Raw genomic sequence first — 167,996 nt, 5'->3', positions numbered from 1 at the left:
AAGCGGACAGTTAAGTCAAGTGAATAAGGGCATACGGCGGATGCCTAGGCGTTTCGAAACGAAGAAGGACGCGATAAGCTGCGATAAGCTGCGGCGAGCTGCAAGTAAGCTATGACCCGCAGATTTCCGAATGGGGCAACCCGGCGGGAGCAACGTCCCGTCACTCTGCACTTGATGCAGAGAGAAAACACCCGATGAACTGAAACATCTAAGTAGTCGGAGGAAAAGAAATCAAAGAGATTCCCTGAGTAGCGGCGAGCGAAACGGGAGGAGCCCAAACCTGAGGACTTCGGTTCTCAGGGGTTGCGGACCTGCAACAAACCGGACACTTTAGTGGAAGCATCTGGGAAGGTGCGGCAAAGAGAGTGAGACCCTCGTACACGAAAGAGTGAAAGGCGGGCAGGGATCCAGAGTACCACAGGGCACGAGGAACCCAGTGGGAAGCAGGGTGGACCACCATCCAAGGCTAAATACATCGAAACGACCGATAGTGGAAAGTACCGTGAGGGAAAGGTGAAAAGAACCCCGGGAGGGGAGTGCAATAGAACCTGAAACCGTATGTCTACAAACAGTCGGAGCACTTTACATGTGCGACGGCGTGCCTATTGAAGAATGAACCGGCGAGTTAATTTATGCTGCGAGGTTAAGCGGGAGACGCGGAGCCGAAGCGAAAGCGAGTCTTAAGAGGGCGCGTAGTAGCATGGATTAGACCCGAAACCACAGTGATCTATACATGTCCAGGTTGAAGCTCAGGTAAAAATGAGTGGAGGACCGAACCCGTGCATGTTGAAAAATGTTGGGATGAGATGTGTATAGGGGTGAAATGCCAATCGAACGTGGAGATAGCTGGTTCTCCCCGAAATAGCTTTAGGGCTAGCCTCAGGCGAATAACCATAGAGACGGTAGAGCACTGATCGGGCAAGGGGGCGTAAAGCCTACCGACCCCAGTCAAACTACGAATGGCTCATATGGGCAGCCTGGGAGTCAGAATGCGAGTGATAAGACCCGTATTCAAGAGGGAAACAGCCCAGACCGCCGGCTAAGGTCCCAAATGCTGTGCTAAGTGGAGAAGGATGTAGGACTTCGAAAACAACCAGGATGTTGGCTCAGAAGCAGCCACCATTAAAAGAGTGCGTAATAGCTCACTGGTCGAGAGGCCCTGCGCCGAAAATATCCGGGGCTAAAGCACAGAACCGAAGCCGCGGCATCGTACTAGGTACGATGGGTAGGGGAGCGTTCTTATCTGGACGAAGGCAGACCGGAAGGACTGCTGGACGGGTAAGAAGTGAGAATGCCGGTATGAGTAGCGAAACGACAGGTGAGAATCCTGTCCACCGAAAGCCTAAGGGATCCTGGGCAACGCTCGTCGCCCCAGGGTAAGTCGGGACCTAAGCCGAGGCGTAAAGCATAGGCGATGGACAACTGGCGAAAATTCCAGTACCGGGCGTCTTCGTTTGAGGATGGAGTGACGCAGGAAGGAAGCTGAGCGCGCGAATGGAAGAGCGCGTCGAAGGCGGTAGGCTTGTATGGAGGCAAATCCCCATACTACAAGGCCGAGAACCGATAGATAGGAAAGACTACGGTCAATCTGAATTCAGCTGCACTACACTGCCAAGAAAAGCTTCTAACGAGAAGACGTCCGCCCGTACCAAAACCGACACAGGTAGGCGGGGAGAGAATCCTAAGGTGCGCGGGAAAACCCTCGTTAAGGAACTCGGCAAAATGCATCCGTAACTTCGGGAAAAGGATGGCCGTTGATGGTGAAGGTGTTTACCACCGGAGCTGTTGACGGCGGCAGAAAAGAGGCCCAAGCGACTGTTTACCACAAACACAGGTGCCTGCGAAAGCGCAAGCTGAAGTATAGGTGCTGACGCCTGCCCGGTGCAGGAAGGTTAAGGAGAGTTGTTAGTCCTAGAGATGAAGCAGCGAACTGAAGCCCCTGTAAACGGCGGCCGTAACTATAACGGTCCTAAGGTAGCGAAATTCCTTGTCGGGTAAGTTCCGACCCGCACGAAAGGCGTAACGATTTGGGCACTGTCTCAACGAGGGACCCGGTGAAATTGAAATACCTGTGAAGATGCAGGTTACCCGCGACTGGACAGAAAGACCCCATGGAGCTTTACTGCAGCTTGGCATTGGTCTTTGGCATATGACGTACAGGATAGCCGGGAGACTGGGAGACCTACTCGCTAGAGTAGGAGGAGTCACCGTTGGGATACCGGCCTTCATATGCTAAGGATCTAACCGGAATGTTAACAGCATTCGGGACAGTACCAGGCGGGCAGTTTGACTGGGGCGGTCGCCTCCGAAAGAGCAACGGAGGCGTCCAAAGGTTCCCTCAGCGCGGACAGAAATCGCGCGAAGAGCATAAAGGCACAAGGGAGCTTGACTGCGAGACTGACGGGTCGAGCAGGTACGAAAGTAGGGCTTAGTGATCCGGTGGAAAGAGAGTGGAATTGCCATCGCTCAACGGATAAAAGCTACCCTGGGGATAACAGGCTAATCTCTCCCAAGAGTCCATATCGACGGGGAGGTTTGGCACCTCGATGTCGGCTCATCACATCCTGGGGCTGAAGCAGGTCCCAAGGGTTGGGCTGTTCGCCCATTAAAGTGGTACGTGAGCTGGGTTCAGAACGTCGTGAGACAGTTCGGTCCATATCCATCGCGGGCGTAAGATACATGAGGGAGGCTGCTCCTAGTACGAGAGGACCGGAGTGGACGGACCAACGGTGTACCGGTTGTCCTGCCAAGGGCACGGCCGGGTAGCTGCGTCCGGAAGGGATAAACGCTGAAAGCATCTAAGCGTGAAGCCTGTCCCGAGATGAAGTATCTCATTCCTATAAGGAAGTAAGACCCCTTGAAGAAGACAAGGTAGATAGGCTGGGTGTGGAAGCACAGCAATGTGTGCAGCTGACCAGCACTAATCGGTCGAGGGCTTGACTTACTGACCTGTCCGAGAAGCGAATCCGTAGGATGAAGCTGAACGGGAAACAGGTCGTATGCGAAAACGTCCCAAGAACACGAGCGACAGCGAAGTGTGATTGGATGACGTTGACCGCTAAGTAGCGAACCAAAACTGCGTGAGCGAGAGCGAACGAGCAGTTTTGTGTGAGTCACTTAGTCGACGTTGACGCAGTCAATGTCGACAGTAACTCAAAGGTACAAGCCTACAAATACAATTTGCTTGAAGTTTCTTCTGTGAAGTTTTGAGTGTACAACACTCAAGAAGATGCGGTGATGATGCCTGAACGGTTCCACCTGTTCCCATTCCGAACACAGCAGTTAAGCGTTCAAAGGCCGAGGGTACTTCGTTGGAGACGACGTGGGAGAGTAGGTAGTTGCCGCAAAAGGGACTCGTGAATCGCGCGGTTCACGAGTTCTTTTATAAAATATCATAATGGCGGCTTTGGTGAAGCGGTTAACACACTGGATTGTGGCTCCAGCATACATGGGTTCGATCCCCATAAGTCGCCCCATAGGGGTATAGCTCAACTGGTAGAGCAACGGTCTCCAAAACCGTAGGTTGTGAGTTCAAGTCTTACTGCCCCTGCCACTTCGACTTTTGCCGTATCGGTTTCGATACGGTCTTTTTGATGTTCTCATCTTCTTTTTCTTGTCAAATATTTGATAATAGTGTAGAATGACGAAAAGGCAAAACAAACATGTTCTGCCATGAGTTTAAGGAGGAGATATTTCTATGAAGAGATTCGTCCAGATGGCACTTGTTCTGTGCCTGACGCTTTTTGCCGTACAGGCAGGGGCATCTCCCTATTCCGATAAGGTGACGCTGCCGGAGGGCGCAACGATTACGAATGTCAACCGCTTGGCGGTCGGTGCTCCTCTCTATGTGCAGGTGGAGGATACGTCTCCCTCGATTGAAATTCTGACGCAGGTGGTTTCGGATGCGAGCCGGATTACACACGCGAATATTGTGACCTATGATGCGGTGGCAGCCGGTATTCAGACGGATAAGGGCATTGATATTAAGGCATTGCCGCGCCGCGAGGCTGCAAAGGTGTTCAAGGAGAATGTTGCCTCCTATGCGGATGCGTACATTATCCTGACGGTTGCGAACAACAGCCGCACAACGTTCTTCTTTGATGTCTATCGCTCGGGTTCGAACGAGCTCCTCTATACCTATGAGGTACGTGCGAATAAGTCAGACGGAAATACGGTTGCAACGTTTGCTGCGCTTTCCGAGCAGTTCTATAAGAACTGGCAGCGTTCGGTGGAAGACCAGAACAAGGGAAAGTAACACTGTGATGAGAGGTCCTCACATGCGTGAGGACTTTTTCTTTTGGGGAATTATAGCATCAGCTCATAAAAATCTTGACAAAGAAGACTTGCTATAATAAGATAGACACGCTATCTTTTGAACGGAGACTATGGGGAGGCACATTTACAATATGACGATGAATGATAAGCTGCGCAATATTGCGATCATCGCACACGTCGATCACGGCAAGACGACGCTGGTCGATGCCATGCTGCGGCAGAGTCACGTGTTCCGCTCGAACGAGCAGGTCAACGAGCGTGTGATGGACTCGGGGGATATTGAGCGTGAGCGCGGGATCACGATTCTTTCGAAGAATACGGCGATTCTCTACGATGATATCAAAATCAATATTGTGGATACGCCGGGGCATGCGGACTTTGGCGGTGAGGTGGAGCGGGTTCTCAACATGGTGGATGGTGTTGTTCTGCTTGTTGACGCGTTCGAGGGGCCGATGCCGCAGACAAAATATGTGCTGCGTAAGGCTCTTGAGCAGAAACTGAAGCCGATTGTGGTCATCAATAAGATTGACCGTCCCGACCAGCGTGTGGACGATGTCTACGATGAGGTTCTTGAGCTCTTTATGGAGCTGGATGCGGACGACGATCAGCTCGATTTCCCCGTGATCTACGCGACGGCACGCGATGGCGTCGCAAAGTTCAAGATGGAGGATGAGAGCGACAATCTGGAACCGTTGATGCAGACGATTGTGAAGGAGATTCCGGCGCCGCAGGGGGATGCGGACGGGCCTCTGCAGATGATGGTAACGACGCTCGAAGCGGATGATTATGTGGGGCGCGTTGCCATCGGTCGTATCATTCGTGGTTCGGTGCGTCCGAATCAGAATGTTGTCATCATCAGCGGTGATCATGAGACGAAGACAAAGGTCGGCAAGGTCTATGTCTACCAGGGACTCAAGCGCGTCGATGTGGATGAGGCAGGCATGGGGGAGATTGTTGCTCTGACAGGCCTGGGTGATGTGAGCATCGGCTATACGGTGGCGGATGCAGAGAATCCGGAGGCACTGCCGACGATCAATATTGACGAGCCAACGCTTTCGATGACCTTTGGTGTCAACACGAGCCCCTTTGCGGGGCGTGAGGGGCAGTTTGTAACGTCGCGCCATTTGCGGGACCGCCTCTACAAAGAAATTGAGACAAATGTTGCGATGCGTGTTGAGGAGACGGACTCGGCGGATGTATTCAAGGTCTCGGGACGCGGCGAGCTGCATCTCTCGATTCTGATCGAGCAGATGCGCCGTGAGGGATATGAACTTCAGGTTGGAAAACCTGAAGTTGTCTACAAGACGATCAACGGGCAGATGTGCGAGCCGATGGAGAACCTGACGGTCGAGGTGCCTCAGGAGTATATGGGCGCTGTCATGGAGGCGCTCGGTACGCGCAAGGCGGAGCTGTCAAACATGACGGAGCTCTCGGGCTACATCCGTATGGAGTTCTTCATCCCTGCGCGCGGACTGATCGGCTTCCGCTCGGAGCTTCTGACGAGCACGAAGGGCAACGGCATAATGAACCACATCTTCCACGGCTATGTGCCGTACAAGGGCGATATGAGCGGTCGTTCACACGGATCGCTGGTTGCATTTGAGCAGGGGGAGACGACGGGCTACGGAATTTTCTCTCTGCAGGACCGCGGGACAATGTTTATTTCGCCGGGTCAGCAGGTCTACGAGGGGATGATCGTCGGCGAAAACTCGCGCGACATTGATATGGACATCAATCCGTGCAAGAAGAAGAATGTCACGAATATGCGCACGTCGGCATCCGATGAGGCGATTCGTCTCACGCCGCCGCGCATTCTCAGCTTGGAGCAGGCGCTTGAGTATATCAATGACGATGAGCTCGTTGAGGTAACGCCGGAGAATATTCGTCTGCGCAAGGCGATTCTCGATCGTACTGCACGTGGGCGCGCGGCGAAGAACGCACGCAAGTAAAGCAGGAAAATATTTTGTTTGTCGGAAAGATTATGTTTTCATTTGATATGCTTGCATTTCTGAAAAAAATGTGATAGTATGTCTGCGTTAGTAAAATGAGAGACTGTAACCAATTGTGTTGAAATTGAGATTATCTAAGGAAGGAAGAGATAAATGGGTGCGAATTCGTTGCTTTCACGTGTGAAGGATATGACGTCGCGCGTCGTGGACTCATTTATCCCCGCCGCCGACGACGACGAGTACGAGGAGTATGAGGAGGAGCAGCAGCGCACTGAGCAGATATCTGCCCAGACGCAGCGCACAGCTGTGACGGAGCGCCGCGTTGCCAACGGCGGAACGGTATCCTTTTCAAGTGCAGCGTACAGTACTTCTTCGTCCACGCAGCGTACGCCCTCGACAGGGGACGGCGGCACACCACTGACGGTACACACGACTAAGGTGGCAGAGTTGAAGGTGCGCATTCACCGTCCGCGTCGTTATGACGATGTGGGAACGGCGGTTATCCAGCTCAAGCAGGGCATTGCTGTTGCGGTCAATTTTGACTGCCTGAATGACAGTGAGCGGCGCCGTGTCTGCGATTTCCTGAATGGTGCCTGCTATGTGCTCCATGGAACGGCACGTATGGTGTCAAGTTCGATCATCCTCTATGCGCCGAAGGGGGTAGAGGTTTCGGAGACACCTGCACGGGCGCATTGAGCCGTTCAATCATAAAAATATAGAAATGGAGAGCTGTGTGCTCTCCATTTTTTTTTAAAAATTTTGCGGAGGCGTTGTCTTGGCGTGTTTCTTATGCTATAATATCCCGCAGTGTAAAAAAGCACGCGTATCCGATAGCTGTTCTGTGCTGCGTTCTGCGCGGTGGTGCAGCAGATGAGGGGCGCGGAAGAAAAACAGGAGGTATTTCCATGGCAGTAATTTCTATGAAGCAGCTTCTGGAGGCAGGTGTCCATTTCGGACATCAGACGCGCCGCTGGAACCCGAAGATGGCACGTTACATCTTTACGGAGCGCAACGGCATCTACATCATCGATCTGCAGAAGACGGTGCGTAAGGTGGATGAGGCGTATAACTTTCTCCGCAGTGTTGCCCAGGAAGGCAAGTCTGTGCTCTTCATCGGCACGAAGAAGCAGGCGCAGGAGGCGATTCGCGAGGAGGCTCTCCGTGCGAATATGTTCTATGTCAACGAGCGTTGGCTCGGCGGCATGATGACGAACTTCCAGACGATCCAGCGCCGTATCCACCGCCTCAAGACCCTTGAGGAGATGGAGGAGAACGGAACGTTCGAGGTGCTGACGAAGAAGGAAGTGCAGGGACTGCGTCACGAGAAAGAGAAGCTCGAGCGCTATCTGGGCGGCATCAAGGACATGAACCGTCTGCCGGGGGCTCTCTTCGTCGTGGACCCGCGCAAGGAGCGTATTGCGGTCGCTGAGGCGCGCAAGCTGAACATCCCTATTGTCGCAATCGTAGACACGAACTGCGATCCGGACGAGATCGACTATGTGATCCCGGGCAATGACGATGCGATTCGTGCGGTGAAGCTCCTCACGGGCTGCATGGCAGATGCTGTGCTCGAGGGCAATCAGGGCGGCGCACCGGAGACGGCTGCGGCGGAGTAAGGAAACAAACAGAGGGGTAAGGGAGTGTTATCCCTTGCTCCTTTTTTATGAGTTGTTATAGGGAGGAAATACAATGGCAATCAGTGCAGCAATGGTAAAGGAACTGCGTGAGCGTACGGGCGCGGGGATGATGGACTGCAAGAAGGCTCTCGCGGAGACGGACGGCGATATGCAGAAGGCAATCGACTATCTGCGTGAAAAAGGCATTGCAAAGGCGGAGAAGAAGGCCGGCCGTATCGCCGCTGAAGGTGCTGTGACGGCGTATCTGACGGAGGATGCAAAGGTCGGGGCGATCGTCGAGATCAACTGTGAGACAGACTTTGCGGCGGGCAACGAGCAGTTCCGTGAGCTGAGCGCGAAGGTTGCAAAGCATATTGCAGAGACGAATCCGGCCGATCTTGATGCGCTGAACGCAAGCATGCTCGACGGCAAGGATGTCGCATCGCTCATCACCGAGGCAACGGCGACGATCGGCGAGAAGATTTCACTGCGTCGTTTTGCACGCTATGAGAGTGCCGGTCGTGTTGCGACGTACATCCACATGGGCGGCAAGATCGGTATCCTCGTGGAGCTCTCGGGCGGCGATGAGCAGCTGGGCAAGGATATCGCGATGCAGATTGCAGCAGCTGCGCCGATCGCGATTGATCGTTCCGGCGTGACGGCGGACCACATCGAGCACGAGAAAGAAGTTCTCCGCAAGCAGGCGCTCGAAGAGGGCAAGCCGGAGAAGATCATCGAGAAGATGGTCGAGGGACGTATCAACAAGTTCTATGAAGAGGTCTGCCTGCTTGAGCAGAAGTTCGTGAAGGATCCGGAGCAGAAGGTCTCGGCAGTACTCGGCGGCGTGGAGATCAAGGCGTTCACGCGCTTCCAGCTTGGCGAGGGCATCGAGAAGAAGCAGGAAGATTTCGCGGCGGAGGTTGCTGCACAGATGCAGTAAGAGAATGAAGAGAAGGGGCTGTTGTGCGAAGCATATTTTTGCTTCGCATGGCGCCCCTTTTTTGCAGAGACAGAGCGGATTTTTTTGCAGAAATATGCTATAATGGCGCAAAGAACAGACAGGAGGAGTCAGCGTGGAAGCGAAATATCGCCGTGTTGTTTTGAAACTCAGCGGAGAGGCTCTGGCAGGAGATCAGGGATTCGGCATCAACCCTGCTGTTGTCGAGGAGATTGCTGCACAGATTAAGAAGGTGCGCGATCATGGGATCGATGTCGCGATCGTGGTCGGCGGCGGCAATATATGGCGCGGTCTTGCAGGAAGCGCCAAAGGAATGGATCGTACGACTGCGGACTATATGGGTATGATGGCAACGGTGATGAATGCGCTTGCGCTGCAGGATGCGCTCGAGAAGCAGGATGTCGATACGCGTGTACAGAGTGCGATTGAGATGCGTCAGGTGGCGGAGCCCTATATTCGCCGGCGAGCCATTCGCCATATGGAGAAGGGGCGGGTCGTGATCTTTGGTGCGGGGACGGGCAATCCGTATTTTTCGACCGACACGACGGCGGCATTGCGCGCGGCTGAGATCGAGGCGGATGTCATCCTCATGGCGAAGAAGGGGACGGATGGGATCTATGATTCCGATCCGAACAAGAATCCGAATGCGAAGCGCTTTGAGACGCTGACCTACATCGACATCCTGCAGAAAGGGCTGGCGGTGATGGATGCGACGGCGACAAGTCTGTGCATGGAGAACAAGATTCCCATTGTGGTGTTTAATATTGACGAGCATGCGAATATTGCGCGTGCGTCATTTGGAGAGCCGATTGGAACGACCGTAGGAGGCGAGACTGTATGATCAAGGAAATTCTCTCGAAGCATGAGGCAAGTATGAACAAGGCGATTGAGGCACTCCGCCGTGAGTTCTCATCCCTGCGTGCAGGGCGTGCGACACCGAATCTCTTGGACAAGGTGATGGTGCCTTACTACGGGACACCGACCTCGGTCAACCAGCTCGCAAAGGTGACGGTGCCCGAGCCGCATATGATTGTCATTACGCCGTGGGAGAAATCCATCCTGCACGAGATTGAGATCGCGATCTCGAAGTCCGACCTCGGGCTCTCACCGAACTCGGACGGCACTGTGATCCGTCTCGCGATTCCGCAGCCGACACAAGAGCGCCGCAAGGAGCTCATCAAGACGGTCGGCAAGAAGACGGAGGACGCGAAGGTTGCCCTGCGCAACATTCGCCGTGATGCGAACGAAGCGATCAAGAAGCTCGAGAAGGACAAGGAGATCAACGAGGACGAGTCCAAGCGCGGGCAGGACTCCGTACAGAAGCTTGTGGATAAATTTGTCAAGCAGATGGAAGATATGCGTGCGGCAAAGGAAAAAGAGGTCATGGAGATCTGATGACAGATCTTTATTTGGCGCGCGCATGGGCGGATGTCCGTACTCCGGCAGAGGCGGAGCATTCCGCCTGTGCATTGCAGGAGACGCGGTCTCCGCGGGACTTCTTTGGGGTGGATGAAACGGTGCCGTATGTTGTCCGCGTGCGGGAGCGTGGGGGAAGATGCATGCTCACACTGACCCCCGCACCGGCGCGCAGTGCATCTGTTGCCGCCTGCGAAGAACAGCTCCGTTGAGTGGATACAGCCCTTCCGGCAGCCGTCGGAGGGGTGTTTTGCCAGAATGAAATCCCGCAGGGGAGGGGAAAGGATCCATATGTGGAGAAAGATATTCGGCGGCGGCAAGCATACGCCAGTCTCCGATGAGGGTGATCTTCCTTCCCGTTCTATCATTGATCGCAGCACTATGCCGCGTCATGTCGCTATTGTCATGGATGGAAACGGGCGTTGGGCAAAGGAACGGGGGGATTCCCGCTCGGCGGGACATGAGGCGGGGGCGCGCACGCTCAAGCGGATCGTGCGCGCAGCCTCAGAGATGGGGATCGAGGTGCTGACGGTCTATGCGTTCTCCACGGAGAACTGGAAGCGCCCGCACCGTGAGGTGGATTTCCTGCTGAATCTCTTTGATTCCTTTCTGGAGAAAGAGATCGCAGAGCTCCATGCAGAGCATGTGCGCCTGCACTTCATCGGACGGCGTGATCGTTTTACGGAGCGTTTCCTGCACCGTATGGAGGAGGCGGAGGTACGCACGGCGAACAATACGGGCGTACACTTTAATCTGGCGGCGAACTACGGCAGTCAGGATGAGATTCTGCGCGCCGTACGTTCCCTCGCTGCGCGCGCAGCGGCTGGGGAGATTGCGCCGGAGGAGATTGACGAGGAAGTCTTTTCGAATACGCTCGATACGGCGGGCGATCCACCCGTCGATCTCTTCATCCGCACGAGCGGCGATCTGCGTCTGAGCAATTTTCTCCTCTGGCAGTCCGCCTATGCGGAACTTTACTTTACAGATACACACTGGCCGGATTTCACCCCCGAGGAACTTGCCGCTGCGATTGAGGATTTCGCAGGGCGCAATCGTCGCTTTGGCGGGCTGTCCGCCGAGGAATAAATGGGAGACAGGATTTGATTACACGCATTATTTCCGGAACAATCGGCATTGCACTTGCCGCCTACGTGATTCAGGAGGGCGGGACAATATTCAGCATTGCGGCGGCGATTCTCGCCGTGCTCGCGTGGTTTGAATTCACGCGAGCCTTTTCGCACCGCGGCGGCAATCCCACCCTCCTCTCCGGGCTTCTCGGGATCGGCGGCATGCTCTACGGTGCCTACCTTGGACAACTGGATATGATCCTGCTTGCCCTCATGGCATCCGCCGTGCTCGCACTTCTCACCTCCGTGATCCTGCGCGGGGATGTGTCTGTGCCGGATGTGTGTATCTCTGTGGCGGGTATCGTATATATCGGTCTGCCGTTTGCACATCTCATTATGCTGCGAGATATCTCAGGCGCTGCCTATGTGACCCCGATCGAGACCTTTGACCTCGGGACGGTGATGGTCTGGATCATGTTTATCGGGACATGGGCGAGTGACAGCTTTGCCTACTTTGCAGGGCGTTCCTTCGGATCGCATCGACTGGCACCTGCGATCAGCCCGAATAAAACGGTCGAGGGCTTTCTCGGCGGGCTGATCGGCACGATTGCGGCGTTGGTGGGGCTCGGCTATGTCCTTTCTATGCCTCTCACGCAGATGGCGGGACTCGGTGCTGCGATCGCTGTGCTCGGCACATTCGGCGATCTCGTGGAATCCCTGATGAAGCGGCATGTGGGCATCAAGGACTCGGGTGCCATCATCCCCGGACATGGCGGTATCTGGGATCGCTTTGACAGCGTGCTCTTTACGGCGCCGCTTGTCTACTACTACACGATCTACTTCGTTTTACGCTAAAGGAGCTTGGATGTTAGAAAAAATTCTCGCAACAGTATTTGTCTTCGGCCTTCTCGTTTTTGTGCACGAACTTGGGCACTTCATCACGGCAAAACTGACGGGGATGCGCGTGGACGAGTTTGCCATTGGCTTTGGTCCGCGCCTCGTGAGTTTTCGCTATGGTGAGACGATCTATTCGATCCGCATTGTACCGCTCGGCGGCTTCAACGATATTGCAGGCATGGCGGCTGACGATAATGATGCGGGAGAACGCGGCTACTGCCGCAAACCGATTCTCTCACGCATGATTGTGATCCTCGCAGGCTCGGCGATGAATTTCATCCTGCCGGTGGTGCTCTTCTTCGGCATCTTCTTCTTTGCAGGCGTGCAGACGCCGAACCCTGCACCCGTGCTCGGCACGGTACTTGCGGACAACCCTGCAGCAGAGGCAGGACTTTTGGCGAATGACCGTATTCTTGCGATCGACGGAAAGCCGATTGAGACATGGCAGGAGATGGTCGAGGTAATCCGTACGAATCACGGCACAGTTCCCATGACCATGCAGGTAGATCGTGCGGGTAAGGAACTCACCGTCAGTGTGACACCGCACTACGATGCATCACATGACCGCGGCTATATCGGCATTGTGAATGCGTATGAGAGCACCTATCCAGGCTTCTTCCAATCCGTCTCGATGGCGTTTGAGCGGACGGCGATGATTATTGCGATGATGCTGGATGCGCTCTATCGCATTATCCTTGAACTCTCCGGCTCGGAGCTTGCGGGACCGATCGGCGTGGCTCAGATGGCGGGGGAGGTTGCGGAGATGGGCATTGTGCCTCTCCTCAACTTTGCGGCGCTGCTCAGCCTCAACCTGGCGATCATCAACCTCCTGCCTGTGCCGGCGCTTGACGGCGGGCATTTCCTGACGCTCTGCGTCGAGGCAGTGCGCGGCAAGCCGCTCAGTCCGAAGGTCATGCACTACATCCAGAATGCGGGAGTAGGCCTCATCGTGCTGCTTATGCTGCTCGCGATGAAGAATGACGTTGTCCGTATCTTTGCGGGAGGCTGACCTTGCTATGGTGATGTATGAACGCCGCAGGACGCGGCAAATCCACATTGGGCCGATCCCCATCGGGGGGGATGCGCCCATCTCCGTGCAGTCCATGTGCAATACCAAGACAACGGATACGGAGGCGACCGTTCAGCAGATTCGTGAGCTTGCGGCAGCAGGCTGCGATATCGTGCGCGTTGCCGTACCCGATATGGCGGCAGCGAAGAATCTCGGCAGCATCGTGCGCCAGGTAAAGACACCGCTCGTCGCGGATATCCACTTTGACTACAAGCTTGCACTCGAAGCGATGGCGCAGGGGGTTGCGGCACTGCGCATCAACCCCGGCAACATCGGCGGGACAGAGCGCGTGAAGAAGGTGGTCGCGGCAGCGCGCGAGGGTGGGATTCCCATCCGCATCGGCGTCAATGCCGGCTCGCTTGATCACAAGCTGCTCACGAAGTACGGCGGTGTTACGGCGGAGGCACTCGTGGAATCTGCGATGGAGCATGTACGCGTGCTTGAGGAACAGGACTTCTACGATATGAAGATTTCGCTGAAGGCGCACGACGTTCCGCTGACGCTTGCGGCATACCGTTTGATGAGCGAGCGCGTGGACTATCCGCTTCATCTCGGCATCACGGAGGCGGGTACGGCGGGCACTGGGATCATAAAATCCTCGGTCGGTGTCGGTGCACTCCTTGCCGAGGGCATCGGCGATACGATCCGCATCTCACTGACGGGCGATCCCGTAGTCGAGGTACGTACGGCGAATGAAATACTGAAAGCCCTCGGACTCAAAGAGTATGGGCCGACGCTTGTCGCCTGTCCGACCTGCGGGCGCACGAGCATCAACCTCGTGGAGATCGCGGAGAAGGTCGAGGAGCGTCTGCGCGGCATGGAGGATCCGATTGAGGTCGCCGTGATGGGCTGTGTTGTCAACGGTCCCGGCGAGGCTCGCGGCGCGGATGTCGGCATCGCAGGCGGCAACGGCGAGGGGCTGATCTTTCGCAAGGGCGAGGTCGTACGAAAGGTGAAGGAAAAAGAACTGCTTTCCGAACTGTTTCGGGAAATTGATGCAATATTGGAGGAACGCAAAACGTCATGAGAGCTACGAATCTGTATGCGCCGACACTCAGAAATACACCTGCGGAGGCAGAGATCGCCAGTCATCAGCTGATGTATCGCGCGGGTCTCATACGCAAGTCGGCGGGGGGATGTATACCTATCTGCCGCTTGCGTGGCGCACGATCCGCAAGATTGAACAGATCATCCGTGAGGAGATGGACGCGGCGGGCGGACAGGAGATCCTCATGCCGATCCTCCAACCCTCCGAACTCTGGGAGGAGAGCGGACGCTGGGGAGCGTACGGAGCAGAGATGATCCGTGTCAAGGATCGCCATGACCGTGAGTTCTGCATGGGACCGACGCATGAGGAGATGATTACGGCGCTCGTGCGCGACGAGCTGCGCTCGTACAAGCAGCTGCCCGTCCTGCTCTATCAGATTCAGGATAAGTTCCGCGATGAGCGCCGCCCACGCTTCGGCGTTATGCGGAGCCGTGAGTTTATCATGAAAGACCTTTATTCTTTCGATAAGGATGTCGAGGGGATGAACGAGTCTTATCGCAAAATGTCGGTCGCATACACGAATATCTTCACACGCTGCGGCCTGGATTTCCGCGCGGTGGAGGCGGACAGCGGTGCGATCGGCGGCGGGCACTCCGAGGAGTTCACTGTGCTCGCGCCCGAAGGTGAGTCACGCATTGCATGCTGCGATGCGTGCAGCTATGCGGCGAGCGATGAAAAGGCGGCACTGCGTCCGATGGATGCACCGGACGAGGCGGCACTGCCGCTTGAAAAGGTGGCGACACCGGGCACGCATACGATCGCTCTGCTTGCGGAATATCTGAAGATTCCCATTGAAAAGACGATCAAGGCAGTCGCCTACCAGGCGGAGGACGACACCCTTATCCTCGCATTCCTGCGCGGTGACCACGAGGTCAACGAGATCAAACTGATGAATGCTGTGTCGGGTGCACGCGAGCTGCGTATGGCAGACGAGGATGCGATCCGTGCAGTCGGCGGCTGTCCCGGCTTTATGAGCCCAATCGGCATTGCGAAGGGCACGCACATCGTTGTCGATGAGACGGCGATGCGGATGCACAATGCGGTTTCGGGGGCAAACGAGGCGGATTTCCACTATATGAATGTGAATCCGAAGCGCGACTTTGGAGATGTGACCGTGGCGGACATCCGTCTCGTTGCGGAGGGAGATGCGTGTCCCGTGTGTGAGAACGGACATCTCCATATCGGACGCGGCATTGAGGCAGGGCAGATCTTCGCCCTCGGTACGAAGTACAGTGAGGCGATGGGCGCGACGTTCCTCGATGAGACGGGAAAGGCACAGCCCATGCAGATGGGCTGTTACGGAATCGGCGTCGGACGCACGATGGCGGCGGCAATTGAGCAGAATCACGACGAGAGCGGCATTATCTGGCCCCGTGCGATCGCTCCTTACGAGGTCGTCGTCGTCGCGGTCAACGCAAAGGATAATGCGCAGCTCGCATACGCAGAGGAGGTCTACGAGGAACTGCGTGCGGCGGGGATAGATGTCCTGCTTGACGACCGCCGTGAGCGCGCGGGTGTGAAGTTCAACGACTGCGATCTGATCGGCTATCCTGTGCGCATCGCGATCGGCCCCAAGACCATCGACAGCGGCAGCATCGAGGTCAAGATTCGCAGGACAGGGGAGCTTGTCAACTTTGCACGCGATACGTATCTAAGGGGCGTGCAGGATATGCTGGCAGCACTTTGAGGCCTTTCAGGGCGGCGTTTATGCACCGCCCTTTTCTGTACGCATATTGAAAAGAATGTCCTTTATTGCTATAATAAAACTATAGATCATAGTCAATGTTGGAGGTGGTCGCTATGTTTCGTCCATTGCCGTTCAATCTGAGAGAGAATGCCGAGAAGGGGCAGGAGATGCTGGGAAAGGCTCTTGAGACCGTGATGGAACATTCGTTTAACCCATTCGATAAGGTGGGCGGGATGCTCTTTCCGTTTCGTGTCGATGTGATCGATTGCGAGAATTGCTACGAGTTGTTTGCGGAGCTGCCTGGATTCACGAAGGAGGCGATTGAGGTTTCCTACAACGAGGATGGTCGTCTGAGAATCAAGGCGGAGCGCGTTGTGCCGGAGGAGCCTGAGGCAAAATACCTCTGTCATGAGCGCAAGGCGGGCGTATTCGAGCGCTCCTTCCTCATTGATGACGTGGATGAGACGGAAGTGTCTGTGTCTTATGAGGCGGGGATTCTCCATGTGATCCTGCCAAAACTTGAGGTAAAGAAGTCTTGCCGTGTCTTTACGATCCAGTAAGATTGAAGATGTAGGGATATGTGAGCGGAGGGTACTATATGTCGGAAGATCGCGACTGGGAGCAGTTTAAGCAGAAGCTGAAGGCAAAGACGGAGATTGATCTCGATCTCTACAAAGAGCCGCAGATGAAGCGTCGGATCAACAATCTGATTACGCGTGCGGGCTATAAGGGCTGCGTCGAGTATTTCGATCATGTCTGTGAAAACAAGGACGACTTTGCTGCGTTCATCGAGTATCTGACGATCAACGTGTCGGAGTTCTTCCGTACGCCGGAGAAGTTCAGCAAACTCGAGACGGATGTCATTCCAGATCTCCTGACGCGTTCCTCAAAGCTCAATATCTGGAGTGCGGGCTGTTCGATCGGCGCGGAGCCGTATTCACTCGCGATCATCATGAAGGAGATGACGCCCGGGACGCGTCACCGCATTCTCGCCTCCGATCTCGACGTTGAGATTCTGGCAAAGGCGAAGCGCGGTGTCTACACGGCAGATGAGATCAAGAGTATGTCACCGGAGCGACGCCGCAAGTACTTTGACGAGGACAATGATCATTTTGCCGTGAAGCAGGAAATCAAGAATATGATCGAGTTCAAGCGGCACAATCTCCTGCAGGACAAGTTCGAGACGGGATTTGATCTGATCCTGTGCCGCAATGTTGTCATCTACTTTACGGATGAGGCGAAGGATCAGCTCTATCGGCATTTCTTCGAGGCACTGAAGCCCGGCGGTATTCTCTTCGTCGGCGCGACGGAGTCGATTCTGAACTTCCGCAAGATGGGCTATACGAGCTTCCAGCCGTTCTTCTATCAGCGGCCGCTCGAGTCATGACGGGGACGGTGCTCACGGAGGAGGGGCGGCTCTCGCTGCTGCTCCGACAGCTCAAATGGGCAGAGGAGAAGACGGCGTTCTACCGCACGGCATTTGAACGCGCAGGCATTCGTGCCGCATCTGTTGCATCATTTGCGGATATGGCACGTTTGCCGTTTTGGGAGAGCGCGGAGGAAGAGGGGGCAGATGCCCCTTTTTTCATGCTCACGCTGCCGCTCTCATCCATTCTGCGCATGAGTGTTCTGCATGATGGAGCGGAACAGGGCAAGATTCACTGCTACACACAGGGCGATGTGGCGCGGCAGGTGCAGTCTGCGGCAGATATGCTTGCCGCATGTGGGGTAAATCGTGCGAGCACCGTGCTCCTCGCGGGAGATTTTACGGACAGTCGGACGCTCGACCTGCAGTATGCACTGGATGGGATCGGTGCGGCAGTTCTGCCGTGTATGGCAGAGACTGCGGCGCACCTCCTGCATGCGGCAGTGCCGGATACCATCATTGCATGGGAGCATGATCTTCCTGCGCTGGCAGATGTGATGGGCAACCTGTGTGTCAATCGACTGATTACGGTTGGAAATCATCCTGCGCCGCAGACGTTTGTACGGGAGATGGCGGAACACGTGGCTGTGCGCCGTGCGCATCTATTTGCGCCGGTGCAGATGGGTGCTCTCGTCGGAGTCACTTGTTCTGTGGGCGCAGGTATCCATCTCGAGGAGCGGCTGTTCTTCGCCGAGGTCGTGGACGATACAGGGCGAAGCTCGCACGCGGATGGTGCGTGCGGACAGCTCGTCCTCTCGACGATCACGGCGGAGGCGATGCCCATCCTGCGGTATCGTACGGGGATTTCGGCGCGTATCGTGCGGGAAAAATGCGGATGTGGAGATGTGCGGCTGCGTGTCATAGAGGAGAAACAACATGGCAGATGAACGACTCATTGCGGCGCTCGATGTGCCGACACGGGGACAGGTGGAGCAGCTTGTTGTGTGTCTGGGGGACAGTGTCAGCTATTACAAGGTGGGCATGGAGCTCTTCTATGCACTCGGCGGAGATATCGTCGCATGGCTGAAGGAGCGGGAGAAAAAAGTATTCCTCGACCTGAAGCTGCATGATATCCCCAATACGGTTGGCAACGGGCTGTGCTCACTGCTGCGTCTCCGTCCCGACATTCTGAACGTCCATACGGCGGGCGGTCTGCGTATGATGCAGACAGCAAGCGAAGCTCTGCATCATGCGGCGGATCAGGCGGGCATTCCCTGTCCAAAACTGATCGGTGTGACTGTGCTCACGAGTATGGATGCAGAGGACTGGGCTGGGCTTGGACACACGGGGACGATTGCCGACGCAGTACTGCGCCGCGCAAAGCTTGCTCAGGAGGCAGGGCTGGACGGCGTGGTTGCTTCTCCTGCCGAGACGGCAGAGATTCGCCGCGCTTGTGGTGAGGATTTTCTTATCGTGACGCCGGGCATTCGTCCCGCAGGCGTTTCACATGACGATCAGAGGCGCGTCATGACACCGGCAGGGGCAATACGTGCAGGTGCATCGCAGATCGTGGTCGGACGTGCGATCTATGCGTCAGAGAATCCGCACGCGGCAGCAGAGGGGATATTGAAGGAGATGGAGGCTGTATCATGACGCAGGAAGAAGTACGCGCACTGCTTGTTGAGACGGGTGCGATTATGGATGGGCATTTCTTGCTGACCTCGGGCCTGCACAGCCCGCACTACGTCGAGAAGTTCAATGTACTCCAGCATCCCGCCTACACGGCGCAGCTCTGCGCTGCAATGGCGGAGAAGTTCAAGGATGCACAGATTGAGACGGTGGTCGGCCCCGTGACGGGCGGCATCCTGCTCGCGCATGAAACAGGCAAGTCGCTCGGGACGCGCGCGATCTTCACGGAGCGCGTGGACGGGAAGATGACGTTTCGGCGCGGCTTCTCGCTGCGCGAGGGCGAGCGCGTTCTCATCGTCGAGGACATTGTGACAACGGGCGGCTCGATCAAGGAGGTCATTGAGGTGGTCAAGGCGGCGGGTGCTGTTCCCGTCGCGGTCTCCATGCTTGTTGACCGCAGCGGCGGCAAGGCGAATTTCGGTGATGTGCCCGCTGCGGCACTTCTTACGATGGATGTGGAGACCTATGCTCCCGAGAACTGCCCGCTCTGTGCGAAGGGCGTTCCGATGACGAAGCGCGGGCGTACGGGCAAGTAAGAGGATTCTGCAATGGCAGAGGAATTCACGGAGAAAGTTGACGCGGTACTTGCGGAGTGGTCTGTGCTCGATGAGCTCCCCGCAGAGATTGAGGGCTTCGTCCTATCGAAAGCGCGGAAGCCGCGTGAGGCACAGTATGAGTTCTTTCGCTACGATCATGCGGCGGAGCACCGTGCTGTTGTCGGCTTCTACGATGCAGCCACGGCCTCATACAAGCTGCGCGCCGAGATCGGCGTGGTGAGCTTTGCCCTGCCGTCGTTCATCTATGGAGATTTGGCAATGTTTGGCAGGGAGATTCAGCGTGCACTGCCGCGTGTGATGGCAGAGCTGCATGCGGATGCTCTGGCAACACAAGAGCTGTTGCCTGTGCGGGAGAGCATCGAGACATGGACGTATGGCACTGCACTTCCTGAGGAGCTTGAGGGCTTCGAACTCTTTGTCCGTCCGTCTGAGCCGGCACAGCTGACGAACGGCTCCTTTCTCATCATTGACTATGTGGACTTTGCGCAGGGCAACGATGTCGGCATCTATTACAACTGCTATCGGAATGAGTTCTTCGGTGAGTATCATGTGAACCATATGCCGTATGTGAGTTACTCGTTTGACGCGGCGGATCTTGAGGAACTGGAGCAGCGGCTGAAACTGCATCTCGTGCCCTATCTGCGCACGGCGCGTGAGCAGTCGGAGTTGGAAAAGAACGGGTAGGAATGGGAGGAAACATTGCAGAGAGACGGGTTAGGCGCACTGCGCGCTGATGTTATTGAGCGGGCACGCGCAGCGTTTGCACGCATGGACGAGACGGCGGAGTTCAATACGCGGAAGGTGCTTGATGCCATGCGGACGTGCCGCGTCTCCGATGCACATTTTGGCGTGAGTGCGGGCTATGCATACAGCGATCTCGGGCGTGAGAAGCTGGACGAGCTCTATGCGCGCGTTTTTGGTACGGAACGAGCGCTTGTGCGGACGCAGTTCGTTTCAGGGACGCACGCGCTTGCGACGGTACTGTTCGGCATCCTGCGCCCCGGCGATCAGCTCGTTTCCATCACGGGCGCACCCTACGACACAATGCAGACCGTGATCGGCTGGGCGCATGAGAGTATCGGATCTCTGAAGGAGTTCGGCGTGGGCTACGATGAGCTGCCCATGCAGGACGGACACGTTGATTTGGCAGGTATCGACCGCATTGTGACGGCACGGACAAGGGTTGCGCTCGTTCAGCGTTCGCGCGGGTACAGTACGCGTGAACCGCTCACGATTGAGGATATCCGTACGGTCAGCGCTCGCATCAAGGCAGCGAATCCAAACTGCATTGTATTTGTCGACAATTGCTATGGAGAGTTCGTCGGTGTCGTTGAGCCGACGGAAATCCCTACGGTCGACATCATGGCGGGCTCGCTCATTAAGAATCCCGGCGGCGGGCTTGCACCGACGGGCGGCTACATCGCGGGACGCAGCGACCTCGTGGAGATGGCCTCCTATCGCCTGACCGCACCGGGGATGGGGGACGAGCTCGGCGCGAGCCTCGTATCGAACCGTCTGCTCTTTCAGGGGCTTTTCCTTGCGCCGCACGTCGTGGCACAGGCACTCAAGGGAGCGGTGTTCGCCGCAGGCATCTTCGAAGGGCTGGGATGTCATACATTCCCGCGTTTTACAGATGTGCGCAGCGATATCATACAGGCAATCGTGCTTGGGGATGCGGAGCGCATGAAGGCGTTCGCACGCGCGATACAGGCGATGTCGCCCGTGGATGCGTTCGCCGCGCCCGAGCCGTGGGATATGCCTGGGTATGCCGACCAGATCATCATGGCAGCGGGGACGTTCGTGCAGGGCGCGTCGATCGAGCTGAGCGCGGACGGTCCGATGCGCGAACCATATTGTATCTACCTGCAGGGCGGGCTGACGTTCGAGCACGCGGCACTCGGCGTGATGGCGGCGGCAGAAGCAATCCTGTGATATGGGGTGCTTAGAGCAACGAAAGACTGAGACTGTTGTATGAACCTGAAATGTTTCGTACAACAGTCTTTTTATTTCCTCCACAGTTCAGTTTTTCGGATAATTTTACAGATTTGTGGATATTCTTTTGCTTATTCTTTTTGTATACTATAAATAATCAGACGAATAGAGAGCGAAAGGATTCGATACTGCTGGAAATCAATAAATTTGGAGGGGAAAATATGAGTGTAGCGATTCACATTGAGAACGCCGTGAAACGATACGGCGATCTCACGATCATTCCGGGGATTACGGAACACATCCACAACGGAGAGTTCTTTACCCTGCTCGGTCCTTCAGGCTGCGGCAAGACAACGCTCCTGCGCATGATCGCAGGGTTCAACAGCATTGAGGGCGGGGATATCCTCTTCAATGAGCAGCGGATCAACGACATTCCCGCGCACAAGCGGAACATCGGCATGGTGTTCCAGAGCTACGCGATCTTCCCGCATCTGACGGTGCGGCAGAATGTGGAGTACGGGCTGAAGCTGCGCAATGTGCCAAAGGCGGAGATGAAGGAGAAGGTCGACCGCATCCTCGATGTCGTGCAGATCGCGGACTATCAGGATCGTCTGCCGGAACGCCTCTCGGGCGGACAGCAGCAGCGCGTGGCACTCGCGCGTGCGATCGTTATTCATCCGAGCGTGCTGCTCATGGACGAGCCGCTCTCGAACCTCGACGCGAAGCTGCGCATTGAGATGCGCTCCGCGATCCGTGAGGTGCAGAAAAAGGTCGGCATCACGACGGTCTATGTCACGCACGATCAGGAGGAGGCACTCTCGATCTCTGACCGCATTGCCGTCATGAATAAGGGCGAGATTCAGCAGACGGCACAGCCGCAGACAATCTATGAGCGTCCGTGGAACATCTTTGTTTCGACCTTTATCGGGCACTCCAACCTGTTCCACGGACGTGTGAAAAAGTCGGGGACAGAGATGAGTGTCATCTTCCGGAGCGGTCATGAAATGCCAATGTCGAATCTCGGTGAAGAAGCAGAGGACGGCATGGATGTCGTGATCTCCGTGCGTCCCGAGGAGCTCTCGATCCAAGACGACGGTCTGCCGTGCAAGGTGAAGACGAAGGTCTTCCTCGGCAAGTACATCAACTACAGTCTGGACTTTGACGATGAGATGATTCTGCCGCATCAGGCATCGCTCGAGTTCTCGCAGGATCTCGGTCATGCGACGCAGCAGCTCGAGGTGGGGGACACAGTGCACCTGCGTCCGAATGCACGAAAGGTCAATATCTTTACGGCGGACGGTTCGCGCAATATCCTGAAGGATGTGGTGCGCTATGAATAAGCTCAATCTCCGTTGGGATTTCTGGACCGGGATTACGCTGCTCTCCATCGCGGTATTCAGCCTGTTCCTCATCTATCCGCTCTTCTCGCTCTTTGCATCAGCGTTCCAAGACGCGGTGACGGGAGAGTTTACGCTCGCACATTTCTCTCATTTCTTTGAGCGGAAATACTACTATCAGTCGATGATCAACAGCTTCAGCGTGACGGCGTGCGTGACGGTACTCGCGATTGTGATCGGCACGGCACTCGCGTACTTTATGACGCTCTACCGTATCCGTTTCAAGAGTGCGCTTGAGATCTGCATCATCATCTCCCTGCTCTCGCCGCCGTTCATCGGCGCGTACTCGTGGATCCTCATCGGCGGGCGCAGCGGCATTTTGACGCAGTGGCTGCAGGATGCGTTTCAGTACGAGTTCCCGTCGATTTACGGATTTTCGGGCATCCTGCTCGTTCTGACCCTGAAGCTCTACCCGTTCATCTACCTCTACGCAGCAGGTGCAATGAAGAACATCGATTCCGCGCTCATCGAGGCGGCGGAGAGCCTCGGGTGCAGCGGCATCCGCAAGGTGGTGACGGTTATTGTGCCGCTCATCACGCCGACGATTCTCGCGGGCGCACTCATGGTCTTTATGAACGCAATGGCGGACTTCGGTACGCCGATGCTGATCGGCGAGGGATTCAACGTCATGCCGGTCATGATCTACTCGGAGTTCATCAACGAGGTCGGCGATCAGGCGAATTTCGCGGCGGCAATGGCGGCGATCATGGTTGTCATCACGTCGACGATCTTCCTCCTGCAAAAATACGTTGTGAGCCGCAAGTCCTTTACGATGAGCTCCCTCCGTCCCATCGAGGTAAAGGAGATGAAGGGCGCGGGAAATGTCACCGTGCACGTCCTGATCTATCTGCTCGTTGCACTGTCGATGATTCCGCAGCTGGTTGTGATCTACACCTCGTTTCTTGAAACGCGCGGTGCAGTCTTTACAGGCGGCTACTCGCTCGACAGCTATACAACGATCTTCAGCAGCCTCGGCACAGCGATTTCGAACACCTACCTCTACAGCACGGCGGCGATTCTTGCCATCGTATTCCTCGGCATGACGGTCGCATACCTTACGACGCGGCGCAAGAGCATGCTCACGGACATTATCGACACACTCACGATGTTCCCGTACATCATCCCGGGCTCTGTTCTTGGTATCACGCTGCTGCTCGCGTTCAATGAGGAGCCGATCCTGCTCTCAGGGACAGCGCTCATCATCATCATCTCACTCGTTATAAGGCGTTTGCCCTATACACTGCGCTCAAGTTCCGCGATCCTCTATCAGATCAGCCCGAGCATTGAGGAGGCATCTATCAGCCTCGGTGCCTCGCCGCTCAAAACGTTCTTTAAGGTGACGGCGATCATGATGCTGCCCGGTGTCATGAGCGGGGCGATCCTCTCGTGGATCACGGCGATCAACGAACTCAGTTCCTCAGTCATTCTCTTCACAGGGGCGACGAAGACGATGTCGGTCGCGATCTACACGGAGGTCATCCGTGCGAGCTACGGCACTGCGGCGGCGCTCTCGACCATTCTCACGCTGACGACAATCGCTGCGATGGTGACCTTCTTCAAGGTCTCGGGCAGTAAGGATGTCACACTCTAGTGCTTTCAGGCAAATGCCTTTTGCATAGATGTCTTTTCGGTCAAAGGAGGTTCTTTTCATGAAGTTCAAGAAAATGTTTGCCGTCCTTGCAGCATCCCTGATGCTCGGCGGCGCTCTCACCGGCTGCGGCGGGGGAGAGAAAAAGCAGGCAGCGGCAGACGACAATTCGCTGGTCATCTACTGCCCGCATCCGCTTGCGTTCATCAATCCTCTCGTGGAGGAGTTTGAAAAGCAGAGCGGCGTAAAGGTCGAGGTCATTGCGGCGGGCACGGGCGAGCTCCTCAAGCGCGTCGAGTCCGAGAAAGCGAATCCGCTCGGCGACATCTTCTGGGGCGGCTCGCTGAACACGATGAAGCCGAAGGCGGATCTCTTCGAGAACTACACCTCGGTGAACGAGGATCACATCCAGACGGCGTTCAAGAACACCGAGGGGCCGATGACGCGCTTCACGGACATCCCGAGCGTCATCATGGTCAACACGAACCTCCTCGGCGATGTGAAGGTCGAGGGGTATGAGGATCTCCTGAATCCTGCACTCAAGGGCAAGATCGCATTTGCTGATCCGTCGAAGTCCTCCTCCTCCTACGAGCACCTCATCAACATGCTCTACGCGATGGGGAATGGCGATCCCGACAAGGGCTGGGACTATGTGGAGAAGCTCTGCCGCAATCTCGACGGGAAGCTGCTCTCCGGCTCGTCTGCAGTCTACAAGGGCGTAGCGGACGGTGAGTACGCCGTGGGTCTTACGTTCGAAGAGGGCGGCGCGAAGTACGTTGCGGACGGCGCACCCGTGAAGCTCATCTACATGAAGGAGGGCGTTATCTCCAAGCCCGACGGCATCTACATCATCAAGAACGCAAAGCACATGGAGAATGCGAAGAAGTTCATCGACTTCATCACGAGCAAGGAAGCGCAGAGCATCATTACGTCACAGCTCCACCGCCGCTCCGTGCGTGACGATGTGGATCCGCCCGTCGGCCTCCTGCCGAAGGATCAGATCAAGATCATTGACGATGAGGAACAGGTCGTCGAGAAGAACAAGAAGGCCTGGCTCGACAAGTTCAAGGATATCTTTACGAGCGTACAGTAATCTTTGTATCAGCATACAATACCGGAGGGCGTGCATCCTTCCGGTATTTTGTATTTGCAGAGATTCTGCTATAATGAATTTGTATTTGTGTACAATGCGTGGAAAGGAGGGGCTATGCGGCGGTTTCAAGATGAAGTGCGCAGTGCGCTCTTAAAATACGCGCTCACGCCGGGTCTCCTCGTTGCGTTCATCTGCATCTTTCTCGCCGCCCTCTACTGGGAGCGCAACGTCGTGACGCGCACGGCAGAGGAGGCGCGTACGGCGGGCGAGATATTCACGGAACTGACGCATGACTATGAGGCACGTGCGGCAGCGCTTGCGATGAACGGCACGGCGCCGATTCATGGGACGGCACAGGAGCGCCGCCTGTATTTTGAGCGCCTGTATGCGGAACTGAGTCTGCATGGAACGCTCCCGCGCTTCTATCTTATGGATGCCGAGCGGCAAATGCTCTTTCAGACACACGCGGGCATCCCTTCCTACCTCGAATCGCCGCCGCCGCACTGGGGCGTACTCTCACGCATGGATACGGCAGAGGGCTGCGTTCAGGAATTTGTCCCGCGTGGGGAACATGAATGGGACTATGTTGTCGGTCAGGCGATTCATGCCCCACTTCCTGTGGGGCAGGTGCATGGGGCGGTGCCTGCGAAAACGGAGGGCTATGCTGTATTCGTTATGTCCGTGCAGGAACTGGCGAAGCGCCTTCAGACCGGCGAGAAGATACACGTTGTCCTTGCGGATCGCGCCGGACGTGCGCCGTTTTCCACCATGACGATCTTTCGCGACCCCGTCTTTCACAAGATCGTGCCGGAAGTTGCGGATGCACATGGGCTGGTCGAGGTGGAAGGGCAGCAGTTCTACGTGGTGCAGGAGCCTGTATTGGACGGACATTTCACCGTCTACGCGATTCTGCCCGTCGGCAGCCGCATCGCGCAGTTCGCGACGGGGGCAGCGATTCTCCTTGCCGTGCTCCTCCTCATGGTGCCGCTGATCTTTTTCCGCGTACGCCGCGAGACAGCAGAGAAAACGCGCGCAATGGATGAGATTGTTGCCGCATTCCGCACCGTGCGCCACGGGAATCTGGAACGGGAACTTGTCATTCAGACGGGGAACGAGTTCGAGGAGATCGCAGGCGAGTACAACCGCATGGTACAGAGTCTTGTGCGGCTGATGCAGGAAAATGAAGAGAGGGCACGTGTGAGTGTGATCTCGGAGCTGCGACAGCTCGAATCGCAGTTTAACCCGCATTTCCTCTTTAACACACTTGAGAATATCAAGTTCATGACAAAACTTGATCCCGATGCTGCTGTGCGTATGATTACAGCGCTCTCCGCACTCCTGCGCTACAGCATTGACAATCGCGTGCAGCGCGTGCCGCTTGCCGAGGATATCCGCCATCTCGAGAACTATATTGAGATTCAGCGGCAGCGTTTTGGTGCGCGTCTGAACTATTCTCAGGAGATTGCAGAGAGTGCAAAGGCGTGTTTTGTGCCGAAACTCCTCCTGCAGCCTGTCGTAGAGAATGCCATCCACTATGGTGCAAATGCGGAGGGGGAGATTCATATCACGACACGGATTGCCGCTGCAGACGGGAATCTGCACATCCGTATAGAGGATGCGGGAACGGGTATGGAGGCGGAGACACTGAAACATCTGCGCTGGATGATGGAGCGCGGGGAAAACAGCTCCATACACACGGGAATCTACAACATACATCGCCGCATTCAGCTCCTCTACGGCATGGAATACGGCATAGAGATTACGCGGCGTGCAGAGGGCGGCACCTGTGTTGCGATGCTCCTGCCAATGGACGATGGAGAGGGAGGTGTGTGCGATGCTGCGCGTGCTCATCGTTGAGGATGAGGAGATCATCCGCCGAGGGCTGCTCTGTACGATCGACTGGGCAGGTATGGGCTGCATTGTCGTGGGAGACGCGCCCGACGGAAGGACAGGGCTGGAACTCCTGCGTACTGAGCATCCCGATGTCGTCCTGACGGACATTCGCATGCCGCGCATGGACGGCATTGAGATGGCAGAATGTGCGCGCGCGGAGGGCATCCTGCCGAAGCTCGTCTTTTTGACCAGCTATGCAGAGTTTGGCTATGCAAAGAAGGCAGTCCGCCTGCAGGCGGCGGACTATCTGCTGAAGCCAGTGGATGAGGCAGAACTCTCCGCGCTTATGCAGCGTCTTATTGCTGCGGGGACAGGCGGCAGAATGGGAATCACGGAGGGAATCGACTGGCGGCGCTATTTCGAAGATGAGACACTCAATCCCTATGTACGGCATGCAATGGAGCGGATTCAGCACGATTATCGGGAGAAGCTCAGCATCGAACTCCTCGCCGAGGAGGCGGGCGTGAGCGCGAGCTATCTCAGCCGCAAGTTCAAGGAGGCGGCGGGGCAGACCTTTCTCGAAATGCTGACGCGCGAGCGCCTGCAAAATGCGATCGCACAGCTCTCCTCAGGAAAGTATCGCGTCTATGAGGTTGCCGAGGAGAACGGGTTCGGCGACTACAAGAATTTTTGTACGGTGTTCAAAAAGTATATGAAATGTTCGCCGCGTACATTTTTGCAGCAGACAAGGGGGACTGCACCGCAGCAGGGGGAAGAATAAGAACAGCAAACACCCGCAGCGAAAGAGCTGCGGGTGTTTGCATTCAGGGAGAAATATGTACTGATGTGTTTTTACGCTGCGGGAAACGCAACGACGAGGAGCATTTTGAACGGCGTTTCCTTTGCCGCATAAACGGAGTGCGGATGGTTCGAGGGCATGACGATGCTCTCACCTTCTTTGAGCGTGTAGGTTTCATCATCGATTTTGATGACGCCTTCCCCCTCGAGCGCCGTGACAAGCGCGTCACCCGTGGAGGCGTGCGTGCTGATGCCCTCGCCCTTCGCGAAGGCGAAGAGTGTGACGCCGATCCCCTTGTTCTGGACGAGCGTCTTGCTGACGACCTGTCCCTCTGCGTATGCGACCTGCTCCTTGAGCAGGAGTGCCTGTTGATGCTGGATATTGTTCAGGATTGCCATGATGTTTCCTCCTTGTGAATCTTGTGTGTTTCTGTGCATAGCATACACGGAATGCGATGCAAAGGATGTGATTCAAGCAACAGCGGCAAGAAAACTGAGAAAAAATCTCAAATTTGTCAAGTATTTGCCTCAATCTTTTCGATGATGAGGCGCTGTACCCATTCGAGCAGCATACGGCGACCTGCGTTCCGCTCCTGCACCGTGCAATAGGGGCACCTAGGAGATCGGCAAGCTTTGTTAATATTAACGGCAATGAGTGTAAAATGTCCTGCCAGAATTTTACAAAGTCTTTTATCTTTTCGCAAAACATATCTTTTCTTGTTGTCAAACATCGTCTGTTGCCCTATAATAACGCATAGATTGTTTTGGAAATGGAACGGAGGAACTTATGGCATTGGATCGCAGCGGCGTTATCGAGCAGGTTCGCAGGATGTCCGACGCACCGTCGGTTTATGAGGGGCTGAAGAAAAAGGCGGAGACATTTCTGGGAGCTGTGGACACGCCGCAGGAAAAATCTGCGTTTCGGACACTCATTGATGAGATCAAGAGCGATGTGCTGACGATCGACCAGCTCATCAGCTTCACGGACTCGCCGGACGGCGTTGCCGTATTTGGTGCGCAGAAGGCGGGCGAACTTGCTGCTGCAGCAAAGCAGGCGAAGGCGCAGGGGGAAGATACCTGCATCTGCCCGGCGTGCCAGGCGGGCAAGGAAATCCTTGCGAATCGGGCGGCAATTGCATCGTAGGAATGTATAGAAAGGAGCTGTTGCACGAACGCATTCGTGTAACGGCTTTTTTGGTGAAGAAAGTGAACATATGACCGTTGCGGATGTCTATATCAATACTCCGGTCAAGAGCCTTGCGCAGGAATTCACATACATTCTGCCCGAAACGCTGACACAGGTCGATGTGGGGTGGCGTGTATTCGTTCCATTTGGCCGCGTGCGCAAGGAGGGCTTTGTCACCTGTGTGCGCACCTACGATGCAGCGCGGGATGGACAGCATGCGCTGAAGGAGATCATCGATGCGGTGGATGAGGAGGCGTGGTTCTCCCGCGAGCTGCTTGCCGCAGCACAGGAACTCGCGGACTTCTACCTCTGCTCGGCGGCGGAGATTATGCGGCTCTTCATGCCGGGTAAGAGCGGGCTGCGCATCTTCCCGGTCTATGCGGCAGCGGAGGATGCGGATACGGCGCACCCCATACTCGCGGATGCACAGGCGCGCGCCGTTTTCTCCCACCTGCGTGAAACCGGCGGTCAGAGCATGGCAGCGCTGCAGCGGGCGATGCCTGCGGCTGCAGTGGAGGGGTGCGTGGAAAAACTGCTGCGCTATGATCTCGTGCGTAAGGAATACCGTGCCGACAAACGCGACAAGGCACACTATGAGAAGTTCTATACAGCCGGGGAGATTACGGATGAGCGGCTCGCGGGGCTTTCCCGCAAGCCCGCGCAGGCGCGGGCGCTTGCACTCTTTCGTGAGAAGTACGAATATGCGCGCGCAGAACTCGATGAAAAAGGAGTTTCGTCTGCGACCATCAAGCATCTTGTTGCGGCAGGGCATCTGACCGAGCATCAGCGGCGCAGGCTGCGTTTCAGCTATGGTATGGGAGCGACTGCTGCATATGCCGAGGCGCTGACGGATGCACAGGCGGCGGCGGCTGCACAGCTGCACGCAGGGATTGCGGAGGGCGCATTTCATGGATATCTGCTGCACGGCGTGACGGGCAGCGGCAAGACGCGTGTCTACATTGAGACGGCGCGTATCGTGCGTGCGCGCGGGCGGCAAGTGATCGTACTCGTACCGGAGATCGCCCTCACGGGACAGCTCATTACGGCATTTCAGGAGGTGTTTGCAGACGACATTGTTGTGCTGCACAGCCAGCTCTCACTCGCAGAGCGCAACGATTCGATTTTCCGTGTACGGCGTGGGGAGGCGGGCATCATCATCGGTGCGCGCTCCGCACTCTTCACACCCGCAAATGATATCGGTGCCATCATCCTCGATGAGGAACAGGATATGTCGTACAAGCAGGACGAGGCACCGCGCTATCATGCGCGCGTGGTCGCGGAAGTGCTGGCGCGTCGTCACGGCGCACTCCTCGTGCTCGGCAGTGCGACCCCCTCGCTCGAGACCTATGCGCGGGCCCAGGCGGGGGAGCTGACGCTGCTCGCAATGCCGGAGCGGATCGGCAGTCAGCCGCTGCCGCGCGTCCGTGCCGTCGATATGCGCGAGGAGCTGCGGCGCGGGCGGCGAACGATCATCTCGCCTCCGCTGCGTGAGCTTCTTACCGAGACGCTTGCGCGCGGCGAACAGGCGATCATCATGCTGAATCGACGTGGTTACTCCACGTTTATCATGTGCCGCTCCTGCGGTGCAGCGATCACCTGCACAGCGTGTGGGCTGCCGCTCGTCTACCACGCAAACGGAGCACTCCTTTGCCATCACTGCGACCTGCGTGTGTCCGTGCCCGAGACCTGCCCGAAATGCGGCAGCCGTTACATCAAATACTTTGGATCGGGCACAGAAAAGCTCGAAGAGGAACTGGGACAGATGCTCCCTGCGGCGCGAGTCGTGCGTATGGACCGCGACACAACGGGACGAAAACTCGCGCATGCGGAGATCCTGACACGGTTCCGCAGGCGTGACTTCGACATCCTGCTCGGCACGCAGATGGTGGCAAAGGGACACGATCTGCCCGGCGTGCAGACGGTGGGCATCATCAGCGCGGATGCGAGCCTCAACCTGCCGGATTTCCGTGCGGCGGAGCGTTGTTTCATGCTCATCACACAGACCGCAGGACGAGCGGGGCGCCACGGCGCACGCGGGGAGGTCATTGTGCAGACCTACAACCCCGAGCATTATGCTGTACAGACCGCCATGCAGCAGGACTATGCCGCTTTTGCGGCACAGGAACTCGCACTGCGCCGCGAGCTTTTTTATCCGCCGTTCAGCCGCCTCGTGAAGCTCCTCTTCCACAATTTGAGCCGCACGCGCGCATGGAACGAGGCACAATCCTTTGTCGCCGCATTTCAAACGGAATTTGCAGGAGCAAACGGATGCGTGGTGATCGGCCCATCGCCCGCGCTGATCGAGCGCGAGCGAAATGAATACCGCTTCATCGCGCTCATCAAGACGGATACACTTGCCGATGTGCAGGCGTATTTGCGCGCACAGGGACTTCATCTGCGCGACGATATCGCCATTGATATCGATCCAATCGCAATTTTTTGAGAAATAATAGAAAAAACCATTGAATATAATTGGAAATCCTGTTAATCTGGACATAGAAGGAAAGACGAATGCTGCGAAGCGGCATAAATCAGCTTTCCTCAGAGCAATGGAGGAATGACTTCCTATGGTGACGATTCTCGGACGGGCGAAGATCAATCTGACGCTCGATATTCTCGGGCTTCGAGAGGACGGGTTTCACGAGATTGCGACGGTGATGCAGTCCCTCGCGCTCGCGGATACACTCACACTCACGCGGCAGGAGGAGGGAATTACGCTGCGCGTGGATCTGCCGGGATTGGAGGCGGATGAGCGCAACCTGGCTCATCGTGCGGCGGCTCTTGTGAGAAAAGAGTGCGGCATTCGCGGCGGTGTCCACATCGACATCACAAAGCGGATCCCCGTTGCCGCAGGCCTTGCCGGGGGAAGTGCCGATGCGGCGGCTGCGCTGCGCGGAATGAATAAACTCTATGCTCTGGGACTCTCGGATGCGGAGCTCTGTGTGCTCGGCGCACAGATTGGGTCCGACATTCCCTTTTCCCTCATGGGCGGGACGGTACTTGCGACTGGACGCGGCGAGATTATGCAGCGCCTCGCGGACTTCCCGGCAACCCATGTTGTTCTTGCCACGCCTCCTGTGGCTGTCTCGACGCCGTGGGCATACCGCAGCTACGATGCAAATCCGCCGGCGGAGCATCCGAATAATGCAGCGTTCTTGGATGCACTCGCACGCGGTGATCGAACGCGCTGCGCAGGCCTGATCTGCAATGTGCTCGAACCTGTGACGGAGGCGGCACATCCCGTGATTGGCGACTATCGTGCACGTATGCACGCACATGGTGCACTCTGTGCGATGATGTCGGGCAGCGGGCCGACGGTGTTCGGGCTCTTTGCAGAGGAGCAGACAGCGGCAGCGGCAGCGGCAGCGTTCCGTCAGGAGACGGATGCCGCCGTGCATCTGACGCGTACGGCAGGCAGGTACGAGGAACGAAACAGAGGGAATTGATATGCAGGGAAAACTATCTCCGGTTGTTGTGAACAGCTATCAGCCGCTTCGTGAAATTGTCTGTGAGGTGCTGCGCGATGCCATTCGCGGCGGGATTCTAAAACCCGGTGAATGGCTGAAGGAGACCGATCTCGCAGACGAACTTCTCGTCAGCCGCACGCCCGTGCGTGAGGCGATCCGAAAACTTGAGCAGGAGGGCTATGTCGTCACCGTACCGCGGCGCGGTGCCTATGTCGCAAGCGTATCCATCCGCGACATCAACGAAATCTTTGAGATCCGCGCGGCACTCGAGGCACTTGCCTGCGAGCTGGCGGCGGAGCGGATTACCGATGAGGAACAGGAACGTCTGGAACGTCTCCTCGTTGCTATTGGGCGTGCCATCGAGGAGCGCGATATGGATCGCATCGTACGAACCGACATCGAGTTTCATGAGCTCCTGTATCAGGCTGCACGCAACGAGCGTCTGCTCGCGATCATCGGCAATCTGCGCGAGCAGCTCACGCGCTTTCGCACGATTTCAATGTCCTATCCGGGACGTCTCAAGGCGACGCTCGAGGAACACCGTGCGATTGTGGATGCCATCGGCTCGGGCGATCCGCGCCTCGCACGGAAGGTGGGCGCAAAGCATATGGAAAATTCGGAGAAGACACTGCTTTACGCCATTGAGGAACAGGAAAAAAAGACAGGTACCACCCTCGTGAAACGCAAGGGTAAAAAGACAAAGGAAAATGTTGAGTAGGCATTTTTGGAGAATGGGAGGAGCATAATGTTGGACTTTGTTACAGTCATATTGGCAGCGGGCAAGGGCACGCGCATGAAGTCGAAGCTGCCGAAAGTCCTGCACCGTGCAGCGGGGAAATCCATGCTGCAGCATGTCATTGACGCGGCAGATGCGGCAGGTGCGCGGCGCAACATCGTAGTCACGGGCTTTGGCGGTGAGACGGTACGTGAGGCCATCGGGGACAGTGTGGAGTACGTGGAACAGCGCGAACAGCTGGGTACGGGACACGCTGTTCTGCAGACGAAGGAGCTGCTCGCAAAGGAGCACGGAACCATCATGGTGCTCTGCGGGGATACACCGCTTCTGACGGCAGAGCTCTTGGCGCGCTTCCACGAGGAACATGTGCAGACGGGGGCAAAGGCGACCGTGCTCACAGCGATCATGCCGAATGCGAAGGGATATGGGCGCATCGTGCGCCGCGCAAACGGCGAGGTCTTGAAGATTGTCGAACACAAAGATGCGACGGAAGCAGAGCGCGAGATTCACGAGGTCAACGCGGGCATCTACTGCTTTGACGCACAGGCGCTTTTCTCGGCACTCGCGAAGGTCACGAACGACAATGCGCAGGGTGAGTACTATCTCCCGGACGTGCTCAGCATACTGCATGATGCGGGCGAGAAGATCTGGGCGGTCGTCGCAGACAACTACGAGAGTACGCTCGGCATAAATTCGCGCAGTCAGCTCGCTGTGGCAGAGCGTATCCTGCGCCGCCGCAAGGTCGAGGAGCTCATGGCGGACGGTGTTACGATCATCGACCCGCAGAGCACCTTCATTGATGCTGAGGTGCGCGTCAGCATGGATACTGTCATCTATCCCTTTACCTTTTTGGAGGGGAGCACGGTCATCGGTGCAGACTGCGAGATCGGCCCCAGTGTGCGCTTTCAGAACATGGTGATCGGCGACAAAGTCAAGGCGCACTATGTCTACGCACACGATGCCGAGGTCGAGAGCGGGGTAGATCTGGGACAGTTCAACCACATCCGTCCGGACAGCCATATCGGCGCAGGGGTCAAGATGGGGAACTTCGTTGAGGTCAAGAACTCTAATATCGGCACGGGCTCAAAGCTGCCGCATCTCTCCTACATCGGGGACTGCGACATGGGTGCTCACGTCAACATGGGCTGCGGCACGATTACGGTCAACTACGATGGAAAGAATAAGTTCCGTACGACGATTGCGGACAATTCCTTTATCGGCTGCAATTCCAATCTTGTCGCCCCTGTTGCCGTGGGGGAGGGGGCCTATGTTGCCGCTGGTTCAACCATTACGCGTGATGTGCCGGCTGGAACCCTCTCTGTCGCGCGTGCGCGTCAGAAGGAGATCGACGGCTGGCATGACAAACGAAAATGAGACTCGCATATGATTCCCGCATAAGGCTCTGAACAATGTGAAAAAGAGGGGGAACGCTCTTCCAAAAACAAACAGTGCGTGTTATACTATCTATAGATTTGTGTATAGACGCGTCTGGCTTTTAGGAGGAACAGTGAGATGAGTTTTCCGACCGACAACGTATGCATCCTGACGGGGAATGCGAATCCCCAATTGGCAAAGGACATTGCAGACCGTATCGGCATACCACTCTGCGAGGCTTTCGTCGGACAGTTCAACAACGGCGAGATCCAGGTGATGATTGAGGAGAGTATTCGCGGGAAGGATATCTTCATCATCCAGCCAACCAGCTTCCCCGTGAATGACAATCTCATGGAGCTGCTTATTCTCACGGATGCGTGCAAGCGTGCTTCCGCCCACAGTATTACGGCGGTTGTTCCGTACTATGCCTATGCCCGTCAGGATCGCAAGACGCGCGGGCGCGAGCCGATCTCGGCAAAACTCGTTGCCAATCTCATGACGACGGCGGGCGTGACGCGTGTTGTTACGGTTGATCTGCACGCGGGTCAGATACAGGGATTCTTTGATATCCCCGTGGACCATCTCGCGGCTGCGCCCGTCTTGGCAAACTATTTCCGCGAGCAGGCGATTGATGATCTCGTCGTTGTTTCGCCGGATCTCGGCGGCGTCACGCGTGCACGCATTATGGCGGATTTTCTCCATGCACCGATTGCGATTATTGAGAAGCGCCGTCCGTGCCCCGGCTGTGCGGAGGTCATGAACCTCATCGGCGAGGTCGAGGGAAAGACAGCACTGCTCATCGATGATATTGTCGATACGGCAGGCTCTCTCTGCGAGGGGGCAAAGGCCCTCAAGGAGCGCGGGGCAAGACGTATTCTTGCAGCGTGCTCGCATGCAATTCTCAGCAACCCGGCGACCGAGCGTCTAAACGCCTCGGTCATCGACCAGCTTGTCATCACCGACTCTATTCCGATTCTGCCTGAGAAGCAGTCCGATAAACTCGTCACACTCTCTCTCGCACAGTCCCTCGCGGATGTCATTGTGCGGATTCAAAGTCATCGTTCCGTGAGCCTGCTCTTTAACCATCATTAAACAAACAGGCTTCGCGCAGAAAGAGAAGGGGCGTCGAGGGAATCACTGATCAAATTAGGTTCGTCAGATTGGTGCGGTTTTGTCCTGCCAAGGAAACAAACCAGACGCATAGCCGCTCTGCTATGTGGAGGATTTGTTGATACAGGCAGGGTGAAAAGGATGCACCATGAGGATGGGCTGAATTTATTAGTGCCTCCCTTACGGGCGCCTCTTTTTCATACATTTAGGAGCAACAACCTATGCACGTTGTTATTATCGGTTCGGGACCTGCAGGTGTCTCTGCAGCCCTCTATGCGCGGCGCGGCGGTGCAGAGGTGACGGTCATCACGAAGGGGACGGGCTTTCTCGCCGCGGCTGAGTGGGTGGAGAATTACTATGGCTTTCCGGAACCGATTACGGGCGCGGAGCTGGAACAGCGCGGGATTGACGGCGCAAAGCGGCTCGGCGTGCATTTCGAGATGGATGAGGCGCTTGCGGTCCAACCCGCGGATCATGGGGCGGCATTTCTGATCGAGGGAGTGCGTCAACGCTACGAGGCAGATGCCGTCATTTTGGCGGCGGGGGCGCACCGCAAGATGCCCTCTATCGCGGGGCTCCGCTCATTCGAAGGGCATGGCATCAGTTACTGTGCGATCTGTGACGCATTCTTCTATCGCGGGAAAAATGTTGCCGTTATCGGTGCAGGAGAATATGCTCTGCACGAGGCGCAGATCCTCCTGCCGCACGCAGCGCATTTGACACTCCTGACGAATGGAGCCGACCTTACGGCAGCACTTTCGAGCGATATTGCGGTGAACACACGAGAGATTGCCCGCATCGAGGGCGAACGCCGCGTGCGGCAGATCGTCTTTGCCGATGATTCCCGCATGGATGTGGATGGTGTATTTGTCGCAGTCGGTACGGCGGGGAGCGTGGAACTGGCCCGTAAGCTGGGTGTACTGGTTCACGACGGGAAAATTCCCGTCGGGGAGCATATGGAGACGAATGTCCCAGGTATCTATGCAGCAGGGGACTGCACGGGCGGATTGATGCAGATTGCCAAGGCGGTCTATGAGGGCGCTGCGGCGGGGCTTGCCGCTGTGCACCATCTGCGCAGGGGATAGAAGAGTTTGTAAGGGGAGAGAAAAGGGGGGACGGATATGTCGGCACATGGCTTGAAGGACTTGCATTTTCAAGATTATATCGCTCGATTCGAGCTGTGGAATGCACTGGCCGATGCACAGCGGGAGCATCTCATCGCCCATACGCGCTTTCAGCGTGCGGTCAAAGGAGAGATCATTCATCGCGGTGCTCTTGCCAGTGCAGGTACGCTGCACGTCATATCCGGCGCTCTGCGTGTCTATATCCTCTCGGAGGAGGGGCGTGAGTTTACGCTTTATCTCCTGCGCGAGGGGGATATTGCGCTCCTTGCGAGCACAGCATTTCTCGGTGCGGTTTCCTGTGATATTGCGATTGAGGCAGCGAAGGGGACGGAGCTCTTTATCTCGGATACACAAGCTGTGCGTGAGATCTTTGACGCCAATCTGGCGGTGCGTGCCCATGCGTATGAGTATGCGGTTGCGCGCCTTTCGGAGATGCTCTGGAAGTTTCAGCAGATGCTCTTTACATCGGCAGATCGGAGACTTGCGAAATTCCTGCTCACAGAATCCGCACGTACGGCGAGCGATGAAATCCGTCTGACGCACGAGGAGACCGCACAGTATCTCGGGACGGCGCGGGAAGTCGTCAGCCGTCTCATCCGTGAGTTCAGTCAGGAGGGCTTGGTGCAGACCTCCCGAGGGCGCATACACATCCTCAATCGTGCGGCTCTGCAGGAGCGTGCGGGTGTCTGACCCGTGGAATCATCGGAGGAGCCTATGTTGATCTATCTTTTGACCGTTCTTGTCATCCTTCTGCTCATCATCTTGTTTCGATATCTGCCGCGGCGCGTCTTCCTCGTGTTCGTCCTGCTGCTTGCGGCGTTTGGCGGCATTGTCTTTCACCTGCAGACGGCAGAGCGCCCGCCTGAGCCGCTGACGGCAGAGGAGCGTGCTGCCATTACGCGCGAGCAGGAGCTCTTTATGCCGTGGTGGGGAACGTATCAGAAACAGATTGCCGAGCTGGACCGCAACTGGACGCGTTACCACCAGATCCTGTCCGATGCGAAGGAGGGGGAGACGGAGCTTGCGATTACCTATGCGCGGCTGGTTGATCTCGAACGGGATATGCAGGATCTGCATACGCGGATGGAAAAAAATTCTCCGCCGCTGGAACTTTCGGAGCACGTCTACGATCCTCTTGCGAGCATTGTCAGCAAGACGAACGACTATGTCGCAGACGAGCAGAAGGCGATCACGCTCACACGCGCTGCGGCCGATCCTGCTGCGATGAAGGAGAAAAATCCTGCTGAGCAGGCACGCCTCTTGGAGCTTGTCATGCTTCGTGAGTCGCCGGTGGCACTCTTTATCGGCGACGAGGTTGGGCTCATCCGCCGGTACTTTGCCCCTGTTTCACCGGCACATGAGGCGGCAGGGGAGCCGATTGCGGCGCAGGACGGTGATGAAAAATCTCTCGACAAATAGCCTGTTTTAAGCTATAATGCAGTCTGTGTCTTGATTGCGCTCGTAGTCCAGTGGATAGGACGTTAGCCTCCGGAGCTGAAAGCGTGGGTTCGACTCCCGCCGAGCGCACCATATGAAAATCTGTCCTGCGGGGTTCCGCAGGACTTTTTTATTAGGACGTTCTGAAAAAGGATTTTGATGGATGGTGAAGAATACTAACAGGAAGGGAAATTTATTTTTCGTTAGGAGATGAATGAATGGCGCGAAAAGAGGTGCAGGCAGCGGTGCGTCCGGTGCTCATGCGCAGCTTACATTTGAAAAAGAATGCGTTTCGGCAGTTTTTCTACGAGAGTTCGCTCCGTTTTGGAGAGCAGATTGGCAGGGATATTGCGGAGCTGAAGGATGAGACGGCATCCATTGTCAACAAGAAGTATATGTTCTCTCTCGCGACGGAGAAGAGTGGTGCACAGAGCTTTCTGAAGTGGATTGCGGACGAGTTCAATGCGGAGGATGTCTCGCACGAGCAGGAGGAGCGTCTGCGCCGTCTGGTGGCGGAGTATCCGAAGATCCGCTCCTACATCCGCATCGAGGAGGATCAGCTCCTCTTTGATCACAATCGGTTTGCCGAGGATGTGGTGGCAGGACGATTCAAAGAGACGATCTTTGGCATTACCTTCGATATTCAAAGCGTGATTGAGACGGCGATCAACACGGGTTCCGTAGCACTTGATTTTTCCATCGAGCCGTTCAAGAAGGCGCTCCTGTATACCGATCATGTGCGTGCAAACATTCAGCCCTATGCCGATCGCCTCCTGACGGATATGAGCCTCGGGCACTGGGATCTCTATGAGGAGCTGACGGAGGAGGGGCGCGAGGACAGCGTCTGTCTGCGCCTGCCGCCGACGGACTTCCTCGTCGCGCGCCCGCCGCAGATGGATGTTATCATGAACGGCACCTGTGCCATTGACTTCGGCACACGCAGCACCGTTGTCGTCTGCCGCGACCGCGAGGCGCGTCTCCTGCGCATCGGCAAGGGAGACTACGAAAACGAGCCGACGATTCAGGATTACGAGAATCCGACGGCGATCGAGCTGATCGACATCGAGAAGTTTAAGCAGCTCTATCGCGCGCGCGAGGGACGTCCCTATACGGAGTGGGCGCAGGTGACGGCATCCCATCAGGCGGCAGATGCGATCTTTGAGCGGCAGTCAACGGAGGGCATTGCGGTCTACTACTCCGTGTTCAGCGAGCTCAAGCGTTGGACGCGTGACACGGCGAACTCTCCGATCCTAAAGGACAGGCACGGCTATATTCAGGAGGTCAAGCCGTATGCGGAAACGCAGCCGCTCGATGCGGGCGGCTTTGATCCGATTGAGATCTATGCGTACTATCTCGGCCTCTACATTAACAATATGCACCGCAACATCTACCTGGACTACATCCTGTCCTTCCCTGTGGGCTATGAAAAGAGCGTGCGGGAGCACATCCGCATGAGCTTCGAGCGCGGTCTCCGAAAGACTCTGCCGAAGGCGCTGCTTGATGATCCCGAGATGATGCGCCGCTTCCGCGTGTACGATGGTGCCAACGAACCGGCGGCGTATGCGATCAGCGCGCTTGAGGCATACGGTCTCGAGCCAAAGCGTGTGGGTGAGGAGGTTGCCTACGGCGTCTTTGACTTCGGCGGCGGCACGACGGATTTTGACTTTGGTGTAGAGTATGTGCCGGAGAACGGACGCCGCAAGTTTGTCATCGAGCAGTTCGGCTTCGGCAGCGACATGTATCTCGGCGGCGAGAACATCCTCGAGCTGCTGGCATATGAGGTGTTCAAGGACAATCTTGCGGAGATGCGTCAACACAAGATCACATTTGCTCTGCCGCCCGAGAGCGAGACGTTCGCGGGGGCAGAGGCACTCGTGCGCGAGACGCGTGATGCTGCATCGCATCTCAACAATAAGATCCTCGCTGAGCGACTGCGCCCCTTCTGGGAGCGCCGTGAGGGGTATGACGAGTTCGCGGCGGGGGACAGCTTCGATACGCAGATCACGCTCTTCTCATCTGAAAAGACGGGAAATGCGGGCAATCGCGCCGAGATTCGTCTGCACATTGACGTGAAGAAGCTCGAGCGCACGCTCGAGGCTCGCATTCGCCGCGGTGTCGATAACTTCTTTCAGGCGATGGCAACGGCGTTCAAGGGCCGCGATGTGCGCCAGATCCACATCTTTCTCGCGGGCAACTCATGTAAGGCACCGATGGTGCGCAAGCTCTTCGATGAGTACATCGCGCGCCAGATCAATGCACTGCACCAGATGACCTCCGAGCGTCCTGCCGAGAAGTCAGACGCAGCGGGCAAGAAGCCGGAGGCGAACGGCAAGTTGTCTGCACAGCGCAAGGATGCACCGTTCCTGCTCTATCTCCCGCTTGGCATGGAGGATGCAGAGAAGGAGAAGAAAATTCTCCACGATGGCTTCGACCGCCTGCGCACAGGGAAGACGGGCGTGGCGTTTGGACTCCTGCGCTGCCGCAAGGGCGGGAAGGATGTCAAGATCATCAACAAGAATGTGGACGAGCATGACGAGCTTCTCTTCCCGTATTTCCTCGGAAGTCTGAACGAGCGCGGCTGCTTCAAGGTGGACATCGATGCGCGTGTCGACTACGGTGTGTGGACATATTTCACGTATGCGGACGAGGATGAGTTCGAACTTTACTATACGCAGGAACCGCGTGCGCTGAAAGGCCATATGAAGGCCGCGGAGGTGCGCATGGTGCGCTGCATGATCGACGCAGATGATGTGAATGATGACGATGAGGTGGGGGTCTACATCCGCAAGCGGTCACCGAACACGATCGAATACACGGTCGCCTCGGAGAAGAGCCTTGCGGCAAAGACTTACAAGGGAACGATTTACACCGTCCGTCTGGGCTGATTCGCTGCTCTGGAAAGGAGCGTCGTGATGCAACACCTGCCATTCAAAAACTATATGGAAGATGCTGTGGAGCACATGCTGAATCGTGTGGCGCCGCAGTATCCGGATGTGTGTATGTGCGATCGCTGCCGCACGGATATGATGATGATTGCGCTGAACAATCTCCCGCCGCGCTATGTCTCTACGCACAAGGGCTCTGTGCTGCAGCGTGCCAAGGGCATGGAACTCCAATACGAGGTGGAGGTTCTGACCGAGGTCATGCGTGCGGTACAGATCGTCGGCGGACAGCCGCATCACGGACGAAACGAAGAGGGACTGCGCGAGAACTGAGCCCCATATACCCAAAAACACCCGCAGATAAAATTTGTCAAGCGGGTGTTTTTTTGTTACAATAAAGGAGAAATCAAAGGCGATCTGCGCGTCGGCGTCTCTGAAGAGGCGCGGGCGTATTTCTTTTGTTGCGTGTATGGCATTCGGGAGAGAGGAAGCTGTTATGTTCGCGAGGATCAAGCGTGATATCCGCGTTGTCTTTGAGCGCGACCCTGCGGCGCGGAGCACGATCGAGGTATTGCTCTGTTACGGAGGACTGCACGCCATCTGGCTCCACCGCATATCACACGCGCTCTACGTACGCGGTTGGGTGCTTCTCCCACGCCTGATCTCAAATTTTGGACGGTTTCTGACGGGTATTGAGATCCATCCGGGCGCAACGATCGGCGAGGGGCTCTTCATCGACCACGGCACGGGCATTGTCATTGGTGAGACCGCAGAGCTCGGGCGCAACGTCACGCTCTATCAAGGAGTGACGCTCGGCGGCACGGGCAAGGAGAAGGGAAAGCGCCATCCGACCATCGGCAACAACGTTGTCGTCGCCTCGGGCGCAAAGGTGCTCGGTTCGTTTACCGTCGGCGATCACGCGAAGATCGGCGCCGGCTCCGTTGTGCTGAAGCCCGTCCCTGCGCGCGCAACGGTGGTCGGAATTCCCGGCCGCATTGTCGTGATGAATGGACATCGTGTCCGCACGGAGACAGAACTGCTTGAGGCACGGGAGCTTTCCCTCGCATACAATGAGAGTGCAGAGGAGATCGCGAGCGAGCTGGATGTCGATCTCGATCACGATATGCTGCCCGATCCCGAGGCGGAGATGCTCGAACAGATGCGGCAGGAGATTGAGTCGCTGAAAGCCCGTCTCTCCGAACTGGAAAAAGAAAAATAAAGGAGAGTTGTCATGCTTACCGTTTACAATACAATGACGCGAAAGAAAGAAGAGTTCCATCCGCTGCGCGCGGGGGAGGTCAGCATTTACTGCTGCGGCGTGACGCCGTACAACGATCCGCATATCGGCAATGCACGCCCCTTTGTCACATGGGATGTCATTCGACGCTTTCTTGCACGCAAAGGGTACAAGGTGCGCTACATTCAGAATTTCACTGATGTGGATGATAAGATCATAGGTGCTGCGAACCGTGAGGGCGTGACGTGGAAGGAGATCTCCGACCGCTATATCGCCGCTTACTTCAAGGCGATGGATGCGCTCAATGTGCGCCGCGCCGACGTGTTTCCGCGTGTCTCCGAGACAATGGAGGACATTCAGCGGATGATTGAGACGCTGATCGCACGCGGCTATGCGTATGCGACGGCGGCGGGCGATGTCTACTACCGCGTTGAGGCATTTGCACGCTATGGTTGCCTCAGCGGGCGCAGTCTCGATGATATGGAGGCGGGTGCGCGCGTCGAGGTCAACGAGACGAAGGAGAATCCGATGGATTTTGCCCTCTGGAAGGCGGCAAAGCCAGGTGAACCCTCGTGGGAGAGTCCGTGGGGGAAGGGGCGTCCCGGCTGGCACATCGAGTGTTCGGCAATGTCCGTGAAATATCTCGGTGATGCCTTCGACTTCCACGGCGGCGGCAACGATCTGATCTTCCCGCATCACGAGAACGAGATCGCACAGGCGGAGCCGTGCATTGACGGTGATGAGAAGTTTGCACGTTACTGGCTGCACAACGGATTCATCACGATTGACAACGAGAAGATGTCGAAGTCGAAGAACAACTTCTTTACGGTAAAGGATATCCTAAAGGAGTTCCCAGGCGAGGTCATTCGCTTCTTCATCCTCCAGACGCACTACCGCAGTCCGCTTGACTTCAGCGACGAGCGTCTGCATGAGGCGCAGACGGCACTCGAGCGTCTGTGCAATGCGAACGCGGTCGTTGCGGAGCTCACACAGCGCGAGGGAACGGCGAACACGGCTGCAGAGCTGGCGGCACAGGCGGAGACGTTTCTGCGGGACTTTGACGCAGCGATGGACGACGACTTCAATACAGCACTTGCAATCAGTCAGATGTTCGGACTCGCGAAGGAGATCAACCGCTACCATCAGGAGGTGGAGCGCGGCGCAGCATTTGATGCGGCGAACTTCGGGAGGGCGGCAGAAGCCTATCGTACGATGGCGGCGATCATCGGCATTTTCGAGCAGGCGGAGACGGCAGCGGATGATGGCCTCACAGATGCGTTGATGGATCTCATCATCGGCATTCGGCAGGAGGCGCGTGCAGCGAAAAACTGGGCAGTTGCAGACAAGATCCGCGATGGGCTCAAGGAGGCGGGCGTCGTGCTCGAGGACACGCCGACAGGCGTGCGCTGGAAAAGGGCTTGACCGCGCATGAAGTTTGAACGGTTTCAACAGCTTGTACGCATGATGTTCCTGCCGGATGAGGCGGGCAATATCCGCACACGCTATGAGAATGTGGATGCAGCGAATATACATCCGCTTGTTCTCGCATACATAGGCGATGCCTATTTTCATCTCTATGTGCGCATGCGGCTTCTCTCCTACGAGCAGACGCAGGTACAGGCGCTCCACGCATTCAGCGCACAGATCGTCTCTGCGCTCTGGCAGGCACGCGCCTACCGCGGCATCTCGGATATGCTCACGGAGGAGGAGCAGACAATCTATCGGCGTGCGCGCAATACGAAAAGCCACGCACCGCGCAGTGCATCCGTCGCGGACTATCATACAAGCACGGGCTTTGAGGCATTGCTTGGGAGCCTCTACATCCGGCAGGAGACCGAGCGCCTCGAGGAGATCACGGAGGCGGCATTTCAGATCATCGCGAAAGAGATGATGAGTATTCAGCAGGAGCAAACGCATGGAAATTAAACTGATTGCAAAGACCCCCAACTATCTGAAGACCTGTTGGACGGCGGCGCGGACGTGCTACAGCGCGGATTCACCGATCGAGCTGCTCGCACAGGAAAAGACGGACGAAGAGATGCTGCGTCTCTTAGAGCGCATTATGACGAGCAAGCATCTCTCCGTCATTGAACACTGCTCCATGACCTTTGCCGTTAAGGATGTCTCGCGCACACTGCTCGCACAGTACAGCCGCCATCGCATTGGTGTTTCACTTAGTGTGCAGAGTCAGCGCTATGTCTCCGAACAGTCCGCAAAGCAGGCGGACGGACTCTTTGGTCATGTTGTTCCGCAGACGGTGGCGGACAACAAGGAGGCATATGCACGTTATATGGCATGTATGCGTGAGATTCAGCAGGCATACGACGATCTTCTTTCCCTCGGCGCTGCAAAACAGGATGCTCGTTTTGTTCTGCCGGGCGGTGCGTGCACGAATTTTGTCACGACCCTCAATTTGCGCTCCTTTATGGATGTGTATGAAAAGCGCGTTCTGACACCCGGTGCACAGTGGGAGATCAAGGAGATGATGCTGTGCATGCGCGACCTGATCGTTGCCGCAGAGCCGTGGCTGGAGCGATTTGTTCCGCGCGGATAAGGTGGGGGAGCGCAATGAAAGCAAGGGAACAACGCGCGGAGAAACGTGCAGACAAACGCATGGAGAAACACACAGAGCAGTGCAGTGAGGAACAGCCCGCCCATATTCTTGCCGGACGGCACGCCATCGTGGAGGCAATCAAGGCGGGACGCGGCATCAATCGTATCCTTCTCGCGGACGGCCTGCATGGCAGCTCGGCGCATGAGCTGCGTGACCTCGCACATGAGCATGGCATTGTGGTCGACACGGTAGGGCGTGCAAAGCTCGATGCTGTCGTGCCGGAGGGCGTGCGCCATCAGGGCGCGATCGCCTATGTCGCACCCGTTGCCTACGTCGCCGTCGAGGAGATCATTGCGGCGGCGCGAGAGCGCGGAGAGGATCCACTGCTGCTTCTCCTCGACGGCATCGAGGATCCGCAGAATCTCGGGGCTCTGCTTCGCACGGCGGACGCGGCAGGCGTGCATGGGATTCTTCTGCCGCGCCGCCACAGCGTCCCGCTGACGGAGACGGTTGCACGCGTCTCGGCAGGTGCGCTCGAATACGTGCCGGTCGCACGCATCGGCAACATCGCTCAGACCATGCGCGCACTGAAGGAGCAGGGCTTTTGGATTGCGGGCGCGGATATGACGGGCGAGGAGATGTATGACCGTGCGAACCTCACAGGTGCACTCGTTCTCGTCATTGGGAGCGAGGGGCGCGGGATGAGCCGCCTCACGCGCGACCTCTGCGACTTCACCGTACGTCTGCCGATGCGTGGGAAGATCAACTCGCTCAACGCCTCGGCCGCAGGTGCGATTCTGATGTATGAGGCGCTGCGTCAGCGCACGGCGAAGGTGTGTCATGGCTAGGCAGCGGGAGCCCGAGTACTATCTCATCGACGGCTACAACGTCATCAACGCATGGCCGGAGCTCATCCGTCTGCGCGGCAATCTCGATGAGGCGCGTGATGTCCTCGTGCACATCCTTACGGAGTACGGTGTGTTTGAGAATTACGAGATGACGGTCGTGTTCGATGCATTCTTTACCGAGGATGAGGAGCATGAACTGCAGATCAGCGACCGTATGCGGGTTATTTACACGGGCGCGGGCGAGACGGCAGACAGCTGTATTGAACGGCTTGCCTATACGGCGGTGCGCGCGGGGCGCGAGGTGCACGTTGTCACCTCCGACGGCGCGGAACAGAGCGTTATCCTAGGTGCAGGCGCCTACCGCATCACCTCCCCCGAGCTGCGCCGCTCTGTGAAGAAGGCGAAGAAGCAGATGAAAGCGGAGTACATGAATCCGCACATCCAGCCGCTCGCCCGCAGCGAACTGCACGAGCGTATCGACCGTGACACGCTTGCGCGGCTTGAGGAACTGCGGCGTAGGAAATAAGAAGCGAAAGACAAAAACTCTTTGAACCATAAACGGCTCAAAGAGTTTTTGTATATGTGCTTACCACCGCTTCGTCTTGCGCCAGAACGAGGGCCGCAGCAGGATGAGCAGGGTGAAGATTTCGAGGCGCCCGAGGAGCATGGAGAGGCAGAGGATGCCCTTGGCAAAGTCCGAGAGCGGTGCGTACGTAGAGGTTGCGCTCACAATGCCGAAGGCGGGGCCGATGTTGCCGAGCGTCGTGATCGCAACGGCAATCGCATCGAACGGCTGCAGTCCGTCCATCGTGAGGAGGAGTGCTGTCACGAAGATGATTGTAACGTAGAGGAAGAAGAATGTCCCCACGCGCAGCAGCATCGCGCCGTCTACGTGTGCACCGCCCAGCGAGATGTCGACGACACGGTGCGGGTTCAGTTTTTGGAGGATCACAGCGCGTGCATTGCGAACGAGGAGAATGATGCGTGCGACCTTGATGCCGCTTGCAGTTGATCCTGCACAGCCGCCGATTGTCATGAGGAGGAGGAGCAGCAGCTTCGAGAAGGTCGGCCACATTTCAAAGTCCGCCGAGACGAAGCCTGTTGTTGAGAGCGATGTCACTTGAAAGACGGCGAAGCGTACGGCTGCCGTGAAATCCATCCCCATCTCTGCAATGAGATTCAGAGCAATGAGCAGCACCGAGGTTAGGATTATGCCGAGGTAGGTGCGAAACTCCGTGTTGCGAAGAATGACGGACGGACCTTTGACCCATGCGCGATAGTAGAGGGAGAAACTGCCGCCTGCGAGAAACATAAAGAGGGCAGTCCACAGTTCAAACGGGAGATTGTGAAAGTGCATCGTACTGTCGTCGTATGTCGAAAAGCCGCACGTTCCAATTGTCGACATTGCGTGCGTGACGGCAATGCTGAACTCGACGCCGCAGAGCATGAAGATGAGGGTTGTAACTGCTGTAAAGACAAGGTAAATCTTAAAGAGTGCCATAGTCATATCGCGCAGACGCGGCATGACGCGGTCCATCGTCGGCCCCGCACCCTCGGCGTTGTACATATAGATTGTGCTTGCGCCGGACTGCGGCAGGAGCGCGATGAAGATGACGATGATGCCAAGACCCCCGATCCACGCTGTCATCATCCGCCAGAAGAGAATGCTGTAGGGGAGATGTCCGAGTGAAGAAAAGACGGTTGCACCTGTTCCCGTGAACCCTGAGATGCTTTCAAAAAGGGCGTCGAGAAAGCCGAGGTAGTTGCCGAGGAGATAGGGGAGCATGCCGAGGAATGTCCCGGTGAACCAACCGAATGCCGTGATGGCGATGCCCTCGCGTGCCGTCAGTTCGTCGGCGGGGGTTCCATAGCGGCGGAAGCCGACACCGAGGAAGACACTGACGAGGACGGACAGCATGAATGCCTGGCGGCTCGGCTCATTGCCTGCAATCGCGAGTACAAGCGGAATCACGAGCGCTGCCGCCATCGCGAACGAGAGACGCGAGAGAATGTAGTTGACCGTGTAGATGTTCATAGATTGCTACCACGTATGTGCTGTATCCTCGAAGAGCGATCCGAGGAAGAGGAAGAATGCGAAGATTTCGATGCGGCCGAGGATCATCAGCAGGCTGCATATCACCTTTGTCCAAGCGGGCAACATTGCAGCCGTATCAAGATCTGTGAGCGAGGCGACACCGCCCGTCGTCGTGAGACACGAGACCGTCAGTGCAATCGTCTCGATGGGGCTGAGACCTGCGAGGGCGATGAGGAGACTGCTGAGGGAGAAGACGGCGGCGGAGATGAATGCGAGCACGAGAATCCGCCCCGCTGAGTGCAGGGGAACGATTCCGCCGCCCTGCCGCACGGCGAACACCATGTGCGGGTGGAGGGTGCGCAGGAGCTCCGTCCATGCGAGGGAGAAGAGCACGAGTACGCGCGATATGCGAAAGCCTCCCGCTGCCGAGCCCATGCAGCCGCCAATGACTGCAAGCAGGATGAGCAGCAGCGCAGCACCGCCGTGAAGCGGGACTTCCTCCTGCAGCATCAGGCCGTTTGTCGACAGAAAAGAGGCAGCATAAAAAAATCCGTAGCTGAGCGCACCCGTAATCGGCTGCGTGTCGTGCAGTATGGGGAGAATGGAGAGCAATGCTCCCGCTGCGAGAAGGAGTACAAAGAAAGAACGCAGCTCCATATGACGTGTGAGTGACGTTCCCGCCCTCCGGCGCAGCATTTGCCAGAGTGTGAGCAGCGGAAGCGCGGAGAGCAGGGCGACGAGCCCCGCCCCAAGCATGAGCAGCGGCTTGGGCGAAAGCCCTCCCGTCATCGGTCCCGCGCCCGAGGAGATCGTAAAGAGTGCGAGGATAAGCGCAGGGAAGATTTCATCCCCCGCTGCGAGATAGATTAGGACGGAGACAAGGGTGATGGCGCTGTAGAGCAGCATCATTTCGCGCATGGGACGCGTCATACGATTCCAGAGCGGACTGAAGAGGCGTTCCTGACGCACGTTGAAATCCATGCCGAAACAGCCGCCGACCACAGGAAGCACTGACACGAGAATGACGATAAAGAGCAGCCCGCCGAACCAGCTCATGAGCCCCCGCCAGAGGATGAGCGAAGGAGGGAGCGTATTCCCGAGCGTCGTCATGCCCGTCGTCGTAAGCGCGGAGATGCACTCGAAGAACGTATCCACGGGGGAAAGATGCAGACCCGCCAGATGGAACGGCAGCATGCCGAGCAGGGCGAGCAGGAACCAGACGGCAAGAAGGAAGAGCGTGCCCTCCTGTACCGAGAGCTGGCGCATATGGCTGCGCCCCATATTGCCGAACACCATGCCGAGGATTGCCGACAGCACGCCGAGCGCGAGAAATGACCCCGCAAGCGGATCTCCGAACGCGAAGCCGTAGCCGAACGGGATGAGATAGAGCGGCGCAAAGACATATGCTGTGCGCCCCATGAGCACCCAGAACAAATCAAAACGCATCAGTCGTCTCCAAAATAGGCAAGTGCCTTCTTCGCGAAACTCTTCAGGACAAAGAGAATGACACGATCGTTCGGCTGGAGCTCCGTCATGCCATTCGGGATTGCAGCCTCCTCGTCACGTACATAGGCACAGACCAGGCATTCGCGCGGGAGATTCGCATTCATCAGCTTCTTGCCGACAACGGGAGCACCGGCACTGACGATTACCTCGAGTGCCTCTGCGCGCGCACCCTCCAAGAGGGTCACACGCGTTACGTCGCCGCCGCGCGCGTAGGCAAGCACCTCACTTGCTGAGAGCAGACGGGCCGAGAGTGCGATGTTGACGCCGACCTTCTCCATGAGGTCGATGTATTCATTGCGGTCGACGCGTACGACTGTCTTGATCTTGTTGTTCGAGAGATGGCGTGCGAGGAGTGCGAGCATCAGGTTCAGTTTATCGTCCTCCGTCAGGCAGACGATGACATCCGCCTCGGCAACGCCCTCCTCCGTCAGGAGGTCGATGTCCGTTCCGTCGCCGCAGATCGCAAGCCCAGTGGTCAGCTTTTCCGCAAGCAGTTCGCAGCGCTCGCGATTTCGGTCGATCACCTTTACCTGTACACCCTGCCGTTCGAGGAGGAGAGCGAGGCCACGTCCCGTTCGTCCTGCGCCGATGATGGCGGCACGTTTCAATTTGTGCGTGTCGCTCGGCACGAGGCTCTGACTGAACTCTTCGATGCGGTCGGGCAGACCGATGAAATAGGCATTGTCTCCAGGGAGGAACATGTCATCACCGTGCGGAATAATCATGCGGTGATCGCGGAAGATCAGTCCCGCGAGTACGCCATGCGGCAGTTTCAGCTCTTTGAGCGGCGTGCGTGCGATTGCGGAGCGGCGACGGATGCGCGTCTCGAAGAGGCGTACCTTGCCCTGTGCGAAGTCCTCCACGTTAAGTGCGGCGGGGGTCATGAGAATGCGGGAGATTTCGTTTGCCGTGATGAGCTCCGGGTTGAGCACGAGATCAATATCAAAATTTTCTTTGAGATACTGTCCCGCCTCCACTGTAATATTCATGTCGCGGATGCGTGCAATCGTATGCGTGACGCCGTGTTTTTTTGCGAGCACGCAGGCGACGATATTCACCTCGTCGCTGTCTGTGACGGCGATGAGAATGTCCGCGCTCTTGATGTCGGGATCGTTCATCGTGAGCGGGCTTGCGATATTCGCCTCGATTGTCAGCACGTCGAGTGTCGTCTTTGCTGCCTCGAGCTGGCTCTCTTCGCCGTCCACCACCACGACATCCATCCCCTCCTCCGAAAGGAGTGCTGCGATGCTGTAGCCCAGCCGTCCCGCTCCCGCAATTACAATACGCACAATGAGCCCCTCCTGCGTTTACCGATTAAAATATAAAAAAGTATACCATAGATTTGTGGCAAGTGAAACTCATATTGTGGTGCGTACACATATAAAACGAGCATTCTTTCTGGACCAGCTGCATGAGAATATCTTTGGTGGGGCGGTGGTTTGCGCGTTTTTCCTTTTCTGGTGAGGTGTTGGCATGAGATGGATGATCAAGGCGGGCATGTTTGGTGAGGGCGGGGCGCAGCGCGGTGATGCGACGGCGATCGGCTTTGCCTAAAACCTTTTCTCTCTGATTGTGACGATTTCGGCATCCTCGGCGAATCGTTTTCTGTTTGTCGATATGATGTTGATTGACTTCAAAGCGCTGCGCTTTTGTGTAGATGGTGCTCTTTTTTGTCGAAATGGACATTTTGTGTTAGACTATCCCTAAGAAAAGATTTTGTGATGGGGTGATGGAGTGCTGTGTTTTTCCGGGGTGTCCGTGGACTATGGAACGGGGACGGATGCTGTGCATGCAGTTGCGGACACGTCGCTCTGCGTCGAGCGTGGGACGGTGCTTGCACTCATCGGTGCGTCGGGCTGCGGCAAGTCGACGCTGCTGCGCGTCGGGGCGGGGCTGATCCGTCCGACGGCGGGTACGGTGACGAGCGAGGGCGCGCTCATCGATCCGCGTACGCTGCGCATCGGTTTTCTGCCGCAGAACTACGGTCTGCTTGCGTGGAAGACCGTCCGCGAAAACATCCTGCTCGGCGTGCAGATCAAGGGAGAATGGAATGCACAGCAAATGAACACATTCGATGAGATCGTCTTGGATCTTGGGCTGTCCGAGCTGCTCACGCGCTATCCGCGTGAGCTCTCGGGCGGACAGCAGCAGCGCGTGGGGCTTGCGCGTGTCTTTCTGCTCGCACCCGATCTCCTGCTGATGGATGAGCCGTTCTCCGCACTCGATGCGATTACGCGTGAATCCATGCAGGAGGTCTTTCTCTCGCTCTGGAAAAAACACGCTGTCACGACCGTGCTTGTGACACATTATGTGGAGGAGGCACTGACGCTTGCAGGGCGGATTGCCGTCATGACGGGCGCACCGGGACGCGTCACAGAGATCATTGACAACCCCTTTGCGGGCGACCTTGCACATCGCTCCTCGCCGGAGTTCTTTGCGATGGGGCAGGAACTGCGCGCAAAGATCGCGCGAGGAGGCGTGTGATGGCAAAGATTTCGCTGCGAATGTTTGCATGCGGTATTTTCTTGTGTCTTGCATTCTGGTGGGCTGTTGCGCAGCTCCTTCAGATGCCTGTGATCCCTTCGCCTGAGCTGGTGCTCTTGCGTCTGGTGCAGAAATTCCCTGACACGATTGCCGTTCACGCGGGCTACAGCCTTCTGCGTATCGTGCTCGGGCTGCTTGCTGCCGTTGCCGTAGGGTATCCCGTCGGCATTGTGATGGGGTATTTCCCACGCGTGAACCGTCTGCTTGCACCCACCCTCTACCTGACCTATCCCGTGCCAAAGATCGCGCTCCTGCCTGTTGCTATGCTGCTCTTTGGTGTTGGGGAGGCGAGCAAGCTGCTGCTCGTATTTCTCATCATTGTCTTTCAAGTTGTCGTCGCCGTGCGTGATGCCGTGGCGGCGATTCCGTCTGAGACTTACGCGCCGCTGCGTGTGCTCGGTGCCGCATTCCCGCAGATCGTGCGCCATATCATCGTGCCCGCCTCGCTGCCGAAGTTTATCACGGCGGTGCGCGTGGCGATGGCGACGGCGATCTCCGTACTCTTCTTTACGGAGACATTCGGCACCCAGTATGGCATCGGCTACTACATCATGGATGCATGGCTGCGCGTGAACTACCTCGATATGTACGCCGGGATCGTCGTCCTCAGCATGATGGGCCTGCTGCTCTTCATCCTGCTCGACTGGACAGAGCGGCGGCTGTGCGCGTGGAATCGGCAATAAATACGAAAAGAGCGACCGCAGTGAGTGCAGTCGCTCTTTAGCATACATTCTCAGCGGATCAGAACAAAGCCGGACGCATGTACCCAATGAATGCTGCCGGTTCGGCCCCATTCAATGACGGCACTCTCAAAGCAAATGAAATAAACATCCGTTTCATAATCCATAATCGGTAGGGTTTTGTGTTCCTTCCCATATTCGACTAAGGCAGTGCCATAGGGACTCAGATCAATGCGCACCTCGGTTCCGTCTTCTCGTTGGAGAGTCAAGAATCCATCGTTGTTGATATTGTGTGTATCAAAAGGTATGAGCCTTTGGTAGCCTGCAACAGAGTGTTCCTGAGAGCTCTTCGCATAGAAAGAAAATGTCTCATTGTGCGTATTGAAATTGGCGGCGAGCACCTGTGCGGCAAGCGGAGAGGCATCCTCACCAATGTAGCGCGCAATGTCGGCAATCTCTGCAATGGTCTTGCGCGGGAGATCATCTCTCTTTATCACCTGACCGTCCTGCAGGAGATTGTTCTCCGTAAGGATCTGCGTGAGCCGTGCCTCCTGACTGCGGAGCGGTACGTCGACGACGTTGAGCGGGGTGAGACTGAAGATGAGCGCGAGGATGGCGGCGCAGAGGTATACTTGCTGGGGCTTTCGTCGAAGGAAGGCGACGGCAAGCGCATAGATGCCGCAGAACGTACAGATCATGGAGGTGTAGCGCAGCGTTGTCAGCCCGTATGCCTCATAGCGGAGCCATACGCCGTAGATCTGGATGGCTAGGATGGGGAGGAAGAGGAGAAGCCCCCATTTCAGAAAGCGGGAAAAGAGGGGAAGACGCTCCTGCGCGGCAAGCGTGCCGAAGAAAAAGGCGAAACCGAGGAGCGCGAACGAAGCGTACCAATTCATCGTGCCGACGGGCATTTCGCCCGCGCCGATAATCTTGCCGACGTAGAGGTAGAGGACGAGGAGCAGGAGGAGATAGACGGGGAAGAAGAGATAGAGGAGCAGCTTCTGCGTGGCGGCGGGGAACTGATAGCGTGCGCCCGTACTTGGCAGTGCGGCGAGGAATGCGGCAAGTCCCCAGCCGCCGTATGCAATCAGACCGGAGAAGAGATAGGTTGTCTCGGGCAGCCATCCGTCCGCATCGGTGACGATCAGTGCCCAGAATGCGGCGACACAGAGGATGAGTCCGAGAAAGAGCAGGATGCTCGTCGCGATGGAAAAGGCAGCGGCAAAGAGGAGGGAGGGAAGTCCTGGGGCTTTGTTTGCTCGTTCGAGAAGGAAGAGTGCGAGGAAGGCGAGTGCGAGATAGATGCCCTGTGTCCCAACGATCAGATGGCGGCTCGGATTTTCCACGCCATACCACGCATAGGCAAGGAGGAGGAACAGAACGGCAGACGATGCCGCATGCAGCAGCAAGGATTTTTTCACGGGAAATACATCCGTGAAGAGGCGGAACATGACCGCCGTCATCCATGCGCCGAAGACGGCGGGGGCGAGGCGTACGAGATGCTCGAAATAGTCGCTGTGCCAACCCTCCGCATACAAATCGGGACGCAGCAGGATAATGCCTGCACCGACGAGGAAAAGGACTGCCTGCCAAAAGACGGCGACGGGGAAACGGCGGATGAGTTCATGCGCCCGCCCCTTCAGCTGCAATATGCGTATGGTGATATTCATAGCCATCATCCTCTCTGTGCATTGGTATTCGTTTGCGTCAAGGAATTACTGAATTTATCAGTGCTCCTTTAACCCAGCATTTGTATAACTGACCCTGCCCGCGGCTCTTCCGAGTTATCTGCATCGCCGGCATATTCCTTTGCATCGCTGACCTCGACAAAGCAGAGTGCATTTCGGTCAAAGTCCCAATGCGGCGTACGGTACCAGCGATTCATCAGTCTAACGTGTGCCTGTACGCGCTCCTCAAAGTGCTCCGGTGAAAAGACAGGTCGGATCAGACGAAGATACAGTTCAAATGCGGCGAGCCGCGTATCCTCAATGGCGTTATAGACATACGACCTTCGCTCTGCATAGAGCCATTTTCCGTTTTCGGCGCGTACTCTTACATAGCGCCATTTTTTTGCATTTTCTGTACGGTGTTCCAGTTCCAACGCATAGCCGAGCAGCTCACAAACGTGATCAAACTGCCACAGTCGAAGATCCTCCTCGTCGCGTGCCGCGTACTCCAGTGTGTCCGGCTCGCCGCGCTCACCCTCCGACATGACGTTCCTGCCGTCTAAGTAATAGCCGCCAAAACTGTCTATGTCCCGATCTGCAAATTCTTTCGGCAGGTGTGAGCGAATCCATGTCCAATCTACATTCAGCTTGCTTTTCACGGCATCTTCTTCTCTCTCTTTATTATGTATGTCTTTCTATAGGAATCGCTGATAAAATGAAGTCCGTCAGATTGGCGTAGATTTTTTCGTCCGAACAAGGAGGCAAACCGGACGCATAGCCAAAGCTATGTGGAGGATTTGCCGACGAAGTGCGGGCAAAAAAGATGCGTCAAGATGATGGTGCTGAATTTATCAGTGCTTCCTATATTCTATGTGTATAGGGAATCGCCGTCAATGCGTACAAAATTAAGGAAATGAATACTTCTTCTCAATATCTTTACAACGACCTCCGAAAAATGGTAAGATGGGCGCGTGTGGTTTTGCCGTGCGGACAGGGATCTGTTCGGTGTTCTTTTGGAAAAAGGTGGTACGCAAAGATGAACGAGCTTCTCTATAAAATTCCTGCCAATACGCCGCGTGAAGAGGTGATTCGTCAGCTCAAGGCGCATCCCGAAGTGCGCTTCGTATCGCTCGTCGGCATCGACATGGCGGGCAACGATACCGATGAAAAGATTCCCGTACGGATCTTCATTGAAGACATTGAGAAATTCTACAACGGGACCGCTGTCCAGACGGACGGCTCCTCTGTCGTTCTGCCGAAGATCGCGACGATCAACAATGCGAAGGTGGATCTTCCGATTGATCCCGCAGTCAACTGGTTCGTGGACTACGATCCCGAGGGGGCGGATGAAGAGACGGGGCTGCCGATTGGGACGCTGCGCATTCCCTCGTTCATCATACACGAGGAGAAGCGTGTCGACTCGCGTGCCGTGCTCGTGGATACGCTCGCCTATGTGAAAAAGGAACTTCTCGACTTCTTCCACGCCAATCCGAAGATCTCGGGTGCGCCCTCTCTGAATGGTGCGGACATCGTGGATATCGCGTTCACGTCGGCGACGGAGCTCGAGTTCTGGGTCAAGACACCGCTCGACGACAACGCATCCATTGAGGAGATGTCCGCCTCGCAGGTGATGAACGAGCAGTATTGGGAGCGCACGCACGGCGCGGTTCGCACGGCACTTGAGGACTGCCTCATCCAACTTGACAAATACGGCTTCCACATGGAGATGGGACACAAGGAGGTCGGCGGGCTCAAGGCGCAGATCGATGAGAGCGGCCGCATGACGCATGTCTGCGAGCAGATCGAGATTGACTGGCAGTATGACAGTGCCGTGCAGGCGGCGGACAATGAGCTGTTCGTGCGCACGTTTGTCCGTGAGATATTCCGTCTCTACGGCCTCGAAGTCAACTTCAAGGCGAAGCCGCTGATCGGGCTCGCGGGCAACGGCGAGCATACGCATCTGAGTCTTGCCGCGATCACGAAGGACGGCAAGCGTCACAGCCTCTTTGCCGCCGACGATCAGAATGCGGACTATATGAATGCAGTCGGCTACGGCGCACTCATGGGCCTGCTCAAAAACTACGAGGCGATCAACCCGTTTGTCTCGGCGACAAACGACGCGTTCAACCGTCTGAAGCCGGGCTTTGAGGCTCCGGTCTGCGTCGTTACCTCGTTCGGCGCGTCGCCCGCGATCCCGTCGCGCAACCGCACGGTGCTTGTGAGCCTTATCCGTGACCTCAAAAATCCGCTCGCGACGCGCTTCGAGCTGCGCGCGACCAATCCCTACTCGAACACCTACCTTGTCATAGCTGCCTCCTATCTTGCGATTTTCGACGGCATCAAGCATACGGCGGGACGCAGTACGACGGAACTGCTCGCGGAGCTGTCGAAGCAGCCGGGGGAGAAGGGGCTCTACCTCGAAACCGACCGCGCCTATCGGAGCGAGGAGGACGTATTCGAACACTATACGGCGGATGAGCGCGACGCGCGTTTCGGAAAGCCGCCCGCGACGGTCTGGGAGAATATGCTCGGCTTCGATCTCTACCCAGAGAAGGTGGCAGTGCTCACACAGGCGAATACGCTCCGACCGCAGATCATCGATTCGTTCCGCACGGGAGCACTCCTGCGCTGGAAGATCGAGCTCATCAGCCGCATCATTCCGGAGAACCGCAACATCGTCCGCCGCATGACGGAGATCAAGAGTGACTTTGTGACGGATCAGGACGCCTATATGTGGAACAAGATCCACGACTTGCGCATCTACCTCGCAAAGGACACAATCGACGACAAGGCTCTCTTTACGCTGCTCATCAAGGCACTCAATGAGGGGGACTATCCGACGGCATCCGCGCTGCAGCTTGAGATGTACGCGAAGATGGAGGAGCTCAAAGGGCTCTATGAGTGCTATAAAAAGAATATGATCTGAATGTATGAGGCTCTGTTCAACGAAGGCAGAGCCTCTTCTAAAAAATAAAGGTCAAAAAATCAAAGAAAACATTTGACTTTTTGACCTTATCTGTTATAATGGATTCAAGAACATCAAAATGAATGGCGGAGGAATGCATTATGGAACAGGATAAATACACAGCGCGTACGCTTGCGGCACTGCAGTCGGCACAACAGATCGCGGCGATGCGCTACCATCAGGAAATTACATCAACACATGTGCTGCTCGCACTCGCGAAGGAGCCGGAGGGACTGCTCGCAACCATCTTTGATGTCTGCGGTGTTGATCTGCCTCTGCTCAAGGCACGGCTCGAAAAGGAGCTTGCTTCCATTCCAAGCGTGCGCGGGACGAATCGTCTCGGCATGGGGATGGATATGGTGCGCGTGCTCGGGCGTGCTGAGGAACTGGCGAAGTCGATGAAGGACGAATACGTCTCGACCGAGCATCTGCTGCTCGCACTCGTTACGGACGGGAGCGACGAGGTGCAGGCGATTGCGCGCGAGTTCCGGCTGACGAAGAGTGCCGTGCAGGACGCGATCCAGAAACATCGCAAGCAGAACGTCACGAGCGACAACCCCGAGGAGGGGTACCAATCGCTTGAGAAATACGGGCGTGACCTGACAGCGGCGGCGCGTGCGAACAAGCTCGACCCCGTGATCGGGCGCGACGAGGAGATTCGCCGCTCGATTGAAATTCTCTCGCGCCGTACGAAGAACAACCCTGTGCTCATCGGTGAGCCGGGTGTCGGCAAGACGGCGATTGTCGAGGGGCTTGCCCGCCGCATCGTGGCGGGGGATGTGCCCGAGTCGCTGAAGAACAAGACGCTCTACTCGCTCGACATGGGCGCACTTGTCGCGGGAGCGAAATTTCGCGGTGAGTTCGAGGAACGACTCAAGGGTGTGCTCAATGAGATCGCAAAGTCCGAGGGGCAGATACTGCTCTTCATCGACGAGGTGCATACGGTCGTCGGTGCGGGCGCAGCCGAGGGCGCGATGGATGCGGGCAACCTGTTGAAGCCCCTCCTCGCACGCGGTGAACTGCGCTGCATCGGTGCGACAACGCTGAACGAGTACCGCAAGTACATCGAGAAGGACACGGCGCTCGAACGACGCTTCCAGCCCGTCATGGTCGGTGAGCCGAGCGTGGAGGATACGATCTCGATTCTGCGTGGGCTGAAGGAGCGTTACGAGGTGCATCACGGTGTGCGTATCCGCGATGCAGCACTTGTCGCGGCGGCGACGCTCTCCGATCGCTACATCTCCGACCGTTTCTTGCCGGACAAGGCAATCGACCTCGTCGACGAGGCGGCGGCAAAGCTGCGCACGGAGATCGAGTCCATGCCCGCACCGCTCGACGAGATTCGGCGCAAGATCCTCCAGCTCGACATCGAGGAGGAGGCACTGAAAAAGGAGACGGACGAGGCATCGAAGGAAAAACTCGCCGCTCTTGTTGCAGAGAAGGAGCAGCTGCACGCCGAGGAAGCGAAACTCCAAGCAAAATGGGAGAGTGAGACGCAGGCGATCCTGCGCGTGCGTGCCATCAAGAAGGAGATGGATGAGCTGCGCGGCGAGATGGAGGCGGCGGAGCGTGCCCAGAACCTCGCACGCGCCTCGGAGCTGAAATACGGCAAAATGCCGGAACTCGAGAAGAAGCTCGCGGAAGAGGAGGCGGCGATTGCCGCGAAGGCGGACGGTGAGCGGATGCTCAAGGAGGAGGTCGGTGAGGAGGACATCGCGCGTGTTGTCAGCCGTTGGACGGGCATCCCCGTGACAAAGATGATGACGGGCGAACGCGAGAAGCTGCTCCGCCTTGAGGAGGTGCTGCACGAGCGCGTTGTCGGACAGGACGAGGCGGTGACCGCCGTCAGTGAGGCAATCCTGCGTGCGCGTGCGGGCATCAAGGATCCGAACCGTCCGATCGGCTCGTTTATCTTCCTCGGTCCCACGGGCGTGGGCAAGACCGAGCTTGCAAAGACCCTTGCCGAATCGCTCTTTGACGATGAGCGGAGCATGATCCGCATTGACATGAGCGAGTACATGGAGAAGCACAGCGTCTCGCGTCTCATCGGCGCGCCTCCGGGCTATGTCGGCTATGATGAGGGCGGGCAGCTGACGGAAGCGGTGCGCCGCCGCCCGTACAGCGTGATCCTGCTCGACGAGATTGAGAAGGCACATCGCGACGTGTTCAACGTGCTGCTGCAGATTCTCGACGATGGGCGTCTGACGGACGGCAAGGGGCGCGTCGTGAACTTCAAGAACACCGTCATCATCATGACGAGCAATCTCGGCTCGCACGAGATCCTGAGCAAGGACTATGCGGAGGCGGAGACAGCGGTGCGCGCACTGCTCAAGGAGTATTTCCGTCCCGAGTTCCTGAACCGCGTGGACGATACGATCGTGTTCAAGGCGCTCACGAAGGACGATGTGAAGCGCATCGCGGCAATCATGCTCGCGGCGCTCAGCAAGCGTCTTGAGCGTCAGGCGGATATTCAGCTGACGTGGGACGATGCGGCGATTACGGCACTTGCGGACGAGGGCTTCGACCCCGACTTCGGCGCGCGTCCGCTGCGTCGATTGCTGACGCACACAGTCGAGACCTCGCTCTCGAAGAAGATTATTGCGGGCGCGGTGCGCGGTGGTGACACTGTGGAGCTTGGCTTCGACGGAACGGAGTTTACGTTTAAGACCCTCTAAATATCTTGAGACTGCTCTTTTCGGGGCAGTCTTTTTCTTTGTTTCGTACCAAAGGTTACAGCCTTTCTTCACTGACCTGCGTTATAATCGTCACACAGAGATGACAAAGAGCATTTGATATATAAAGGAGCTTTGACGATGGAGAAGATACTGGATCTGAAAAAGACGGTCGCCGAGTTGGTGGAGGAGAATCCCGAAGTCAGTGAGATCATGGCGGGGATCGGCTTTAAGGAGATTACAAATCCCGTCGCACTGAATGTGATGGGGCGTATCATGACAATTCCGCGCGGCGCGGCGGTGAAGGGGATCGAGCTCTCGAAGGTCATCGCGGCGTTCGAGGAGCGTGGATATCAGGTCATCAGTGATGATGCGCAGTCGCGGCAGGGGCGCATTCGGAACTTCATCGAACGCCTGTCGGGTGGTGAGGATCTCGACTCCGTCCGCAAGGACTTCGTGGAGGAGTTCAGTCACGTTGACGCACAGGAGATCATGACGGCGGAGCAGACCCTCATCAAGGAGGGCATGCCTGTCAGTGAGGTGCAGCGTCTCTGCGATGTGCATTCGGCGCTCTTTCACGGCGTGGCGAGCGAACCGCCGCCGGGGGCGCTCTCGCATGACGAGATTCACGCACAGGCGGCATCGGTGAATCCCGACGACATCGACGCGCTGCCCGAGGGGCATCCGCTCACGATCCTGCGTGCGGAGAATGCGGCACTCGACGCGCTGCTCGACACGATTGAGGGCGAACTGGACGGCGCAAAGCGTACGGATGTCATGCTCCAGCACATTCTCGCGCTCGGTGATGTGCGCTCCCACTACATCAAGAAGGAAGAACTGCTGATGCCGATTCTCTACGATTACGGTGTCACGGGACCCTCGCAGGTCATGTGGGGCATCGACGATGAGATGAAGCGCGAGCTCGCCATGATTATCAAGGCGCTCAAGGCGGACGAAGAGACGCTGCCCATGTATGAGGCACGGATCCGTGCACTCACGCAGCGCGTACGTGAAATGATCTTTAAGGAGGAGAAGATTCTCTTCCCGCTCAGCCTGCGCTATTTCACGCAGATGGAATGGTATCGCTGCTATCACGATCTGCCGGACATGGGCATCTCGTTCGGCGTTCCGATTCCCGCGTGGGCAGAGGCGCAGCCGTGGCTCGATCAGGAGGCAGCGCGTCTCGCACAGTCTCAGGTGGGCGGGAAGCTCCAGTTTCCGACCGGTGAGCTCTCGATGGAGCAGCTGACAACGATTCTTCAGCTGCTGCCCGTGGATATCACGTTTATCGACAAGGATGATGTCGTCCGCTTCTTCACAAACGAGGGGCAGGTGTTCACGCGTCCGCTGTCCGCACTCGGGCGCGACGTGATGAACTGCCACCCGCCCGAGATCATCCCCGTGGTGCGGAATCTGATCGCGGACTTCAAGGCGAAGAAGCGCACGCAGATGATCGTGCACCGCTACATCCGCGAGCGTCCGATCCGCGTGCACTATCAGGCAATGTACGATGCGGCGGGCGCGTACATCGGCACGGTCGAGTTCGTGACCGACCACGCAGAGCCGCTGGAAAAATTCCGTCGCTAAGAGACAAGATAAAAGAGCCTGTCAAGAAAAATACTTGACAGGCTCTTCGTTTGTCGCTATAATTCCACCAGTGTTTAGAAACAGGTGATGTGCATGGAGCGACTTTACGAGCTCGCACGGCTGTATGACCTCTATGGAGGACTTCTCACGGGAAAGCAGCGCGAGTGTCTGCGTCTGCACATCGCAGAGGACTTTTCCCTCGCGGAGATCGGCGAGGAGCTGGGCATCACGCGGCAGGCGGCGCATGACAATATTCGCCGCGCAGAGCGTGCGCTCACGGAGATGGAGGAGACACTCGGACTCCTCGCGCGTCAACAGGCGCAGGAGCACGCACTTACTGCGATCTGTGCAGAGCTGCGTGCACTCAGAGAACCGATTGCGTCCGCCGATGTGCGGCGCATCGCGGACGAACTGGAACAATACACATCACAGGATGATACGAAGGAGGTGGGAGAATGATCTTTGAGAATCTGTCCGATCGTTTGCAGGGGATCTTCAAGAAGCTGCGCGGACATGGAAAGCTGACCGAGGACGATGTGAGCGATGCCATGCGCGAGGTGCGGATGGCACTCCTCGAAGCAGACGTGAACTTCAAGGTCGTCAAGGACTTCGTCAAGCGCGTGAAGGAGCGTGCCGTTGGGCAGGAGGTGCTCGACACACTCACGGCGGCACAGGCGGTCATCAAGATCGTTGACGAGGAACTGACCGCGCTGATGGGCGGGACGGAGAGTCGTCTCAACATCAGTCCGAACCCGCCGACCGTCATCATGCTCGTCGGCCTCCAAGGCTCGGGTAAGACCACATCGGCGGGCAAACTCGCGCTCATGCTCAAGAAGCAGGGCAAACGCCCGCTGCTCGTCGCGGACGACATCTATCGTCCCGCTGCGATCAAGCAGCTCGAAGTGATCGGCGAAAAGGTCGAAGTGCCCGTGTTCTCGCAGGGACAGGAGGATGCCGTCGCCATTGCGCGCGCGGCAATCGGACATTCTGCCTCGCATGCGAACGATGTCGTCATCATCGATACGGCAGGACGTTTGCAGATCGACGAAACGCTGATGCAGGAGCTGCGCGACATCAAGGCGGCGGTAAAGCCGCACGAGATCCTGCTTGTCGTCGATGCCATGACGGGACAGGAAGCCGTCAACGTCGCACAGTCCTTTGATGAATCGCTCGGGCTGGACGGCGTCATCATGACGAAGCTCGACGGCGATGCACGCGGCGGTGCCGCACTCTCGATCAAGGCGGTCACGGGCTGTCCCGTGAAGTTCGTCGGCATGGGCGAGAAGCTCGAGCCGCTTGAGGTGTTCCATCCTGACCGCATGGCATCACGCATTCTCGGCATGGGGGACGTGCTCTCCCTCGTGGAGAAGGCACAGGAGAACTTCGACCTCGAAAACGCGAAGAAGATGGAGGCGAAGCTTCGCAAGAATGACTTCACACTCGACGACTTCCTCGATCAGCTGCAGCAGGTGAAGAAGCTCGGATCGCTGAATAGCATCCTCGGCATGATTCCGGGGATGGGCAATCTCAAGAAGAAGCTCGGCGATCAGGAGCTTGATCTCGACGGCAAGGAGATGCGTCAGCTTGAGGCAATTATCCGTGCGATGACACCGAAGGAGCGTGCGGATATCACGATCATCAACGGCAGCCGCCGCAAGCGCATCGCTGCGGGCAGCGGAACACGCGTGCAGGATGTCAATAAGCTGCTCAAGCAGTTTGGCGAGATGCGCAAGATGATGAAGAAAATGAAGAAGATGAAGGGCAAGGGCGGAATGCCCTCCATGCCGTCACTCGGTGGTATGGGGCTTCCGAAGATGCCATTCTTCAAATAAATACACAGTAAATAACACACAACGAAAGGTGGTGAAATTATGGCAGTCAAGATTCGTTTGAACCGCATGGGTGCGAAGAAGAATCCCTTTTATCGCATTGTGGTCGCCGACTCGCGTGCACCGCGTGACGGTCGATTCATCGAGATCCTTGGAAACTACGATCCGTCGAAGCAGCCCGCTGTCGTCAGCATTGACGAGGAGAAGGCAATCGACTGGATGAAGAAGGGCGCACAGCCGACCGACACGGTCAGGAACCTCCTGAGCAAGAACGGTACGATGGCGAAATTCGCCGAGGCAAAGCGTCAGAAGGACTGACAAATACAGTGCGTGCGCGGGGGACTCCACCATTTCGGTGAGCTCTCGCGGCGTGCGTATTGCGATGAGGAGAGACGACCGGCGTGAAAGAGATAGTCGAGGTTATCGCAAAATCCTTGGTCGATCATCCGGAAGCTGTCGTCGTTGACGAAACGCAGGATGATCAGGAGATCATATTGAGACTTCGTGTGGCAGAGGATGACATGGGTAAGGTCATCGGCAAGCAGGGGCGCATCGCAAAAGCGCTGCGCAGTGTTGTCAAGGCTGCCGCGACGAAGGAGAATAAGAGGGCAACGGTCGAGATCGGCTGATGTGCAAACGGCGTGCGTCTCGGACGGTCGCCGTTTTTGCATATTTGTTGCAATAGGAGAAATACAGAGTGGATACAATCACAATGAAGGTGCCTGTCACCGTCAAGGCAAAGCTGACGGAGAAGCTGCGCGCAAAGATGCTCAAGGAGATGGAGGAAGGTCTCAGCCGTGCGGAGCTCGAGGTGCAGCAGCTCGGCATCCAGGAGAAGCGCGTCATGCAGGAGGCGGAGCAGGGCGAGCTGACGCCGCAGGCGATCCAGCACATCAACGCGATCCGTCAGGAGCGTCAGCGTCGTCTCGACTACATCGAGGAGACGACGGCACACCGCGAGGAGCTGCAGAAGTTCGTCGAGGGTGCGGAAATCGTGCAGGGCACGCTTGAGCGTCTCGTCAAGGCGAAGGTCGGCGACGATATGCGCGAGCTCATGAACGTCGAGATTCTGGTGGAGGATGACAAGATTGTCGCCATCCGTTCCTGATGCAGGCAATGAGCGGATCGTCATCGGACGCGTCGGTGCGGCGCACGGGATTCACGGCGAGCTGCGAATCATTCCGCTGACGGACTTTCCCGAGCGTTTTCCTGCGCTGCGCGAGGTTATGGTCGGCGATGAGCTGCTGCACATCGAGAGCGTCAAGCCGCAGGGGAAGAACTTTCTCATGCGTTTCCGTGAGTACGCTGTCCGCGAGGACGCGCAGAAACTTACGGGGCGGCTGCTCACGGTCGCACGCGCAGAGGCGGCACCGCTCGATGAGGGCGAGTACTACGTCTTTGATATCGTGGGGCTGACGGTGTACGATGAGGAGGACAATGAGCTCGGCACGGTCGAGAATGTTCTCCGTACGGGCAGCAACGATGTCTATGCCGTGCGCAGTGAGGATGGGCGCGAAATTCTCATTCCAGCCCTGCGTGCGGTTGTACGCGAGATCGATGTGCCGGGCGGGCGCATGACAGTACGATTCCCACAGTAAGCGGACGGGGAGAACATCTCTCCGCTCCGCTTTTTCTTTGCGGAAAACCTTGTAACATGTTATAATGTACCAAAAGTTTCTATTTTTTTCACGCATAAGGGGATAGAATATGCTCACCTGTATCACGCATTCTCCCGAGGAGACTGCGCATTTAGCGGGAACGATCGGTAAAATCATCCACGAGGGAACAGTTATCTGCCTCGACGGGGAGCTTGGGGTGGGCAAGACGCTCTTTGTGCGTGCGCTTGCGCGGACGCTAGGCGTGGAGAGCGATGTGACGAGCCCAACGTTCAACCTCATGAACATCTATGAGGCGGCATGTCCCATTGTGCATTTTGACCTCTATCGAATCGAATCCGAGGAGGAACTGGAAGACATCGGCTTCTATGAGTACGTTGAGGCGACGGAGGGCATTGTTCTGATCGAGTGGGCGGAGAAATTTCCCGATGCGATGCCTGAGGATCGCGTGCAGGTGAACATCGCGGCACTGGACGGGGAGGAGCGGCAGTTCACCTTTGCCGCCGAAGGGGAGTTGAGTACGGCTCTCTTGGAGGAGTTGAGCGATATTGTCAATCCTGAGCATTGATACCTCCTCGCAGGTCTCGAGTGTTGCCGTTCTGTCGGCGGAGCGCGTTGCGGCAGAGATCAGCATGCAGGGAGCACTGACGCACTCGGAGACGCTGATGCCGCACATCGAGACGGCACTCCGTATGGCGCGTGTGGAAAAATCTGAACTTGAGGGAATCGCCGTCAGCATCGGTCCCGGCTCGTTCACGGGGCTGCGCATCGGACTTGCGTCGGCAAAGATGATGGCGTACGCCCTGCACATTCCCCTCATCGTAGTACCGACACTCGAGGCGCTTGCCCATCACTATATCTGTGAGGGTGTGCGCCTCGTTCCTATGATGGACGCGCAGAAAGGAAATGTCTATGCGCAGGAATTCATGTGGGAGGCCGGGCTGGATGGATTGCACCTAAGAGAGACGCATGTACTCTCCATCCTTCCTCTGACGGAGGTCATCGCGGGATTGGAGAATGCAGAGCAGCCTGTGATTTTGCTCGGCGATGCCATGCAGAAGAAAACGACGCTCGCACTTCCGGCAAATGTGCGCCTTGCTCCGATTCATGCGCGGATGCCGCGTGCGGCGTGTGTAGGGCTCGCGGCACTCACGCGGTTTGCACGCGGGGAGATGGACGATCCCGTGACCGTTGCACCGCTCTACCTGCGCCGCAGTGAGGCAGAGGTGCTCTGGGAGAAGCGGCATGGTACGGAGAGAGCGCAGTGATTCACTTTCGTACACTGTTGCCGGAAGACGCAGAGGCCGTGGCTGCCGTCGAGCGTGAGAGTTTCCCGACACCGTGGTCGCGTGAAGATTTCTGGCGCGAGGCGTCGAATGACTTTGCCTGCTATATCGTTGCGCTCGAGGATGCGGAAATCATCGGCTTTGGCGGCTGCTGGATCTCGTTCGAGGAGGCGCAGGTGACGAATATCGCGCTGACTTCCGCACAGCGCGGCAGAGGGCTTGGGAAAGATCTCATGACGCGGCTGATGTGTGCGGCGGCTGCGCGCGGTGCGGAGCGCATGACACTCGAGGTGCGTCCGTCGAATACGTCTGCGCTGCGCCTCTATGAGGGGCTGGGCTTTGCAGCAATCGGTGTGCGCAAGAAATACTATCAGGACAATGACGAGGACGCGATCCTGATGTGGCATACGAAATTGAAGGAATTTGCAAATGAAAGATGTGCAGGAGAAACTGACGCTCGGGATTGAGACGAGCTGCGACGAGACCTCGGCGGCGGTGCTGCGCGGGACACGCGAACTCCTCTCGTGTGTGATCGCGACGCAGATTCCGATTCATCAGAAGTACGGCGGCGTTGTGCCCGAGATCGCCTCACGCAACCACATTTTGAGCATACTGCCCGTCGTCGAGCAGGCACTTACGGAGGCGGGGACAGAGCTCGCAGAGATCGACCAGATCGCCGTCACCTATGGACCAGGGCTCGTCGGGGCTCTCCTCGTCGGCGTGTCGGCGGCGAAGTCGCTCGCGTTCTCCCTCGGTGTGCCGCTCATTGGGGTCAATCATCTCGAAGGGCACATTTTTGCGAACTTCCTTGCGTCCGAGGATCTCAGACCGGCCTTTATGTCGCTCGTCGTCTCGGGCGGGCATACGGCACTCGTCGATGTCGCGGATTACGAGACGTTCCGCCAGATGGGCAGGACGCGTGACGATGCGGCGGGCGAGGCGTTTGACAAGGTGGCGCGTGTGATGGGGCTGCCGTACCCCGGCGGCCCCGAGATCGACAAGCTTGCCCGTGAGGGGGATCCCACCGCGATCGACTTTCCGCGTGCACTCGCGCAGGAGGGCAACTACGAATTTAGCTTCAGCGGACTGAAATCCGCCGTGTTGAACTACATCAACAGCGAGCAGATGAAGGGTCATGCACTGAACAAGGCGGACATCGCCGCCTCGTTCCAGTCCGCCGTCGTCGAGGTGCTCGTGCACAAGGCGTTTGAGGCGATTCACGAAGCGGGGCGCGATACCCTTGTCCTCGCGGGCGGTGTTGCGGCGAATAAGTCCCTTGAGACACGTCTGCGTGAGACGGCAGCGGCGGAGGGCATCCGCTATCTTTATCCGCCGCCGCGCCTTTGTACGGACAACGCTGCCATGATTGCCTGTCGCGGTGCGTATCAGGCGGCGGCAGGGAAGTACAGTGACCTCTATCTGAACGCCGTGCCGGGACTGGATTTTCAGTAAAACAATATTGGGCTGATGTGTGATGCATCGGCTCTTTTTATTTGTCCATAAGTCCTCATGACAAAGGGCAAGGTCTTTTCGTTGCAAGTATGAACGTCGTTCGTTATAATAAAAATGTCAACGGTCGAAAGGAGGCGGGCAGATGGAGCTGACGGCACGTATGCGGGCGATTCTGTCCGCTCTCCTCTCAGCAGACGGCTATGTACCCGCCGAGCGCATCGCCTCTGCCCTCGATGTCAGCGCACGCACCATTACGCGTGAGATGCACGGGCTTGAGATGGCACTGATGCCGTACGGCATTACACTTCTCAGGCGCACGGGCGCGGGCTTTATGCTGACGGGGGATAAGGCAGATCTAACGCGGCTAAGGACGCAGATCTCCAAGGTAAATGTACGCGGGGAGTTGACCCCCGATCAGCGGCGTTCGATTCTCGTGACGCGTCTCCTCATGGCGGATGAGCCGCTCAAACTCTTTGCTTTGGCACGCATTCTGGACGTGACGGACAGCACCGTCAGTCACGATCTCGATCGGCTTCAGCCGTTTCTGGCGGAGCAGGGAATCACGCTTGTACGCCGTCCCGGACTCGGGGTTTACGTCGAGGGGGCGGAGCGGGACATCCGCAGTGCACTCGTCCGCATCATTCACGACTGTATGGATGAAAAGGAGCTGCTCGCACTCGTCGCCGACGACGGTGTGGAGGGAGCGGCATCAGCAGCGGACCGGGCTCTGCTCGGTCTCGTCGACGGGGCACAGATACGGATGATTGATGATATCGTTGCCGAGGAGACGCAGGGGCGGGATATCCCTGATACTGCGCGTGTCGGGCTGGTCGTCCATCTTGCGCTTGCCGTGCGGCGCATGCAGCAGCACGATGCGATTGTGATGGATGCAGGGACGCTCGGAGAGCTGCGCCGCACGGAGGAATTCGCGGCAGCGCGCATGATTGCGGCACAGTTGGGCAAAGTATTTGCGCTCTCCGTCCCCGAGGCAGAGATCGGCTACATCACCATGCACCTCCTCGGTGCGCGCGGCACGGCTCTTCCTGCAGGGGCAGGGCGGGTGGATAACTTCCGCCTCGTACAGATTGCGCAGTCGATCATGCGTCTTGCCTCCGAAAAGAGCGGTGCGCCCCTCATCAGAAGCCGTACACTGCTCTCCGGTCTGGTGAATCACCTCGCCCCGGCACTGCATCGGCTGAAACTCCACATGGATATCCGCAATCCTCTGCTCGCACAGATGGAGGCGGAGCATCCGGAACTCATGGAGCTCGCACGGTACTCTACGCGCATGATGGAGGAGGAGGTTGGGACACCGCTCCCCGCCGATGAGATTGCATACATTGCCATTCACATCGGCGCAGCACTGACGGAGGCGGGTGGGGATCGCCCCGTTGTGCGCGTGCTTGTTGCGTGCCCTACGGGACTTGGGACGAGCCGTCTGCTCGCAAGCCGCATCCGCCGTGCCTACGAGCGCATCCGCGTGGTGGGGGAGCTCTCCTCCCTCGCGCTCACGGCGCAGGAGATCACACGCCGCGCCGTGGACTTCGTTGTATCGACCGTTCCACTCCCGCCGCTTCCCGTGCCCGTCGTCGTCGCGAGTGCGTTTCTGACCGCATCCGATCGGGCACGGATCGACGCTGTACTCGCCGCTTGTGTGCCGCAGTCCGCCATTGAGACGCAGGAAAAGCCGCAGTTCAGCGAGGCGATGGCAGAGATTCATTGCCTGAGCGGTGCGATTTATGAGCTGCTTACGGGCTTTCGACTGCGTGTCGATGTACGGGTGCAGACACTGCCGCAGCTGGCAGATGCGGCAGCGCAGCTCCTTATATCGGAGGGGGCGGCTGATGTTGCAGCGGCACTTCTCAGACGTGAGGAAATTGCGCCCACATGGGTCGCGCCGCAGATGATTTTGCTTCACACAGAGACAGCTGCGCTGCGCACACCGCAGTTCGGCGTTCTTCGTCTCGCTCAGCCGCTTCCCTACGGTGCGGACGCAGTACGTACGGCACTCGTCATGCTTGCTCCGACAGAGACGGCGACGGCAAAGCAGCTTCTTGGGACGATCTCGGTGCAGACTGCGGAGCGTCCGAGCTTCAAAGATATCCTCGCATATGGGGACGCGGATGAGATACGCCGTGCACTGGAATACGTTTTTGAAGAGCATTTCCGTGAAAGATTGGAAGAGCTCTTGTAGATAATTTTTTGGGGTCTATTTATAGGGAAGCACTGATAAATTCAGCCACGCCATCTTGACGCATCTTTTTTGCCCGCACTGCGTCGGCAAATCCTCCACATAGCTTTGGCTATGCGTCCGGTTTGCCTCCTTGTTCGGACGAAAAAATCTACGCCAATCTGACGGACTTCATTTTATCAGCGATTCCTTAGAAGGGGGATTATGATGGGTAAACAAGGTGGAGGTGCACAGGAGGCCATGCAGAAATTTGGCCGCTTCCTGTCCGGAATGGTGATGCCGAACATCGGCGCATTTATCGCATGGGGCTTTCTGACGGCACTCTTTATCCCGACGGGGTGGATGCCGAACGAATACCTCGCACAGGTCGGCGGTCCGATGAGCAAGTGGCTGATTCCTCTGCTGATCGGCTACAGCGGCGGCGCAGCAATCTATGGACATCGCGGCGGTGTCATGGCGGCGATTGCCACGTCCGGCATCATCGCGGGCTCGGACATCCCGATGTTTCTCGGCGCGATGATTATGGGACCTCTGGGCGGCTATATCATCAAGAAATTTGACGATGCCATCCGCGACAGCATCCCGGGCGGCTTTGAGATGTTGGTCAACAACTTCTCGCTCGGCATTCTCGGCGGCATCCTCGCGATGATTGCCTACGCCGTTGTCGGCCCCGTGGTCGGCGGTGCGAACGACATCCTGCGCAGCGGCGTGGAGGGAATCGTTGCAATGGGGCTTCTGCCGCTCGCATCCATCATCATCGAGCCGGCAAAGGTCCTCTTCCTCAACAACGCGCTCAACCACGGCGTGCTCAGTCCGCTCGGCATCCAGCAGGCGCAGGAATACGGCAAGTCCATGTTCTTCCTGCTTGAGGCAAACCCGGGTCCCGGTTTCGGCATCCTGCTTGCGTACTGGCTCTTTGGCAAGGGGATGGCAAAGTCCTCCTCGCCCGGCGCAATGATCATTCACGTTCTCGGCGGTATTCACGAAATCTACTTCCCGTACATCCTCATGAAGCCGATACTCATCGTTGCGGCGATTGCGGGCGGTATGTCCGGCGTGTTCACCCTCGGTCTCCTCGGCGGCGGTCTGATTGCACCGTCCTCCCCAGGCTCGATTTTCGCGATCATCGCCATGACCCCGAACGGCTCGGCACTCTTTGCAAACCTCTCGGCGTTCGCCGTTGCAACGGCGGTTTCCTGCGCGGTTGCCTCTGTCTTTATCAAGATGTCGAAGGATGTCGAGGAGGATTCTCTTGAGTCGGCACGCGAGAGTATGGCGGACATGAAGAATCGCGGCAAGGATCTCCCCGCAGAGAAGAAGGTTGCGGGCAAGGATCTGAAGGTTATCGTCTACGCCTGCGACGCGGGCATGGGCTCCTCCGCGCTCGGTGCTGCGGCACTCCGCAAAAAGCTCAAGAAGGACGGCTACACGGACATCTCCGTCACGAACTGCGCCATCGGCGCAATTCCCGGTGAGGCACAGCTCGTCATCTCGCATGAAAAGCTCGCGGAACGTGCACTTGCAGACTCGCCGCAGGCAGAGCACATCTGGGTGCGCGACTTTACGCAGAACAATGTCTATGAGATTGTCACCGAGCGTTTGAAGGAAGCTCATGTTGCGGCAGATGTGCCGGCATCCGATGCGGAAGCCGAGGCGACGGATACCGTCAGCGCGGGCGTTCTGCTCAAGGAGAATGTCAAGGTCGGTCTCCCGAGCGTCAGCCGCGAGGATGCAGTCACGGCAGCGGGCAGGATGCTTGTGGCGAGCGGCTACGTCGACGAGGGCTATGTGCAGGGAATGCTGAATCGTGAGCAGGATCTCTCGACCTACATCGGCAAGGGAATTGCGATCCCGCACGGAGAGAATGCGGTCAAGGATACGATCAAGAAGACGGGCATCGTCGTCTGCCAGTATCCCGAGGGCGTCAAGTTCGGCGATGAGACGGCACATCTCGTCATCGGCATTGCAGGCGTCGGCAACGACCACCTTGCCATCCTCGCGAATATTGCCACCATGGTCGGCGACTATACGGATGAGCAGCTCGCAGAGCTCTTCAAGACGAAGAGTGTCGAGCAGTTGTACGAAGTCTTTACGAAGGCGGACTGAAGAAACCTGAAAGGAGATTTCGATGAAACAGGCAATTCATTTCGGCGGCGGCAACATCGGCCGCGGCTTTATCGGGGAACTGCTCGTGCGTTCGGGCTATGAGGTTACATTTGTCGATGTTGCGGAGACACTGGTTGACGAGATCAACGCGCGCCGCTCCTATGACATCGAGGTGGTCGGCAGCGATCCGAAGACCATTCACGTCGAGCACGTCAAGGCGATCAACAGCAATGTGAACCTCGATGAGCTGCTGGATGCATTTGTCACGGCAGATATCGTGACCACCGCCATCGGACCAAACATCTTGAAGTTTATTGCGCCGAATATTGCAAAGGGGCTTGCGCGCCGCGTCGAGAAGAACGCGACGCCGCTGAACATCATCGCGTGCGAGAATATGGTCGGCGGCTCGACCGTTCTCAAGAACTTTGTCTACGAGCACCTTGCAGACGATGTGAAGGAGAAAGTCACGCGCTGCATCGGTTTCCCCGACGCTGCCGTCGATCGCATTGTGCCCATCCAACACAACGAGGATCCGCTGCTCGTGAAGGTCGAGCCGTTCTGCGAATGGGATGTTGACCGCAAGGGCGTGGTCGGCGCAGAGCCGCAGATCGAGGGGCTGACGTGGGTGGACAATCTCGAAGCCTACATCGAGCGCAAGCTCTTCTCCGTCAACACGGGGCATGCCTCGATTGCCTACATGGCATATCTGAAAGGCATTGAGGACATCGCATCGGCGATGAAGGACGAGGAGATCGTCGCATTCGTTCGCCGCGTCTGGGCGGAGACGAGCGAACTGCTCATCGAGAAGTACGGATTTGACCGTGAGAAGCACGCGGCATACATCCGCACGGCAGAGGAACGGTTTAAAAATCCGCATCTTTCCGACGCTGTGACGCGCGTCGCACGCGGGCCGAAACGCAAGCTCGGCGCAAAGGATCGTCTCGTCTCCCCGGCAGTGCAGCTCATGGAGCGCGGCAAAAAGCCCGAGGCTCTGGCAACCGTCATCGCCGCCGCCCTCCATTTCGACTTCGCGGATGATCCCGAGGCAGTCGAGGTACAGAGCTTCATCAAGGAGAACGGCATTGAGAAGGCGATCACGCACTTCACGGAGATTCCGGCAGACTCTGAACTTTTCAAACTCGTTGTAGAGAAGAATGCAGCGTTGAAGAAGTAAACTGCATCAAAAAGAATCGCGGTACAACTTTGTGCCGCGATTCTTTTTGGCTTGACCGTAGGAAAGGAGAGGCGTATGATGATGAAAATGGAGGTAAGCAAATGAACTACCGCAAACTTGGAAATCTTACCGTTTCGTCGGTTGGACTTGGCTGCATGGGGATGAGCCAGAGCTATGGCGCACCCGCCGACAAGAAGGAGATGCGTGAGCTGATTGCCGCTGCCGTGGATATGGGCATCACGCTCTTTGACACGGCGGAGGCATACGGAACGCCCGATGATCCGCATGACAATGAGAAGCTGGTCGGTGCGGCACTTGCACCTTATCGGGACAAGATTGTGCTCGCTACGAAGTTTGGTATCCATTTCGATATGAGCCTGCTGAAAGAGGGCAAAAGCCCGATCGTCCCAAATGCGCGTCCCGAAGTGATCCGTGCGTCTGTGGATTCGTCACTGCAGAGACTTGGCACGGACTATATCGATCTCTACTACCAGCACCGCGTTGACCCGCAGATCCCTGCCGAGGAGGTCGCGGGTGTAATGGGGGATCTGATAAACGAAGGAAAGATTCGTCACTGGGGTATCTCCGAGGCGACGGAGGAGGACATTCGCCGTGCACACACTGTCTGTCCGCTCACGGCAGTGCAAAACCGTTACTCGATGATGGCGCGTGCATACGAATCCCTCTTTCCCGTGCTCGAGGAACTGAACGTTGGATTTGTCGCGTTCTCTCCGTTTGCAAACGGTGTGCTCACGGGAGTCTACGACAAATCTTCCGTATTCGCGGAGGGGGATATGCGTGCGCGGATGCCCCAGTTCAGTGCGGCAGCAATGGAGGAAAATAGTCAGCTGCTCGCACTTCTTCAAAACATCGCTGAGGAGAGGGGGGCGACATGCGGGCAGATCGCACTCGCATGGATGCTCTGCAAGAAGCCGTACATCGTGCCAATTCCGGGTACGCGTAAGTATTCGCGTCTTGCAGAGAATGCAGGTGCGGCAAACATTGTACTTACGGCTGAGGATGTTGCTGCGATTGATGCACGTTTGGAGACGATTCCAATGTCGGCGGTTTTTGGCATCATACGAAAGTAACAGTGATAAATATCACTGCATGGTGATAGATTTTATATATACTGAAAAAACAATGAAGAAGCGGTCGGAATTTCACGATGAAATTCCGACCGCTTCTTACATGCCTAATTATCAGTCGATATGAACGATATTCAACTTTGAAATAGCCTACAGCTATAGAAAAGACTAATATAAAATATGTATTTCATTTTTCTTTCATACCCGTGCTAAAATAAACCAGAGTTATGGAAGGGATAGCATATGATTGAAATTCGTTTGAACGAGGTCAGTCAAATGTTTGAAGGGCGTGAAGTCCTGCATCAACTGACACATTCCTTTCATGGCGGCTGTGTAACAGCGGTTGCGGGCGCGAATGGCAGCGGAAAATCAACGCTTCTGCGTCTCGCAGCACGGCTCATGCTTCCAACATCCGGGATGATTGATACGCTTCTGGATGGTACACCTGTCAATGGAGCAGACTACCGCAGACTGCTTGCAATGGCGACACCGGAGATGGAGCTGTATACGCGCCTGACGGTGCGGGAGAATCTCAGCTTTCTGCTCTCCGCACGCGGGGTTTCATGTGAGGAGGCATATTTGCAGGAGCTTCTCGCGCGTGTCGGACTGCCCGCAGAGGTTCTGCCACGTATGACAGGGCAGCTCTCGACGGGGATGCGCCAGCGCGTACGGCTCGCCGTCGTTCTCGGTACGGATGCCGAGGTGTGGCTGCTCGATGAGCCGGGGCTTGCTCTCGATGAACAGGGGCGTGCTCTGCTCCTCAGTGAGGCTCGTGCAGCGGCGAAGAGGGGGCGGCTCATCCTGTGGGCGACGAATGAACCGGAGGAAAGGAAGGCGGCGGATGCGTGCTTCGATCTTACGAGCGGCTCTGAATGTCGCCCGTAAAGAACTCCTCGACGGCATCCGTCTCCGCGCCGGCTATGTGACGATGGGGATGTTCGCACTGACGGTGATTGCCTTTCTGAGTATGTCGCTCGCGTGGGGGACGATGGATGTCCGCCTTGCGTCGGCACTCCTCTGGATTGTGATTTTCTTTGCGGCGACGCTGCAGGGAGAGCGGCTCTTTGCGGAGGAGGCTGCGGCGGGCACGCTGCTCTTTTTGTGGATCTACGTTCCGGCACAGGCGGTGCTCTTCGGCAAGATGGCGGCGCATTTCATTACGCTTGTCGTGCTTGCCGCACTCGTTTTTCCTCTTGTTGTCATTCTGATGGATGCACCGCTTGTCCTCAACGCCTGCTTCGTTGGCACCTTGTTTTTAGGGCTATGGGGCATGGCGGCAGCAGATACGCTGCTGGCGGCAGTCGCAGCAAATGCGAGTGTACGTGGGGGGCTTGTTCCCGTCCTGCTGCTTCCGTCCATGCTGCCGATTCTCCTGCCCGCGATCTCTCTCTCGGCAGGTGAGGGAGAGCCAGTGCTCCTTGGCGGTATGCTGATCTATGATATGGCGCTCACGGTGGGCGCGTCGATGTTGTTTGATTCTCTCTGGATTGAGAGTTAGAGATGGGGGTCTCATGCTTGCCGGGGTGATTGCCGCTCTGACAGTGGCTGTGCTCTACGCCGTGTTCTTCGTCGTCCCCCCTGCTGAGGGGCTGGGCAACTACGTCCGCATTGCATTCTTCCACATTCCGTGTGCATGGGTCTCGGTCATTGCGTTCTTCTGCGCAGCCTACTGGGGCGCACGCTATTTGAAAACACGCAATCTTCGCTATGATACAAAAAGTGCGCGGTCTGCCTTGCTCGGATTGCTTTTTACCCTGCTTGCCACGGCAAGCGGGGCGGTATTTTCAAAGCTTACATGGGGCGCGTATTGGAACTGGGATCCGCGGCAGACGACGATCTTTGTTCTGCTCCTCATCTACGGAGCATATGTTACACTTCGTATGACGATGCGGGATGAGCGTGCACGCGCCTCCTCGTCGGCGGTCTACGCACTCTTTTCCTTTATTGCAGTTCCGTTTCTCGTCTTTATCCTGCCGCGCATGTTCTTCTCGCTGCATCCGTCGCCCGTTCTCAACGGGGCAGGACGGCTCGATATGGACACGGTAATGCTCGGAACACTCGCGCTGTCGCTGCTCGATGTGACACTTATGTATGTTTGGCTGATGAAACGGGGGGATCGTCATGCGTAAATACTTCTTCGTCGTACTGATTCTTGGATTTATCGGATATGCGGGATACTTCTTTGCGGACTCCGTGACCCCCTACGTCAGCGTTGCGGAGGCGCGTACCTCCGAGCGGAATGTGCAGGTCAAGGGGCTTCCGGACGACACTGTCGAGCCGCACATGGAGAACAATATGTTTGTGTTCTCCATCTCCGATGAGGATACGGGCGAGACGATGCTCGTCCGTTACAAGGGGGTAAAGCCCGATAACTTCGATGAAGCATATCACGTTGTCGCGATTGGAAAATATACGGGTGATGCGTTCGCAGCGGACAAGCTGCTCATCAAATGCCCGTCGAAATATGAGGCGGAAAAAGGAAAGGTTCGTGTATGATCGGAACGTTATTCTTGGGTGCGGTTCTGTTCTTTGCCCTTGCTGCAGTGTTCTGTGAGACGCAGGGAAAAACAACCGAAGGACGGATCTGTGCGGCCCTGGCGGGCCTTGCCTCGCTCAGTGCAGCGGCGTTCCTCTTCGTCATTATCCTGAACGATGATTTCAGCTACACCTACGTTATCAGTTACTCCTCCATCAGTTTGCCGCTGCTCTATAAGCTCTCCGCATTCTGGGCGGGGCAGCAGGGCTCGTTTCTCCTCTGGCTCGTGATTCACGCCGTTGTCGGTGTTCTGATTGCCCGTGAGGGACGGATGACAGCGACGGGGCGCACGATCTACCACGCACTTACCGCGATGCTCGTTCTCCTCGTCCTCTTTAAGAGCCCATTTGCTCCTGCAGAGACTGTTGCCATGGACGGGCACGGAATGAATCCGCTGCTGCAGGATCCGTGGATGGCGGTGCATCCACCAATCATCTTTGTGGGCTACGCGCTGCTCGCCGTCCCCTTTGTCTACTCCATCGAGAGCATGATAAAGGCACCGATGGACGGCAGTTTTCTCGCTCCGATGCGCCGCTGGACACTCATCGCGTGGGCATTCCTCGGAGCGGGCATCTTCATCGGCGGTTACTGGGCGTATAAGGTACTCGGGTGGGGCGGCTACTGGGGCTGGGATCCCGTGGAGAACTCCTCGCTTGTCCCGTGGCTGCTCGCCTGTGTTCTGCTTCATCTGATCTCTGTTGCGCGTGGGCGGCGCGGGGCGTTTTACCTCGTTCATCTTGCGGCAACCTTCTCCTACGCATTCGTCCTTTACGGGACATTCCTCACGCGCAGCGGTATTCTCGGTGATTTCTCCGTGCACTCCTTTGCGGGCTCGGACATCGGCCTCTACATCGCCCTTGCCAATGCGGCTGTCCTGCTCTTCGGGCTCGGCGTTCTGATCGTTCGGATTGAACGTTTGCCGAAGGGGGCGGTCTACGAGCAGCACCGCAGCCGAGACTTCCTCGTGCTGCTCGGGATGCTTCTCATCGTATTCATCGTCGCTATCGTATTCTTCGGAATGTCCATGCCGCTCATCTCCGGGCTGCTCGGAGAGAGTGCGGCGGTCGATACGAGTTACTATGTGCGTACCTCGCTGCCGATTGCGGTGCCGCTGGCGCTTCTCATGGCACTCGGCGTACTTCTGCCCTACGGCAGTGGACGCGTCGCACGGCCTGTGTGGATCTTCGTGATCTCCGTGGGCGGCGGCGTTCTCGCGGGGCTGGTCGGAGTCACGGATATTCCGTCGGTTCTGCTCTCCACCTTTGCCCTCCTTGCCGCACTTGCTGCCATTGAGGCATTTCGCCGTCAACGCATTGGTCTGGGCGGGATGGTTGCCCACGTTGGCACGGGACTTGCGCTGCTCGCCTTTATTCTCTCGGGGTCGGGCAGTCAGACAACGACGGTCACACTCATCCCTGACGAGCCGCAGGAGGTCTATGGACACACGATCATCTATCGTGGACAGTCCTTTGCCGAGAGTGGCAGTGAGAAGTCCTACCGCTATGAGGTGGACGGAAGTCTGTGCGAGGCAGTGACAAAGCTGCGTGCAAACGGTGAGGATGCGGCACGTGAGCCTGCAATTGCAAGAAGCCTTGCGGGCGATCTCTATATCGCACCGTCGCCGACTTCGGCGGAGCGTGACGAGCTGATTCTTCATCGCGGCAAGACCGTTATGGGGATCAACGACTATGCTTACCGCTACGAATCCATCGCATTTGAGCCGCAGGGCGGCGGCAAGACCCTCGTCACGGCGCAGATTGCGCTGACGGACGGCGAGGAAGTCGATGATGCCGCACCCACGATCCTTGCGACGGAGACGGGGGGGACATCCCAGCCGATCGAAGTGATGAACGGCAAGTTCCGCATTCGTCTCACGGGTGTCTCGGCGGATGAACGCGACATACGGATCGAGATCCTGCCCTCTGTGGCAGAGGAGGCGGCACTTCCCGTTCCCGCCTCGGTCAGTACGAAGCCCGGCATCTCCATCCTTTGGCTCGCCTGTGTTCTTGTGACTGTCGGTGGTCTCCTGGCAGCCACGCAGGTGGTAAGTCCCGTCAAAGGAGGTGGATCGGAAAAGCGGTCTGAGTGAGAAATCATAGAAGGGAGGAAGGACACATGAATTTGAAGCAGTATGCAAAGGAGCATACGCTGCGCTGTATCATCGGTGCGTTTCTCGTGGGACTGTTCGCCGTCGGCGGCGGCATGCTCATGGACAAGGCCTCGGCATCGCCGAAGTTCTGCGGTATGTGCCATGCCATGCAGCACGAGGCAAAGACACATGCCATGTCCACACATGCGGACATCGCCTGTGTGGAGTGCCATCTGCCGCACGACAATATTGCCGTTTACTATTTTGAAAAGGGCAAGACAGGCATGCATGACACGCTCCATCAGGTACTGAACGACTATCCCGTACATATCAAGATCTCCGATCACGGACGGGATATCGTGAATGCCAACTGTCTGCGCTGCCATACATCGACCATGGGATCGGTATGTCTGGACAGGGGCAAGGACGGAAATGCAAACTGTACGAAGTGTCACAGTGGTATGCCGCATGGTTCCAATCCTTTAGAAGGGGGGATAAGAGTTGAGTAACAGAAAGAAAATCATCGCGGGTGTTGCCGGCGTCTGTGCCCTGTTCTTTGGATTCGTCGCCGTTCGCATCGGCGCACACCCGAACGATGACAGCATCAAACGCGTGCAGATCCAGGGCGACACCGCTGCCAAGATCGGCAAAGAGGCGTACAAGGACGCCTATCCGCTCCAGTACAACTCGTTCATGAAAAACAATGAGGAATCTCCGTCGCCCACAGGCTACGGCGGCAGCATGGAGGGCAACAGTCATCTGGAGCACCAGCCCGAGATGCTTGAGAACTTTAAGGGCTATAAGTTTGCCATCCAGTATGACGACGACCGAGGGCATACGTATGCGGGCTACGATCTCCTGCATACGAAGAGGCTTCCGGGACAGAAGGGGAGTTGTCTACAGTGCAAGGGTTCGTATGTTTATGATGTGTACTTCAAAGAAGGTGGATGGGCGTATGCATCGAAGCCGTTTGATGAAGTTGCGGCTCCCATCACGATGGATGAGTGGTTCGGCTGCTCGACCTGCCACGATCCCGAGACGATGGAGCTGCGCGTCTATCAGCAGGGCTTTATCGAGTCGATGGCAAGACGTGGTGTTGATGTCAACGCTGCCACGCACAATGATATGCGTGCCTATGTGTGCTCGCAGTGCCATACGGAGTACTACTTCACCGCCGAGGATGGTCGTGTCGCACATCCATACGAGAACGGTCTGGATGCCGAGTCCGAGTATCAGTACTACCAGTCCGGTCAGGCAGGCGGATTCAAGGGCGACTGGATGCACCCCGACTCCAAGACGATGATGCTCAAGGCGCAGCATCCGGAGTTCGAGACGTGGGCGACGAGTGTCCATGCCGATGCCGGTGTTACCTGCGTGGACTGCCACATGCCCTATATGCGTGACGGCGGCAAGAAGTACACCTCGCACTGGATGACGAGTCCCTTGAAGACGACGAAGGAATCCTGTCTGAAGTGTCATGACGAGAGCGAGGAGACCCTCGTGGCACGCGTCAAGACCATTCATGACAATACGTTCAAGATCCAGCGCATCGCAGGCCAGACGGTCGCACGCGCACATCGCACGGTCAAGGCTGCGATGGATGCAGGTGTACCCGATGCAGCACTCGAGGATGCACGCGCGAAGATTCGCGAAGCACAGTGGTACTGGGATTGGGTTGCCGCCGAGAACGGCATGGGCTTCCATAACCCCGACAAGATCATGCGTACCCTTGGGCTTTCGATTGATCTCGCACATCAGGCAATCGAGTCCGCCGAGGGAGCACGCCACGGCTTCCAGCCGCTCTGATCGGAGCACGACGAGACCAAAAAAGAATCGCCTCATGTTGGGGCGATTCTTTTTTACGTTCGTTTTGTTTTACAGCATCCCGCTCATCCAGATGAGGCGTATGCCGAGACCGAACATGGCGAGGGAGAGAAGGACGAGGATGACCTTGGACTTCGTCTTCTGTGAGATGGCAGCGCCGATCTGCGCACCGACGGCGGCACCGATGGAGATGCAGATCGCAGGTGTCCAGATGATGTGATTGAGCAGGAAGTGACTGACGACACCGAACGCCGCCGAGCAGGCAAGGACGAAATGCGAGGTCGCCGTCGCCATGTGTACGGGGAAGCCGAGCAGGTAGACCATGAGCGGCACATGGATCACGCCGCCGCCGATGCCGAAGATGCTCGAGATGAAGCCGACTCCTGCGCTTGCGCCAACGCCGAGCGAGCGGTTGAACGTGAAGTTCGCGGGCAGTGTGTGGACATCCGCATGTTTCTTGTGCGTGGCATTCCAATACATGAGCAGTGCCATCACAAGCAGGAATGAACCGTATGAGACGTACAGCATCGGTCCCGTGAAGTCGTCAACGATGTACGAGCCAAGAAATGCGCCCGGCAGCGTCGCGAGCGCGAACGGCACAGCGGCAGGGAAGTAGACGCGCTGCTGACGGACGTAAGCAATCGTCCCCGAGAGGGCATTGGCAAACACAATCACAAGCGATGTTCCCGTGATCTGTGCTGCCGTGTGAAAGTACGGATAGACACCGCCGTCCGACAGGAAGAAGATAAAGATCGGCACGCAGATCAGACCGCCGCCGATGCCGACGAGCGTCCCGAACGTTCCGACGAACAGCCCTAAGATTAGAAAGAGAAGAATATCAAGACCCATAGGAAAACCTCCCAAAGTACGGGGAAGCCTGCAAATTAGGCTTCTTAAATACATTGCCCATTATAGCACAAAGGAACTATTAGACAAGGGGAAGAACTTGTGATATGATGAGCGCAAAGAAGCCCATTTGCTATTTTAGGGACTTATTTAGGGGAGCTTCTTTGACATTATATAGGAAGGAGGGTCGGGGAATGGGGCACCGGAACGGATCGGTGCGTAATTATAGGAATACAAAGGAAAGAAGTGACAACGTATGGTTACATTTCTTGGTGCGCTCGCCACACTCATCATAGGCTACATGGTCTATGGTGCAATCGTGGATCGGGCATTTGGACGGACGGGGGAGGTTGCTCCTGCGATTCGGCTGGAGGATGGAGTGGATTACATCCCCCTGCCGACGTGGAAGGTGTTCCTCATCCAGCTGCTCAACATCGCAGGCCTTGGACCCATCTTCGGCGCACTCGCGGGCGCACTCTGGGGACCGAGCGTCTATCTCTGGATCGTCTTTGGTACGATCTTTGCGGGCGGCGTGCACGACTATCTCTCGGGTATGATCTCGTTCCGTGAGGACGGCAAGAGTCTCTCGGAAATTGTCGGCAAGAATCTGGGGCACATCATGCTCCAGATCATGCGTATCTTCTCGATCGTCCTGCTCGTTCTCGTCGGTGTTGTCTTTATGACAGGCCCTGCGATGCTCCTTGCAAAGCTCACGGGGCAGGAAATGCTCATGTGGCTCGGCGTGATCTTCATCTACTACACAATGGCGACACTCCTGCCGATCGACAAGATCATCGCGCGGTTCTATCCGCTCTTTGGCATCTGCCTGATCGTCATGGCGCTCGGCATCATGGGCGGTATGCTCTTCGGCATCGGCGGTCACATCATGCCGGAGATGACACTCGAAAACCTGCATCCGAAACAGCTGCCGATCTGGCCGCTGCTCTTCATTACGGTCGCCTGCGGCGCGGTCTCGGGCTTCCACGCTACGCAGTCGCCGATCATGTCGCGCTGCCTCAAGGATGAGCGTATGGGTCGCCCCGTGTTCTACGGTGCGATGGTTGCCGAGGGCATCATCGCTCTCTGCTGGGCTGCAGCGGGCGCGACCTTCTATGATGGCACGGCAGGGCTCGGCGCGGCACTCAAGGAAGCAGGTCCCGGCGGTGTCGTCTATGAGATCTGCAACGGCTTCATGGGCGTTGTCGGCATCGGCGGTGTGAGCATCGGTGCAGTTCTTGCCATGCTTGGCGTTATCGCCTGCCCGATTACCTCCGGTGATACGGCATTTCGTTCCGCGCGTCTGACGCTTGCGGACTGGCTCAACATCCCTCAGAAGGAGGCTCCGAAGCGTCTCCTCATTGCGGTTCCGATGCTCGGCATCGGTCTTGTACTCTCGCAGATGGACTTCTCCATCATCTGGCGTTACTTCTCGTGGGCGAACCAGACCCTCGCAATGATTACGCTCTGGATGGGGACGGCATATCTCTACCTGCATAAGCCGGGCTCGTATGCCTACGTTGTGGCACTTGTGCCTGCGATCTTTATGTCGGCGGTTACGACGACCTATCTTCTGCAGGCGCCCGAGGGCTTCGGTCTGCCGACCAACATCACCTATCCGGCGGGCATCGGCTTCGCAATTCTCTTCACGGCACTTTTTGTCCGTGCATACATTTTGCGCAAGAGAACGGTTTAAACGTCTGCGCTTTTCAGACCGCCGTACGATGGTACGGCGGTTTTTCTTGCAAATATTAGATTTTATGGTAATATAGTACTATATTGGCAACGGAATGACAGCCGTTCGCATAGAATGAGGGAGGAAATATACATGGCAAAGACCGAAGAAACAGAGGGCAAGGCAGTAAAGAAGGCGGCAGGGAAGGTTTCTGAGGAAGAGGCTCTGCGCGAGCGGATCGGGGGCGCCAAGGAAGCGCAGGAAGAGGCCGCAGAAACACCTGCTGGTGCGGGTGCAACGAAAGCAGAGAAGTATAAGGCATTCCTCAAAGAGAATGACATTACCTTCTTTGATTCGCAGACGCTTGCCGATGAGTTCCACACGACGATCTTCCGCTCGCGCATTGAGGCGAAGGGGCAGATCATGCCGATGGCGATCTTCATCGACGACAGCTTCTTCACAATTATTCGCACGCAGGTCGCGACCGGGATCAACGTCAAGAATATCGAGCGGATTAAGAGCTACCTCAACAAACTCAATGCGGAGTACAAGATCTTTAAGTACTATCTTCGCGAGGACGGCAATATCTACCTCGATATCTGCATCCCGTTTGCCGATGAGACATTCGACAGCCGCATGATCCAGACCCTCCTGCCGATTCTTGTGAAGCAGCTGGAAGATGAGTATGAGGATCTCATGGCTGAGGTCTGGGCGAAGGACTAAGCCAATCAATATTTTGGGAGGTTGCCTGTGGGCAATCTCTTTTTCTTTGCTTGATTTTCCTTTCAAATCTAGGTACAATGAACCACAGTGAAAGTGAGGGATGGCATGAATTGGAAGAAGATGATCGGCGGGCGGCAGTTTTGGTCGCTGATGGCTGTTCTGCTCATCCTTCTTGGCGTTGTGCTCATCGTCGGACATCCGAAGGAGGAAGCCCATACCGCGCCGCTGCCGCCGCCGGAGGACGATGTGAAGGTACTTGTGCTCAACTATCATATGGTCAACTCGATGTTTATATCGCTTGCCGTTGAGCCGGAGGATTTCGACTGGCAGATGAAGTATCTCGTCGATCACGGATATCACACGATCAGCATTGATGAACTCTATGATTTCCTCGCAGGGCAGGGGACGCTACCGGATCGCCCTGTGCTCATTACGTTCGATGACGGCTATGTGGACAACTATACGAATGCCTATCCGATTCTGAAGAAGTACAATTTGAAGGCGACGATCTTCATTGTGACCGGCTTTGTCAGCAAGCGCAGGGGATATCTGACATGGGATCAGCTGCGCGAGATGGAGAAGAACGGCATTATGGCGCAGTCCCATACGGTAACGCATGCGCCGCTGCCGGAGCTGTCCGATGAACGCATTCGTGAGGAGCTCGTCGAGTCGAAGCGGCAGGCAGAGACGGAGCTCGGGCATCCCGTCGAGTTCATTGCCTACCCGACAGGCGCGCATGACCTGCATATCGTCGGTATTGCGAAGGAGGCAGGGTATAAGGGCGGATTTACGGTCAAATACGGCAATGTTGACCGCAACAGCAATGTCTATGCGATGGAGCGTGTGCCCATCTTCCGCACGGCTGCGACCAATGCAGACTTCGTCGATCGTCTGCGTTACACCTCGAACATCACACAGTATGGTTGGATAAGGAATTAAAACGCAACAGAGAGAATGTTTCTTATTTGTGAAATATATATGAAATCATCGACAATAGGACATATTGCCGCTTTGCAAAGAAATAATGTTGTGATATAATGACGGCGACTGAATCCATATAGAGGATATTCGCGAGGAAACATGGCTACTCCGTTCTCCGATGTGTGGATCAGAGTTTTACAGATGGTGGGAGATTCCCACAAAGGAGGAAGTCTTATGAAGAAGACAATGGTAGCTGCGCTGGCAGCAGCGCTGACGATCGGCGCTGCGTCCACGACGTTTGCGGCGGCAAATCCGTTCTCGGATGTGCCGAGCGATCACTGGGCATACGATGCTGTGACGCAGCTCGCTGCGGACGGTGTCATCGAGGGCTACGGCGACGGCACGTATCGCGGTGACCGCAACATCACGCGCTATGAAATGGCACAGATGACGGCAAAGGCGATGGCAAAGGGCGATATGTCTGCATCGGACAAGGCTCTTGTCGACCGCCTTGCAGCTGAGTTTGCGGATGAGCTCAACAACCTCGGCGTTCGTGTCTCGAATCTCGAGAAGCATGCGGATATGGTGAAGTTCACGGGCTATCTCCGCTATGACTACATCAGCGACCGCCATGAAAAGCCAAATTCGGACGGCAAGAAGAAGGTGAACACGGACCGCGTTCGTTTCCGTCTCCTCCCGGTAGCTGAGGTCAACGATCACTGGTCGGTCAAGGCTCGTCTCGACACCGAGTTCAACATGGACAAGGACGGCAGCCCCAAGGAAAAAGACCGGATGACCCTTGCACGTGCATATGCAGAAGGCACCTACGGCAAGTTCAATGTCAAACTCGGTAAGCAGGATGTCTACTCCGCTGCCGACGATGGTCTGACGATGGATACGGCGATCTCCGGCGCGACAGTGTCGTTCGGCAATGTCCTCAAGGCAAAGATTGCAGCAGGTCGTGTATCTGATGGAAATGTGAAGTCGGCCACAGATACGGCGGCAAACTATCAGGGCATCGACCTCACCTACGGCGCGGGCAAGCTCACGGCGGGACTTGGCTATCAGCACATCAACAACCGTGTGTTCAAGACCAGTGACTACAGCAAGAAGGCTGATACGGATCATGCAAATATTTGGTCGGTCGGAGCCAGCTACAAGTTCGACAAGAACGTTGCACTGAAGGGCTCCTATGCACAGAACAGAAGTGCCGACTATCAGCGCAATGCCGGCAGCATTGAACTCGACTACAAGGGCGCGAAGAGGTCCGATCAGGGTTCGTGGGGCGCATACATCGCCTACCGCCGTCTCGGTAACAACGTCGCATTTGTACCGACCTACACCATCCTCGGGCGTGATCAGAAGGGCTGGGCTGTTGGTGCAACCTACACGCTCTGGAAGAATGTGACGACGAAGGTCGAGTACTTCCGCGGCAAGGACATCAAGGCAGACAAGGATGCAAGCACGCTCTTTGGCCGTGTCCAGTTCGACTTCTAATTCAACACTTTATCTGCTGTTTTACGGCAATGGAAAAGAGCACTGCGAATTGCAGTGCTCTTTTTGCGTGCCGCAAATGAAAAGTCTCCCCCGTCGCAACGAGGGACGGTCAACGCCAGTCACACATCGCTAACGCTCGTGTTCTTGGGACGTTTTCCCATGCGGTCTGTTGCCCAATCAGCTGTACCATTTGGGCTTGCTTCTTGGACAGACCAGCAGGGGGAGACCGCGTAAGCGGTGTACACTATAGCACTTCCCTCAAGATCCAAGGTACAATCGGTTCGCTGCACGGCGGTGCAATCCGATCGGCTGCCGCCTTTGCCTCGGCAGAGGCATCCTCCGGGGCGATGCCGATGTCCGCGACGCGCAGGAGCTCGGCATCGTTGCCGTAGTCACCGCAGGCGATGACGCGCCGCCCCGCGTAGGCAGGCATTTCTCTCAGTACTTCCGCCATCGCACCTTTGCTCGTATGCGGCGGGACGAATTCGAGGTAGTTTGCCTCGGAGTAAAACGAGGTAGAGCACTTGTCAATGCCGAGTTCCTGCGCAAGACCCTGCACAAAGCTCAAGTTGATGGGGGCATCGCAGATAAAGAACTTCAGCCAGCGTTTGCTTTCAACGGCGCGCAGTTCCGTGTGATTGACATTGTAGAACTCGCCCGTGAGGCGCGGATCGTCGTTTGTCTCCGGGCTGAGGATGTAGCAGTGCTCCTCCGTATAGACCTCGACGCAGGCGCGCGGGAACTGATAGAGTACGCGTGCGGCGAACGTGCGCCAGAGATCACCCTCGAGGGCGCGTGTTTCGAGTACACGATCCGCCGAGATGTCTTTCAGCATGGCTCCGTTGAAGAAGATGCTCGGCGCGTTGACCGTAATTCCTTCGAGATAGGGGAGAGCAGAGCCCGGCGTGCGCCCCGTTGCGGCGGCAAAGGCTCCGCCCGCAGCGGTGAATGCGTTGAGTGCACGCACATTTTCTTCGGAGATCATCTCATAGCGCGGGATCAGCGTGCCGTCCAGATCGCTGATAAGGAGGATGTCGTCGTATCGTTTTTCGCTCATAATGCCTCGATATCTGTCAGATAGTTCTCCATCATGGTCTGCCCGTCGCGGGTCAGGATGGACTCAGGATGAAACTGGATGCCCTCGATGGGGAGGGTCTTGTGCCGCACGCCCATTATCGTCCCGTCACCGAGGTCGCTCGTGATCTCAAGCACATCGGGAAGGCTCTCGCGCTCGATGATGAGGGAGTGGTAGCGTGCGACCTGCGTGCCCGCGTGGATATCCCGATAGATGCCCGTGCCGTGGTGACGAATGGGAGATGCCTTGCCGTGGACGATCTCGTGTGCACGGACGACACGACCGCCGAACACCTCGCCGATCGCCTGATGTCCGAGACAGATGCCGAGAATCGGTGTGTCCGCGCCCAGCTCGCGAATGACCTCTTCGGTAATGCCCGCATCCTTTGGCAGTCCGGGGCCGGGGGAGATCACGATGCCCTTGTATTTCTTTGCGCGAATCTCATCAACTGTCATTGCATCGTTTCGGACGACCTCGACCTCTGCGCCGAGCTTTGTGAGGAGCTGGTAGACGTTGTAGGTGAAGGAATCGTAGTTGTCAAGCAAAAGCAGCATTGTTCTCCACCTCCTCTACTACCTCGAAGAGTGCCTTTGCCTTTTGCAGAATCTCGAGGTATTCTTTCTCGGGGACGGAGTCCTTGACGATGCCCGCGCCCGACTGGATGATCGCCGTATCGTCGTTTTCGATGCACATGGTGCGCAGGGTGATGCACATGTCCATATTGCCGCGAAAATCCATATAGCCGACCGTACCCGCGTAGAAGCCGCGTGGTTCCTGCTCCTCTTCGTGAATAATCTCCATCGCGCGCAATTTCGGCGCGCCGCTGACGGTTCCTGCGGGAAAGGTTGCGCGCAGGACATCCATCGGTGCATACACGGGTGCAATCTCACCGACGACACTGCTCACCATGTGCGAGACGTGGGAGAAACGTTCGATCTCCATGAGCTTCGGCACACGCACCGAGCCGGGGACGCTGATGCGCCCGAGGTCGTTGCGCGCGAGATCGACGAGCATCGCGTGCTCGGCACATTCCTTCTCGTCGGAGCGCAGATCGGCGGCAAGCAGCGCATCCTCCTCATCATTTTTGCCGCGCTTCCGCGTGCCTGCAATGGGGTAGGTATAGACAGTATCGCCGGATACCTTGATCAGCATCTCGGGGGAGGCTCCGACGAGCTTTACCTCACCGAAGTTGTAGTAGAACATATAGGGTGAGGGATTGACTTGCCGCAGCCGGCGATAGAAGAGGAAGGCGGGACGCGTGATCTTCGCGCGGAAGCGGAAGGACGGCACCGCCTGAAAGATGTCGCCGGCGCAGATGTGTTCCTTGATCGTGTCGACCGTCGCAAGAAAATCCCTCGGTGCCTCTCCATACCGCGCCATAAAGTCGACGGGGGTGCTGCGCTTCGAGGCCGGCGCAGCAGGCGGCGTGAATGGTGCAGCAAGGCGTGTGCGCATGGCCGCGAGGCGCTCCGCAATCGTGTCGTAGAGCTCCTCCGTATCGTCGCCCTCCCGAATATCGGCGAGGTAGTGCAGCTGTGCGGCGTTTCTCAGAGCGTCGTAAACGACGAGATAGCGGCACATCATGAACTGACCGAGCAGCTGCTCGCCGTCTAGGTGTACGCCGCGCACACGGTCAAACGTCGCTGCCGTCTCGTATGTGAAATAGCCCGCAAGCCCGCCGTGGACAAGGGGAAGTGACGCCTCGTCCGTGCGGGCGGGCGTGAAGCGTGCGGCATATGCCTTCATTGTCTCATGCGGCGCTCCCGTGATGCTCTTCATCAGACCGTTCTCGCTCACGAGGAGTTTGTCTGCAAATACCTGTACGCGCACGAACGGCTCACCGCCGATGAAGGAGTAGCGCCCGAACTGCTGCTGCGTCGTATCGACGGACTCCATGATGTAGCCCTTTTTGTCCCCGACCAGCTTATAGTAGATGGAAACGGGCGTGTCGAGATCCATCGTCAGCTCGGTGGAGACAGTGACGAGGTTCGCATTCTTTGCTGCAGCGATAAAATCCTCTTTGCTCAGGCTCAGCTTCATGTGTTGATCTCCATGACAACATCCCGCTCCTTGCGGCCGAGCACCCAGCCGAGGACTTTCAGCTCGGCATAGAGCATCTGCTGCTGCTCGCGGTTATTCTCGCGGCTGAGCTTCAGCTGCTTGTACTGCTGACGTCCGAGGTTGTAGCGCGCAAGGATCTCTGCCTCGCTGCGCATTTTGTGGCGTCCGCCCGCGTGCATGCGCACGAGTTCCTCCACCTCTGCCTCACCGTAGGTTGGGGGTGGGGGCGGCGCTGCCATCTGTCGTACGAGATCCGTGATCTCGTGATCGCTCATGGTCATAGGTGTCTCCTTTGCTTCTTACCGTGGCAGACGGAGTCGTAACGGTACATTACGACTTCGCACCGCGCTCTTCCAAATAATGAATCATTGCGTTTGCGACGTGTTTTGCTTCCTTGACGACCTGCACGACGTTCCATGGACCAAATACAACGTCGCCCGCAGAGAATACGCCGTCGCGTCCGGTCATGCCGTTCTCATCGACGATAACCAATCCCTTCTCATTGAGCTTGATGCCCGTCGTCGTGCGGACAATCTTGTCCTTTGCCGCCTGACTTGCCGCGATGACCGTACTGTCCGCGGGAATGAGGTAGGGTTCGCCCTCGCTGATGAGGTTCTGATCTTCGTCAAAGACGCGGTCATACAGCATTGGGCCTTCAGGCGTGACAGAGTGAATGCCCTTGGCATACTGGATCTCACAGCCGTCCATCAGTGCATACTCGAGCTCGCGCTCACTTGCGGAGATCCCATTGCGCCGCGCGTAGATCGTGACGTAACGGCTGCCCTTGCGGATCGCTGTGCGTGCCACATCCATCGCGGAGTTGCCGGAGCCGATGACGGCAACGCGGTCGCCGAGGTGGTAGACATCGGGGTTCTGGAGATAATTGACGGCGAAGTGACAATTGCCGAGCGTTTCTCCGTGGATGCCGAGGCTCTTCGCACGCCATGCGCCCGTTCCCATAAAGATCGCCTCGTAGCCGTCGCGGAAGAGATCGTCTACACTGAGCGCACCGCCGATCGTCGTGTTCGGACGAATGTGGATGCCAAGCGTATGGAGTTTCTCTCTGTAGCGGTCAATGGTCGAAGGCGGCAGGCGGAAATCCGGAATGCCGTAGCGCAGCATGCCGCCGATCTTCTGCATTCGTTCAAAGATCGTGACGCCATAGCCCTCCTGCGCGAGCTTCACCGCGACCACAATGCCCGCAGGTCCCGCACCGATGACGGCGACGTTGTGGCCGTTGTAGGACTTGCGCGAGAGGACGAGCTTGTCGAGGTAGGTGTCTGAGATGTAGTGCTCGATGCTCGAGATCTGGATCGGAGCACCGCGCCGCCCCTGAATGCAGTTGCCCTCGCACTGCGCGTCATGATCACAGACGAGCGAGCAGAAGACACTCATCGGATTGTTGTCGTAGAGCATCGCGCCCGCCTCATTGATCTTGCCGTCGAGGAAGAGCCGTACCATCTCGGGGACGTTCGTCTGCACGGGGCAGCCTTTGATGCGGCAGAGAGGCTTCTTGCACTGCAGACAGCGGCGTGCCTCGTTGATGACGTGAACAGCCATGATTAATGGCTCCTTTCGTTATATTGTATCGCTTCTTAAAATATTGTATACACGGTGCTTATTATAGCACAAGACGCGCGCTCTGTCATAGGAAGTACAAAAGAAAAAGTCAGGGCTGACGCACCAAGAGCCTCTGCCGTATGCACAAGAAAACTACTTGGGACAAAAATATTGATGGTATAAGATAAATCGGGGCAGCCCCCTTATGTATAATTGTCACAGAATACAAATATTTATTACTATTACTAATGTCTGAGTTTGTTATAGAAAGTCCTTGTTATTCGTGAAAATATGTGATACTGTGAAAAACATCCATTGGAATATCCATAGAAATATGTTTTGAAAGAGGGGAGCAGTCATACAGTTTACATCCATTCGGACAAAGTTTTTAGTATCTGTATTGCCTGTGATGCTCATCGGTTTTCTTGTGTTCTTCGGCGTCAGCTACAAGATGGCGAGCGATATGCTCGTGGAGAATGCGGATACAATCGGCAAGGGCGTCGGCAAGCAGGCAGCGCTCGAGGTGCAGCGCATCTTCGAGACGAACGAGGTTCATCTTGAAACGCTGGCGCGGAGCTCGGCGATCCTTCACGGTGATGATGCGGCGCGGCTGGCAAAGCTGCAGGAGGTCAAGCAGGATACGGATGTGTTCTCAAACATTTCCTATCTGGATGTAAACGGCATTGGCATTGACTCGGACGGCAGTGTACTTGATCGCAGTGACCGTGACTATTTCAAGAAGGCGGTTCAGACGAAGAAGGTAGTTGTCTCTGAGCCGGTGATCTCGGCGATTACGGGCAAGGTAGTCACGGTTATCGCTGTTCCTGTTCTAGAGAATGGTACGCTCACGGGGATTGTCACGGGCACGGTCGGTCTCTCGCGGTTTGACGAGACGCTCTCGAAGATGGCGACGTACCGCACAGGACAGCTCGTCGTTATGGATGAGACGGGGATTGTCATCATCCATCCGAATGAGGCGGCGCAGGTCGGAAAGCTCGACTTCAGCAAGGAGGTCTCGAGCGTCAAGATCTCGATGAGCCTTGTGGATGCCTTTAAGTCTGTAATCGATAAGGATGAACCCGCACTTGCACACTATGCGCGTGAGTCGGGGGAGGAGATGACGGGCATACTCGTGCCGATTCATCTTGATGGTCGTCGCTGGGTCGTCATGTCAGAGGCATCCGACAGTGAGATCCTTGAGAATGCCCATGCGCTGTTGATGGTGCTCGCGGGGCTGACGGTTGTCATTCTCCTCGCAATCTCGGTGATTATCTTCTTCATCTCGAACAGTTTTGCGGCAAATATTCAGAAGGCAGTACGCGTCTGTGAGATCATCAACAGCGGCGATCTGCGCGAAACGCCGAAGACGATTACCTCGCAGGATGAGATGGGACAGCTCTCGGATGGCTTCATCAAGATGCGGCACACGCTCAACACACTGATCAAGCGGATTCAGTCCAACGCCGCAGAGTTGTCGGCCTCGGCGGAGGCGCTCACCGAGGCATCACAGCAGTCTGCGGAGGCATCGAACCACGTTGCTGCGTCGATCACTGAGATCGCAGAAGGTGCAGAGCATCAGTCTGCCGCCTCTGACTCGGTTGCAAATGCGACGGCATCGATTTCAAATCATGCGGAAAAGATGTCGAAGCAGGCAGGTGTGGTTGCAGAGGTGACAAACCACACGGTCGACCGCGTGCGTGAGGGGCGCCGCTCCATTGACGAGGTCGTCAGCTACATGGAACAGATCAAGAACGGCTCCGAGACGGTCGATGCCGCGATCTCGGCGCTTGGCAAAAGCTCCGAGGAGATCAGCCACAGCGTCGAGGTCATCGGCAGCATTGCCGAGCAGACGAACCTGCTCGCGCTTAACGCGGCGATTGAGGCTGCGCGTGCGGGCGAGCATGGGCGCGGCTTTGCCGTTGTTGCCGAGGAGGTCCGAAAGCTCGCCGAGGAGTCGGGCGAGTTCTCGAAGAGGATCTCAGAGACAATGCAGTCCGTACAAGCGGATATGGAGCGTGCGGTGGAGGCCGGCAAGCGCGGCAGCGAGTATGTCGGGCACGGCCTGGACTCGGTGCGCACGGCAGACGACGTGTTCCAGTCGATCGCAGAGTCGATTCAGCAGCTCGGTGACGGCGTGAAGGACATTACCACAGGCATCCGACAGATGGAGAATGAGACGCAGACGGTACGTGCGCAGATCGAGGAGATCCAAAAGGTCAGCACGGCAAACGCTGATGGTGCGCAGAGCGTATCTGCGGCGACGGAGGAGCAGTCCGCGTCGATGCAGGAGGTTGCTGCGGCGACGCGTCGCCTCTCCGGTCTTGCGGATGAGCTTGCGGATGAGACGAAGAAGTTCAAACTGTAAACGATAAAAATGTCAATGGGGGTCGCTGCTCTTGCAGTGACCCCTTTCCTGTTGTATGATAGGGGTATTGATAAGGAGGCGGTTTCATGGGAAAAGCGATGATCATCGGTGCGGGCGGCGTGGCAAGCGTCGCCGTACATAAATGCTGTCAGAATCCGGAGGTCTTTGAGGAAATCCTCATCGCCTCGCGTACAAAGTCAAAATGCGATGCACTGAAGGCGAAGCTGGACGGGGGCAGGACGAAGATTCAGACCGCCGCCGTGGATGCGGATGATGTATCAGCGCTCACGGCACTCATCCGAGAGTTTCAGCCCGATGTGGTGCTCAACCTTGCGCTCCCGTACCAGGATCTGCACATCATGGACGCATGCCTTGCGGCGGGCGTGCACTATGTCGATACGGCGAACTACGAGCCGGAGGACACGGCGAAGTTCGAGTACAGCTGGCAGTGGGCATACGCCGATCGTTTCCGCGAGGCGGGGCTGACGGCGCTGCTCGGCTCGGGCTTTGATCCGGGTGTGACGGGCGTGTTCAGTGCGTACGCGATGAAGCATGAGTTTGACGAGATCAACTACATCGATATCCTCGACTGCAACGGCGGCGACCACGGCTATCCCTTTGCGACGAATTTCAACCCCGAGATCAACATTCGTGAGGTCTCGGCGAAGGGCAGCTACTGGGAAAACGGCGCATGGGTCGAGACGGAGCCGATGGAGATCAAGCGCGTCTATGACTTTGCCGAGGTCGGGCCGAAGGATATGTATCTCCTGCACCACGAGGAGCTTGAGTCGCTTGCAAAGAATATCAAGGGCATCAAGCGCATCCGCTTCTTTATGACGTTCGGCGAAAGCTATCTGACGCATCTGCGCTGCCTTGAGAACGTCGGCATGACCTCGATCGAGCCGATTGACTTCGAGGGACATAAGATCATCCCGCTTCAATTCCTAAAGGCGGTGCTGCCCGACCCCGCGAGCCTCGGCCCGCGCACAAAGGGCAAGACGAACATCGGCTGCATCTTCCGCGGAAAGAAGGACGGCAAGGAAAAGAACTACTATCTTTACAATGTCTGCGATCATGAAAAGTGCTACGCCGAGGTCGGTTCGCAGGCAGTCGCCTACACGACCGGTGTGCCTGCAATGATCGGTGCGATGATGGTGATGACGGGCAAGTGGCGCCGTCCCGGTGTGTTCAACGTCGAGGAGTTCGACCCCGATCCGTTCATGGATGCACTGAATGTATGGGGGCTGCCGTGGCAGGAGAGCCACAGCCCCGTATTGGTGGACTGATGGCGACATATGCAGAGTGGCGTGCGGAGTGGAACGCAGTTCCAACGCCCTCCTATCTCGTATACGAAGACCTCTTGGAGAAGAATCTCAAAATTCTCGCTGAGGTCGCGGAAGATACGGGGGCAAAGGTGCTGCTCGCACAGAAGTGCTTTTCCATGTATCACTACTATCCGCTGATCGGACGCTATCTCTCGGGCACAACGGCGAGCGGCATTTACGAGGCTCGCCTTTCGCAGGAGGAGATGGGCGGGGAGAACCACGTCTTTAAGCCCGCCTATGAGGAAGAGGAGATTGTACAGCTCGCTTCGATCTGCGACCACATTATCTTCAACTCCTTTGCCCAGTGGGAGCGGTTCGGTGCGGCGGCGCGTGCGGCAGGTGCGTCCTGCGGCATGCGGATCAACCCCGAGTGTTCGACGCAGGAACATGCGATCTATGACCCGTGTGCACCCGGTTCGCGTCTCGGGGTGAAGATTGCAGACTTTCGGGAGGATCTGCTTTCGGGACTCGACGGGCTGCACTTCCATACACTCTGCGAGCAGGGGGCGGATGCACTCGCAGCAACGCTTGAAGCTGTGGAGGAGAAGTTCGGCAAATACCTCTATGGAATGAAGTGGCTGAACTTCGGCGGCGGTCACCATATCACGCGCACGGACTACGATGTCCTGCTGCTGAAGAAGCTGATCCGCCATGTACAGAACACTTACGATGTCGCGGTCTATCTCGAACCGGGCGAGGCGGTTGCGCTGAACGCTGGCTTCCTCGTTGCTGAGGTGCTCGACGTGCAGGCGGGCGGGAATGTTATCCTAAACACGTCCGCTGCGTGTCACATGCCCGATGTCATCGAGATGCCGTATCGTCCGCCCGTCATCGGTGCGGGCGAGGCGGAGGAAAAGGCGTATACGTATACGCTCGCGGGACCAACCTGTCTCGCGGGCGACACCATCGGCACATACTCTTTTGATGCGCCGCTTGCCGTGGGCGACCGCATCGTTTTCGGCGATATGGCGATCTATACGATGGTGAAGAACAACACATTCAACGGTATGCCGCTGCCGCACATCATCGCCGCTGCTCCGAACGGAGAATGGGAGATCGTGCGCACATTCGGCTATGACGATTTCAAGATGAGACTTTGAGCAAGGAACCGCCGTGATGGTGGTTCTTTTCTCTTGGACGCGTATATTTTACAGGACTTTCTGTTGCTGAATGAAACTAAATAAAAATAGTTATTAAAAAGTATAAATTTCTATTGACACGGAAAATTTCCTGTGCTATGATAGGCATATCAACAGGACATACGCAATCGTTTGAAAAGAGCGGTTGGTTACAATCAAAGGAGGATATTCAATGTCACTCATCAACAAGGAAATTTCCGATTTCAAGGCAGACGCATTCCAGAAGAAGGCCGGTGCGGCACAGGGCGAGTTCGTGCAGTACACGAAGGCGGATCTCAAGGGCAAGTGGAGCGTGTTCTTCTTCTATCCGGCGGACTTCACGTTTGTCTGCCCGACGGAGTTGGCAGACCTTCAGGAGCAGTACGGTGAGTTCCAGAAGCTCGGCTGCGAGATCTTTGGTGTCTCCTGCGACTCCCACTTCGTTCACAAGGCATGGCATGAGAGCTCCGACCTCGTCGGCAAGCTGACCTATCCGATGCTCGCAGATCCGACGGCAAAGCTCGCACGTGACTTCGAGGTCTACATCGAGGACGACGGTCGTTCCGAGCGCGGTACATTTGTTGTGAACCCCGAGGGAAAGATCGTTTCCTATGAGGTGAGTGCAGGCAATGTCGGCCGCAATGCACAGGAGCTTCTCCGCAAGGTGCAGGCGCTCCAGTTCGTTGCGGAGCACGGCGATGAGGTTTGCCCTGCACGGTGGAAGCCGGGCGAAAAGACGCTGAAGCCGAGCTTCGACCTCGTCGGCAAACTCTAAGAGCATGTTTGGGGCACTTCGCAGCAGCGCTCGCGAAGTGCTTTTTCCTATGGAGCACTGATTGATTCAGAGACTCCATATCAAGCGAAGAAGAGGTGCTTTGGTGGATAAAATGTATGATGCCGTCATTGTCGGCGGCGGCCCTGCGGGGCTTTCTGCTGCCATCTATCTGGCACGCGCCAAGTGCAAGGTGCTCGTCGTCGAGAAGGAGAAGGTCGGCGGGCAGATCACGATTACTGCTGATGTCGTGAACTATCCCGGCACAGGCAAGATCAGCGGCGTCGATCTCGCGGCACAGATGGAGGCGCAGGCGCGCGGCTTCGGTGCAGAATTTATTACAGCGGAGGTCATCGGGCTGAAGCTCGATCAGGAGATCAAGGAGCTCGAGACGACGGCGGGCACAGTGGAAGCTCTGACCGTTATCCTCGCGACGGGGGCGAATCCGCGCAAGGTCGGATTTTACGGCGAGAAGAAATTTCAGGGGCGCGGCGTTGCTTACTGCGCGACCTGCGATGCTGAGTTCTTTACGGGCATGGACATCTTTGTCATCGGCGGCGGTCTTGCGGCGGTGGAGGAGAGCATGTTCCTTTCCCGCTACGGCAAATCCGTCACGATCCTCGTACGCAGTGACAAGTTCCGCGCGCCGCAGACGGCGGTGGATGCGCTCGCGAACTACCCGAACATCAAGGTGCGCTTTAATACGATTGTGGAGCGTGTCGGCGGTGAGACGATGATCTCCTATGCCGATTTCCGCGACGAGGCGACGGGGAAGATCGAGCACTATATGGCGAAGGAAGGGGAGACGTTCGGCGTCTTTGTCTTTGCGGGCTACGTGCCAAACACAGGGCTCTTCCGTGAGCATATTGCGCTTAGTGAGCAGGGCTATATCATCACGAACGAGGAGAAGGAGACGAATGTCAAGGGGGTCTTTGCGGCGGGCGATGTCTGCATCAAGACGCTCCGTCAGGTGGTGACGGCGGTCTCGGACGGTGCGGTCGCTGCGGTTGCGGCAGAGCGTCATGCGGCAGCGCTGCACGACCGTCTGAAATTGGAGGCGTTCGCACGCGCCGAGGTGGATGCGAGCCGTTTCGAGCAGAGGAAGTCCTCTATCGAGAAGGAAGCGGCAGAGGGGCATGAGACGAATTTCATCTCTGCCGAGATCCGCGCGCAGCTGCAGGCGGTCTTTGACAAATTTGAGAGCTCGGTCAAGATTGTCGGGCACTATGACGACGGCGACCTCTCGCGCGAACTGCGCGGCTTTATGGATGAGTTTGCGGGGCTGACAGACAAGGTCACCTATGAGGAGCGAGACGACGCAAACGGAGCGCCGGGCATCGAGTTCCTGCGCGCGGACGGGACCCCGAGCGGCATTACCTTCCACGCCGTTCCGGGAGGGCATGAGTTCAACTCGTTCATCCTTGCCCTCTACAATGTGGCGGGACCCGGACAGGAGCTGCGTCCCGAGACGCGCGCGAAGATGGAGCAGATTTCTGCGCCTGCCGATGTCAAGGTGCTTATGTCGCTCTCCTGTACGATGTGTCCCGATGTGGTGGCCGCCGTGCAGCGTATTGCGGCGGAGTGCACAGACGTGCGTGCGGACATCTACGACATCCGATACTTCCCAGAGCTGAAGGAGAAGTACAGCATCATGAGTGTCCCCTGCATGATCGTTGGAGACGACCTCTTCTTCGGCAAGAAGAACATTGACGAGGTTGCTGATATATTGGTCAATCGCGGCTGACGGATGTCGCCCGTGCCCCTGAGCAAGGCATTGACGGGCGGTATTCCCGCTGATTGATATATTCAAGGAAGCACTGATAAATTCAGCACTATCTATCAGGAATTCCTTACGGTGTATTTGTTTTAGAAAAAGGAGAGCATGATGGAACTCAAAGGATCACAGACCGAGAAGAATCTCTGGGCGGCATTTGCCGGAGAGTCACAGGCACACACAAAGTATCTCTACTATGCGTCGCAGGCGAAGAAGGACGGCTACACGCAGATCTCGAACATCTTCAACGAGACGGCGACCAATGAGAAGGCACACGCAAAGATCTGGTTTAAACTCGTGCATGGCGTTGGCGATACGAAGGCAAACCTCGCCGATGCCGCTTCCGGAGAGAACGAAGAGTGGACGAGCATGTACCCCGAGTTCGCGCGCGTGGCACGCGAAGAGGGCTTCGATAAGATTGCGCGGCTCTTTGACGCTGTCGGCAAGATTGAGAAGGAGCACGATGCCCGCTATAAACTCCTCCTGCAGAAGGTGGATGAGGGCACAGTGTTCGCACGTGATGAGAAGATCATCTGGCAGTGCCTCAACTGCGGCTATGTCTGCGAGAGCCCGAAGGCTCCGATGAAGTGCCCGGTCTGTGACCATCCGCAGTCTTTCTTCCAGCAGCTTGTGCAGAACTACTGAGCCATGCGGCTTTGATAGAAAAATCCCCGCCGTTTGGCGGGGATTTTTTGTAGGAGGTTATACCCATGCGAAACAAATTCGATCTGTCTGCCTATCTTGTGATTGGCCCCGAGAATACGGGCGGGCGTCCCGTCGCGCGCGTGATTGCCGAGGCGCTGCACGCGGGGTTCACCTTCGTTCAGATTCGTGCGAAGCATGCAGATGCGCGTGAAGTGATCGACCTGACGCGTGCGGCTGCGGACGTGATTGCCGCACAGGAGAAGTCCGATACGGTTGCACTCGTGATCAACGATCGGCTTGATGCTGTGCTTGCGGCGCGGGAGCAGGGAATCAAGGCAGACGGTGTACACGTCGGGCAGACGGATATCCCGCCCGATGTCTGCCGCACGTATCTCGGCAGAGATGCGATTGTCGGACTCTCTGCACGTACGGCTGAATTGCTTGACTATGTGTCAGGCTGTGATACCGCGTGCATCGACTATTTCGGTGCAGGACCTCTGCACGCAACGCCGACAAAGCCCGAGGCGGGGCGTACGGCTACGGGGAAGATTGTGACGCGCAGCTTTGAGGAACTGGCGCAGCTGCATCGCGTGAGTCCCGTGCCCGTGGTTGTCGGCGGCGGGGTGAAGACGGGGGATTTGCCTGCGCTAAAAGCGACGGGCGTGGAAGGCTTCTTTGTCATCAGCGCCGTTGCGGGGGCGGAGCATCCCTATGCTGCCGCTGCGGAGATGGTGCGCATTTGGCGCGGGCGGTAATTTTGCGGCGCAAAGATGCTCTTTGCAGTGCGGTGTCCAGAAACAAACCCCAGCAGAGCAAGCAGAACGTGCCCACTACGTGCGTAACGAGTTGTTTGTGAGGAACACGCATGACACATCAAAACGATTCATAATACCGCAGCAGGCTCTGCGTCCCGTCTGTGCCGCCGCCGCGCTCCTCGAGGGCGCGTGCTTCGCGCAGAACCTGCTCCAGAACGGGAAGGTCGATGCCGTATTCCTTGCTTGTCTCTGCGCCGATTGTCATATCCTTGACGAAATGCTTGATCATAAAGCCAGGATTGAAATTGCCGTCGAGTGCCATGCGAATCATGTTGCTCATCTGGAAGCTCGCCGCCGCACCGCCCGAGATCGAGGCGTAGACCTTCTCGATATCGAGCCCTGCCGCCCGCGCGTAAGCAAATGCTTCACACGCACCCGCAAGCGTTCCGGCGATCGCAATCTGATTGGCTGCCTTCGTCTTTTGCCCTGCACCGGCAGCTCCCTCATAGACGATGTTCTTGCCCATCGCGGCAAAGACCGGACGCATGGCGTGGAATGCATCCTCATCTCCGCCGACGAGAATGTTCAGTGTGGCGTTTCGCGCGCCCATGTCACCGCCTGTGACAGGTGCATCGAGCGCTGCTATGCCGCGCTGCTGCGCCTCCCGATAGATACGCTCGGCAAGCGCGGGGGAGGAGGTTGTCATGTCTACAGTGTAGGCACCTGACGCGAGATTTTCAAGAATGCCGTCCGCACCGAGGTAGATCTCCTCCACGTCCTTCGGGTAGCCGACAATGGTGATGACAACGTCTTGTCCGCGTGCACATGCACCGGGACTGCTGCAGTATTTCGCGCCGCGCGCGAGGAGCGCGTCTGCCTTCGACTTCGTGCGGTTGTAGACGCTGAGTTCGTAGCCCGCATCCATAAGATGTCCCGCCATTGCAGCGCCCATGATGCCAAGCCCGATGAATCCGATTTTTTTCATGGCGTTTCCTCCGTTTCGCTCGTTGTCCATGTATTCAGTGTACCATAAAATCCTGCAAAAAGCAGGATTTTTTTGATGGATTCCGAATTTTACAGATATAAGAAAAGAAACGGTGAATCCGAAGGGAGGCTGTCTTATGCGGCTCGAATTTTTGGGCGCTGCGCACGTGGTCACGGGCTCGTGCTATCTGCTTCATGTGGGGGATCACAGATATCTTGTGGACTGCGGTATGTATCAAGGGACCCGCCGTCTGCGTGAGATGAACTATGAGGATTTCCCCTTCAATCCTGCCGAGATTGAGGCGGTCTTTTTGACGCACGCACATATCGACCACTGCGGGCGTATCCCGCGCCTCGTGCGCGAGGGATTTCGCGGCAAGGTCTATGCGACGCGCTCGACCTGCGACCTTGTCCGCATCATGCTGCCGGACTCGGCGCACATCCAGGAGAGCGACGCAGAACTGTTTAACCGCAAAAATGCGCGCCGCAGTGAGGCGCCGATCACACCGCTCTACACGCAGGCGGATGCGTTTGCCGCGCTTGAGCTGTTCGAGCCGGTCGCCTATCAGTCCACGCTGCAGGTGGATGATCTCAGGCTTACTTTCCGCGACGCAGGTCACATCCTCGGCTCTGCAATCCTCGAAATCGTAGTGGAGGAGCATGGGCAGGAGACGAAGCTCGTCTTTTCGGGCGATCTCGGTCAGCCGAACCAACCCATCCTGCGCGACCCGGAGGCGATCACGGGCGCGGATTTCCTGTTCGTCGAGTCCACGTACGGCGACCGCATTCATCGTGACTATGACAAGGAGACGGCGCTCCTCGAGGTGATCCGTGATACGATGGATCGCGGCGGCAATGTCATCATCCCATCCTTTGCTGTCGGACGGACACAGACACTGCTCTACTATTTCTACAATCTGTGGAAGGCGGGGCGGCTTGACGGAGACATCCCCATCATCATCGACAGTCCGCTTGCGATTCAGGCGACGCGCGTGTTCCTCAAGAACTATGAGGACTTCGATGAGGATACGATCGCATTCTTTGGAGAGCAGGGGACGATTCCCGCGTTTCCGCAGGTACGTATTGCGGAGACGGCGGCGGAGTCGCGGGCGCTGAACTCCGCCGAAGGATCGGCGATCATCCTGTCAGCCTCGGGCATGGCGGATGCGGGGCGCGTGCTGCACCATTTGAAGCATAATCTCTGGCGGCCGGAGTCGACGATCCTCTTCGTCGGCTATCAGGCGGAGGGGAGTCTCGGACGGCGGCTCGTCGACGGCATCAAGCGCGTGCGTGTACTCGGTGAGGAGATTGCGGTCAAGGCACAGATTCAGGTGCTCGAGGGATTCTCGGCACATGCAGATGCCGTGCAGATCGTTGATTGGATGCGCTCGATTCGCAGCCCGAGCCCTGCAAAGGTGTTCCTCGTCCACGGCGAGGGGCAGGCGCAGGAGGCACTTAAAGAGCGGATTCAGGAGGAGCTCGGCTGGGAGGTCTACGCACCGTTCCTCGGAGATATCGTGACAATGCAGGGGCGGAGCGCGAATCTCATCCACTCGAATATCCCATCGGTCTCGGTCGAGGCGGAGATGGAGGATGTCATGCGTGACTTTGACGCAGAGTATCGTCAGCTGCGCAAGGCGATTATCCGCACGGTCATTCGCCAGCCGAAGCTCATGGAGCCAATCATTCGCACGATGCAGAAGGCACGCAATTACTTCAAGAAACTCGCCGCACCATATAATATTTGATGGAGATTTAGATTCATTATTCCAAAATTGGATATGATAGAACTGTGTTTCCTACACTTGCATAGTCCTGTGAAATACGTTAAAATAGGGAAGCCTAAAAAGGCTTTCCTATTTAATATGGCTTAATTGAAGTAAATCTGTATGACTTTATACAGATTCAGATAGGTGGTGTTATTTTGGAATCCCCATTTCGTGTCGGGGTGGATGTCGGTTCGACGACGATCAAGCTGGTTGTTCTCGGGGAGGAGCATGAGATCCTCTACAAGAACTATGCACGGCATTTCTCGGAGATCGGGAAGGCGCTGCAGGAAAATCTGGAACAGCTGAAAGATGTGGTGGGCGAAGCGAAATTCTCGTTTGCACTCACGGGCTCTGCGGGCATGGGAATCGCTCAACGCATCGGTCTGCCGTTTGTGCAGGAGGTCATTGCTTGTGCCTCTGCCGTGCGCCGCCTCATACCGGAGACAACGACGGCGGTCGAGCTCGGCGGCGAGGACGCCAAGATTACGTATTTCGGCGATGCGCCCGAACAGCGTATGAACGGTGTCTGTGCAGGCGGTACGGGGTCGTTCATCGACCATATGGCATCCCTTCTCTCGACCGATCCCATCGGCCTCAATGCGCTCGCTGAGAAGGGCAGGCGCATCTATGCGATCGCCTCGCGCTGCGGTGTGTTCGCCAAGACAGATATTCAGGCGCTGATGAACGACGGCGCGGCAAAGGCGGACATTGCGCTTTCCGTATTTCAGGCGGTTGTCAATCAGACCATCGGCAACCTCGCACAGGGGCGTCCGATCAACGGAAATGTCGCTTTTCTCGGCGGCCCCCTGCACTTTCTCCCGGAACTGAAAAAACGCTTTATCGAAACACTGAAGCTCGACGCAGATCATGTCGTCGATGTGGATTACGGCAATTATTTCGTCGCGGTCGGTGCGGCGCTCTCCGATGATGCCGGAGTGACGGATATGCGGGAGATGGAGGCGTGCATTGCACGCGCGGAACAGGCTGCAGCGGCGGAGACGCGCACATCGGATATCACGCTCTTCAAGGATGCCGCAGACTACGCGGCGTTCAAGGAGCGGCACGATCGAGATCGTGTGCCGTGCGGGAATCTCGCGGACTATCGTGGACCGATCTGCATCGGCATTGATGCGGGATCGACGACGACAAAGCTCGTTGCGATCGGCAGCGACAAGCAGCTGCTCCACACGTCCTACGGCAGCAATCATGGGTCTCCTCTGCAGTCCGTCATTGATGCGCTGCGGGAGTTCTATGCCGTTATGCCGAAGGACACGCATATCGCGGGCGCGATGACGACAGGCTACGGCGAGGCGATCGTCAAGGCAGCACTGCACGCGGACGGCGGTGAGGTGGAGACCTTTGCCCATCTGCGCGCGGCACAGGAATTCTGTCCCGAGGTCACCTTTGTCCTCGATATCGGCGGGCAGGATATGAAGTGCTTCTTTGTGCAGGACGGCAGTGTCGGCAACATTACGCTCAACGAGGCGTGTTCGGCGGGCTGCGGTTCGTTTATCCAGAATTTCGCCGAGGGGCTTCACATGACCCCGGCGGAGTTCGCGGAGAGGGCTGTGGATGCCAAGGCCCCCGTCGACCTCGGCACACGCTGTACGGTCTTTATGAACTCGAAGGTCAAGCAGGCGCAGAAGGAAGGTGCGGAGGTCGCCGATATCTCCGCGGGCATTGCACTCTCGGTCGTCAAGAACGCCTTGTTCAAGGTCATGCAGATCAAGGATGTCTCGACACTCGGCGACCACATTGTTGTGCAGGGCGGGACGTTCTACAACGATGCCGTGCTGCGCGCACTTGAGAATCTGCTCGGCAAGCATGTCATCCGTCCCGATATCGCAGGCCTCATGGGTGCATACGGTGCGGCAATCCTCGCACTCGAGATGGGCTTGGAGAGGTCGACGCTTCTTGGAGCGGACGAACTAGGCACTTTTGAGACGAAAAGCAGTTCCTACCGCTGCGGAAAATGCGGCAACAAGTGCCTGATCACAATGCAGCAGTTCCCGAACGGCGAGCGCTACTTCACGGGCAACCGCTGCGAGCGCGGCATCGGCGGGGAGAAGCGTGAGGACAACACGCCGAACATCTACAAGTTCAAGTACCGCCGCGTGTTCAAACACTATAAATCTCCTGCGGAGCCGCGCCGCGGACGCATTGGCATTCCGCGTACGCTGAATATGTACGAGGACTATCCGTTCTGGTTCACGTTCTTTGATCAGCTGGGCTATGGCGTTGTGATCTCAGGCAAATCCTCGCCGCAGCTTTTCTACAAAGGCATGGCAACGATTCCGTCGGACTCGCTCTGCTATCCCGCGAAGCTCGCGCACGGGCATATTGTCGATCTCATAGAGAAGGGGGTCGACACGATTTTCTATCCCTGCGAGCCGCAGAACATGGAGGACAAGCCAGGCTCCTCGGCAAATAACTTCAACTGTCCGATCGTCGCGTCCTATGCGGAGAACATCCGCATCAACATGGACATCCTGCGCGAGAAAAATATCCGATTGATCCAGCCGTTTCTGCCGATCAATGACAGGAAGCGCATGATCGAGCGCCTCGTGGAGGAGTTCGGCAGGGCGGAAGGAATTGGAAAGAAGGAGATCGCGGCTGCCGTCGATGCGGGCTATGCCGAGATCGAAAAATATCGGCAGGACGTGCGTGACTACGGGCAGCAGATCCTCGACCGCATTGCCGAGACGGGTGAGCACGCGATTCTTCTCGCAGGTCGTCCGTACCACGTCGACCCCGAGATCAACCACGGCATCCCTGAGATGATCCAGTCCTACAAACTGCCGATTCTCTCCGAGGATGCGGTCTATCACATCCCCGTGCACGAGCGGCGGCTTCAGGTTGTCAACCAGTGGAGCTATCACGCGCGCCTCTACCACGCGGCGCAGTTTGTCGCGGAGCACCCGAACGTGACGATGATTCAGCTGAGTTCCTTCGGCTGCGGTCTGGACGCGCTCACGACATCCGAGGTGCGCGAAATCCTTGAGTCGCACGAGCGTATCTACACGATGATAAAACTCGACGAGGTGTCGAACCTCGGTGCGGCACGCATCCGTCTGCGCTCGCTGATTGCGGCGCTTGCGCGTCGGGAGAACCCCGCCTATCACGAGGCTCCCGTCATTGAACGTCCGCGTTTTACGGAGGACTGCAGAAAGACGCATACGATTCTCGCTCCACAGATGGCGCCGATTCACTTTGATCTCTTCCGCACGACGATGAAGAAGCATGGCTACAACGTTGTGATTCCGCCGATGCCGGACAAGGGGGCAATCGACCTCGGGCTGCGCTATGTGCACAACGATATGTGCTATCCCGCGATTGTTGTCATTGGTCAGCTGCTTGCGGCGCTGAAGGCGGGGATGTGCGATCCCGATCACACGAGCATCGCTCTCTTTCAGACCTGCGGTGCATGCCGTGCGACCAACTATCTCGGCGTTCTGCGAAAGGCACTGCGCGATGCGGGGTTCCCGAACGTCGCTGTCTTTGCCGTGCGCGGACTGCCGGAGGAGACGGACAGCTTCGCCTTTACGCGTGAGATGATGGTGGATGCCATCAAGGCAGCGGTCTACGGCGACCTCCTGATGAATGTCCGCAACCGCATGATGCCGTACGAGCTTGTGAAAGGATCGACACAGGCGGCATTCGACAAGTGGATGGCGCGTGCAAAGGAGGAGATCGAACACGGCAGTGTGTTCAAGTTCCGCCGCATGGTGAAGGATATTGTCCGCGACTTTGATCACATCCCTATCGACGAGGAACTTTGGAAACCCAAGGTCGGCATTGTCGGCGAAATCCTCGTGAAGTATCACCCCGTTGCAAACAATGACATCGAGAAGGTACTGATGGGGGAGGGGGCAGAGGTCGTTATGCCCGACTTTGTGGACTTCTTCCTCTACTCCGCATATGATCCGATTGCGCAGCACAAACTGCTCTCTGGTTCGTACAAGGAACGTCTTTTCGGTCGTATGTTCATCAAGGTCATTGAATTCTTCCGCGCACCCATGCGCAAGGCGCTGAAGGAGAGCCGTCACTTCCGTCCGCCGCAGTCCATCGACCACACGGCAGAGCTTGCGGCGCGTCACGTCAGCCTCGGCAATATGGCGGGGGAGGGGTGGTTCCTCACGGGCGAGATGGTGAAGCTCATCGAGGAGGGCGTGCCCAACGTTGTCTGCCTTCAGCCCTTCGGCTGTCTGCCGAACCACATCACAGGCAAGGGCGTCATGCACGACCTGCGCAAGGCATATCACGGTGCGAACATTACGGCAATCGACTGCGATGCGGGATCAAGTGAGGTCAATCAGCTCAACCGTCTGAAGCTTATGCTCGCCGTCGCAAAGGAGCGGCGGCCGGTAGAGGCGGATTCCGTGATGCAGATAAACGAAACTGCAAATCTGAGATAACGAATCTTGGGGAAGCACTGATAAATTCAGTCGTACCATCTTGGCGCACGTCATTTTATCAGTGATTCCCCTGCAATGAGGGCCATGCTTTCAAGCATGGCCCTTTTTCTTTGCAAAAATATGTTTTACGAACAAAAATTTCGCAAAAATTTGTTCGTAAAACGTTGACCGAACACCTTTTCTGTGCTATTATACATACGAACAAAAGTTTTGAGAATGTATATACGGATATTAAATGAGCGGAGGGATCGTGATGAAACGTATCGGTCTTTTTCTCAGTGTATTTGCCCTCATGTGGATGGGCATTTCTGCACTCCATCTGACAAACCCATATCTGCGGTCATCGGACTTCATCGAGGTGCAGGTGTCGCGCGGTGAGAATGTCTGGTCAATCGCGCGCAGGTATGCGACGAGGGAAACAATGGCGGAGCAGCTTGAGGAGGCGATCATCGAGGTCAACGGTCTGGCTCCGGACGGTGCCGTCAGTGTGGGGCGCCACCTGCAAATCCCTGTTCTCGAATCAGCAGAGCAGCTGCAGGCAATGGCAGAGCACAAATCCCTTGACACAGCCGCCCGTGCGCCTTATAATGACGTTACCGATTAGGGTGGAAACTTACGGAAGCATTGATTTTATCGGTGCTTCCGATTGCCTTGTCCCTGGGGGATGGATTTCCTATCCCACAGGGGCAGGGCTTTTGTATATTTGAAGGGAGAGCGTTCTATGATAAAGCTGACACTGCCGGATGGTTCCATTCGTGAGGCAGAGGCGGGGACGACGCTGCTGGATGTCGTGAAGGGAATGAGCAACTCGCTCGCAAAGAAAGCACTTGCGGCGAGCCTTAACGGGAAGGTTGTCGATCTGACAACGCCTGTGACGCAGGATGCTGCGTTTCAGGTGCTGACCTTTGAGGATGCAGGCGGCCGCCATGCCCTGCGCCACACCGCTGCACATATCATGGCTCAGGCAGTGAAGCGTCTCTATGCGGACTGCAACGTGCAGCTCGCCATCGGACCTGCAATCGAAAACGGCTTCTACTATGACTTTGACCTCGACCGTCAGCTGACGGATGCCGATCTGCGTGACATCGAGAAGGAAATGAAGAAGATCGTCAAGGAGAATCTGAAACTTGAGCGCCGCGAGATTCCGCGCAATGAGGCAATCGAGTTCTTCCGAGCCAAGGGAGAGAACTACAAGGTTGAGCTGATTGAGGATCTGCCCGAGGGCGAGATCATCTCCACCTATACGCAGGGGGAGTTCACGGATCTCTGCGCGGGGCCGCACGTCATGAGTACGGGCAAGGTCAAGGCGTTTAAGCTGCAGAGCGTTGCAGGTGCGTACTGGCGCGGCAGCGAGAAGAACAAAATGCTGCAGCGCATCTACGGCACGGCATTTGAAAAGCAGGAGGAGCTGGATGCCTACCTCCACATGCTCGAGGAGGCGGCAAAGCGCGACCATCGCAAGCTTGGCAGGGAACTTGACCTTTTCAGCATCCATGAGGAAGGACCGGGCTTCCCGTTCTTCCATCCGAACGGCATGCTCCTGCGCAACGCGCTGCTGGACTACTGGCGTGAGGTACACCGCCGCTACGGCTATCAGGAGATCAGCACGCCCGTGATTCTCAGCCGAAAGCTCTGGGAGACCTCGGGACATTGGTTCCACTACCGTGAGAATATGTATACGACCGAGATTGACGAAGAGGACTACGCGATCAAGCCGATGAACTGCCCCGGCTGCATGCTTGTCTACCGCTCGCAGCTCCACAGCTACCGCGATCTGCCGCTGCGCCTCGCAGAGCTTGGGCTCGTGCATCGTCATGAGCTTTCGGGTGCCCTGCACGGCCTCTTCCGTGTCCGCAACTTCACGCAGGACGATGCACATCTCTTTGTCACGCCCGACCAGATCGAGGGCGAGATTCAGCATACGATTGATCTCTTTGATGAGGTCTACCGTACCTTCGGACTCTCGTACAAGGCGGAGCTCTCGACGCGTCCCGAGGATTCGATGGGGTCGGACGAGATGTGGGAACTCGCGACAGATGGTCTCAGAAAGGCGCTCGAAAATCGTGGGCTGGACTTTGTGGTCAACGAGGGCGACGGGGCGTTCTATGGGCCGAAGATCGACTTCCATCTGCGCGACTCCATCGGCCGCACATGGCAGTGCGGAACGATCCAGCTGGACATGAGTCTGCCCGAGAAATTCGATCTGACGTATGTCGGCGAGGATGGGGAGAAACATCGCCCCGTTATGCTGCACCGCGTTGTATACGGCTCGATCGAGCGCTTTATCGGCATCCTGATCGAGAACTATGCGGGTGCGTTCCCCGTGTGGATGGCGCCCGTACAGGTGCGCATCCTGCCGATTACGGAGCGTCATGCGGCATACGCAGAACAGCTGCGTCAGCAGATGTTCGATCTCGGCATCCGCGCCCTTGTGGACGATCGGAACGAGAAGACGGGCTACAAGATCCGCGAGAGCCAGGTTAAGAAGACACCGTACACGCTCGTTGTGGGGGATCAGGAACAGGAGAATCATACCGTTGCACTTCGTAAGTACGGTGAGAAGGACAGCGAGACGCTGACGGTGGCCGACTTTATTGCGCTTGTGCAGGAAAAAATTGCTTTGCGCGCACAGGAGTATTGACAAGCAGCCTGTCTTTATGGTAGTATGGCATCTGTTACAAGCAGAAGCCACCGCTTCTCACCTGCGGACAGACTGTGCGTCGGGTCGAATGAAAGATATTTCAAGGGTGGCTTTATGCCGCCCTTTTCTATTGCCGGATGGCGTATATGCGTGCATCCGAACCAGGAGGTGTTCTTGCCATAAGCAGGGAATCTTTGCGAATCAATGAAGAAATCCACATCCGTGAGGTGCGTGTCACCAGCGCGGAGGGAGAACAGCTTGGCATTATGCTGACGCGCGATGCCCTTCGCATGGCGGAGGAGCAGCATCTCGACCTGGTCGAGGTTGCACCAAAGGCAAAGCCGCCCGTCTGCCGCATCATGGACTTTGGAAAGTTCCGCTATGAGCAGCAGAAACGCGAGAAAGAAGCGAAGAAGAAGCAAAAGACAATCAGCATCAAAGAGGTCAAACTGCGTCCGAACATCGACGAACACGACTTCAATGTGAAGCTGAAGAATGCGCTCCGCTTCGTCGAAGAGGGCAATAAGGTCAAGGTAACGATCATGTTCCGCGGCAGAGAGCTCTCTCATCCGGAACTCGGGCGTGCGGTTCTCGACCGCGTTGCCGAGCGGATGACGGAACTCGTGACCATTGAGCGCGGCGCCAAACTGGAGGGGAAGAACATGACCATGATCCTTTCCCCGAAGGTTACGAAGCCGACCAAGACAGTCAAACCCGCGAAGGAAGATAAAGGAGGAAATGGCGATGCCGAAGATTAAAACGCGCCGCGCCGCAGCAAAGCGCTTCAGCGTAACCGGGAGCGGAGAATTCCGCCGCAACAAGGCGTATAAGAGACATATTCTGGAGAAGAAGACGCCGAAGCGCAAGCGCAATCTGCGCAAGGCCGCTCTTGCCGATACGTCGGACTACAAGCGCATCCGCAAGATGCTCCCCTACGCATAACTGGGGCAGATACGAAGACCCCGCGTGTGGGTAGGAACAAGGAGGAAATGCAATGCCAAGAGTAAAAAGCGGTGTCACAGCACATCGTCGTCATAAGAAGATCCTGAAGCTCGCAAAGGGCTATCGCGGCTCGCGCAGCAAGCAGTTCAAGAAGGCAAACGAGACCGTCATGAAGGCGCTCTACTACGCACGTCGTGACCGCCGTGCGAAGAAGGGGACGTTCCGCCGTCTCTGGATCGCCCGCATCAATGCAGCTGCCCGTGCAAACGGCATTTCGTACAGCCGTCTCGTCGCGGGTCTGACGAAAGCCGGTGTCGAGGTCAACCGCAAGATGCTCGCCGACCTCGCTGTTGCTGACGCAGCTGCATTCACGCAGATCGTCAACGTGGCGAAGGAGAACCAGTAATACGGATAGAGGGACTGCTGTACAGAGTCGATTCAAAGGCTCGTGCAGCAGCCTTTTCTTTTTTATGATGAAGAATATACAGGAAATTACAAGTGCGGCGAATCCACTGATTCGGCTGACATCCGCTGTCGTGCATACACATCGACGTGCGACAAAAGAGGGGCTCTTTACGGTTGAGGGGCTGCGCCTTGCGGAGACGGCTGCTTCCTCCGATTGGAAGATACGGCACGTCCTTGTGACGGAACGCGCGCTCTCAGGAGAACGTACGCGTGCGCTTGTAGACACATTGATCGCACGCGGCACGAATGCGGCATGCGTCACGGAGGCGATCTTTTCAACGATTGCCGAGACGGAACATCCGCAGGGGATCGTTCTCCTGATGGAACGAAAACGGGGCGTTTTGCTCGATGCACTGTGTGTGCGCGGGCAGGCAGATGCACCGCTCTGCATTGCACTTGACCGCGTGCAGGATCCCGGCAATGTCGGGACGATTCTGCGGACGGCGGATGCGGTCGGTGCCTCTGCGGTCATTCTTCTGCGCGGATCAGCAGACGTATACAGCGGTAAGGTCATACGTGCGACGATGGGATCGCTCTTTCACATCCCTTTTGCCGAGGGGGTTTCGGCAGAGGAGCTGATCCGCTTTGCAGGAAGTGAGGGGATGGACCTCCTCGCGGCTGCGTGCGATGCAAACGCAAAGCCTCATTTTTCTGAAGATCTCTGCCGTCCTGCAATTATTGTCTTTGGGAATGAGGCGAACGGCGTATCGGAGGAGATTCTCACTGCTGCGGAACCCGTCTACATCCCCATGCGCGGGCGTGCCGAGTCGCTGAATGTCGCGACGGCGGCGACCGCTGTTTTATATGAGGCGCTGCGTCAGCGTTTCTGCACACAGACATAGAGGAAGGGCTTGGTCTGACCTGACCAAGCCCTTCCTCTATGTCGTTTCATTCCGGCAGGAGCGATACAATTCGATCCTTTGAGACCAACCCGATGCACTCTTCGACGGCTTTCCCCTGCTTGAAGAAGATGAGGCAGGGGAGGCTCATCACGCCGTATTTCTCGGCGATGTCCTGCGCCTCATCCATGTTGATCTTGCAGATCTTGATGTCCGTATGCTCTGCGGCAATCTCCTCCAGAATAGGGACGAGCATACTGCAGGGGGTACACCATGTTGCCCAGAAATCGACAATGACCAATTGGTCACTCTGCAACACTTCGCTGTCAAACATGTCTGCCGTCAGTTCTGTAATAGCCATGCCATAAATCTCCTTTGCCGCTGTGTTATTGTTCCTTGTTTATCATAAACAAACCATGTGATTTTTTCAAGCAATGTTGGAGAAAACGCTAAAAATATTTTCCATATGTGTGAATGCCTTGTCCGTATTGGATTGTTCAGTTGCGCCGCAACGAGAAAAGGTATATAATAGCAAAAAAGAAAAATCATTTTCGTAGACGAGGGTAGAAGTGTGTGAAATGCGAGGGAAGGGAATATGAGCGGAAAGAAGAAAAATGCGCTGAGCCCCGTGCTCAAAAAGCATAAGTTCATCTTTGATCTGATGAAGAATACGGCCTCTGACTATGTCTTTATGATGGATCCGACCGTCGGCGTCTTTCTTGCTGCACCGTCATTCGTTCAGACGTATGACCTCCCCGCAGAGACGATGGAAGATATCGCGGGGCTGTTGACCCCGCTCGTCTATATGCAGGATCGAAAGCCTCTGGCGGAGCTCTTCTCCTCGCTCGGCAATCTGACTGAGGGACGGGATCGTCAGCTTGACTTTCGTATGAAGGATGCAAAGGGCGATTTTTCGTGGCTGCGTCTGAAGGGGAAGATCGGTACTTCCGAGGATGGAACGCCGAATCTCTTCGTCGGGACGATCAGCCAGCTCGCGCGGCGCAACTCTGCAGACTCGGTCACGGGACTCCTCAACCGCTACCAATTTATCGAGGATCTGGGGGCGGCGCTGCGTGAGGCACGTGAGACGGGCGGGAGCGGCGGACTCCTCGTCATGGGCATCGACAATTTCCGCACAGTCAACGAGGCGTTCAACCATGAGATCGGCGATATCATTCTGCGTCAGATCTCCGAGCGCATCCTCCAGAATATCCCGCGCAAGCTTTCCCTCTACCGTCTGGACGGCGATGAGTTCGGGCTCATCTATCCGGGGGCGGATGCGGATATGCTGACAGAGTTCTTCATCCGTGTTCAGCGCGAGTTTGCACATCCGCAGATGTATGACGGGCGGCAGTACATCGTCACTGTATCGGCGGGCATGGTGTTCTATCCGCAGTCGGCGCGCGATCCGCTTGTCCTGCACAAATATGCGCAGGCGGCACTGGATGCTGCGAAGTCGGGCGGCAAGAATCGGATCAACGAGTTCTCAAAGGAAGTCTACAATCGCTGGCTGCGCTCTCTGACGATCCAGGAGCAGATCCTGCAGGATGTCAAGGCGGGCTGCCGCAATTTCGAGCTCTATTTCCAGCCGCAGGTGGCGGGAGACGATCAGCATCTCGTGGGTGCGGAGACACTGCTCCGCTGGAAGAACAGCAAGGGCCGCATGGTCGCACCGATGGAGTTCATCCGCATTCTGGAGGAGACAAAGACGATTGTGCCCGTCGGGCGCTGGATCTTCGAGCAGGCGCTGCGCGTCTGCAAGGAATGGCGGAAGCGCATACCGGATTTCCACATGAGCGTCAACATGAGCTACGAGCAGATCAAGGATCTCTCCTTCCTCGAGTTCGTAGAAGACTGTCTGCGGCGGCATGATATGCCGTCGGATGCTGTTGTGCTCGAGCTCACGGAGAGCAAGATTGTCAGCGATCTGAAATTCGTCAATGCTCAGTTCGATGTGTTCCGTAGCCACGGCATCAAGGTGGCGATGGATGACTTCGGTACAGGCTACTCTTCGCTCTCGTCGCTGAAGAATCTGAACTGCGACATTGTGAAGATTGACCGTGCCTTTGTCATACGGATTCTCGAGAACCATTTCGATCAGAAACTCGTGGAGTACACGGTGGATCTGTGCCACAGCATCGGCATGACCACCTGCATCGAAGGTGTGGAGCAGCAAGAGGAGTACGACTGTCTCGTGAAGATCTGCAAGACGGATACAATACAGGGCTATCTCTTCGGCCGTCCGGAGCCGCAGGATGTATTTGAAAAGAAATTCTTGGGGATGTAATGGCAAGAGAAAAGACACAGGAGGGGCTGACACTCCTCGGGGAGCGGCGCACAGACTACGGCTATGACTACGCACCTGAGGCACTTGAGACCTTTCAGAATAAACATACGGATCACGATTACTGGGTACGGTTCAATTGTCCGGAGTTTACGACACTCTGTCCGATCACGGGGCAGCCGGACTACGGCACAATCTACATCTCCTATATGCCTGCAGAGCGTATGGTCGAGAGCAAATCGCTGAAGCTCTACCTCGTGAGTTTTCGCAATCACGGCGACTTTCATGAGGACGTAGTGAATGTTATCCTGTGTGATCTCGTTCGCCTGATGGCGCCGAAATACATCGAGGTGCAGGGAAAGTTCCTGCCGCGCGGCGGCATCTCAATCGACCCTTATGCAAACTACGGCATGCCGGGGACGAAGTACGAGCAGCTTGCATGGGAGCGCTTGTCCATGCACGACCGCGTGCCGGAACGGGTGGATAACCGCTGATGGCGCGGCAGAAACGAATCGCCCTCATCAACGACATCACGGGATTCGGGCGTTGTTCAGTGACCGTGCAGCTGCCGCTGATATCTGCGCTGCGCGTGCAGGCGTGCCCGCTTCCGACAGCGATCCTCTCGGTGCATACGGGGTTTCCGCATCACTATCTCGACGACTATACGGAGCGCATGCGTCCCTATATGGAGAACTGGGCGGCGAATAAGCTCGATTTTGACGCGATCCTGACGGGATTTCTCGGCTCGGAGCGACAGATCGAAGTCGTATTGGAGTGTATTGCACGCTTTAAGGGGCGTGATACACGCGTCATTGTCGATCCTGTGATGGGGGACAACGGCAGCCTTTACTCCTCCTATACGCCGGAGCTCTGCGGCAAGATGCGGCAGCTGCTTCCGTATGCGGACCTGGTAACGCCAAACCTTACAGAGGCGTGTCAGCTGCTCGGCATTTCATACCCGAGGGGCGGACTTGTAACGGCGGATGAGCTCGCGCAGATGGCGGCAGAAATTGCGGCAATGGGACCGCGAACAGTCATTATCACAGGGCTTCATGCGGGTGAGAATGTGCGTACCTATCTCTATGCGGATGGAGACGGGCGTTCGTTCGACAACCCGAAGGTCGGGCGCGACCGTTCCGGGGCCGGCGATGCGTTTGCTGCGATTGTGGCAGCGGCGCTGGTGCGGGGGATCCCCATCGAGGAGGGAGCGCAGCGCGCGGCGGACTTTATCGGGCACTGCCTTGCATATGCCGAGGAACTGGATCTGCCGTGGAACTACGGTCTCCCGTTCGAGGAGTTTATGGGCGAGCTGACGGTGTTGTAGGACGTTGGCGTAAAAATAAGCTGTCGCATTGCGGCAGCTTTTCTCATTTCTGTGTATGATAGGAGAATTCTATGATTGTATATGCGACACATGCAGGCGGGCGTTATCTTCCCATCGAGGAGAGTCTTCGGGAGCAGCCGGAGGGAAAGCGTGCCGTCTATGTTAACATTACGAATGACTGCAACTGTGACTGCGTTTTCTGTCTGCGCAGCATGAAGGAGATGGCAAAGGAATCCTCGCTGTGGATTGAGCGTGACCCATCGACCAAGGAGATCCTTGCGGAACTCGACCGTCTGCCGTGGGAATACGTGAGCGAGGTGGTCTGCTGCGGCTTTGGAGAGCCGCTCATTCGGCTCGATGCCGTACTTACCGTCCTGCGCCATGTGAAGGAGCTGCATCCACATATACCGACGCGCGTCAATACGAACGGACTCGGGGAGCTCGAGCATGGCTGCGAATTCGCGGAACGCTTTGCAGGACTGCTCGATACCATATCCATCAGCCTTAACGCCTCGAATGCGGAGCGCTATCTCGCACTCACGCGCTCAAAATTCGGCATCTCCTCCTATGAGGCGATGCTGAATTTCGCCGAGCACTGCAAGCCGTATGTGCCGAATGTCGTGCTTACGGTTGTGGAGAAGGTCGAGAACAATGAGGAGATTGCGCGCTGCCGTAAGATCTGCATCGAGCGCGGGCTGACCCTGCGCGTGCGTACGTATGAGGACAGCTGAGCGAAGGAACCGCTGATAAATTCAGCTTATCAGTGATTCCTTAATGCGTCAAGCTTTGCCCCATAGAGCGGCGTGCGCTGATCCATCGCGCTGAGGAGACGCGGTACGGGCAGGACACGCAGGAGGACAAGGCAGATGATTGCCTCGGGGATGAGATAGGTCGCATTGAATACGAGGGAGTAGAGATAGGGCGACGTGTCGGGCGGTGCATACGAGCCGAAGAACACAACTCCTGAGATGTAGTGACAGAGGAACCGTCCCGCAAAGGCGAGCATTGCGCCTGCATAAAAACGCCCTGGGAGGACTGCGGCGAGCGCAAGCGCCATATAGGGCAGCGGATAGTCAAAGAGCACCTGCAGGGGATGCAGGATAAACGCGTCCTGCATAAGATTGATCATCCCATAGAGGAAGCCTGAGAGACAGCCGATGCCCGCGCCGTAGCGGTAAGTGAGGAAGAGCAGCGGCACCATCGCCCCGAGCGTGATGCTGCCGCCCTGCGGCATATGGAAAATGCGCAGCTGATGGAGCACAATGGTCAGTGCGAGCATCAGCGCAACGTTGATGAGCATGCTCGTCGTGAAGTGGATGCGGCGCATCTGCAGATAACCGAGGATGAAGATGAGCACGGCGAGCAGGGTGAATAGACTGGTCGGTTGTGCCAGCAGCTCCGAAATACTCTTGATGAATGTATCCATGGAGACCTCCTTGAGCGGTCATTCGTCTGATTTTTGAAATATGTCGTGCAATACTCCGTTTAGCATACTATAAAAGAGCAAATTCTTCAATTCCTTCCGACTTCATTTCATCAGGCTTTCATGGATTTTTTTATGTAGATATGGTAAACTGAGCATTGGTATTTTTATGAAATGAACGGAACGAATGCGCAGAAATACTATGATTTCGTGCACATGCAGGAGGACGATATGGACGAGAAGATCAGAGAACTCACAGAACGAGCCCGCGCTGCGATTGCGGATACGGCAGAGAGCCTCAGCGAACTCAACGCTGTTCGTGTAAAATTTTTCGGAAAAAAGGGAGAGATGACGGCCCTCCTGCGGACGATGAGCGCACTCGCACAGGAAGAGCGTCCGCGCATCGGCAAGATTGTCAACGAGGCACGTGCCGAGATCGAGGAGCTGCTCGCAGCGAAGTCCGAGGAACTGGCACAGCGGGAACTTGCGGCAAAGATTGCCGCCGAGCAGATCGACGTGACACTGCCGGGGCGCACAGCACCTGTGGGGCATCTGCATCCGCTTACGATCACGCTGAATCGCATTCAGAAGATCTTCCTGCAGATGGGCTTCACAATCGAGGAAGGTCCTGAGATCGAGAGCGACTATTTCAACTTCGAGGCACTGAATCTGCCGAAGGATCATCCCGCGCGCGACATGCAGGACTCGTTTTATATCACGGAGGACATCCTCCTGCGCTCCCAGACCTCACCCGTACAGGCGCGCACGATGCAGAAGAACGAGCCGAACGCGCCGATCCGCATGATCGCGCCCGGCCGCGTCTATCGCCGCGACTCCTACGATGCGACGCACTCGCCGATGTTCACGCAGGTCGAGGGGCTTGTGATCGACAAGGGGATCTCCTTTGCCGATCTGAAGGGCACGCTCGAGCTCTGCCTGCATCAGCTCTTCGATGCGGATGCAAAAGTTCGGTTCCGTCCGAGCTTCTTCCCGTTCACAGAGCCGTCAACCGAGGTCGATATCTCCTGCTCCGCCTGTCACGGTGCGGGCTGCCGTGTGTGCAAGGGGACGGGTTGGCTCGAGATTCTCGGCGCGGGCATGGTGCACCCGAACGTTCTGCGCATGAGCGGCTACGATCCAACGCAGGTGTCGGGGTTTGCCTTTGGCATGGGCGTTGAGCGTATTGCCATGCTCGCCTATGGCGTAGATGATCTGCGCCTGTTCTATGACAATGACGTACGGTTCTTACAGCAATTCTAAGGAGGCGGGACAATGCAGGTTTCTATCAAATGGCTGAAAGACTATGTAGATATTGACGAGACGGCAGAACAAATTGCAGACCGCCTCACGATGGCGGGTGTTCCCGTGGAGCACATCGTCCGCGCGGACGAGGGCTTGGAGAAGGTTATCACGGGGCGCATTGAGAAGATTACACCACATCCGGACTCCGATCACCTGCTCGTCTGCCAGCTGAATATCGGCAGGGAGGAGCTGCTCCAGATTGTGACGGGCGCAGCCAATGTACGCGAGGGGCATGTGGTTCCTGTTGCTCTGGTCGGGTCCGTCCTGCCGGGCGGCAAGAAGATCTCAAAGGGAAAGCTGCGCGGCATCTCCTCGAACGGCATGATGTGCTCGGCAGGGGAGCTTGCGATGGACATTGAGGGACTGCCCGATGAGCAGGTGAACGGCATCTACATTCTGCCGGATGATACGCCCGTCGGGATTCCCGCCGCTCAGGCACTGGGACTTGATGATGTTGTGCTCGAGTTTGAGCTGACGGCGAACCGTGCGGACTGTTTCAGTGTTGTCGGCATTGCACGCGAGATTGCGGCGCTGACGGGAAAGGAACTGCGCTTCCCGACGATTGAGGTGAAGGAAACAGCACCGGAGAACGCTGCCGAACTCGTCCATATCGGTATTGCGGCAGAGGAACTATGCCGCCGTTTTTCCGCACGTGTACTGCGCGATGTAAAGATTGCACCTGCGCCCGCGTGGATGGCAGATCGTCTGCGTGGGGCGGGGATTCGTTCCATCAACAATGTGGTCGATGTGACGAACTTCGTCATGCTCGAACTCGGACAGCCGCTCCACGCATACGACTATGACGCCGTTGCAGGGCATAGTCTCACCGCACGTCGTGCACATGCGGGTGAGAACCTGCACACACTGGATGATTCGAGCCGTACTGCTGTTGGGGATGAGCTTGTCATTGCCGACAGCGAGAAACCCGCGGGGCTCGCGGGCATTATGGGCGGCCTCGAGTCTGAGATCACAGAGGGGACGCGCTCGGTCATCCTTGAGGCGGCATCCTTCCACGGCCCGACGATTCGCCGTACAGCGCGCCGCATCGGTCTGCACTCCGAGTCCTCGGGCAGGTTTGAGCGCGGTGTGGACGAGACGGAGACCGTACGCGCGGTGACACGCGCAGCGCAGCTGCTTGTGGAAATGGGAGCGTGTACAGCAGCAAAGGGCGTGATCGACGTCTATCCGACCCATCGGGTGCCAACCGTCATTGAGTTCAGTGCGCGTGATGTTCGGGAGCGTATCGGTGCCAATATTCCCGGTGACTGGATGGTGTCTGCGCTCCGCTCACTCGGCTTCCTTGTCGAGGAGAAGGAACTCGAGGTCTACCGCACCGTCGTGCCCTCGTGGCGCGGTGATGTGACCATGATGGAGGACATCTCCGAGGAGGTCGCGCGCCTCTACGGCTATGACAACATCGCTGCGCGACTCCCGAAGGGTGCCGTACAGCAGGGCAGGATGAGTGAACGGCAGGACTTCATCGAGCTCATGCGCGGGACACTCGCCGCACTCGGCATGACAGAGGAACTTTCGTTCAGCTTTACAAGTGAAAAAACACTGGATAAACTCGGTGTTCCTGCGGACAGTGAACTTCGTCAGGCGATTCCCATCATGAATCCGCTCACGGACGAGTATCCGCTCATCCGTACAACCCTCCTCACGAGCGTGCTTGAGAATGCGTCGCGCAATGTCGCACGCAAGAACATGGATCTGCGGCTCTTCGATATCGCGCCCGTATTCTTCCCGAAGGCACTGCCCATCACGGAACTTGCCGACGAGAAGCTCATGGTCGCGGGACTCATCACGGGGCGGCGCAATCCAATCGCGTGGGATACGGACAATGCGATGGTGGATTTCTATGATCTGAAGGGGATTGTGGAACGCTTCCTCACGGCGATCGGTGTAAGCAAATATACTGTAGAGCGTGGTGAACACTTCGCCATGCACCCAGGCAAGACGGCACTGTTCAAAAAGGGCCGTGACGTGATTGCGATCCTTGGCGAGATTCATCCGAGCGTTGCCGCGAATTTCGACATCCCACAGAGCGTCTGCGTCTTTGAGATGGAGGTTGACACACTCCTGCGCTACCGCAAGAAGCGCAGTGCGATTGCGGCGCTGCCGAAGTATCCGGCATCAACGAGAGATCTTGCTGTTCTCGTGGACGCAGGACTTACTACGGCGGAGATTGAGCGCGTCATCGCGAAGAAGGGCGGCAAGTTCTTCCGTGGTGCGACCCTCTTCGATGTGTATACAGGAAAGCAGGTCGAAAGCGGAAAGAAGAGCATGGCATTCCACTTACATTTTCAATCCGACGACAAGACCTTGACGGATGAGGAAGTGGATGCGGCGTTTGCCGATATTCTCGCGGCAGCGCAGAGTCAACTCCACGCGCAGCTGCGTGCATAAGAGGCGGTGAGAGCCATGGCAGAAGAAAAAAAGCAGCCCCAGCGGGTTGTGATTGAGATGTTTGGACAGACCTATCAGCTCAAGACGGATGAACCCGAGCGGCTCAAGCGGCTGGCGGCAGAGAGTGACCGCCGGATCAAGGAGATGTCGAAGAAGGTGCGCAGCTTCGATGTGCAGCGGATTGCTGCGCTCACGGTTCTGCAGATGGTGGACGACTACGAGCAGCTGCAGCGGGACTATGACGAGCTTGTGCAGCTGCTTGAGGAAAAATAATCGCAATCAAAAAGCTGTGATGGAATTTTCCATCACAGCTTTTTGATTGGGTGTTATCGAATACTGAAATTCACGTTTGTTGTGACCGATACCGTTGCGCCGGTGGGATTCGGGTAACTGCCAACAGCGTATGCCGCTGCAACTGCTGCGTCATCGAGCATTCCGTGTCCTGAGGAGGAGGCGACTGATACACTCGTAATCGCCCCCGAAGCGCTGATTGTCGTAACAATCGTCGTTGTTCCCTCGAGATGACGTTTCATCGCCATGTAGGGGTACTCCTTGTTTGCATTGACTGCTGCCCAGAAGCCTTCTTTATCAAACGGAACATTGCCCGTTCCGGAGACATTGCCGTCGCCCGAGCCTTGACCCGCACCAGAGCCGGAACCTGTGCCCCGTCCGTCACCCGTACCGTCGCCGCTGCCCGTTCCTGCACCTGCACCTGTACCGCTTCCACTGCCGTCGCCGCTGCCCGAGGACGAGCCCGTGCTCGCAGAGGGCGGAGCGGAGGAATCTGAGGTTGTGGACGAGGATGCTGCCTGCGGAACGGTGACAGCATCTTGTATCGGTGTGACGGCCTCCGTCGGCGTCACGGGTGGAATTGTTTGCTGCACCGTCTCGACGCGTTTTGCGACCTCCTCCGCCTTGAGCGGCTCAGGGAAGAGGTTTTCGGAAGAACTCCCGCCGCCCTCGTGTCCGCTGCCCTGACTAAAATCAGAGGCTTGAAGATCGATCTCGTAGACTTGCTGCTCCTTTTCGGCAACCACTACGGCAAGGCCGACAGCGAGCAGAAGAAAAATTACAAAGTGGATGGCGGCAGAGACGATATAGGCCTTTCTCCATGAGAGATGTTGCTCCATATATCTATCCCTTCTGTTCTGCAGCTATCGAGAGCTTTTTTACCCCCGCTCCTTTGAGCATATCCATCACGGCAACCACCTGCCCGTGTGCCGTGCGCTTGTCCGCCTGCAGGACGACCGCTGCATTCGGGTTCTCCTCCATGTGGCGCTTCATGATTGCCGCCGACTCCGTGATGCTCACGGGATTGTTGTCAATCGTGATATGCCCCTGCTCGTCGATCGTCATGATAATCGGGAGCTGTGCCGGAGCGGTCGCACTCTGCGCCTGCGGCAGCTGGACAGCGAGTGCCTTCTGCGCAACCGTCTGGAGACTGTTCATCATGAAGAAAACAAGCAGGAAGAAGATGATGTCGATCATCGGGATAATCATGAATTCCGGCTTTTTCTTCATGCGGTGATTGTTAAAATTCATTACGCATCCCAGCTTTCTTTCTTTGCCGTGACGATCGTTGCACAGAGACGCTCCGTATCTGTCACAATTGTGTCGAGCTGATGGCTGAAATAGGTGTAGACACAGAATGCAATGATCGCAACGCACAGACCTGATGCAGTAGCGACAAGTGCCTCACCGACACCACCCGTAATCGCAGCTGCGCCGCCGCCCGCATCGAGCACGCTGAATGTCTGGATCATGCCTGTGACCGTACCGAGAAGTCCAAGCAGCGGAGCGATCGTGACGATCGCGCTCAGATAGTCGAGATAACGGCGGAAGTTGATCGACTCCATCGACATGCGGTCGGAGAATGAGCTCTTCATCGAGGTCTCCGTGGATGCGTTCTCCATACCGCTTTCAATGATGCGGGCAATCGCGGAGGGGAATTCCTTGCAGAGCTTGTCGACTGTGTCAAAGTCCTTCTGCACGGCGGCGTGATAGACTCCGTGGAAGAATACGCGCGAACCCTTGCGGTTGAGACGGTAGTAGTAGAACCGCTCCACCGCAATCGCAATCGTGATGAGCGAGAGAATCAAAAGGGGATACATGACCAGCCCTCCGCTGTGAAAGAGGTGGACTGCGCTTTCAAAACCTGACATAAGATGAACTCCTTTGTATAGATTAGAACATTATGCGCATACCAAGGCGGTAGATGCGCCCGTCAACATGAATGGTGGAGGATCGCCGCTGCAGATACGAACGGTTTAGCAGCCTGCGCTGCCCATAACCATCCAGATCATCTGCCCTGCGGTGCGTGCGTTCGAGAGGGCTATGGGGGATATATGACAAAGAGAGAGTGAACACGATTATCATTATAGTCAAAAAGATATAGATGTCAAGAGTAAAATTCACTTTTCGCACACTCTGTTTTGACAATGCGAATTTTTTTTATTATACTGAACAAAGCTGAGAAGGAAGGGATACGTTTCCTTTTTTCGACCATAAATATATGAAAGGAGGTGAATCTTTGTTATTTGATCGCATCTTACGTTTTTTTATTGTGCTCATCATGGCGATTGTGGGCGGAACACTCTTCGAACTCATGATTCCGACGGTGAGCGGCTGTTTCTCGGAACCATATTGGCATGTTGAACTCGGTGTGCTCGGACTCTCGCTTGCAGGACTTCTGTGCATTCTCTTCGGCGCAATTCTCGGCGGCATCATCGGTTACCCGCTGGCGCCGTTCTTTACGGGGCGTCTCCGACGACTTTCCGTTTGGGTGGAGGGACAGCTGGGCAAGATGCCGACACGCGATGTGATCGCAGGGGCAATCGGTCTTTTTATCGGACTTATCATTGCGCGCCTTCTGGGCGATGCGTTTTCTATGATCCCGATTGTCGGCGATTACATTCCCATCGTGTTCAGTATTGTGCTTGGCTATCTCGGCGTTCACATCATGGTGCGGAAACAGGAGGAGCTCGCAGCTGTATTTGACTTTATCCCGCGGTTTTTGCGCGATATGTCGCGCATGCGTGAGGCACGTGTTCCTGCGCAGAATCCAATGCCTACCGCGCAGGAGGATCGGCAGTACAAGCTGCTCGATACGAGCGTTATCATCGACGGGCGCATTGCGGACATCTGTGAGACGGGCTTTCTGGAGGGGACGCTTCTCATTCCGGTCTTTGTCCTCGAGGAGCTGCAGCACATTGCGGATTCGCCGGACTCCTTGAAGCGCGTGCGCGGGCGCCGTGGTCTTGACATTCTGCAGAAGATCCGCAAGGAATCGCGCATGAAGGTAGAGGTTACCGAGGCGGATTTCGAGGACATTACTGAGGTGGATTCGAAGCTGCTGCAGCTCGCACAGGAGATCGGCGGCAAGATCATCACGAATGATTTCAACCTGAACAAGGTGGCGCAGCTGCGCGGTGTTCCTGTGCTCAACATCAACGCGCTCTCGAACGCGGTGAAGCCGGTCGCCATTCCCGGTGATCTCATGACAGTGCAGATTGTCCGCCCGGGCAAGGAGCACGGACAGGGGCTTGCCTATCTCGATGACGGAACAATGATTGTTGTGGACGGTGGATTCCGCTGCATGAACGAGGTCGTGACCGTGGAGGTGACATCGGCGCTTCAGACGGCAGCAGGACGCATGATCTTTGCCAAGCTGACGCGTTGAACGGATGGAGGATCGGATGGTTAGTGTGGTTTTTCCCGCAGCGGGACAGGCACATCGGATGCAGGCGGGGCTGAACAAGGTCTTTTTGACGCTTGCCGGAAAGCCGATGCTTTTGCGGACGCTGCTCACGTTTTCCAAAGTGCCCGAGGTGGGGGAGCTGATCGTTGCCGTCGGTGCAGATGAGGTGGACGCGGTACACGGACTCCTCAGCCGCGTGAAGGGACTCGCTCCGTGGCGTGTGGTCGAGGGCGGCACGGAGCGGCAGTACTCCATACGCAACGGGCTTGCGCTTGTCTCGGAGGAGGCGGACATCATCCTTGTGCACGACGCGGCGCGCCCGCTGATCCGGCGTGAGACGATCGAGGAGCTGATTCGCGTCGTACGTGCGGAGGGGGCGGCAATTGTCGCTGTGCCGGAGAAGAACACGATCAAGATTGCCGCAGAGGACGGCGTGGTTGTCTCGACACCGCCGCGCCGTACGCTTTGGCAGGTGCAGACGCCGCAGGGCTTTCGCAAGGAAATTCTGCTTGAGGCGAATCGGCACGCCGATGAGGATGGCTTTCTTGGGACGGATGATGCGAGCCTTGTGGAGCGTATCGGTGTTCCCGTACACATTGTCAAGGGAGAGTACAGCAATATCAAGGTGACAACGCCCGAGGACATGGTGGTTGCGGAGGCGATCCTGCGCAACGACATGGGGGCGGGCGAGCTGATGAAAACCGCCGTGCATGAGGCAAAGCGACTCCTTGGCGGCGTGGTGCGTCGGCGCAGGGGGGATGGAGAATGACGCGGTTCGGGATTGGCTACGATGTGCATCGGCTTGTGGAAGGGCGAAAGCTCATTCTCGGCGGTGTGGAAGTGCCGTATGAAAAGGGACTGCTTGGGCATTCGGATGCCGATGTGCTCCTGCATGCCATTTCTGACGCCCTGCTCGGCGCAGCGGCACTTGGTGATATTGGAAAGCATTTTCCTGATACGGATGAGCGTTTTCGCGGTGCGGACAGCGGCAAGCTTCTCGCGGAGGCGGCGCGTCTCGTGCGTGCGGAGGGCTATACCATCGGCAATGTGGATGCGAGCATCGTGGCGCAGGCACCGAAGCTTCAGCCGTATATTCAAGAGATGCGTGAGAATATCGCACGGATGATCGAGATATCTGTTGGTGATATCAACGTCAAGGCGACAACGGAAGAGCGGCTCGGATTTACGGGCAGCGGAGAAGGGATGTCTGCCTATGCCGTTGCCGGCATAGAGCGTGTGTAATAGGAGGTAATAACGTGGCAAATCAGCTGAAGGAACTCTTGGGGATCGAGGTCCCTATTCTGCAGGGCGGTATGGCGTGGATCTCGGAGGCAAATCTTGCCTCGGCGGTCTCCAATGCAGGCGGTGCAGGCATCATCTCAACGGGCGGACGCACGACGGAGTACACGCGTGACGAGATTCGCCGCTGCCGTACGCTGACGGATCGGCCGTTCGGCGTCAACGTTATGCTCATGGCTCCGAATAAGGACGAGATTGTGGATGTGATCTGTGCGGAAAAGCCGGCGTTTGTGACGCTCGGCGCGGGCAATCCCGTACCGTACTTTGAGAAGCTTCACGCGGCGGGGGTAAAGGTCATTCCCGTTGTGCCGAGCGTGAAGCTCGCCAAGCGCGTGGAGGAAAAGGGGGCAGACGCGATCGTTGTGGAGGGTATGGAGGCCGGCGGTCACATCGGCGTGCTCTCGACTCTGCCGCTGATGGAGCAGGTCATCCCCGAGGTAAAGCTCCCCGTCGTTATGGCAGGCGGATTCGGCGACGGACGCGGTCTTGCGGCGGCGCTTCTTATGGGAGCAGCGGGCATCCAGATGGGGACGCGCTTCCTCGTTGCCGAGGAGTGCGTTGTGCACGACAACATGAAGGCCAAGCTGATTGAGGCGGTGGATACGGACACGATTGTCACGGGGTTCACTATCGGCGGATCGGTACGCGGTGTCAAGAATAAGTTTGCGGAGGATTTCGTTGCGCTTGAGCTCTCGGGTAAGGCGACGAAGCAGGAACTGCTCGACCGTGCAACGGGGACGAACAAGCTCGCCGCCGTGGACGGTGATGTCGTCAACGGAATGGTGCAGGCGGGCGAGACGCTGACCCTTCTGCGTGAGATTGAGCCGGTCAAGACCATTGTGGAGCGCATTGTGCGCGAGGCACGTGAGACGCTGGCAAACGCGGCGAAGATTGAGGTTTAAGGAAGCGCTGATGGATCGGCTTCCTTCAGGGGGAATGCAGGGGAATGGGAACCGACGAACTGACACGGCTTCATGAGCTCGCGAAGCGGGTCACGCTTCTCGAAAAGATGGTACTGCGTCAGCAGAGTCGCATTGACGAGCTGGCGGAACAGCTGGAAGATGTCGAGCGTCGTGCAGCTGCAGCACCGCGGCGCAAAGTGCCGCAGCAGGAAGACGAAGACGTTGCGGCAGAGGAAAACAGCACAGCACAGCGTGCCGTTCCCTCCGTGAGCGACCTGCTCGACGAGGAACTGAAGCGCGATCTGTCACGTGCCTATACGGGATCGGATGCAGCTCCGCCCGTGAAAGCGCCGGAGAGGCCGCAGGGCAAGCCGATGAATGCGATGGAGCGTGCAGCGGGCAGCTACGCGCGGGCAACGGGCGGAAAAGAGCCTGTACCCAGTGATCGCGTTAAACAAAACGAAGCCGCGCGAAAAAAGACCGCTGAGGCGGCGCTCGATCAGATTCCCGTGCACGAACTGCGCGAGCGAACACCCGCCGAGCGTGCAGCGGACTATATGCATGATTACAATGCGCTTTACAATGTCGTGGGGACGATGTTCCAGAAGAAGAAAGCACAGGACGATTTCATAAAGCTCTACGAGGTGCAGGGAATGCGCTGCACGAATATGCAGCTGCGCCTTAGTCGTCCCGAACTGGAACCTCGATTCGTCGCGGTTACGCCGACACGCGATGCCGATTTCTGGGGCATGCCGCTCGGCAACGGTCTCTTTGCCGTTGTGCCAAATCCATTTCTCGTTTACGGCGAGGAGATGCATATGGCGGGCGGCATGCGCGAGGCGTTCAACTCGAACTATCGCGCGGGAAACACGTATGGCCGCTTCATTGTCAAGGAAACGGCGACCTTTCAGTTCGGTACGATTGGCAAGGTATTTAAGAGGGGACAGCTTGAAGTGGCGCTCTAAAAAAATAAGGCAGGATCCTGCCTTATTTTTTTGCCGTTTCGCGGATCTGCCGTCCTGCCCCTGCGCCGTCGATGGCGACAGCAACGCCGGTCTCGGTGAAGGTTTTCATATCGTTCACAACATGGAGAGCGGCACGTACGATCTCGGTGCCGAGGATTCCCGCAATGCCTGCGGTCAGCTCTGTATCAATGGTGAGCAGATCAGGCAGAACGTGAAGAATGTAGGGGCAGAGAGCAGGGGATTTTTTTTCTGCCGTGCGTGCCATGTGATCTGTCTGTCCGTCACCGGGGAGGATCAGACTGCCGCCCGCTGCCGCACCGTGCAGTGCCGCACCGAGTGCTTGTGAGACGGTGGGCCGCTCCTCTGTTTCATATGTGCCGAGGATGAGGAGCGGATACCTGTGAGCAATGGTGTACGCCATATCATATATGTCTGTGTTCGTATCACGGGATACAATACGGACAGGGATGTTTGCCGCTTTCGTCAGTGCACTGAGAATCCGTGTGAGATCGGCGGGGAGTTCTTTGCCGTCTGTGATCAGGAGAAATGCTGTCTGTACATTGAGAGGCGGACGCTCACAGCCCATTATGCCCGCAAGCTGTACGGCAATTCGTTCGAGACAGCCGAGACTGTGAATGGGCTTGGCGAGGTTGTCGAGACGGTACTGGCAGACATCCATAATAGATTGGATGGGGGGGGCAGGAGAAGCTGATATTGCGCTATGACAGACTGCCTCGTCTGCAGGGAAGGGGGAGCGGGCTATGAGAGGTGGAAGGGACGGATCGACAGACGCATCCACTGCCTCCCATATTGCCAACATCTGTCCCAGCATGCGCAGCGCAATCGACGAGCCCGCCGCCTCACTCAGACGGATGTCGAGACGCAGCATGGGCGTTAGCCCGAGGCGGTGCAGCGCGTGTGGGTGGGAGTGTTCCGTCAGCGAGGAGTGCGACGCGAGGATGTAGTGTACGCAGCTTGGTGCAAGGGATTGTGCGATCAATGCTGCCGATGTCGTATTTGCACCGTCGAGGACAACGAGCATACGCCGCGCAGCAGCACCGAGAATCAGCCCTGCGATGCAGCCGAGCTCGAACCCTCCCACCTTAGCCAATACGTCTAAGGCATCATGCGGGTCAGGGCAGTTGACCGCGAGTGTACGGCGGACGATCTCGATCTTATGCGCGAGCCGCGCGTCGGAGATGTTCGCGCCGCGTCCCGTGACCTCTTCGGCGCTCAGCCCGAGGAATGCCGCAACAATGGCGGCACTCGAGGTTGTGTTGGAGATCCCCATCTCGCCGGGCAGAATACAGCCGTCGCCCGCATCGGCACGCACATTTGCGAGCGCAATGCCCGTTTCGATGGACTGTATTGCCTGCGCGCGTGTCATGGCAGGCCCTTTTGTCATATTCGCCGTGCCGCGTGCAACGCTGTAGTGCAGCAGTCCCGGAATGTCGGCACATTCCATATTCACGCCGAGATCGGCAACGATGAGTGCGGCGTTTGCGTAGTTTGCTGCTGCATTTGCCGCCGCACCGTGCGCGATGAGATAGTTGCGCATCATGTTCTGCGTCGTCTCGGGCGGATAGGCACTGACGCTTTCGGCAGCAACGCCGTGGTCGGCGCAGGAGATGATGATGCTCGTCTGCGGGGGTGCGGGATGGCGCTCGCCTGTGATGCGAATGTATTTGAGCAGAGCGGGGGTCAGCCGTCCGAAATCCTCCCTCATCTGCTCCTTCTGTGCACGATTTACGGCATCAGCAATCATACCATCAGGAACGGTGATGGCAGATATCGTTTGTTCGAGCAGATTCATGCGCGCGCCTTTTCTTTTTCCATGCGTTTCAAAGAGAGGCCGATGCGCCCGCGTGCCTCGTCAATGCTGATGATCATAACGTCGAGGGCATCGCCGACAGCGAGCACGTCAAGCGGGTGACGCACGCGGTGATGGCTCATCTCGGAGATGTGGAGCAGCCCCGCCTGTTTCAGACCGATGTCAATGAACGCGCCGAAATCTGTAATATTGCGGACGGTACCGGGCAGGATGGTACCGACGGCGAGGTCGGAGAGCTTCACGATGTTCTGCCGCGTGAGCGGTGCGGGCAGATCCTCACGCGGGTCGCGTCCGGGGCGTGCGATTGCCTTCAATATATCTGTGACCGTCGGCACACCTGCGCCGAGTTTTTTCGCAAGGGATGCCGCCTCGGTCTGTGCCGTTTTGAGTGCGAGGGCGGGGAGCTTTGTTCGGTCGTGCAGATCCTCCTCCGATGCGCCAAGCTCCGTGAGAATGGAGCGTGCAAGCTCGTAGGATTCAGGATGGATGGCGGTGCTGTCGAGAGGGGTCTCCCCGTCGTAGATGCGCAGGAAGCCTGCACACTGGGTAAAGGCGGCATCACCGAGACGTGAAACGCTGAGCAGTGCCTTGCGGCTTGCAAAGCGCCCGTGTTTATTGCGGTAGGCAACGATGTTCTTCGCAATGGCTGAGTTGATGCCCGCAATCCGATTCAGCAGGGCAGGGGAGGCGGTGTTGAGATCGACGCCAACGTGGTTCACGGCATCCTCAACGGTTGCATCCAGTGTCTCTTTGAGCTCTTTCTGGCTGACATCGTGCTGGTACTGTCCGACACCGATCGCCTGCGGGTCGATCTTGACGAGTTCTGCGAGTGGATCCTGTACGCGCCGTGCGATGGAGACTGCACCGCGAATCGTGACATCATAGTCGGGCAGTTCTTCCTTAGCGAGCTGTGAGGCGGAGTAGACGGAGGCACCTGCTTCGTTTGTAATGAGATAGTGCACATCCTTTAGATTGTTGTCTCGAATCAGCGCGGCGACGAATTGCTCTGTTTCGTAGGATGCCGTTCCGTTGCCGATGGAGATGAGGGTGACGCCGTGCGCCTTGATGAGCCGCAGCAGACTCTGCGCCGCAGTCTTGCGCTCGCCGTCACTCCTCGTGAGCTGAATCACACCGCTCGCACGGACGTTGCCCGTTGCGTCGACAAGAGCCACCTTGCAGCCCGTGCGGTAACCAGGATCAAGCCCCAGAACCGTATGTCCGGCAAGCGGCGGCTGCAGGAGGAGTTGACGGAGATTGTGTCCGAATACGGCAATCGCTTTCTCTTCAGCGGCCTCAGTCAATTGGGTGCGGAGTTCGCGTTCCAGTGCGGGAACGAGCAGACGCTTGTAGCCGTCCTCAATCGCCGCGTGCAGCTCGTCCGCAAAGATCGATGGGCGTGCATAAATACGCTTGTAGATCCATTCGATATTGGCATCGTGATTGACGACAATGCGGACGGAGAGACAGCCTTTTTTCTCGCCGCGATTGATTGCGAGAATGCGATGTGAGGGAAGTGTGCGGAGGGGCTCACTATAGCCGTCGTACATCTGAAACACCTGTGCATCTTCTGCTTCGGCATCGAGTGCAGTCTCGAGAACGGCGTTCTTCCAAAATTTCTCGCGCATCAGGCGACGCAGCTCCGCGTCATCCATGATGGTCTCTGCGAGGATGTCGCGAGCCCCTGCAAGTGCGTCGGCCGCACTCGGCACCTCTTGCTCTGGGTTTACATAGGGAGCTGCGATATCCTCGGGTGCTCCTTTTGTCTCTCGTTGGAGCAGCATCGTATTTGCCAGTCCTTCCAATCCCCGCTCACGTGCGACGGAGGCACGCGTGCGCTTTTTTTGCTTGTAGGGGCGGTAGAGATCTTCGAGGGTTTGAAGTTTTTCGGCTGCCTCGATAGATGTGCGCAGTTCATCTGTCAGCTTGCCCTGTTCCTCGATGCGTGCGAGGATCTCCTCCTGCCGTTTGACGAGGCTGCGCAGATACGTGAGACGTGTCTCCACTTGGCGCAGTGTCTCGTCATCAAGAGAGCCGGTCGCCTCCTTGCGGTAGCGTGCGATGAAGGGGATCGTGTTGCCGTCATCGAGCAGTGTGATGACGGATTCGACCTGCTGCGGACGGATGGAGAGTTCGCCCGCAATCGCGGCTGGGATATCGGAAATACGCATGGGATCAACCCTTTCTTTCTGTTTCAGTGCCCCCATTATAGCATGATTTTTGAACAGCGCAAAAGTAAAGGAAAGATTTCTGTCAAAGGAATATGACAGGACTATTGACAGGAGTTTTCGGATAGAGTATTATGATACATAAATAATAATGATTTTAGTTTTGGAAACATGAGAAGTAGGAATGATTATGCGAGAACAGATGATGCTGACACTGAATGAGGTTACGGATATCCTCCGACAGAACAAGAAGAAGGTGACACCGCAGCGGCTCGCCGTCTATGCGGCGCTTGCTGCGACGAAGGAGCATCCGACGGCGGAGACGCTTTACAAGGAGCTGCGTCCAAACTATCCGACGATGAGCCTTGCTACGGTCTATAAGTCGCTCGACGCATTCTGCGAGATTGGCATCGTGCGCGAACTGAACGTGGGTGAGGAGGCATTCCGCTACGATGCGGACATCTCTGCACATCCACACGTCCGCTGCATCGCCTGTGACAAGGTGGCAGATGTCCCCATCGCCTCTTTGCCCTCGCTCGATAAGAATGTGGCATCGGTCACAGGCTACCGCATTGTTTCGCAGCAGATGTATTTCTTCGGCTATTGCCCTGAGTGCCAGCGGGTACATGAGGTACAAAACTGATATAGAATGATTGCATTAAAAAAGTGATATGCGCTGAGAAGTCAGCGCATATCACTTTTTTAATTTTTATCCGCGGTTGCGCCGCGCGAGGATACGGATGACCTTTGCGCCCGTGCTCTTGATCTTGCGGATAGGGGCGACGCGCGTTGTCGTCTTGGGGCGAATCTCGGCGGGGGAGCGGAAGTCGCCGCGCCGGAGATGTGTGCTCTTCGTCTTTTCGGGTTGGAATGCCTTGCGCAAGACGTGCGCAATTGGGTCGAGTTCGGCATCCTCTGCACAGAGATAAATGTCGAGTGAAACATGACGAAGCTCGGGGTGGACATGAATCGCCAGATGTCCGTCCGGCAGAAGTGCCATTAGGGAGATGTGACCGCTCTCCTGCACATCTGTAATGATCTGCAGGGGGACGAAGTCCAGTTCCGTGAGGGCTTTGGAGACCTTGGTGCGAAGTGCGTTCTCATCGCTGCACTTTTCGGCTTTGCAATTATAAAAATCCACAGTCAGCAGCCTTGATTGAATGTCCATTCGCTTCCGTCTCCTTCTACAGTGCACAGTCATGTTTTCATTATAGAGGAAAGACCTTCCGCCGTCAAGGAAGATAGCCATAACGTCCTAACAGAATAAAAAGCGATGCAAAGAGCACTGCATATCGTAAAATCTCATGGAAAAATAAGTTTGCTTATGCTATACTGGTTCTGCACGTCTTATGGGCAGTGCATATGGAATTATAGAACGTTAGACATCGCAGTTGATGGAAGGAGACTCCTCTTACAATGTTTGGTCTTTTTGGTGGAAATGATATGGGGATTGACCTCGGTACGGCGAACACATTGGTGCATGTCAAGGGGCGCGGAATCGTTCTGCGCGAGCCGTCCGTTGTTGCGATAAAGAGTGATTCCGGAGATGTGCTTGCCGTTGGTGAGGAGGCCAAGCAGATGATCGGACGTACGCCCGGCAACATTGTTGCCATTCGTCCGATGAAGGACGGCGTAATCGCAGACTTCGACGTGACGCAGGCAATGCTCAAATACTTCATCCGCAAGGCAATGCGGTCGAAATCGTTTGTGCGTCCGCGCGTTGTGGTCGGTGTTCCATCCGGCGTGACGGAGGTCGAAAAGCGAGCGGTCATTGATGCGGCGCAGCAGGCAGGTGCGCGTGAGGCGTATCTGATCGAGGAGCCGATGGCGGCCGCGATTGGTGCGGGGCTTCCAGTGGAGGAGGCAACGGGCAGTATGGTCGTCGATATCGGCGGCGGCACAACAGAGATTGCCGTCATCTCTCTCGGCGGTATCGTGACGAGCCGCTCCATCCGCATCGGCGGCGATGAGATGGACTCTTCGATTGTGCAGTACATCAAACGTATGTATAACCTCATGATCGGCGAGCGCACGGCGGAGGAGGTCAAGATCACGATCGGAACGGCGATTGTGACGCCCGATACGGATCGTACGATGGATATTCGCGGACGTGACCTTGTGAGCGGTCTGCCCAAGACGCTGACAATCCATGCGAAGGAGATCCGTGAGGCGCTGAATGAGCCGATCTACAAGATCATTGATGCCGTTAAGGGCACCCTCGAAAAGACACCGCCGGAGCTTGCAGCGGATGTCATGGATCATGGCATTATGATGACGGGCGGCGGTGCGCTCCTCATGAATCTGGATAAGCTCCTTTCGCACGAAACGGGCATGCCCGTGCTCGTGTCCGAGGAGGCACTTTCCTGCGTCGGCGAGGGGACGGGGCGTACGCTTGAGAACATCGGGCTGCTCAAGAGTGTTGTCATGTCCTCGAAGAAATTGAAGCAATGATTGATCGAATTGGACGAGCAAGAAAGTCGGGGCGCAAAATCTGGGCTCTGCTTTTTGTCCTGCTCGCTCTCTTCTGCATCATCTTCTTTGCTGCACGCGGGCGCTTTCAGGCGACTGCGTCGACGAGTACGGTTGGAACGGTGCTTGCCCCCTTTGAGATGGCATTTTCCTATGGGGGGCAGCAGATTCAGCATATGACGTCGAATCTGTGGGAAATCGCCACGGTGCACGAGCAGAATAAAATGCTCAAAAATGAGATTGAGCAGCTGCGTCAGCAGAATACGATGGCAGAGGAATATGCGGCAGAGAATGTGCGTCTGCGCGAGCTCTTGGCGTACAAGCAGGCAGCGCATCAGTTTGATCTCCTTGCGGCGCGTGTCATTGGGCGGGATGCAGCTCTCTGGACGAGTACGATCGTGGTAGATCGCGGCTCAAAGGACGGGGTACGTGAGAATATGCCCGTGGTCACGGGCAAGGGACTTGTGGGGCGCGTGACGGAGGTTGCTCCGCTCTCGTCCAAGGTGCAGCTCATTCTCGATGTTCGCTCCTCGGTGGGGACGTTGGTGCAGCGTTCAGAATCACGCGTGACGGGCATTGTTACGGGGACGATGGACAACCCCTATATGCCGCAGATGGTGAACATCCCGCGCAACGCAGATGTGCAGGACGGTGATGTCGTCATCACGTCCGGCTTCGGCGGGATCTATCCGAAAGGCATTCCCGTAGGGCACATTGTCTCGCAGCGCAGCGATGACACGGGGCTTCTGAAGGTCGCGCTCATTGAGACAGCCGTGGATTTTCAGCGTCTCGAAGATGTAGCGATCATCACGGCATCGCGTGAGGCTCCTCCCGCGCCGATTCAGCCCGCGCCGCTCAGTCCGGGGGCGGCTGCGGCGGCACAGTTCTCTGCGGAACAGGCAAAGGCGGCGGGGAAGTGAAGAGATATAAGTTCTTTTTCGTGTTTTTTATCGCTCTGTTTGTGCTGCAGTTTTCGTTTTTGCCGCTGATTGCCGTCTATGGGATTGTGCCGGATCTGCTTCTCCTCGCGACGGTTTCCTATGCATTCCTGCGCGGCAGTGTATGGGGCGGCTTTATCGGATTTGCACTGGGGCTGATGGAAGATCTCAGTATGGGGGCGTTCTTTGGCTTAAACGCCTTTACACTGACTTTGATCGGGCTCTTTTTCGGGCGGTTTTCGGATCGCGTGTTCAAGGAACAGTTCTTTCTGCCGATTACGGCGTCGGTCGCAGCAACTTTTGCCAAATATGTGATTTCAGCGCTGCTTGTGTATCTGCTCGGGTATCACTTCAATCTGTTCCTGCACATGGGGCGTGTGCTTTTTATCCTGCTCCTGTTCCAGCTGATCTTTGCGTATCCGATTCACTGGGCAACATTTCAACTGGACAAACGTGTACGTGATCCGAAGCGATAAGGAGATTTTCGGAGTAAACTTGTGAACGAACATGAAGATTTCAGCGGACGCCTGCAATTCCTGAGCTTTGTGATTGTGCTCATCATCGCCGTTCTGATCGGGCGGGCGGGCTATCTGCAAGTCTATGACGGTGAGCTCTATGCACGTCTGGCCGAGGGCAACCGAATCCGCATCATACCGGCGGAGGCGGCACGCGGGACATTCTATGACCGGAACGGCAAACTCCTCGTGACGAACCGTCCCGGCTTTGCCGTTTCGCTGCTCCCCTTGACGGAGCCAATCTCGCCCGAAGTAATTGCGCGCGTATCTAAGCTGATCCATGTACCTGTGGATGAAATTCAACGCAAGATCGACGCGCACGTCGGTTTTGACCCCATCCGCATCAAGAGCGATGTACTGCCGGATATTGTCACGATCATTGAAGAGCAGAAGGATGACTACCCAGGCGTTGTGATCGAGGTTCTGCCGATTCGTGATTATATTTATGGAGAGTATGCGGCGCATGTATTCGGCTATGTGAGTGAGATCAACGAGGAGGAACTGGAGCGGCGCAAGGACGAGGGGTACAAGTCCGGCTACATCATCGGCAAGTTTGGCCTGGAGCGCATCTATGACAAGGATGTGCGCGGCATCAACGGCGGCGATCAGGTGGAGGTGGATGTGTCCGGACGTCCGATCCAGCTGCTCGGCCGTCAGTCACCCGTGCCGGGGCATGATCTCATCCTGACAATCGACAAGGATATTCAGGAAGCGGCAGAGCAGGCGGTGGATGCGCAGCTTGCTGCGGTGCACGCACATGCGGCGGCGGCAGTGGTTATGAATCCGCAGACGGGCGAAGTGCTCGCGATGGTCAGCCGCCCCGCGTTCAACCCAAATCTCTTCGCGGGCGGCATCTCGACGCAGAATTGGAATGTCCTGAACAACAACCCCTATCACCCAATGGACAACAAGGCGATTACGGGCGAATATCCGCCCGGCTCGACGTTCAAAATTGTGACGGGCACGGCGGCACTCGCAGAGCATAAGGTGACACCGCAGGAGAAGATATTTGACTCCGGACAGCACTGGATCATTCCCAAGACCAACGCGGGCGGCGAGGCACTTGGCTGGATCAGCTTTCAGGAGGCAATGGCGCATTCGGACAACGTGTACTTCTACGAGATGGGCAATCGCCTCGGCGTTGACGCACTCGAGCGGTATGCGCGGATGTTCGGACTCGGCGCCCGCACGGGGATCGACCTTCCGTATGAGGCGGAGGGACTTGTACCGAACCGCAAGTACAAGGCGGACAACTACGAGGACGGCGAGTGGTATCTTTCGGAGACATTCGACGCGGCAATCGGGCAGGGGTTCAATCTTGTGACACCCTTGCAGGCAGCAATGGTCATGGGAGAGGTTGCGGCGAACGGTAAGCGCTATCAGCCCCATCTTGTACAGCGCATTGTGGATGTAAATGGAAATACGGTACGCGAGGTTCAGCCGAAACTGCTCTCGGAACTTGATGTGGATCCATCTGTCCTGCGCCGCGTACAGGACGGGCTGCACCAAGTGACGAAGATCGGAACGGCGGCGGGCGTATTCGCCGGATTTCCGATTGATATTGCGGGCAAGACGGGTACGGCGGAAAATTCACAAGGGCGTGACCACGGATGGTTCGTGGCGTACGGACCCTATGTGAATCCGAACATTGTCGTGGCAGTCATTGTGGAACAGGGTGGTTTTGGTTCACTGTCGGCGGTGCCGATCGGACGAAAGATCATGGAGGCTGCCTTCCATCTGAACCGCGTGCCGCAGAGTGTAGGGAACAAGTGAGGGACGGAAATGAGCGAGGATAAGATCAAGATCAAAGGGGAAAACGGCGGGCTCATGCTCGGCTTCCCCCCCGATATGGCCTTTTCGGAGATCATGGCGGAACTGGGGGGAAAGCTGGACTCGGGCTCAGGCTTTTTCCTTCGCGGAACGCTTGTGCGCGTTCCGCGGGATCGCTTCTCGAAGGAAGAACTCGCAGAGATGCAGGAGCTCTTTCGAACACACGGGCTGATCTGCCGTCTGGCAAAGCCGGAGCCTGTCGCCCCGCCGCCTGCTCCTGCAGAGACACAATCCGCTCCGCCGCAGCCGCAGGAGGGAGCGGATACGCCGGAACTGCAGCGTATGCTTGTCGTTGACAAGACGCTGCGCGGCGGACAGGCGATTGAGACAGAGGGCTCCGTCATTGTCTTTGGCAATGTCAACCCCGGCGCGCAGATTACGGCGGGCGGCAGTGTGGATATTCGCGGTACCTGCCGCGGCGTGGTGCACGCGGGGGCCGCGGGGGATTCGACAGCATTTATCATAGCCGATCATCTGATGCCGACGCAGATTCGCATCGCGAACTATGTCGCGCGTCCGCCGGATGACTTGGAGGACGCAGGCAAGGCAGAGCGTGCCTATGTCAGGGATGGTCAGATTATCATTGAGCCAATAGAGAGGTAGGTTCGAAATATGAGTGAGATCTATGTGGTGACGTCGGGCAAAGGAGGCGTTGGAAAGACAACGACGACAGCGAATCTGGGCGTTGGCTTTGCCATGCGCGGCAAGAGCGTTGTCCTCATCGACACGGATACGGGGCTTCGGAATCTCGATCTCCTGCTTGGACTCGAGAATCGCATTATGTACGATTTGGTCGATGTGACCTCCGGGCGCGTGCCGTACAAGAAGGCGCTCGTCCGCCACAAGAAGTATGACTCGCTCTTTCTTCTGCCGACTTCACAGGTCAAGGATAAGAGCGCGGTGAATCCAGAGGAGCTTGCAGTGCTCTGTGAGGAGCTGCGTCGTTCCTACGACGTCATCATCATCGACTGCCCCGCAGGCATCGAGCAGGGCTTTAAGACGGCAATCGCCGCAGCCGATACGGCGATCGTTGTGACGATGCCTGAGATCTCGGCGGTGCGCGATGCAGATAAGATCATCGGCGAGCTTGGCCGCGCAGATAAGGATGACATCCGTCTCGTTGTCAACCGCATTCGTCCGAAGATGATTGAAAAGGGCGATATGCTTGACATGGACGATATCGACGAAATCCTTTCGGTCGTCTGCATCGGTCAGATTCCGGACGATGAGATGGTCGTGACGAGCACGAACCGCGGCGAGCCGTGCGTTACGATGCCGGACTCCCCTGCAGGGCAGGCGTACCTCGATGTGGTCGGGCGCCTCTGCGGTGAAGAAATTCCGTTCCGCGAGCTTGCAAAGGAAAGTCTCTGGGAGACGATCAAGGGCAAGCTCTTTGGAAGAAAGTAAGGAGGTTTTGGCGTGATTGAGGCACTGAAAAAGCTTCTCGGGAAAAAAGAAAGCTCCGGCGATGTAGCACGCCGCCGCCTCCAACTTGTCATCATCAACGATCGGGCAAATGTCTCTCCGGAGATCATGGACAATATGCGTGCAGAGATCATTCAGGTCATCTCAAAGTATATGTATATTGATACGCGTGAGATGGAATTCGCACTGGAGAACGAGAACGATACGATGGCGCTCGTCGTCAATATCCCCGTGGTCAGCGTGCAGCACGGCGGCAGCGATCTGCGGCGCCGGAGATGATCCTCTCGAAGCGGCTTCTACGCCGCACAGATCTGACCTTGATCGCAGCGGCTGCAGCAATTGTCATCATGAGCCTCGTCATCATCGGCAGTGCAACCCATGTCAATACGCCGAGCGAGGAGCGCTACTGGTTCGTTCAGCGGCAGGGCATCTCCATTCTCGTGGACATTGCGTTTGCGGCATTCCTGATGAACTTTGACTACAAAATACTGCAGCGCTACGGCAATCACTTTTACGTGTTCAATTTGATCCTCCTGATTCTCGTTATGCTGGTCGGACAGACGGCGCTTGGCGCACAGCGGTGGATCGCACTCGGTCCCATCAGCATACAGCCCTCGGAGTTCTCAAAACTCATCATGATCATCGCGCTTGCCGCAATGATGGAAAAGCGTGGAAAGATGCGGTCGATCAGCGACCTTGCACCGATTGCAGGCTATGTTCTCGTCCCGTTCCTGCTCGTTCTGAAGCAGCCGGATCTCGGAACGTCGCTGGTCTTTCTCGCGATCTTCTTTGGCATGGTGTTCGTCGCGGGCATTCGCCTGCGGATTCTCTTCGGTATCTTCGGACTCGGACTTGCAGCGATGCCCGTACTCTGGCACTTTTTGAAGGATTATCAGAAGATGCGCATTATGGTCTTCATGGATCCGAATGTCGACCCGCTCGGTGCGGGCTACCATATCATCCAGTCGAAGATTGCGATTGGCTCCGGGCTGCTCTTCGGGAAGGGACTGTTCGGCGGGACGCAGAGTCAGCTGAACTTCCTGCCAGAGAACCACACGGACTTCATCTTCTCTGTTGTGGGGGAGGAACTTGGCTTCGTCGGCTGTGCCGTCCTGCTGCTCCTCTATCTCATTGTGCTCTGGCGCGGCATTCGAATTGCGCAGGATGCGAGTGACACCTTCGGCAGACTGCTCGCAGTCGGCATCACCTCGATGATTGCGTTCCACGTACTTGTCAATGTTGGGATGACGATGGGCATTATGCCTGTCACAGGCATCCCTCTGCCGCTGATGAGTTACGGTGTGAGCTCGCTCACAACGAATATCATGGCGATTGCGATCCTGCTGAACATTCAGCTGCGGCGGCAAAAACTGTTGTTTTAGGAGTAATCATGGTGAGGCTGTTCGCCTTCGCGCGGCAGTCTCTTTTCTTTGCTGTGTGTATATGTGGGGGAATACGAAACAATGGTGCAGCTCGATCACAGGATCCTGCAGTCGGTACTGAAACCTGCGCGCTATACGGGCGGTGAATGGAATGCCGTGCGCAAGGACTGGACATCGGTCCAATGCAAATTTGCGCTTGCACTGCCCGATGTCTACGAGGTCGGGATGAGCAATCTTGGACTTGCCATTCTCTATGAGATTCTAAATCGCCGTGCAGAGATCGCAGCAGAGCGTGTCTATGCGCCGTGGGTCGACATGGAGGAGCAGATGCGCGCGCAGGGGATTCCTCTTTTTTCTCTGGAAAGCCGCCGCCCCATTGCGGACTTTGACTTCCTCGGATTCTCCCTGCAATACGAGATGATCTACTCGAATGTCCTCAATATGCTCGACCTCGCGGGGATCCCGCTCGATGCGAAGGCGCGCGGCGCAGATATGCCGTTCGTCGTGGGCGGCGGGCCATGTGTCTACAACGTCGAACCCATTGCGGAGTTCTTTGACTTCTTCGTGATTGGTGAGGGGGAGGAGGTTCTTCTCGAAATATGTGATGCATTCCTTGCATGGGATTCTGCAGGAAGAGAAGGCGGGCGCACAGGATTCCTCACTCGTCTGCTCGCGATTGACGGCATCTATGTGCCCGCGTTCTACGAGCCCGTCTATGACGCAGCGGGGAACTTTCGTGAACTGCACTCCCTGCATCCAGAGGCACGCCCCGTCATCTACAAACGCGTTGTGCGCGATATGAATGAAGCCATGTCCGTGGAACATCCGATCGTGCCCTATATGGACATTGTGCACAACCGCATGATGATGGAACTCTTTCGCGGCTGTTCGCGCGGCTGCCGCTTTTGTCAGGCGGGCATTGCCTACCGTCCCGCACGCGAGCGCACCGAGGAGCGCCTGCGGCAGATGGCGCACGGACTGGTGGAGAGCACAGGCTACGATGAGATGAGCCTAACCTCACTCTCCTCGGCGGACTACTCCTGTCTCGGACGACTTGTGGACGATCTGTTGGCGGACTACGCGGAAGAGAAACTCAGCTTCTCTCTGCCGTCGCTGCGCATTGACAGCTTCTCGATCGACCTTGCGCACCGCATGCAGCAGGTGCGCAAGTCGGGGCTCACCTTTGCGCCAGAAGCGGGTACACAGCGTCTGCGCGATGTCATCAACAAGGGAGTAACAGAGGAGAATCTGCTGACGGCATGCGGCGCAGCATTCCGTCATGGTTGGAAACAAGTGAAGCTCTACTTCATGATGGGGCTGCCGACGGAGACGGACGAGGACATTATCGGGATTGCACAGCTTGCGAAGAAGGTGGTTGATCTCTATACGCAGGTGCGTGGGCGGCGTGGGTGCAAGGTGACCGTCTCCGTCTCCTGCTTTGTACCAAAGCCCTATACACCGTTCCAGTGGTTCGGACAGCTGCCGATCGAGGAGTTTCAGCGGCGGCAGCAGCTGCTCAAGGAGCATATCACCGATCGCTCGATCACCTTTCACTACCATGACGCGCGCCTATCGGTGATCGAGGGGGTCTTTGCACGCGGCGACCGCCGCCTTGCGCCCGCACTATATGAGGCGTGGAAGAACGGGGCAAAGTTTGACGGTTGGTCGGATCTCTTCGACGACAGCCGTTATTTTGCCGCGTTTGAAACTTGCGGTATTGACTGGGAATACTACAGCCGCCGCACACGAATGATCGGCGAGCCGCTTCCGTGGGCACATACCTCACCCGGCGTGCTCGAGCGATTTCTGAAGTCCGAGTGGCAGAAAGCGCTTGCAGCATCCCTTACGGAGGACTGCCGCCGCACACACTGTACGGGCTGCGGTATCTGTCCGACGCTCGGCGTAGATGTGATCGACTATGCGAGGGACGAGAAGGAACGTGCGGACGCACCCGTTGAGCAGCGTGCTTCTGTGGCTGCTCCCTTAAACACTCCTGCAGATCACAGACTCTTCGTCTATCGCGGACTGATTACGAAGGGGGAGGAACTGCGCTACGTCTCTCATCTCGACTATGCAAACCTCTTTGTGCGCGCATGCAAGCGTGCGGGGCTGCCGATGGCGTACTCGGAGGGGTTCAACCCGCATATGAAGGTGGCGTTTGCGTCGGCACTCTCCCTTGGTGCGGCGAGTGATGCGGAGTATGTGGACTTCGAGATGACGGAGGCACTTTCGCCGAGTGTGGTTATGGAACGGCTCGGGGCGCATCTGCCTTGCGGAGCGCAGATCGTGCGCCTCAAGATGCTGACAGGAAAGCATAAGGCGCTGATGGCGGATGTAGACGAGGCTCGCTACCGCATTGCTGTCGCATATACAGGGGATCCGGAGACCGTGCGCGAGAGCGTACGATGCTACAATGCGGCGGAGAGCGCCGTGTGGCAGCGCGTGACACCGAAGAAGAAGCGTACGATAGAGACAAAGGCGTATGTAAAAACGCCCGTCTCCTTTGTATGGGAGAACGGACGTCTGATCTTTTGGATGAATCTTGTTGTCACGCCGGAGGGCAGCGTGAAGCCCATCGAGGTTCTGAGCGTAATGGCGCAGGATTTTGGGCTGCCTGTTGACCCAAATGAGGCATATGTGACGCGTACAGGATTGTTCGCAGACGGTGTGGCGCTGATCGACAGAGCATGATCTTTCCGCAGGAGAGGCTTCGCGGTCACCCTCCCTCCGTCTAGTTTCTGTCTCTCCATGTCCGGTTTTAGGAATCACTGATAAATTCAGCGTCATCATCTTGACATAACTTTTTCGTCCGCACATCAGCGGAAAAATCTGCGTTAATCTGACGGCCTTCATTTCATCAGCGATTTCTTAGATATTATCGGTCAAAGAGATTTTCGCTCCAGCAATTTCTATGGTGTCCCCAGAATTTAGTGTTATTATTAATTTTAATTGATCATTTGCACAGTTTTTTATTTCTTCTGATACAATGTATGTTCCTTTCCCCCATGGTTCTTTTAGTGACATAACAAAATATGAGGTGTTTTCAATAATAAGTTTTGCTCGTTCCCCCGAGTCTCTCAGAGGAGGGGACTTAGGTAAGATTAGAAATATAATTACATTTTTCCGGCCATATGAGATTTTTACGTCTTCTAATAATGAATCGTGTAAGTCTAGGTCTGAATTTTGAAAATCAGTTATATGAATTTGCTTCATTTGATTTGCATCCTTGTCTTTACCCGAGGTAAAGTTGAAGTGGTTCTTCGTGGGTCAGGTCCTCCATGCGATTGCAGGATTTGCTTGCAGGGAGTCTGATGTCGAACTCGAAGGTCTGACTCGTGGGCGGGATGGAACGCATCGTGAATTGTCCGCTCCGCCTGCCATTACGGCTTTGATTCGGTCTCCCTGAACATCGCCGACTAGTTTGACACGGACGGTCATGCGGCTATTTATATTCTTCCGTCCTGTATAATCAGACGTTTCCCCAGCAAATCATCTTCATGCGTAAATACAATCGTCCATCTCAGTGTTTCATTTGTGATATAAATATCCTCTGGGAAGAATTCTAGATGATCTAATAACAGATTATAATCGAGTTCTATCACATCCTTTTTATCAAATTTCCAGTAATCTTTTATGAAGATCCTATCTCTGGAATTATTATCCCAAAAAACAAATACTTGCTTTAAAAATTTGCGATACTCTTCAATCTGTGTTTCTCCAATATATGTTTCTGATTTTAAAAAATCCCATAAATATCCTTCATAACAAAATCCATCGGAAAACTCATACAGCTGTTCAATTCGTTCTTGATAACATTGTGCATGCGTATACGGATCTACAAATTTTTTTATATATAAGTTCCGATATCTTGCTGCTTCTCCTTTGCCTAATATACGAATATGGTTTTTAAATTTTTCTAGCTCCACGTTCTTGGCTGCCCCCCTGTATTCTTATTGCTCCTTTAATCCTTTCTGTTGTACTTTCGTTTTTACCAATTCACGAGAAATAATTCTTGATGAATCTATGCGCCTATGTCTTGTTCTTCTCACTTTCCTCTGGGCGGAAGATCAGCGGCTGCATCTTTGCATCCTCAGCGGTGCGCGCGTCAATGAGCCCCTGCGCCTCCATCGTGTCCAGCACGACTGCCTGCCGTTTCTTCGCTGCGATAAAGTGTGTGAAGGGGGAGAGCTCGGAGGGGGCATTCGGCACGCCTGCCAGCATGGACGATTCGGGGAGATTCAGTGCAGCAGGAGACTTTCCGTAGTACCCCTCGGATGCTGCGTTTACGCCGAAGAAGCCCGAGCCATAGTAGACGACATTCAGGTACATCTCCAGAATTTCATCCTTGGAATAGGTGAGTTCGATGTCAAGGGCGAGCAGGAGCTCCTGTGCCTTGCGCGTGAAGGTCTGCTCATTCGCGAGGAAGAGATTTTTCACGAGCTGCTGTGTGATTGTACTTGCGCCCTCCTCGATGCGCCCATACTGGATGTTGACGAGCGTTGCGCGAGCCATGCCCGTAAGGTCAAAACCCGTGTGCTCGTAGAACCGTCGGTCCTCGATGGCGACGATGGCTTTCTTCAGTTCCGGCGAGATGTGTTCGATGGGGACATAATTCGAACGGTCGAGACGTGCCTCGACGGCGCGGCGGATGAAGAGGATGCGCGCAAGCTGTTCTGCGGTATCCGGCTCGCGGATCTCATGCAGCTGATTGGCAGGTTTCTGCCGTTCTGCTACAGGCAGGAGACCTCCGAGCTCCTGCCATACTTGCGGCACGAAGAAAAACACCCCGATTGCGGTCAAGAGGGTACACAGCGGAAGAATCAAGAAAAAACGCCCATATTTACGGGGCGTTTTTTTCTTTCCGGTACGCTTCCGTGCCGCTGTTTTGCGCCGCCGCTTTCGCTTTGGCGGTGTGTCAATCATTGCGTCGTTCATGTGTTGCTCCGTGGTCTGTTGTTTTCAAAGTATTTTGCGCGCATAAGATCCCGCATTTCTGTGAGATTGGACGGAAGCAGGCGAATGTTGTAGCCGATGAAGACGGGGGAGGTGGCGAAGCGTGGCATAATCTTGATGAAGATATCCGAGCCTTCATTGTAGAAGAATATATTGTAGCTCGTCAGAGGTCTGCGAAACGCATTCATAAAGAAGTCGACACCGATCTGGATGTAGTCGGCAATCGCCGCCGTTGCGCGTGCGTCCGCAGGCACGATGTTGAGCTCCCAGAAGCCGACGCGCGGCTCTGTGGAGAGGTTCAGCGCGACCCCGTCCCGCTCGTCCACGGGCAGCCCCTCGAACTCGCTGCGGTGAAAGGCGAGCTCCTGCCGAAATGCGGGGAATCCGACAAGCTGCATATGCGGATGGCGTATAGTGCCGCCCGAGTATGGTCCGTAGTTCTTGAAGAAGAGTACGGTGTCATATTTCCCGCTCGTACGCATGCGTTCCCAATGTTCCATGCCGAACGCAATGAGGCGGTGCATATGGTCGCTTGTATAGCTTGGAATATCGGCATTGCAGTCCTTGCCCTCGATGAGCACGAATTGATCTGCCTCTTCGATGACGTTGTATTTATTTTTGAGCAGGATGATATCCCCGTCTGTTGCGATGATATCGGTGAGCTCGTCCGTTGCGCAGAACGGACACGCCGTATCGCTGTGGATAATGTTCTCGGGCTTTTGCCGTCCGATGTCCGTGTTGAAATGGGCCAGATTGATGTCCATAAATACTCCCCATTGTATCATCTTTCTCGCCCTATTATATATCTTCCGGGCGCATTCGTAAAATATTTTGTAAGAATGCCCCGATTCTCATTTGTATTCATGTTATAATGGGGGACATTCCAGCGAAGATAAGGAGTTCCTATGAGAATCGATCTTGTGACACTCTTTCCCGAGATGTTTGCGGGCGTATTTGGTACGAGCATCATCGGACGGGCAACAGAGCGCGGAGCGCTTGACATACACTATACGAATTTTCGTGATTATTCAACGGATAAGCACCGCCATGTGGACGATACACCGTGCGGCGGGGGGGCTGGGATGGTGCTGAAACCAGAGCCGCTCTATGCTGCAGTGCGCGACATCTGGGCACAGACAACAACGCTTGCAGAGCGGCGCTGCACGATCATCTTCGACCCTGCGGGCGAGGTATTCACGCAAAAAACGGCAAAGGAACTTGCGGGCTTTGAGCAGCTCATTCTCATCTGCGGGCACTATGAGGGCTTTGATCAGCGTGTCTACGATCTCGCTGACCGCATGATCTCCGTTGGGGACTTTGTGCTGACGGGCGGTGAGATCCCCGCAATGCTTGTCGTGGATGCAACGGCGCGTATGCTGCCCGGCGTACTCGGCGACGATACATCCGCGCCGACGGATTCCTTCTTCGATGTCCTGCTTGGCTGTCCGCAGTACACGCGCCCGCGCGAGTTCGAAGGCAAGGCTGTCCCCGATGTCCTGCTCTCGGGCAATCACGCGGAGATTGCGCGCTGGCGGCGGGAACAGTCGCTGCTCGCAACCCTGCGTCATCGCCCCGAGCTCCTTCCGAAGGCAAGACTCACAATGGAGGATTTGAAATTTCTGGCAAAACAGAACGAACATGAGGAGTAAACTCTTTTTGCGTGAATCTTGAGGAAATGGTATAATAACCTCTATATTGTTTGCTTCCATAATTTTCCATCTTGACCCAAATAAGGGGGACTCTATTGTGACGCAGTTTGATAAGCGAAATTTGTCCATGATGATGGATTTCTATGAGATGACGATGTCTCACGGATATTTTCACGGAGGATACGGCGATGTGCGCGTTGCCTTCGATCTCTTCTTCCGCTCTGTTCCCGACAAGGGCGGCTATGCCGTGTTCGCGGGACTGGAGCACGTCATCGAATTCGTTGAGAATCTGGCATTTTCAGATGCGGATATCGACTATTTTCGTGCGCAGAATTTGTTCTCGGAAGAATTTTTGACGTTTCTGCGCGGCTTCCGCTTTCGTGGGGACATCTATGCCGTACCGGAGGGGACGATCATCTACCCCGATGAGCCGCTCATGACGATTGTCGCACCGATCATCGACGCGCAGCTCATCGAGACGGCGGTGCTCGCGCAGATCAATCATCAGTCGCTGATTGCGACAAAGGCCTCGCGTATCGTACGCGCGGCAGAGGGGCGCATGGTCTCGGACTTCGGTGCGCGGCGCGCACACAATATGGATGCTGCAACGTATGGCGCGCGGGCAGCATACATCGGCGGCGTTGATATGACGGCGACGGTTGCAGCAGGGCAGCAGTTCGGCATCCCCATCTCGGGTACAATGGCGCACAGCTGGGTCATGTTCTTTGAAGATGAATTTACCGCGTTCAAAAATTATGCGGAGATCTATCCGCAGGCGACTGTGCTCCTTGTCGACACCTACGATGTGATCCGCTCGGGGCTTCCGAATGCCATCCGTACGGCGCGCGAGGTGCTTGCCCCGCAGGGGTACCGGCTGGCGGGTGTACGCATTGACTCGGGCGATCTCGCATATCTCTCCAAGCGCGTCCGCGCGATTCTCGATGAGGCAGGGCTGACGGACTGCAAGATCATTCTGTCCAACAGTCTCGATGAGTTTACGATCTCCTCACTCCTCCTCCAAGGAGCGAGCGTGGACAGCTTTGGTGTGGGCGAGCGTCTGATCACGGCGAAGTCCGACCCTGTCTTTGGTGCAGTCTACAAGCTCGTTGCCGTGGAGAAAAACGGTGCATTCGTGCCGCGCATCAAGATGTCGGAGAATGTCGAGAAGCTGACAAATCCGGGGCTGAAGGATCTCTACCGCATCTACGACAAGCGTGGCAAGGCTGTTGCGGATATGTTCGCAGTGCAGGGGGAGGAGATCGACCTCTCGCATCCCTTCCGCTACGTCGATCCGCGCAAGCCGTGGAAGAACCGCTTCTTTGAGGGCTTCTCTGCGGTGAACTTGCGCCGTTTGTATATGCGCGGCGGGAAACGCACGGAGGAACTGCCGTCGTTGAATGAAATCCGCAGCTATGTCCGAAAGCAGCTGGCGGAGGAGATCTGGCCGGAGGAGCAGCGCTTTGAGAATCCGCACCGCCACTATCTTGACATGACCCCCGATTACTACGAGCTGAAGATGGGGCTGCTCGACGAAGTGCGCGGCAAACACAGTTAGGGTATGGGCATGATTACGGGAAAAACAAAACTGCTCGGCGTGATCGGTGCACCCATTGAGCACAGCCTCTCGCCGATCATACAGAATGCAGCCCTGCGGGCCGCAGGGCTGGACTATGTGTATGCAGCGCTGCCTGTGCACGCGGATGCCCTGCCGTCGGCGGTGCATGGACTGCGCGATGCGGGGATCGCGGGATTCAACGTGACAATTCCGTTTAAGACGGAGATCATTCCGCTGATGGATGAACTGAGTGAGGATGCACAGCGCATCCGTGCAGTCAATACGGTCGTTATCGGGGCGGACGGAAGACTTGTCGGGCACAATACAGATGTCACGGGGTTCCTCGCAGGATTTGAAGAACGCGCCGTTTCTCTCACGGGGAAGCGCGCCGTTCTGCTCGGCGCGGGCGGTGCTGCGCGTGCGGCGCTCTGGGGCCTCCTGCGCAGCGGGACATCCTCGGTCGTGATCGGTGTTCGCAGCGCAGCTAAGGGAGAAGCCCTTGCAGCAGACTTTGCGGCGGACGGAGATGTGCGGGCATATGCTTTTGACGATTCTGCATTTCATGCCGCCCTGCACACAGCGGATATCGTTGTGCAGACGACACCGCTTGGCATGACGCCGTGCGTTGGGGAGATGCCGCCCGTAGATATGGCGGAATTCCATTCAGCCGCCGTGGTTTACGATCTAATCTACACGCCCGCCGCAACGCGCTTCCTGCGGGAAGCTGAGGGATATGGACACGTGACGATCAACGGTGAGACGATGCTCGCTGCGCAGGGGGCAGAGGCATTTTATCTCTGGACGGGCGTGCGTCCCGATGCAGCGCTCATGAAGCGTGTCCTGCGTGAGGAACTTGCATGCAGGGGATAATGCATTTTGAAAATCTCTCGCTTTTGTGTTATGATATGGGATGTTTTGAGGAATCACTGATAGAATAGACACCCAGATTGGTGGTCCTGCCGAGGAAACAAACCGGACGCAGAGTGGTGCTCTGTGGAGAATTTGTTGACGCAGGCAGGGCAAAAAGGATCTGCTGAGATGACGGTGCTGAGTTTATCTATGCTTCCTGTGGAATGGTGGTGGATGATTGGCAGCGATTACCTATGAGCTGATTCGGAAGGATGAGACGACGGGCGCACGCGCGGGTGTGATCCACACGCCGCACGGGAGCTTTCCGACCCCCATATTTATGCCCGTGGGTACACAGGCGACAGTCAAGGGCGTATCGCCCGACGAACTGCATGACCTCGGCGCGGGGATCATTCTCAGCAACACCTATCATCTCTTCCTGCGTCCAGGAATGGAACTCGTGCGTGAGGCGGGCGGACTGCATAAATTCATGCACTGGGACGGCGCGATCCTTACGGACAGCGGCGGCTTTCAGGTGTTCAGTCTCGGCGATCTCAGAAAGATCACCGAGGAAGGTGCGACGTTTCGTTCACACATCGATGGGTCAAAGAAGTTCCTCTCGCCCGAGGTCTCGATGGAGGTGCAGAAAGCGCTCGGCTCAGACATTGTCATGGCGTTTGACGAGTGCATCCCGTATCCTGCCGACCATTCCTATGCGAAATCCTCGACGGAGCGTACACAGCGCTGGCTCGTGCGCTGCTGCGCAGCCATGACGGATGCCGAGGGGCAAGGGCTCTTTGGCATTGTGCAGGGCGGTATGTACCGCGATCTGCGTGCGCGGCACGCTGCCGAGGTGACGGAGCTCGACCTGCCTGGCTATGCGATCGGGGGACTCAGTGTGGGTGAACCGCATGAGCTGATGGAGGAAATTCTCTCCTACACGGTGGAACTGCTGCCCGAGCACAAACCGCGCTATCTCATGGGAGTCGGCACACCGGACTACCTTCTCACGGGGGTGCGGCACGGGATCGATATGTTCGACTGCGTGTTCCCGACGCGCGTTGCGCGCAACGGTATGGCGATGACGTGGACGGGGCGGCTTGTGATGAAGAATGCCGTGCACACGCATGACCATACGGTACTCGAGGAGGGCTGCGGCTGCTATGCCTGCCGCAGCGGATACACACGTGCGTACATCCGTCATCTCGTGCGCGCAGAGGAGATCTTCGGTCTGCGCCTCCTGACACTGCACAATCTCTACTTCCTGCAGGAGTTCATGCGCCGTATGCGTGCGGCGATCATCGCGGGGACGTTCCCGGCATTTTATCAGGATTTTATGAATCAATATCATAAAAGATAATCTTATCGAATGAAGGAGTTGTATTTATGGATGCAGAAATGATGGCACAGCTGAGCTCGTGGGGCCCAATTATCATTTTGGTGCTCTTCTTCTATTTCCTTCTCTATCGCCCGCAGAAGCAGGCACAGAAGAAGCGTGAGGAAATGCTCGGCGCTCTCAAGGTCGGCGATGAGATCATTACGCTCGGCGGCATGCACGGCAAGATCACGGCGCTTAACGATAAGACCGTGACGCTGTGTGTGGCAGATGGTGTCAGCATTGTCTTTGAGCGTTCGGCGATCAGCGCGGTGAATACGTCGGAGCAGGAGTAATACGGTTCGATGGCAGGGGATCTGCTTGCCGAAAAAAAGGCGCTGCGGCGGGAGATGCTTGCCCGCCGCCGTGCGCTCTCGGCAGAGGAACGCACACGCGCGAGCGAAATGATCTGCACGCGTGTGCGAGCATTGACGATGCTGCAGGAGGCGCGGACGATCATGCTCTACGCCTCCACGGGAGAGGAGATTGATCTCTGCCCGCTGATGGAGGAACTGCTCGCCGAGGGGCGGCACATTGCACTTCCGGAGATCACCGGCCGGGGAGTGATGGAGGCGCGGGAGCTCCCCGCGATGGACGCGCTGACAGACGGCATTTTTGGGATTCGGACGCCAGACCCTGCGCGCGGCGGCATCATCCCGCCGGAGGAGATCGACCTTGTCATTGTTCCGGGGGCGGCGTTTGATGAATACGGCGGGCGCTTGGGGCTTGGCGGCGGTTATTACGATCGATTTCTGCCGCGTGCGCAGCGTGCCGTGCGTCTCGTGCTTGCCTTTGATTTTCAGATCGTTCCCGATGTTCCGATGGGCGTGCAGGATGCCCGCATCGATGCCGTTTTGACCGAGCGGCGCATGATTTCCTGCAAACGGATGAAAAACCTTGAGGAAGAGGTGTGAGGACTGTTGAGACAACATAGTCTGTTAAAGCTTGTGATTGCGGTTGCAGCCATCATTGGTGCGTTTTTTTTCCTAGTTCAGCCGCTTGCGAGTTCAATTCGGCAGGGGCTTGACCTGCAGGGAGGAACGCACGTCGTTCTGGAGGCGGTCGATACGGAGCAGGCGCAGGTCAATGACGATGCGATGAACCGCGTTGTTGCGATCATGGAGAAGCGCGTCAACTCGCTCGGACTCACCGAGCCGATCATTCAGCGCGAAGGCGAGCGGCGCGTCATCATCGAGCTGCCCGGCATCAAGGATCCCGACGCGGCGATTCGAACAATCGGCAAGACGGCGATGCTCGAGTTCCGCGACGAGGAGGGGCATACGGTCCTCACGGGTACGGATCTGAAGGATGCGCAGGCATCGACAAATCCGCAGTCGGGACAGAACGTCGTCAACCTTGAGTTCTCGGATGAGGGGGCACAGAAGTTTGCCGATCTCACGATGAAGAATGTCGGACGTACAATCGCCATTCTGCTCGATGGAGAAGTCCTCACGGCGCCGAATGTGCGCGAGCCGATCCTCGGCGGGCGTGCGGAGATCACGGGGCAGAAGACCCTCGAGGAGGCGCAGAATCTCGCGGTTGTTCTGCGCAGCGGTGCACTGCCCGTGAAGGTTGAGATCATCGAGACGCGCACGGTCGGCCCGACGCTTGGACAGGACTCGAAGGATAAGTCCCAGTTTGCCTTTGTCGTTGGACTTGGTGCTGTCGTTATCTTTATGATCTTCTTCTATCATCTCTCGGGTTTCATTGCAGACGTGGCACTGATGGCGTACACGGTCATGCTGCTCGGCATTCTCTACCTGATGGATGCGACGCTGACCCTGCCGGGTGTGGCGGGCATCATCCTCTCCATCGGTATGGCGGTCGATGCGAATGTCCTCATCTTTGAGCATTTCAAGGAGGAGTATCAGGTCAACCAAAAGACGCTGCGCCTCGCAATGGATGCAGGATTCAAGCGCGCGTTCACGACGATTTTTGACTCGAACGTCACGACGCTCATCGCGGCGGGCGTGCTCTTCTTCCTCGGAACGGGGACGATCCGCGGCTTTGCGATCACGCTTGGTGTCGGCACAATGCTCTCGATGTTTACGGCGATCACACTGACGCAGTATCTGCTGAAGCTCATGATTAACTCGAAGCTGTCCGAGAGCCCCGCACTCTATGGTGCAAACGGCTTTATGCTCGGTGCAAAGAAGAAGGGGGATGAGAAGAATGCCTAAGTTTGATATCGCGGGACATCGCAGGATCTGGTTTCTCCTCTCTCTCGTACTCATCATCCCCGGCTTTATCTGCATGGGCGTGCGTGGGTTCAACTTTGGCATCGACTTTACGGGCGGCACAATCATTGACCTGCGCTTCGAGCAGCCGGTGACGCTCTCCGATGTGCGTTCGAGCCTTGCGAAATACGATCTTGACGGGAGCACAATCCAGCTCTCGGGGGACGAGGCGGCGGTGGAGTCCTCCGAGAACGTCATGATCCGCACGATCGACCTTGAGGAGCAGCAGCGCAAGGAGGTCATGGCGTCGCTCACGCAGGATGTCGGCCCCTATACCGTTCTCCGCGAGGAGAAGGTTGGCGCGACCATCGGCGGCGAGCTGATTACAAACGCCGTGCTCGCACTTGTGATTTCGTGGGGACTCATCATCCTCTATGTCGCCTACCGCTTCGAATGGCGCTTCGGTGTGTCGGCGGTGCTCGCGCTTATCCACGATATTATCATTGTGCTCGCAGTGTTCTCCTTTACGCAGCGGCAGATTGATTCGTCCTTTATCGCGGCGCTGCTTACCATCGTCGGGTACTCGATCAACGATACGATCGTTATCTTTGACCGCATTCGTGAGAATCTGAAGCTTCATTTCCGCCGCGGCGGCGACGTGAATGAGCTCGTCAATCGTTCCATCTATCAGACGCTGACGCGCTCACTCTACACAGTGTTTACGGTTCTGTTTACGACATTTGCACTGTATTGGTTCGGCGGAGAGACGACGAAGGACTTTGCATTCGCACTTCTCGTCGGCTTTGCGAGCGGATGCTACTCCTCCATCTTCATTGCGAGCCAGCTCTGGATTGAGCTGAGAAACCGCACGGAGCGGCGCCCTGCCGCGAAGCCGGCAGCGGTGGAGGGGTAAAGAAGAGAGCCTGTCCCATGACAGGCTCTTTTGCTGTTGCGGAAAGGGGGGAGACCATGCTGAAAGAATGGATTGTGCACGAGAATACGGCAGAGGGAGCGGTCCTTGCACACGAGCTTGGGATCGCGCCGATCATCGGGCAGATTCTCTGGCATAGGGGAATACGTACGGAGAAAGAGGCGCGCGCCTTCCTGCATCCGGAGGATGCGCCGTTCCATGATCCGTTTCTCATGATGGATATGGAAAAAGCCGTACGGCGTATTTTGCATGCGATTCACAGTGGGGAGCACATCGTTGTCTATGGGGACTACGATGTGGATGGTATGACCTCGACCACCCTCCTGATGAAGAATATCCGCGCACTCGGCGGAACAGTTTCCTACTATATTCCGAACCGCTTTACGGAGGGCTATGGGATCAACCGTGCGGCACTGGAGCAGCTTGCGGCGGAGGGCTGCGGGCTGCTTGTTACCGTGGACTGCGGAATCTCGTCCGTACAGACTGTTGCGGAGATGACGGCGGGGATGGACATTGTCATCACCGATCATCACCTCCCGGGGGCGGCACTGCCGCCCGCCTATGCCGTCATTAATCCGCACCGTGCGGACTGTCCCTATCCGGACAAGGAGCTTGCGGGCGTCGGCGTCACGTTCAAGCTCGTGCAGGCTCTTTGGCAGACGGAGGAGCAGCGGCTCTATGCCGATGATCTCGACATTGCCGCACTCGGGACGATTGCCGACCTTGTGCCGCTCATTGGCGAGAACCGCAAGATCGTTCAAGCGGGATTGGCGCACATGTCCGCACGGCCCTGTACAGGGATTGCGGCGCTGATCCGCGTTTCCGGCTGTGAGGGGAAAGCAATCAATACGGGGATGGTCGGCTTCCAGCTTGCCCCGCGTCTGAATGCGGCGGGGCGGATTGAGACGGCGCGCAGCGGCGTGGAGCTGCTCAGCTCTGCGGATGCCAGCGAGGCAGACCGTCTCGCTGGTGAGCTGAATGCGCTCAACACGGAGCGCCGTGATCTGGAACAGGAGATTCTTGCGGAGGCAAAGGCGTTGCTCGCAGATTTTACGCCCGATGTTCCTGCGATCGTGGTCGCGGGGGAAGACTGGAACTCCGGCGTCATTGGTATTGTCGCCTCCCGTCTCGTTGAGACATACTACCGCCCGAGCATAGTGCTCACGCGGCAGGGCGATGTATACAAGGGATCGTGCCGCAGCATTGCGGGACTACATATGTACGAGGCACTCGCAGCGTGCGGGGATACGCTCATCCAATTCGGCGGGCATGAGATGGCGGCGGGCCTGACACTTGCGTGCGCGCGTGTGGAGGATTTTCAGCGTGCGTTCGCGAACTATGTACGTACACATTTGGAAATAGCAGACTTCACACCGAAGATCCCCATTGAGGGGCTTGTTGCCCCCGCCGACTGGACGCTTGCTCAGGTCACAGAACTCACCCTCCTCGAGCCGTATGGCATGGGGAATCCGCGGCCGATTTTCGGTGTCAGGGCGCTTCGTCCGCGCACAGCGGCAGCGATCGGGGCAGAGGGACGGCACCTGCGCATGGAGGTCGGCACACGGGAGAAGCGTGTGGCGGCACTCTGCTGGAATGCAGGGGAGTTTGCGGAAATTGTGACGGAGGAGACGAGCGACATCGCCTACACGCCAAGCATCAACGAGTGGCAGGGGATGCGCTCCGTGCAGTGCATGGTGGATTCCATCATGCCTGCCGCACAGGAGCGTATTTTTCCGACGCGTGACATTTTGAAAGCCGTTTATAGCTTTCTCAGCGGACTGCGCACAGAGGACGATCGGATTCCATACGGAGAGATTGCACTCACGTGTCGCTTTTCACGTGAAATGGGGCATATTTCGCACTATACAATGGAAACTTCCCTGTGTATTTTTCGTGAACTCGGGCTGCTCACTTCCCCGACGGAGGACAGCTTCCAGTTCATTCCTCCCTCAGGAAAGCTGGAACTTATGGATGCGCCGACCTTCCGTCGGCACGAGGAAAGAAAGGGTGATATGTAGATGTCAGATGATGTGCAGAGGGCAATCACCCTCGATATGATTTTGGAGAAGGTGCGCTCCTATCAGGCGGATGCCGATATCGAGAAGATCAAGAAGGCATACGCCTGTGCGGAGAGAGCCCACAGCGGACAGGTGCGCATCTCGGGCGAGGCCTACATCATCCACCCGCTCAACGTCGCCTACATCCTCACGGGGCTTCATCTCGACGGCGAGACCATCTGTGCTGCGCTCCTGCACGATGTCGTGGAGGACACCTGCGCGACACTCGAAGAGATGGAGGCTCAGTTCGGCAAGAATGTCATGGAGCTCATCGACGGTGTGACGAAGCTCGGGCGGATTGAGTATATGTCCAAGGAGGATGTCAAGCTTGAGAACTATCGCAAGATGTTCCTCGCGATGGCAAAGGATATCCGTGTCATTATGATCAAGCTGGCCGATCGCCTGCACAATATGCGCACGCTGAAATGCATGCGCGAGGACAAGCGCATGCGCATTGCAAAGGAGACCCTCGAAGTCTATGCGCCGCTCGCGAACCGTCTCGGTATCTCCAGCATCAAGGTGGAACTCGAAGATCTCTGCCTGCGCTACTTGGAACCAGAAGCGTACTATGCCCTCGTGGAGGAGGTCAAGCACAAGCGGAAGGAGCGGCAGGAGTTCATACGGGATTCGATCCAGCAGATTCGGGAGAAACTTGAAGCAGCGGGCATTGAGGCGGAGATCAAGGGACGTGCGAAGCATTTTTACAGCATTTACCGCAAGATGAAGCGTGACAACAAGAGCGTCAACGAGATCTATGATCTCTCCGCTGTGCGCGTGCTTGTCTCCTCCGTCAAGGACTGCTACGGCGTGCTCGGTGTCATTCATGCGATGTGGAAGCCGATTCCGGGCAGGTTCAAGGACTACATCGCTATGCCGAAGTCCAACGGCTATCAGTCTCTCCATACAACCGTCATGACGCACGGAGATCCGCTTGAAATCCAGATCCGTACGCAGTCCATGCATCAGGTCTCCGAGTTCGGTGTTGCCGCGCATTGGAAATACAAAGAGGCGGGACGGTGCATCGATGCGACCGATGAGAACGATCAGAAGATGTCGTGGCTGCGCCAGATGGTCAGCCTGCAGAAGGAGTACGACGATCCGAAGGAATTCTTTGAGGCACTGAAACTGGATGTGTTCTCGGACGAGGTGTTTGTCTTTACGCCGCGCGGCGATGTCATCGATCTGCCGAAGGGTTCAAATCCGATCGACTTTGCTTATCACATCCACACAGAGATCGGGCACCGTTGTGTCGGAGCGAAGGTCAACGGGAAGATTGTACCGCTCGAATACAAGCTCAAGAACGGCGACATCGTATCCATCGTCACGAACAAGGCGGGCAATGGGCCGAGCCCTGACTGGCTGAACACGGTTGCATCCTCGGCGACGCGCAGCAAGATACGTGCGTGGTTTAAGAAGGAGAACCGTGAGGAGAATGTCGAGCGCGGCATGAACCTCATCCGCGATGAGGCAAAGCGGCTCGGCTACGTGCTGAAGGAGCTGACGGCAGGCGGGCGCCTCGGCAAAGTCGCGGAGAAGCTCAACGTACAGAGCGAGGAGGATCTCCTTGCTGCACTCGGTTACGGCGGGGTCTCCCTGCGCGGCGTTATGACGAAGCTGATTGAGCTGCACCAGCAGTCCGTCAAGGAGAGCACACCGCCAGAAGTGTCGCAGCTGCTCTCCGAGCTCAAGGCCCCCCGCAGGGGAAAGCGCAAGAAGGCGAGTCACGGAGTTCTCGTGGAGGGCGAGGGCGGCTATCTCGTGCGCCTTGCACGCTGCTGCAATCCAATCCCCGGCGATCCGATCACAGGCTATATCACGCGTGGGCGCGGTGTCTCCGTGCATCGCTCTGATTGCCCGAATGTGCTGAATGATACGGAGCTTACGCGCGTGATCGAGGTCAGCTGGGACATTGGCCTCGACAAGGACTACATTGTCGGCATTGAGATCATCTGCAATGACCGCAACGGCATGCTCGCAGAGCTCCTCGCCGTACCCGCCGAGATGAAGGTCAACATTCACACCGTCAACGCAACGCCGAATCGCCGCAACAAGACATCGACCGTCCTCCTCGGACTCAACGTCAGCAACATCGACCAGATCACGCAGGTCATGACGAAAATGCGCCTGCTCAAGGATGTCTATCGCGTTACACGCACACTCGGCAGCTCGGCGCTTTCGAGCGAGGACGCGTGACACGTTACAGTCACATTGTCTTTTCTCATATTTTGTGGTAAGATCAGGCATATGGAAAACACTGATAAAATGAGCTCTGTCAGATTGGTGCAGATTTATCGGTGCTTCCTATAGCTTAGGGGGCGGTTATTTCCCCAATGAGGTGAGTCAAATGGATGAACAGAAGACAATGATGTTCTCCTTCGGCGAGGACAAGCCGAAGGCAGACGTCGTCATACGGGAGGCAGCAGCAGCCATGCGGGAGAAGGGGTATAACCCCATCAATCAGCTGGTCGGCTATCTGCTCTCCGGCGATCCGGCATATGTAACGAGTCACAGGGATGCGCGGAGCAAGATCCGGGGCCTCGAGCGCGACGAGCTGCTCGATGAACTCGTGCGGTTCTATCTGGAGCATGAGAAGTGAAGCGCTATCTCGCGCTCGATATCGGGGATGCGACCATTGGGATTGCCGTCAGCGATCTCCTCGGCCTCACGGCACAGGGGGTGGAGACGATCCGACGCACAGAGCTTTCTGCCGATTTCGATCGCCTTGCCCAGCTCGTACAAGAGTATGAGGTGCAGGCATTTGTGGCAGGACTGCCGAAGCATATGAACGGAGACGAGGGCGCACGCTGCGCGATTGTTCGTGCCTTTATGGCGGAGGCGGCAGAGCGCTTTCCTGCGATCGAGATACACTACTGGGACGAGCGTCTCTCAACGGTTGCCGCCGCGCGTGCGCTCTTAGAGGGAGATGTTTCACGCAAAAAACGCCGCAAAGTTATTGACAAGATGGCTGCGGTCTACATATTGCAGGGCTTTTTGGATCGGCAGCAGCATTTGAAGTAAATGCACACCGTATTGAACAAGGGAGATAAAATGGAAGAACATGAAGAGCTTCACGACGAGGACGTTATCGTTGTCATGACAAATGAGGACGGGGATGAGCGCTACTATCGAGAGGAGATGATCATTCCCATCGGTGAGGATCGCTTTGCTGTCCTGATTGCGCTTACCGCTACCTCCGAAGATGAACTTGAGAGTGCCGAGGAGGGTGATGAGGCGACAATCGCGAAGATCGTCACGGACGACGACGGCGAGGACATCTACACCGACCCGACGGATGAGGAGTTCGATGCGGTGCGGCGCGCCTATGAACTCCTCGAAGAAGAGGAAGAATGACCGTATGAGAAGGTGAGGCTGTCATCGTGGGGAGATGACAGCTTTTTCGTAGGGAGTTTGCACGAAGAGAGGAAGGATTCGTTTGAAGGAGTCATTGCAGGGGATATTGGACTTCTTGAACAACGACGGCTTGCGCAAGGCAATGGAGGCGGTCTATCGCGGGAAGGGGACGCCGCTCCAGAAGAAGATTGTGTTTGGGATTCCGGCGCTGGCTGCTGCGCTCGTCCTGATGATCGTGTTTGTCATCATTCCGTTGTCGGAGTCCCCCGCATATACGGGGGAGAAGGGGATTCCAGTCTACTTTACGGTGCGTCCGGGCATGAGTGTGAGTGAGATCGGGAAGGAACTGCACGCGCGCGGCGTCATTGACAGCGAGACGAAGTTCTGGTGGACGGCGAAGCTGAACGGCTTTGAGAATAAGGTCAAGAGCGGCACGTTTGCTCTGCAGACGGGAATGACCCCGCGTGATGCCCTAGAGATGCTGGTCTATGGCAATACAGTCACAATCCGCTTTACGATCCCCGAGGGGTTCAGTGTGCGTGATATTGCCGAGCGGCTTGAATCCGAGGGACTTGTCAAGGCGAATGACTTTATCGCGCTTGCCAAGTCCTACCGCCCCTATCCTTACGTCGAGGAGCATGAAAATGTGCGCTATGCGGCAGAGGGATTCCTCTTTCCCGATACCTATGAGATCAACGGGGAGTTCGATGCCGCACGCATCATGGAGATGATGGCGGAGAACTTTGACCGCCGTTTGACGAAGGAGATGCGTGATCGTGCCAAGGAGATGAACCTCTCGATCTACGAACTCGTGACACTTGCCTCGTTGGTTGAGAAGGAGGCATACCACGATGAGGATCGTCCGATCATTGCACAGATTTTCTTGAAGCGTCTGCGTCTCGGCATGCCTCTGCAGGCGGATCCGACGGTGCAGTATCTGCTGAATGAGCCGAAAGAAGATCTGCTCTTCAGCGACACGGAGATTGCGTCGCCGTACAATACCTATCAAAATGTCGGGCTGCCGCCGGGACCAATTGCAAGCCCGGGGACAGCGTCGCTGATGGCGGTGCTTCACCCGGCGGCAACAAATTATTTGTACTTCGTTGCCGATCGGAACGGGAACAACTACTATGCGACGAATTATGCGGATCACCTTGCACTGGTCGATCAGGTGCGCTGAGATCTGTGGAGGCTGATGAATGAAAAAAAGACCGGAACTGCTGGCACCGGCGGGAACGATGGAAAAGCTGCACATGGCGCTCGCCTACGGCGCGGATGCGGCGTATCTCGGCGGCGCACAGTTCGGACTGCGTGCATTCGGCGGCAACTTCACAAACGAGGAAATACGGGCAGCAGTGCAGATGGCACACAGAGCGGGGAAGAAGATCTATGTGACGGTCAATGTCTTTCCGCACAACAACGATCTCATATCCCTGCCGGACTATCTGCGCTTTCTTGCCGAAGTACAGGCAGATGCCGTACTCGTCGCCGACCTCGGCGTATTCATGCTCGTGCGTGAAGCGGCGCCCACACTGCCCGTGCACATCAGTACACAGGCAAATAATGTAAACTGGCGCACGGTACGCGCATGGCAGGAGCTTGGGGCGGAGCGCGTTGTCCTCGCGCGTGAACTCACGCGTGAGGAGATACGGGAGATCCGTCAGCACACGGATGTGGACTTGGAACTCTTCGTACATGGGGCAATGTGTATCTCCTACTCGGGGCGCTGTCTCCTCAGCAGCTATTTTACAGGACGTGATGCGAACCGCGGCAGCTGTGCCCAGTCCTGCCGCTGGAAATATGCACTCGTAGAGGAGGCTCGTCCCGGAGAATACTATCCCATCGCAGAGGATGAGCGCGGGACGTACATCATGAACTCAAAGGATCTCTGTCTCCTGCCGTATCTGGACGAGGTTGTGGATGTCGGCATCGACAGTTTAAAGATCGAGGGACGCATGAAGAGCGTCCACTATGTTGCAAGTGTGGTCAAAGCATATCGGATGGCTCTGGATGCCTGCCTCTCGGATGTGCCCTATGAGGTGCAGCCGGAGTGGCTGGAAGAGCTCGAAAAGGTCTCGCACCGTGCCTATACGACGGGCTTTTTCTTTGGGAAGACAACAGCAGCAGATCAGATCTACGGCTCGTCTTCCTATGAACAGAGCTCGGATTTTGTCGGACTTGTGCGCTCCTACGACGAGGCAACACAGCTTGCCACGGTGGAGCAGCGCAATCATATGAAACTGGGACAGGAGATCGAAGTATTCCAACCCGAGGGAGCGCTGTTCCGTCAGGAGCTTGCGGAGATGTGGGATGCGGACGGAGAACCGATCGCAGCAGCGCCGCATCCGCAGCAGATCGTCCGCATACGGATGGAGCGTCCGGCTGCGCCAAACAGTATTTTGCGCCGCGATGTTCCGATGAAAAAGGAGGAAGTGCAATGAGCGCTGTGATTCGCCGCTATGCGTGCGCTGCAGGGCGTGTGCAGGGCGTGGGGTTCCGTATGTTCGTCCGTCAGCAGGCGGTGATGAACGACATCACGGGCTGGGTGATGAATATGGAGGACGGAACGGTGACAATGGAGCTGCAGGGGGCGGAGCCTGCGGTCGAAGCTGCGTTTGCCGCGATGCGTGCGGGGAATTATTTTATCCGCGTAGAGCGTCTGGACATCGAGGAACGTGAACCCGTGGATGGTGAGCGAGACTTTTCCATCAAATACTAGGAGTCGTCATGGGGAAAATACTGGTACTGAACGGACCCAATCTCAACCTGCTCGGCACGCGTGAGCCGGAGATCTACGGCGCGCAGACGCTCGCAGACATCAATGAGCGTCTGCGCCGCCGCGCCGAGGAGGCGGGGCACACAATCGAGTTTATGCAGTCGAATCATGAGGGCGTGCTCGTGGATGCGATTCAGGCGGCGCGCGGAACGGTGGACTACATCATCTTGAATGCCGCTGCGTTTACGCATTACAGCATCGCGATTCGCGACGCGATTGCAGCGGTGGAGGTGCCCGTCATCGAGGTGCATCTCTCGAATATTCACCGGCGTGAGGAGTTCCGCCACAAGTCTGTCATCGCACCCGTCGTCCTCGGACAGATTGCAGGACTTGGCGCGGAGAGCTATATGGCGGCACTTGAGGCGATTCTCTGCCGGATGGGAGGCGTGCGGCAAATATGAATACGCGTATTGCACGACTGCGGGAAGTTCTTAGAGAGAAAATTGTGGATGCCGTCCTGATTACGAAGGAGGAGAATGTCTGCTATTTCAGTGGATTTCGCGGGGATTCGACCGCGCTTCTTGTAACGCAGGAGCGTCTCCTGCTCGTGACGGACAGCCGCTATACAGAGCAGGCAGCGGCGGAAGCCCCCCTCTATGAGATTGTGGAGCAAAGAGATGGGCTCGATCGGAAGATTGCAGAGCTTGCTGCAGAGATCGGCGTTGTTGCGCTTGGCTTTGAGGGCGCGGCGCTTGTCTATGAGCGATATGAAAAGCTGAAGGAGCTCCTCGGGGAGATCTCCTTTGACACTTCGCTGACGCTTGATGTGCTGCGGTGGGTGAAGGATGCGGATGAGATCATGCGCATTCGCCGCGCGTGCAGGATTGTGGACGAGAGCTTCGCTCATATCATAGGTTTTATTCAGCCGGGGATGACGGAACGCGAGGTCGCGGCAGAGCTCGAGCATCGCATGCGCACCCTCGGTTCGGAGCGCCCTGCGTTCCAGACGATCATCGCTTCGGGCGTGCGCGGCAGTCTGCCGCACGGCGTGGCGAGCGATAAGATAATTGCACGCGGAGAACTCGTGACAATGGATTTCGGCGCGGTCTGGGAAGGCTACTGTTCAGACATCACGCGCACCATCTGTGTTGGGCGGGCAGATACACGTCAGCGGGAACTCTATGCTGCTGTGCTCGCGGCTCAGCAGCGCGCGTTGGCTGCGATTTGTCCGGGGGTGACGGGCGCTGAGGTTGACCGCATTGCACGGGATGCACTTGCGGAGAAGGCTCTTGACCAATATTTCGGACATGGACTCGGGCACAGTCTCGGCCTTGAGATCCACGAGGAGCCGCGCCTTTCGAAGGCAGGAAAAGCCCTTTTGCAGCCAAACATGCTGATTACGGATGAGCCGGGGATATACATTCCCGAATGGGGCGGCATCCGTATCGAGGATACGGTGCTGATCACCGCAGACGGTGCGGAGCCGCTGACGTGCGCACCAAAAGAATTTATTGAAATCTGCATATAAAACCGTTATAATATGCAAAGACAATGTATTGTATGGAGGAACGAATAATATGATTAACAGCACCGATTTCCGCACTGGCCTTACCATTGAATACGATGGGGGGGTCTGGCAGATTGTCGATTTCCAGCACGTGAAACCGGGAAAGGGTGCAGCGTTCGTCCGTACCAAGATCAAGAACGTCGAGACCGGCGCTGTGGTTGAGCGTACGTTCAACCCGAATGAGAAGATGCCTGCCGCACATCTCGAGACGCATACGATGCAGTACCTCTATGAGGCAGACGGCGTCTATACGTTCATGAATACGGAGACCTACGAGCAGACCGAGCTCTCGCGTGAGCAGCTCGGTGATGCACTGAACTACCTCATGGAGAACATGGAGGTTGCGGTGCAGCAGTTCAAGGGGCGCATCATCGGCATTCAGCTGCCGAACTCGGTCAGCCTGAAGGTCATCGAGTGCGAGCCGAGCGTCAAGGGAAACACGGCGACGGGCGCAACGAAGATGGCAAAGGTTGAGACCGGCTACGAGGTTCGCGTACCTCTCTTCATCAATGAGGGCGATGTGCTCCGCATTGATACGCGTACGGGCAACTATATCGAGCGCGGCTAAGTACGGCGAACGTTTTCCCTTGTGAATGGAGGATATGACATGGACAACGAGAAGAATGCAGTAAAGAAGGAAACAGGGCTGGGCACGATCCGCGTGGCGGACGAGGTCGTCAGCATCATCGCGGGGCTTGCGACGACAGAGGTCGAGGGCATTGCAGGGATGAGCGGCGGCATTGCCGGCGGCATTGCCGAGATCCTCGGGCGCAAGAATTTCTCGAAGGGCGTCAAGGTTGAGGTCGGTGAGAAGGAAGCTGCCGTCGATCTCTATATCATTGTGAAGTACGGCATCCGTATCCCTGAGGTTGCTCTCGCTGCACAGGAGAACGTCAAGCGCGCAATCGAGACGATGACAGGGCTGGCGGTGATCGAGGTCAATGTGCATGTGCAGGGCGTTGGCTTCCCCGAGGAGGAGCCGAAGGTTGAGGAAGCGCGTGTACGCTGAATGTACTAGAGGAGCCGAGCGATGGGAATTATAAATCGTCTGCTGCTCCTGCCCTATACGCTCGTTGCGATGGCACTTGCCGTTGTCGTTCTTGCCGCGGCACTTCGCATTGTGCCGGAGAGCGTCTGGCTGAATGAGCTGCGCTATGCATTATCCCGTCAGGAACTCTTGGCGGTGTGCGGGGTATTCTTCCTCGTCAGTCTCAAGTTCTTCTTTGCGGTTTTTTCCAGAACATCAAGTCCCGTACGAACAAGCGGTGAATTCATGGTGGTCGATACGCCCGCGGGAGCCGTTCAGGTGGCTGTGCCCGCTGTGCGCGGCATCGTGGAGCGTGCGGCGCTCTCTATGCAGGGCGTTCGGACGGCAGCTGCCGTGATCTCTGTGCATGATGCACCAAAGGACTCGCCTGCGACACCCATGCAGGTGGAGCTGAAGGTCACGCTTGCAGAACACACGGGGGTGAATGCGGTGTCGGAGGAGCTGACGGCGAAGGTGCGTCAGGAACTGCACGATGTGCTCGGCATTCCGGAGGTGCCTGTGATGCTCCGCGTGACGGAGATTGCCAACACCGGAACTTCGTCGAAGCGCACGCTATCTTAGTGGGGGAACGGTATGAAGGAAAATATACTGCTCCTCCTGCAGGATCAATGGGAACATCACCGTAGTCGGACGGTGGGGCTGCTGCTCGGAGCACTGTTCGGCATCTGTGTCCTGATCTTTGGGTTTTGGCATATTGTCTTTGTCATTCTCTGTGCAGCGATCGGTATGTATATCGGACTGCGGGCAGAGCGTGTCGGCGGCTGGGCGGAACTGATTGATACGTCTGTCCTGAGCCGGCTGTTTCGGAGGATGTCATGAGCCGAAGGCACGCGCGTGAGGCCGCGCTTTTGACCCTGTTCCAGTTGGAGTTCGGTGCGGACGATGCAACTGCGGAGAATGCGAGTGATCTCGCAATCGACGAGGTGGATGGGATCAAGGAGAAGGATCTGCCGTATGCGCATGCGCTCGTCCAAGGAACGCGTGCCCATCTGACTGAGATTGACGAAGAGATTGCACGCCTTGCGAAGGAGTGGAAACTCCACCGCATGCCAGCAGTAGATCGCAATCTCATCCGCATGGCGTATTACGAAATGCGCTATCAAGAGGAAGGCATCGATCCGCCGATTGCGATCAATGAGGCAGTCGAACTGGCAAAAAAATACGGCTCGGATGATGCGAGCCGCTATGTAAACGGAATCCTTGCTGCAATGCAAAAATCTGTTTGAGCAATCAATGATAAAGAAAGAATCCGTTGCGCGAGCGTTTCGTGCAATGGTTCTTTTTTTATCAATATGGAAAGGGAGCTTATGACCGTTCACTCTGTCAGTGATGTCACGCGTTATATCAAGGGGATGTTCGAGAGCGAGACCATCCTCACGGACATCCTCATTCGCGGTGAAGTGTCCAATTTCAAACGCTATCCCTCGGGGCATTGTTACTTCACACTGAAGGATGCGGGTGCGAGCATGAAATGTGTCATGTTCAACGGCTATGCACGTAATCTGCGCTTCACACCGGAGAATGGAATGCAGGTCATCGCGGGCGGCAGTGTGTCCGTGTACGAACGTGACGGAGCCTACCAGCTCTACGTGAATTCGCTGATGCCGGAGGGCGCAGGGGCACTCGCGCTTGCCTTTGAGCAGCTCAAGGAAAAGCTGTTCGCTGAGGGGCTTTTTGATGAGACGCATAAGCAGCCTCTGCCGCGATTCCCGCGCCGGATTGGGATTGTCACGTCAGCTGCCGGTGCTGTGCTGCGCGATATTCACAAGGTTGCGAAGCGGCGCTGGCCGGGCATCCAACTGATACTCCATCCAGTTCTCGTGCAGGGAACGGAGGCAGCGGAGCAGATTGCAGCGGCGATTCGCTTCTTCAACGAGAAATATCCCGTGGATGTGCTCATTGTCGGGCGCGGCGGCGGCTCGGCGGAGGATCTGTGGGCATTCAACGAGGAACCGGTTGTGCGTGCGATCTATGCATCGCGGATTCCCGTGATCTCTGCTGTCGGACACGAGACGGATACAACGCTCGCGGATTTTGTCAGTGACCGCCGGGCAGCAACGCCGTCTCAGGCAGCGGAGTTCGCTGTGCCGGATGCTGCCGAGCTGCAGCAGCATGCAGCGGGGCTGCGTACGCGTCTCCTTGCGGGACGCAGGCGTCAGATGGAGTGGTGTATGGAGCGGCTGAAGGGGCTGACGGAGCGCTCGTGGCGCAGGAATCCGACGCTCCTGCTTGCCGCTGCCGTGCAGCGTACGGATCGCGTGACGGAGCGCCTGCATCGTTCGGCAAAGGACGCACGTACAAATGCGCGGCACCGCCTCGAACTCGTGCTGAAGCGGCTCGAACTTCTGAACCCCGTACAGATTCTCTATCGCGGGTTCAGCGTTGTGGAGAAGGACGGGCAGACAGTGAGCCGCTCGAAGGCTCTGTCGGTCGGAGATCATCTGAATATTACATTTGCGGATGGGAAAGTATCTGCCGTTGTGGAAGCGAAGGAGAAGCAGCATGGCGCGTAAAAAGGAAATGACATTCGAGGAGGCAATCGGAGCATTGGAGCAGATTGTCGCGGAGATTGAGACGGGGGAGCTGCCGCTTGCGGATCTCATGGCAAAGTATTCGGAGGGGATCCAACTGTCTGACTTCTGTATGAAGTCGCTCAAACGTGCCGAGGAGACAATGGATCTTCTCGTAAAGGAAACAGCGGACGGTGTTTCAGAAGAAAAGCTGCAGATCGGAGGCTGAGATGAAGGAACTCTGGAAAAAGCGGCAGATGTTGGTAGAGCGTGCTCTGCGGGAGGAACTCACAAAGACTCCTATACTGGACGATACGCTGCGTGCGTCGATGGAGTACAGCCTCATGGCAGGCGGGAAACGGCTGCGTCCGATCCTCCTGATGGCGGCGGCGGATGCCGTTGGTGCAGATGGAACGAAGTTCCTGCCTGTTGCGTGCGCACTCGAGATGATTCATACGTATTCGCTCATTCACGATGATCTGCCCGCGATGGACAATGATGATCTGCGGCGCGGCAAGCCGACAAATCACGTCGTATACGGCGACGGCATTGCGATTCTTGCGGGGGATGCACTCCTCACGCTTGCATTCACCGTGATCCTGCGGCAGAAGGATGTAGCCGCCGAGGCACTCCTGCGTGTGGCGGACGAGATCAGCCGCGCCGCCGGTGCCGAGGGCATGGTCGGCGGGCAGGTACTTGATCTCGAGGCGGAGAACCGTCAGATCACGATGGAGGAACTGCGCCGCGTGCATATGGGCAAGACGGGGGCACTTTTTCATGCGGCGCTGCGCAGTGGTGCGATCCTCGCGGGTGCATCGGAGGAGCAGCTTGCGGCGCTGACACTGTATGCCGATCATTTCGGCTTGGCGTTCCAGATCACGGACGACATTCTCGATGTCA

At 56.7% G+C, this 167,996-nt stretch carries 160 protein-coding genes, 3 tRNA genes, 2 rRNA genes and 1 pseudogene (1 of these 166 running past the window's edge); 140 read left to right on the top strand and 26 right to left on the bottom strand.

The window, feature by feature from the left end:
* Positions 1-13 precede the first annotated feature (13 nt).
* From BCS37_RS07835 to BCS37_RS07695, 29 genes and pseudogenes are all read left to right on the top strand, one after another.
* A 23S ribosomal RNA gene (locus BCS37_RS07835) occupies positions 14-2,944 on the top strand.
* Positions 2,945-3,230: 286 nt separating this feature from the next.
* Positions 3,231-3,347, top strand: a 5S ribosomal RNA gene (gene rrf, locus BCS37_RS07830).
* A 53-nt stretch (positions 3,348-3,400) separates the two neighbouring features.
* Positions 3,401-3,476, top strand: a tRNA-His gene (locus tag BCS37_RS07825).
* Between the two features lies 1 nt (position 3,477).
* Positions 3,478-3,553 (top strand) — tRNA-Trp (locus BCS37_RS07820).
* A 144-nt stretch (positions 3,554-3,697) separates the two neighbouring features.
* Positions 3,698-4,255 (top strand): coenzyme F(420) biosynthesis enzyme, encoded by a 558-nt coding sequence (locus BCS37_RS07815; protein WP_069180925.1) that lies wholly within the window; start codon positions 3,698-3,700, stop codon positions 4,253-4,255.
* Positions 4,256-4,406: 151 nt separating this feature from the next.
* Positions 4,407-6,224: a translational GTPase TypA gene (gene typA, locus BCS37_RS07810; protein ID WP_069180924.1), complete on the top strand. Its 1,818-nt coding sequence runs from the start codon at positions 4,407-4,409 to the stop codon at positions 6,222-6,224.
* Positions 6,225-6,377: 153 nt separating this feature from the next.
* Positions 6,378-6,920, top strand: coding sequence for a cell division protein SepF (locus BCS37_RS07805; protein WP_069180923.1), 543 nt, complete (start codon positions 6,378-6,380; stop codon positions 6,918-6,920).
* Between the two features lie 209 nt (positions 6,921-7,129).
* Positions 7,130-7,840 carry a 30S ribosomal protein S2 gene (rpsB, locus tag BCS37_RS07800; protein ID WP_069180922.1) on the top strand — a complete coding sequence of 237 codons (711 nt, stop codon included), beginning with the start codon at positions 7,130-7,132 and terminating at the stop codon, positions 7,838-7,840.
* 73 nt (positions 7,841-7,913) lie between these two features.
* Positions 7,914-8,780, top strand: coding sequence for a translation elongation factor Ts (gene tsf, locus BCS37_RS07795; protein ID WP_069180921.1), 867 nt, complete (start codon positions 7,914-7,916; stop codon positions 8,778-8,780).
* Positions 8,781-8,913: 133 nt separating this feature from the next.
* Entirely contained in the window at positions 8,914-9,639 is a 726-nt protein-coding gene (pyrH, locus tag BCS37_RS07790; protein WP_069180920.1) for a UMP kinase, read from the top strand.
* Entirely contained in the window at positions 9,636-10,193 is a 558-nt protein-coding gene (frr, locus tag BCS37_RS07785; RefSeq protein WP_069180919.1) for a ribosome recycling factor, read from the top strand. Before pyrH ends, frr begins: the two co-directional genes overlap by 4 nt.
* Positions 10,193-10,426: a hypothetical protein gene (locus tag BCS37_RS07780; protein ID WP_069180918.1), complete on the top strand. Its 234-nt coding sequence runs from the start codon at positions 10,193-10,195 to the stop codon at positions 10,424-10,426. The genes frr and BCS37_RS07780 overlap by 1 nt, the downstream gene beginning before the upstream one ends.
* A gap of 79 nt (positions 10,427-10,505) precedes the next feature.
* Positions 10,506-11,300 (top strand): isoprenyl transferase, encoded by a 795-nt coding sequence (locus BCS37_RS07775; RefSeq protein ID WP_069180917.1) that lies wholly within the window; start codon positions 10,506-10,508, stop codon positions 11,298-11,300.
* Between the two features lie 14 nt (positions 11,301-11,314).
* Positions 11,315-12,136, top strand: coding sequence for a phosphatidate cytidylyltransferase (locus tag BCS37_RS07770; protein ID WP_069180916.1), 822 nt, complete (start codon positions 11,315-11,317; stop codon positions 12,134-12,136).
* 10 nt (positions 12,137-12,146) lie between these two features.
* Positions 12,147-13,187 (top strand): RIP metalloprotease RseP, encoded by a 1,041-nt coding sequence (gene rseP, locus BCS37_RS07765; RefSeq protein WP_069180915.1) that lies wholly within the window; start codon positions 12,147-12,149, stop codon positions 13,185-13,187.
* Positions 13,188-13,194: 7 nt separating this feature from the next.
* A complete protein-coding gene (gene ispG / locus BCS37_RS07760; protein ID WP_069180914.1) occupies positions 13,195-14,274 on the top strand; it encodes a flavodoxin-dependent (E)-4-hydroxy-3-methylbut-2-enyl-diphosphate synthase in 1,080 nt (359 codons plus the stop codon).
* Positions 14,271-15,982: pseudogene (locus tag BCS37_RS07755) on the top strand (proline--tRNA ligase). Before ispG ends, BCS37_RS07755 begins: the two are co-directional and overlap by 4 nt.
* 113 nt (positions 15,983-16,095) lie before the next feature.
* Entirely contained in the window at positions 16,096-16,542 is a 447-nt protein-coding gene (locus tag BCS37_RS07750; RefSeq protein ID WP_069180913.1) for an Hsp20 family protein, read from the top strand.
* Between the two features lie 38 nt (positions 16,543-16,580).
* Complete coding sequence (locus BCS37_RS07745; RefSeq protein ID WP_069180912.1) at positions 16,581-17,369, top strand: CheR family methyltransferase; 789 nt, start codon at positions 16,581-16,583, stop codon at positions 17,367-17,369.
* Positions 17,366-18,295: a phenylacetate--CoA ligase family protein gene (locus tag BCS37_RS07740; RefSeq protein WP_069180911.1), complete on the top strand. Its 930-nt coding sequence runs from the start codon at positions 17,366-17,368 to the stop codon at positions 18,293-18,295. Before BCS37_RS07745 ends, BCS37_RS07740 begins: the two co-directional genes overlap by 4 nt.
* Complete coding sequence (gene pyrF / locus BCS37_RS07735) at positions 18,285-19,001, top strand: orotidine-5'-phosphate decarboxylase (RefSeq protein ID WP_069180910.1); 717 nt, start codon at positions 18,285-18,287, stop codon at positions 18,999-19,001. The genes BCS37_RS07740 and pyrF overlap by 11 nt, the downstream gene beginning before the upstream one ends.
* Positions 18,998-19,573: an orotate phosphoribosyltransferase gene (pyrE, locus tag BCS37_RS07730; protein ID WP_069180909.1), complete on the top strand. Its 576-nt coding sequence runs from the start codon at positions 18,998-19,000 to the stop codon at positions 19,571-19,573. The genes pyrF and pyrE overlap by 4 nt, the downstream gene beginning before the upstream one ends.
* A 12-nt stretch (positions 19,574-19,585) precedes the next feature.
* Positions 19,586-20,278 carry a hypothetical protein gene (locus BCS37_RS07725; RefSeq protein WP_069180908.1) on the top strand — a complete coding sequence of 231 codons (693 nt, stop codon included), beginning with the start codon at positions 19,586-19,588 and terminating at the stop codon, positions 20,276-20,278.
* Positions 20,279-20,293: 15 nt separating this feature from the next.
* On the top strand, positions 20,294-21,526 hold the full coding sequence (locus BCS37_RS07720) for a methionine gamma-lyase family protein (protein ID WP_069180907.1): 1,233 nt from the start codon (positions 20,294-20,296) through the stop codon (positions 21,524-21,526).
* Between the two features lie 221 nt (positions 21,527-21,747).
* Positions 21,748-22,866, top strand: coding sequence for an ABC transporter ATP-binding protein (locus tag BCS37_RS07715; RefSeq protein WP_069180906.1), 1,119 nt, complete (start codon positions 21,748-21,750; stop codon positions 22,864-22,866).
* The gene (locus tag BCS37_RS07710) at positions 22,859-24,514 is read left to right on the top strand and encodes an ABC transporter permease (protein ID WP_069180905.1); all 1,656 of its coding nucleotides are present in this window, start codon (positions 22,859-22,861) and stop codon (positions 24,512-24,514) included. The genes BCS37_RS07715 and BCS37_RS07710 overlap by 8 nt, the downstream gene beginning before the upstream one ends.
* A gap of 58 nt (positions 24,515-24,572) precedes the next feature.
* Positions 24,573-25,604 carry an ABC transporter substrate-binding protein gene (locus BCS37_RS07705; RefSeq protein WP_069180904.1) on the top strand — a complete coding sequence of 344 codons (1,032 nt, stop codon included), beginning with the start codon at positions 24,573-24,575 and terminating at the stop codon, positions 25,602-25,604.
* A gap of 114 nt (positions 25,605-25,718) precedes the next feature.
* On the top strand, positions 25,719-27,461 hold the full coding sequence (locus tag BCS37_RS07700; RefSeq protein WP_069180903.1) for a sensor histidine kinase: 1,743 nt from the start codon (positions 25,719-25,721) through the stop codon (positions 27,459-27,461).
* Entirely contained in the window at positions 27,439-28,218 is a 780-nt protein-coding gene (locus BCS37_RS07695) for a response regulator transcription factor (RefSeq protein WP_069180902.1), read from the top strand. Before BCS37_RS07700 ends, BCS37_RS07695 begins: the two co-directional genes overlap by 23 nt.
* Positions 28,219-28,289: 71 nt before the next feature.
* On the opposite strand, the gene BCS37_RS07690 is transcribed toward BCS37_RS07695, so the two are convergent.
* Positions 28,290-28,634, bottom strand: coding sequence for a cupin domain-containing protein (locus BCS37_RS07690; protein ID WP_069180901.1), 345 nt, complete (start codon positions 28,632-28,634; stop codon positions 28,290-28,292).
* A gap of 388 nt (positions 28,635-29,022) precedes the next feature.
* Between BCS37_RS07690 and BCS37_RS07685 the strand changes: the two genes are divergently transcribed.
* The 18 genes from BCS37_RS07685 to BCS37_RS07600 all read left to right on the top strand — a co-directional run bounded on the left by BCS37_RS07685 (position 29,023) and on the right by BCS37_RS07600 (position 46,716).
* On the top strand, positions 29,023-29,379 hold the full coding sequence (locus BCS37_RS07685; protein ID WP_069180900.1) for a hypothetical protein: 357 nt from the start codon (positions 29,023-29,025) through the stop codon (positions 29,377-29,379).
* 70 nt (positions 29,380-29,449) lie between these two features.
* Positions 29,450-31,864 carry a replication restart helicase PriA gene (gene priA, locus BCS37_RS07680; protein ID WP_069180899.1) on the top strand — a complete coding sequence of 805 codons (2,415 nt, stop codon included), beginning with the start codon at positions 29,450-29,452 and terminating at the stop codon, positions 31,862-31,864.
* A 124-nt stretch (positions 31,865-31,988) separates the two neighbouring features.
* A complete protein-coding gene (gene ispE / locus BCS37_RS07675; RefSeq protein WP_069180898.1) occupies positions 31,989-32,867 on the top strand; it encodes a 4-(cytidine 5'-diphospho)-2-C-methyl-D-erythritol kinase in 879 nt (292 codons plus the stop codon).
* A 1-nt stretch (position 32,868) separates the two neighbouring features.
* The gene (locus BCS37_RS07670; protein WP_069180897.1) at positions 32,869-33,606 is read left to right on the top strand and encodes a GntR family transcriptional regulator; all 738 of its coding nucleotides are present in this window, start codon (positions 32,869-32,871) and stop codon (positions 33,604-33,606) included.
* 27 nt (positions 33,607-33,633) lie between these two features.
* Complete coding sequence (gene glmU / locus BCS37_RS07665) at positions 33,634-34,998, top strand: bifunctional UDP-N-acetylglucosamine diphosphorylase/glucosamine-1-phosphate N-acetyltransferase GlmU (protein WP_069180896.1); 1,365 nt, start codon at positions 33,634-33,636, stop codon at positions 34,996-34,998.
* A gap of 138 nt (positions 34,999-35,136) precedes the next feature.
* The gene (locus BCS37_RS07660) at positions 35,137-36,090 is read left to right on the top strand and encodes a ribose-phosphate diphosphokinase (RefSeq protein WP_069180895.1); all 954 of its coding nucleotides are present in this window, start codon (positions 35,137-35,139) and stop codon (positions 36,088-36,090) included.
* A gap of 239 nt (positions 36,091-36,329) precedes the next feature.
* Positions 36,330-37,193, top strand: coding sequence for an NAD(P)/FAD-dependent oxidoreductase (locus BCS37_RS07655; RefSeq protein ID WP_069180894.1), 864 nt, complete (start codon positions 36,330-36,332; stop codon positions 37,191-37,193).
* 36 nt (positions 37,194-37,229) lie between these two features.
* Positions 37,230-37,922 (top strand): Crp/Fnr family transcriptional regulator, encoded by a 693-nt coding sequence (locus BCS37_RS07650; RefSeq protein ID WP_069180893.1) that lies wholly within the window; start codon positions 37,230-37,232, stop codon positions 37,920-37,922.
* Positions 37,923-37,946: 24 nt separating this feature from the next.
* Positions 37,947-38,651, top strand: a complete 705-nt coding sequence (locus BCS37_RS07645) for a hypothetical protein (RefSeq protein WP_069180892.1) — start codon at positions 37,947-37,949, stop codon at positions 38,649-38,651.
* A gap of 36 nt (positions 38,652-38,687) precedes the next feature.
* A tRNA-Arg gene (locus BCS37_RS07640) sits at positions 38,688-38,762 on the top strand.
* Between the two features lie 125 nt (positions 38,763-38,887).
* Positions 38,888-41,554, top strand: coding sequence for a hypothetical protein (locus BCS37_RS07635; protein ID WP_069180891.1), 2,667 nt, complete (start codon positions 38,888-38,890; stop codon positions 41,552-41,554).
* Positions 41,555-41,581: 27 nt separating this feature from the next.
* Entirely contained in the window at positions 41,582-41,884 is a 303-nt protein-coding gene (locus tag BCS37_RS07630) for a late competence development ComFB family protein (protein WP_069180890.1), read from the top strand.
* A 163-nt stretch (positions 41,885-42,047) separates the two neighbouring features.
* Complete coding sequence (gene cysE / locus BCS37_RS07625) at positions 42,048-42,770, top strand: serine O-acetyltransferase (RefSeq protein WP_069180889.1); 723 nt, start codon at positions 42,048-42,050, stop codon at positions 42,768-42,770.
* A 12-nt stretch (positions 42,771-42,782) separates the two neighbouring features.
* Complete coding sequence (gene cysS / locus BCS37_RS07620) at positions 42,783-44,210, top strand: cysteine--tRNA ligase (protein WP_069180888.1); 1,428 nt, start codon at positions 42,783-42,785, stop codon at positions 44,208-44,210.
* 6 nt (positions 44,211-44,216) lie between these two features.
* A complete protein-coding gene (locus tag BCS37_RS07615; protein WP_069180887.1) occupies positions 44,217-44,714 on the top strand; it encodes a Mini-ribonuclease 3 in 498 nt (165 codons plus the stop codon).
* Positions 44,704-45,342: an FAD-dependent thymidylate synthase gene (gene thyX, locus BCS37_RS07610; protein ID WP_069180886.1), complete on the top strand. Its 639-nt coding sequence runs from the start codon at positions 44,704-44,706 to the stop codon at positions 45,340-45,342. Before BCS37_RS07615 ends, thyX begins: the two co-directional genes overlap by 11 nt.
* Before the next feature lie 59 nt (positions 45,343-45,401).
* Positions 45,402-46,190 (top strand): 23S rRNA (guanosine(2251)-2'-O)-methyltransferase RlmB, encoded by a 789-nt coding sequence (gene rlmB, locus BCS37_RS07605; protein WP_107528600.1) that lies wholly within the window; start codon positions 45,402-45,404, stop codon positions 46,188-46,190.
* On the top strand, positions 46,183-46,716 hold the full coding sequence (locus tag BCS37_RS07600; protein ID WP_069180884.1) for an NYN domain-containing protein: 534 nt from the start codon (positions 46,183-46,185) through the stop codon (positions 46,714-46,716). Before rlmB ends, BCS37_RS07600 begins: the two co-directional genes overlap by 8 nt.
* A 60-nt stretch (positions 46,717-46,776) precedes the next feature.
* On the opposite strand, the gene BCS37_RS07595 is transcribed toward BCS37_RS07600, so the two are convergent.
* From BCS37_RS07595 to BCS37_RS12070, 4 genes are read right to left on the bottom strand one after another with little or no spacing between them, the layout of a single operon-like run.
* Complete coding sequence (locus BCS37_RS07595) at positions 46,777-48,225, bottom strand: TrkH family potassium uptake protein (RefSeq protein WP_069180883.1); 1,449 nt, start codon at positions 48,223-48,225, stop codon at positions 46,777-46,779.
* Between the two features lie 6 nt (positions 48,226-48,231).
* Positions 48,232-49,671, bottom strand: a complete 1,440-nt coding sequence (locus BCS37_RS07590) for a potassium transporter TrkG (protein WP_069180882.1) — start codon at positions 49,669-49,671, stop codon at positions 48,232-48,234.
* Positions 49,671-51,020, bottom strand: coding sequence for a Trk system potassium transporter TrkA (gene trkA, locus BCS37_RS07585; protein WP_069180881.1), 1,350 nt, complete (start codon positions 51,018-51,020; stop codon positions 49,671-49,673). Before trkA ends, BCS37_RS07590 begins: the two co-directional genes overlap by 1 nt.
* Before the next feature lie 25 nt (positions 51,021-51,045).
* Complete coding sequence (locus BCS37_RS12070; protein ID WP_159057716.1) at positions 51,046-51,417, bottom strand: hypothetical protein; 372 nt, start codon at positions 51,415-51,417, stop codon at positions 51,046-51,048.
* A 48-nt stretch (positions 51,418-51,465) separates the two neighbouring features.
* Between BCS37_RS12070 and BCS37_RS07580 the strand changes: the two genes are divergently transcribed.
* Together BCS37_RS07580 and BCS37_RS07575 are read left to right on the top strand one after the other, a co-directional pair.
* Positions 51,466-52,215: an ABC transporter ATP-binding protein gene (locus BCS37_RS07580; protein ID WP_069180880.1), complete on the top strand. Its 750-nt coding sequence runs from the start codon at positions 51,466-51,468 to the stop codon at positions 52,213-52,215.
* On the top strand, positions 52,215-52,958 hold the full coding sequence (locus BCS37_RS07575) for an ABC transporter permease (RefSeq protein ID WP_069180879.1): 744 nt from the start codon (positions 52,215-52,217) through the stop codon (positions 52,956-52,958). Before BCS37_RS07580 ends, BCS37_RS07575 begins: the two co-directional genes overlap by 1 nt.
* Positions 52,959-53,008: 50 nt before the next feature.
* Here the strand turns inward: BCS37_RS07575 and BCS37_RS07570 are convergent, their stop codons facing one another.
* A complete protein-coding gene (locus BCS37_RS07570; protein WP_237142699.1) occupies positions 53,009-54,625 on the bottom strand; it encodes a DUF4153 domain-containing protein in 1,617 nt (538 codons plus the stop codon).
* A gap of 68 nt (positions 54,626-54,693) precedes the next feature.
* The gene (locus BCS37_RS07565; protein ID WP_069180877.1) at positions 54,694-55,281 is read right to left on the bottom strand and encodes a hypothetical protein; all 588 of its coding nucleotides are present in this window, start codon (positions 55,279-55,281) and stop codon (positions 54,694-54,696) included.
* A 377-nt stretch (positions 55,282-55,658) separates the two neighbouring features.
* On the opposite strand from BCS37_RS07565, the gene BCS37_RS07560 reads away from it, so the two are divergent.
* The 24 genes from BCS37_RS07560 to BCS37_RS07445 all read left to right on the top strand — a co-directional run bounded on the left by BCS37_RS07560 (position 55,659) and on the right by BCS37_RS07445 (position 81,019).
* Entirely contained in the window at positions 55,659-57,548 is a 1,890-nt protein-coding gene (locus BCS37_RS07560) for a glutamine synthetase (RefSeq protein WP_069180876.1), read from the top strand.
* 140 nt (positions 57,549-57,688) lie between these two features.
* A complete protein-coding gene (clpB, locus tag BCS37_RS07555; RefSeq protein WP_069180875.1) occupies positions 57,689-60,262 on the top strand; it encodes an ATP-dependent chaperone ClpB in 2,574 nt (857 codons plus the stop codon).
* 138 nt (positions 60,263-60,400) lie between these two features.
* A complete protein-coding gene (locus BCS37_RS07550) occupies positions 60,401-61,846 on the top strand; it encodes a DUF438 domain-containing protein (RefSeq protein WP_069180874.1) in 1,446 nt (481 codons plus the stop codon).
* Between the two features lie 93 nt (positions 61,847-61,939).
* Complete coding sequence (gene ylxM, locus BCS37_RS07545; RefSeq protein ID WP_069180873.1) at positions 61,940-62,305, top strand: YlxM family DNA-binding protein; 366 nt, start codon at positions 61,940-61,942, stop codon at positions 62,303-62,305.
* Positions 62,302-63,678, top strand: a complete 1,377-nt coding sequence (gene ffh / locus BCS37_RS07540; protein ID WP_069180872.1) for a signal recognition particle protein — start codon at positions 62,302-62,304, stop codon at positions 63,676-63,678. Before ylxM ends, ffh begins: the two co-directional genes overlap by 4 nt.
* 39 nt (positions 63,679-63,717) lie before the next feature.
* Positions 63,718-63,993, top strand: a complete 276-nt coding sequence (gene rpsP / locus BCS37_RS07535) for a 30S ribosomal protein S16 (protein ID WP_006691519.1) — start codon at positions 63,718-63,720, stop codon at positions 63,991-63,993.
* Positions 63,994-64,076: 83 nt separating this feature from the next.
* Positions 64,077-64,304: a KH domain-containing protein gene (locus tag BCS37_RS07530; RefSeq protein WP_006306836.1), complete on the top strand. Its 228-nt coding sequence runs from the start codon at positions 64,077-64,079 to the stop codon at positions 64,302-64,304.
* Between the two features lie 68 nt (positions 64,305-64,372).
* Positions 64,373-64,783, top strand: coding sequence for a YlqD family protein (locus BCS37_RS07525; protein WP_006691520.1), 411 nt, complete (start codon positions 64,373-64,375; stop codon positions 64,781-64,783).
* The gene (rimM, locus tag BCS37_RS07520) at positions 64,755-65,273 is read left to right on the top strand and encodes a ribosome maturation factor RimM (RefSeq protein ID WP_069180871.1); all 519 of its coding nucleotides are present in this window, start codon (positions 64,755-64,757) and stop codon (positions 65,271-65,273) included. Before BCS37_RS07525 ends, rimM begins: the two co-directional genes overlap by 29 nt.
* Positions 65,274-65,382: 109 nt before the next feature.
* The gene (tsaE, locus tag BCS37_RS07515; RefSeq protein ID WP_069180870.1) at positions 65,383-65,859 is read left to right on the top strand and encodes a tRNA (adenosine(37)-N6)-threonylcarbamoyltransferase complex ATPase subunit type 1 TsaE; all 477 of its coding nucleotides are present in this window, start codon (positions 65,383-65,385) and stop codon (positions 65,857-65,859) included.
* Positions 65,840-66,559, top strand: a complete 720-nt coding sequence (gene tsaB / locus BCS37_RS07510) for a tRNA (adenosine(37)-N6)-threonylcarbamoyltransferase complex dimerization subunit type 1 TsaB (protein WP_069180869.1) — start codon at positions 65,840-65,842, stop codon at positions 66,557-66,559. The genes tsaE and tsaB overlap by 20 nt, the downstream gene beginning before the upstream one ends.
* Complete coding sequence (gene rimI, locus BCS37_RS07505) at positions 66,556-67,044, top strand: ribosomal protein S18-alanine N-acetyltransferase (RefSeq protein WP_069180868.1); 489 nt, start codon at positions 66,556-66,558, stop codon at positions 67,042-67,044. The genes tsaB and rimI overlap by 4 nt, the downstream gene beginning before the upstream one ends.
* Positions 67,007-68,029 (top strand): tRNA (adenosine(37)-N6)-threonylcarbamoyltransferase complex transferase subunit TsaD, encoded by a 1,023-nt coding sequence (tsaD, locus tag BCS37_RS07500; protein WP_069180867.1) that lies wholly within the window; start codon positions 67,007-67,009, stop codon positions 68,027-68,029. The genes rimI and tsaD overlap by 38 nt, the downstream gene beginning before the upstream one ends.
* A 142-nt stretch (positions 68,030-68,171) precedes the next feature.
* Positions 68,172-70,223, top strand: a complete 2,052-nt coding sequence (locus BCS37_RS07495) for a BglG family transcription antiterminator (protein WP_069180866.1) — start codon at positions 68,172-68,174, stop codon at positions 70,221-70,223.
* Positions 70,224-70,427: 204 nt separating this feature from the next.
* A complete protein-coding gene (locus BCS37_RS07490) occupies positions 70,428-72,326 on the top strand; it encodes a PTS mannitol transporter subunit IICBA (protein WP_069180865.1) in 1,899 nt (632 codons plus the stop codon).
* 22 nt (positions 72,327-72,348) lie between these two features.
* Positions 72,349-73,500, top strand: a complete 1,152-nt coding sequence (locus BCS37_RS07485) for a mannitol-1-phosphate 5-dehydrogenase (protein WP_069180864.1) — start codon at positions 72,349-72,351, stop codon at positions 73,498-73,500.
* A gap of 101 nt (positions 73,501-73,601) precedes the next feature.
* Positions 73,602-74,591, top strand: a complete 990-nt coding sequence (locus BCS37_RS07480) for an aldo/keto reductase (protein ID WP_069180863.1) — start codon at positions 73,602-73,604, stop codon at positions 74,589-74,591.
* A gap of 240 nt (positions 74,592-74,831) precedes the next feature.
* Positions 74,832-75,473 (top strand): ABC transporter ATP-binding protein, encoded by a 642-nt coding sequence (locus BCS37_RS07475; protein WP_069180862.1) that lies wholly within the window; start codon positions 74,832-74,834, stop codon positions 75,471-75,473.
* Positions 75,430-76,086, top strand: coding sequence for a heme exporter protein CcmB (locus tag BCS37_RS07470; protein ID WP_069180861.1), 657 nt, complete (start codon positions 75,430-75,432; stop codon positions 76,084-76,086). Before BCS37_RS07475 ends, BCS37_RS07470 begins: the two co-directional genes overlap by 44 nt.
* A 13-nt stretch (positions 76,087-76,099) precedes the next feature.
* Positions 76,100-76,717, top strand: coding sequence for a cytochrome c biogenesis protein CcsA (gene ccsA, locus BCS37_RS07465; RefSeq protein WP_069180860.1), 618 nt, complete (start codon positions 76,100-76,102; stop codon positions 76,715-76,717).
* A complete protein-coding gene (locus BCS37_RS07460) occupies positions 76,710-77,084 on the top strand; it encodes a cytochrome c maturation protein CcmE domain-containing protein (RefSeq protein ID WP_069180859.1) in 375 nt (124 codons plus the stop codon). The genes ccsA (BCS37_RS07465) and BCS37_RS07460 overlap by 8 nt, the downstream gene beginning before the upstream one ends.
* Positions 77,081-79,213 (top strand): cytochrome c biogenesis protein CcsA, encoded by a 2,133-nt coding sequence (ccsA, locus tag BCS37_RS07455; protein WP_069180858.1) that lies wholly within the window; start codon positions 77,081-77,083, stop codon positions 79,211-79,213. Before BCS37_RS07460 ends, ccsA (BCS37_RS07455) begins: the two co-directional genes overlap by 4 nt.
* Before the next feature lie 26 nt (positions 79,214-79,239).
* Positions 79,240-79,722 carry a cytochrome c3 family protein gene (locus BCS37_RS07450; RefSeq protein ID WP_006691541.1) on the top strand — a complete coding sequence of 161 codons (483 nt, stop codon included), beginning with the start codon at positions 79,240-79,242 and terminating at the stop codon, positions 79,720-79,722.
* A complete protein-coding gene (locus BCS37_RS07445; protein ID WP_009656116.1) occupies positions 79,715-81,019 on the top strand; it encodes an ammonia-forming cytochrome c nitrite reductase subunit c552 in 1,305 nt (434 codons plus the stop codon). The genes BCS37_RS07450 and BCS37_RS07445 overlap by 8 nt, the downstream gene beginning before the upstream one ends.
* Positions 81,020-81,088: 69 nt before the next feature.
* Here BCS37_RS07445 and BCS37_RS07440 read toward each other — a convergent pair whose 3' ends face one another.
* Positions 81,089-81,886 carry a sulfite exporter TauE/SafE family protein gene (locus BCS37_RS07440; RefSeq protein WP_069180857.1) on the bottom strand — a complete coding sequence of 266 codons (798 nt, stop codon included), beginning with the start codon at positions 81,884-81,886 and terminating at the stop codon, positions 81,089-81,091.
* Between the two features lie 253 nt (positions 81,887-82,139).
* Here BCS37_RS07440 and BCS37_RS07435 point away from each other — a divergent pair, with 253 nt between their 5' ends.
* The 4 genes from BCS37_RS07435 (at position 82,140) to BCS37_RS07420 (ending at position 86,696) form a co-directional block, all read left to right on the top strand.
* Entirely contained in the window at positions 82,140-83,576 is a 1,437-nt protein-coding gene (locus BCS37_RS07435) for a carbon starvation CstA family protein (RefSeq protein WP_069180856.1), read from the top strand.
* Between the two features lie 132 nt (positions 83,577-83,708).
* Positions 83,709-84,278: a hypothetical protein gene (locus BCS37_RS07430; protein ID WP_069180855.1), complete on the top strand. Its 570-nt coding sequence runs from the start codon at positions 83,709-83,711 to the stop codon at positions 84,276-84,278.
* A 105-nt stretch (positions 84,279-84,383) separates the two neighbouring features.
* Complete coding sequence (locus tag BCS37_RS07425; protein ID WP_069180854.1) at positions 84,384-85,217, top strand: polysaccharide deacetylase family protein; 834 nt, start codon at positions 84,384-84,386, stop codon at positions 85,215-85,217.
* A gap of 216 nt (positions 85,218-85,433) precedes the next feature.
* Positions 85,434-86,696, top strand: a complete 1,263-nt coding sequence (locus tag BCS37_RS07420) for a porin (RefSeq protein WP_069180853.1) — start codon at positions 85,434-85,436, stop codon at positions 86,694-86,696.
* A gap of 244 nt (positions 86,697-86,940) precedes the next feature.
* On the opposite strand, the gene BCS37_RS07415 is transcribed toward BCS37_RS07420, so the two are convergent.
* The 5 genes from BCS37_RS07415 to BCS37_RS07395 are packed head-to-tail and all read right to left on the bottom strand — an operon-like array spanning position 86,941 to position 91,392.
* A complete protein-coding gene (locus tag BCS37_RS07415) occupies positions 86,941-87,753 on the bottom strand; it encodes an HAD-IIB family hydrolase (RefSeq protein WP_069180852.1) in 813 nt (270 codons plus the stop codon).
* Positions 87,750-88,325, bottom strand: a complete 576-nt coding sequence (locus tag BCS37_RS07410) for an anthranilate synthase component II (RefSeq protein WP_069180851.1) — start codon at positions 88,323-88,325, stop codon at positions 87,750-87,752. Before BCS37_RS07410 ends, BCS37_RS07415 begins: the two co-directional genes overlap by 4 nt.
* Positions 88,309-89,811, bottom strand: coding sequence for an anthranilate synthase component I family protein (locus tag BCS37_RS07405; protein ID WP_069180850.1), 1,503 nt, complete (start codon positions 89,809-89,811; stop codon positions 88,309-88,311). Before BCS37_RS07405 ends, BCS37_RS07410 begins: the two co-directional genes overlap by 17 nt.
* Positions 89,808-90,113 carry a hypothetical protein gene (locus tag BCS37_RS07400; RefSeq protein ID WP_069180849.1) on the bottom strand — a complete coding sequence of 102 codons (306 nt, stop codon included), beginning with the start codon at positions 90,111-90,113 and terminating at the stop codon, positions 89,808-89,810. Before BCS37_RS07400 ends, BCS37_RS07405 begins: the two co-directional genes overlap by 4 nt.
* Positions 90,114-90,162: 49 nt before the next feature.
* On the bottom strand, positions 90,163-91,392 hold the full coding sequence (locus BCS37_RS07395) for an FAD-dependent oxidoreductase (RefSeq protein WP_069180848.1): 1,230 nt from the start codon (positions 91,390-91,392) through the stop codon (positions 90,163-90,165).
* A gap of 358 nt (positions 91,393-91,750) precedes the next feature.
* Here BCS37_RS07395 and BCS37_RS07390 point away from each other — a divergent pair, with 358 nt between their 5' ends.
* The 7 genes from BCS37_RS07390 (at position 91,751) to BCS37_RS07360 (ending at position 100,146) form a co-directional block, all read left to right on the top strand.
* Positions 91,751-93,757 carry a methyl-accepting chemotaxis protein gene (locus BCS37_RS07390; RefSeq protein ID WP_069180847.1) on the top strand — a complete coding sequence of 669 codons (2,007 nt, stop codon included), beginning with the start codon at positions 91,751-91,753 and terminating at the stop codon, positions 93,755-93,757.
* 86 nt (positions 93,758-93,843) lie between these two features.
* A complete protein-coding gene (locus BCS37_RS07385) occupies positions 93,844-95,043 on the top strand; it encodes a saccharopine dehydrogenase family protein (RefSeq protein ID WP_069180846.1) in 1,200 nt (399 codons plus the stop codon).
* A complete protein-coding gene (gene nspC / locus BCS37_RS07380; RefSeq protein WP_069180845.1) occupies positions 95,043-96,182 on the top strand; it encodes a carboxynorspermidine decarboxylase in 1,140 nt (379 codons plus the stop codon). The genes BCS37_RS07385 and nspC overlap by 1 nt, the downstream gene beginning before the upstream one ends.
* A gap of 211 nt (positions 96,183-96,393) precedes the next feature.
* Positions 96,394-96,975 carry an alkyl hydroperoxide reductase subunit C gene (gene ahpC, locus BCS37_RS07375; protein ID WP_069180844.1) on the top strand — a complete coding sequence of 194 codons (582 nt, stop codon included), beginning with the start codon at positions 96,394-96,396 and terminating at the stop codon, positions 96,973-96,975.
* Positions 96,976-97,087: 112 nt separating this feature from the next.
* Complete coding sequence (locus BCS37_RS07370; protein WP_173862613.1) at positions 97,088-98,716, top strand: FAD-dependent oxidoreductase; 1,629 nt, start codon at positions 97,088-97,090, stop codon at positions 98,714-98,716.
* A gap of 141 nt (positions 98,717-98,857) precedes the next feature.
* Entirely contained in the window at positions 98,858-99,391 is a 534-nt protein-coding gene (gene rbr, locus BCS37_RS07365; protein ID WP_069180842.1) for a rubrerythrin, read from the top strand.
* Positions 99,392-99,456: 65 nt separating this feature from the next.
* Positions 99,457-100,146 carry a thiamine phosphate synthase gene (locus tag BCS37_RS07360; RefSeq protein ID WP_173862596.1) on the top strand — a complete coding sequence of 230 codons (690 nt, stop codon included), beginning with the start codon at positions 99,457-99,459 and terminating at the stop codon, positions 100,144-100,146.
* A 118-nt stretch (positions 100,147-100,264) separates the two neighbouring features.
* Here the strand turns inward: BCS37_RS07360 and BCS37_RS07355 are convergent, their stop codons facing one another.
* Positions 100,265-101,131, bottom strand: a complete 867-nt coding sequence (locus BCS37_RS07355; protein ID WP_069180840.1) for an NAD(P)-dependent oxidoreductase — start codon at positions 101,129-101,131, stop codon at positions 100,265-100,267.
* A gap of 136 nt (positions 101,132-101,267) precedes the next feature.
* On the opposite strand from BCS37_RS07355, the gene BCS37_RS07350 reads away from it, so the two are divergent.
* The 8 genes from BCS37_RS07350 to BCS37_RS07315 all read left to right on the top strand — a co-directional run bounded on the left by BCS37_RS07350 (position 101,268) and on the right by BCS37_RS07315 (position 112,204).
* Positions 101,268-102,878, top strand: a complete 1,611-nt coding sequence (locus tag BCS37_RS07350) for an MBL fold metallo-hydrolase RNA specificity domain-containing protein (protein ID WP_069180839.1) — start codon at positions 101,268-101,270, stop codon at positions 102,876-102,878.
* A 176-nt stretch (positions 102,879-103,054) separates the two neighbouring features.
* A complete protein-coding gene (locus tag BCS37_RS07345) occupies positions 103,055-107,314 on the top strand; it encodes a 2-hydroxyacyl-CoA dehydratase (protein WP_069180838.1) in 4,260 nt (1,419 codons plus the stop codon).
* Positions 107,315-107,567: 253 nt separating this feature from the next.
* A complete protein-coding gene (locus BCS37_RS07340) occupies positions 107,568-107,918 on the top strand; it encodes a LysM peptidoglycan-binding domain-containing protein (protein ID WP_069180837.1) in 351 nt (116 codons plus the stop codon).
* Between the two features lie 117 nt (positions 107,919-108,035).
* Entirely contained in the window at positions 108,036-109,955 is a 1,920-nt protein-coding gene (thrS, locus tag BCS37_RS07335; protein ID WP_069180836.1) for a threonine--tRNA ligase, read from the top strand.
* Between the two features lie 194 nt (positions 109,956-110,149).
* On the top strand, positions 110,150-110,713 hold the full coding sequence (gene infC / locus BCS37_RS07330) for a translation initiation factor IF-3 (protein WP_069180835.1): 564 nt from the start codon (positions 110,150-110,152) through the stop codon (positions 110,711-110,713).
* On the top strand, positions 110,700-110,897 hold the full coding sequence (gene rpmI / locus BCS37_RS07325) for a 50S ribosomal protein L35 (protein WP_006693988.1): 198 nt from the start codon (positions 110,700-110,702) through the stop codon (positions 110,895-110,897). Before infC ends, rpmI begins: the two co-directional genes overlap by 14 nt.
* A 52-nt stretch (positions 110,898-110,949) precedes the next feature.
* Positions 110,950-111,303 (top strand): 50S ribosomal protein L20, encoded by a 354-nt coding sequence (gene rplT / locus BCS37_RS07320; protein WP_069180834.1) that lies wholly within the window; start codon positions 110,950-110,952, stop codon positions 111,301-111,303.
* 67 nt (positions 111,304-111,370) lie between these two features.
* On the top strand, positions 111,371-112,204 hold the full coding sequence (locus BCS37_RS07315) for a TrmH family RNA methyltransferase (RefSeq protein WP_069181573.1): 834 nt from the start codon (positions 111,371-111,373) through the stop codon (positions 112,202-112,204).
* Between the two features lie 46 nt (positions 112,205-112,250).
* Here the strand turns inward: BCS37_RS07315 and trxA are convergent, their stop codons facing one another.
* Positions 112,251-112,562 (bottom strand): thioredoxin, encoded by a 312-nt coding sequence (trxA, locus tag BCS37_RS07310; RefSeq protein WP_069180833.1) that lies wholly within the window; start codon positions 112,560-112,562, stop codon positions 112,251-112,253.
* A 234-nt stretch (positions 112,563-112,796) separates the two neighbouring features.
* Here trxA and BCS37_RS07305 point away from each other — a divergent pair, with 234 nt between their 5' ends.
* The 4 genes from BCS37_RS07305 (at position 112,797) to BCS37_RS07290 (ending at position 116,540) form a co-directional block, all read left to right on the top strand.
* Complete coding sequence (locus BCS37_RS07305) at positions 112,797-114,488, top strand: putative bifunctional diguanylate cyclase/phosphodiesterase (RefSeq protein WP_069180832.1); 1,692 nt, start codon at positions 112,797-112,799, stop codon at positions 114,486-114,488.
* On the top strand, positions 114,488-114,979 hold the full coding sequence (queF, locus tag BCS37_RS07300) for a preQ(1) synthase (RefSeq protein ID WP_069180831.1): 492 nt from the start codon (positions 114,488-114,490) through the stop codon (positions 114,977-114,979). The genes BCS37_RS07305 and queF overlap by 1 nt, the downstream gene beginning before the upstream one ends.
* Complete coding sequence (locus tag BCS37_RS07295; RefSeq protein WP_069180830.1) at positions 114,979-115,809, top strand: pyridoxamine kinase; 831 nt, start codon at positions 114,979-114,981, stop codon at positions 115,807-115,809. Before queF ends, BCS37_RS07295 begins: the two co-directional genes overlap by 1 nt.
* Before the next feature lie 71 nt (positions 115,810-115,880).
* Complete coding sequence (locus BCS37_RS07290) at positions 115,881-116,540, top strand: TatD family nuclease-associated radical SAM protein (RefSeq protein ID WP_069180829.1); 660 nt, start codon at positions 115,881-115,883, stop codon at positions 116,538-116,540.
* A 29-nt stretch (positions 116,541-116,569) separates the two neighbouring features.
* Here BCS37_RS07290 and thiT read toward each other — a convergent pair whose 3' ends face one another.
* Positions 116,570-117,235, bottom strand: coding sequence for an energy-coupled thiamine transporter ThiT (gene thiT / locus BCS37_RS07285; protein ID WP_069180828.1), 666 nt, complete (start codon positions 117,233-117,235; stop codon positions 116,570-116,572).
* A 228-nt stretch (positions 117,236-117,463) separates the two neighbouring features.
* Between thiT and pheS the strand changes: the two genes are divergently transcribed.
* From pheS to BCS37_RS07270, 3 genes are read left to right on the top strand one after another with little or no spacing between them, the layout of a single operon-like run.
* Positions 117,464-118,492, top strand: a complete 1,029-nt coding sequence (gene pheS, locus BCS37_RS07280) for a phenylalanine--tRNA ligase subunit alpha (RefSeq protein ID WP_069181572.1) — start codon at positions 117,464-117,466, stop codon at positions 118,490-118,492.
* Between the two features lie 12 nt (positions 118,493-118,504).
* Positions 118,505-120,940: a phenylalanine--tRNA ligase subunit beta gene (pheT, locus tag BCS37_RS07275; protein ID WP_069180827.1), complete on the top strand. Its 2,436-nt coding sequence runs from the start codon at positions 118,505-118,507 to the stop codon at positions 120,938-120,940.
* A 15-nt stretch (positions 120,941-120,955) separates the two neighbouring features.
* Positions 120,956-121,213, top strand: a complete 258-nt coding sequence (locus BCS37_RS07270; protein ID WP_069180826.1) for a cell division protein ZapA — start codon at positions 120,956-120,958, stop codon at positions 121,211-121,213.
* A gap of 53 nt (positions 121,214-121,266) precedes the next feature.
* On the opposite strand, the gene BCS37_RS07265 is transcribed toward BCS37_RS07270, so the two are convergent.
* The 3 genes from BCS37_RS07265 to BCS37_RS07255 are packed head-to-tail and all read right to left on the bottom strand — an operon-like array spanning position 121,267 to position 123,102.
* Positions 121,267-122,070 carry a TonB family protein gene (locus tag BCS37_RS07265; protein WP_069180825.1) on the bottom strand — a complete coding sequence of 268 codons (804 nt, stop codon included), beginning with the start codon at positions 122,068-122,070 and terminating at the stop codon, positions 121,267-121,269.
* A gap of 4 nt (positions 122,071-122,074) precedes the next feature.
* Positions 122,075-122,482 carry an ExbD/TolR family protein gene (locus BCS37_RS07260; protein WP_069180824.1) on the bottom strand — a complete coding sequence of 136 codons (408 nt, stop codon included), beginning with the start codon at positions 122,480-122,482 and terminating at the stop codon, positions 122,075-122,077.
* Positions 122,482-123,102, bottom strand: coding sequence for a MotA/TolQ/ExbB proton channel family protein (locus tag BCS37_RS07255; protein ID WP_069180823.1), 621 nt, complete (start codon positions 123,100-123,102; stop codon positions 122,482-122,484). The genes BCS37_RS07260 and BCS37_RS07255 overlap by 1 nt, the downstream gene beginning before the upstream one ends.
* Positions 123,103-123,470: 368 nt before the next feature.
* Here BCS37_RS07255 and BCS37_RS07250 point away from each other — a divergent pair, with 368 nt between their 5' ends.
* The 5 genes from BCS37_RS07250 to BCS37_RS07230 are packed head-to-tail and all read left to right on the top strand — an operon-like array spanning position 123,471 to position 127,803.
* Positions 123,471-124,619, top strand: a complete 1,149-nt coding sequence (locus BCS37_RS07250; protein WP_069180822.1) for a PIN/TRAM domain-containing protein — start codon at positions 123,471-123,473, stop codon at positions 124,617-124,619.
* Positions 124,620-124,635: 16 nt separating this feature from the next.
* Entirely contained in the window at positions 124,636-125,406 is a 771-nt protein-coding gene (gene ispD / locus BCS37_RS07245; RefSeq protein ID WP_069180821.1) for a 2-C-methyl-D-erythritol 4-phosphate cytidylyltransferase, read from the top strand.
* Entirely contained in the window at positions 125,403-125,879 is a 477-nt protein-coding gene (ispF, locus tag BCS37_RS07240) for a 2-C-methyl-D-erythritol 2,4-cyclodiphosphate synthase (RefSeq protein ID WP_069180820.1), read from the top strand. The genes ispD and ispF overlap by 4 nt, the downstream gene beginning before the upstream one ends.
* A 14-nt stretch (positions 125,880-125,893) precedes the next feature.
* Positions 125,894-126,838: a nitronate monooxygenase gene (locus BCS37_RS07235; RefSeq protein ID WP_069180819.1), complete on the top strand. Its 945-nt coding sequence runs from the start codon at positions 125,894-125,896 to the stop codon at positions 126,836-126,838.
* Positions 126,839-126,882: 44 nt separating this feature from the next.
* A complete protein-coding gene (locus BCS37_RS07230; protein WP_069180818.1) occupies positions 126,883-127,803 on the top strand; it encodes a hypothetical protein in 921 nt (306 codons plus the stop codon).
* Positions 127,804-127,825: 22 nt separating this feature from the next.
* On the opposite strand, the gene BCS37_RS07225 is transcribed toward BCS37_RS07230, so the two are convergent.
* A complete protein-coding gene (locus tag BCS37_RS07225) occupies positions 127,826-129,616 on the bottom strand; it encodes a nicotinate-nucleotide--dimethylbenzimidazole phosphoribosyltransferase (protein WP_069180817.1) in 1,791 nt (596 codons plus the stop codon).
* The gene (locus BCS37_RS07220; protein WP_069180816.1) at positions 129,613-131,802 is read right to left on the bottom strand and encodes a Tex family protein; all 2,190 of its coding nucleotides are present in this window, start codon (positions 131,800-131,802) and stop codon (positions 129,613-129,615) included. The genes BCS37_RS07225 and BCS37_RS07220 overlap by 4 nt, the downstream gene beginning before the upstream one ends.
* Before the next feature lie 187 nt (positions 131,803-131,989).
* On the opposite strand from BCS37_RS07220, the gene BCS37_RS07215 reads away from it, so the two are divergent.
* Positions 131,990-132,442 carry a Fur family transcriptional regulator gene (locus BCS37_RS07215; protein ID WP_069181571.1) on the top strand — a complete coding sequence of 151 codons (453 nt, stop codon included), beginning with the start codon at positions 131,990-131,992 and terminating at the stop codon, positions 132,440-132,442.
* A gap of 66 nt (positions 132,443-132,508) precedes the next feature.
* On the opposite strand, the gene speD is transcribed toward BCS37_RS07215, so the two are convergent.
* Positions 132,509-132,967 (bottom strand): S-adenosylmethionine decarboxylase, encoded by a 459-nt coding sequence (gene speD, locus BCS37_RS07210; protein ID WP_069180815.1) that lies wholly within the window; start codon positions 132,965-132,967, stop codon positions 132,509-132,511.
* A 248-nt stretch (positions 132,968-133,215) separates the two neighbouring features.
* Between speD and BCS37_RS07205 the strand changes: the two genes are divergently transcribed.
* The 9 genes from BCS37_RS07205 (at position 133,216) to BCS37_RS07165 (ending at position 143,049) form a co-directional block, all read left to right on the top strand.
* Complete coding sequence (locus BCS37_RS07205; RefSeq protein WP_069180814.1) at positions 133,216-134,250, top strand: rod shape-determining protein; 1,035 nt, start codon at positions 133,216-133,218, stop codon at positions 134,248-134,250.
* Positions 134,247-135,188: a rod shape-determining protein MreC gene (gene mreC / locus BCS37_RS07200; protein ID WP_069180813.1), complete on the top strand. Its 942-nt coding sequence runs from the start codon at positions 134,247-134,249 to the stop codon at positions 135,186-135,188. The genes BCS37_RS07205 and mreC overlap by 4 nt, the downstream gene beginning before the upstream one ends.
* Positions 135,185-135,682, top strand: a complete 498-nt coding sequence (mreD, locus tag BCS37_RS07195) for a rod shape-determining protein MreD (RefSeq protein WP_069180812.1) — start codon at positions 135,185-135,187, stop codon at positions 135,680-135,682. The genes mreC and mreD overlap by 4 nt, the downstream gene beginning before the upstream one ends.
* A 21-nt stretch (positions 135,683-135,703) precedes the next feature.
* Positions 135,704-137,494, top strand: coding sequence for a penicillin-binding protein 2 (mrdA, locus tag BCS37_RS07190; protein ID WP_069180811.1), 1,791 nt, complete (start codon positions 135,704-135,706; stop codon positions 137,492-137,494).
* Between the two features lie 9 nt (positions 137,495-137,503).
* A complete protein-coding gene (gene minC / locus BCS37_RS07185; protein WP_069180810.1) occupies positions 137,504-138,154 on the top strand; it encodes a septum site-determining protein MinC in 651 nt (216 codons plus the stop codon).
* Between the two features lie 9 nt (positions 138,155-138,163).
* A complete protein-coding gene (gene minD, locus BCS37_RS07180; RefSeq protein WP_069180809.1) occupies positions 138,164-138,958 on the top strand; it encodes a septum site-determining protein MinD in 795 nt (264 codons plus the stop codon).
* A 12-nt stretch (positions 138,959-138,970) separates the two neighbouring features.
* On the top strand, positions 138,971-139,255 hold the full coding sequence (gene minE / locus BCS37_RS07175; RefSeq protein WP_069180808.1) for a cell division topological specificity factor MinE: 285 nt from the start codon (positions 138,971-138,973) through the stop codon (positions 139,253-139,255).
* Positions 139,252-140,358 carry a rod shape-determining protein RodA gene (rodA, locus tag BCS37_RS07170; protein WP_069180807.1) on the top strand — a complete coding sequence of 369 codons (1,107 nt, stop codon included), beginning with the start codon at positions 139,252-139,254 and terminating at the stop codon, positions 140,356-140,358. The genes minE and rodA overlap by 4 nt, the downstream gene beginning before the upstream one ends.
* 81 nt (positions 140,359-140,439) lie before the next feature.
* Positions 140,440-143,049 carry a TIGR03960 family B12-binding radical SAM protein gene (locus BCS37_RS07165; protein ID WP_069180806.1) on the top strand — a complete coding sequence of 870 codons (2,610 nt, stop codon included), beginning with the start codon at positions 140,440-140,442 and terminating at the stop codon, positions 143,047-143,049.
* Positions 143,050-143,226: 177 nt separating this feature from the next.
* Here the strand turns inward: BCS37_RS07165 and BCS37_RS07160 are convergent, their stop codons facing one another.
* The 4 genes from BCS37_RS07160 to BCS37_RS07145 form a co-directional block, all read right to left on the bottom strand.
* Positions 143,227-143,571 (bottom strand): hypothetical protein, encoded by a 345-nt coding sequence (locus BCS37_RS07160; protein WP_069180805.1) that lies wholly within the window; start codon positions 143,569-143,571, stop codon positions 143,227-143,229.
* A 233-nt stretch (positions 143,572-143,804) separates the two neighbouring features.
* Positions 143,805-144,284 carry a hypothetical protein gene (locus BCS37_RS07155; RefSeq protein ID WP_069180804.1) on the bottom strand — a complete coding sequence of 160 codons (480 nt, stop codon included), beginning with the start codon at positions 144,282-144,284 and terminating at the stop codon, positions 143,805-143,807.
* Positions 144,285-144,387: 103 nt separating this feature from the next.
* Entirely contained in the window at positions 144,388-145,293 is a 906-nt protein-coding gene (locus tag BCS37_RS07150; protein WP_069180803.1) for a transglycosylase domain-containing protein, read from the bottom strand.
* Positions 145,290-146,075: a DUF4931 domain-containing protein gene (locus tag BCS37_RS07145; RefSeq protein WP_069180802.1), complete on the bottom strand. Its 786-nt coding sequence runs from the start codon at positions 146,073-146,075 to the stop codon at positions 145,290-145,292. The genes BCS37_RS07150 and BCS37_RS07145 overlap by 4 nt, the downstream gene beginning before the upstream one ends.
* Positions 146,076-146,216: 141 nt before the next feature.
* On the opposite strand from BCS37_RS07145, the gene trmD reads away from it, so the two are divergent.
* The 26 genes from trmD to BCS37_RS07015 form a co-directional block, all read left to right on the top strand.
* On the top strand, positions 146,217-146,960 hold the full coding sequence (gene trmD / locus BCS37_RS07140) for a tRNA (guanosine(37)-N1)-methyltransferase TrmD (RefSeq protein WP_069180801.1): 744 nt from the start codon (positions 146,217-146,219) through the stop codon (positions 146,958-146,960).
* A 97-nt stretch (positions 146,961-147,057) separates the two neighbouring features.
* Positions 147,058-148,515 carry a nicotinate phosphoribosyltransferase gene (locus tag BCS37_RS07135; RefSeq protein ID WP_069180800.1) on the top strand — a complete coding sequence of 486 codons (1,458 nt, stop codon included), beginning with the start codon at positions 147,058-147,060 and terminating at the stop codon, positions 148,513-148,515.
* 9 nt (positions 148,516-148,524) lie between these two features.
* Positions 148,525-149,385, top strand: a complete 861-nt coding sequence (locus BCS37_RS07130; RefSeq protein ID WP_069180799.1) for a shikimate dehydrogenase — start codon at positions 148,525-148,527, stop codon at positions 149,383-149,385.
* Positions 149,386-149,602: 217 nt separating this feature from the next.
* Positions 149,603-150,724: a tRNA guanosine(34) transglycosylase Tgt gene (gene tgt / locus BCS37_RS07125; RefSeq protein WP_069180798.1), complete on the top strand. Its 1,122-nt coding sequence runs from the start codon at positions 149,603-149,605 to the stop codon at positions 150,722-150,724.
* A gap of 26 nt (positions 150,725-150,750) precedes the next feature.
* Complete coding sequence (gene yajC / locus BCS37_RS07120) at positions 150,751-151,035, top strand: preprotein translocase subunit YajC (RefSeq protein WP_069180797.1); 285 nt, start codon at positions 150,751-150,753, stop codon at positions 151,033-151,035.
* A gap of 9 nt (positions 151,036-151,044) precedes the next feature.
* Positions 151,045-151,653 carry a 5-formyltetrahydrofolate cyclo-ligase gene (locus BCS37_RS07115; protein WP_069180796.1) on the top strand — a complete coding sequence of 203 codons (609 nt, stop codon included), beginning with the start codon at positions 151,045-151,047 and terminating at the stop codon, positions 151,651-151,653.
* A gap of 33 nt (positions 151,654-151,686) precedes the next feature.
* Positions 151,687-152,919, top strand: a complete 1,233-nt coding sequence (secD, locus tag BCS37_RS07110; protein WP_069180795.1) for a protein translocase subunit SecD — start codon at positions 151,687-151,689, stop codon at positions 152,917-152,919.
* Positions 152,912-153,829 carry a protein translocase subunit SecF gene (gene secF / locus BCS37_RS07105; protein WP_069180794.1) on the top strand — a complete coding sequence of 306 codons (918 nt, stop codon included), beginning with the start codon at positions 152,912-152,914 and terminating at the stop codon, positions 153,827-153,829. Before secD ends, secF begins: the two co-directional genes overlap by 8 nt.
* A 56-nt stretch (positions 153,830-153,885) precedes the next feature.
* Positions 153,886-155,865, top strand: coding sequence for a single-stranded-DNA-specific exonuclease RecJ (recJ, locus tag BCS37_RS07100; RefSeq protein WP_069180793.1), 1,980 nt, complete (start codon positions 153,886-153,888; stop codon positions 155,863-155,865).
* Entirely contained in the window at positions 155,866-158,097 is a 2,232-nt protein-coding gene (locus tag BCS37_RS07095; protein WP_069180792.1) for a RelA/SpoT family protein, read from the top strand.
* Positions 158,098-158,248: 151 nt separating this feature from the next.
* A complete protein-coding gene (locus tag BCS37_RS07090) occupies positions 158,249-158,500 on the top strand; it encodes an IreB family regulatory phosphoprotein (RefSeq protein WP_069180791.1) in 252 nt (83 codons plus the stop codon).
* A complete protein-coding gene (gene ruvX, locus BCS37_RS07085; protein WP_069180790.1) occupies positions 158,497-158,922 on the top strand; it encodes a Holliday junction resolvase RuvX in 426 nt (141 codons plus the stop codon). Before BCS37_RS07090 ends, ruvX begins: the two co-directional genes overlap by 4 nt.
* 30 nt (positions 158,923-158,952) lie before the next feature.
* Positions 158,953-159,255 carry a DUF1292 domain-containing protein gene (locus BCS37_RS07080; protein WP_069180789.1) on the top strand — a complete coding sequence of 101 codons (303 nt, stop codon included), beginning with the start codon at positions 158,953-158,955 and terminating at the stop codon, positions 159,253-159,255.
* An 82-nt stretch (positions 159,256-159,337) separates the two neighbouring features.
* Entirely contained in the window at positions 159,338-160,435 is a 1,098-nt protein-coding gene (mltG, locus tag BCS37_RS07075; RefSeq protein ID WP_069180788.1) for an endolytic transglycosylase MltG, read from the top strand.
* A gap of 19 nt (positions 160,436-160,454) precedes the next feature.
* On the top strand, positions 160,455-161,696 hold the full coding sequence (locus BCS37_RS07070) for a peptidase U32 family protein (protein WP_069180787.1): 1,242 nt from the start codon (positions 160,455-160,457) through the stop codon (positions 161,694-161,696).
* Positions 161,693-161,974 carry an acylphosphatase gene (locus tag BCS37_RS07065; RefSeq protein WP_069180786.1) on the top strand — a complete coding sequence of 94 codons (282 nt, stop codon included), beginning with the start codon at positions 161,693-161,695 and terminating at the stop codon, positions 161,972-161,974. Before BCS37_RS07070 ends, BCS37_RS07065 begins: the two co-directional genes overlap by 4 nt.
* Positions 161,975-161,982: 8 nt before the next feature.
* A complete protein-coding gene (gene aroQ, locus BCS37_RS07060) occupies positions 161,983-162,432 on the top strand; it encodes a type II 3-dehydroquinate dehydratase (RefSeq protein WP_069180785.1) in 450 nt (149 codons plus the stop codon).
* The gene (locus BCS37_RS07055; RefSeq protein WP_069180784.1) at positions 162,429-163,499 is read left to right on the top strand and encodes a M24 family metallopeptidase; all 1,071 of its coding nucleotides are present in this window, start codon (positions 162,429-162,431) and stop codon (positions 163,497-163,499) included. The genes aroQ and BCS37_RS07055 overlap by 4 nt, the downstream gene beginning before the upstream one ends.
* Positions 163,500-163,548: 49 nt before the next feature.
* Positions 163,549-164,106, top strand: coding sequence for an elongation factor P (gene efp / locus BCS37_RS07050; protein ID WP_069180783.1), 558 nt, complete (start codon positions 163,549-163,551; stop codon positions 164,104-164,106).
* A 39-nt stretch (positions 164,107-164,145) separates the two neighbouring features.
* On the top strand, positions 164,146-164,547 hold the full coding sequence (locus BCS37_RS07045) for an Asp23/Gls24 family envelope stress response protein (protein WP_069180782.1): 402 nt from the start codon (positions 164,146-164,148) through the stop codon (positions 164,545-164,547).
* A 21-nt stretch (positions 164,548-164,568) separates the two neighbouring features.
* On the top strand, positions 164,569-165,147 hold the full coding sequence (amaP, locus tag BCS37_RS07040) for an alkaline shock response membrane anchor protein AmaP (RefSeq protein ID WP_069180781.1): 579 nt from the start codon (positions 164,569-164,571) through the stop codon (positions 165,145-165,147).
* 12 nt (positions 165,148-165,159) lie between these two features.
* Entirely contained in the window at positions 165,160-165,405 is a 246-nt protein-coding gene (locus tag BCS37_RS07035; protein ID WP_069180780.1) for a DUF2273 domain-containing protein, read from the top strand.
* Positions 165,402-165,812: a transcription antitermination factor NusB gene (nusB, locus tag BCS37_RS07030; RefSeq protein WP_069180779.1), complete on the top strand. Its 411-nt coding sequence runs from the start codon at positions 165,402-165,404 to the stop codon at positions 165,810-165,812. Before BCS37_RS07035 ends, nusB begins: the two co-directional genes overlap by 4 nt.
* A gap of 81 nt (positions 165,813-165,893) precedes the next feature.
* Complete coding sequence (gene xseA, locus BCS37_RS07025; protein WP_069180778.1) at positions 165,894-167,099, top strand: exodeoxyribonuclease VII large subunit; 1,206 nt, start codon at positions 165,894-165,896, stop codon at positions 167,097-167,099.
* The gene (xseB, locus tag BCS37_RS07020) at positions 167,089-167,325 is read left to right on the top strand and encodes an exodeoxyribonuclease VII small subunit (RefSeq protein ID WP_069180777.1); all 237 of its coding nucleotides are present in this window, start codon (positions 167,089-167,091) and stop codon (positions 167,323-167,325) included. Before xseA ends, xseB begins: the two co-directional genes overlap by 11 nt.
* Before the next feature lies 1 nt (position 167,326).
* A protein-coding gene (locus tag BCS37_RS07015; protein ID WP_069180776.1) for a polyprenyl synthetase family protein crosses the window boundary here: on the top strand, positions 167,327-167,996 show its 5' portion. The gene runs 206 nt beyond the window's last position; only the first 670 of its 876 coding nucleotides appear in the window; the start codon lies at positions 167,327-167,329; its stop codon lies off the right edge, out of view.

Origin of the sequence: Selenomonas sp. oral taxon 920, assembly GCF_001717585.1 — a bacterium.
GTDB lineage: Bacteria > Bacillota > Negativicutes > Selenomonadales > Selenomonadaceae > Centipeda.
Note: the sequence above shows the minus strand (reverse complement) of the source record. Positions and strands in the feature narration are given on the sequence as shown.

Coding starts and splice junctions, on each gene's coding strand:
- BCS37_RS07220 (WP_069180816.1), bottom strand. CDS start 131,802: ATGCGTATTTCCGATATCCCAGCCGCGATTGCGGGCGAACTCTCCATC.
- xseB (WP_069180777.1), top strand. CDS start 167,089: ATGGCGCGTAAAAAGGAAATGACATTCGAGGAGGCAATCGGAGCATTG.
- BCS37_RS07650 (WP_069180893.1), top strand. CDS start 37,230: ATGTCGGCACATGGCTTGAAGGACTTGCATTTTCAAGATTATATCGCT.
- BCS37_RS07395 (WP_069180848.1), bottom strand. CDS start 91,392: ATGGCTGTTCACGTCATCAACGAGGCACGCCGCTGTCTGCAGTGCAAG.
- queF (WP_069180831.1), top strand. CDS start 114,488: ATGGCAAGAGAAAAGACACAGGAGGGGCTGACACTCCTCGGGGAGCGG.
- BCS37_RS07160 (WP_069180805.1), bottom strand. CDS start 143,571: ATGAAGCAAATTCATATAACTGATTTTCAAAATTCAGACCTAGACTTA.
- BCS37_RS07035 (WP_069180780.1), top strand. CDS start 165,160: ATGAAGGAAAATATACTGCTCCTCCTGCAGGATCAATGGGAACATCAC.
- BCS37_RS07255 (WP_069180823.1), bottom strand. CDS start 123,102: ATGTCAGGTTTTGAAAGCGCAGTCCACCTCTTTCACAGCGGAGGGCTG.
- BCS37_RS07315 (WP_069181573.1), top strand. CDS start 111,371: ATGAAGAATATACAGGAAATTACAAGTGCGGCGAATCCACTGATTCGG.
- BCS37_RS07695 (WP_069180902.1), top strand. CDS start 27,439: ATGCTGCGCGTGCTCATCGTTGAGGATGAGGAGATCATCCGCCGAGGG.
- BCS37_RS07095 (WP_069180792.1), top strand. CDS start 155,866: ATGTCAGATGATGTGCAGAGGGCAATCACCCTCGATATGATTTTGGAG.
- speD (WP_069180815.1), bottom strand. CDS start 132,967: ATGGACATTCAATCAAGGCTGCTGACTGTGGATTTTTATAATTGCAAA.
- BCS37_RS07215 (WP_069181571.1), top strand. CDS start 131,990: ATGCGAGAACAGATGATGCTGACACTGAATGAGGTTACGGATATCCTC.
- rpsB (WP_069180922.1), top strand. CDS start 7,130: ATGGCAGTAATTTCTATGAAGCAGCTTCTGGAGGCAGGTGTCCATTTC.
- BCS37_RS07270 (WP_069180826.1), top strand. CDS start 120,956: ATGGCAGAAGAAAAAAAGCAGCCCCAGCGGGTTGTGATTGAGATGTTT.
- thyX (WP_069180886.1), top strand. CDS start 44,704: ATGGAAATTAAACTGATTGCAAAGACCCCCAACTATCTGAAGACCTGT.
- aroQ (WP_069180785.1), top strand. CDS start 161,983: ATGGGGAAAATACTGGTACTGAACGGACCCAATCTCAACCTGCTCGGC.
- pyrF (WP_069180910.1), top strand. CDS start 18,285: ATGGCAGATGAACGACTCATTGCGGCGCTCGATGTGCCGACACGGGGA.
- BCS37_RS07700 (WP_069180903.1), top strand. CDS start 25,719: ATGCGGCGGTTTCAAGATGAAGTGCGCAGTGCGCTCTTAAAATACGCG.
- BCS37_RS07305 (WP_069180832.1), top strand. CDS start 112,797: ATGAGCGGAAAGAAGAAAAATGCGCTGAGCCCCGTGCTCAAAAAGCAT.
- BCS37_RS07145 (WP_069180802.1), bottom strand. CDS start 146,075: ATGGACATCAATCTGGCCCATTTCAACACGGACATCGGACGGCAAAAG.
- BCS37_RS07410 (WP_069180851.1), bottom strand. CDS start 88,325: ATGCTGCTTTTGCTTGACAACTACGATTCCTTCACCTACAACGTCTAC.
- BCS37_RS07130 (WP_069180799.1), top strand. CDS start 148,525: ATGATTACGGGAAAAACAAAACTGCTCGGCGTGATCGGTGCACCCATT.
- cysS (WP_069180888.1), top strand. CDS start 42,783: ATGCTTACCGTTTACAATACAATGACGCGAAAGAAAGAAGAGTTCCAT.
- BCS37_RS07485 (WP_069180864.1), top strand. CDS start 72,349: ATGAAACAGGCAATTCATTTCGGCGGCGGCAACATCGGCCGCGGCTTT.
- BCS37_RS07630 (WP_069180890.1), top strand. CDS start 41,582: ATGCAACACCTGCCATTCAAAAACTATATGGAAGATGCTGTGGAGCAC.
- BCS37_RS07475 (WP_069180862.1), top strand. CDS start 74,832: ATGATTGAAATTCGTTTGAACGAGGTCAGTCAAATGTTTGAAGGGCGT.
- BCS37_RS07090 (WP_069180791.1), top strand. CDS start 158,249: ATGGATGAACAGAAGACAATGATGTTCTCCTTCGGCGAGGACAAGCCG.
- BCS37_RS07815 (WP_069180925.1), top strand. CDS start 3,698: ATGAAGAGATTCGTCCAGATGGCACTTGTTCTGTGCCTGACGCTTTTT.
- BCS37_RS07460 (WP_069180859.1), top strand. CDS start 76,710: ATGCGTAAATACTTCTTCGTCGTACTGATTCTTGGATTTATCGGATAT.
- BCS37_RS07685 (WP_069180900.1), top strand. CDS start 29,023: ATGGCATTGGATCGCAGCGGCGTTATCGAGCAGGTTCGCAGGATGTCC.
- thiT (WP_069180828.1), bottom strand. CDS start 117,235: ATGGATACATTCATCAAGAGTATTTCGGAGCTGCTGGCACAACCGACC.
- ffh (WP_069180872.1), top strand. CDS start 62,302: ATGATCTTTGAGAATCTGTCCGATCGTTTGCAGGGGATCTTCAAGAAG.
- BCS37_RS07725 (WP_069180908.1), top strand. CDS start 19,586: ATGGCAGAGGAATTCACGGAGAAAGTTGACGCGGTACTTGCGGAGTGG.
- BCS37_RS07400 (WP_069180849.1), bottom strand. CDS start 90,113: ATGACCATGAGCGATCACGAGATCACGGATCTCGTACGACAGATGGCA.
- cysE (WP_069180889.1), top strand. CDS start 42,048: ATGTTCGCGAGGATCAAGCGTGATATCCGCGTTGTCTTTGAGCGCGAC.
- rseP (WP_069180915.1), top strand. CDS start 12,147: ATGTTAGAAAAAATTCTCGCAACAGTATTTGTCTTCGGCCTTCTCGTT.
- BCS37_RS07600 (WP_069180884.1), top strand. CDS start 46,183: ATGGCTAGGCAGCGGGAGCCCGAGTACTATCTCATCGACGGCTACAAC.
- BCS37_RS07575 (WP_069180879.1), top strand. CDS start 52,215: ATGGCAAAGATTTCGCTGCGAATGTTTGCATGCGGTATTTTCTTGTGT.
- tsf (WP_069180921.1), top strand. CDS start 7,914: ATGGCAATCAGTGCAGCAATGGTAAAGGAACTGCGTGAGCGTACGGGC.
- rbr (WP_069180842.1), top strand. CDS start 98,858: ATGGAACTCAAAGGATCACAGACCGAGAAGAATCTCTGGGCGGCATTT.
- BCS37_RS12070 (WP_159057716.1), bottom strand. CDS start 51,417: ATGTCCATTTCGACAAAAAAGAGCACCATCTACACAAAAGCGCAGCGC.
- BCS37_RS07425 (WP_069180854.1), top strand. CDS start 84,384: ATGAATTGGAAGAAGATGATCGGCGGGCGGCAGTTTTGGTCGCTGATG.
- rpsP (WP_006691519.1), top strand. CDS start 63,718: ATGGCAGTCAAGATTCGTTTGAACCGCATGGGTGCGAAGAAGAATCCC.
- amaP (WP_069180781.1), top strand. CDS start 164,569: ATGGGAATTATAAATCGTCTGCTGCTCCTGCCCTATACGCTCGTTGCG.
- BCS37_RS07780 (WP_069180918.1), top strand. CDS start 10,193: ATGACAGATCTTTATTTGGCGCGCGCATGGGCGGATGTCCGTACTCCG.
- BCS37_RS07775 (WP_069180917.1), top strand. CDS start 10,506: ATGTGGAGAAAGATATTCGGCGGCGGCAAGCATACGCCAGTCTCCGAT.
- BCS37_RS07080 (WP_069180789.1), top strand. CDS start 158,953: ATGGAAGAACATGAAGAGCTTCACGACGAGGACGTTATCGTTGTCATG.
- BCS37_RS07645 (WP_069180892.1), top strand. CDS start 37,947: ATGTTGATCTATCTTTTGACCGTTCTTGTCATCCTTCTGCTCATCATC.
- BCS37_RS07370 (WP_173862613.1), top strand. CDS start 97,088: ATGTATGATGCCGTCATTGTCGGCGGCGGCCCTGCGGGGCTTTCTGCT.
- tsaE (WP_069180870.1), top strand. CDS start 65,383: ATGCTCACCTGTATCACGCATTCTCCCGAGGAGACTGCGCATTTAGCG.
- minD (WP_069180809.1), top strand. CDS start 138,164: ATGAGTGAGATCTATGTGGTGACGTCGGGCAAAGGAGGCGTTGGAAAG.
- BCS37_RS07435 (WP_069180856.1), top strand. CDS start 82,140: ATGGTTACATTTCTTGGTGCGCTCGCCACACTCATCATAGGCTACATG.
- rodA (WP_069180807.1), top strand. CDS start 139,252: ATGATCCTCTCGAAGCGGCTTCTACGCCGCACAGATCTGACCTTGATC.
- rpmI (WP_006693988.1), top strand. CDS start 110,700: ATGCCGAAGATTAAAACGCGCCGCGCCGCAGCAAAGCGCTTCAGCGTA.
- BCS37_RS07745 (WP_069180912.1), top strand. CDS start 16,581: ATGTCGGAAGATCGCGACTGGGAGCAGTTTAAGCAGAAGCTGAAGGCA.
- efp (WP_069180783.1), top strand. CDS start 163,549: ATGATTAACAGCACCGATTTCCGCACTGGCCTTACCATTGAATACGAT.
- BCS37_RS07260 (WP_069180824.1), bottom strand. CDS start 122,482: ATGAATTTTAACAATCACCGCATGAAGAAAAAGCCGGAATTCATGATT.
- BCS37_RS07690 (WP_069180901.1), bottom strand. CDS start 28,634: ATGGCAATCCTGAACAATATCCAGCATCAACAGGCACTCCTGCTCAAG.
- BCS37_RS07470 (WP_069180861.1), top strand. CDS start 75,430: ATGCGTGCTTCGATCTTACGAGCGGCTCTGAATGTCGCCCGTAAAGAA.
- BCS37_RS07495 (WP_069180866.1), top strand. CDS start 68,172: ATGGAGCTGACGGCACGTATGCGGGCGATTCTGTCCGCTCTCCTCTCA.
- ccsA (WP_069180858.1), top strand. CDS start 77,081: ATGATCGGAACGTTATTCTTGGGTGCGGTTCTGTTCTTTGCCCTTGCT.
- BCS37_RS07655 (WP_069180894.1), top strand. CDS start 36,330: ATGCACGTTGTTATTATCGGTTCGGGACCTGCAGGTGTCTCTGCAGCC.
- recJ (WP_069180793.1), top strand. CDS start 153,886: ATGCTGAAAGAATGGATTGTGCACGAGAATACGGCAGAGGGAGCGGTC.
- BCS37_RS07740 (WP_069180911.1), top strand. CDS start 17,366: ATGACGGGGACGGTGCTCACGGAGGAGGGGCGGCTCTCGCTGCTGCTC.
- trxA (WP_069180833.1), bottom strand. CDS start 112,562: ATGGCTATTACAGAACTGACGGCAGACATGTTTGACAGCGAAGTGTTG.
- BCS37_RS07705 (WP_069180904.1), top strand. CDS start 24,573: ATGAAGTTCAAGAAAATGTTTGCCGTCCTTGCAGCATCCCTGATGCTC.
- nspC (WP_069180845.1), top strand. CDS start 95,043: ATGGCGACATATGCAGAGTGGCGTGCGGAGTGGAACGCAGTTCCAACG.
- BCS37_RS07420 (WP_069180853.1), top strand. CDS start 85,434: ATGAAGAAGACAATGGTAGCTGCGCTGGCAGCAGCGCTGACGATCGGC.
- BCS37_RS07715 (WP_069180906.1), top strand. CDS start 21,748: ATGAGTGTAGCGATTCACATTGAGAACGCCGTGAAACGATACGGCGAT.
- BCS37_RS07660 (WP_069180895.1), top strand. CDS start 35,137: ATGAGTTTTCCGACCGACAACGTATGCATCCTGACGGGGAATGCGAAT.
- minC (WP_069180810.1), top strand. CDS start 137,504: ATGAGCGAGGATAAGATCAAGATCAAAGGGGAAAACGGCGGGCTCATG.
- BCS37_RS07205 (WP_069180814.1), top strand. CDS start 133,216: ATGTTTGGTCTTTTTGGTGGAAATGATATGGGGATTGACCTCGGTACG.
- pheS (WP_069181572.1), top strand. CDS start 117,464: ATGGACGAGAAGATCAGAGAACTCACAGAACGAGCCCGCGCTGCGATT.
- BCS37_RS07340 (WP_069180837.1), top strand. CDS start 107,568: ATGAAACGTATCGGTCTTTTTCTCAGTGTATTTGCCCTCATGTGGATG.
- BCS37_RS07070 (WP_069180787.1), top strand. CDS start 160,455: ATGAAAAAAAGACCGGAACTGCTGGCACCGGCGGGAACGATGGAAAAG.
- priA (WP_069180899.1), top strand. CDS start 29,450: ATGACCGTTGCGGATGTCTATATCAATACTCCGGTCAAGAGCCTTGCG.
- BCS37_RS07355 (WP_069180840.1), bottom strand. CDS start 101,131: ATGAAAAAAATCGGATTCATCGGGCTTGGCATCATGGGCGCTGCAATG.
- BCS37_RS07615 (WP_069180887.1), top strand. CDS start 44,217: ATGAAGTTTGAACGGTTTCAACAGCTTGTACGCATGATGTTCCTGCCG.
- BCS37_RS07560 (WP_069180876.1), top strand. CDS start 55,659: ATGAACGAGCTTCTCTATAAAATTCCTGCCAATACGCCGCGTGAAGAG.
- BCS37_RS07225 (WP_069180817.1), bottom strand. CDS start 129,616: ATGAATCTGCTCGAACAAACGATATCTGCCATCACCGTTCCTGATGGT.
- BCS37_RS07150 (WP_069180803.1), bottom strand. CDS start 145,293: ATGAACGACGCAATGATTGACACACCGCCAAAGCGAAAGCGGCGGCGC.
- BCS37_RS07480 (WP_069180863.1), top strand. CDS start 73,602: ATGAACTACCGCAAACTTGGAAATCTTACCGTTTCGTCGGTTGGACTT.
- rplT (WP_069180834.1), top strand. CDS start 110,950: ATGCCAAGAGTAAAAAGCGGTGTCACAGCACATCGTCGTCATAAGAAG.
- ispG (WP_069180914.1), top strand. CDS start 13,195: ATGGTGATGTATGAACGCCGCAGGACGCGGCAAATCCACATTGGGCCG.
- BCS37_RS07440 (WP_069180857.1), bottom strand. CDS start 81,886: ATGGGTCTTGATATTCTTCTCTTTCTAATCTTAGGGCTGTTCGTCGGA.
- rimM (WP_069180871.1), top strand. CDS start 64,755: ATGACAAGATTGTCGCCATCCGTTCCTGATGCAGGCAATGAGCGGATC.
- BCS37_RS07360 (WP_173862596.1), top strand. CDS start 99,457: ATGCGAAACAAATTCGATCTGTCTGCCTATCTTGTGATTGGCCCCGAG.
- ahpC (WP_069180844.1), top strand. CDS start 96,394: ATGTCACTCATCAACAAGGAAATTTCCGATTTCAAGGCAGACGCATTC.
- BCS37_RS07670 (WP_069180897.1), top strand. CDS start 32,869: ATGCAGGGAAAACTATCTCCGGTTGTTGTGAACAGCTATCAGCCGCTT.
- BCS37_RS07750 (WP_069180913.1), top strand. CDS start 16,096: ATGTTTCGTCCATTGCCGTTCAATCTGAGAGAGAATGCCGAGAAGGGG.
- pheT (WP_069180827.1), top strand. CDS start 118,505: ATGCAGGTTTCTATCAAATGGCTGAAAGACTATGTAGATATTGACGAG.
- BCS37_RS07550 (WP_069180874.1), top strand. CDS start 60,401: ATGGAGAAGATACTGGATCTGAAAAAGACGGTCGCCGAGTTGGTGGAG.
- BCS37_RS07165 (WP_069180806.1), top strand. CDS start 140,440: ATGGTGCAGCTCGATCACAGGATCCTGCAGTCGGTACTGAAACCTGCG.
- BCS37_RS07290 (WP_069180829.1), top strand. CDS start 115,881: ATGATTGTATATGCGACACATGCAGGCGGGCGTTATCTTCCCATCGAG.
- BCS37_RS07430 (WP_069180855.1), top strand. CDS start 83,709: ATGGCAAAGACCGAAGAAACAGAGGGCAAGGCAGTAAAGAAGGCGGCA.
- BCS37_RS07450 (WP_006691541.1), top strand. CDS start 79,240: ATGAATTTGAAGCAGTATGCAAAGGAGCATACGCTGCGCTGTATCATC.
- glmU (WP_069180896.1), top strand. CDS start 33,634: ATGTTGGACTTTGTTACAGTCATATTGGCAGCGGGCAAGGGCACGCGC.
- ispE (WP_069180898.1), top strand. CDS start 31,989: ATGGTGACGATTCTCGGACGGGCGAAGATCAATCTGACGCTCGATATT.
- BCS37_RS07595 (WP_069180883.1), bottom strand. CDS start 48,225: ATGAACATCTACACGGTCAACTACATTCTCTCGCGTCTCTCGTTCGCG.
- yajC (WP_069180797.1), top strand. CDS start 150,751: ATGGATGCAGAAATGATGGCACAGCTGAGCTCGTGGGGCCCAATTATC.
- thrS (WP_069180836.1), top strand. CDS start 108,036: ATGATAAAGCTGACACTGCCGGATGGTTCCATTCGTGAGGCAGAGGCG.
- pyrE (WP_069180909.1), top strand. CDS start 18,998: ATGACGCAGGAAGAAGTACGCGCACTGCTTGTTGAGACGGGTGCGATT.
- BCS37_RS07065 (WP_069180786.1), top strand. CDS start 161,693: ATGAGCGCTGTGATTCGCCGCTATGCGTGCGCTGCAGGGCGTGTGCAG.
- BCS37_RS07805 (WP_069180923.1), top strand. CDS start 6,378: ATGGGTGCGAATTCGTTGCTTTCACGTGTGAAGGATATGACGTCGCGC.
- secF (WP_069180794.1), top strand. CDS start 152,912: ATGCCTAAGTTTGATATCGCGGGACATCGCAGGATCTGGTTTCTCCTC.
- ispF (WP_069180820.1), top strand. CDS start 125,403: ATGACGCGGTTCGGGATTGGCTACGATGTGCATCGGCTTGTGGAAGGG.
- nusB (WP_069180779.1), top strand. CDS start 165,402: ATGAGCCGAAGGCACGCGCGTGAGGCCGCGCTTTTGACCCTGTTCCAG.
- BCS37_RS07590 (WP_069180882.1), bottom strand. CDS start 49,671: ATGCGTTTTGATTTGTTCTGGGTGCTCATGGGGCGCACAGCATATGTC.
- ccsA (WP_069180860.1), top strand. CDS start 76,100: ATGCTTGCCGGGGTGATTGCCGCTCTGACAGTGGCTGTGCTCTACGCC.
- xseA (WP_069180778.1), top strand. CDS start 165,894: ATGACCGTTCACTCTGTCAGTGATGTCACGCGTTATATCAAGGGGATG.
- BCS37_RS07490 (WP_069180865.1), top strand. CDS start 70,428: ATGGGTAAACAAGGTGGAGGTGCACAGGAGGCCATGCAGAAATTTGGC.
- BCS37_RS07570 (WP_237142699.1), bottom strand. CDS start 54,625: ATGAATATCACCATACGCATATTGCAGCTGAAGGGGCGGGCGCATGAA.
- BCS37_RS07230 (WP_069180818.1), top strand. CDS start 126,883: ATGGGAACCGACGAACTGACACGGCTTCATGAGCTCGCGAAGCGGGTC.
- BCS37_RS07055 (WP_069180784.1), top strand. CDS start 162,429: ATGAATACGCGTATTGCACGACTGCGGGAAGTTCTTAGAGAGAAAATT.
- BCS37_RS07405 (WP_069180850.1), bottom strand. CDS start 89,811: ATGAAGCTGAGCCTGAGCAAAGAGGATTTTATCGCTGCAGCAAAGAAT.
- typA (WP_069180924.1), top strand. CDS start 4,407: ATGACGATGAATGATAAGCTGCGCAATATTGCGATCATCGCACACGTC.
- BCS37_RS07350 (WP_069180839.1), top strand. CDS start 101,268: ATGCGGCTCGAATTTTTGGGCGCTGCGCACGTGGTCACGGGCTCGTGC.
- clpB (WP_069180875.1), top strand. CDS start 57,689: ATGGAACAGGATAAATACACAGCGCGTACGCTTGCGGCACTGCAGTCG.
- rlmB (WP_107528600.1), top strand. CDS start 45,402: ATGGAGAAACACACAGAGCAGTGCAGTGAGGAACAGCCCGCCCATATT.
- BCS37_RS07710 (WP_069180905.1), top strand. CDS start 22,859: ATGAATAAGCTCAATCTCCGTTGGGATTTCTGGACCGGGATTACGCTG.
- trmD (WP_069180801.1), top strand. CDS start 146,217: ATGAGAATCGATCTTGTGACACTCTTTCCCGAGATGTTTGCGGGCGTA.
- frr (WP_069180919.1), top strand. CDS start 9,636: ATGATCAAGGAAATTCTCTCGAAGCATGAGGCAAGTATGAACAAGGCG.
- BCS37_RS07635 (WP_069180891.1), top strand. CDS start 38,888: ATGGCGCGAAAAGAGGTGCAGGCAGCGGTGCGTCCGGTGCTCATGCGC.
- BCS37_RS07265 (WP_069180825.1), bottom strand. CDS start 122,070: ATGGAGCAACATCTCTCATGGAGAAAGGCCTATATCGTCTCTGCCGCC.
- BCS37_RS07415 (WP_069180852.1), bottom strand. CDS start 87,753: ATGAGCGAAAAACGATACGACGACATCCTCCTTATCAGCGATCTGGAC.
- BCS37_RS07045 (WP_069180782.1), top strand. CDS start 164,146: ATGGACAACGAGAAGAATGCAGTAAAGAAGGAAACAGGGCTGGGCACG.
- mreC (WP_069180813.1), top strand. CDS start 134,247: ATGATTGATCGAATTGGACGAGCAAGAAAGTCGGGGCGCAAAATCTGG.
- ispD (WP_069180821.1), top strand. CDS start 124,636: ATGGTTAGTGTGGTTTTTCCCGCAGCGGGACAGGCACATCGGATGCAG.
- tsaD (WP_069180867.1), top strand. CDS start 67,007: ATGAAAGATGTGCAGGAGAAACTGACGCTCGGGATTGAGACGAGCTGC.
- BCS37_RS07385 (WP_069180846.1), top strand. CDS start 93,844: ATGGGAAAAGCGATGATCATCGGTGCGGGCGGCGTGGCAAGCGTCGCC.
- ylxM (WP_069180873.1), top strand. CDS start 61,940: ATGGAGCGACTTTACGAGCTCGCACGGCTGTATGACCTCTATGGAGGA.
- BCS37_RS07115 (WP_069180796.1), top strand. CDS start 151,045: ATGGCAGGGGATCTGCTTGCCGAAAAAAAGGCGCTGCGGCGGGAGATG.
- BCS37_RS07295 (WP_069180830.1), top strand. CDS start 114,979: ATGGCGCGGCAGAAACGAATCGCCCTCATCAACGACATCACGGGATTC.